This is a genomic window from Bradyrhizobium sp. LLZ17 (assembly GCF_041200145.1).
In the GTDB taxonomy this organism is placed as follows: domain Bacteria; phylum Pseudomonadota; class Alphaproteobacteria; order Rhizobiales; family Xanthobacteraceae; genus Bradyrhizobium.
The window spans coordinates 5855817-6077941 of sequence record NZ_CP165734.1; the positions used below are offsets into that span (position 1 = coordinate 5855817).

216 protein-coding genes, 3 tRNA genes, 15 pseudogenes and 1 riboswitch (1 of these 235 only partly in view) are annotated in these 222125 nt (G+C 63.8%); of the genes and pseudogenes, 113 read left to right on the plus strand and 121 right to left on the minus strand.

Features of this window, described 5'->3' with window-relative positions; translation table 11 throughout:
• Positions 1-99: 99 nt before the first annotated feature.
• A pseudogene (locus tag AB8Z38_RS28055) lies at positions 100-734 on the plus strand (tetratricopeptide repeat protein).
• Positions 735-858: 124 nt separating this feature from the next.
• On the plus strand, positions 859-1119 hold the full coding sequence (locus AB8Z38_RS28060; protein ID WP_369720921.1) for a hypothetical protein: 261 nt from the start codon (positions 859-861) through the stop codon (positions 1117-1119).
• Between the two features lie 2 nt (positions 1120-1121).
• Here the strand turns inward: AB8Z38_RS28060 and AB8Z38_RS28065 are convergent, their stop codons facing one another.
• On the minus strand, positions 1122-1304 hold the full coding sequence (locus AB8Z38_RS28065) for a hypothetical protein (RefSeq protein WP_369720922.1): 183 nt from the start codon (positions 1302-1304) through the stop codon (positions 1122-1124).
• 325 nt (positions 1305-1629) lie between these two features.
• On the opposite strand from AB8Z38_RS28065, the pseudogene AB8Z38_RS28070 reads away from it, so the two are divergent.
• Positions 1630-2587 (plus strand): annotated as a pseudogene (locus AB8Z38_RS28070) (alpha/beta fold hydrolase).
• A gap of 18 nt (positions 2588-2605) precedes the next feature.
• Here AB8Z38_RS28070 and cycA read toward each other — a convergent pair.
• Complete coding sequence (gene cycA / locus AB8Z38_RS28075; RefSeq protein ID WP_369720923.1) at positions 2606-3001, minus strand: cytochrome c-550 CycA; 396 nt, start codon at positions 2999-3001, stop codon at positions 2606-2608.
• A gap of 266 nt (positions 3002-3267) precedes the next feature.
• On the opposite strand from cycA, the gene AB8Z38_RS28080 reads away from it, so the two are divergent.
• Positions 3268-4761 carry an FAD-linked oxidase C-terminal domain-containing protein gene (locus AB8Z38_RS28080; RefSeq protein WP_369720924.1) on the plus strand — a complete coding sequence of 498 codons (1494 nt, stop codon included), beginning with the start codon at positions 3268-3270 and terminating at the stop codon, positions 4759-4761.
• 53 nt (positions 4762-4814) lie between these two features.
• Here AB8Z38_RS28080 and AB8Z38_RS28085 read toward each other — a convergent pair whose 3' ends face one another.
• A complete protein-coding gene (locus AB8Z38_RS28085) occupies positions 4815-5165 on the minus strand; it encodes a putative quinol monooxygenase (protein ID WP_369720925.1) in 351 nt (116 codons plus the stop codon).
• Between the two features lie 207 nt (positions 5166-5372).
• On the opposite strand from AB8Z38_RS28085, the gene AB8Z38_RS28090 reads away from it, so the two are divergent.
• From AB8Z38_RS28090 to AB8Z38_RS28105, 4 genes are all read left to right on the plus strand, one after another.
• The gene (locus AB8Z38_RS28090; protein WP_369726626.1) at positions 5373-6611 is read left to right on the plus strand and encodes an FAD-binding protein; all 1239 of its coding nucleotides are present in this window, start codon (positions 5373-5375) and stop codon (positions 6609-6611) included.
• Positions 6608-7930 (plus strand): glycolate oxidase subunit GlcF, encoded by a 1323-nt coding sequence (glcF, locus tag AB8Z38_RS28095; protein WP_369720926.1) that lies wholly within the window; start codon positions 6608-6610, stop codon positions 7928-7930. Before AB8Z38_RS28090 ends, glcF begins: the two co-directional genes overlap by 4 nt.
• Positions 7931-7998: 68 nt before the next feature.
• A complete protein-coding gene (locus AB8Z38_RS28100; protein ID WP_369720927.1) occupies positions 7999-8352 on the plus strand; it encodes a histone in 354 nt (117 codons plus the stop codon).
• 399 nt (positions 8353-8751) lie between these two features.
• Positions 8752-9756 carry a TorF family putative porin gene (locus AB8Z38_RS28105; RefSeq protein WP_369720928.1) on the plus strand — a complete coding sequence of 335 codons (1005 nt, stop codon included), beginning with the start codon at positions 8752-8754 and terminating at the stop codon, positions 9754-9756.
• A gap of 297 nt (positions 9757-10053) precedes the next feature.
• On the opposite strand, the gene AB8Z38_RS28110 is transcribed toward AB8Z38_RS28105, so the two are convergent.
• Positions 10054-11811 carry an ABC transporter ATP-binding protein/permease gene (locus tag AB8Z38_RS28110; RefSeq protein WP_369720929.1) on the minus strand — a complete coding sequence of 586 codons (1758 nt, stop codon included), beginning with the start codon at positions 11809-11811 and terminating at the stop codon, positions 10054-10056.
• 314 nt (positions 11812-12125) lie between these two features.
• Here AB8Z38_RS28110 and AB8Z38_RS28115 point away from each other — a divergent pair, with 314 nt between their 5' ends.
• Positions 12126-13790, plus strand: coding sequence for an L-lactate permease (locus AB8Z38_RS28115; RefSeq protein WP_369720930.1), 1665 nt, complete (start codon positions 12126-12128; stop codon positions 13788-13790).
• A gap of 135 nt (positions 13791-13925) precedes the next feature.
• Positions 13926-14324, plus strand: a complete 399-nt coding sequence (locus AB8Z38_RS28120) for an META domain-containing protein (protein WP_369720931.1) — start codon at positions 13926-13928, stop codon at positions 14322-14324.
• A 10-nt stretch (positions 14325-14334) separates the two neighbouring features.
• Here AB8Z38_RS28120 and AB8Z38_RS28125 read toward each other — a convergent pair whose 3' ends face one another.
• The 3 genes from AB8Z38_RS28125 to AB8Z38_RS28135 all read right to left on the minus strand — a co-directional run bounded on the left by AB8Z38_RS28125 (position 14335) and on the right by AB8Z38_RS28135 (position 17399).
• Complete coding sequence (locus AB8Z38_RS28125; RefSeq protein WP_369720932.1) at positions 14335-14667, minus strand: hypothetical protein; 333 nt, start codon at positions 14665-14667, stop codon at positions 14335-14337.
• Between the two features lie 75 nt (positions 14668-14742).
• Positions 14743-16077 carry an acyclic terpene utilization AtuA family protein gene (locus AB8Z38_RS28130; protein ID WP_369720933.1) on the minus strand — a complete coding sequence of 445 codons (1335 nt, stop codon included), beginning with the start codon at positions 16075-16077 and terminating at the stop codon, positions 14743-14745.
• An 11-nt stretch (positions 16078-16088) separates the two neighbouring features.
• Entirely contained in the window at positions 16089-17399 is a 1311-nt protein-coding gene (locus tag AB8Z38_RS28135) for a CitMHS family transporter (RefSeq protein ID WP_369720934.1), read from the minus strand.
• A gap of 112 nt (positions 17400-17511) precedes the next feature.
• Here AB8Z38_RS28135 and AB8Z38_RS28140 point away from each other — a divergent pair, with 112 nt between their 5' ends.
• Positions 17512-18423 carry a LysR substrate-binding domain-containing protein gene (locus AB8Z38_RS28140; RefSeq protein WP_369720935.1) on the plus strand — a complete coding sequence of 304 codons (912 nt, stop codon included), beginning with the start codon at positions 17512-17514 and terminating at the stop codon, positions 18421-18423.
• A gap of 91 nt (positions 18424-18514) precedes the next feature.
• Here the strand turns inward: AB8Z38_RS28140 and AB8Z38_RS28145 are convergent, their stop codons facing one another.
• The 3 genes from AB8Z38_RS28145 to groES form a co-directional block, all read right to left on the minus strand.
• A complete protein-coding gene (locus AB8Z38_RS28145; RefSeq protein WP_369720936.1) occupies positions 18515-19726 on the minus strand; it encodes a hypothetical protein in 1212 nt (403 codons plus the stop codon).
• Positions 19727-19937: 211 nt separating this feature from the next.
• Entirely contained in the window at positions 19938-21569 is a 1632-nt protein-coding gene (groL, locus tag AB8Z38_RS28150) for a chaperonin GroEL (RefSeq protein ID WP_369720937.1), read from the minus strand.
• Between the two features lie 161 nt (positions 21570-21730).
• Positions 21731-22027: a co-chaperone GroES gene (gene groES / locus AB8Z38_RS28155; protein WP_369720938.1), complete on the minus strand. Its 297-nt coding sequence runs from the start codon at positions 22025-22027 to the stop codon at positions 21731-21733.
• 319 nt (positions 22028-22346) lie between these two features.
• On the opposite strand from groES, the gene AB8Z38_RS28160 reads away from it, so the two are divergent.
• Complete coding sequence (locus AB8Z38_RS28160) at positions 22347-22868, plus strand: hypothetical protein (protein ID WP_369720939.1); 522 nt, start codon at positions 22347-22349, stop codon at positions 22866-22868.
• 252 nt (positions 22869-23120) lie between these two features.
• Here AB8Z38_RS28160 and AB8Z38_RS28165 read toward each other — a convergent pair whose 3' ends face one another.
• Complete coding sequence (locus AB8Z38_RS28165; RefSeq protein ID WP_369720940.1) at positions 23121-23900, minus strand: protein phosphatase CheZ; 780 nt, start codon at positions 23898-23900, stop codon at positions 23121-23123.
• A gap of 314 nt (positions 23901-24214) precedes the next feature.
• On the opposite strand from AB8Z38_RS28165, the gene AB8Z38_RS28170 reads away from it, so the two are divergent.
• The gene (locus AB8Z38_RS28170; protein ID WP_369720941.1) at positions 24215-25015 is read left to right on the plus strand and encodes a L,D-transpeptidase; all 801 of its coding nucleotides are present in this window, start codon (positions 24215-24217) and stop codon (positions 25013-25015) included.
• 231 nt (positions 25016-25246) lie between these two features.
• On the opposite strand, the gene AB8Z38_RS28175 is transcribed toward AB8Z38_RS28170, so the two are convergent.
• The 9 genes from AB8Z38_RS28175 to AB8Z38_RS28215 all read right to left on the minus strand — a co-directional run bounded on the left by AB8Z38_RS28175 (position 25247) and on the right by AB8Z38_RS28215 (position 35158).
• Positions 25247-26068 (minus strand): DUF2076 domain-containing protein, encoded by an 822-nt coding sequence (locus AB8Z38_RS28175; RefSeq protein WP_369720942.1) that lies wholly within the window; start codon positions 26066-26068, stop codon positions 25247-25249.
• A gap of 125 nt (positions 26069-26193) precedes the next feature.
• On the minus strand, positions 26194-27039 hold the full coding sequence (locus tag AB8Z38_RS28180; protein ID WP_369720943.1) for a ChbG/HpnK family deacetylase: 846 nt from the start codon (positions 27037-27039) through the stop codon (positions 26194-26196).
• A complete protein-coding gene (locus tag AB8Z38_RS28185) occupies positions 27036-28082 on the minus strand; it encodes a glycosyltransferase family 2 protein (protein WP_369720944.1) in 1047 nt (348 codons plus the stop codon). Before AB8Z38_RS28185 ends, AB8Z38_RS28180 begins: the two co-directional genes overlap by 4 nt.
• Before the next feature lie 99 nt (positions 28083-28181).
• Positions 28182-29159: an ATP phosphoribosyltransferase gene (gene hisG, locus AB8Z38_RS28190; protein ID WP_369720945.1), complete on the minus strand. Its 978-nt coding sequence runs from the start codon at positions 29157-29159 to the stop codon at positions 28182-28184.
• 2 nt (positions 29160-29161) lie between these two features.
• Positions 29162-30313, minus strand: a complete 1152-nt coding sequence (locus tag AB8Z38_RS28195; protein ID WP_369720946.1) for an ATP phosphoribosyltransferase regulatory subunit — start codon at positions 30311-30313, stop codon at positions 29162-29164.
• Positions 30314-30556: 243 nt separating this feature from the next.
• Positions 30557-31150, minus strand: a complete 594-nt coding sequence (locus AB8Z38_RS28200) for a DUF1349 domain-containing protein (protein WP_369720947.1) — start codon at positions 31148-31150, stop codon at positions 30557-30559.
• A gap of 138 nt (positions 31151-31288) precedes the next feature.
• Positions 31289-32212: a substrate-binding domain-containing protein gene (locus AB8Z38_RS28205; protein WP_369726627.1), complete on the minus strand. Its 924-nt coding sequence runs from the start codon at positions 32210-32212 to the stop codon at positions 31289-31291.
• Positions 32213-32249: 37 nt separating this feature from the next.
• The gene (locus tag AB8Z38_RS28210; RefSeq protein WP_369720948.1) at positions 32250-33587 is read right to left on the minus strand and encodes an ABC transporter permease; all 1338 of its coding nucleotides are present in this window, start codon (positions 33585-33587) and stop codon (positions 32250-32252) included.
• Positions 33584-35158, minus strand: coding sequence for a sugar ABC transporter ATP-binding protein (locus AB8Z38_RS28215; protein WP_369720949.1), 1575 nt, complete (start codon positions 35156-35158; stop codon positions 33584-33586). Before AB8Z38_RS28215 ends, AB8Z38_RS28210 begins: the two co-directional genes overlap by 4 nt.
• Positions 35159-35392: 234 nt before the next feature.
• Between AB8Z38_RS28215 and AB8Z38_RS28220 the strand changes: the two genes are divergently transcribed.
• Positions 35393-36100 (plus strand): GntR family transcriptional regulator, encoded by a 708-nt coding sequence (locus AB8Z38_RS28220; protein WP_369720950.1) that lies wholly within the window; start codon positions 35393-35395, stop codon positions 36098-36100.
• Positions 36101-36174: 74 nt separating this feature from the next.
• Here AB8Z38_RS28220 and AB8Z38_RS28225 read toward each other — a convergent pair whose 3' ends face one another.
• Positions 36175-36939 carry a 16S rRNA (uracil(1498)-N(3))-methyltransferase gene (locus AB8Z38_RS28225; RefSeq protein WP_369720951.1) on the minus strand — a complete coding sequence of 255 codons (765 nt, stop codon included), beginning with the start codon at positions 36937-36939 and terminating at the stop codon, positions 36175-36177.
• Between the two features lie 211 nt (positions 36940-37150).
• Here AB8Z38_RS28225 and AB8Z38_RS28230 point away from each other — a divergent pair, with 211 nt between their 5' ends.
• The gene (locus AB8Z38_RS28230; protein ID WP_369720952.1) at positions 37151-37798 is read left to right on the plus strand and encodes a hypothetical protein; all 648 of its coding nucleotides are present in this window, start codon (positions 37151-37153) and stop codon (positions 37796-37798) included.
• Positions 37795-38726, plus strand: a pseudogene (gene ubiA / locus AB8Z38_RS28235) (4-hydroxybenzoate octaprenyltransferase). The gene AB8Z38_RS28230 and the pseudogene ubiA overlap by 4 nt, the downstream one beginning before the upstream one ends.
• A 110-nt stretch (positions 38727-38836) precedes the next feature.
• On the opposite strand, the gene AB8Z38_RS28240 reads toward ubiA, so the two are convergent.
• Positions 38837-39355, minus strand: coding sequence for a DUF6101 family protein (locus AB8Z38_RS28240; RefSeq protein ID WP_369720953.1), 519 nt, complete (start codon positions 39353-39355; stop codon positions 38837-38839).
• A gap of 275 nt (positions 39356-39630) precedes the next feature.
• Here AB8Z38_RS28240 and AB8Z38_RS28245 point away from each other — a divergent pair, with 275 nt between their 5' ends.
• The 6 genes from AB8Z38_RS28245 to lpxK all read left to right on the plus strand — a co-directional run bounded on the left by AB8Z38_RS28245 (position 39631) and on the right by lpxK (position 45162).
• The gene (locus AB8Z38_RS28245; RefSeq protein WP_369720954.1) at positions 39631-41040 is read left to right on the plus strand and encodes a TldD/PmbA family protein; all 1410 of its coding nucleotides are present in this window, start codon (positions 39631-39633) and stop codon (positions 41038-41040) included.
• A complete protein-coding gene (locus AB8Z38_RS28250; protein WP_369720955.1) occupies positions 41027-41839 on the plus strand; it encodes an inositol monophosphatase in 813 nt (270 codons plus the stop codon). Before AB8Z38_RS28245 ends, AB8Z38_RS28250 begins: the two co-directional genes overlap by 14 nt.
• Positions 41840-41900: 61 nt before the next feature.
• Positions 41901-42146 (plus strand): DUF4170 domain-containing protein, encoded by a 246-nt coding sequence (locus AB8Z38_RS28255; protein ID WP_369720956.1) that lies wholly within the window; start codon positions 41901-41903, stop codon positions 42144-42146.
• A complete protein-coding gene (locus tag AB8Z38_RS28260; protein WP_369720957.1) occupies positions 42143-42856 on the plus strand; it encodes a lysophospholipid acyltransferase family protein in 714 nt (237 codons plus the stop codon). Before AB8Z38_RS28255 ends, AB8Z38_RS28260 begins: the two co-directional genes overlap by 4 nt.
• Positions 42819-44153, plus strand: a complete 1335-nt coding sequence (locus AB8Z38_RS28265) for a 3-deoxy-D-manno-octulosonic acid transferase (RefSeq protein WP_369720958.1) — start codon at positions 42819-42821, stop codon at positions 44151-44153. The genes AB8Z38_RS28260 and AB8Z38_RS28265 overlap by 38 nt, the downstream gene beginning before the upstream one ends.
• Positions 44146-45162 (plus strand): tetraacyldisaccharide 4'-kinase, encoded by a 1017-nt coding sequence (gene lpxK, locus AB8Z38_RS28270; protein ID WP_369720959.1) that lies wholly within the window; start codon positions 44146-44148, stop codon positions 45160-45162. The genes AB8Z38_RS28265 and lpxK overlap by 8 nt, the downstream gene beginning before the upstream one ends.
• A 163-nt stretch (positions 45163-45325) precedes the next feature.
• On the opposite strand, the gene AB8Z38_RS28275 is transcribed toward lpxK, so the two are convergent.
• Entirely contained in the window at positions 45326-45547 is a 222-nt protein-coding gene (locus AB8Z38_RS28275; RefSeq protein ID WP_354141481.1) for a DUF2093 domain-containing protein, read from the minus strand.
• Between the two features lie 164 nt (positions 45548-45711).
• On the opposite strand from AB8Z38_RS28275, the gene AB8Z38_RS28280 reads away from it, so the two are divergent.
• Both AB8Z38_RS28280 and AB8Z38_RS28285 read left to right on the plus strand, forming a co-directional pair.
• On the plus strand, positions 45712-46542 hold the full coding sequence (locus tag AB8Z38_RS28280) for a dienelactone hydrolase family protein (RefSeq protein ID WP_369720960.1): 831 nt from the start codon (positions 45712-45714) through the stop codon (positions 46540-46542).
• A gap of 148 nt (positions 46543-46690) precedes the next feature.
• Positions 46691-46864, plus strand: coding sequence for a hypothetical protein (locus AB8Z38_RS28285; protein WP_369720961.1), 174 nt, complete (start codon positions 46691-46693; stop codon positions 46862-46864).
• 773 nt (positions 46865-47637) lie between these two features.
• Here AB8Z38_RS28285 and AB8Z38_RS28290 read toward each other — a convergent pair.
• Entirely contained in the window at positions 47638-48060 is a 423-nt protein-coding gene (locus tag AB8Z38_RS28290) for an exodeoxyribonuclease VII large subunit (RefSeq protein WP_369720962.1), read from the minus strand.
• Between the two features lie 7 nt (positions 48061-48067).
• Complete coding sequence (gene xseA, locus AB8Z38_RS28295) at positions 48068-49273, minus strand: exodeoxyribonuclease VII large subunit (protein ID WP_369720963.1); 1206 nt, start codon at positions 49271-49273, stop codon at positions 48068-48070.
• A 121-nt stretch (positions 49274-49394) separates the two neighbouring features.
• Between xseA and AB8Z38_RS28300 the strand changes: the two genes are divergently transcribed.
• From AB8Z38_RS28300 to AB8Z38_RS28320, 5 genes are all read left to right on the plus strand, one after another.
• Complete coding sequence (locus AB8Z38_RS28300; RefSeq protein WP_369720964.1) at positions 49395-50405, plus strand: alpha/beta hydrolase; 1011 nt, start codon at positions 49395-49397, stop codon at positions 50403-50405.
• 431 nt (positions 50406-50836) lie between these two features.
• The gene (locus AB8Z38_RS28305; RefSeq protein WP_369720966.1) at positions 50837-51388 is read left to right on the plus strand and encodes a hypothetical protein; all 552 of its coding nucleotides are present in this window, start codon (positions 50837-50839) and stop codon (positions 51386-51388) included.
• Between the two features lie 3 nt (positions 51389-51391).
• A complete protein-coding gene (locus tag AB8Z38_RS28310) occupies positions 51392-51691 on the plus strand; it encodes a winged helix-turn-helix domain-containing protein (protein WP_369720967.1) in 300 nt (99 codons plus the stop codon).
• Between the two features lie 508 nt (positions 51692-52199).
• The gene (locus tag AB8Z38_RS28315) at positions 52200-52682 is read left to right on the plus strand and encodes a helix-turn-helix domain-containing protein (RefSeq protein ID WP_369720968.1); all 483 of its coding nucleotides are present in this window, start codon (positions 52200-52202) and stop codon (positions 52680-52682) included.
• 4 nt (positions 52683-52686) lie between these two features.
• Positions 52687-52797 (plus strand) — tRNA-OTHER (locus AB8Z38_RS28320).
• A gap of 119 nt (positions 52798-52916) precedes the next feature.
• Here AB8Z38_RS28320 and AB8Z38_RS28325 read toward each other — a convergent pair.
• Positions 52917-53207, minus strand: coding sequence for a hypothetical protein (locus tag AB8Z38_RS28325; RefSeq protein WP_369720969.1), 291 nt, complete (start codon positions 53205-53207; stop codon positions 52917-52919).
• A 537-nt stretch (positions 53208-53744) separates the two neighbouring features.
• Here AB8Z38_RS28325 and AB8Z38_RS28330 point away from each other — a divergent pair.
• Positions 53745-54269 (plus strand): hypothetical protein, encoded by a 525-nt coding sequence (locus AB8Z38_RS28330; RefSeq protein WP_369720970.1) that lies wholly within the window; start codon positions 53745-53747, stop codon positions 54267-54269.
• Positions 54270-54446: 177 nt separating this feature from the next.
• Positions 54447-54929, plus strand: a complete 483-nt coding sequence (locus AB8Z38_RS28335) for a hypothetical protein (RefSeq protein ID WP_369720971.1) — start codon at positions 54447-54449, stop codon at positions 54927-54929.
• Positions 54930-55289: 360 nt separating this feature from the next.
• Here the strand turns inward: AB8Z38_RS28335 and AB8Z38_RS28340 are convergent, their stop codons facing one another.
• The 3 genes from AB8Z38_RS28340 to AB8Z38_RS28350 all read right to left on the minus strand — a co-directional run bounded on the left by AB8Z38_RS28340 (position 55290) and on the right by AB8Z38_RS28350 (position 59036).
• Positions 55290-56171 carry a DUF4365 domain-containing protein gene (locus AB8Z38_RS28340; RefSeq protein WP_369720972.1) on the minus strand — a complete coding sequence of 294 codons (882 nt, stop codon included), beginning with the start codon at positions 56169-56171 and terminating at the stop codon, positions 55290-55292.
• Positions 56172-56469: 298 nt separating this feature from the next.
• A complete protein-coding gene (locus tag AB8Z38_RS28345) occupies positions 56470-58107 on the minus strand; it encodes a class I SAM-dependent DNA methyltransferase (protein WP_369726628.1) in 1638 nt (545 codons plus the stop codon).
• Positions 57990-59036 carry a hypothetical protein gene (locus AB8Z38_RS28350; protein ID WP_369720973.1) on the minus strand — a complete coding sequence of 349 codons (1047 nt, stop codon included), beginning with the start codon at positions 59034-59036 and terminating at the stop codon, positions 57990-57992. Before AB8Z38_RS28350 ends, AB8Z38_RS28345 begins: the two co-directional genes overlap by 118 nt.
• Before the next feature lie 458 nt (positions 59037-59494).
• On the opposite strand from AB8Z38_RS28350, the gene purD reads away from it, so the two are divergent.
• Entirely contained in the window at positions 59495-60778 is a 1284-nt protein-coding gene (purD, locus tag AB8Z38_RS28355) for a phosphoribosylamine--glycine ligase (protein WP_369720974.1), read from the plus strand.
• Between the two features lie 107 nt (positions 60779-60885).
• A complete protein-coding gene (locus tag AB8Z38_RS28360) occupies positions 60886-61791 on the plus strand; it encodes an alpha/beta fold hydrolase (protein ID WP_369720975.1) in 906 nt (301 codons plus the stop codon).
• On the opposite strand, the gene AB8Z38_RS28365 is transcribed toward AB8Z38_RS28360, so the two are convergent.
• The gene (locus AB8Z38_RS28365; protein WP_369720976.1) at positions 61788-62246 is read right to left on the minus strand and encodes a nucleoside deaminase; all 459 of its coding nucleotides are present in this window, start codon (positions 62244-62246) and stop codon (positions 61788-61790) included. The two genes, AB8Z38_RS28360 and AB8Z38_RS28365, sit on opposite strands and share 4 nt — an antisense overlap.
• A gap of 121 nt (positions 62247-62367) precedes the next feature.
• Here AB8Z38_RS28365 and AB8Z38_RS28370 point away from each other — a divergent pair, with 121 nt between their 5' ends.
• Together AB8Z38_RS28370 and rsmD are read left to right on the plus strand one after the other, a co-directional pair.
• Positions 62368-64473, plus strand: a complete 2106-nt coding sequence (locus tag AB8Z38_RS28370) for a pseudouridine synthase (protein ID WP_369720977.1) — start codon at positions 62368-62370, stop codon at positions 64471-64473.
• A gap of 2 nt (positions 64474-64475) precedes the next feature.
• Positions 64476-65030: a 16S rRNA (guanine(966)-N(2))-methyltransferase RsmD gene (rsmD, locus tag AB8Z38_RS28375; RefSeq protein WP_369720978.1), complete on the plus strand. Its 555-nt coding sequence runs from the start codon at positions 64476-64478 to the stop codon at positions 65028-65030.
• A 113-nt stretch (positions 65031-65143) separates the two neighbouring features.
• On the opposite strand, the gene mutL is transcribed toward rsmD, so the two are convergent.
• From mutL to ileS, 6 genes and pseudogenes are all read right to left on the minus strand, one after another.
• A complete protein-coding gene (mutL, locus tag AB8Z38_RS28380) occupies positions 65144-66955 on the minus strand; it encodes a DNA mismatch repair endonuclease MutL (protein WP_369720979.1) in 1812 nt (603 codons plus the stop codon).
• Positions 66956-67066: 111 nt separating this feature from the next.
• Positions 67067-67489: an alternative ribosome rescue aminoacyl-tRNA hydrolase ArfB gene (arfB, locus tag AB8Z38_RS28385; protein ID WP_369720980.1), complete on the minus strand. Its 423-nt coding sequence runs from the start codon at positions 67487-67489 to the stop codon at positions 67067-67069.
• 125 nt (positions 67490-67614) lie between these two features.
• Positions 67615-68949: a M16 family metallopeptidase gene (locus AB8Z38_RS28390; protein WP_369726630.1), complete on the minus strand. Its 1335-nt coding sequence runs from the start codon at positions 68947-68949 to the stop codon at positions 67615-67617.
• Between the two features lie 50 nt (positions 68950-68999).
• Positions 69000-70394: a M16 family metallopeptidase gene (locus tag AB8Z38_RS28395; RefSeq protein WP_369720981.1), complete on the minus strand. Its 1395-nt coding sequence runs from the start codon at positions 70392-70394 to the stop codon at positions 69000-69002.
• Between the two features lie 463 nt (positions 70395-70857).
• Positions 70858-71331, minus strand: a complete 474-nt coding sequence (gene lspA / locus AB8Z38_RS28400) for a signal peptidase II (RefSeq protein ID WP_369726631.1) — start codon at positions 71329-71331, stop codon at positions 70858-70860.
• Positions 71332-71359: 28 nt separating this feature from the next.
• Positions 71360-74405, minus strand: a pseudogene (gene ileS / locus AB8Z38_RS28405) (isoleucine--tRNA ligase).
• 251 nt (positions 74406-74656) lie between these two features.
• Here ileS and AB8Z38_RS28410 point away from each other — a divergent pair.
• Both AB8Z38_RS28410 and AB8Z38_RS28415 read left to right on the plus strand, forming a co-directional pair.
• On the plus strand, positions 74657-75004 hold the full coding sequence (locus AB8Z38_RS28410) for an antitoxin Xre/MbcA/ParS toxin-binding domain-containing protein (protein WP_369720982.1): 348 nt from the start codon (positions 74657-74659) through the stop codon (positions 75002-75004).
• 9 nt (positions 75005-75013) lie between these two features.
• On the plus strand, positions 75014-75373 hold the full coding sequence (locus tag AB8Z38_RS28415) for an RES family NAD+ phosphorylase (protein ID WP_369720983.1): 360 nt from the start codon (positions 75014-75016) through the stop codon (positions 75371-75373).
• 89 nt (positions 75374-75462) lie between these two features.
• On the opposite strand, the gene AB8Z38_RS28420 is transcribed toward AB8Z38_RS28415, so the two are convergent.
• On the minus strand, positions 75463-76434 hold the full coding sequence (locus AB8Z38_RS28420) for a bifunctional riboflavin kinase/FAD synthetase (RefSeq protein ID WP_369720984.1): 972 nt from the start codon (positions 76432-76434) through the stop codon (positions 75463-75465).
• A 227-nt stretch (positions 76435-76661) separates the two neighbouring features.
• Here AB8Z38_RS28420 and AB8Z38_RS28425 point away from each other — a divergent pair, with 227 nt between their 5' ends.
• The gene (locus AB8Z38_RS28425) at positions 76662-77057 is read left to right on the plus strand and encodes a response regulator (protein ID WP_007596883.1); all 396 of its coding nucleotides are present in this window, start codon (positions 76662-76664) and stop codon (positions 77055-77057) included.
• 92 nt (positions 77058-77149) lie between these two features.
• Here AB8Z38_RS28425 and AB8Z38_RS28430 read toward each other — a convergent pair whose 3' ends face one another.
• The 3 genes from AB8Z38_RS28430 to AB8Z38_RS28440 form a co-directional block, all read right to left on the minus strand.
• Positions 77150-78004 (minus strand): TIGR01459 family HAD-type hydrolase, encoded by an 855-nt coding sequence (locus AB8Z38_RS28430; protein ID WP_369720986.1) that lies wholly within the window; start codon positions 78002-78004, stop codon positions 77150-77152.
• A 15-nt stretch (positions 78005-78019) separates the two neighbouring features.
• Entirely contained in the window at positions 78020-79483 is a 1464-nt protein-coding gene (locus tag AB8Z38_RS28435) for an EAL domain-containing protein (protein ID WP_369720987.1), read from the minus strand.
• A 140-nt stretch (positions 79484-79623) separates the two neighbouring features.
• Positions 79624-81168 (minus strand): winged helix-turn-helix domain-containing tetratricopeptide repeat protein, encoded by a 1545-nt coding sequence (locus AB8Z38_RS28440; protein WP_369720988.1) that lies wholly within the window; start codon positions 81166-81168, stop codon positions 79624-79626.
• Positions 81169-81289: 121 nt separating this feature from the next.
• Here AB8Z38_RS28440 and AB8Z38_RS28445 point away from each other — a divergent pair, with 121 nt between their 5' ends.
• Positions 81290-82132, plus strand: a complete 843-nt coding sequence (locus tag AB8Z38_RS28445) for a class I SAM-dependent methyltransferase (protein ID WP_369720989.1) — start codon at positions 81290-81292, stop codon at positions 82130-82132.
• A 49-nt stretch (positions 82133-82181) separates the two neighbouring features.
• Here AB8Z38_RS28445 and AB8Z38_RS28450 read toward each other — a convergent pair whose 3' ends face one another.
• The 7 genes from AB8Z38_RS28450 to uvrC all read right to left on the minus strand — a co-directional run bounded on the left by AB8Z38_RS28450 (position 82182) and on the right by uvrC (position 88457).
• Positions 82182-83312 (minus strand): YihY/virulence factor BrkB family protein, encoded by a 1131-nt coding sequence (locus AB8Z38_RS28450; RefSeq protein ID WP_369720990.1) that lies wholly within the window; start codon positions 83310-83312, stop codon positions 82182-82184.
• Positions 83312-83899, minus strand: coding sequence for a phage holin family protein (locus AB8Z38_RS28455; RefSeq protein ID WP_369720991.1), 588 nt, complete (start codon positions 83897-83899; stop codon positions 83312-83314). The genes AB8Z38_RS28450 and AB8Z38_RS28455 overlap by 1 nt, the downstream gene beginning before the upstream one ends.
• Before the next feature lie 89 nt (positions 83900-83988).
• Positions 83989-84948, minus strand: coding sequence for a 50S ribosomal protein L3 N(5)-glutamine methyltransferase (gene prmB, locus AB8Z38_RS28460; RefSeq protein WP_369720992.1), 960 nt, complete (start codon positions 84946-84948; stop codon positions 83989-83991).
• A complete protein-coding gene (locus tag AB8Z38_RS28465) occupies positions 84948-85415 on the minus strand; it encodes a molybdenum cofactor biosynthesis protein MoaE (protein WP_369720993.1) in 468 nt (155 codons plus the stop codon). The genes prmB and AB8Z38_RS28465 overlap by 1 nt, the downstream gene beginning before the upstream one ends.
• A 4-nt stretch (positions 85416-85419) precedes the next feature.
• Entirely contained in the window at positions 85420-85671 is a 252-nt protein-coding gene (gene moaD, locus AB8Z38_RS28470; RefSeq protein ID WP_369720994.1) for a molybdopterin converting factor subunit 1, read from the minus strand.
• A complete protein-coding gene (gene pgsA, locus AB8Z38_RS28475) occupies positions 85668-86285 on the minus strand; it encodes a CDP-diacylglycerol--glycerol-3-phosphate 3-phosphatidyltransferase (protein WP_369720995.1) in 618 nt (205 codons plus the stop codon). The genes moaD and pgsA overlap by 4 nt, the downstream gene beginning before the upstream one ends.
• Before the next feature lie 96 nt (positions 86286-86381).
• Positions 86382-88457, minus strand: coding sequence for an excinuclease ABC subunit UvrC (uvrC, locus tag AB8Z38_RS28480; RefSeq protein WP_369720996.1), 2076 nt, complete (start codon positions 88455-88457; stop codon positions 86382-86384).
• A 250-nt stretch (positions 88458-88707) separates the two neighbouring features.
• Here uvrC and AB8Z38_RS28485 point away from each other — a divergent pair, with 250 nt between their 5' ends.
• A complete protein-coding gene (locus AB8Z38_RS28485; RefSeq protein ID WP_369720997.1) occupies positions 88708-89331 on the plus strand; it encodes an outer membrane protein in 624 nt (207 codons plus the stop codon).
• A gap of 85 nt (positions 89332-89416) precedes the next feature.
• Here the strand turns inward: AB8Z38_RS28485 and AB8Z38_RS28490 are convergent, their stop codons facing one another.
• The 4 genes from AB8Z38_RS28490 to AB8Z38_RS28505 all read right to left on the minus strand — a co-directional run bounded on the left by AB8Z38_RS28490 (position 89417) and on the right by AB8Z38_RS28505 (position 92227).
• The gene (locus tag AB8Z38_RS28490; protein WP_008544396.1) at positions 89417-89632 is read right to left on the minus strand and encodes a cold-shock protein; all 216 of its coding nucleotides are present in this window, start codon (positions 89630-89632) and stop codon (positions 89417-89419) included.
• A gap of 250 nt (positions 89633-89882) precedes the next feature.
• Positions 89883-90743 (minus strand): 23S rRNA (adenine(2030)-N(6))-methyltransferase RlmJ, encoded by an 861-nt coding sequence (locus AB8Z38_RS28495; protein WP_369720998.1) that lies wholly within the window; start codon positions 90741-90743, stop codon positions 89883-89885.
• A 182-nt stretch (positions 90744-90925) separates the two neighbouring features.
• The gene (locus AB8Z38_RS28500) at positions 90926-91642 is read right to left on the minus strand and encodes a ribonuclease T (RefSeq protein WP_369720999.1); all 717 of its coding nucleotides are present in this window, start codon (positions 91640-91642) and stop codon (positions 90926-90928) included.
• 120 nt (positions 91643-91762) lie between these two features.
• Positions 91763-92227, minus strand: coding sequence for a hypothetical protein (locus AB8Z38_RS28505; RefSeq protein WP_369721000.1), 465 nt, complete (start codon positions 92225-92227; stop codon positions 91763-91765).
• Between the two features lie 181 nt (positions 92228-92408).
• On the opposite strand from AB8Z38_RS28505, the gene AB8Z38_RS28510 reads away from it, so the two are divergent.
• The gene (locus AB8Z38_RS28510) at positions 92409-92702 is read left to right on the plus strand and encodes a hypothetical protein (protein WP_369721001.1); all 294 of its coding nucleotides are present in this window, start codon (positions 92409-92411) and stop codon (positions 92700-92702) included.
• Between the two features lie 87 nt (positions 92703-92789).
• A complete protein-coding gene (locus AB8Z38_RS28515; protein ID WP_369721002.1) occupies positions 92790-93314 on the plus strand; it encodes a DUF3617 domain-containing protein in 525 nt (174 codons plus the stop codon).
• A gap of 13 nt (positions 93315-93327) precedes the next feature.
• Here the strand turns inward: AB8Z38_RS28515 and AB8Z38_RS28520 are convergent, their stop codons facing one another.
• Genes AB8Z38_RS28520 through AB8Z38_RS28530 form a run of 3 tightly spaced genes read right to left on the minus strand, consistent with a single transcriptional unit; the run spans position 93328 to position 95928 of the window.
• Entirely contained in the window at positions 93328-94716 is a 1389-nt protein-coding gene (locus AB8Z38_RS28520; RefSeq protein ID WP_369721003.1) for an ATP-binding protein, read from the minus strand.
• Positions 94717-94732: 16 nt separating this feature from the next.
• Positions 94733-95464, minus strand: a complete 732-nt coding sequence (locus AB8Z38_RS28525) for a response regulator (protein ID WP_369721004.1) — start codon at positions 95462-95464, stop codon at positions 94733-94735.
• Complete coding sequence (locus AB8Z38_RS28530) at positions 95461-95928, minus strand: MarR family winged helix-turn-helix transcriptional regulator (protein WP_369721005.1); 468 nt, start codon at positions 95926-95928, stop codon at positions 95461-95463. Before AB8Z38_RS28530 ends, AB8Z38_RS28525 begins: the two co-directional genes overlap by 4 nt.
• Positions 95929-96332: 404 nt before the next feature.
• Between AB8Z38_RS28530 and AB8Z38_RS28535 the strand changes: the two genes are divergently transcribed.
• Together AB8Z38_RS28535 and AB8Z38_RS28540 are read left to right on the plus strand one after the other, a co-directional pair.
• Positions 96333-97415, plus strand: coding sequence for a branched-chain amino acid aminotransferase (locus AB8Z38_RS28535; protein WP_369721006.1), 1083 nt, complete (start codon positions 96333-96335; stop codon positions 97413-97415).
• 244 nt (positions 97416-97659) lie between these two features.
• A complete protein-coding gene (locus AB8Z38_RS28540) occupies positions 97660-97806 on the plus strand; it encodes a hypothetical protein (RefSeq protein ID WP_369721007.1) in 147 nt (48 codons plus the stop codon).
• A gap of 32 nt (positions 97807-97838) precedes the next feature.
• On the opposite strand, the gene AB8Z38_RS28545 is transcribed toward AB8Z38_RS28540, so the two are convergent.
• From AB8Z38_RS28545 to AB8Z38_RS28565, 5 genes are all read right to left on the minus strand, one after another.
• Positions 97839-97976 carry a hypothetical protein gene (locus AB8Z38_RS28545; RefSeq protein ID WP_369721009.1) on the minus strand — a complete coding sequence of 46 codons (138 nt, stop codon included), beginning with the start codon at positions 97974-97976 and terminating at the stop codon, positions 97839-97841.
• Between the two features lie 303 nt (positions 97977-98279).
• Entirely contained in the window at positions 98280-98696 is a 417-nt protein-coding gene (locus AB8Z38_RS28550) for a hypothetical protein (RefSeq protein WP_369721010.1), read from the minus strand.
• A 319-nt stretch (positions 98697-99015) separates the two neighbouring features.
• Entirely contained in the window at positions 99016-99921 is a 906-nt protein-coding gene (locus AB8Z38_RS28555; RefSeq protein ID WP_369721011.1) for a hypothetical protein, read from the minus strand.
• Positions 99922-100142: 221 nt separating this feature from the next.
• Entirely contained in the window at positions 100143-100583 is a 441-nt protein-coding gene (locus AB8Z38_RS28560; RefSeq protein WP_369721012.1) for a nuclear transport factor 2 family protein, read from the minus strand.
• Between the two features lie 223 nt (positions 100584-100806).
• The gene (locus AB8Z38_RS28565; protein WP_369721013.1) at positions 100807-101259 is read right to left on the minus strand and encodes a nuclear transport factor 2 family protein; all 453 of its coding nucleotides are present in this window, start codon (positions 101257-101259) and stop codon (positions 100807-100809) included.
• A gap of 284 nt (positions 101260-101543) precedes the next feature.
• On the opposite strand from AB8Z38_RS28565, the gene AB8Z38_RS28570 reads away from it, so the two are divergent.
• Together AB8Z38_RS28570 and AB8Z38_RS28575 are read left to right on the plus strand one after the other, a co-directional pair.
• A complete protein-coding gene (locus AB8Z38_RS28570; protein ID WP_369721014.1) occupies positions 101544-101777 on the plus strand; it encodes a hypothetical protein in 234 nt (77 codons plus the stop codon).
• Between the two features lie 311 nt (positions 101778-102088).
• Positions 102089-102475, plus strand: a complete 387-nt coding sequence (locus tag AB8Z38_RS28575) for a hypothetical protein (protein ID WP_369721015.1) — start codon at positions 102089-102091, stop codon at positions 102473-102475.
• 117 nt (positions 102476-102592) lie between these two features.
• Here the strand turns inward: AB8Z38_RS28575 and AB8Z38_RS28580 are convergent, their stop codons facing one another.
• The 5 genes from AB8Z38_RS28580 to AB8Z38_RS28600 all read right to left on the minus strand — a co-directional run bounded on the left by AB8Z38_RS28580 (position 102593) and on the right by AB8Z38_RS28600 (position 108268).
• A complete protein-coding gene (locus tag AB8Z38_RS28580) occupies positions 102593-103636 on the minus strand; it encodes a hypothetical protein (protein ID WP_369721016.1) in 1044 nt (347 codons plus the stop codon).
• An 82-nt stretch (positions 103637-103718) separates the two neighbouring features.
• Complete coding sequence (uvrB, locus tag AB8Z38_RS28585; RefSeq protein WP_369721017.1) at positions 103719-106625, minus strand: excinuclease ABC subunit UvrB; 2907 nt, start codon at positions 106623-106625, stop codon at positions 103719-103721.
• Positions 106626-106729: 104 nt separating this feature from the next.
• Entirely contained in the window at positions 106730-106960 is a 231-nt protein-coding gene (locus AB8Z38_RS28590) for a hypothetical protein (RefSeq protein WP_369721018.1), read from the minus strand.
• A gap of 55 nt (positions 106961-107015) precedes the next feature.
• Positions 107016-107243, minus strand: a complete 228-nt coding sequence (locus AB8Z38_RS28595; protein ID WP_369721019.1) for a hypothetical protein — start codon at positions 107241-107243, stop codon at positions 107016-107018.
• Between the two features lie 110 nt (positions 107244-107353).
• A complete protein-coding gene (locus AB8Z38_RS28600; protein ID WP_369721020.1) occupies positions 107354-108268 on the minus strand; it encodes a LysR substrate-binding domain-containing protein in 915 nt (304 codons plus the stop codon).
• Positions 108269-108579: 311 nt separating this feature from the next.
• On the opposite strand from AB8Z38_RS28600, the gene AB8Z38_RS28605 reads away from it, so the two are divergent.
• From AB8Z38_RS28605 to AB8Z38_RS28615, 3 genes are all read left to right on the plus strand, one after another.
• Positions 108580-109359 (plus strand): TSUP family transporter, encoded by a 780-nt coding sequence (locus AB8Z38_RS28605; protein ID WP_369721021.1) that lies wholly within the window; start codon positions 108580-108582, stop codon positions 109357-109359.
• A gap of 13 nt (positions 109360-109372) precedes the next feature.
• Positions 109373-109603, plus strand: a complete 231-nt coding sequence (locus AB8Z38_RS28610) for a hypothetical protein (RefSeq protein ID WP_369721022.1) — start codon at positions 109373-109375, stop codon at positions 109601-109603.
• Between the two features lie 98 nt (positions 109604-109701).
• Positions 109702-110400 (plus strand): glutathione S-transferase family protein, encoded by a 699-nt coding sequence (locus AB8Z38_RS28615; protein WP_369721023.1) that lies wholly within the window; start codon positions 109702-109704, stop codon positions 110398-110400.
• 71 nt (positions 110401-110471) lie between these two features.
• On the opposite strand, the gene AB8Z38_RS28620 is transcribed toward AB8Z38_RS28615, so the two are convergent.
• Positions 110472-110693 carry a hypothetical protein gene (locus AB8Z38_RS28620; RefSeq protein ID WP_369721024.1) on the minus strand — a complete coding sequence of 74 codons (222 nt, stop codon included), beginning with the start codon at positions 110691-110693 and terminating at the stop codon, positions 110472-110474.
• A gap of 114 nt (positions 110694-110807) precedes the next feature.
• Here AB8Z38_RS28620 and AB8Z38_RS28625 point away from each other — a divergent pair.
• From AB8Z38_RS28625 to AB8Z38_RS28635, 3 genes and pseudogenes are all read left to right on the plus strand, one after another.
• A pseudogene (locus tag AB8Z38_RS28625) lies at positions 110808-112357 on the plus strand (DUF1800 domain-containing protein).
• Positions 112358-112361: 4 nt separating this feature from the next.
• The gene (locus AB8Z38_RS28630) at positions 112362-113576 is read left to right on the plus strand and encodes a DUF1501 domain-containing protein (RefSeq protein ID WP_369726632.1); all 1215 of its coding nucleotides are present in this window, start codon (positions 112362-112364) and stop codon (positions 113574-113576) included.
• 139 nt (positions 113577-113715) lie between these two features.
• The gene (locus AB8Z38_RS28635) at positions 113716-114039 is read left to right on the plus strand and encodes an antibiotic biosynthesis monooxygenase (protein WP_369721025.1); all 324 of its coding nucleotides are present in this window, start codon (positions 113716-113718) and stop codon (positions 114037-114039) included.
• Between the two features lie 14 nt (positions 114040-114053).
• Here the strand turns inward: AB8Z38_RS28635 and AB8Z38_RS28640 are convergent, their stop codons facing one another.
• From AB8Z38_RS28640 to AB8Z38_RS28655, 4 genes are all read right to left on the minus strand, one after another.
• Positions 114054-114995 carry an aldo/keto reductase gene (locus tag AB8Z38_RS28640; RefSeq protein ID WP_369721026.1) on the minus strand — a complete coding sequence of 314 codons (942 nt, stop codon included), beginning with the start codon at positions 114993-114995 and terminating at the stop codon, positions 114054-114056.
• A gap of 258 nt (positions 114996-115253) precedes the next feature.
• The gene (locus tag AB8Z38_RS28645; RefSeq protein WP_369721027.1) at positions 115254-115709 is read right to left on the minus strand and encodes an N-acetyltransferase family protein; all 456 of its coding nucleotides are present in this window, start codon (positions 115707-115709) and stop codon (positions 115254-115256) included.
• A 91-nt stretch (positions 115710-115800) separates the two neighbouring features.
• Positions 115801-116298 carry a MaoC family dehydratase gene (locus AB8Z38_RS28650; protein ID WP_369721028.1) on the minus strand — a complete coding sequence of 166 codons (498 nt, stop codon included), beginning with the start codon at positions 116296-116298 and terminating at the stop codon, positions 115801-115803.
• Positions 116298-116750, minus strand: coding sequence for a MaoC family dehydratase (locus AB8Z38_RS28655; RefSeq protein ID WP_369721029.1), 453 nt, complete (start codon positions 116748-116750; stop codon positions 116298-116300). Before AB8Z38_RS28655 ends, AB8Z38_RS28650 begins: the two co-directional genes overlap by 1 nt.
• 158 nt (positions 116751-116908) lie before the next feature.
• Here AB8Z38_RS28655 and AB8Z38_RS28660 point away from each other — a divergent pair, with 158 nt between their 5' ends.
• Positions 116909-117205 (plus strand): DUF4282 domain-containing protein, encoded by a 297-nt coding sequence (locus AB8Z38_RS28660; protein WP_369721030.1) that lies wholly within the window; start codon positions 116909-116911, stop codon positions 117203-117205.
• A 118-nt stretch (positions 117206-117323) separates the two neighbouring features.
• Here the strand turns inward: AB8Z38_RS28660 and ychF are convergent, their stop codons facing one another.
• From ychF to AB8Z38_RS28680, 4 genes are all read right to left on the minus strand, one after another.
• Positions 117324-118421 (minus strand): redox-regulated ATPase YchF, encoded by a 1098-nt coding sequence (gene ychF / locus AB8Z38_RS28665; protein ID WP_369721031.1) that lies wholly within the window; start codon positions 118419-118421, stop codon positions 117324-117326.
• A gap of 5 nt (positions 118422-118426) precedes the next feature.
• Positions 118427-119032 carry an aminoacyl-tRNA hydrolase gene (pth, locus tag AB8Z38_RS28670; RefSeq protein WP_369721032.1) on the minus strand — a complete coding sequence of 202 codons (606 nt, stop codon included), beginning with the start codon at positions 119030-119032 and terminating at the stop codon, positions 118427-118429.
• 58 nt (positions 119033-119090) lie between these two features.
• Positions 119091-119828: a 50S ribosomal protein L25/general stress protein Ctc gene (locus AB8Z38_RS28675; RefSeq protein ID WP_369721033.1), complete on the minus strand. Its 738-nt coding sequence runs from the start codon at positions 119826-119828 to the stop codon at positions 119091-119093.
• A 251-nt stretch (positions 119829-120079) separates the two neighbouring features.
• Positions 120080-120331 (minus strand): accessory factor UbiK family protein, encoded by a 252-nt coding sequence (locus AB8Z38_RS28680; protein WP_369721034.1) that lies wholly within the window; start codon positions 120329-120331, stop codon positions 120080-120082.
• A 172-nt stretch (positions 120332-120503) separates the two neighbouring features.
• On the opposite strand from AB8Z38_RS28680, the gene AB8Z38_RS28685 reads away from it, so the two are divergent.
• The 6 genes from AB8Z38_RS28685 (at position 120504) to AB8Z38_RS28710 (ending at position 125927) form a co-directional block, all read left to right on the plus strand.
• Positions 120504-121235, plus strand: coding sequence for a dienelactone hydrolase family protein (locus AB8Z38_RS28685; protein WP_369721035.1), 732 nt, complete (start codon positions 120504-120506; stop codon positions 121233-121235).
• Between the two features lie 15 nt (positions 121236-121250).
• Positions 121251-122096, plus strand: a complete 846-nt coding sequence (lgt, locus tag AB8Z38_RS28690; protein WP_369721036.1) for a prolipoprotein diacylglyceryl transferase — start codon at positions 121251-121253, stop codon at positions 122094-122096.
• Positions 122097-122117: 21 nt separating this feature from the next.
• Positions 122118-123236 (plus strand): class I SAM-dependent methyltransferase, encoded by a 1119-nt coding sequence (locus AB8Z38_RS28695; RefSeq protein WP_369721037.1) that lies wholly within the window; start codon positions 122118-122120, stop codon positions 123234-123236.
• Entirely contained in the window at positions 123233-124000 is a 768-nt protein-coding gene (gene pgeF, locus AB8Z38_RS28700) for a peptidoglycan editing factor PgeF (protein ID WP_369721038.1), read from the plus strand. The genes AB8Z38_RS28695 and pgeF overlap by 4 nt, the downstream gene beginning before the upstream one ends.
• Positions 124001-124177: 177 nt before the next feature.
• A complete protein-coding gene (locus AB8Z38_RS28705; RefSeq protein WP_369721039.1) occupies positions 124178-124780 on the plus strand; it encodes a hypothetical protein in 603 nt (200 codons plus the stop codon).
• Between the two features lie 193 nt (positions 124781-124973).
• The gene (locus tag AB8Z38_RS28710; protein WP_369721040.1) at positions 124974-125927 is read left to right on the plus strand and encodes a ribose-phosphate pyrophosphokinase; all 954 of its coding nucleotides are present in this window, start codon (positions 124974-124976) and stop codon (positions 125925-125927) included.
• 126 nt (positions 125928-126053) lie between these two features.
• On the opposite strand, the gene AB8Z38_RS28715 is transcribed toward AB8Z38_RS28710, so the two are convergent.
• Positions 126054-126626 carry a 6,7-dimethyl-8-ribityllumazine synthase gene (locus tag AB8Z38_RS28715; RefSeq protein ID WP_369721041.1) on the minus strand — a complete coding sequence of 191 codons (573 nt, stop codon included), beginning with the start codon at positions 126624-126626 and terminating at the stop codon, positions 126054-126056.
• Between the two features lie 76 nt (positions 126627-126702).
• A riboswitch (FMN riboswitch) is annotated at positions 126703-126861 on the minus strand.
• A 416-nt stretch (positions 126862-127277) separates the two neighbouring features.
• On the opposite strand from AB8Z38_RS28715, the pseudogene AB8Z38_RS28720 reads away from it, so the two are divergent.
• Together AB8Z38_RS28720 and proC are read left to right on the plus strand one after the other, a co-directional pair.
• Positions 127278-127777, plus strand: a pseudogene (locus AB8Z38_RS28720) (YbjN domain-containing protein).
• 227 nt (positions 127778-128004) lie between these two features.
• Positions 128005-128832, plus strand: coding sequence for a pyrroline-5-carboxylate reductase (proC, locus tag AB8Z38_RS28725; protein ID WP_369721042.1), 828 nt, complete (start codon positions 128005-128007; stop codon positions 128830-128832).
• A gap of 93 nt (positions 128833-128925) precedes the next feature.
• Here proC and AB8Z38_RS28730 read toward each other — a convergent pair whose 3' ends face one another.
• From AB8Z38_RS28730 to AB8Z38_RS28760, 7 genes are all read right to left on the minus strand, one after another.
• Positions 128926-129330, minus strand: a complete 405-nt coding sequence (locus AB8Z38_RS28730; RefSeq protein ID WP_369721043.1) for a thioesterase family protein — start codon at positions 129328-129330, stop codon at positions 128926-128928.
• Positions 129331-129522: 192 nt separating this feature from the next.
• Entirely contained in the window at positions 129523-129726 is a 204-nt protein-coding gene (locus AB8Z38_RS28735) for a tautomerase family protein (RefSeq protein ID WP_007596840.1), read from the minus strand.
• 118 nt (positions 129727-129844) lie between these two features.
• The gene (gene hisS, locus AB8Z38_RS28740; protein WP_369721044.1) at positions 129845-131365 is read right to left on the minus strand and encodes a histidine--tRNA ligase; all 1521 of its coding nucleotides are present in this window, start codon (positions 131363-131365) and stop codon (positions 129845-129847) included.
• Positions 131366-131487: 122 nt separating this feature from the next.
• A complete protein-coding gene (locus tag AB8Z38_RS28745; protein WP_369721045.1) occupies positions 131488-132300 on the minus strand; it encodes a PAS-domain containing protein in 813 nt (270 codons plus the stop codon).
• Positions 132301-132674: 374 nt separating this feature from the next.
• Positions 132675-132851, minus strand: a complete 177-nt coding sequence (locus AB8Z38_RS28750) for a hypothetical protein (RefSeq protein ID WP_369721046.1) — start codon at positions 132849-132851, stop codon at positions 132675-132677.
• A 155-nt stretch (positions 132852-133006) separates the two neighbouring features.
• A complete protein-coding gene (locus tag AB8Z38_RS28755; RefSeq protein ID WP_369721047.1) occupies positions 133007-133657 on the minus strand; it encodes a glutathione S-transferase family protein in 651 nt (216 codons plus the stop codon).
• 264 nt (positions 133658-133921) lie between these two features.
• Entirely contained in the window at positions 133922-134215 is a 294-nt protein-coding gene (locus AB8Z38_RS28760; RefSeq protein ID WP_369721048.1) for a hypothetical protein, read from the minus strand.
• Between the two features lie 21 nt (positions 134216-134236).
• Between AB8Z38_RS28760 and AB8Z38_RS28765 the strand changes: the two genes are divergently transcribed.
• The 5 genes from AB8Z38_RS28765 to AB8Z38_RS28785 all read left to right on the plus strand — a co-directional run bounded on the left by AB8Z38_RS28765 (position 134237) and on the right by AB8Z38_RS28785 (position 140364).
• Positions 134237-135439: a pyridoxal phosphate-dependent aminotransferase gene (locus AB8Z38_RS28765; RefSeq protein WP_369721049.1), complete on the plus strand. Its 1203-nt coding sequence runs from the start codon at positions 134237-134239 to the stop codon at positions 135437-135439.
• A 393-nt stretch (positions 135440-135832) separates the two neighbouring features.
• Complete coding sequence (locus tag AB8Z38_RS28770; RefSeq protein WP_369721050.1) at positions 135833-136312, plus strand: DUF992 domain-containing protein; 480 nt, start codon at positions 135833-135835, stop codon at positions 136310-136312.
• Positions 136313-136502: 190 nt separating this feature from the next.
• Complete coding sequence (locus AB8Z38_RS28775) at positions 136503-138566, plus strand: elongation factor G (RefSeq protein WP_369721051.1); 2064 nt, start codon at positions 136503-136505, stop codon at positions 138564-138566.
• A gap of 274 nt (positions 138567-138840) precedes the next feature.
• A complete protein-coding gene (locus AB8Z38_RS28780) occupies positions 138841-139680 on the plus strand; it encodes a shikimate dehydrogenase (protein ID WP_369721052.1) in 840 nt (279 codons plus the stop codon).
• A gap of 57 nt (positions 139681-139737) precedes the next feature.
• Positions 139738-140364, plus strand: coding sequence for a hypothetical protein (locus AB8Z38_RS28785; protein ID WP_369721053.1), 627 nt, complete (start codon positions 139738-139740; stop codon positions 140362-140364).
• A gap of 122 nt (positions 140365-140486) precedes the next feature.
• On the opposite strand, the gene AB8Z38_RS28790 is transcribed toward AB8Z38_RS28785, so the two are convergent.
• On the minus strand, positions 140487-141623 hold the full coding sequence (locus AB8Z38_RS28790; RefSeq protein ID WP_369721054.1) for an L-lactate dehydrogenase: 1137 nt from the start codon (positions 141621-141623) through the stop codon (positions 140487-140489).
• Positions 141624-141714: 91 nt separating this feature from the next.
• Between AB8Z38_RS28790 and AB8Z38_RS28795 the strand changes: the two genes are divergently transcribed.
• Both AB8Z38_RS28795 and glmM read left to right on the plus strand, forming a co-directional pair.
• Positions 141715-141882: a hypothetical protein gene (locus AB8Z38_RS28795; RefSeq protein ID WP_369721055.1), complete on the plus strand. Its 168-nt coding sequence runs from the start codon at positions 141715-141717 to the stop codon at positions 141880-141882.
• A gap of 216 nt (positions 141883-142098) precedes the next feature.
• Positions 142099-143442, plus strand: a complete 1344-nt coding sequence (gene glmM / locus AB8Z38_RS28800; protein ID WP_369721056.1) for a phosphoglucosamine mutase — start codon at positions 142099-142101, stop codon at positions 143440-143442.
• Between the two features lie 144 nt (positions 143443-143586).
• On the opposite strand, the gene AB8Z38_RS28805 is transcribed toward glmM, so the two are convergent.
• The gene (locus AB8Z38_RS28805) at positions 143587-144576 is read right to left on the minus strand and encodes an IS5 family transposase (RefSeq protein ID WP_369720878.1); all 990 of its coding nucleotides are present in this window, start codon (positions 144574-144576) and stop codon (positions 143587-143589) included.
• 328 nt (positions 144577-144904) lie between these two features.
• On the opposite strand from AB8Z38_RS28805, the gene AB8Z38_RS28810 reads away from it, so the two are divergent.
• The 9 genes from AB8Z38_RS28810 (at position 144905) to AB8Z38_RS28850 (ending at position 154075) form a co-directional block, all read left to right on the plus strand.
• Positions 144905-146149 carry an MFS transporter gene (locus AB8Z38_RS28810; protein ID WP_369721057.1) on the plus strand — a complete coding sequence of 415 codons (1245 nt, stop codon included), beginning with the start codon at positions 144905-144907 and terminating at the stop codon, positions 146147-146149.
• A 235-nt stretch (positions 146150-146384) separates the two neighbouring features.
• Complete coding sequence (locus AB8Z38_RS28815; protein WP_369721058.1) at positions 146385-147233, plus strand: outer membrane protein; 849 nt, start codon at positions 146385-146387, stop codon at positions 147231-147233.
• A gap of 168 nt (positions 147234-147401) precedes the next feature.
• Complete coding sequence (locus AB8Z38_RS28820; RefSeq protein ID WP_369721059.1) at positions 147402-148226, plus strand: outer membrane protein; 825 nt, start codon at positions 147402-147404, stop codon at positions 148224-148226.
• Between the two features lie 74 nt (positions 148227-148300).
• Positions 148301-148891 (plus strand): glutathione S-transferase family protein, encoded by a 591-nt coding sequence (locus AB8Z38_RS28825; RefSeq protein ID WP_369721060.1) that lies wholly within the window; start codon positions 148301-148303, stop codon positions 148889-148891.
• Between the two features lie 16 nt (positions 148892-148907).
• Positions 148908-149372, plus strand: a complete 465-nt coding sequence (locus AB8Z38_RS28830; RefSeq protein WP_369721061.1) for an N-acetyltransferase family protein — start codon at positions 148908-148910, stop codon at positions 149370-149372.
• A 171-nt stretch (positions 149373-149543) separates the two neighbouring features.
• Positions 149544-149735 (plus strand): hypothetical protein, encoded by a 192-nt coding sequence (locus tag AB8Z38_RS28835; RefSeq protein WP_369721062.1) that lies wholly within the window; start codon positions 149544-149546, stop codon positions 149733-149735.
• 79 nt (positions 149736-149814) lie between these two features.
• Entirely contained in the window at positions 149815-150987 is a 1173-nt protein-coding gene (locus tag AB8Z38_RS28840) for a phosphoserine transaminase (RefSeq protein ID WP_369721063.1), read from the plus strand.
• 170 nt (positions 150988-151157) lie between these two features.
• Positions 151158-152747, plus strand: coding sequence for a phosphoglycerate dehydrogenase (gene serA, locus AB8Z38_RS28845; RefSeq protein WP_369721064.1), 1590 nt, complete (start codon positions 151158-151160; stop codon positions 152745-152747).
• Between the two features lie 155 nt (positions 152748-152902).
• Positions 152903-154075: an acetyl-CoA C-acyltransferase gene (locus AB8Z38_RS28850; RefSeq protein WP_369721065.1), complete on the plus strand. Its 1173-nt coding sequence runs from the start codon at positions 152903-152905 to the stop codon at positions 154073-154075.
• Between the two features lie 292 nt (positions 154076-154367).
• Here AB8Z38_RS28850 and AB8Z38_RS28855 read toward each other — a convergent pair.
• Positions 154368-157722 (minus strand): annotated as a pseudogene (locus tag AB8Z38_RS28855) (PAS domain-containing protein).
• Positions 157723-158391: 669 nt separating this feature from the next.
• On the opposite strand from AB8Z38_RS28855, the gene AB8Z38_RS28860 reads away from it, so the two are divergent.
• From AB8Z38_RS28860 to AB8Z38_RS28875, 4 genes are all read left to right on the plus strand, one after another.
• Entirely contained in the window at positions 158392-158826 is a 435-nt protein-coding gene (locus AB8Z38_RS28860) for a phasin (protein WP_369721066.1), read from the plus strand.
• Positions 158827-159139: 313 nt separating this feature from the next.
• Positions 159140-159216: transfer RNA gene (locus AB8Z38_RS28865), tRNA-His, on the plus strand.
• 219 nt (positions 159217-159435) lie between these two features.
• On the plus strand, positions 159436-160470 hold the full coding sequence (locus AB8Z38_RS28870) for a hypothetical protein (protein ID WP_369721067.1): 1035 nt from the start codon (positions 159436-159438) through the stop codon (positions 160468-160470).
• Positions 160467-160967, plus strand: coding sequence for a hypothetical protein (locus AB8Z38_RS28875; protein WP_369721068.1), 501 nt, complete (start codon positions 160467-160469; stop codon positions 160965-160967). Before AB8Z38_RS28870 ends, AB8Z38_RS28875 begins: the two co-directional genes overlap by 4 nt.
• A 49-nt stretch (positions 160968-161016) precedes the next feature.
• On the opposite strand, the gene AB8Z38_RS28880 is transcribed toward AB8Z38_RS28875, so the two are convergent.
• The 3 genes from AB8Z38_RS28880 to AB8Z38_RS28890 form a co-directional block, all read right to left on the minus strand.
• Positions 161017-161541, minus strand: a complete 525-nt coding sequence (locus AB8Z38_RS28880) for a hypothetical protein (RefSeq protein WP_369721069.1) — start codon at positions 161539-161541, stop codon at positions 161017-161019.
• Positions 161542-161551: 10 nt separating this feature from the next.
• A complete protein-coding gene (locus AB8Z38_RS28885) occupies positions 161552-162259 on the minus strand; it encodes a hypothetical protein (RefSeq protein ID WP_369721070.1) in 708 nt (235 codons plus the stop codon).
• Between the two features lie 72 nt (positions 162260-162331).
• A complete protein-coding gene (locus AB8Z38_RS28890) occupies positions 162332-162703 on the minus strand; it encodes a hypothetical protein (RefSeq protein ID WP_369721071.1) in 372 nt (123 codons plus the stop codon).
• Positions 162704-162847: 144 nt separating this feature from the next.
• Here AB8Z38_RS28890 and AB8Z38_RS28895 point away from each other — a divergent pair, with 144 nt between their 5' ends.
• Entirely contained in the window at positions 162848-163363 is a 516-nt protein-coding gene (locus AB8Z38_RS28895; protein ID WP_369721072.1) for a hypothetical protein, read from the plus strand.
• 67 nt (positions 163364-163430) lie between these two features.
• Here the strand turns inward: AB8Z38_RS28895 and AB8Z38_RS28900 are convergent, their stop codons facing one another.
• The gene (locus tag AB8Z38_RS28900) at positions 163431-163952 is read right to left on the minus strand and encodes a hypothetical protein (protein ID WP_369721073.1); all 522 of its coding nucleotides are present in this window, start codon (positions 163950-163952) and stop codon (positions 163431-163433) included.
• A gap of 266 nt (positions 163953-164218) precedes the next feature.
• Here AB8Z38_RS28900 and AB8Z38_RS28905 point away from each other — a divergent pair, with 266 nt between their 5' ends.
• On the plus strand, positions 164219-164530 hold the full coding sequence (locus AB8Z38_RS28905; RefSeq protein ID WP_369721074.1) for a hypothetical protein: 312 nt from the start codon (positions 164219-164221) through the stop codon (positions 164528-164530).
• Here AB8Z38_RS28905 and AB8Z38_RS28910 read toward each other — a convergent pair.
• The 9 genes from AB8Z38_RS28910 to AB8Z38_RS28950 form a co-directional block, all read right to left on the minus strand.
• Complete coding sequence (locus AB8Z38_RS28910; protein WP_369721075.1) at positions 164495-165103, minus strand: hypothetical protein; 609 nt, start codon at positions 165101-165103, stop codon at positions 164495-164497. The two genes, AB8Z38_RS28905 and AB8Z38_RS28910, sit on opposite strands and share 36 nt — an antisense overlap.
• A 354-nt stretch (positions 165104-165457) precedes the next feature.
• Positions 165458-167008 carry a hypothetical protein gene (locus AB8Z38_RS28915; RefSeq protein ID WP_369721076.1) on the minus strand — a complete coding sequence of 517 codons (1551 nt, stop codon included), beginning with the start codon at positions 167006-167008 and terminating at the stop codon, positions 165458-165460.
• Positions 167005-167460 (minus strand): hypothetical protein, encoded by a 456-nt coding sequence (locus tag AB8Z38_RS28920; RefSeq protein WP_369721077.1) that lies wholly within the window; start codon positions 167458-167460, stop codon positions 167005-167007. The genes AB8Z38_RS28915 and AB8Z38_RS28920 overlap by 4 nt, the downstream gene beginning before the upstream one ends.
• A gap of 247 nt (positions 167461-167707) precedes the next feature.
• Positions 167708-168073, minus strand: coding sequence for a hypothetical protein (locus tag AB8Z38_RS28925; protein WP_369721078.1), 366 nt, complete (start codon positions 168071-168073; stop codon positions 167708-167710).
• A 35-nt stretch (positions 168074-168108) separates the two neighbouring features.
• Entirely contained in the window at positions 168109-168246 is a 138-nt protein-coding gene (locus AB8Z38_RS28930; protein ID WP_369721079.1) for a hypothetical protein, read from the minus strand.
• 92 nt (positions 168247-168338) lie between these two features.
• Positions 168339-168632: a hypothetical protein gene (locus AB8Z38_RS28935; RefSeq protein ID WP_369721080.1), complete on the minus strand. Its 294-nt coding sequence runs from the start codon at positions 168630-168632 to the stop codon at positions 168339-168341.
• A complete protein-coding gene (locus tag AB8Z38_RS28940; protein ID WP_369721081.1) occupies positions 168619-169206 on the minus strand; it encodes a hypothetical protein in 588 nt (195 codons plus the stop codon). Before AB8Z38_RS28940 ends, AB8Z38_RS28935 begins: the two co-directional genes overlap by 14 nt.
• A gap of 308 nt (positions 169207-169514) precedes the next feature.
• Positions 169515-169703 (minus strand): helix-turn-helix transcriptional regulator, encoded by a 189-nt coding sequence (locus tag AB8Z38_RS28945; protein ID WP_369721082.1) that lies wholly within the window; start codon positions 169701-169703, stop codon positions 169515-169517.
• Positions 169704-170072: 369 nt separating this feature from the next.
• Positions 170073-171428, minus strand: a complete 1356-nt coding sequence (locus tag AB8Z38_RS28950; RefSeq protein WP_369721083.1) for a tyrosine-type recombinase/integrase — start codon at positions 171426-171428, stop codon at positions 170073-170075.
• A gap of 665 nt (positions 171429-172093) precedes the next feature.
• Between AB8Z38_RS28950 and AB8Z38_RS28955 the strand changes: the two are divergent.
• From AB8Z38_RS28955 to AB8Z38_RS28975, 5 genes and pseudogenes are all read left to right on the plus strand, one after another.
• Positions 172094-172595: pseudogene (locus AB8Z38_RS28955) on the plus strand (GSU2403 family nucleotidyltransferase fold protein); the annotation flags it as partial.
• A gap of 156 nt (positions 172596-172751) precedes the next feature.
• Complete coding sequence (locus AB8Z38_RS28960; RefSeq protein ID WP_369726633.1) at positions 172752-173072, plus strand: DUF1488 domain-containing protein; 321 nt, start codon at positions 172752-172754, stop codon at positions 173070-173072.
• 96 nt (positions 173073-173168) lie between these two features.
• On the plus strand, positions 173169-173384 hold the full coding sequence (locus AB8Z38_RS28965) for an antitoxin Xre/MbcA/ParS toxin-binding domain-containing protein (protein ID WP_369721084.1): 216 nt from the start codon (positions 173169-173171) through the stop codon (positions 173382-173384).
• A gap of 56 nt (positions 173385-173440) precedes the next feature.
• Positions 173441-173941 (plus strand): GNAT family N-acetyltransferase, encoded by a 501-nt coding sequence (locus AB8Z38_RS28970; protein ID WP_369721085.1) that lies wholly within the window; start codon positions 173441-173443, stop codon positions 173939-173941.
• Between the two features lie 81 nt (positions 173942-174022).
• Positions 174023-174229, plus strand: a complete 207-nt coding sequence (locus AB8Z38_RS28975; protein ID WP_369721086.1) for a hypothetical protein — start codon at positions 174023-174025, stop codon at positions 174227-174229.
• 110 nt (positions 174230-174339) lie between these two features.
• On the opposite strand, the gene AB8Z38_RS28980 is transcribed toward AB8Z38_RS28975, so the two are convergent.
• The gene (locus AB8Z38_RS28980) at positions 174340-175278 is read right to left on the minus strand and encodes an AEC family transporter (RefSeq protein ID WP_369721087.1); all 939 of its coding nucleotides are present in this window, start codon (positions 175276-175278) and stop codon (positions 174340-174342) included.
• A 488-nt stretch (positions 175279-175766) separates the two neighbouring features.
• Between AB8Z38_RS28980 and AB8Z38_RS28985 the strand changes: the two genes are divergently transcribed.
• Entirely contained in the window at positions 175767-176120 is a 354-nt protein-coding gene (locus AB8Z38_RS28985; RefSeq protein WP_369721088.1) for a hypothetical protein, read from the plus strand.
• A gap of 368 nt (positions 176121-176488) precedes the next feature.
• Positions 176489-177166 carry a ParA family protein gene (locus tag AB8Z38_RS28990; protein WP_211381568.1) on the plus strand — a complete coding sequence of 226 codons (678 nt, stop codon included), beginning with the start codon at positions 176489-176491 and terminating at the stop codon, positions 177164-177166.
• 77 nt (positions 177167-177243) lie between these two features.
• Here AB8Z38_RS28990 and AB8Z38_RS28995 read toward each other — a convergent pair whose 3' ends face one another.
• The 5 genes and pseudogenes from AB8Z38_RS28995 to trxB all read right to left on the minus strand — a co-directional run bounded on the left by AB8Z38_RS28995 (position 177244) and on the right by trxB (position 181226).
• The gene (locus AB8Z38_RS28995; protein ID WP_369721089.1) at positions 177244-177390 is read right to left on the minus strand and encodes a hypothetical protein; all 147 of its coding nucleotides are present in this window, start codon (positions 177388-177390) and stop codon (positions 177244-177246) included.
• A 129-nt stretch (positions 177391-177519) separates the two neighbouring features.
• Complete coding sequence (locus AB8Z38_RS29000) at positions 177520-177669, minus strand: hypothetical protein (RefSeq protein WP_369721090.1); 150 nt, start codon at positions 177667-177669, stop codon at positions 177520-177522.
• Between the two features lie 303 nt (positions 177670-177972).
• Positions 177973-178881, minus strand: a complete 909-nt coding sequence (locus AB8Z38_RS29005; protein ID WP_369721091.1) for a 4-hydroxy-tetrahydrodipicolinate synthase — start codon at positions 178879-178881, stop codon at positions 177973-177975.
• Positions 178882-179330: 449 nt separating this feature from the next.
• Positions 179331-180254, minus strand: a complete 924-nt coding sequence (locus AB8Z38_RS29010; RefSeq protein ID WP_369721092.1) for a LysR family transcriptional regulator — start codon at positions 180252-180254, stop codon at positions 179331-179333.
• Positions 180255-180259: 5 nt separating this feature from the next.
• A pseudogene (trxB, locus tag AB8Z38_RS29015) lies at positions 180260-181226 on the minus strand (thioredoxin-disulfide reductase).
• 267 nt (positions 181227-181493) lie between these two features.
• Between trxB and AB8Z38_RS29020 the strand changes: the two are divergent.
• Positions 181494-181973, plus strand: coding sequence for an Lrp/AsnC family transcriptional regulator (locus tag AB8Z38_RS29020; RefSeq protein ID WP_369721093.1), 480 nt, complete (start codon positions 181494-181496; stop codon positions 181971-181973).
• Between the two features lie 122 nt (positions 181974-182095).
• Here the strand turns inward: AB8Z38_RS29020 and greA are convergent.
• The 3 genes and pseudogenes from greA to AB8Z38_RS29035 form a co-directional block, all read right to left on the minus strand.
• A pseudogene (gene greA / locus AB8Z38_RS29025) lies at positions 182096-182570 on the minus strand (transcription elongation factor GreA).
• 209 nt (positions 182571-182779) lie between these two features.
• Positions 182780-186244, minus strand: coding sequence for a carbamoyl-phosphate synthase large subunit (gene carB, locus AB8Z38_RS29030; protein ID WP_369721094.1), 3465 nt, complete (start codon positions 186242-186244; stop codon positions 182780-182782).
• Between the two features lie 143 nt (positions 186245-186387).
• On the minus strand, positions 186388-187557 hold the full coding sequence (locus AB8Z38_RS29035) for an MFS transporter (RefSeq protein WP_369721095.1): 1170 nt from the start codon (positions 187555-187557) through the stop codon (positions 186388-186390).
• A 110-nt stretch (positions 187558-187667) separates the two neighbouring features.
• On the opposite strand from AB8Z38_RS29035, the pseudogene AB8Z38_RS29040 reads away from it, so the two are divergent.
• Positions 187668-188040, plus strand: a pseudogene (locus tag AB8Z38_RS29040) (ArsR/SmtB family transcription factor).
• A 232-nt stretch (positions 188041-188272) separates the two neighbouring features.
• Here the strand turns inward: AB8Z38_RS29040 and AB8Z38_RS29045 are convergent.
• Positions 188273-188974 carry a class I SAM-dependent methyltransferase gene (locus AB8Z38_RS29045; RefSeq protein WP_369721096.1) on the minus strand — a complete coding sequence of 234 codons (702 nt, stop codon included), beginning with the start codon at positions 188972-188974 and terminating at the stop codon, positions 188273-188275.
• 113 nt (positions 188975-189087) lie between these two features.
• Between AB8Z38_RS29045 and AB8Z38_RS29050 the strand changes: the two genes are divergently transcribed.
• Complete coding sequence (locus AB8Z38_RS29050; protein WP_369721097.1) at positions 189088-189612, plus strand: Dps family protein; 525 nt, start codon at positions 189088-189090, stop codon at positions 189610-189612.
• Positions 189613-189725: 113 nt separating this feature from the next.
• Here AB8Z38_RS29050 and AB8Z38_RS29055 read toward each other — a convergent pair whose 3' ends face one another.
• Positions 189726-190253, minus strand: a complete 528-nt coding sequence (locus AB8Z38_RS29055) for a cupin domain-containing protein (RefSeq protein WP_369721098.1) — start codon at positions 190251-190253, stop codon at positions 189726-189728.
• Between the two features lie 152 nt (positions 190254-190405).
• Positions 190406-191596 (minus strand): glutamine-hydrolyzing carbamoyl-phosphate synthase small subunit, encoded by a 1191-nt coding sequence (gene carA / locus AB8Z38_RS29060; protein WP_369721099.1) that lies wholly within the window; start codon positions 191594-191596, stop codon positions 190406-190408.
• 232 nt (positions 191597-191828) lie between these two features.
• On the opposite strand from carA, the pseudogene AB8Z38_RS29065 reads away from it, so the two are divergent.
• A pseudogene (locus tag AB8Z38_RS29065) lies at positions 191829-192285 on the plus strand (GatB/YqeY domain-containing protein).
• Positions 192286-192497: 212 nt separating this feature from the next.
• A complete protein-coding gene (locus tag AB8Z38_RS29070) occupies positions 192498-193640 on the plus strand; it encodes an epoxide hydrolase family protein (protein WP_369721100.1) in 1143 nt (380 codons plus the stop codon).
• A 162-nt stretch (positions 193641-193802) separates the two neighbouring features.
• Here the strand turns inward: AB8Z38_RS29070 and AB8Z38_RS29075 are convergent, their stop codons facing one another.
• Genes AB8Z38_RS29075 through AB8Z38_RS29085 form a run of 3 tightly spaced genes read right to left on the minus strand, consistent with a single transcriptional unit; the run spans position 193803 to position 195089 of the window.
• Positions 193803-194315: an SRPBCC family protein gene (locus AB8Z38_RS29075; protein WP_369721101.1), complete on the minus strand. Its 513-nt coding sequence runs from the start codon at positions 194313-194315 to the stop codon at positions 193803-193805.
• Complete coding sequence (locus AB8Z38_RS29080; protein WP_369726634.1) at positions 194312-194749, minus strand: SRPBCC family protein; 438 nt, start codon at positions 194747-194749, stop codon at positions 194312-194314. The genes AB8Z38_RS29075 and AB8Z38_RS29080 overlap by 4 nt, the downstream gene beginning before the upstream one ends.
• A gap of 25 nt (positions 194750-194774) precedes the next feature.
• A complete protein-coding gene (locus tag AB8Z38_RS29085; RefSeq protein WP_369721102.1) occupies positions 194775-195089 on the minus strand; it encodes an ArsR/SmtB family transcription factor in 315 nt (104 codons plus the stop codon).
• Positions 195090-195224: 135 nt separating this feature from the next.
• On the opposite strand from AB8Z38_RS29085, the gene AB8Z38_RS29090 reads away from it, so the two are divergent.
• The 3 genes from AB8Z38_RS29090 (at position 195225) to AB8Z38_RS29100 (ending at position 197903) form a co-directional block, all read left to right on the plus strand.
• Positions 195225-196670: an LVIVD repeat-containing protein gene (locus AB8Z38_RS29090; protein WP_369721103.1), complete on the plus strand. Its 1446-nt coding sequence runs from the start codon at positions 195225-195227 to the stop codon at positions 196668-196670.
• Positions 196671-196935: 265 nt separating this feature from the next.
• Complete coding sequence (locus tag AB8Z38_RS29095) at positions 196936-197217, plus strand: hypothetical protein (protein ID WP_369721104.1); 282 nt, start codon at positions 196936-196938, stop codon at positions 197215-197217.
• A gap of 65 nt (positions 197218-197282) precedes the next feature.
• A complete protein-coding gene (locus AB8Z38_RS29100) occupies positions 197283-197903 on the plus strand; it encodes a LysE family translocator (protein WP_369721105.1) in 621 nt (206 codons plus the stop codon).
• A gap of 38 nt (positions 197904-197941) precedes the next feature.
• Here AB8Z38_RS29100 and AB8Z38_RS29105 read toward each other — a convergent pair.
• Positions 197942-198746: pseudogene (locus AB8Z38_RS29105) on the minus strand (N-formylglutamate amidohydrolase).
• Positions 198747-198836: 90 nt separating this feature from the next.
• Between AB8Z38_RS29105 and AB8Z38_RS29110 the strand changes: the two are divergent.
• From AB8Z38_RS29110 to AB8Z38_RS29120, 3 genes are all read left to right on the plus strand, one after another.
• Positions 198837-199748, plus strand: a complete 912-nt coding sequence (locus AB8Z38_RS29110; RefSeq protein WP_369721106.1) for a transglutaminase N-terminal domain-containing protein — start codon at positions 198837-198839, stop codon at positions 199746-199748.
• Entirely contained in the window at positions 199749-200564 is an 816-nt protein-coding gene (locus tag AB8Z38_RS29115; protein ID WP_369721107.1) for a transglutaminase family protein, read from the plus strand.
• Between the two features lie 120 nt (positions 200565-200684).
• Positions 200685-201083, plus strand: coding sequence for a gamma-glutamylcyclotransferase (locus AB8Z38_RS29120; protein ID WP_369721108.1), 399 nt, complete (start codon positions 200685-200687; stop codon positions 201081-201083).
• Here the strand turns inward: AB8Z38_RS29120 and AB8Z38_RS29125 are convergent.
• The 3 genes from AB8Z38_RS29125 to AB8Z38_RS29135 form a co-directional block, all read right to left on the minus strand.
• Complete coding sequence (locus AB8Z38_RS29125) at positions 201080-201643, minus strand: chlorite dismutase family protein (protein ID WP_369721109.1); 564 nt, start codon at positions 201641-201643, stop codon at positions 201080-201082. The two genes, AB8Z38_RS29120 and AB8Z38_RS29125, sit on opposite strands and share 4 nt — an antisense overlap.
• A gap of 208 nt (positions 201644-201851) precedes the next feature.
• Positions 201852-202088, minus strand: a complete 237-nt coding sequence (locus tag AB8Z38_RS29130; protein WP_369721110.1) for a BrnA antitoxin family protein — start codon at positions 202086-202088, stop codon at positions 201852-201854.
• 19 nt (positions 202089-202107) lie between these two features.
• Positions 202108-202434, minus strand: a complete 327-nt coding sequence (locus AB8Z38_RS29135) for a BrnT family toxin (protein WP_369721111.1) — start codon at positions 202432-202434, stop codon at positions 202108-202110.
• Between the two features lie 332 nt (positions 202435-202766).
• Between AB8Z38_RS29135 and dnaG the strand changes: the two are divergent.
• Positions 202767-204766, plus strand: a pseudogene (gene dnaG / locus AB8Z38_RS29140) (DNA primase).
• A gap of 378 nt (positions 204767-205144) precedes the next feature.
• Positions 205145-207301: an RNA polymerase sigma factor RpoD gene (gene rpoD, locus AB8Z38_RS29145; protein WP_369721112.1), complete on the plus strand. Its 2157-nt coding sequence runs from the start codon at positions 205145-205147 to the stop codon at positions 207299-207301.
• 116 nt (positions 207302-207417) lie between these two features.
• Here rpoD and AB8Z38_RS29150 read toward each other — a convergent pair whose 3' ends face one another.
• A complete protein-coding gene (locus AB8Z38_RS29150; protein ID WP_369721113.1) occupies positions 207418-207654 on the minus strand; it encodes a hypothetical protein in 237 nt (78 codons plus the stop codon).
• A gap of 515 nt (positions 207655-208169) precedes the next feature.
• On the opposite strand from AB8Z38_RS29150, the gene AB8Z38_RS29155 reads away from it, so the two are divergent.
• From AB8Z38_RS29155 to AB8Z38_RS29175, 5 genes and pseudogenes are all read left to right on the plus strand, one after another.
• Positions 208170-208994: a lytic murein transglycosylase gene (locus tag AB8Z38_RS29155; protein ID WP_369721114.1), complete on the plus strand. Its 825-nt coding sequence runs from the start codon at positions 208170-208172 to the stop codon at positions 208992-208994.
• 162 nt (positions 208995-209156) lie between these two features.
• On the plus strand, positions 209157-209558 hold the full coding sequence (locus AB8Z38_RS29160) for a response regulator (RefSeq protein WP_369726635.1): 402 nt from the start codon (positions 209157-209159) through the stop codon (positions 209556-209558).
• 47 nt (positions 209559-209605) lie between these two features.
• A pseudogene (locus AB8Z38_RS29165) lies at positions 209606-210218 on the plus strand (LysE family translocator).
• 662 nt (positions 210219-210880) lie between these two features.
• The gene (locus AB8Z38_RS29170; protein ID WP_369726636.1) at positions 210881-212092 is read left to right on the plus strand and encodes a GGDEF domain-containing protein; all 1212 of its coding nucleotides are present in this window, start codon (positions 210881-210883) and stop codon (positions 212090-212092) included.
• Between the two features lie 33 nt (positions 212093-212125).
• Positions 212126-212749, plus strand: coding sequence for an N-acetylmuramoyl-L-alanine amidase (locus AB8Z38_RS29175; RefSeq protein ID WP_369721115.1), 624 nt, complete (start codon positions 212126-212128; stop codon positions 212747-212749).
• A 58-nt stretch (positions 212750-212807) separates the two neighbouring features.
• On the opposite strand, the gene AB8Z38_RS29180 is transcribed toward AB8Z38_RS29175, so the two are convergent.
• The 3 genes from AB8Z38_RS29180 to AB8Z38_RS29190 all read right to left on the minus strand — a co-directional run bounded on the left by AB8Z38_RS29180 (position 212808) and on the right by AB8Z38_RS29190 (position 215569).
• The gene (locus AB8Z38_RS29180; RefSeq protein WP_369721116.1) at positions 212808-213149 is read right to left on the minus strand and encodes a hypothetical protein; all 342 of its coding nucleotides are present in this window, start codon (positions 213147-213149) and stop codon (positions 212808-212810) included.
• A gap of 293 nt (positions 213150-213442) precedes the next feature.
• Positions 213443-214342 (minus strand): RNA polymerase sigma factor RpoH, encoded by a 900-nt coding sequence (rpoH, locus tag AB8Z38_RS29185; protein WP_369721117.1) that lies wholly within the window; start codon positions 214340-214342, stop codon positions 213443-213445.
• 219 nt (positions 214343-214561) lie between these two features.
• The gene (locus AB8Z38_RS29190) at positions 214562-215569 is read right to left on the minus strand and encodes an RluA family pseudouridine synthase (RefSeq protein ID WP_369721118.1); all 1008 of its coding nucleotides are present in this window, start codon (positions 215567-215569) and stop codon (positions 214562-214564) included.
• Here AB8Z38_RS29190 and AB8Z38_RS29195 point away from each other — a divergent pair.
• Positions 215568-215912, plus strand: a complete 345-nt coding sequence (locus AB8Z38_RS29195; RefSeq protein ID WP_369721119.1) for a hypothetical protein — start codon at positions 215568-215570, stop codon at positions 215910-215912. The genes AB8Z38_RS29190 and AB8Z38_RS29195 overlap by 2 nt on opposite strands.
• Before the next feature lie 225 nt (positions 215913-216137).
• Positions 216138-216212: transfer RNA gene (locus tag AB8Z38_RS29200), tRNA-Glu, on the plus strand.
• Between the two features lie 415 nt (positions 216213-216627).
• Here AB8Z38_RS29200 and AB8Z38_RS29205 read toward each other — a convergent pair.
• The gene (locus tag AB8Z38_RS29205; protein WP_369721120.1) at positions 216628-217509 is read right to left on the minus strand and encodes an ArdC family protein; all 882 of its coding nucleotides are present in this window, start codon (positions 217507-217509) and stop codon (positions 216628-216630) included.
• 575 nt (positions 217510-218084) lie between these two features.
• Between AB8Z38_RS29205 and AB8Z38_RS29210 the strand changes: the two genes are divergently transcribed.
• The 3 genes in view from AB8Z38_RS29210 to AB8Z38_RS29220 are tightly spaced (at most 51 nt apart) and all read left to right on the plus strand, a layout consistent with a single transcriptional unit that may run on beyond the window.
• Positions 218085-220526 carry an N-6 DNA methylase gene (locus AB8Z38_RS29210; RefSeq protein WP_369721121.1) on the plus strand — a complete coding sequence of 814 codons (2442 nt, stop codon included), beginning with the start codon at positions 218085-218087 and terminating at the stop codon, positions 220524-220526.
• On the plus strand, positions 220523-221614 hold the full coding sequence (locus AB8Z38_RS29215) for a restriction endonuclease subunit S (protein WP_369721122.1): 1092 nt from the start codon (positions 220523-220525) through the stop codon (positions 221612-221614). Before AB8Z38_RS29210 ends, AB8Z38_RS29215 begins: the two co-directional genes overlap by 4 nt.
• Positions 221615-221665: 51 nt before the next feature.
• A protein-coding gene (locus tag AB8Z38_RS29220; protein WP_369721123.1) for a type I restriction endonuclease subunit R crosses the window boundary here: on the plus strand, positions 221666-222125 show its 5' portion. The gene runs 2756 nt beyond the window's last position; the window shows 460 of its 3216 coding nt (coding positions 1-460); the start codon lies at positions 221666-221668; its stop codon lies beyond the right edge, outside the window.

The window sequence follows — 222125 nt, forward strand, 5'->3', positions numbered from 1 at the left end:
GTCGGCGGCCGAAGCGCGCCCCCGCAAGACCACGGTCTCACACGAGTTTGACGCCGCCCCTGCTTTGCAAGGGCGGCTTTGCGCGTTTACACTTTCACCATGGCAGTGAGATTCCTTTTCGCGCGCACCCTGTGTCTGGCCCTCGTTTTGGGAACCGGCGGCCTCGCTCCGGCTCTGGCGCAGAATGATCCGGTACCGCCCTCGAAGCAGAAGAAATTGCCGGAGGCGCCGGCAAAGCTGCCGAAAGTCGACCGCGGCAAGATCTCGACTTCCTGTTCGGCGCGCTGAAGGCCGCCCCTGACGAGGCCAGCGCCAAGCATGTCGAGGCGCGGATCTGGGCGATCTGGCTCCAGACCCCCAGCGACACCGCGGCGCTATTGATGGCGCGGGCCAAGACCGCGGTCGATGCCCAGAAGATCGACATCGCGATCAAGCTCCTGGATTCCGTCATCAAGCTCAGGCCCGATTACATCGAAGCCTGGAACCGGCGCGCCACGCTGTATTACATGCAGAACGACTATGGCCGTTCGCTTGCCGACATCCAGCAAGTGCTGGCCCGGGAGCCGCGCCATTTCGGTGCGCTCGCGGGCCTCGGCATGATCATGCAGGAAGTCGGCGACGAGAAACGGGCGCTCGAGGCCTACCGCAAGGCGCTTGCCATCAATCCGCACCTCGAGAAGATACCCGATCAGGTCAAGGCGCTGACCGAAAAGGTCGAAGGCCGCGACATCTAACCTCCAACTCGATCATTTCTTGAGCGAGTGCGGCCTGCGCGGGTTAACCACGATCGCATGCGTCGCATTGCGAGGGTATTGTCGGCGCGCCGGCAAGCCTACCTGCATGGCAGGAGCGAAAGCCATGAAGCGTTTGATCGTTGCGGTTAGCTTGCTGCTGGCGTCGGGGACGGCAAGTCTGGCCGACGGCATGTTCTGGGTGATCGGCAATCGCGCCACCGGCACGTGCACCATCGTGACCAGCAATCCCGTCATCATTGGCGACATCTGGTTCGGCGACGGCCCCTACAAGTCCAAGGCCGATGCCAAGCTCGCCCGCTCGACCATCCGTGCTTGTCCCGCGGTCACCCCCGACGAGGACAAGGCCGAGGACAGCGCGAACTAGGGTCAGTGCAGGACGTTGCCAGCGCGCTCAGTGAGGCCGTGATCGGCCGCTGCGGCATAGGCCTTGGCAAGCTCCGCCTCGAGATGCTCATTGATCAGGAGCAGCGCACGCACCGCACCGCGCAGGTCGCCGCTACAACTCGCCACGATCTCCTCGATCGCGGTGTCGTTCGATCTGAAGCTCATCAAAAATCCTCCGGTTCAAACCAGGACAATCTGCCGGCCATTCCCGCGTTCCTGTGGATTGCGGGGAGGATCGGCGCCCACCCGCGTCTAGATGGCGGAACCGACCGTGGCGATTATATGGAAGCCGCGATGACGACTGCATGAAGCTGTCCCAGGCTTGTGGGTCACTTGAGAAGGACGTTGATTCTACTGTGCTTTTGCGGATCGAGATTATGCAGATATCCACAGCCCCCTCCTTTTCATTGGAAGCGCTGCTTGGGGACCGAAACTGCGGCGCGGCGAGACCCGTAGCTGCGATGTGCCCTGGATTGCCCGGACTCTCTCCATGCTCGTGATCTCAGTCGCGACGGCGCTGATTTTGCTGGCGCTGGTCACGCAGGCGGGAATCATCGCCGTGCAACGCGCGTTTCCGCCGCAGGGACGGATGGTCGAAGTCGAGGGCGCGACGCTTCACGTCGTCGACATCGGTCCGCGCAATGCTGGCCTGCCCATCGTGATGCTGCACGGCGCGAGTTCAGAATCTCGTGGTAATGCGGCGGCCGCTCGGCGATCTCCTCGCAAAAGACCATCGCGTCATCCTGATCGACCGTCCCGGCCATGGCTGGAGCACGCGGGCGCGGCGGCAGGATTCGACGCCGGAGATCCAGGCGCGGATGATCGACGAGGCGCTTGGCAGGCTCGGCATCGATCGCGCGCTCTTCGTCGTGCATTCCTGGAGCGGCGCGCTCGGCGCGCGGCTGGCGCTCGATCATCCGCACCGCGTCGCCGGCCTCGTGATGCTGGCGCCGGTCACCCATCCCTGGCGCGGCGGGGTCGGGCGCTACAACGAGATCATCGCGACCCCCGTCATCGGCCCGCTGCTCGCTTACACCGTCACGCTGCCGCTGGGGTATTTCGTCGCCGAGGCAGGCGCGCGCGACGTCTTCCTGCCGCAGACGATGCCGGACGGTTTCGTGAAGGATTCCGCGACGCCGCTGTTGTTGCGCCCGCGCGAGTTCATCGCCAATGCCTATGACCTGGTGACGCTGAAGGCGTCGGTCGCCGCGCAAGTCTCACGCTATGGCGAGATCAAGGCGCCTGTCACGATCATCGCCGGCGAACCCGACAAGACCGTCTCGACCAACATCCACGCCCGCCCGTTCGCAGCGACGGTGCCGAATGCAAAACTGATCGTGCTGCCCGACCTCGGTCACATGGTGCAGAACGCGGTCCCGGATCTCGTGAAGACTGAAATCAAGACCATGATAGGCAAGATCGCTTCGGTGAACGCGGCCGCTGACTAGCGGCCGCATTGCGCCCGCTTACTGCTTGATCTTACCGTCCTTGTCGAACTGCGAGACGTAAGCCCAGAGATTGTTGATCTCGTTCTCGCTCTTGATGCCGGCGAACGCCATCTTGGTGCCGGGGATCTTGGCCTTCGGGTCCTTGATGTATTCCTTGAACTGCGCCTCGTTCCACGTGATGCCGGAATTCTTGTTTGCATCCGAATAATTGTAGTCCGGTGCGGTGCCGGACTTGCGGCCGTCCAGCCCGTTGAGTTCGGGGCCGACCTTGTTCTTGGCGCCTTCGCCGATCGCATGGCAGGCCAGGCATTTGTTGAACGACGATTTGCCGGCCGCGACATCCTGCGCCATCGCGGTGGAGGCCGTGGCAGTCATGGTGAGAATCATCAGCGCGCCAAAAGTCAGTTTTTTCATCGGGTGCTCTTCGTCTCTTCCCTGGTGGGTGTGTTGCCTGGTCGCGACCATCGAACCTGCCGCTTTTGGCATGGCCCGCTCGGCTTCGACAAGCCACGAAACCATGACAGGTTTCAAGATTTCGGACTTGTCCCAGAGCGAACTCGCCCGAGATCGTCGCTCCGACTTTCGATGGCCTACCCAAATCACCTCGGACGTGGTTGATTTGGCGCGACAAATTGATCGTGGGCTCTCGAGCCGGAAGGATATGTCATGAAGGATGCGTCATGGCCATCATGATGCCCGCGAGCGACGAGGCCGTGCTCGCGCGCCGCGCCGAGATCGTCACAGCGCTACGTGCGATCGTCCCCGGCGAAGGCGTGATCGACAGCGCCGCCGAGATGCGCGCCTATGAATCCGACGGGCTGACGGCCTATCGGCAGCCGCCGATGGTCGTGGTGCTGCCCGATACCACCGAGCAGGTCTCGCTCGTGCTGAAATATTGTGCCGGGCAGGGCATCAAGGTGGTGCCGCGCGGCTCCGGCACGTCGCTCTCCGGCGGCGCGCTGCCGCTGGAAGACGGCGTGCTGCTGGGCCTCGGCAAGTTCAAGCGCATCCGTGAGATCGATTTCGACAACCGCGCGGTCGTCACCGAGCCCGGCGTCACCAATCTCGCGATCAGCCAGGCGGTGGCACATGCCGGCTTCTACTACGCACCCGATCCGTCGTCGCAGATCGCCTGCTCGATCGGCGGCAATGTCGCGGAAAATTCCGGCGGCGTGCACTGCCTGAAATACGGCATGACCACCAACAACGTGCTCGGTTGCGAGATCGTGCTGATGAGCGGCGAAATCCTGCGCATCGGCGGCAAGACGGCGGAGAATTCCGGCTACGATCTGATGGGTGTCATCACCGGCTCCGAAGGCCTGCTCGGCGTCATTACCGAGATCACGGTGCGCATCCTGCAAAAGCCGGAGACGGCGCGCGCGCTGATGGTCGGCTTCGCGCAAGTCGAGGCGGCCGGCGAATGCGTGGCACGGATCATCGGCGCCGGCATCATTCCCGGCGGCATGGAGATGATGGACAAGCCGGCGATTCACGCCGCGGAAGCCTTCGTTCATGCCGGGTATCCGCTCGATGTCGAGGCGCTCCTCATCATCGAACTCGACGGCCCTTCCATCGAGGTCGACGAGCTGATCAGCCGCGTCGAGGCAATCGCGAACGGCTGCGGCTCGACCACCTGCCAGATCTCGACCTCGGAGGCCGAGCGCAATCTGTTCTGGGCCGGCCGGAAAGCTGCGTTTCCCGCGGTGGGCCGCATTTCGCCGGACTATCTCTGCATGGACGGCACGATTCCCCGCGGCGCGCTGCCGAAGGCGCTGGCGCGCATCCGGGAGCTCTCGGAGAAATACCGGCTCGGCTGCGCCAACGTGTTCCACGCCGGCGACGGCAATCTGCACCCGCTGATCCTCTACGACGCCAACAAGCCGGGCGAGATCGAGCGTGCCGAGGCCTTCGGCGCCGACATCCTGCGCGCCTGCGTCGAGTTCGGCGGCGTGCTCACCGGCGAGCACGGCGTCGGCATCGAGAAGCGCGACCTGATGCCGGAGATGTTCAGCGAGATCGACCTCAACCAGCAGCAGCGCCTGAAATGCGCCTTCGACGCGCAGGGCCTGCTCAACCCCGGCAAGGTGTTTCCGACGCTGCACCGCTGCGCCGAGCTTGGCCGCATGCATGTGCACGCGGGCAAGCTGGCTTTCCCGGACATCCCGCGCTTCTAGGCAATCGCGCGGAGGGAAGGGGCTTGCGAGGCAAGCTCTTCCTCCGGGAGCACTTACAGAAGCGCGTATTGAGTCCGCTCTCGCTTGGCGAGCAACGGCAGCGCTTCGCCCGCGATGCAGGTCTTGAAATGTGCGCTGTCCTGGTGCGCCTTGAACGCCGCCTCGTCGCGGAACAGTTCGTAGAACAGGAACTGGGCCGGATTGTCCTTGGCACGGGAGATCAGGAACAATTTGACGCCGCCCTCGCGCTGCGCCTCGGGCAGGAAGCGATCGAGGATTGCGGCGACCTTGTCGGCCTCGCCCGGCTTGGCCTCCCATTGCGCGACGACCAGCAGGCCGCCGCCATCGACGGCCTCGCTGAGAGATTTCTGCGTGGCATAGCGGTTCATGATGTCTGTCTCCATCGGTGGTCTCGATCGTGATCGGTGCAGACTTGTAGCGAGGGCCCCGCCGGTTTTGGTTCGCCGGTGATCGAACTGTCGATGTCGTGAACGCTTCCGTCTCGATCGAAGTGTGGTTGTGGGCCATGGTTGCTTCGGATCGCGCCGGCAATGCTCCCCGGCGTTACGCCGCATTTGATTTTGGGGCCGAATTTCGCTACCCGCTCATCCGTGGATACGCTCAAGGTCAGAGACGCCAGAGACGTCGAAGAGGTGGTGCGCGCGGCGATTGCCAATGAGCAGCCGCTCGAGATCATCGGCCATGGCAGCAAGCGCAGCATCGGGCACATGATGGCGACCAATGCCGTGCTCGACCTCTCCGCGCTGAGCGCGGTGACCGCCTACGAGCCCAACGAACTGATCGTCACGCTTCAGGCCGGTGCGCCGGTCGCGGACGTGCTCTCGCTGATCGATTCCAAGAATCAGCAATTCGCCTTCGAGCCGATCAACACGGCGCCGCTGCTCGGCACGCCCGCGCTCGGAACGATCGGCGGCATGATCGCGGCGGGGCTGGCCGGGCCGCGGCGGATCAAGGCGGGCGGCGCGCGCGACCATCTGCTGGGCGCGCATGCCGTCTCCGGCTTCGGCGACAGCTTCAAAACCGGCGGCAAGGTGGTGAAGAACGTCACCGGCTACGACCTCTGCAAGCTGCTCGCGGGCTCGTGGGGCACCCTGTCCGTAATGACCGAGGTCACGCTGAAGGTGATGCCGAAGCCCGAAGCCGAGCGGACGCTGCTGCTGCGCGGGCTCGATGATGCCGCCGCCAACAAAGCGATGACCGCGGCGCTCGGCTCGCCCTTTGATGTCTCCGGCGCGGCGCACCTGCCGAAATCGGCCTCCCGGGCCGGGACCGACGGGCTTGGCGACATCGCGGGCGAGGGTGATGCGCTCACCGTGCTGCGGCTCGAAGGCATTACCGCCTCGGCCGCCCATCGCGCCGCCTCGCTGCGCGAATTGCTGGCACCGTTCGGAACCGCGACCCTCATCGAGGACGCTGCATCGTCAGCGCTGTGGGCGACGATCCGCGACGTCCTGCCGTTCGCGGCAAGCGGCACGCTGGGGCCGTGGCCGGTGTGGCGGATCGTCTGTCCGCCAGCTTCCGGGGCGGTCCTCGGCGCCCAATTGGCGCGCGAGACCGGCGGCGAGCTCATCTACGATTGGGGCGGTGGACTGATCTGGGCCGCGCTGCCGCCGAAGGACGATGCGCACGCGCCGGCGGTGCGCCGTCACGCCAATGCCGTCGGCGGTCACGCCACGCTGGTCAGGGCGGCCGAGGACGTCAGGCGCAGTATCGATGTGTTCCATCCGCAACCGGCCGGCGTCGCCGCCCTGAGCGAACGGGTCCGCGCCAGTTTCGATCCAAAGACCATTTTGAACCGGGGACGACTGACGCGGGGCGCTGCGGCATGAAGACCGAATTCTCACTAGCCCAGCTCGCTGACCCCGACATCGCGGAAGCCGACAAGATCCTGCGCGCCTGCGTCCATTGCGGCTTCTGCACCGCAACCTGCCCGACCTATGTGCTGCTCGGCGACGAGCTCGATAGCCCGCGCGGCCGGATCTATCTGATCAAGGACATGCTGGAGAAGGACCAGGCGCCGACGCCCGAGGTGGTCAAGCATGTCGACCGTTGCCTCTCGTGCCTTGCCTGCATGACGACGTGCCCCTCGGGGGTGAACTATATGCACCTCGTCGACCAGGCCCGGGTCAGGATCGAACAGCGCTATCGGCGGCCGCTGGCCGAGCGGCTGTTGCGTCAGGTGCTGGCGTTCGTCCTGCCCGACCCGCAGCGGTTTCGCCTGAGTATGCAACTGGCGCGGCTGGCCCGGCCCCTCGCTGTCTTCCTGCCGACCCCGCGACCGTCGGCTACCCCCGGCCTGATCCAGCGGATCAAGGCGATGCTGGCGCTGGCGCCGGGCCGGCTGCCGCCGCCGGGCCCCGCTCCCGGCAGCGTGTTTGCTGCCCTCGGCAAGAAGCGCGGGCGGGTCGCGCTGCTCCAGGGCTGCGCCCAGCAGGTGCTGGCGCCGCGCATCAACCAGGCCGCCATCAGCCTTCTGACCCGGCACGGGATCGAGGTCGTCCTGGTCAAGGACGAACAATGCTGCGGGGCGCTCACCCATCACCTCGGCCATGACGATGACGCGCTGGCGCGCGCGCGCGCCAATGTTCTGGCGTGGCAGAAGGAGGCGGCAGGCGAGGGGCTCGACGCCATCCTGGTGACGGCGTCCGGCTGCGGCACGGTGATCAAGGACTACGGCTATCTGCTGCGCGAGGACCGTGCGTTTGCCGCCGATGCCGCGCGGGTATCCGCGCTCGCAAAGGACATCACCGAATACGTGGCCGGTCTCGGACTCGCGCCGACGGCGCGACAGGACAACATCGTCGTCGCCTATCACTCCGCGTGTTCGTTGCAGCACGGGCAGAAAATCACAGGCCTTCCGAAAGAATTGCTTTCCAAGAATGGATTCGTGGTGAAAGATGTGCCGGAGAGCCATTTGTGTTGCGGTTCGGCGGGGACTTACAACATTCTCCAGCCCGACCTTGCGGGCAGGTTGCGCGATCGCAAGGTCGCCAACATCGCGAGCGTCAAGCCGGACATGATTGCCGCGGGCAATATCGGCTGCATGGTGCAGATTGCCAGTGGCACGTCAGTCCCGGTCGTACACACGATTGAGCTTCTCGATTGGGCTACGGGCGGGTCGCGGCCGGCATTGAATTCGTCGAGCTGAGCTTTCGTCCCGAGGTGACGGCTGAAGACCCCGATCGACCATTGTTCGGCGACAACAGGAGGACCACGATGGCGAAAGCGAAGAAGAAGAAAAGCAAGAAGGCCAAAAAGGCCAAAAAGGTTGTAGCGGCGAAGAAGAAGACCGCGACCAAGGCCGGCAAGAAGAAGTCGGGCAAGGTATCAGCGAAGAAGGCCGCCAAGAAGTCTGCAAAGAAATCGGCCAAGAAGGCTGCGCCAAAGAAGGCTGCCGAGAAAGTCGCGAAGAAAGCCGCGCCGAAGAAGAGCGCCGCCAAGAAGAAGACGACCAAGGCCAAGCCGGCTCCGACGGCTGCACCGGCTCCCGCTGCCGAGCCGGCAGCAGAGACAAGCTGGGCGATGCCTTCATCCGCGGGGGACGGGGCGTCGGCCGAAGGGCAGGGCTGAGACCCTCTCCTACCTCCTTCAGAAGCGACTCCAGACAGAAAGGCCGTAGCGGCGACGCTGCGGCCTTTTTGCATCCTTGTAGGCGCTTCTGGCGGCCGCTGCTTCTCGCCTCACCTTGATTCGTAGCGTGGAAGCCACGTCCCCTGAGCTTTCCGTACTTCCACGGCCTCTCCTGTGCCCGATCGCATGCAAATCATGTGGTCTAGAAGCAACACCGACTGACAACCTTTCGTGGAATCGTCAGAACGCCCAAAAAGTCGGCAGATGCTCGTGTTTTTTGCTTCACGGTTGGGGTTCCTCGATCCAAGTTGCCGCAGTTAGGAAATTTGCAATCAGGTCGGGTGTCCCGGGGGGCCTCCGGAGCTCGACCGGGGTCTAGAACTGGTATTGGGGATCGAGATGAAGAAAGTGACTTTGTTGGCAACGGCGCTGGCAATGGTGACGGGTTCGGCTTTCGCGGCGGATATGCCCTTGAAGGCCGTGAAGGCGCCTCCGGTGGCCGCGTTCGACCCCTGGGACGTCGCCTTCGGCGGCGCGATCATGAGCGACTACATCTTCCGCGGTGTCACTCAGTCGAACCACCAGCCCTCGGTCGCTGCCTATTTCGAGCCGCGCTACAACGTCACCAAGGACCTCCAGCTCTACGTCGGCGTGTCCGCGGAGAGCATCTCCTTCGCCAACCGCGCTGCCGCTGAAGTCGACATCTACGGCGGTATCCGCCCGACCTTCGGCGCCTTCGCCTTCGACATCGGTGTCTGGGGCTACCTGTACCCGGGTGGAAGCTGCGCCGACAACGTGCTCACCGGTGGCATTCCGGGTGGCGGCGTTTGCCCGGTCAGCACCACGACCATCTTTCTCGGCGATGGCAACGTCATGAAGAAGGACGTCAGCTTCTTCGAAGTCTATGGCAAGGTGAACTACACCATCAACGACAACTGGACGGTCGGCGCGACCGAGTTCTACTCGCCGAATTTCCTGAACTCGGGCGCCTGGGGCAACTACGCGTCATTGACCGCGAAGTGGACCGCGCCGAGCACGACGTTTGGCGCCTCGGGCGTCGGCATGTACGTTTCGGGTGAGTTCGGCCGGCAGTGGTTCGGCACGTCGGACGCCTTCTACGGCACCGGTGCCGGCACCGTTTTCGCCAACGGTATCCCCTACAAGGACTACAATACCTGGAACCTCGGCGTCGGCTTCACCTACAAGGTGTTCACGCTGGATCTGCGTTACTCCGGCACCGATCTGAACAAGGGTGATTGCAACGCCTTCACCAGCGCCTTCAACGCCACCGGCACGACCAACGTGACCCCGATCAACCCGGGCGGCGCCGGCTCGAACTGGTGCGGCTCGGCGGGCATCGCCAAGCTGTCCTTCGACCTGACGGCGATGAGCAACCTGAAGTAAGTTTCTTCCCGAACGACTTGACGAGGGCGGCAGAGCAATCTGCCGCCCTTTTGCTTTGGTCTGAAGCCGCTCCGCGGGTCGTCATGCCCGGGCTTGTCCCGCATGCGCGGCCGAAGCCGCTTCGGCGAGGCGAAGGCCCGGCATCCGCGTTCTCTGGCGCCGTGAAATAACTCGTGGATGGCCGGGACAAGCCCGGCCATGACAATGCGGAGATGTCGGTGAACAGGATTGCCGACTTCGCAATGGGGACGGCCTGGTTTCAGTTCGCAGTCGGAGCGGCCGGGCTCATCTTGCGCCTCAGCCCGCCGTGCTCGGCTCCGCCTTGGCCCGCTCATCGCTGAGGACGTGGACGTCGCCGTCCTCGACCATCGCCACCTTGCGGGTGTGGAAGGCGTCGAGGGTCGAGCGATGGCCGATCGAGACGATGGTGGCCTGCGGCAGCTTGTCCGCCAATAACCGATACAGCCGGGCCTCGGAGGGCTCGTCGAGTGACGCGGTGGCCTCATCCAGGAACAGGTAGTCGGGCGCGTGCAGCAGCGCGCGTGCGAGCCCCAGGCGCTGCTGCTCGCCGAGCGACAGCATTCTATTCCAATGGCCGTCCTCGTTGAGCCGTTCGGCCAGATCGGGCAGCCCGACCGCGAGCAGCGCATTCTCGATCTGCTCGGGTGGAAACATTCCGCGCGCGGCAGGATAGACCACGGCATCCGCGAGCGGGCCGACCGGGAAATAGGGGCGTTGCGGCAGCATCATGAGCTTGGCGTTGCCGGGCACGGCGATGTTGCCAGTGCCGAACGGCCAGATGCCCGCGACGGCGCGAAACAGCGTCGACTTGCCGGAGCCGGACGGCCCGGTGACCAGCACCCGCTCCGACGGGCGGATGGCGAAAGCGTCGGCCGAGACCAGCGGCTTGCCGTTGGGCAGTTTCACCAGCAGCTGCTCGAGCGCGATTGCCGTGCCGCTGGCGGACGGCGCGAGGCCGATGGTCGGCTCGTGCTCTGCGAGGTGAGCTGCGGAGTTGACCGACATCTCGAAGCCGTCGAGACGGGCGACCACCGAGCGCCATTCTGCGATCGTGCGGTAGGATGTCACGAAGAACGACAGCGCATCCTGTACGGTGCCGAATGCCGAGCCGGTCTGCATCATGTCGCCGAGCTGAATGCTCTTGGCGAAATAGGCCGGAGCCACCACCACATAGGGAAAGATCACCGCGGCCTGCCCGTAGCTGGCAGTGAAGGTGGTAAGGCGCTTGGTTCGGCTCATGATCGCGTACCAGTTCTCGATCACGGATCCGAAGCGGCGCAACAGTCCCTCGCGTTCGGCGCCCTCTCCCTTGAGCAGCGCGATCTGTTCGGAGTTTTCGCGTACCCGCATCAGGTTGAAACGGAAGTCTGCTTCATAGCGCTGCTGCTCGAAATAAAGATTGATGAGCGGTGCGCCGACCCAGTGCGTCAGCGCAGTACCCAGGATGGCATAAGCCAGCGCAGACCAGAGCAGGAAGCCGGGAATGACGATATCGGTGCCGAAAAGATGCAGGGGCGCCTTGTTGGACAGTCCCCACAGGATCACCATGAAGGACGCCAGCGTCACGATGGACGAAAGCAGACCCAAGCCAATGCTGAGCGTCTGCTCGACGAAATTCCTGACGTCGTCGGTGATGCGCTGGTCGGGGTTGTCGGCCGCATCGCCTTTGAGCTGCATGCGATAGTGCGTGGCGCCCTGGAGCCATTCGCCAAGATAGCGCCCCGTCAGCCAATTCCGCCAGCGGATCTGGAGCCACTGGTTGAGGTAGAGCTTGTAGACCTGCAGCGCGATATAGATCGTGGCGAGGACGAGGAAGATCCAAATCTCCTTGACGAAATTATCGAGCTCATACGCCTGAAGTGCGTTGAAGAACCGGTTCTGCCACTGGCTGAGCAGGACATTGACCGCGACCAGCGCCAACTCCATCGCGATCACCGCGGCCAGCAGGCCGCGGCCGGCCCATTTGTCCTCCGATCGGAAATAGGGGCCGGCGATTCGCCAGACGGTCGCGAGCGTGGCGCTGATGTTCTTCACAGAGCTCAGTCTCCTGCGGGGGTGTGCGCAAATGCCCGAAGCCAAACGGCTGAGGCAATGGCGAGGATAAGCGCGCTTAGACTAAAGTCGCAAATTGTGCAATTTGCGTTGGCTTGTCCGGGCTTGCGACCCTAGCATGGGCGCAACGGCGCGGGGTGGGGGCCTCCGGGACTTCGCGGGCTTGTGAGCGGGCGGGAACAGCCGCATTCGCAACAGATTCGCAAAAAGTGCACAGGCGCCCTCAGCATCACGCCAGGCAGGCTCCGCATCCACGCTGGCGGCCTTGCCACATAAACGCGTGGGGGAGGAAGATTATGTGGAATCAAATCTACGATCCGCTGCACAGCCCGGTGCTGTCGACGATCGCGGCGGCGGTACCGGTCGTCACGCTGCTGGTCCTGATCGCAAGCGGGCGCGTTCAGGCTCACATCGCAGCCATCGTCGCCGTGATCGTGACCAACCTGATCACGATCTTCGTTTTCACCATGCCGGTGAACATGTCGATCCGCGCCTCGATCCTGGGCATCGTGACCGGCTTCTTTCCGATCGGCTGGATCGTCCTCAACGTCATCTTCCTCTACCAGGTGACGGTGACGACCGGGCGCTTCGAGCTTTTGAAGCGTGCTGTTGGCGGCGTCACCGAGGACCGGCGGCTGCAACTCCTGCTGATCGCCTTCTCCTTCGGCGCCTTCTTCGAGGGCGCTTCGGGCTTCGGCACGCCGGTGGCGATCACCGGTGCCGTGCTGATCGGCCTCGGCTTCTCGCCGCTCGCGGCTAGCGGCCTGTCGCTGATCGCCAACACCGCGCCGGTCGCCTTCGGTGCGCTGGGCACGCCGATCCAGGGTCTCGCCTCGGTCACCGGGCTCGATCCCTACATCCTCGGCGCGATGGTCGGGCGGCAATTGCCGCTGTTCTCGCTGATCGTACCGTTCTGGGTGGTGTGGGCGTTCGCGGGCTGGAAGGGCATGAAGGACATCTGGCCGGCGATCCTCGTCACCGGCGTGTCGTTCGCGGTCCCGCAATTCGTGATCTCGAACTACGTCAATCCCTGGATCGTCGATATCGGCGCGTCGCTCATCTCGATGGGCGCTCTGATCCTGTTCCTGAAGGTGTGGCAGCCGCGGCAGCTCTGGTTGTCGCCGGCACTGCGCGGTCACGATGAATCAGCTTCGACCATGGCCACGGCAAAGCCGCTCGACAAGACGCCGCTCACGCAGGGTGAACTGTTCAGCGCGCTGCTGCCGTGGATCATCGTCTGCATCGTGATGCTGATCTGGGGCAACGGCGCATTCAAGACCTGGGCGAACGGCATCTTCACCTGGAACTATGCCGTTCCCGAACTGCACCAGATGATCAACAAGATGCCGCCGGTGGCCCCAGCACCGACCAAGGAAGGCGCGGTGTTCGGCTTCACCTACCTGTCGTTCACGGGTACGGGCATGCTGATCGCGGCGATCATCTCAGGCTTCCTGATGGGCGTCGGTCCCGGCAGGCTGCTGACCGAGTATGGCCGCACCATCCGGCTCTGCGCGATCTCGCTGATCACGATCTCGGCGATGCTCGCGATCGGCACGCTGACGCGGCTGTCCGGGGTCGACGCGACGCTGGGTCTCGCCTTTGCCGCAACCGGCGTGCTCTATCCCTTCTTCGGCACGCTGCTCGGTTGGCTCGGCGTGGCGCTGACCGGGTCGGACACGTCCTCGAACATCCTGTTCGGCAACCTCCAGAAGATCACCTCGCAGCAGCTCGGCCTGTCGCCGATCCTGATGGCGGCGGCGAACTCGTCCGGCGGTGTGATGGGCAAGATGATCGATGCGCAATCGATCGTGGTCGCGTCGACCGCCACCAACTGGTACGGCCATGAGGGCAAGATCCTGCGTTTCGTGTTCTGGCACTCGATCGTGCTGGCCTCGCTGGTCGGCGTGTTCGTGACGTTGCAGGCCTATGTCTGGCCGTTCACGGCGCTGGTCCTGAAATAGCGGGCGACGTCCGGCTTCGACGCAAATCCCCGCGGGCTCGTCCTGCGGGGATTTTTGTGGCTTGAATCGGCGAACCTTCTCAAAGGCCTCGCCGTCTTATAGAAGATCGGCAAATCGGGTCGGTCGAGAGGTCTCATGGTTTCGTTGAAGCGGATGGTATGTGCGGCGGCTGCGGTGCTTGCGATGTCCACTATCGCACGTGCGGAAGAGGGCTTCCCCTTCGGCACCGAGATGACGCTCGAGGCGTTGCCTCAGCCCGGCTCGAAACGGATCCCGAACATCGAAATCGGCGACAATGGCGAGGTCGTGCTCGAGCTGTGGTGCAAGGCCGGCAGGGGCCAGTTTTCCGTTGCCGGCAACACCGTGATCTTCGTGCCCGGTCCAATTCAGGATCGTTCCTGTCCGCCGGCAAAGGCGCAGGCCGACGACGATCTCGTCGCGGCGCTCGCGGCCGTCGAGACCTGGAAGCGTCAGGGCGACATGCTGACCCTGATCGGCCCGAAGCCGCTGCGCTTCCGCACCAACGGAAACTAGCTCTTTCCAATCATCCGTTCCTTGACGCGGAATGCAGGGTGTCGGGCACATCCATGTCCAGCAAGAGCGAACTCAGCGACTTGCCATGCGCGTCCAGTGCAAGCGATCGCGTGACGCCGCCGCCGAGAGCGCCGGTCATCACGAAGTTCAGGGCACCGATCGACGGCAGTTCATAGCGGGTGACAGTCCCGGTGACGATGCCACTGAAGGCCTGCTTCACGCGCTCGGCTGTGATGTAAGACCGAAGCGCCTCGTAGTCGTTCGGATCGTAGGCGATCAGCGAGATGTTCGATGTGTTGCCCTTGTCTCCGGTGCGGGAGTGGGCAATGTCGCGCAACTTCATGATGAGGAGGCTCGCTGTTCAAGATCCGGGGTTAGCGTACGTTTCCTGTTCGTCTGCACCCTTGAGCCGGGCGGCTTATGCTTCGAAGATTCGGACTGACGTCGTGACTTGTGTTTCGGGAACGAGGGTCGATGCGACCGCGATCACCTCGCGCGCCGATTTCCAGGCCCCGCCACCGCCGGCCGGGCCATTGGTGTAGAGCGTTTCGACTTCCTCGCCGACGCGTGCCGCTTCTGCGAGCGTCTCGGCACGCCCGGCAATGCGAATCCTGACTTCGTAGGGGTCGTGGCTCTCGGACCGGCCCTCACCGTGCAAGGCGCTGACGCCGATCAGATCGCTCCGCAACTCGGTCAACTTGACACCCGTCAGCGCCAGACGCTCGCGCACGATCTCGCAGGCGAGCTTGCCGCGCGCGACAGCGCCCGGGCCGGCGTAAGACATCTGACCTTCGCCGATGTAGCTGTCGACATAACCGACGGAGACCTTCAACTGACCGGTCTTCGACACGCCGCCTGCTCCGGTGACGTGGACGCGGTCTTGGCCGACCTCATCGATCCGCACCTGGGAGAAGTCTGCGATCACATCCGGCTGGACATAACGCGCGGGATCGTGGATCTCGTAGAGCAACTGCTCTTTGACCGTGGCGGCCGTGACCTGGCCGCCAGAGTCGGCGACCTTGGTGATGACGAGATCGCCATCTTCCCGCACCTCTCCGATCGGGAAGCCGAGGCGGGCGAGCCCTTCGACATCCTTACGGCCCGGGTCGGCGAAATATCCGCCGGTGATCTGGCCGGCGCATTCGAGCAGATGCCCGGCTAGTATTCCCTTTCCTAGCAGCGGCCAATCGTCCAACGCCCAACCGAACTCGTGGAGCAGCGGCCCGAGGAACAGCGAGGGATCGGCGGCGCGACCGGTGATGACGACATCGGCGCCGAGCGCCAGGGCCTGCGCGATGGATGCACCGCCCAGATAGGCGTTGGCGGAAACGATACGGTTGCCCAGCTCGTTCACCGTACCGCCGATGTCAAGCTGGTATTGCGGCGTCCTCACCGCAGCGAGAACGTCGTCGCCCGTCACCGCGGCGACTTTGAGCCCAGCCAGCCCCAGTTCACGGGCGATCGCTCTCGTCGCCTCGGCGGCCGATACCGGATTGGCGGCTCCCATATTCGTGACGATACGAACCTTGTTCGCACGGCAAGCGGGCAGCACCGCCCGCATCCGGGTCGTCAGCAGCGGATCATAGCCCGCGCCCGGATCCTTCAGCCTGGCTGCCTGCGCCAGCGCGATCGTGCGCTCGGCCAGGCATTCGAACACGAGGTAATCCAGCTTGCCGTGCACCGCGAGCTCGACAGCTGGTTCGATCCGGTCGCCGGAATAGCCCGCACCTGATCCAATCCGGAGTGTTCGCATCGGAGATCTCGCTAAAACGTGAAAATGCCGAACAGGACGCCAGCCATCGTCATCACAAGAGATGCCGCGAATAAAAACGGGATCGAGAATTTCTGATGATCGGCCAGATCAATCCCGGTCAATCCTACCACCAGGAAGGTGGCCGGCGTGAGCGGACTGACGGGGAAACCGGTCGTCATCTGTCCGAGCAGTGCGGCCTGCGCCAGCTGTACCTTGGGGACGCCGAGTTGGCCACCGACCTCCGCCACCACGGGCAAGACGCCGAAGTAGAAGGAGTCGGGGTCGAACAGGAGACTAAGTGGCATGGAGATCGCCCCGAGTGCAACCGGCATGAATTTGGCCGCGCTTGCAGGCACAAATCCGACCGCCGCCTGCGCCATCGCCTTCAGCATGCCCGAGCCTTGCATGATGCCGGTAAAGACGCCGGCTGCGAGCAGCACCGACGCCACCAACAGCGCCGCCTTGGCATGCGCATCGATGCGTTGGCGCTGCGCATCGACATTCGGGTAGTTGATCAGCAGCGCAAGACAGGTCCCGACCATGAAGACGATCGCCGGGGTCAGCTTGTCGCCGAGCGCGACCATGATGCCGAGGACCAGGATGGTGAGAAGGATGTTGATCCAGAATTTGTCGGGACGCCGCAGCTTGAGCTCGGATTCGGAGAGCGTCCGCCGAGCGGTCATGTCGATCGCCGCGCCTTTCTCGAGGCCAAGCCGCTTCTCCTTCCTGCGACCGAGCCAATAGGCGACGCCAAAGATGAAGACGATGCCGACCAGCTGAACCGGGATCAGCGGATTGAAGATCTCGGGTATCGGCAATTTGAGTGAAGCCGATGCGCGGATCATCGGGCCGGTCCAAGGCAGGAAGTTCACGCCGGCGGCGAGCGACGCTGCGCAGGCCAGAATACGCCGATCGAGACCGAGACGATCGTACAGTGGCAGCATGGCGGGGATGGTGATGAGGAAGGTCACCGCTCCAGAGCCGTCGAGGTGGATCAGCAGTGCGAGCAGCGTCGTACCCATGACGATCCGCGTCGGCCTCGTGCCGACGGTCCGCAGGATCCGGTCGATGACGGGGTCGAGCATGCCGGCGTCGGTCACGATCCCGAAGAACAGGATCGCGAACACGAACATGCCGACAACCGGGGCCAGGCTTTGCAGGCCGCTGACGATGAACTTGCTGGTGTCCCAGCCGAAGCCGCCCAGCAGGCAGGCAACCAGCGGTACGAGGATGAGAGCGATCAGCGGCGACATGCGTTTCGTCATAATCCCCACAAGCAGGACCGCGATCGTCGCGAGTCCCAGCCACGCCAAATTGAGCATATCTCCCACCTGATGTCTGTTCCGGACTCGTGCCCGACGGTTGGGCGGAATTGAGCGCGCGGCTTCCGATTATTCAATTGAATTTATTCAATGCCAGCAATAGACAAAGCCTATGGATATCAACGTCAGGCAGCTCCGCTCTTTCGTGGCGGTCGCGAAATTGCGCAGCTTCACACAGGCGGCATCCGCGCTGCACGTTTCGCAGCCGACGCTCACGGTCCAGATCAAGCGGCTCGAAGCCTCGCTCGGCCTCAAGTTGTTCGACCGCAATCCGCGTTCGGTGGCTTTGACCAGGATGGGGCGCGAGCTGCTGCCCGCACTCGAACGGACTCTGCAGGATCTCGACTCCGTTCTCAGCGACGCGCGGGGTGACGCCTCCGAGCAGCGCGGTGTGGTCCGTATCGCGGCATTGCCGTCCTTCGCAGCTGGTGTCCTGCCCGACGTGATCGGGAGATTTCGCGCGCAGCATCCGGGCGTGACCTTCGCATTGAAGGACGTCATCGCGAGCCGTGTGCTGGCGCTTAACCGGTCCGAGGATGTCGATCTCGGCCTGACCGGCGGCGATGTGTCATTCCCGGATATCGAGACCATCTTCACCGCGCACGACGAGATGAGCGTCGTCTATCCCGACAAGCATCCGATCGGCGAGCAGCGACGGATCACGGCACGCGTGCTGGCGAACTACCCGCTCGTCATGATGGACCAAGGCACCAGTGTGCGCGCCGTCACCGATCTGGCGTTCAACCGGGCGGGGCTTCTGCCCACGCCAGCCTCCGAGGCCACCTACATGATGACGGCGATCGGCATGGTGCGCGCCGGGATCGGCCTGACCATCCTCCCCGCCTCAGCCCGGGAAATTGTTGCCGAACCCTCGCTGCGAAGCCGGAAGATCAGTGACACCAATTTTTCGCGCCCGGTCGGCCTGATCAAGCGAGCGCAACGGACACTTCCGCCGGTGAGCCGGCTGTTCGCGGATTTCCTCATGGCCAGCAAACGCAGCATCTTCAAGAGAAGCAGGCCTTAGTCACCGCGAGCTATCAGCTCACTCGAAGACAGCAGCCGCGTTTGCACTCACCGAGATTCGGATCGGCGGCGATTGCGCGCCAACACCCGACCTACTTCCACACCGACTTGTCGGCGTCCCAGCGTTGGCCCTTCAGTTCCCTGGTGAGCGCCTCGATCGAGCCGTTGTCGTCAGGCTGGTCGCTCTCCTCGTCGGCTGCCGCCTCATCCGATAGATTGAGCTTCGCGCCGCTGCTCTCGTCGGCGGTGGTGGTCGCGGGGCTACCGATCCAGAGCATCAACTTGTCGGTCGTCCCCGGCTTGTCGGCGGAGACAAGGCCTGCGACCTCGATCGTGTCCGTGAGTTCGAGCGCCGGGAAATCTTGGTTCGGCCGCTTGAACACCAGCTTGAGCTTGCCCGTGGCGGGGTTGAAGCCCTGCGAGACCGGCTTGGCGGCAAGCGTCCGGCTCAGCACGCCCGCAACCGCAGCGGCGAGCTTGTCGCGGTTGATCCTGTCGCCGTCGCGCCAGTCGGCCGCGGCGATGCGGATGGTGCGGTCCATCTCGGCCATCCCGGAGGTCCAGCCTGCGGCGGTGACGCCCGGCGTCGCCTTGAATTTCGCGAGCAGTGCGGCGGCGCGCTCCGGATCGACCGACATGTTGATGGTCTGCTCGCCGGCGCGCAGCGCGTCGCAGCCGACGGTGAGGCTCGCCAGCGTCACCTCGACATCCTGGCCTTTGAGGCTCTTCAGAAAGTCGGTCGCCGCGTCCAGCTTGACCTTGACCGCGATTGCTTCCGGCGAGACTTCGGTAAAATCCTTGGGCTGCGGCGTGATGCCGTCGTCGGTGGTCTGGTTGTCGAGGAATTCCTTCTCGCTGAGATCGGAATTGTCCGGCGAGGTCACCTCGGTCACGCTCTGGCCGATGCCGATCTGGCCACGGAATTCGAAGGTGTCGCCGGTCGGTTTGCGCGAGAGCTTGACGGTGACCGGCGCCTTCTCGCCGAGGCTCTGCGTCGTGCCGGTCAGCGTCTGGCCGGCAACCTGGAGGTTGATGACGAAGCGGTCCTTGCGGTCGGAATTCTTTGCGACGGGGTAGCAGACGTCCAGCACGGCCGCCGTCACCGTTTTGCCCGAGCGCGTTTCCTTCAGGATCACGTCGGCATTGCCGTCCATCAATCCGTCGATCGAGGTGAAATAGCGCGTCTCCGTGCCGCCGGGCGCCGCCGCCTTCGGTGAAAGCTTCATCTGGGCGGAGGCGGAATGCGGCGAACCCGCAAGCAGAGCGGCCAAAAGAATTGTCGGGCAAACCAGCAGCGCGCGCATCGACGTCGTCCTCGAGCAATGGAGCATGATCTGGACCCGGAGGGCCGCGTTAGCGAAAAGTGTGAAGCGGTTTTCCGAAAACATCATGCTCGAACATAGAATCGGCGCCACCGTAATGGGTTTTGGCCGCCGGTTGAAGCTTGGGCCATGGTCGGCAAAAAAGAAGGCCGCCCGGAGGCGGCCTTCGCAACATTGCAATGGAACGGACGGCCTAGAAGCCGCCCATGCCGCCGCCGGCCGGCATCGCCGGGGCCGCTTCCTTCTTGGGCATCTCGGCGACCATGGCCTCGGTGGTCACCAGCAAGCCGGCGATCGAGGCGGCGTCCTGGAGCGCGGTGCGCACCACCTTGGCGGGGTCGATGATGCCCTTCTCGACCATGTCGACATAGGCTTCGTTCTGGGCGTCGAAGCCGAAGGTCTCGGACTTGTTCTCCAGGATCTTGCCGACGACGATGGAGCCTTCGAGCCCCGCGTTCTCGGAGATCTGGCGGACCGGGGCTTCCAGTGCCTTCAGCACGATGTTGATGCCGGCCTGGACGTCGGCATTGGGGTTGGTGAGACGGCCGACCGCCTTCTTGGCGCGCAGCAGCGCGACACCGCCGCCGGGGACGATGCCTTCCTGCACCGCGGCGCGGGTGGCGTTGAGCGCGTCCTCGACGCGGTCCTTCTTTTCCTTGACCTCGATCTCGGTCGCGCCGCCGACGCGGATCACCGCGACGCCGCCGGCGAGCTTGGCCAGCCGCTCCTGGAGCTTCTCGCGGTCGTAATCCGAGGTGGTCTCCTCGATCTGCGCCTTGATCTGGCCGACCCGCGCCTCGATCTCCGGCTTCTTGCCGGCGCCCTTGACGATGGTGGTGTTCTCCTTGTCGATCACCACCTTGCCGGCACGTCCCAGCATCTTCACCGTGACGTTCTCGAGCTTCATGCCGAGGTCTTCGGAGATGAGCTGGCCGCCGGTGAGGATCGCGAGGTCCTCCAGCATGGCCTTGCGGCGATCGCCGAAGCCCGGCGCCTTGACGGCGGCGACCTTGAGGCCGCCACGCAGGCGGTTGACGACCAGGGTGGCCAGCGCCTCGCCCTCGACGTCCTCGGCGATGATGACGAGCGGCTTGCCCGACTGCACCACGGCTTCCAGCACCGGCAGCATGGCCTGCAGGCCGGAGAGCTTCTTCTCGTGCAGGAGGATGTAGGCGTCCTCGAGCTCGGCGGTCATCTTCTCGGCGTTGGTGACGAAGTAGGGGCTGAGATAGCCGCGGTCGAACTTCATGCCCTCGACGATGTCGACTTCGGTATCGAGCGACTTGTTCTCCTCGACGGTGATGACGCCCTCGTTCCCGACCTTCTGCATCGCCTGGGCGATCATCTTGCCGATGGCGCTGTCGCCGTTGGCCGAGATGGTGCCGACCTGGGCGACTTCGGAGGAGGCGGCGACCGGCTTGGCACGCTTCTCGATGTCCTTGATCACGGCTGCGACCGCGATGTCGATGCCGCGCTTGAGGTCCATCGGGTTCATGCCGGCGGCGACCGACTTGGCGCCTTCGCGCACGATGGCCTGGGCCAGCACGGTCGCGGTGGTGGTGCCGTCGCCGGCGAGGTCGTTGGTCTTGGAAGCGACCTCACGGACCATCTGGGCGCCCATGTTCTCGAACTTGTCCTCGAGCTCGATCTCCTTGGCGACGGTGACGCCGTCCTTGGTGATGCGGGGCGCGCCGAACGACTTCTCGATGAGGACGTTGCGGCCCTTCGGGCCGAGCGTCACCTTGACGGCGTTGGCGAGAATATCGACGCCGCGCAGCATGCGATCGCGCGCGTCTCCGGAAAACTTGACGTCCTTGGCAGCCATGATCTGCAATCCCTGTTATTCGTGATGTGTCTTGTTTGGTGATGTGTCTTGTGTGCTCGTCGCATCAATTCCGGGATCCGTGGGTCGAACCCGGCGGAACGATGCATGCCCGGATCTGACGATCCGGGCATGGTATTCAGCGGCCGTTCAGGGCTCTGGCCTTAGGCCATCACGCCCATGATGTCCGACTCTTTCATGATCAGGAGATCTTCGTTGTCGATCTTGACCTCGGTGCCCGACCATTTGCCGAACAGCACGCGGTCGCCGACCTTGAGGTCGATCGGGATCAGCTTGCCGGCCTCGTCGCGCCCGCCGGGACCGACGGCGATGACTTCGCCCTGGGACGGCTTCTCCTTGGCGGTGTCGGGAATGATGATGCCGCCCTTGGTCTTTGCCTCGGCATCGATACGTTTGACCACGACACGGTCATGCAGTGGACGAAATTTGGACTTAGCCATGACGTTTCCCTTTGGAGGCTCGGTTTTCCGAAAGCAGCGGAAGTGGGTGAGGGCAGCGCTGCCATCCACCCTCTTCCCGAGGATCGAACGGCGCGCTTAGCAATCGGTGTTTCCGAGTGCTAATAGTACGCCCGGGAATATGGCTTGGCTGCGATCCTGTCAAGCAAAGGTGGTTAAGCGATTGGTGAGGCGGATATAGGATGGTGAGTTCGGAAGCTCGATTCCGGTGCGGGCGTATATCAGGACGTCATTGCTCCGGCAGCATTTTTGCGCTTGGCTGCGGGAGGGGTGCGGCCGTGGTCTTGTTTGGGGGGAAGCGATGATCAGTTCAGCACATGCGCGCACGGTTGCCCATCTGGCGGCGGCCTCTTGCCTGGCGCTGCTGCTTGGCGCCTGCGGCGGCGGCATGAGCCTGCCGTCCTTCTCGTCGTCGCAGCCGGCGCCCGAGTCCGAGCCCGGCCAGGCGCCGGAAATGCCGGCGTCCATCCGTGCCGACGAGATCGTCGGCCGCTGGGGTCTGGCCTCGTTCCAGAACCCGGCCGATCGCGCCCGCACCGAGGCGGCTGCGCGGGCCCAGTGCAAGAATCCCTACGTGATCGGCGCCGGCACCTCCGGCGGCGTGGTCATGCATCTGGCCGACCAGGCGACCCCGCAGGAACTGCGGCTGAAGGGCTCGCCAGGCGGCAAGAACTATATCGGCCCGCCCGGCCCGACACCCGGCGAGCAGGACCGCGAGATCGTCTCCTTCGACGGCCGCGTCATGATCACCCGCTTCGTCGACAAGGACGCCGCCACCCGCTACGGCAACATGGTCTACGTCCGCTGCGCACCAAGGGCGTAAGGCGGACCGCGCTGCTTCTTTCCCTCTCCCCTTCTTGTGGGAGAGGGTGGATCGCCGCGTAGCGCGGCGAGACGGGTGAGGGGTTTCTCTCCCCGCGTTAAACTCTCACTTTCGAGTTTGCTGAAACAACCCCTCATCCGGCGCTTCGCGCCACCTTCTCCCACAGGGCGAGAAGGGAAGCAGCTGTGCAAGACAATAAACAAAAAACGCCGGCTTGCGCCGGCGTTTTGTTTTTCTCTATGCAACACGTGCTCAGTCGAACAGCGCGTCGATGTCGTCCTGCGAGGCGTGGCCGACGTCGCCGGCGAGCTTCGGGCCGTTGAGGAGCTTTTCGTCGTCGCTGCGGCTGTCGGCCTGCGGCACCACGTGGGACTTGATGGCGTCGACGCCGCCCCAGATCTCCATCATCGCGTTGATGTGCTGCTCGATGAATTTCATCGTGCCCATGACCTTGCTGATGCGCTGGCCAGTCAAGTCCTGGAAGTTGCAGGCCTCGAAGATCGAGATGACGCGTTCCTGGATGTCGTCAGCGAGCCGCTTCTGCTGGTCGGCCGATTGCACCTTGGTCATCGCGCTGGCCGCCTGGTCGATCGACTCCGCGGCTTCGAGGATCTGCTGGGTGGCCTGCTCGGTACCACCGACCACGGCGCCGAGCTCGCCATTGACCTTGGCCATTTCGCCGCCGTCGAAGCTCTTGCCGTGCAGGGTCGCGATTTCGCGCTTGGTGCGGTCGATGGCGTCATGGATCAGGTCGAGCTCGACCTTCAGCTTCTCGCACTGTTCGATCTGGGCCCGGTACGTCTCGAGCTTGACGCGGGCGTCTGAGAGCTCCTGCTCCGTCGTGGCGTCGATCACCGCCATGGCTGCGCTGCCGGACAAGGGCACGCTGCCCTTGGCCATCTGTGCGCGGATCGCACGCAGCTCGGCCATGATCTCGCTATGCATCGGGCCTGCCTCTTCGGTTTCGTCAAGAATTGGCATTTCGCCACCGACGATATCTTCGACACGAAAACGTTTGCGGTGAATTGCCATCAGGATACTCCCCCCACCTCACTCACGCGTCTTTTTAGGCAGAACCGATTTAACACGAAGTTCACAGCCGGAACTGTTGTGCGGCGGTGCGCGACGGCGTGAAAACCGGCGATTAACCATGCACTTGCGGTGTTCACCGAAAATAAACGCTGATCGCCAAATTGCCCTTCGCCTGACGAGATGGTGAATCGAAACGCGGCTTCCGTTTACCAAACAAAACGGCTTTTGCTCTTTATTGACCACGTCGAGGACGCGGATCAGCCAGACGCGTTCGACGGCGAATGCAACTAGACGAAACAGTACAGAGTACGTCGATGTTCAAGAAAATGTCTGTCGCGCTGCTTGGCAGCGCTTGCACCTTCGTTGCCGGCGCGACCAATGCCAGCGCCTTCGACAATAGCGTGCCGAACGATCCGCCGGTGGTGCTCTACCAGCCGCAGGTGCAGCCGGCGCCGGTGCGCGTCGCCTCCAATGCGAACATGGGCGGAGGCTTCATCGAGTTCCTCTTCGGCGATGGGCCCGGCCGCGGTCCCGCCTATGCACCGCAGCAGCCGATGTATCAGCAGCAGCCCGGTTACAACGACCCGCGCCGTCTGCCGCCGATGGGCGAGCCGCAGATGCAGGGCGCAGCCGTGCAGCAGGAGAGCGTCGATGCCCGGCAGCGCCAGTTTGATCCGAGGTTCGAAAAACAACTTGTTGACTATAGCGGCAAGGAAAGCGCCGGCACCCTGGTGGTCGATACGCCGAACAAATTCCTCTATCTCGTCGAGAGCAACGGCAAGGCCATGCGCTACGGCATCGGCGTCGGTCGCCCCGGCTTCACCTGGTCCGGCGTGAAGTCGATCACGGCCAAGCGCGAATGGCCGGATTGGACGCCGCCCGCTGAAATGATCGCACGCCGTCCCGATTTGCCGCGGCACATGGAGGGCGGCCCGGAAAATCCGCTCGGCGCGCGCGCGATGTATCTTGGCTCGACGCTCTACCGCATCCACGGCTCCAACGAGCCCTGGACCATCGGTACCAACGTCTCCTCCGGCTGCATCCGCATGCGCAACGAGGACGTCATCGACCTCTACGGCCGCGTCAACGTCGGCACCAAGGTCGTGGTGATGTGAGGTTTGTTCCCTCTCCCCTTGTGTTGTGGGAGAGGGTGGATCGCCGCGTAAGCGGCGAGACGGGTGAGGGTTCTCTCCGCAATCACTTCTCTCGCAAGTCAATTCGCGGAGAGAACCCCTCATCCGGCGCTTCGCGCCACCTTCTCCCACAAGGGGAGAAGGAAGTTCTGAGCAAGACCTGCAAAATCGAAACGGCCGCCTATTCGGCGGCCGCTTTGGCGGGCAGGCAACTCACGCGTAATCGCTGCCGCCGTCGTCGCCGCCGCCGAAATCGCCGTCGTCGGCCAGGTCGAAATTGCCGTCGTCATTGTCGTTCTGATTGTTGTCGTTCTGGTCGTCGTTGTTCGTCTGATCCGCGAAGCTCTGGCGCTGCTCGCCGCGATCACGGCTCGAGCCGATATCGTTGAGCCCGGCATCGCGGGCGAGCGAGCCGCCGGACTGGTCGCTGCCGCCCCATGGGCTGCCACCGCGGTCTCCAAACGCGCTGCTGTCGCCAAAAGCCTGGTGCGATCCGCCGCCCATCATGCCGCGGAAGCTCGAGAGCAGCAGCGAGCCGCCGACAACGCCTGCGGCGGCCGCTGCGGCCGTCCCCAGGAACGAGCCGCCGCCTCCGCCGACCGGTGGGGCGCCATAGCCTTGGCCGTAGCCCTGACCGGGAGCCTGTCCGTAAGACGGCTGGCCATAACCAGGCTGTGCCTGCTGCATCGCCCCGCCGCTATTCCACACCGGCCGCTGGTCGCGCGGCGGCACGTTCGGAACCGAGCTGCGCGAGGTGCCTGCGCCGAACAACGTCTCGCGCATCGTATCCAGGAAGCCGCCGGACTGCGCCTGCTCGGGCGCATGTCCCGCCTCCAGCTCCTGGATGCGGGCATGGGCGCGCTTCAGCGCCTCATCCTGCAACAGCACGGTTTGCACCAGCGCATAGACCGCGCCGGGTGCCTTGCGTAAGCCGTCGGAGATCGCGGCGATCGCGTCGGGATCGCGCGGTGCATTTTCCAGTTTCGAAAGCCGGTCGAAAAGCTCGTCGACGAGTTGGCGTTCCTGCGGCGTCATGGTGTATCTCCCTCGCGCGAAACAAGCGTGACCGAGATGTAGGGTTCCATTGTGGCCCCAACAGTGGCGGCCGGATTAAATTTCGGTATGCGACAAGCTGCCCCGCAGGCCAGCTTTCGCCGGTTTCATCCCAGTGTCACATTGCTGGCCGCGAGCAGGTCCGCGAATGCGTCGCTCTTGAGATAGGCATGCTCACGTTCCCGGACGTCGGTCATCGGGTCGCGGCCGGTGAGGATGTCGTCGACGAAACCGGGATGGCACATCACGAGGCCACCCTCGGGGAGGCCTTCCAGGAACTGCCGCATCAGTGCGCCGAAATCGGCCGCGCGGGTGAAGTCATAGGCGCCGGCAAATCCCAGATTGAAGCTGAGGCCTGCCTCGCCGGCGCGGCGGCGGAATTGCGCGCTGAGGATATCGAGCACCAGCGCTTTCGGCGAGCTGAGCCGCTGCGCCAGCGGCAGGTCGCGCCCGCCCTGGCGCACCCAAGCGCCCGGCGCGGCTTCGCTGACGGCATCAATGAAGCCGTCGCGCACCTGCGGAAACAGCTGCACATGCTGGTGGCCGTCGACGAAATCCGGCGCGCGGCCGAACGCTTCCGCGAAGGCCGCCGATTGCGCCTTCACCTCGTTGCGGAAGAACTCGCGGTCGAGACGCCGCATCACGCCCGCGCGCAGGAGCTTGGGGAAAGCCAGGAACATGTCGCCGTCGAGCGGGCGGAAATGCATGGTCAGCGGCCGGAATGGCGCCGACAGCGTCACATGCAATCCGATCGCGCAACGCGGGCTCGCCTTCGCCGCGGCCTGGAGCGCATCGATCTCGCGGCGCTCGATCGCGGCACCGACCATCATCACCGACGTCGCATTGAGGCGGCCGCGCTCGATCAGGTCGCGGATGGCGCGGTTGACGCCCGGGCTGATGCCGTAGTCGTCGGCGCAGAGCCAGATCCGCCGCGGCGTCGCGGCCGGGCTCATTCGGCCGCCGTCCTGCTCGACGCGTCGTCGGCTTTGCCGGCCTCAAAATGCTTTTCGCTGTGTTCGGCCACGAAGTAGATCGGGCGCGCCTTCAATTCGGAGAGGATCTTTCCGATGTATTCGCCGACGATGCCGATCATGATCAGTTGCACGCCGCCGATCGTCATCAGGCCGATCACGAGCGAGGGATAGCCGGGCACCTGCTTGCCGGTGGTCAGGACCTCCCACAGGATCGACAGGCCGAACAGGAAGGCGCCCCCGGCCAGGATGACGCCGAGCAGGCTGGCGAAGCGCAGCGGCGCCACCGAGAACGACGTCACGCCCTCGATCGACAGACCAAGCAGGCGCGCGGCGCTGAAGGTTGTCACACCATGGATGCGGGGCGCCGGCTCGTAATCGACCCGGATCTGGCGGAAGCCGATCCAGCTTGCGAGACCCTTGAAGAAGCGGTTGCGCTCCGGCAGCTGCCGGAGTGCCGCCACCGCGCGCGGCGACAGCAGGCGGAAGTCGCCGGCGTCTTCGGGGATCTTCTGCCGGGCGCCCCAATTGATCAGCGCGTAGAAGCCGTGCACGGCGAGCCGGCGCAGGAACGGCTCATTGTCGCGATGCGCCTTGGCGGTGTAGACGACATCATAGCCGTCCTCGATCCAGTGCCGCACCAGCTGCTCGACCATGGCGGGCGGATGCTGGCCGTCGCCGTCCATGAACATGACGGCGCCGAGGCGGGCGTGGTCGAGCCCGGCCATCAGCGCGGCCTCCTTGCCGAAATTGCGTGACAGCGAGACCACCTGGACGTCGACCGTATCGGCCGGCAGGCTGCGTGCGATCGACAGCGACGCGTCCACGCTGCCGTCGTCGACATAAACGACCTCACAGGCGAGGCGATAGCGCTGCCGCAAGGTTTTGGCGAGATCGCAGATGCGCTGGTGCAGGGACACCAGGCCCGCCGCCTCGTTGTAGACGGGGACGACGATCGACAATCCCTTCGCGGCGGCACTGGCCGCGCTGGTCGTCAGGCCGGAAACGTCAGAGCCCAGCGTCATCGATCAAGGTTCCAGAGGCGTTCGAGTCGTCTTGCAAGTCGTCTCAACAGCATATGGTAGCTGCCGTTTCCTGTCGCCATGCTGAACGGACCTGGAGGTTCACTGCCGCAGGAAGGCGTCGAGCCTGGCGAAGAGCGGGTTCTCACGGTCGAACACATAGTCGAGCGAGACCACCGAGACGGTCTCGGCGCCATGCTCGCGCAGGAAGCTTGCCAGCGCGTAGAGCTGTCCCGGTGGGCAGTGCAGCGTCAGCATGCCCGACGAGGTCGGTCCGCCAAACGGGGTCTCGACGCCGAAGCGGCTGTGGGCCTCGGTGAGCAGGGCATCGTCGCACTGCCGGAAGCGGGTGCGGACCTCGCGGTATTTGTTGGCCCGCGCCCGTGCCGCGATGTGATCGAGAATGACGCGCGCCGTCTCGCGGGCCTGAGGCGACCAGTCGGCATGTTTCGAGGCGACCAGATTGGCCTGGCTGCGCAGGATCATGCCGTCGTCGAGCACCCGCAGGCCATTGGCGGCGAGCGTCGCGCCGGTGGTGGTGATGTCGACGATCAGCTCGGCGGCCCCGGCCGCCGGCGCGCCTTCGGTCGCGCCGGTGCTTTCGACAATGCGATAGTCGACGATGCCGTGGTTCGAGAAGAACGCGCGGGTGAGGTTGATGAACTTGGTCGCGACCCGCATCCGCATGTGATGCTGCTCGCGGAAGCCGGTGGTGACATCGTCGAGGTCGGCCATGGAGCGGACGTCGATCCAGGCCTGCGGCACGGCGACGACCACGTCGGCATAGCCGAAGCCCAATCCCTCGATCAGGGACACGCGCTCGTCGGCATCCGCGATGGTCTCGCGTACCAAATCTTCGCCGGTAACGCCGAGATGTGCCACCCCGCGCGACAGTTGCGAGGCAATTTCGCTCGCCGAGAGGTAGGCGACCTCGACATTATCGAGCCCCACGATCGTGCCGCGATAGTCGCGGGCGCCGCCGGCCTTCGACAACTTAAGCCCCGCGCGGGCGAAGAAGGCTTCGGTGTTCTCCTGAAGGCGGCCCTTGGAGGGAACGGCCAGAACGAACGGCGCGCTCATGCTCAAGCTCCCACCTTGCGGCCGATTCCGGTCAGCGCGTCCACCCAGACCGAGAAACCGACGGCCGGAATCGGATCCGGCGAACCGAGCTGGGTCATCAGTCCGTCATAGCGGCCGCCGGCGACCAGCGGCTCGGTGCCGTTGCCCCTGTGATGCAGTTCGAATTCGAAGCCGGTGTAGTAGTCGAGCCCGCGCCCGAACGCCGTCGAGAACCGCGTGCCCTTCACGTCGATGCCGCGCGCGGCCATGAAGCCGACCCGGCTTTCGAACTGGTCGATTGCAGCGGCAAGGTCGAGCTTTGCATCGGTGGTGAGCGCGCGTAGCTCGGCGATCGCCTCGTCCGGATTGCCCGATATCGAGAGGAAGCGCTTGAGCACGGCGATGGCCTGGCGCGGCAGCGCGCCGCCTTTGAGCGTCGATTGCTCGAGGAAGCGGTCGGCGATCTCGGCCGTGGTGCGGCCGCCGACATTGATGGTGCCGGCGATCGACATCAAATCGGAGACGAACGCGAGCGCCGCCTTGCGGTCGGAGCCGGCGAGCGCGGCCAGCACGCCCTCATATTCACTGCGGGTGGTGGCGGTCGTGCGCGCCAGCCGCTCCAGATCCTGCTCCAGGCTGATCTTGCGGTTGAAGTCCTTGACCAGGCGGCGGCGCCACACCGGATAGAGGTCGAGCGCATCGAGCAGCGCGTTGAACAGCGCGACGTCGCCGGTGCGGATCTCGACGTCGCGGACGCCGAACGCGGCGGTTGCTTCCAGCGCCAGCGCCAGCATCTCGGCATCCGCCGCGGCGCGGTCCTGGCGGCCGAACGATTCGATGCCGGCCTGCAGGAATTCACTGGCCTGCCCGCTGCGGTAGCGGAACACCGGACCGAGATAGCTGAACCCGGCCGGCTGGCCGGCCCGGCTAGAGGCCAGATAATCGCGGGCCACCGGAATCGTCAGGTCCGGGCGCAGGCAGAGCTCCTCGCCGGACAGGTCCGTCGTCAAATACAGGCTTTTGCGGATGTCCTCGCCGGAGAGATCGAGGAACGGCTCGGCCGGTTGCAGGATCGCGGGCTCGGCCCTGACATAGCCGGCCTGCGCGAACGACAACAGCAGCGTATCCGCCCAGGCGGCGGAGCCGGCAGCATTTGAGGTGGCAGTCGCGGTCATCTCGGGGTCCATTGTCCCGGTGGAACCGGGCAGGGCAAGGGAAGGGACGGGAGTTGGCGCAGCCCTTAGCATGGCCCGAAAGCGGTTTCGACCTCCAAAGGATCAATCGCTTAACAGTCGGTCGCCGTGCCCTGGGCTCGATACGAACGAATCGATTGCGGCGTGGCCGCGCCGATCGGCTCTGGAGATCGGCAATGGCCCAACCCCGCGGCTGTCCGGGGGCATATGCAACAGAGGCTGACCTCAGCTCAGATCATGTAGATCCTTGCCAAGCGGCGCCGTGAGGCGAAATGCCGAGAAAACGACCCTCAGTCCGGCCCGCTCGGGTGTGCAGGCCATCGGCCCCACAAGGAACGAGTTCGCCTTGGGGAATGGTGCCAATCGCATAAGCGGCCAGAGCTTGCCATCGGCCGAAACCTGCAAGCGAAGGACGCCATTCGTCACGGTTGCGCGCATCCGGAAGTCGCCGGCGTCGTGCTCATAGGGGGCTGTCGCCCAGTCCGATCGTCCGTCGGTCAGAACGCTGCCAAGCATGGCGCGGCCGTCGGAGAATTCGAGTCCGGCCTTGACCCAACGTTCCGCGTCGATACGGATCATAATGCCCGCTTGGTCGTACAGCGCCCGAAAATCGCCTTGGACGCGCAGCTCGGCGGTGAATGCCGCGGCGGTGCGGAAGCCCAGGAAATGCCCGCTGTCCCGGGTGAAACCGTAATGGGTTTCGCGCCAGAAATCGGTGGCTCGATCAGTGACCATCTCAAGACCATCCTCGCGCGCGGTCCATTGTTCCGGTTCGTTCAGCCACACACCGTCGCTTCGACCGAAGATCGGATCGCTCATGTCATACCTCGATGAGTCTTGGCAGCCGGTCCAATGCCATCCCGCAACCAGCAGGACAATCCAAACCAAGACAGAGTCTGGTTCGACCAGGCCGAACCAGACTCTGTCAGCTGTTGCGTCGGCCTGAAGATAAGGAGCTCAGAGCAGCCCGTTCTTCTTCAGGATCTCCGATGCGTTGTCCCGCGTAATCAGCATCGTGGGCAAGGTGATGACCGGCTCGAGCTTTTCGCCCTTCAAGAGTTTGACAGCTTGCCGCAGCCCTTCGGCTCCGGGCGTTGCATAGAGGAATGTCGCCGTGAGCTGCCCCTTGCTGACCCAGGTCACGCCTTCATCCGGCAGGCCGTCGATGCCAAGAATGAACTTGATATCCTTGTCGCGGCCGGCGTCCTTGGCCGCGAGATAGGCGCCATAGGCCATCGGATCGTTATGGCCATAGACCAGGTCGATCTTCTCGTTGTTGCGCAGCGCAGTCGTCATGATGTTGTAGGCTTTGTCCTGCTTCCAGTCGCCCGACTGATTGTTGAGCAGGTTCTTGATGCCCGGTTCCTTGTCGGTGAAAGCATGGAAGCCGTCGTGCCGGTCGTGTGCGGGCTGCGTGCCCATTCCGCCCCAGATTTCGACGACGTTGCCGGTCGCCTTGCCGGGACCGCCGAGCAGCTTCACGGCATATTCGCCGGCGGCCTTGCCGATCGCGACATTGTCGCCGCCGATGAACTGTGTGATCCGCTTGGTGTCGACGTTGCGATCCAGCACGATGACCGGAATCTTGGCGTCGATCGCCTTCTCGACGACCCCGGTCAGCCCCGCCGATTCCTTGGGTGAGATCAAGAGGACGTTGACCTGCTGGACAATGAGGTTTTCGCAATCGGCGACCTGCTTCTCGGTCTTGTCCTGGCCGTCGGTGATGACGAGCTCGACGTCGGGCTGCTTCTTGGCCTCGGCCTGGATATCCTTGTTGAATTGCACGCGCCACGGCTCGAGCGTGGTGCATTGGCTGAAGCCGACTTTCCACTTCGCGGCGGCCTTGGCGGGACTCCAGCCGGCCGGCACGTAGATCGTCATCGCGGCGCCGGCCATGGTGGTCGACAGTTTTAGGAATTCACGACGCTTCATCGAGATCCTCCCTTGCAAATTGCGCCTTGGCGGCGCTTGGCAGCCGACAGGATTCGGCTGTTTTCGGATCGGCACTGGCTTCCGGCGATCGGCTGAACCGCCATCGCGCGATGAGCTGGCCGAGATTCTGCTCCTGCACCAGCACGGTGCAGACGATGATCAACCCCTTCATCAGCAGCTGGACGTTGGAGTCGATATTCTGAAGCTGGAGGATGTCCGACAGTAAACCGAAGATCAGGACGCCGACGAAGGTGCCGGCGAGACCACCTCGTCCGCCCATCAGGCTGGTGCCGCCGATCACGACGGCGGCGATGGCGTCGAGTTCGAGTCCGGCGCCGGCGTCCGGCTTGCCTTGCCGGTACTGCGCGACGAACAGGACCCCCGCAATTCCCGCCAACAGGCCCGACAGCAGATAGGCCGTGAGCTGGACCTGGGCCACCTTGATGCCCGAAAGCTTGGCGGCCTCGATGTTGCCGCCGATCGCATAGGCGTAGCGTCCAAAGGTCGTGAAGCGCAGGAGCGCGCCGAACAGGATGATCGCCGCGAGGAAGAAAACACTCGGCATAGGCAGCACGCCCCACAGCATCGAGCGCAGCAGCTCGAACGCTTCGGTGGCGTTGGTGCCGGTATAGACCGGCACGACGGCATTGTCCTGACCGGCCGTGAGACGGGCGATGCCGAGTGCGCTGACCATCATGGCCAGCGTGGCGATGAAAGGTTGCAAACGTCCCGCGACGGTCAAGAGCCCGTTGATCGCCCCAAGCAGCAGCGCCAGGCACGGCGCGACGAGGAGAACGCCGAGTACGCCGAACTTGGCCGTCGCCTGGCTCGCCGTCCACCACGCAATTGCGGCGGCGCCGAGAAGGCCAAGCAGCGCGGGAATCCACAGGCCGCGCCAGCGCGACACGGTGAGCTCGCGGCGCCGCCCCGCGCCGACGTCACGGCCTCGCGCCAGCCCCCGGAGAATGAAGCGCACAACGAGCGCAATGGCTGCGCCACTCACGAGCGTCGCCGCCGGAACGCCCATTACCGCGGCCGCGGTCCAGCCGGGCTTGGTGAGCAGCATCGCGCAGATCACCGTCGAAAAGCCCATGACCGAGCCGACGGACAAATCGATGCCGCCGAGCAGAATGACCATCGTCATGCCGGTGGCCACCAGGCCCGTGATCGAGACCTGCCGCAGCACGTCGGTCAGGTTGCCGTAGGACAGGAAGATGTTGTTACCGGATGACGTATGCGGCGAGGTGAGCGCACCGACCAGGCAGATGAGCAGCAACCCCCAGTAAAGCTTGGTCCGAGACAAGAGCCGAAGAAACGCCTTCATGACAATGCTTCCTGCGACCACGCTGCCATGCCTGGCGCTGCAAGACGCATCACCGTCTCTTGCGTCGCGCAGTCGCGCGGCAGGATTCCGGTCTGCCGTCCCTCACACATCACCAGGATGCGGTCGGACAACAGAAGTAGCTCCGGCATCTCGGAGGTGACCACGACGATGCCGAGGCCCTGCGCGGCGAGATCGAAGATCAGCCGGTAGATGTCCTGCTTCGCGCCGATATCGATGCCGCGGGTCGGCTCGTCGAGCAGAAGAATCCGCGGTTCGGTGGCGAGCCATTTGCCGATCACGACCTTCTGCTGATTGCCGCCGGAGAGCGCTGCTGCCGTCTGATCGATGCCGGTGCAGCGGACCGAGAGCTGGCCGACCATGTCGGCCGCCAGGGCGCGCTCACGCGCGACGGCGCGCAGGCCGAAGCGCGACAGCGCGCCGATCGAGGGCAGGGCGATATTGTCGCATATCGAGGCCGCAAGGTGCAGGCCGCGCTCTTTGCGATCCTCGCTCACAAGCGCGACACCGAGGCGGTAGGCCTCCGTTGGCGAGCTGATATCGGCGGTTGTGCCGTCGATCGCGATGGTGCCACCCCGCCAACCGTTTGCGACACCAAAGATAGATTCGAGGATCTCCGTCCTGCCGGAACCGAGCAGGCCGCCGATGCCGAGGATCTCGCCGCGCCTGAGCTGAAAGCTGACGCCGTGCAACGTTCGGCGCCAGCCGTGCGGACCGAGCGTGTCCAGCGTCAGGTCATCCACAGAAAGGACGTTCGCACCGCCTTGCGCGGCCGCACCGCGATCGCTTGTGACCATGTCGCGGCCGACCATCGCCGAGATGATCGCGCCGCGCGACAAGTCACCGATCGGAGCCGTGACAACGTGCCTGCCGTCGCGCAGCACCGTCACCCGGCCGGCGAGATCGAGCACCTCCTCGATCCGATGCGAGGTGTAGATGATCGCGACGCCCTCGCTTGCGAGTTGTCGGACGATCTTGAACAGGGTCTCGCATTCCGACGACGACAATGCGGAGGTCGGCTCGTCCATGATGAGGATGCGGGCGTCGAGCGATAGCGCCTTGGCGATTTCAACCAATTGCTGCTCGCCGACACGCAAGTCGGCGATCCGACTTTCGGGAGCGATCCAGACGCCGAGACGGTGCAGCAGACGCTCCGCCGCCTTGACCATGCGGCGGCGGTCGATCAGCATGCCGCCGATCAGCGGCTCGCGGCCGAGAAAGATGTTATCGGCAATGCTCAGCTCGGGAACGAGATTGAGCTCCTGGTGGATGATCGCGACGCCGGCCTCTTCAGCATCGCGCACGCCGGCAAATGCGGCGGCCCGGCCACCGACCTGAATCGTCCCCTGATAGCTCGTGTGCACGCCCGCAAGGATTTTCATCAAGGTGCTCTTGCCGGCGCCGTTCTCGCCCATCAGCGCGTGCACCTCACCGCAGCGCAGATCGAAGTCGACGTTATTGAGCGCCTTTACGCCGGCAAAGGACTTCGAGACGCGTTCCGCAGAAAGCACGACCTGCCCGGTCGGCGCGCGGGCCCGGCTCATCTCGACCATACGGGGGAGCGGTCCGCGGCCCGATCATCCTCTCCTCCGAGGGCGCCGAAGCGTGTCTCCATCGGGCTAATCTCCTCCCGGCGCGCCAAAGTCTTTGGAGATGTCGCGTGCCAAGTGTTCGTTTGTTGCTTTTCTGATATGCTAGTTATATCAGTTGCTGCTCGTCAAGCCTCTTGGTGTCCACAATTGCTCCCGCGCCACTGGACATGTGAACGTCAGCCATAGGACCACAGCATGCATTCACTCGGCGGATTCAGCGGAGGAACGGCCGCCGCACGTCGGGCGGGCGGATCGAAAGTCGACCAGGCCTATTTGGCACTCAAGCGAGCCATCGTGTCGGGCGCGCTCGCGCCGGACGCCCCAATCGACAAGAACGAGTGGTGTGCAATTTTCGAAGTGTCTCGACTTTCCATCACGACCGCGATCAATCGGCTCGCTTTTGAGGGGCTTGTCGTCGTTGAGCCGCAACGCGGCTCTTACGTGGCCAAGATCCACCTTGAGGATGTGCGGCAATGGATGTTGATGCGGCGCGCGCTGGAGGTAGAGGTTGTGGGGGTTTGTGCAGCCGACATGCGGGACGATGCGATCGCGGCGCTTGGTCAGAACCTCGCCTACCAAATGGCCGCCATCACCAGCGGCGATCTCCAGGGCTTCCACGAACTCGACACCCGATTTCATCGCCAGATGACTGAGGGCTTGCATCTGGGGCGGGTTGGCGAAGTCCTCGATCCAATCCGAACTCATCTTGAGCGAGTTCGCCGCACGCTGCTGCCGGAGCCGGGCCGGCCCGAGGGAACCCTCCGTGAGCACGAGGCGATATTCCGCGCGATTGCTGCGCATGAGCCGGACCAGGCAAAGAACGAAATGGCGAATCATCTCGATCGCGTGTCGCGCGAGTTGCAGTCTTTTGTCGCGAAACATCCCGGCTTCTTCGAAGACTAGCACTCGGAATCAGGGCTTGGTGACACCGCGGCCTCCGCGGCTCTTGATTCACGACGCTCCAAGGAAAGGCGGGGCTAGCTGCCACGCCAATCGCCCAGCACCGCCTGCACCAGCGCCAGCGCCGCTACGGCGGCCGTGTCAGCGCGCAGGATCCGCGGGCCGAGCGCGAGCCGCAGGATACTGGGCTGCCGCAGCAGCAGCGCGCGCTCTTCCTCGGCAAAGCCGCCTTCCGGGCCGATCAGCACGTCGATGCCAATTCTGCCTTGGTCGTGCCCGGCCTCGCGCGCGGCTTGCAGGCCATGAATGGGGTTTTCGACCTCCGCCGCCTCATCGCAGAAGACGAGGAGCCGGTCGGGGTCGCGCTGGCCCAGGAAGCGCTCGAGCGGCACCGGCTCGGCCACCGCAGCAAGGCTCAAGATCCCGCATTGCTCGGCCGCCTCGATCACATTGGCCCGCATGCGCTCGGTGTTGACGCGGGACGCCTGCGTGAAGCGGGTCTGGACCGGTTGCAGGACGGCCGCACCCATCTCGACGGCCTTCTGCACGGTGTAGTCCAGCCGCGCATGCTTGAGCGGGGCAAAGACGTAGGCGAGGTCGGGCAGGGTGTCCTGGGCACGAGCCTGCTGGAGGATCACGAGGTTGTCGGGCCGCTTGCGACCTTCGATCGCGGCCTGCCATTCGCCGTCGCGGCCGTTGAAGGCCAGGATCGGGGCGCCAGCCGAGAGCCGGAGCACGTTGCCGAGATAATTGCTCTGGTCGCGGTCGAGCGGAACCCTGGCGTCCTGGGTGAGGGGGGTATCGACGAACAGGCGGGGAGCGCGAAAATCGTGGGAGGGCATCGTTCAAAGGTCCGTTTTGCCGCCGTTCTTAGCCGAAAGCAGCCATTTCGGGGGTAAATATTGCCGAACCGGTGCGTCCCCGCGCCGCGCTCCTGCCCTATTCAACGGGTTGTTAAGCGCCGGCGGGAATCGTAAAAGCGCGAAGACGCTGGTTGCGCTTCAATTGGGAAGACGCCGAACCCCCGTAGCTCCTGCCGGAGAGACTATCTTGATGATCCGTCGTTTGATGGTTCCGATCACTGCCGCCATGGTCACCTTGGGGGCCGCTGCAGCTTACGCGCAGGGCTTCCCGGCGCCGCTGCCGGGCCAGACCGCGCCCGATCCGGCGTTTCCGCCCGTCAACGGCTCGGCGCCGGTCGCCTCCGTCGGTGGCGCGCCGCAAGCATCCTTCCCCACGGGAGGTGCCGCGCCCATCGGCGGCGCCGGCGCTTTCAGCGCGGCTCCCCCGACGCAAAGCGGTCCCGGCGAGGACTGCATGAAGGCGTTCATCCCGCTCCGCGAGGACGCCGAAAAACGCGGCAAGCTGATCAAGGCCGCGAGTGACCGCCATGCCCCACCGGACGAGGCTTGCAAGCTGATCAAGAATTTCAGCCAGGCCGAATTCAAGATGATCAAGTACATCGAAACGCATGCCGCCAAATGCGGAATCCCGCCGCAGATCGGCGAGCAGATGAAGAGCGGCCACAAGAATACCGAGGCCATGCAGACGAAGGTCTGCATGGTCGCGCAACAGCCGCGCGGACCGGCCGGCCCGTCGCTAAGTGAGGTGGTTGGTTCGGGCTCGGCGCCGGAAGCCAATGCCGGCAAGAAGGGCGGCAGCACCTTCGACACGCTCAACGGCAACGTTCTGACCCGATGAGCGATACATCCGCCCGCGTTGCCGATTCCACCGGCAACTGGGTCGATACGCTCGCGCCGCAATGGGCGCGGCCTTATTTGCGATTGTCGCGCTTCGACCGTCCGATCGGCTCCTGGCTGCTGTTGATGCCGTGCTGGTGGTCGGCGGCACTCGCCGCCGCCATGGCGCACGACGTCCGCCGGCTGCCGCTCACCATTGTCCTGTTCTTCGTCGGCGCCTTCGTGATGCGGGGGCGGGCTGCACCTGGAACGACATCACCGACCGTGACCTCGACGCCAAGGTCGAGCGCACCCGCTCGCGGCCGCTGCCGTCCGGGCAGGTGAGCGCGAAGCAGGCGCTGGTCTTCCTGGTGGTGCAGGCCCTGATCGGTCTGGTGGTGCTTCTGCAGTTCAACCGGTTTGCGATTGCGACCGGCATCGCCTCGCTTCTGATCGTCGCAATCTATCCCTTCATGAAGCGCATCACCTGGTGGCCGCAGATCGTCCTCGGGCTCGCCTTCTCCTGGGGCGCCCTGATGGGATTTGCCGTCACCTTCGGCCGCATCGATGTGACGGCGCTGGTGCTCTATGCCGGCGCGATCTCCTGGGTGATCGGCTATGACACGATCTACGCGCATCAGGACACCGAGGACGACGCGCTGATCGGCGTCAAATCCACCGCGCGCCTGTTCGGCGCGCATACGCATCAGGCGCTGATCCTGTTCTATGGGCTTGCGGTGATGCTGATCGGCGTCGCGCTCGCGTCAGGCGATGCGCGCTGGCCGGCCTGGGTCGGGCTTGCGGCCTTCGCCGCGCATCTGGCGTGGCAGATCAGGCGGCTCAGGATCGAGGATCCCGATCTCTGCAAGCGCGTGTTCTACTCGAACAAGCATGCGGGTCTGTTGTTGTTCGCAGGATTGCTCGCCGACGCGGTGACGCGGGCTGGGTAGTTTCTTAGGGTGGGTTAGCGAAGCGTAACCCACCACTTTCTTTGCGCGCGGATAAATCTTGGTGGGTTACGCCTTCGGCTAACCCACCCTACGGCACCGTGGGTGCCGCTTTAGCTCCTCGCGATGATCTCGCGTTCTTCGCGATGAACCGGCAGCTCACGCGTCATGGCCGTACGACGGCGCGTCAGGAACTTTGGCCGGCGGGCGCGGATCGCGTTGGCGCGGCGACGGCGCGGCGCCGGCTTGCGTGCACCTTCGTCGAGCTGCGGCAGCGCGAAGATCTCGCTCCAGATCGCCCAGGCTTCGTTGAGCTCATCGCCATCGGCGCTGATCAGCAGCGGAACGGAGAGCGAAGGATCACGATGCACGAGGACGAGGCTCTGGGCTTCGTCATTGCCGCGCAGCGCGACACCGGTGAAGTCGCTGACGCGGACATTGATCGCCATCCGCATGCCCTGGACGGCACGGCGCAACACGACACGCTCGCGATGAAGTTCGATTTGCCGTGTGTATCCGTCGGCGCGCGGATCATGCGCATCGAAGCGGACCGGAAGGGAAAGAGGGTCGAGCCGCAGGCTGCGGCTCGACCCGGTGGGGTTGGCCCCACATGTTGCTGTTTGACGCCTCACGGCTCTAGTCTCCCCGCCAGGATTATGTTCCCGGTCGATGCGAGGACCTTAGCGCGGGCCGCTTCCGAAACCGCTTAAAAAGGCTGGTTAATCCAACCTCACCGCCGCGCATGATTGACAAGACCTTGGCGCGCATGATTGACGAGACGTTGCGCGCAAGCGGCGAATCTGAGCTTTTGACGGGCTGAAAAAGCTTGAAGTCCGTGCCAATTGGGCACATCTGGTGTTGAGGCCGGTATCGCCCCGAAACTTCCCGCCGCAACAGGATTTCGTTTGTGAACCCTTCACCATCCGCGAACTCGACGCTGTCGCCCAAAAATTCGGACAAGGCCAATCGCGACCTGTTCGATCAGTCCGCGCTCTCCGATCTCGCACAGCGGCTGGTCGAGGCGGCGAAGCGCGCCGGCGCGGATGCGGCCGATGCGGTCGCGGTGCGCGGCATCTCGCAAGGAGTCGAGGTGCGCGACGGGCGCGTTGAGGAATCCGAGCGTTCCGAGGGCGACGATGTCGGCTTGCGCGTTTTCGTCGGCCAGCGCCAGGCGGTGGTCTCGACCAATGACGCGAGCGGCGATGCCGTGACCAAGCTTGCCGAGCGCGCCGTCGCGATGGCACGGGTCGCGCCCGACGACAAATATGTTGGCCTTGCCGATCCCGCGCTGCTGGCGCGCGACTTCCCCGATCTTGATCTGCTCGATCCCGACGTGCCCGCGACTTCCGAGCTCGAGCGCCGCGCGCTCGAAGCCGAAGCTGCAGCACTCGGGGTGAAGGGCGTGACCAAATCCGGCGGCGCCTCGGCCTCTGCCGGCATCGGCGGCATGGTGCTGGTCACCAGCACCGGCTTCCACGGCTCGTATCTGCGCTCCAGCCAGGGCATCTCGGCCACGGCGATTGTCGGCGAAGGCACCGGCATGGAGCGCGACTACGATTTCACCTCGGCACCGCATGCCGCCGATCTGCTCGCCCCGGACATCGTCGGCCGTTCCGCCGGCGAGCGCACGGTGGCGCGCTTCAATCCGCGCAAGGTCTCGACCTGCAAGGTGCCGGTGGTGTTCGATCCGCGCGTCGCGGGCTCGCTGGTCGGCCATGTCGTCGGCGCCATCAACGGCGCTTCGATCGCGCGCAAGACCAGCTTCCTGAAGGACAAGCTCGGTCAGCAGCTGTTCGCCAAAAATATCCGCATCATCGACGATCCCCTGCGCAAGCGCGGCCTGCGCTCGCAGACCTTTGATGCCGAAGGCGTCGCGGTGAAGAGAACGGCGCTGATCGACGAGGGCGTGCTGACGACCTGGCTGCTCGACTGCGCCACCGCGCGCGAGCTCGGGCTCACCACCACCGGCCACGCGCATCGCGGCGTGTCGTCCTCGCCGTCGCCGGGACCCTATAATCTGCATCTCGAACCGGGCACGCCGACGCCTGCCGAGCTGATCGCCGACATCAAGCAGGGCTTCTACATCACCGATTTGATCGGCTCCGGCGTCAACGGCGTCACCGGCGATTACAGCCGCGGCGCCTCCGGGTTCTGGATCGAGAATGGCGAGCTCACCTATCCCGTCAGCGAAGTCACGATCGCAGGGCACCTGTTCGAGATCTTCAAGTCGATGCAGCCTGCGAACAATCTCGAGTTCCGCTACGGCATCAATGCGCCGACGGTGCGCATCGAGGGCTTGACGCTTGGCGGACGCTGACTCCCTGGACCAATCCATCCTGCCGCGTGACGCGGCGCTGCTGCAAGAGACGGTGCGGGACGCCGGCGCGCTGGCGCATTCGATGTTTCGGACCGAGCTGAAAAAGTGGACCAAGGGCGCGTCCTCGCCGGTCTCGGAAGCCGACATCGCCGTCAACGACCTGCTGGAAGCGCGGCTGCGCGGCGCCACGCCGGACTACGGCTGGCTGTCGGAGGAGAGCGCCGATGATTCGGCGCGGCTGTCGCGGCGGCTGACATGGATCGTCGATCCCATCGACGGCACGCGCAATTATCTGGGCGGCCATGACGATTGGTGCGTCAGCGTGGCGCTGGTCGAGGATGCCTCGCCGGTGCTGGCCGCGGTGTTCGCGCCGACCAGCGGCGAATTCTTTTTCGCGGCCCGCGGCCAGGGCACGATGCTCAACGGCGCGCCGGTGCGGGCGACATCCGGATCCCGGCTGGACTTTTCGCGGGTCGCCGGCCCGAAGCCCCTGGTCGAGCGACTGAAGCCGTCCCTCGGCGAGATCAAGCTGCATCCGCGAATCGGCTCGCTCGCGCTGCGGCTGTGTCGCGTGGCCCATGGTGCGCTGGATGCGGCTTTTGCGGGCGGCAACAGCCATGATTGGGACCTTGCGGCGGCCGATTTGATCGTGCAGGAAGCGGATGGTAGGATGAGCGACCTCTCCGGAGACCCCATCCTCTATAACCGCCGGGAAGTCACGCACGGGGTGCTGGTGGCAGCGGGCCGCGATCGTCATGCGAGCATCGTCTCGCATTTTCGAGATCGTCCCTTGCCCTGACGCGCTTTCGTCGTGCTTGTCGAACACTGCTTTGCCGGGCAGCCCGCTAGGAAGAGAACCCATGCCAGATAGTGCCCCGCAACAACTGCTCCATCTCGTGATCGGTGGCGAACTGCTCGATCTCGAGCACAACATTTTCAAGAACCTGGACGACGTCGAGGTCGTCGGCCTCTATCCGAACTATGCGACCGCGCACGCCGCCTGGCGGGCCAAGGCGCAGAGCACGGTCGACAACGCCCAGATGCGCTATTTCATCGTCCATCTCCACCGGCTGCTCGATCCGAATCAAGAATCGAAGGCGCGTTGAAAAAACTGCTTCGCAACACGCTGCGGAGCAGCTGGTTTCAGCGTGCCGTCGGGTTTCTGGCGGCCGAGTATCTGCGTCTGGTCTGGCGGACCAATCGCTTCGCGTTCGATCCGCCGGATGTCTATGACATCGTCGAGCCGCAGATTCCGGCGATCTTCGCCTTCTGGCACGGCCAGCATTTCCTCACGCCCTTCATCAGGAACAAGGACTCCTACCGGGCCAAGGTCCTGATCTCGCGGCATCGCGACGGCGAGTTCAACGCCATCGCGGTGGAGCGGCTCGGCATCGGTCTGATCCGCGGTTCCGGCGACCATGGCAGCGCCTTCCACCGCAAAGGTGGCGTCGGCGCCTTCAAGGAGATGGTGCGGACGCTGCAGGACGGCTGTAATGTCGCGCTGACCGCCGATGTCCCGAAGCGCGCGCGCGTGGCCGGGCTCGGCATCATCATGCTGGCACGGGAATCGGGGCGGCCGATCATGCCTTTCGCGATGGCGACCAGCCGCTTCATCCGGCTCAAGAACTGGGACCGTACCACCATCAATTTGCCATTCGGGCGGGGCGCATTGGTCGGCATCAAGGAGATCCACGTGCCGCCGGATGCCGATGCCTCCACCATGGAAGCGCTGCGGCAGGAGCTGGAAGACACGCTGAACGAAGCGACCCGCCGCGCCTATGCGCGGCTTGGCCGCCCGGGACCCCAAGATGGCTAATGCGCTGCCAATGACGCTGCGGATGTATCGGCGGCTCGCCAGCGGCCTGGTGCCGCTTGCGCCTGCGCTGATCAAGCGGCGGCTGAAGCAGGGCAAAGAGGATCCCGCGCGCGTCGGCGAGCGGCGGGGCCTGAGCCGGGACGTGCGGCCGCACGGCCCGCTGGTCTGGATCCATGGCGCCAGCGTCGGCGAGGTCTTGGCCGCGGCTGCGCTGATCGAGCGATTGCGCGATCTCAATTTGCGGATCCTGCTCACCTCCGGCACCGTCACCTCGGCTGCCGTCGTGGCGAAGCGCTTTCCGCCCGACGTCATCCATCAATACGTTCCCTACGATTCCCCGCGCTATGTCGCGCGGTTCCTCGACCATTGGAAGCCGTCGCTGGCGCTGTTCATCGAATCCGATCTGTGGCCGAACCTGATCCTGGCGGGTGCTGCGCGCCGGGTGCCGATGGTGCTGATCAACGGGCGGATGTCGCCGCGTTCGTTCCCGCGCTGGCGGCGGATGTACGGCACCATCTCGGCGCTGCTGTCGCGGTTCGACATCTGCCTGGCGCAATCGAACACCGATGCCGAGCGCTTTGCCGCGCTCGGCGGCCGCGATGTCGTCACCACCGGCAATCTCAAGCTCGACGTGACGGCGCCGCCGGCCGATCCCGCAAAGCTGGAGCGGCTGATGGCGATGACGCGGGGGCGGCCGATCGTCGTCGCGGCCTCGACCCATCCGGGCGAGGACGAGATGCTGGTCGCGGCGCATCGCAGCCTCGTCGGTATCTTCCCGCAATTGCTGACCGTGATCGTACCGCGGCATCCGGAGCGTGGCTCCTCGATCTCGGGCATGATCACCGCGTCGGGCCTGAAGCCGGCGCTGCGCTCGCGCGAGCAGCTGCCGACAGCAGCGACCGACGTCTATGTCGCCGACACTATGGGCGAGCTCGGCCTGTTCTATCGTCTCTCGCCCATCGTGTTCATGGGCGGATCTCTGATCCGCCATGGCGGACAGAATCCGATCGAGGCGATCAAGCTCGGTGCGGCGATCGTGCATGGTCCGAACGTCTTCAACTTCGCCGAGGTTTATGCGGCGCTCGATCACAGCGGCGGCGCGCGTCTGGCCGAGACCCAGGAGGCCCTGGTCAAGCAGCTCGGCCAGCTGCTCGCCGATCCGGCGGTGCGCGACAAGATGCAGCAGGCAGGCCACGGCGTCGTCGCGCAGCTCGGCGGCGCGCTGGATCGCACCATGACTGCGCTCGAGCCGTATCTGATGCAGTTGCGGATCGAGATGGGAGCCGCCAATGCGTGAGCCGGCCTTCTGGTACCGGCCACGTTCTCCGAGATCGCATGTCCTCCGTCCCTTGGGCGCGCTCTATGGCGCGATCGCGGCCCGCCGCATGATGCGCAAGGGCGCTGACGCCGGCATTCCCGTGCTCTGCGTCGGCAACTATCATGTCGGCGGTGCCGGCAAGACGCCGACGGTGCTCGCGCTGACCAGGCTGTTGCGCGAGCTCGGCGAGACGCCGGTCGTGCTCAGCCGCGGCTATGGCGGGCGTTTGCAGGGCCCGGTGATGGTCGATCGCGCGCGCCACACCGCAGCCGATGTCGGCGACGAGCCGCTGATGATGGTGCGCGACGTGCCTGTCGCGGTGGCGCGCGACCGGCTCGAAGGCGTGGCGCTGGCCAAGTCACAAGCGGCGACCGTGATCCTGATGGACGACGGCTTTCAGAACCCGCGCATCATGAAGGATGCCTCGCTGATCGTGATCGACAGCGCGCGCGGCCTGGGCAACGGCAAGGTGTTTCCCGCAGGCCCCTTGCGCGCGCCGCTGCAGGCGCAGCTCGCGCGCACCGACGCGCTGGTGCTGATCGGCGATGGCCGGGCCGCGGATGATGTCGCGGCGGCAATTTCCGTGCGCGGCAAGCCGGTGCTGCGGGCGCGGTTGAAGCCGGACGCCGCCTCCGTCGCGCGGCTGGTTGGCAAACCGGTGCTTGCGTTCGCCGGCATCGGCGATCCCGAGCGCTTCTTCCGCACGCTGCGCGCCAGCGGCATCCAGGTTGCGCGCACCAGCCCCTTTGCCGATCACCACATGTTCTCGCAAGCCGAGATTGCGGCGCTGGCAGCGGATGCGACGCGCGAGCAGCTCACGCTGGTCACCACGGAAAAGGATCTTGCGCGCCTGCACGGCAGCAAGGGCGTGCCGGATGGCATCGTGCCGTTCGCCGTTCAGCTCGCGTTCGACGATCTCGCGACGCTCCGCCGCCTGATCAGCGATCACCTGTACAAGGCGCGCGAGCGCAGGTTTTCCACACGATGATTGCGTAGGGTGGGTTAGCCCCCCGCCATTCACGCGACGTTCATCGCAGAACCCCTATCGATTCAGATCTCGTAGGGTGGCAAAGCGGAAGCGTGCCCACGTTCTTCGTCTCGATTGTGCAGAGGTGGTCGTGGCACGTCGCGCCTGTGCCCTCGCTACGGAATCACGGCTTCGGTGCGTTGGGGAAATGCCGCTGCAGCACGGCGCCGGGTGTGGCGTAGGCCTCTTGCAGGTCCACGCTCCAGTACTTCAATTCGTCGAGCGGGATCCGCGTGTCCGTGATGGCGCAGCGCACGAAGGTCCCCGGCGAGATCACGCGGAAATCGCCGTCGAGATATTGCACCTGCGCTTCGCCATGGCCCGAGGGGCCGAACTTGTTGAGCACGGTTGGACGTCTCCGTGGAAAGCCTGTCCGCAAAAACCGGAGGCCATGATGTGATGAGTCTGATCTACCATAAATAGGATGCCTTGTCCGCCCGTCAAACCCACCGATTTGTGATGTTTTTCTGCTGTTTTCGCATGATAGTGCTGCGGCGAAGGATCGTTCCGATGCGCCTTCGACTGACCACCCTGTTCCTGTGTCTCCTGATGTCGGCCGCGTACGCGGCCTCAGGGCCAGCGCCACAGCAGGTCGACATTCCGCTGCCGGCCGGAATCCTGCACGCGCAGCTGTATAAGCCCGACGGTGCGGGGCCGTTTCCGACGGTGATCGCGCTGCATGGCTGCGGCGGGCTCGGCGGCCATTCCGATCCGGTGCTGCCGCGCTATCGCGACTGGGCCGAAGATCTGCTGAAGGCGGGCAATGCGGTGCTGCTGCCCGACAGCTATGGTTCGCGCGAGCTTGGGCCGCAATGCCGGGTCAAGGAGACGCACGTCAAGGCGCGGCGCGAACGCGTCACCGATGTGGTGGCGGCGCGCGCCTGGTTGATGAAGCAGCCTTGGGTGGCGCGCGGCCGCGTCAGCCTGATCGGTTGGGCCAATGGCGCCAGCGCGCTGCTCTGGGCGGTGCGCCCGCAGAACGCGGCGCGCGATGCCGCCCCGGATTTCCGCGCCGCCATCGCCTTCTATCCGGACTGCCGCATTTCCGCAGGCCTCGGCTGGAGCACGCGGGTGCCGACGCTGGTGCTGATCGGCGGCAAGGACGATGTCTCGTCGCCGCCGGCCTGCCGCCAGATGGTGGACGGCGCGCTTGGCCGCAGCGCGCTCACACGCATCGTGGTCTATCCTGGCGCCTACCACGATTTCGACCGCGCCAACACGCCGCTGCACGCCGCGGCCGGCAGCAGCGACGCCGCCACGCCCGAGCACGGCCATCTCGGCACCGACGCCGAGGCCCGCACCGATTCGCAGAAGCAGGTCGCGGAATGGCTGGCGCGGTAATGGCGCTGCCGATTCCCGGATTGCGCTCCGCTCCATCCGGGCTACACGCGTTCCGAAGCGGGGCCTGCGCGGAACATCATGGCCGACCGGGAAACTACGGATCGCGCCTCAGCGCGGTTTCAGCCAATGTCCGCGCCATAGTTCTACCATGATGTCGACTAAACGCATCTCCATGCGCAACCGTTTCTGGATCTTCTCCTCGGCACTGCTCGTCTTCAGCGTGACGATCCTGCTGTTCGAAGCCCGCGCCGGCGCGCCCCAGATCGCGCCGGAACATTGCGGCTTCTGGACCACGATCGACGCGGGATTGTCCTGCCGGTAGGCGGGGCTGCCTCCACACCGTCATTGCGAGTGCAGCGAAGCAATCCAGAGTCTTTCCATTGAGGGATTCTGGATTGCTTCGTCGCAAGAGCTCCTCGCAATGACGAGGATGGGGCTGCGCGCGTGCCACACCCTCGCTGTCATCGCCCGACTTGACCGGGCGATCCAGTATTCCGAGACGATCGAGGTTCATCGAGAAGCCGCGGCGTACTGGATTCCCCGCTTGCGCGGGGAATGACAGCGAGAATGTTGCGCCGCTCTCGCCCCTGAAACAAACTGCCCTGGTCCACCGGCTTGCCCACGCGCTTCGGCGCGGGCTTGGCCTCTTGCGTCGCCGGCTTCGGTTGCTGCGCGCTCTCTCCCAGTGTCGTCCCGGCGAAGGCCAGGACCCATTACCCCAGGGAGTGGTTTGGCGAAGACTGGTCGTTCGGGACTGAGATCACGCGCACTCGAAAGACCTCGCGGTATGGGTCCCGGCCTTCGCCGGGACGACGGCGAGGATGTTGCGCCGCTGTTGCCTTCTAGAACAAACTGCCCGGGTCCACCGGCTTGCCCACGCGCTTCGGCGCGGGCTTGGCCTCTTGCGTTGCCGGCTTCGGTTGTTGCGCGCTCTCTCCCAGTGTCGTCCCGGCGAAGGCCGGGACCCATAACCCAGGGAGTGGTTTGGCGAAGACCGGTCGTTCGGGACTGAGATCACGCGCACTCGAAAGACCTCGCGGTATGGGTCCCGGCCTTCGCCGGGACGACGGCGAGGATGTTGCGCCGCTGTCGCCCCTAGAACAAACTGCCCTGGTCCACCGGCTTGCCCACACGTTTCGGTGCGGACTTGGCCTCTTGCGCGGCCTGCTTCGGTGACGGCGCGCGCTTGGCGGCGGGCGGAGGCCGATCCGCATCGGCGGTGGCGCCCACGCGGCCATCCGCGAACTCGATCTCGACGCGCGCGCCGGGGCCGACGCTGTCGGCCGCATGCAGGGGATGGCCGGCCTCGTCGCGCACCAGCGCGAAGCCGCGGGCGAGCACGCCGCGATAGGACAGGGCCGAAAGCAATTTGCCGCTGTTCTCGACGCGGGCGTCAAAGCGCTGCAACAGCGTGACCAGCGCGCGTTGCGCGCGCTCAGTCAGCCGATGGGTGCGCTCGCGCTGACGCGCAATCGCGTTGCGCTGCGCCTGCGCGTTGGAGAGCTTCGAGGCGCGCAACCGCACTTCAAGTCCGGCAAAGCGGTCGCGCCGCCGCCGCAGCAATGAGCGCGCGGACAGGCCGAGCCGTTCGCCGCACACGGTGAGGCGATGATCGGCCTGCGAGATCTGCCCGTGCAGCACCCGCAGCGTCAGCTTGGCGCCTGCGGCGGTAAACCTGCGGAAATGCGCGTGCGTGTTGGCCTTGAGTCCGCGCGGCAGCGATGCTCCGGCCAGAATCCAGCCGCTGCCGCGGGATCGCCAGGAGATCGCCGGCCGCTGGCAGCGCGCGCGCGGCGGCGCGCAGCTCGTTGCGCCGGCTTTCGTGACCGCGTTGCCAGCACGCGCGGGTGCGGCGGGCGAGATCGGCGACCTCGACGAAGAGATCGCTGCGCACCGGCACCGCCATCTCGGCCGCCGCCGTCGGCGTCGGCGCGCGCTTGTCGGCGACGAAATCGATCAGCGTGATGTCGGTCTCGTGTCCCACCGCCGAGATCAGCGGGATCATGCTCTCGGCGGCCGCGCGCACGACGATCTCTTCGTTGAACGACCAGAGATCCTCCAGCGAGCCGCCGCCGCGCGCGACGATCAGCACGTCGGGCCGCGGAATTTTGCCGCCCGGGGCAATCGCGTTGAAGCCGCGGATCGCCGCGGCGACCTGCTCGGCCGAACCTTCGCCCTGCACCTTGACCGGCCACACCAGCACATGGCGCGGAAAGCGATCGTCGAGTCGGTGCAGGATGTCGCGGATGACGGCGCCGGTCGGCGAGGTCACCACGCCGATCACCTCCGGCAACCAGGGCAGCAGCTGCTTGCGCGCCTGGTCGAACAGGCCCTCGGCGGCGAGCTTCTTCTTGCGCTCCTCCATCAGCGCCATCAGCGCGCCGATGCCGGCCGGCTCCAGCGCCTCGATCACGATCTGGTACTTGGACGAGCCCGGATAGGTCGTGAGCTTGCCGGTGGCGATGACCTCGAGCCCTTCCTGCGGCTTGAAGCGCATCCGCCCGTGCACGCCCTTCCAGATCACCGCCTCGATCTTGGCGCTCTCGTCCTTGAGCGCGAAATAGCAGTGGCCGGAGGAGTGGGCGCCGCGGAAGCCGGAGATCTCGCCGCGGACCCGGACATGGCCATAGGTGTCCTCCACCGTCCGCTTCAGGGACTGGGAGAGCTCGGACACGGTGAATTCGGGCGTATTGGGCAGCGGTTCCGCAGGCATCGGCAAACGATTCGGCATGATGGGGTCGAGTCCGCTGTTTAAGGATTTTCGCCGCCCGGCGCCAATTCGGGGATTGATCTTAAGAGTACTCTGTATTATAGAGTTCTCTATCGTTGATGAGTTTGAGGGAGTTCGAGCCATGGCTGGTCGGCTGATGCGCGGCGTTTTGAGCGGGTTGAAATGGGCCCTATGTGCCGTCGGCGGTGTGACGCTGATCCTGACGGCGATGATCGCAACGCCGCTGCAGCGACCGCCCGAGCTGCGGTCGGTCTCCGACTCCGCCAAGGGCATCGACTGGTCGACGCTGCCGCCGCTCGAGCGTTTTCAGGCCCGCGACGGCACCTGGATCGGCTTCCGCCATTATGCGCCGACCGGTTCCGCGACGGGCCGCGGCGCGATCTTCATCCACGGCTCCTCCGGCTCCAGCGGCACCGTCAACCACGCGCTGACCGCTGCGATCGCCGCACACGGCGTCGAGACCTGGGCGCTCGACGTCCGCGGCCATGGCGGCTCCGGTACGCATGGTGACATCGGATATGTCGGCCAGCTCGAGGACGATCTGGTCGATTTCATCGCCGAACTGCGCAAGACCGCGCCGGATCTGCCGCTGACCTTGGTCGGCCACTCCGCCGGCGGCGGCTTCGCGCTGCGCGTCGCCGCGACACCGATCATGCGGGACATGTTCGTGCGTACCGTGCTGCTCGCGCCCTATCTCGGCTATGACGCGCCGACCAACTGGCCGCATTCCGGCGGATGGGCCAATGCCGATCTGCCGCGCTTGCTGGGGCTTGCCGCGCTGCGCAAGCTCGGCATTGATTGCTGCGAGCAGCTTCCGGTGCTTGCCTTCGCGGTCCGGCCGAACCTCGACAAGATTCTCGTCTCCACCTATTCCGATCGCCTGATGCGCAATTTCGCCACGCGCGGCTATCGCATCGATCTTGCGGCGACGACACGTCCGATCACGATCTTCGGCGGCGCCGAAGACGAGATGATGATCTCGGATAAATATGCGGATACCGTGCAGGCCATCAAGCCATCGGTCGACGTCAAGATCATCGACGGCGTCAACCACATGGGCATCGTCACCAGCCCAAAGGCGATCTCGGTCATCGCGGCGGACGTGGCGACGCGCGGGGCAGGGCAGTCATGATGCGATCCTTTGGCGGGCTGAAGGCAGGGTTATCGCATATCAGCAGAAGGAGGCAGGAAACCCGCTCGCGGCCATCCTTCGAGACGCTCGCCTTCGGCGGGCCCTCAGGATGAGGGCGGAGTTCGCGGCGGTCGCTTCAACGGGGACTGATCCAGCTGAGCCTCATCCTGAGGAGACCGCTGGAAGCGGTCGTCTCGAAGGACGAGGCGTGCGCTCAGGTGTCACCGAACCCGCGGCCATCCTTCGAGACACCCGCCTGCGGCGGGCCCTCAGGATGAGGGCGAAGTTCGCGGCAGCCGCTTCAACGGATCCTGGCGCGGCTGAGCCTCATCCTGAGGAGACCGCTGGAAGCGGTCGTCTCGAAGGACGAGGCGTGCGCTCAGATGTCACCTCGAGTCATATGCGACAGTCTTGGGACTGAAAGGGATGACATGATCGACAGCAAGCAGGCTTCCGAGGCGCTGGCCGAGATCGACGACATCGTCCAGCGCCTGCGGCAGTCGCAACTCTACGAACTGGCGAGCCTCGCCGCGTTGTGGTGGGGCGTTCTGGTCTTTGCCGGCAACCTCGTCACCTGGCTCTGGCCGGCCTACGCGATCTATGCCTGGCCCGCCGTCGATATCCTCGGCGTCGGCGGATTGGTTGCGATCCGCCTGCTCAATCCGCCGCAGGCCTATGCGGCGGCCTTCGACATCAGGCTGCTGCTGGTGTTCGCGCTGTTCTTTGCCTTTGGCTATCTCTGCACCAACGTCATCGGTCATTTCGGCCCGCGCCAGTTGGGCGCGTTCTGGCCGATCTATTTCATGCTGTTCTACATGCTGGCGGGTCTCTGGTTCGGCACCGCGTTCGTCGGGATCGGCCTCGGCATCACGGCGTTGACGCTGATCGGCTACTTCTTCATCGGAGAAGCGTTTCCGCTCTGGATGGCCTTCGTCAACGGCGGTGGCCTGATCCTCGGCGGTCTCTGGATGCGGCGGATCTAGCCGATGGCCGAGCTCGACGACATCATTCATCAGCCGTTGCGGCTGAAGATCATGGCGGCGCTCAACGCGCTGCCGGTCTCCGCTGGCCTCGAATTCGCGCGGCTGAAGAAGCTCACCGGCGCCACCGACGGCAATCTCGGCGCGCACATCGAGACGCTCGCCAAGGCGGGCTACGTCTCCGTCGACAAGGCCTTCGTCGGCAAGAAGCCGCAGACCACGGTGACGGCGACGGCGGCGGGCCGCGGGGCGTTCGCGCGGCATGTGGCGACGTTGCAGGAGATCATTGCGGGGAAGCAGGGCTGATCGGTCGAAGCTGACGCGAACTTTTACCCTCCCCTGGAGGGGAGGGTCGATCGCGCGCAGCGCGAGCGGGGTGGGGTGATCTCTCCACAGGGGCACTGTCGACGCTTAGCGAGTTTTGTGCACTGTCACCGTAATTCCAAATCCTCGATGTCGAAGGTCGGCTTATCGGACGCCTGACATGCTTCCAAAAGCCTTTTCAGATAGTCTTGGTCTATCCTCATTGACTGATCTCCTCTGCCTCGCTGCGCGAGGTGTGCTGGCGTATCCGTTAGATGGGCTCCGCTGCCGCAGAGTTCAAATTTTGGGCCTGCCAGAACTGGCAGTAGAGCCGGTGCCAAAATTGGCAGTAGGCCGGGTGTCAGGACCTGCGCACGAAATAATATCACCACATAATTATTCATTGCCGAAGCAGTACGCATCATTACACTGGGAGTGGTGCCAGTTTTGGCACCCCACTTTTGGCACCTAGTACTTGTTGGCCGCGTGCAGCGCGCCCATAATCCTTCACATGACGAACACCAATAAAACCCCTGGCGAGGTTGTCGCCTTCCCGCCGTCTGCTCTTTCGGCGAAGGACAAGCGGCGCGCCGAAGCTAAGTACGGCAAGCCTGTTATGGCGCACGGCTACACCCTCGTGCCTAACTTGCTGCTGCAAGGTCAGGCGCACCTTAAAATCAGCCCGACTGCGTTCAACGTGGTGCTGCAACTGATGTCGCATTGGTGGGATGCGAGCGAAGCCCCACGTCCGACCATTAAGCGCATCGCACAGCGAATGGGAAAAAGCCCACGCTCGTTGTTCCGCTACTTTGACGAGCTAGAAGAGGCGGGATTGGTACAACGCGAGGCTCGGTTCAAAGGCTTGAAACAGCAGACCGCTAGCGCCTACGTGATGACTGGCCTTGTCAACAAGCTCAAGGAGATTGAGCCGGAAATGACGAAGGCCAAGAAGTTCAAGAACAAGCGCGTGGAGAAAGCCGAGTCGGCGGCCTAGACACCGCGACGTAGCTCAATGGATAGAGCGCCCGCTTTTCGACTGTCTGACTGTAGGTGACACTCAGGATGATAGGCGCGGGGAGATGCAGGTTCAAGTCCTGCCGTCGTGCCCAAAACGCGTTACGCCTCGGCAGTACGCATTGCCGACCCTCGCATGGCCCTAACAAGGCGTGTGCGTACCTGCGGCCCCCGGCCGTCCAGTCACTATAACCCGAACCGATAGGACAATAGGCTATGCCGCCGATGACAGGGGTGCCTCTCCAACAGCTTCAGGCTCTTCCACCGGCTCATAGTCCGGCAACGGATCATATTCGATGTCGTCAGATCGGCGACACAAGCTCGCAAGGAAACAGATCTGACGTCGCTTAAGGTGCGTGGCAGCCCAGCGATGGACTTTTTCGGCGAATTCCTGCTCGTGCTCTTGAAAGTCAAACCGACTGACATACGCAATCGCGATCAATTCTGGGACCGAGTAGCCGGCATATTCCGCGAACGAGAGGGAATAATGCTGAAGCCGCTTCAATACGGCCTGCTCTTTTCTCAGTGTAAATGTAGTCCGGCGGTCGCCGGACCTCGTCAGTCAGCCACTCAAATTCCCAGTCGTTCCAGTCGTTATATCGGTCACGCAGAAGAGCTTTCGCGCCCGCGCGAAACTCAAGCGCCTCCGCCAACTCACGTTGAGCCTTGGTTATCCTCGCCATCGCATGCTCCAAGTTCCGAAGCAAACGCAACGCCAGTGCACAAGTACTGTATGAGAGGTGCAAAACTATCCGATTCGACCAATCCTTGCCTAGTCCGGTCGGTGCAATCCACTGATTCGGGCAGGTTTTTCGGTGTCAATTCTAAATTACAGTGACGGTGCACTAAATGGTATCAACTGCGCTGGCTTCGAAAATTAGTGCACCGTCACCGTAATTAAGCGAATCGGTATCGGCGCGGGCACCTACTCGGTGACGCAGCTATTTCCACCGACGCGGTCATTCACTGGCTGGAATTCGCGGCGAAGTCGACCTTATAAGTCTGGGGGCGGACGATGTTCAGATGGCTTCTCGGAATCACAATGAGCGTGATCGTCGCCGCGGTCGTGGCGGGCGGCGTTGTCTGGTACCTGGACCGGCCCGGCTCCTATGACGAGTGCGTCGTCAGCGAGATGCGCGGGCAATCGCAGATAGCCATGTTCACCGTGCAGAAGGTTTGCGCGGTCCGCTTTCGGAAGGAGGACGAGCTTCCGCTTTCCTACCTCAGGGAAAAGGTCGATATATCAATGATGCCGGACTTCGACAAAGATCCCGGCGTCGTGATGATGGGCAGCAAGAACTTCGATAACCCGCCTATGATCTTCACCGTCACGAAGAACGACACCGAGTACGAGATCACCCGCGTTCACGTGAAAGTCTCGCACAAAATGGAAATGAATTGCAGTTCGATCGAAGACAGCGATTGGAAGGATGGTCCGGAGCTCATCTTTAAAGACAAGATCGCCAACGTGAACATGCCCGGCGTTCTCGACGAACGATCGAAGCTTCACCGCGGCCCTTTCTGCTTCCGATACACTGGAATTTGGGGAACGCCTCGTAAGCAATAGAGAATTGTGGTGACAGTGCTGAACTGCAATCGCGGTGACAGTGCACTAAATCCTATCAACTGCGCTGGTTTGAAAATTAGTGCACTGTCACCGCAATACCGTTTCTCTCTTCAGGAGACTTCTTCTTTGCTACACCCTATTGTGCGCACAGTTTGAATCCGTCAGGCAAGTTCGAGGATGACCGAGACATTCAAATCAAGTCTCCAAGGCAATCCTTGGGACCTGTGGGGACTGTCGAAGATATTCGATGGCTCGAACAGCGATGCCACCTGCGTCCATGCAAAGGACCCTGTAACAATTCGGCTCGACATGCGGAAGCCCGAAGACCAGCACCACTTTGACCTGTTCGGCCATGACACTCATGCCGACCTAACCAGCAATAGCTTCGTGCTGGAATTCCCTTTCAATGGGTGTGACATGTGCAGCCTCGCCATGCCGGCAATTAACCGGATCAACGCGATAGGCCTTCTGCTCGACCCCGACTTTACGCCCGTCACGCTGTTCAGCTGCGATCACCCTAGGGACAAGCCGAATTCGCTCAATCTGTATCGTCCGGGCAAACCGTATAAAAGCAGGACTGCCCTCGGCGAACAGGGCCAATCCCCTTTCGCACGCGATGCTTTTGAGCTGGGGCGGGAAATTCAGCCATTGATTTCGTGATGGAGGCGTGGACGTTCCCCACGACGTGGGCTTCCTTGTACCTGATCTACGAGGCGATCCGAGATAACGTCGGCGGGCAACCCGAACTTGAGCGGTACAACTTCGTTACGAGTCAGGAACTAAGAGATTTCAGGCTTGCGGCGAACACGTGCCGGGTGATCTCCGAAGGTATCAGGCACGCAACCCTGCTGGACGCCCCAACCCCGCCCCACATTCCGGTATCGGATGCTCGCCATATAATTAATAGACTGACAGTCGGCTGGCTCGATGCATGGCATAAACGCATGCATCAGCGCGTTGAGCTAAGATTTTGAGTACAACCATATGCATAGCGCATAAGGAAAGTCGGCAAGCTCGTGCTCAGTCCTTCTCCATGCTGCGCCGGAAGCTCTCTTCCTCGTCATCCTCGTCGTAATCCCCTTCTAACCCCGGATCGTCCACGAGGAGTTCGGAGGCACCGCTTTCATAATATTTTTCGACTTCGAGGTACGCCTTCCCGAGATCATTGACCCAGACATGCAGCCGAGAACGCAACACCCCTTGCGTGCCGGGCAAGATTTCATGTCCTTCCAAGAATCTGTAATCGAGCCACGGCCACTTGTCCTGGAAGAACTCGCTGATATCGGTCGCGACGGTGGGGAGCAGGAATACCACGTTAGCATCAGCCTTGATGTCATCGAAAAACACGCTGACGGTCCAGGGAATATCTTCGTTCTGTGTATCCCTGTCGATCAGGAAATAAGCCTCCTTGCTTTGCAATGCTCGGATCAAAGGGTAATCTAGCGCAAGCAGTACTTTCCTCTCGACTGAAGCATCAGACACGCCCCTCACTAGATCAGCTTTCGCGGCCCTGTTTAGGACGTTCCCCTTAGGCACCTTAATCGACCATCTGCCAGTCTTGTGACGCTTCACATTCGACGGGCCGATCCGAGCCCACAACGTTACATCGGTCTCAGGATTGTACAGGACCAGAGCAACCGGAAGCGAGTTATTCTGCCAGTACCAAAGGTGCTTTCCCTCACCGTAATAGACGTAGTGGTCTTTTTTCTTGTGCTTGAAGTAAGATTTACCTGACTTGATCTGCAACGCCAGCAGCCGCCCCGTAGGCTTCTCCTCATCGGCAACTTCAGCATGGGCGTCGATTCCCCAGTCGCTAATGCTCTGCTCACGGAAGAGCCATCCCAGTTGCTTAGTAAATATTTGCCCGACGGCAAGTACGCCCTCACGATCGGTCTGCTTCATATCGCACTTCCTTAGGCCGTGTACCCATAAACTCGGCAGCGTGATGCGACGAACGCAATGTCCGCTTTGCCCCTATGGCGGCCGAGTTCGTGCGGCAGCGGAACCCACAGCCCTCATTCGATCATCTCGTCAGCGCGCGATAGCAGGGTCAGCGGGAGGGCGAGGCCGACAACTTTTGCCGTCAGAAGCTCAAACTTGGTGGGTTGATAGATCGGGACGTCTCCCGGCCTAGCTCCATTCAGGACTTCCCGCACGTCGCGACCAAGCTTAGGGTGTTTGTAGCGCCTTATGTAGCGAGTTAGAACAGCCGCGATAGCGAGGTCAATGTTCTTCGTCGTTTCTCAACCTCTGTGGCAGCAGCTCCAATTGGGAGCCGCACCTTAATGCCTTCTAACGCGGGCTTCGTGAGGGTGGCCGAGGCCGAGACATTGGACGCCAAACGCCGCAGAGCCGGCTCCGCGACCTGGGCAAAACACCACAGGTTTACATCGGAGGAGGGCAAGAGAACTGCCCCATGGTGGTTGCAGAAGAAGCTCCCCTTCTCAATGACCTGCACCGACCCGGAGGAACCATCCATCGACACCACGAGTGCCGGCCCGTTGAATTTAGTCGCGGACACTCCGTTATCGCGTCTTAGGGTATCATCGGCCTTAAACCTGGGAACACCACGCCCTCCACCGTAGACCGGCGAACCAGTTGCCGACGCGGACTGGTAGATCATGGCTTCGGTCAGCCCAGTATCGCCCTTCGCGACCGGCTTGAACAGAGCGTCCAAGGCGGTAGGCGGGCCGACTTCAGTCGGATCAAATTCAATTCCGTGATCGAGGAGAAATTCCACTTCTTCCGCGAACGGTAGCGGCAGGGACACGAGATCCCCCTTGGCAAACGCTTCCACCTGGTCGGCTCTGTGTTTCCATTCGGCGAACGGAATGGACTTTAGCTCGGCGCGCAGCGGAATGTCGGGTAGAAGCACTATACCGCGTTCAGCGTGCAACAATGCGGATGGATGAAAGACTCCATGCTTGGGGCCAAGCGGCTCACCAAACTCATTCACCGCCGCCGCTGGCGATGATCCGTTTACCAGCGCCTGGAACACTTTGCTCGGATGCTTGAAGCCTCCGCTGTCTATCCATTCTGAAAGATCATCGTGCATCCATTCACCTGAGGAACCGCGCTTGTCAGTGGGGTAGCGCTTGTCGCTGTTTGCAAGGCCATCGTTGTCCACGACGAACATATTGATGTTCTCGTGCTGTGTGGCGGCAGCGAGCGTCTGCCACGTGCCTGCTTCGCCAACCAGCGGCTTCTTGCGCCTCTGAGCGATTACGATGGCCGTTCGTTGCTGGGTGTATGGAGCGAAGGCGTGCTTCGGCAGGGAAATTACGTCGGTAATCATCGCCTGATCCAATAAGGCGAAGCGGGTCTTTGCTGATCGCGGGTTCTCGAGAACACCGGTGGGCAGAACAATAAGCAACCAGCCTGTGCCCTTCTTCAGCGTCGCGAGCGCTTTTAGTAAGAACGCTTCTTCGATCCGCCCGTAATTTGAGGTGCCATAGGGAGGATTGGTGGCGATGATATCGAAACCATCCTTCGGGAAGGTTGTTGCGCTCGAAGCGGCTAGCGAGTCGAAGCCCCCGCGGATCGAGCTGAAGCCGTCCCCGGCGAAGTACATGTTCACCCTCGCTCGGGACGCGTTTGCGTGGCCGATATCGTACCCAAAGAAGGCATTCTGCGCGAATGTCTTCAGATTTGAAGTGGATGGGTGATGGTCGTTGCGCACCCTCCTCAGCATCTCAGTCAGAAATCCACCAGTGCCACACGCTAAGTCGGCAATCTTCTTCGACCTGATTGAAGAAAAAGACTTGTCGAAGCCCGCGCGTGAAAAAAGTATCGGAAGAACACCAGCGATGATGTGACGACCAGTGAAGAACTCACCCAGTTTCTTCTTTGTCGCTTCGTCGCCGATGGCTTGGTACACCTCTCCGAAGATGTCGAAGTCGGCGCCGGCCAGCGGAGGCAACTAAGTACCTCGACAAAGGAGAATGCGACTTCGAGCGTGTCGCTTTTCTCGTGAAAGTCGAAAATGTCGCCGTACTTGCCCTTCAGCTCTTTGGTTGACAGGACCCGCTTTGCCAGCGTTTCAAAGCGCTCACCAATCACGTGGTCGACAGATTGGGCCCCTGGCGAGAACCGCGGCATCTCGCTCCAGCTACCCCAATCCGGCTGCTGCTCCACAATGAGCTTGAGCGTCAATATCGCGACCGTGAAGTCGATAGGCGTTCGGCCGGAAGAAAGAGTGGCGATGTTCCGATAAAGCGTCTTCAACTTCGGTAGGAGCGCGCGAAGGTCCTTAACGTTGGCTGCACCGTTCCCAGCGGTGAAGACGCCGTTTGCGGCGATACCAGCTTGGACAAACTCTGCTTTTGGAAACGAGTCGCGGAGTTCTTGTCCGTCGACCTTGATGGGAACCCATTTGCCATCGTTAGTGTAAATGGCAATTCGCAGCTCTTTGCCGTTAAATCCGGCGGCGATGGATGGCAGTGCCGGCTCGTTTGGGAGATTCTTCCGCAGGCCCTCGATATAGAATTGAGCTTCGGCGAGAGCATCTGCTGCTGTTTCACCCGGTCCCTTATTCTCCCACACACAAATCGGCTTCTCGGCATCAGCAACGTGCAGGAGGATGTCGGGGTAACCCGCGGCCTTGGCCACTTTAGTTTTGCTAGGCCAGTGCTTGCGCAACAGTGGGCTCTTGCACTGCCGCATCGTCAGCTCGTAGCCAGCTTTCTTGAGCTGCGCCATCGCCAACACTTCCACTTCCGGCTCATTTTTTAGACTTTTGCCGGTAAGCAGTGAAACTAGGCCCATCATGATTGCGAGTACCCCTTATGCCTTCGCACGAACATCTATTCCGATTTGGCCTCGCACTTCAACCTTGGGTTATCACGGGCAGTCCTCCATCAGGACTGACGATGCATTTCACCTGAATTGGTGCGCTCGGCCTACAAGGCGGGTTTGTGCGAGCCTAGCGGGTCAGTCGGGCTGACGGTCAATTGACGAGCTTGCGGCCAGCGGTTCTCCCTCGTACAAATTCTGCACGTGCAATAAGTCTGTGTAGCTGCGTCGGCAATGTTCATTGTCTTGCCGAAAGCGGAGTTGAACGCCGGAGCGTCGGCAACGGGTCTGTGCATGGCACCGCCCGATCAAGTCTGGGCTCGCGCCCTACCGACGTCCCCCGAATGACGGGGAGTTTGGGGGCCATCCCCCTTGAGCCCCACCCCGATTCGTGCGACCTCCGCCCCAGCCAAACCCCTCATTCTGAGCCTCTTATGCACATTCTCCTGCTCGGTTCCGGCGGCCGCGAACATGCGCTGGCTTGGAAGATCGCGGCTTCCCCGCTGGTGACGAAATTGTGGTGCGCGCCCGGCAATGCCGGCATCGCGCGCGAGGCGGAGTGCGTGGCGCTCGATATCGGCGACCATGCCGCCGTGATCGACTTCTGCAAGACGAATGCGATCGAGCTGGTCGTGGTCGGCCCGGAGACGCCGCTGGCGGCCGGCATCGTCGATGATCTCACCGCCGCCGGGATCAAGGCGTTCGGGCCGAGCAGGACGGCCGCGCAGCTCGAAAGCTCGAAGGGCTTTACCAAAGCGCTGTGCACCGAGTTCGGCATTCCGACCGGCGCCTACAAGCGCTTTGGCAATGCCGCCGAGGCGCGCGCCTATGTGCAGAGCCAGGGCGCGCCGATCGTGGTCAAGGCGGACGGCCTGGCCGCCGGCAAGGGCGTCGTCGTCGCCCACACCGTGCGCGAGGCCGAGGACGCCATCGCCATGATGTTCGAGGGCGCCTTTGGCGAAGCCGGCGCTGAAGTCGTGATCGAGGAATTTCTCGCGGGCCGCGAGATCAGCTTCTTCGCGCTGTGCGACGGCGAGACCGCCATTCCGCTCGCCTCCGCGCAGGACCACAAGCGCGTGTTCGACCACGACGTCGGCCCGAACACCGGCGGCATGGGCGCCTATTCGCCGACGCAGTTGGTGACGCCGGCGATCCACGACGCGATCATGGCCAGGATCATTTTGCCGACAGTTGCCGGCATGAAGCAGCGCGGCACGCCGTTCCGCGGCATTCTCTACGCCGGCATCATGCTGACGACGCAGGGCCCAAAGCTGTTCGAGTTCAACGCCCGCTTCGGCGATCCCGAGTGCCAGGTGCTGATGCTGCGCATGATGTCCGACATCGTGCCGGCGTTCCTCGCTGCCTGCGACGGGCAATTGAAGCATTTCGATCTGCGCTGGTATCCGGACTCCGCGCTCACCGTGGTGATGGCGGCCAAGGGCTATCCCGGCGACTATCAGAAGGGCACGCGCATCGAGGGGCTCGATGACGCGGCGAAGGTGGATTCTGTCGAGATCTTCCACGCCGGCACGGTTGAGAAGGACGGCGCGATCCTCGCCAATGGCGGCCGTGTGCTCAATGTCTGCGCGCTGGGGGCGACCGTGACCGAAGCGCAGGCCCGGGCCTATCAGGCCGTCGACCGCATCAACTGGCCGGAGGGCTTCTGCCGCCGCGACATCGGCTGGCAGGCGGTGGAGGCGGAGAAGGCCACCAGCTGACAAAAAAATTGCACAAGCAGGCCATAGGCTTAGCTACTGTGCATGGGGTTGTTTTCAACGTTTTGTTGGGGGCGGCTCCGCGACCGACCCGACAAGGATGCAAAAAGATGTCCGATCTCGCCGACCTCTATCCCGGCTTCGCCTCCGAATGGATCAACACCTCGTTCGGCCGCATCTTTGCCCGCGTCGGCGGCAACGGCCCGCCGCTATTGCTGCTGCACGGCTTCTCGCAGACGCATGTGATGTGGCACCGGGTCGCCCCGCAGCTGGCCGACAAGTTCACGCTGATCATCGCCGACCTGCCGGGCTATGGCTGGTCCGACATGCCCGAGAGCGACGCGCTGTATATCCCCTACAGCAAGCGCGCGATGGCCAAGGCCATGGTGGAGGCGATGGAGCAACTCGGCCACGTGCACTTCGCGCTCGCCGGCCACGACCGCGGCGGCCGCGTCTCGTACCGGCTCGCGCTCGACCATCCCGGCCGGCTGTCGCGGCTCGCCGTGCTCGATATCCTGCCGACCTATAATTACTGGGAGCGGATCAACCGGCAGTACGCGCTGAAGATCTATCACTGGACCTTCCTGGCGCAGCCAGCGCCGCTGCCGGAGACGCTGATCTCGGGCCAAGGCGAGTTCTTCCTGCGCTTCAAGATGGCGAGCCAGACCAAGTCGAAGACGCTGGACGCCATCGACAAGCGCGCGATCGAGCACTACATCGCCCCGTTCCGCGACCCCGCCCGCGTGCATGCGATGTGCGAGGATTATCGCGCCGGCGCCTATTTCGACTACGACCTCGACAAGGCGGATTTCGAGGCCGGCAAGAAGATCACCATTCCGATGCTGGCGCTGTGGGGTGGCGTGGGCATCGCCCAGGCCGCCGCCACCCCGCTCGAGACCTGGAAGCAATGGGCGACGAAGGTCGAGGGAATGCCGGTGGACTCCGGCCACTTCCTCACCGAGGAGAACCCCGACGTCACCGCGAAAGCGCTGCGCGAGTTCTTCCTCGCGCCCTAGCGCCGCTCCCGAAAGAAGTCCTTGAGCAGCCGCGCCGACTCGCTTTCGCCGACCCCGGAATAAACGTCCGGGACGTGATGGCAGGTCGGCTGCGTGAAGAAGCGCACGCCGGACTCCACCGCACCGCCCTTGGGATCGGCCGCGCCGTAATACAGCCGCCTGACCCTTGCAAAGGAGATCGCGCCCGCACACATGGTGCAGGGCTCCAGCGTCACGTAGAGGTCGCAGTCGACCAGGCGCTCGCTGCCGATTTTCCTGGCCGCCTCGCGCAGCGCAATGATTTCGGCATGGGCCGTGGGGTCGTAATCGGTCAGCGTCCGGTTCGCCGCAGTGGCGATGACCTCGTAATTGCGGACCACGACGCACCCGATCGGAACTTCGCCCGCCTTTCCGGCATTTTCGGCCGTTTTGAGCGCCAAATCCATGAAAGAGGGGGCTTTCAAGCCTCGTATCATCGCCAGAAACCTGCTAGTAGCTGCGCCTTCAGCAGAAGTGCTTGACCGAATTTGCCTGAGCATGCGGCTCGAAACGAGCGCGCACAATGCTCATCGCGCCACCCCCTGAGTGAGATTATTCATGCCTCGCGACAGCGACAAAGACAACGATTCCCGCGGCCGGCGAGGCCCGGCCAAGGGGCCATCGAAGGGCGCCCGCAGTGGCAAGCCGCGCGGCCCCGAGAAGAAGTTCGCCAAGCGCGGCTTCGAAGGCAAGGGCGACAGCCGTCCCCCCCGTGGCGACCGCGACAGCCGTCCGTCCCGCCCCCGCGCGGACGGTGATGCCCCGCGCCGCGACTTTTCCGACCGTCCGAAATTCAAGCGCGACGACCGCGGTGGCGATGGGCGCGGCGAGCGCAGCTTCAAGCCGCGCGGCGAACGCTCGTTTTCGGATCGTCCCTCGCGCGATGGCGAGAAGCGTTCGTTCAAGCCGCGCGGCGACCGTCCGGCTTTCGGGCGCGACGACCGTCCGCCGCGCAGCCGCGATCGCGACGAGTCCCGCCCCGCCGGCCGGTTTGGCGACAAGAAGTTCGGCGACAAGAAGTTTGGTGACAAGCGGCCCTACGCGCCGCGTGGTGAGCGCCCGGAGCGCAAGTTCGACGGCGAGCGGAAGTTCTCGCGCGGTGCACCGGACCGCAGCGACCGCCCGCGCACCGAGCGCAGCGATTCAAAACCCTGGCAGAAGCGCGATGCGGCTCCGCGCGGCGACCGGCCGCCGCGCAAGGATTTCAGCAAGGGCCCGCGCAGGGACTTCGGCGGCAGCGACCGCGGTCAGGACAAGCCCTGGCAGAAGCGCGACGATCGCGGCGAAGGCGGCCGCGGCGATGACCGTCCGCGCTTCTCGCGTTCGCGCGACGATCGTGCGTCGGGTGATCGTCCGTTCCGCGAGCGCCCCAAATTCGATCGGCCCAAGTTTGATCGCCCGCGCGAGGATCGTCCAAAATTCGACCGGCCCCGCCGTGACGATGACGGCGAACGCGGTGCGCGCGGTGGCGACCGTCCGAAGTTCGACCGTCCGCGCGAGCGCGCCGAAGGCCGCTCCGACTGGCACGAGCATCCGCGCAACGAGGGTCGTTTCGGCGATCGGCCGCGCCGTGAAAACGAGGATGAGAGCAGGATCTTCGAGAAGCGTCCGGCCTTCGGTGGCCGCGGCGCTTATCGCGAGCGGGATCGTGATTTTGACCGGCGCCCGCGGCGCGAAGAGGAGCCGAAACCGAAGAAGGCCGGCGAGCGCATCGCCAAGGTGCTGTCGCGCGCGGGCCTCGCCTCGCGCCGCGATGCCGAGGAGATGGTCACGCAGGGCCGCGTCGCCGTCAACGGCCGGGTCATCAACTCGCCGGCGCTCGATATCACCGCGAACGACGTCGTCACCGTCGACGGCAAGCCGTTGCCGGAGCGCGAGCGCACGCGGCTGTTCCTCTATCACAAGCCGCGCGGGCTGATGACGACGCATGACGACCCCGAGGGCCGTCCGACCGTGTTCGACAATCTGCCGGAAGGCCTGCCGCGGCTGATCTCGATTGGCCGGCTCGACTTCAACACCGAAGGCCTGCTGCTGCTCACCAATGACGGCGGCCTCGCGCGCACGCTGGAGCTGCCCGACACCGGCTGGCTGCGCCGTTACCGCGTCCGCGCCCATGGCGAGATCACGCAGGCGCAGCTTGATCAGCTCAAGAACGGCATCGAGGTCGAGGGCGTCAAATACGGACCGATCGACGCGACACTGGAGCGCGACCAGGGCGCCAATGTCTGGCTGGTGTTCGCGATCCGCGAAGGCAAGAACCGCGAGGTGCGCAACGTCTGCGCTCATCTCGGGCTCGAGGTGAACCGGCTGATCCGCGTGTCCTACGGTCCGTTCCAGCTCGGCGAGGTCCCCGAAGGCGAGGTCGAGGAGATCCGCGCCCGCGTGCTGCGCGACCAGCTCGGGGAGAAGATCATCGAGAAGTCGGGTGCGCAGTTCGACGTGCCGCAGAAATCGCCGACGGGCGGTGACGCTGCACCGGCCGAGAACAAGCCGCTCAAGCGCGGCGTGATCAACGACCGCAAGGGTCGCCGCGTGCTGGTGCAGCGCACCGGCAGCGACGAAGCGCGCGAGCGCAACGAAGCCGAGGTCAACGGCTACGGCCCGCCGCGCCGTCCCAAGCGCGGCTATCACGGCAAGCGCGACCTGACGCCGAAGGAGGACTGACGTTGCGCGTCGTCGGCGGTCGATTGAAGGGGCGCAATCTGGCCTCGCCGTCCTCGCGCGACATCCGTCCCACGGCGGACCGCCTGCGCGAGTCCGTGTTCAACATCCTCGTGCACGCCTATGACGATCCGATCCAGGACGCGCGCGTGCTCGATCTCTTTGCAGGCACTGGTGCGCTCGGCATCGAGGCGTCCTCGCGCGGCGCGAAATTCACGTTGTTCGTCGACAACGGCGCGGAGGCGCGCGCATTGTTGCGCAACAATGTCGAGGCGCTGGGCTTAGGCGGCACGACCAAGGTCTACCGCCGCGATGCAACGGACCTCGGCCCCGCGCATCCGGTCGAGCCGTTCTCGCTGGTGTTCCTCGATCCACCCTACGGTAAGGGCCTTGCGGTGAAGGCGCTTGCGAGCTTGCGCGACGGCGGCTGGTTGACGGGGGGCGCGCTGCTCGTTGTCGAGGAGGCGAAGGCCGCGCAGTTTGCCGCGCCGGAAGGTTACGAAGAATTGGAGCGCCGCGCATATGATGACACGGAGTTCGTGTTTTTGACGAAGCCCTAGCCTCGCTGCCGTAGGGTGGGCGAAGCGAAGCGTGCCCACCACTTTTCTCGGATTGCGGAGAGACGGTGGGCACGGCGCGTTGCGCTTTTGCCCACCCTACGGCAATACGAAGATCACCTGCGCCCGAACAGCTTCTCCACATCCGCGAGCTTCAGCTCGACATAAGTCGGCCGGCCGTGATTGCACTGGCCGGAGTTCGGCGTCTCCTCCATCTCGCGGAGCAGCGCGTTCATCTCCTCCGGCCTGAGCCTGCGGCCGGCGCGCACGGAGCCGTGGCAGGCCATGGTGGCGGCGACATGCATCAGGCGGCGCTCCAGCGGCAGAGCCTCGTCCCATTCGGCCATGTGCTCGGAAAGATCGCGGAGCAGGCCGCCGGCATTGGTCTTGCCGAGCAGCGACGGCGTCTCGCGCACCGCCACTGCGCCGGGACCGAAAGATTCGATCGCAAGACCGAACGATCCGAGCTCCTCGCTCCGTTCAAGCAACCGCTCCACTGTGGCCTCGTCCATCTCGACGATCTCGGGGATCAGCAAGATCTGCCGCTGCACACCGTTTGCGGCCAGCGAGGCCTTCAGCCGCTCATAGACGATCCGCTCATGCGCGGCATGCTGATCGACGATGATGAGGCCGTCGCGGGTCTGCGAGACAATGTAGGTCTCATGGAGCTGCGTGCGCGCCGCACCGAGTGGACGATCGACCAGGTCGCTGACAGGCTGTGCCTCGATCCGCACGTCCGCGCTCGGCGCGCCGACGTCGAACGCGGCTTGCGCCCGCTCCGCGAAGGCGGGTGCTGTAGACCCTTCGAACGATGGCAATGGCCCGGCCGGAGCGGATGGCGACTGCCGCCAGTCCCAGCTCGCGGGACGCGGGGTGAAGGCAGGGCGGAAGGAGGACAATGCACTTTCGCCGCTATTGGCCGCGGTGCGCCGTCCCTCGCGCGCGAGCCCTTCCTTCAATCCGTGCACGATCAGCGCGCGCACGAGGCCTGCATTGCGGAAGCGCACCTCGGTCTTGGCAGGATGCACGTTGGCGTCGACCTCGCGCGGGTCAAGCGTGACGAACAGCGCCACCACCGGATGGCGGTCGCGCGGCAGATAATCAGAATAGGCCGCGCGCACCGCGCCGAGGATCAGCTTGTCGCGCACCGGGCGGCCGTTTACGAAGAGATACTGCCCGAGCGCATTGGCTTTCGTGAGCGCCGGCGCGGCGGCATAGCCGGCGATGACGACGGCATCGCGCTCGGCATGGATCTCGATGGCATGGCTGCGGAAGTCCGCGCCGAGGATATCGCCAAGCCGCGTCAGGCGTCCGGCGGCGCCGGGCAGCGCTGCGGCCCAGGTCACCGGCGCGCGCTCCTCGCCAGCCAGTGTGAAGGCGATGTCGGGCCGCGCCATGGCGAGGCGCCGCACCACCTCGCGGATCGCCTCGGCCTCGGTCCGGTCGGTCTTGAGAAATTTCAGCCGCGCCGGTGTGGCGTAGAAGAGGTCGTTGACCTCGACGCGCGTGCCATGCGCCAGCGCCGCCGGCATGATCTCGGACTTGTCGCCGCCTTCGACCGACAACGCCCAGGCGTGCGGCTCGCTCGCGTGCCGCGTGGTGATCGACAGCCGCGCGACCGAGCCGATCGAGGGCAGCGCCTCGCCGCGGAACCCGAGGGTACAGATCTGGAGCAGATCCTCATCGTCGAGCTTGGAGGTGGCGTGGCGCTCGACCGCGAGCGACAGATCCATCGCGGTCATGCCGCCACCGTCATCGGTGATGCCGATCCGGCGACGCCCGCCACCGTCCGTGAAGACGTCGATCCGGCTCGCGCCGGCATCGATCGCGTTCTCGACCAGTTCCTTGACCACGCTCGCGGGACGTTCGACCACCTCGCCGGCGGCGATGCGGTTGACGACCTGCTCTGGAAGCTGGCGGACGGGCATGGAGAGACTCAAGGCTGCGTTCAGGCGGCCAATTTAGTCGCTTGAGACGGCATTTGCATGAGGCAAGTCGGAACTACCCACATGGCAGACCACGCCGTGGAAGAGACACTCTCAGTCATCGAAACCACGGCCGCCGCCGCGTCCGGCCTTGATGTCGCTACGGCGCTTCTTGCCCTCGAGCCGGCGCTGCTTGGAGCCAAAGGTCGGCTTTGTCGCCCGCCGCGGTTTCGGCCGCACCATGGCCTCACGCAGGATCTCGAGGAGGCGGTCGATGGCGTCCTGCCGGTTGCGCTCCTGGGTGCGGAATCGCTGCGCCTGGATCACGATGACGCCGTCCTTGGTCATGCGCTGGCCGGCGAGGCGGGCAAGGCGCAAGCTGGCATCCTCCGGCAAGGTCAGCTTGCTCGTGTCGAAGCGCAACTGCGCCGCGGTCGCGACCTTGTTGACGTTCTGGCCCCCGGGGCCAGAAGCGCGAACAAAGCCGATCTCGATATCGTCCTCGTCAATGACGAGATCGCGGGATATCCGCAGCATGATGGCACCATTCGTGATGCCCGGACATATCCCGGACGCCCCCGTTCGGCAATGGCGCGTCTCATCGAACGCAAATGGCCGGGCGAACCCGGCCATTCAGGTGCTTAAAGAAATCAGTTCAACGTCTAGTTCGATTTGGGCGTCGCTGCCGCCGGTTGTGCGGCGGCTTGCGGCGCGCGGCCGACGATCACGGTCAGGAGTCCCTGGCCCCAGAGCCGCTTGGCGGCGGCCTTGGCGTCGTCCAGCGTCACCGCGTCGACGATGGCGTTGCGCTTCTCGATATAGTCGATCGGCAGCTTGTCCTGCTGATATTGCAGCAGCGCCTGCGCGAGCTTGGAAGAGGTGTCGAGCGCCAGCATCTGCGAACCCTTGAGGTAGGACTTGGCCTCGTCGAGCTCGTTTTGTGTCGGGCCCTCGTCGGCGATCCGGCGCACTTCCTTTTCGATCGCATCCATGGTGTCGCCGGCGCGATCGGCACGTGTGCCGGTGTTACCAATGAAGACCGCCGAGTGCTCCATCCAGAGCAGCGATTCGAACACCGAATAGGCGAGGCCGCGCTTCTCGCGGACTTCACGATAGAGCCGCGAGGACAATCCGCCGCCACCGAGGATATGGTTGACGACATAGGCCGCCATGAAGTTCGGATCGCTGCGCTTCACGCCGGGGCCGCCGAAGGTGATCACGGTTTGCGGCACGTCGAGCGGTACGAAGGCGCGTTCCGGCGGCTTTGCAGCCTCGATGTCGGGGACCGCCGTGAGAGTGGCTTTGGCAGGCAAGCTGCCAAACGTGTGGTCGAGCAGCTTGCCGAGCGTGTCCGCATCGACGTCACCAACCACCGCGATCTTCAAGGTATCCTTGGCAAGCACGCGGCCGACATAATCCTTCATGTCAGCGATGGTGATGGTCGGTACGCTCTCCAGCGTGCCTGTGGTCTGCCGCCCGTAAGGATGATCGCCGAACGCCACCTCCAGGAATTTGCGGCTTGCGAGCGAGGTCGGATTGGTGGTCTCGCGGCGCAGGCCCGAGATGACCTGCGAACGGATGCGCTCGACATCGGCCGTCTCGAAATGCGGCGAGGTCAATGCCGAGCGCAACAGGTCGAAAGCCTCGTCCTTGTTGTCGCGCAGCATGCGCAGGCTGCCGCGGAAGGTGTCGCGGGTGGCGCTGAAGGAGAGCTCGATGGCGCGGCGGTCGAGCCGCTCATGGAACGTCTTGGAATCGAGATCGCCGGAGCCTTCGTCGAGGAGGTCGCCGACGAGATTGGCGACGCCGGACTTGTCCTTGGGGTCCTGGGTGGAGCCGCCGGCAAAGGAATATTCCATCGCGATCAATGGCACGGTAGCGTCCTGCACGAACCAGGCCTCGATGCCGCCGGGCGAGACCAGGTGCTGGATCTTTGCGGCGGCCTGCGACGGCGAGACCGCTGCCAATGCGAGCGCTGTACCGATGACGAACGACAGCGCGAAGCGATTTTTGGGTAGGAAATGTCCTGCGGGACGGAAGGAATGGTTCACGAACGCTTCTCCTCGCGCTTGGCAGGTGTGGTGTCCTTGATCAGATAGCCGGTCACCGAGCGCTTCTTCTCAAGCCATTTTTGCGCGGCGGCGCGGACCTGTTCGCCGGTGACGGCGCGGATGCGATCCGGCCAGCTTCGGATGTCCTCGATCGAGAGGCCCGTGGACAGCGCGCCGCCATACCAGCGCGCCAGCACTGCCTGATTGTCCTGGGCGTAGATCGCCTCCGCGATGAGCTGGGTCTTGACCCGCTCGAGATCTTCGGCGCGGATCGGGTTCTGCACGATGTCGGCGATGACGCCGTCGATGACCTGCTCGACTTCCGCGAAGCTGACGCCGGCTCTCGGCGAGGCCGAGACCGCAAACTGGGTTGGATCGAGCGAGGTGCTCGAATAACTGGCGTTGGCGGAGACCGCGAGCGGCTTGTCGACGACGAGGGCGCGGTAAAGGTAGGAATTGTTGCCGCTGCCCATCAATTGCGCGAGCACGTCGAGGGCTGCGCTTTCACCGGCTGCCGCAGTCGTCGCCGAGGGCACCAGGTAATAGCGCCGCAGGCCGGGCTGCTCGACGCGCGGGTCGGACAGGGTGACGGTGCGCGGCGCGGCCGGCTCCGGCTCCTGCGGGCGGATGCGCTGTGCGGGGATCGCGGGCTGGGACGGGATCGGACCGAAATTGCGGTCGACCAGCGGGCGCACGTCGGCGGCCTCGACGTCGCCGGCGATCACCAGGATGGCGTTGTTCGGCGCGTAGAAGCGGCGGTAGAAGGCGAGCGCGTCCTCGCGATTGAGCTTCTCGATCTCCTGGTGCCAGCCGATCACCGGCCGGCCATAGGGATGATTGAGATAGAGCGCGGCCATGATCTGTTCGTTGAGGCGCGCGTCTGGGCTGTTGGCGACGCGCATGTTGTACTCTTCGAGCACGACGTCGCGTTCGGGCAGCACGTTCTCGTCCTTGAGAATGAGGCCGGTCATGCGGTCGGCCTCGAACTCCATCATTCTCGGCAATTGCTCGCGCGGCACGCGCTGATAGTAATTGGTGTAGTCGACCGAGGTCGAGGCGTTCTCGTTGCCGCCGACGCGGAGCACGGTCTGGGAGAATTCGCCGACCGGATGCTTCTCGGTGCCCTTGAACATCAGATGTTCAAGGAAGTGTGCGAGGCCGGACTTGCCCGGCGTCTCGTCGGCCGAGCCGACCTTGTACCAGATCATCTCAGTAACTACGGGCGTGCGATGGTCCGGGATCACCACGACCTGAAGGCCGTTGCTGAGCGTAAAGCTGGCGGGCGGAGCCGAAGTCACCGTGGTCTGGGCGAGGGCGGCGCCGGCGGCGAGGATACTCGTCGAAAGCAGCGCGGCAAGAAGGCAGGCAGCCGATCGGTAAGAGGACATCATGATCCTTGTGAAATCCGGACCCAGATGTCCGGCGTGAAAGCGCGGCATGCTACTCTGGGCCGCCGTAAGCTTCGGGTCACGAAGCAGAGAACGCGATCAAGTTGAACTTAAAAATAGTTCATCTGCCGCCTCCGACCTACACCGGACAATTGCGGCAGGTCAGCCATCGGATCGCCTGAGCGTGAGAAGCTTATTGCTCCTCCTCCTTGCCGGATATGATGCCGCAAACGTCCTTCGCGACTGTCCAGGCCAGTTCCATAAGATAGTTCGGTGATGGCGTCTGATATCCCGCCGGCGGCTGGACCCGCGACTGGCGCGGCGACTCCGTCTGAAGTGCTTGCACTCAGAACCGTTGCCGCCCTTCATTATGTTTCACAGGCCACCCGTGAAACCGAGTTGGGCAGCGCTGAGCGACGGACGTCTCGCAAAGCATAATTCCACCTCCGGCCCGTATCGGACGGGATCAGGGCGCTTTTGCGGCGGGTACCCCCAGGAAGGAGTCATACAACAGCGCCGCCACCCCGGCAACGATGGCCGCGTCCGCCAGGTTGAAGACGTACCAATTGAAGGTATTTCCGCCGATCTCGACATGAAACAGGGCGAAGTCGACCACCGCGCCATAGGCCAGGCGGTCGATGCCATTGCCGATGGCGCCGCCGATGATTAACCCCAGTGCGATCGTTGCGAGCCGGGTCTGCGAGCGGGCCATCCAGATCGCCAGCGCGACCACTGCCAAGGCCTTCACCGCCATCAACGCGAGCTGTGCCGCCTGGCTGTCGTTCTGGAGCCAGCCGAAGCTGATCCCGATGTTCCAGGCCAGCACGAGGTCGAAGAACGGCGTCACCCGCACCGCGCCATGACGGGCGATATCGAGCACGTTCAGCAACCAGAGCTTTGAGGCCTGGTCGAGGGCGACCGTGACGACGGCCGAGATAATGCCGGCGCGGAGGGGGGCATGCTGCGACTCAGGTCCCCAGCCCCAGCGCCTTCCATTCGCGCAGCGCCCTGGCGTCGCGCGGGGTGACGTCCGGGTATTCGGGGTCCTCGCCGACCGTCGGCGAAATCTTCCAGGAGCGCGCGCACTTGGTGCCGACCGCCTTCTCGACCACGACCGCGACACCCGGCACGGCATCAAGACGGAATGCATTCGCGGGCGCCTCGCCCTCGCGCACCTCGTAGTTCGAGGTGATGCAGACCTCGGCCAGATCGATGTCGAACAGCGTCGCCAGCACATCGCGATCGGCGATATAGATCACCGGCGAGGCTTCGAGCGACGAACCAATGTTCTTGGCGGCGCGCTCGAGCTCGAGAGCTCCGGTGACGACGCGGCGAACGTCGCGAATGGTCTCCCATTTTGCCGCGAGCTTGTCGTCGCGGAGCTTTTCGAGATCCTGCGGAAACTGCGTCCAGATGCACCGAGGGCTCGGCATCAGGCCGATACATCCGCCAGGCCTCCTCCGCGGTGAAGCTCAGGAACGGGGCCAGCCATTTCAGGATCGCGTTGCAGAGCAGGTCGATCGTGGTCAGCGCCGCTTTGCGCGTGAGCGACGATGGCGGATCGCAATACAGCGTGTCCTTGCGGATGTCGAAATAGAACGCCGACAGCTCGCTGTTCAGGAATGCCGACAGGGTCGCCACGACGCTCTTGAAGTCGAACGTCTCGTACGCCTTGCGGATGATTTCGGCGCGGACCGCGAGCTCGTGCAGCATCAGCCGCTCGAGCTCGGGCATCTCGGCGGGCGCGACCGCCTCGGTCGGCTTGTAGTGATGCAACGTGCCGAGCATCCAGCGCACGGTGTTTCGCAGCTTGCGATAGGTCTCGACCGTGTTCTTCAGGATCTCGGGGCCGATGCGCTGGTCGTCGGTGTAGTCGCAGGACGCGACCCAGAGCCTCAGAATATCGGCGCCGGATTCCTTGATGACGGACTGCGGCTCGATAGTGTTGCCGAGCGACTTCGACATCTTGCGGCCGTCTTCGGCCTGGGTGAAGCCGTGGGTCAGCACGACGTCGTAGGGCGCACGTCCGCGTGTGCCGCAGCTCTCCAGCAGCGAAGAGTGGAACCAGCCACGATGCTGGTCCGAGCCTTCGAGATACATCACCGTGTCGGTGCCGCCATCGACCTTGCGCTTGATGCCGGCGAGGCCCGGGAATTGAATGGGATCTTCGAGCACGAAGGCATGGGTCGAGCCGGAATCGAACCAGACGTCGAGGATGTCGTCGACCTTCTGCCAGTCCTCGTTGGCACGCGAACCGAGGAAGCGCTCGCGTGCGCCCAGCGCGTACCAGGCGTCGGCGCCTTCTTTCGCGAAGGCATCGCCGATGCGGGTGTTGACGGCTTCGTCCTGGAGGATTTCGGCCGAGCCGTCGCCCTTCTCGCGTACGAAGACCGCGATCGGCACGCCCCAGGCGCGCTGGCGCGAGATCACCCAGTCGGGGCGCGATTCGATCATGCCGTTGATGCGGTTCTCGCCGGATGGCGGCACCCATTGCGTCACCGAGATGGCGTGCAGCGCGCGGGCGCGCAGCGTGTCGCCGCTCTTCGCCTTATCGTTGGCTGCGATGTCCATAGCCCTGGGCATGCCCGGGGCGTCCACAATGGGTTTATCCATCGCGATGAACCATTGCGGCGTGTTGCGGAAAATCACCGGCTTCTTGGAGCGCCAGGAGTGTGGGTATTGATGCTTGAGCCGGCCGCGCGCGAGCAGCATGCCTCTTTCGACAAGCGCCTTGATCACGGCCTCGTTGGCTTCGCCCTTCTCGCCCTTGTCGGTGATGACGCGCTTGCCAGTGAAGCCAGGCGCATGATCCGTATAGGCGCCATTTTCGTCGACCGTGTAGGGGATGGCCGTGTTGATGCCGCGCGCATCGAGATCGCGCGCATGCGCCGTCCAGACGTCGAAGTCCTCGCGGCCATGGCTGGGCGCAGTGTGCACGAAGCCGGTGCCGGTGTCGTCGGTGACGTGGTCGCCTGGCAGGAGCGGCACGACGAACTCGTAGCCTCCATCCAGGCCCTCGAGGGGATGGGCGCATTCGATCGCGTCCATGGTGTCGCCGGGGATGTCGCGAACTTTCTCGAACGCCGTTACGCGCGCCTGCTTGAAGATCTCTTCGGCGAGCGCATCGGCAAGGATCAGGAGATCGCCGCTCTTGGTCCAATTGTCGGCCGGCGCATCTGTCACCTTATAGAGGCCGTAGCCGATCTTGGGCGAGAACGAGATGGCGCGGTTGCCGGGCAGCGTCCAGGGCGTGGTGGTCCAGATCACGACGCTTGCGGAGGCGAGCGCGCCATGGGCAGGCGACGTGACCGGAAACTTCACCCATACCATATCGGAGGTGTAGTCCTCGTATTCGACCTCGGCTTCGGCCAGCGCGGTCTTCTCGACCACGCTCCACATCACCGGCTTGGAGCCACGATAGAGCGTGCCGTTGGCGGCGAACTTCATCAGCTCGCGCGCGATCTGCGCCTCGGCCGGATAGTTCATGGTGGCGTAGGGATGGTCCCAGTCGCCGATCACGCCGAGGCGCTTGAACTCCTCGCGCTGCACGTTGAGCCAGTGCGTGGCATAGGCGCGGCATTCCTTGCGGAAATCGATCATCGCGGCGCTGTCGCGGAAGTCGGGCTTCTGCTTGCCTTTCTTGCGATAGTGCTCCTCCTCGACCTTCCACTCGATCGGAAGGCCATGGCAATCCCAGCCCGGAACGTAGTTGGAATCGAAGCCGAGCATCTGCTGGCTCTTGGTGACGAGATCCTTGAGGATCTTGTTCAGCGCCGTGCCGATGTGGATGTTGCCGTTGGCGTAGGGCGGCCCGTCATGCAGCACGAACTTGCCGCGGCCCTTCGCGCTCTCGCGCAGCTTCTCGTACAGGCCGATCTCGTACCAGCGCTTGAGGATCTCGGGCTCGCGCTGCGGCAGGCCGGCGCGCATCGGGAATTCGGTCTGCGGCAGGAACAGGGTTTTGGAATAGTCTTTGGCGTCAGACTTTGGGGACTTTTGCGGCTTTTCGGACATGGGGCTGACTGGCTCGGAAGGGCGCGGGAACAGATGGCGATGCGGAATCGCGGGTGAAACGACCAAATCCCGGTCTTGCGCCGAGCCGAAAGCTCAGGCGGAAGCCGGGCCGCTAATCCCTATGATGCGCCGCGCAAACATGGGCTCTCCATAGCAGCCGGGCGGCGGAAGCGCAAAGGGTGAGATACCGGCCGGGTGCAGTTGCGGTTTTCTTCAAAGAGGCTAATTTATTGAAGCAAGGAGAGAATTTCATGAATGCCGCGCCGCTTGCCGAGGTTCTGGAAGAGCTGAAGGAGCTACGGAGACATGGAGGAGCCGATAACGAGGTGCTCTCCAAGGCCGAGCAGCGTCTGCGAGCGTTTTCGCTCGAGATGGTCTCTGCGGTGGGCGGTTCGGAACGTGAGGCACTGGTCCGGATGCTCGATATCAGCACGCTCGCGGCCCGCGTGTTCGGTGACGCGGAAAGAGCCGAAGCCTGGCTCACCCGGCCAAATACCTCTCTCTCGCGGCAAAGGCCACTCGATCTGGTGAGGGACGAGCTTGGCACCGCGGTCGTCCGCGAAATGCTTGAGCAGATCGATCACGGAATCTTTGCCTGAGCCCGCCAGATGGAGCTCTGGCGAATTTCGAACTACGTCGATCTTTCCGGAGTCGGCGGTCTGAGGGCTGGGGGCAGATGGCATTCGCAGGGGAGGCGGATCGTCTATCTCGCCGATCATCCGTCAAGCGCATTGCTGGAAATGCTGGTCCACATGGACCGCGATCTCATCCCGCCGACCTACCAATTGCTGCGTATCGCGATTCCCGACGATATTGTCGTTGAGATCGCCGGGCCGGAATGGCCACCGGATTGGCGGACCCAGATGATGGTCAGCCGTGAGGTCGGGGATCGATGGCTTGATCGCTCAACGAGTGCGCTCCTGCAGGTGCCCTCTGCCATAAGCGAGCGGGGGCCAACTTTCTCCTGAACCCTGCACATCCGGAGGTCGCGCGCATCACGGTCGCGGAGGTGATCCAGGCGCCGTTCGATCCGCGGCTCATTGCCCGGTCCGATTGATCAATCGACCGTCCCGAGCCTCGGAAACGCATCCGGCGCGGCGGTCAGGATGGCGCGGGCGCGGGCGGAATCGTCGTCCATCTGGCGGATCAGGGCCTCCAGGCTGTCGAATTTCAGCTCCTCGCGGATGAAGCCGATGAAGGCGCAGTCGAGCGCCTGGCCGTAGAGGTCGCCTTTGAAGTCGAACAGGAAGATTTCCAGCAGCGGTGCGCCATTGTCAAAGGTCGGGCGGCGGCCGAAGCTTGCCACGCCATCCAGCCGCTCGGCGCCGTGGCCGACCCGCACCGCATAGATGCCGTGCTTTAGGCCGCAATTGGCATCGAGGCGGATGTTGGCGGTGGGATAGCCGAGATCGCGGCCGCGCTTCTCGCCGTGGATCACCTCGCCGGTGATGAACCAGGGGCCGCCGAGCATGGTGGTGGCTTCCTCGAGCTGGCCTTCCGCAAGCGCGATCCGGATGGCGCTGGAGGAAACCGGCCGCTCGTCGAAGTCGATATGCGGCTGCACGTCGACCTCGATGCCGAGCCGGGGGGCCTCGTTGACCAGGAGGCTCGGCGAGCCGACCCGGCCTTTGCCGAAATGGAAGTCGTAGCCGACCGCGATGCCGCTCACGCCGAGGCGCCCGATCAGGTCATGGTGAATGAAATCTTGCGCGGTGGTCCCGGCACGGGCCTTGTCGAAGGTCATGACGACGGCGCCGGCAAGTCCGGTGCCGGCCAGCAGGCGCAGCTTGGCCCGCTCGTCCGTCAGGCGGAATTGCGGGGTGTTCGGGCTGAAAAACCGGCGCGGATGCGGCTCGAAGGTCAACGCCAGCGCCGGGCGGCCTTGGGCCCGTCCCATCTCCAGGGCCGCCGCAATCACCGCCCGGTGGCCGAGATGGACGCCGTCGAAATTGCCCATGGCGACGACAGCGCCCCTGGGAATCGCGGAAACCGGCGTGATGTCGCGGATAACGGTAAAATGCTGGACCATCAGGGGAATTCTCGAACCGGCGGGACCGGCCGGGACGGTGGCTTGACCCGCCCGATGAAGTCAAGCGGGCGGATGCGACCGCTTGAACCCGATTTCAATTCTTCTGGAACGCCCCAGTTAACGCGCTGTTTAACGCCTTGGTGCTAGTTCTTGAGGCGTGGAACCGCGGGCTACGGCCCGGCAGGTCCATTCGTAATAAATCCTGGGTTTGCGTTGGGGGAGTCGAGATGGCGGTTGATTTGTCGATGTCGGTTCTGGTGGTTGACGATTACAGCACCATGATCCGTATCATCAGGAATCTCCTGAAGCAGCTTGGCTTCGAGAACATCGATGATGCCAGCGACGGTTCGGCAGCGCTGAACAAGATGCGCGGCAAGAAGTACGGGCTCGTGATCTCCGACTGGAACATGGAGCCGATGACGGGGTACGACCTGCTGCGCGAAGTACGTGCGGATCCCAACCTCGCCACCACGCCCTTCATCATGATCACGGCGGAATCCAAGACCGAGAACGTGATCGCGGCCAAAAAGGCCGGCGTGAACAATTACATCGTCAAGCCGTTCAATGCAGCGACGCTGAAGACCAAGATCGAGGCGGTCTTCCCGGACATGGCGAGCGCGTAAGCGCGATTAAATCATCAGGTCAATCTGCAAGGCCCGGGGCGTGAGTCCCGGGCCTTCTGCATTGCTGCCCCGTTGCTCTGGAACGACAGAGGTCACCACTTCAGTTCGCGCATCAGCGCCTTCGGCGGATGGCCGAACAATTCCATGACCGATGCCGGGTCAAGCTGGTCGAGGCCCTCGAACTCCTCGGAATGGATACCGCGGGTGACGAACAGGCAGTCGATGCCGAATTCGCGCGCGCCGGTCAAGTCGGTGCGGACGGAATCGCCGATCGCCAGCACGCGTCGGCGGTCGATCTCGTGACCCTGGCGTTCGCCGGCGAGCGCCATCGCACGCTCGTAGATCGGCCGGTGCGGCTTGCCGTAGAAGATCACGTCGCCGCCGAGCTCGCGATAGAGCTCAGCGATCGCGCCGGCGCAATAGATCAGCCGGTCCCCGCGCTCCACCACGATGTCGGGGTTGGCGCAGACCAGCGTCAGTCTGCGCTCGCGCGCCTGCAGCAACATGCCGCGATAGTCTTCCGCCGTCTCCGTCTCGTCGTCATAGAGACCGGTGCAGACGATGTAGTCGGCCTCTTCCAGCGGTGCGAGCACCGGGTCGAGACCACGATAGATCGAGTTGTCGCGCTCCGGGCCGAGCCAGAACATTTTCCGGCCAGGATGGTCGGCGACGTAGAGCCGCGTCAGGTCACCGGAGGAGACGATCGCGTCATAGGTCTCGTCGGCGACGCCGAGCTTGCGCAGCTGCCGCTGCACCGAGTCGGCCGGGCGCGGCGCGTTGGTGATCAGGATCACCGTACCGCCGCGGCTGCGATAGGTGTGCAGCGCCTCGCAGGCCTCTGGAAAGGATTCCAGGCCGTTATGCACCACGCCCCAGATGTCGCTGAGCACGACGTCGACGCTACCCACGAGCTCGCGCAGGCTTTCGGCGAAATGCAGCGCGGTCATGATGCGCGCGGCCGATCAGACGCGGCGCGCGAGCGCCGCGTTGCCCGTGATGCGCGGTGGGGAAGACGCGGTAGAGCTCGCGCCCGAGGGTGTGCCGGAGCCATTGGGTCCCTGAGTGTCCTGCGCCTGGGTCGGCGAGGTCCCGCCGGTAGCAGATGCCCCCTCCGGCCGCAATGGCCGGGGAGGCGCGAACAGAAAGCCCTGGCCGAACCGGACGTCAAAGTCGAGCAGATCGACCACGGCGCGCTCGCCCTCGATCCGTTCCGCGATCAGGTCGATGCCGAAGCGACCGAGCAGGTCGGACAGATCTGACGGGTGAATGTCGGAGGTCGATGCCTGCCTCGGATCGAGCAGGAGGGAGGCCGGCACCTTGATGAAGCGCACGCCGCGATCGGCGAGCTCGCGCGGCTCGATGCGCAGGTCCGTGACGTGGTCCATCGAGAAGCGGAAGCCGCGCTGCGCGAGCGCGGCAAGATTCTCGGTCTCGGCCGGGCCAAGATTGCGGAAGGTGGACTGCTTGAACTCCAGCACCAGCGACGGCGCCAACGCCCGGTTGGCTTCGAGGAAGTCCAGGCATTGCGCGAACGTGGTTGAGTTGCCGAGCGTGGAGGCCGCGACGTTGCAGAACACGCCGACATCCTTGTTGCGCACCATCAGGCGGCGCAGCACCTGCACACAGCGCAGCATCACCATGTTGTCGACGCGCCCGATCAGGCCGGAGGCTTCGGCGACGCTGATGAACTCCTCGGCGGCGATCAGCTGGTCGCGCTCGTCGCGCACCCGCGTCACCGCCTCGTAGAACCGCACCTTGCGCTGCGGCAGCGTCACCATCGGCTGGAGGAAGATGTCGATGCGGTTTTCGTCAATGGCATTGCGCAGCGTGGCCAGCATCTGGGTCGGGTTGCGTGCGCCGGCGGCCTGGATCATCGGTGTGGGCGCGGGCCGCGGCGCCGCCGGGAGCGGGGGCGGTGCAACCGGGCGTTCCTCGGGCATTGCGATCAGATCAACCGGCCCCTTCGGTTCCTGCTTTGCGGCCGCAGCCGGGGCAGGAGAAGTGGCAGGAGAGGGTGTCCCATCCGCCAGCAGATCCTCATGGACCGACACGGTGGCGGCGAGCTGCCGGACCAACCCGCTGAGCTCGTTGATCTCACCGACCACCGACTGGATGCGGTCGGAGTTGGTCGAATTGGACGAAGCGACGCGGCCTTCGACCGCCGCGAGCCGGCGGCCGAACTCGGCCACCTGGCGGGCGAGGTCGGCGGTGCCGCGCGACAGATCGGCGATCTGGCCGCCCACGTCGCTGCGGTCGCGCAGCCGCATCGATACCGCGTTGTAGAGGATCAGGAAAGTCAGCGCGGTCAGCGCCACGATCGCGGATTCGGTTCCGCTGATCCCGGCGACCGAGTAGAGCACGAGCCCGAGCGAGGCCGCGACCAGGACCATGCAGATGGCGATGAAGATCGTCGAGATGCAGATCATGCCGCGCGTTACGCCTCAAGAGCTGGCTGCCTCACCGGGAAAACACGGGTCGTTGTCCGAACTCGTCGCGCCCATGCTCGCCCAAGCCGCATCACCGTAACATCATTGTTGATTCGAGGGGATAGGGGCTGGTTCGGATCTCAACTCAGGCCAGCGCGGCGAAAGCCCTCGAGGTAATGCTCGCGATCGGCAGCGAGCCTGATCGGCATGAACTCGGCGATCCAGGCCAGCGAGACGTTCGGCTGGGCGCGGCGCAGTTCCTTCAAGGCGACGCTGGCGACCTCGCCGTGACCCGCCATGGCGGCCGCCGCGGTCAGCACCCGGTGCGCTCCGACGAAGTCACTGCGCTGGCGCAAGGCCTCCTGCGCGAGCCGGATCGCCTCCTCGTAATCGCTGCCGAGGAAGCGGGCATAGGCGGCGATGCCGAAATAGACGGGGGCATAGGGGTCGCGTGGGCTGAGCCGGATCGCCCGGCGCGCGGCCTCGTCGGCGTCCCGCCAGCGGCCGCAATAGCCCAGCGCCAGTCCATGATAGCCCTGCGCCAGAGCAAAGTTCGGATTGAGCCGGAGCGCGGTCTCGAACTCGGCGAGCGAGTCGTCGAAACGGCGCGCGAACAGATTGACGTGGCCGAGCGCGTTGTGCGCCCAGGCATCCTCGTCGTCGGCGCGGATCGCGGCGCGCGCCGCCCGTTCGGCGACGGATATGGCGCTGGCCATCTCCATCCAGCCCATATGCGCCGCGAACATGTAGCTGGTGCCGAGCAGCCCGAGCGCCTTGCCGTAGTTCGGATCGAGCGCGATGGCCTTTTCGAGCAGGGCTTGCGCCACGACATGGTCCTGCCGCGTCACGCGCCAGTAATGCGAGAGCGCGCGCATCAAGAGATCCCAGGCGTCCATGCTGTCGGGCGGCTTGCGCTGGGCGCGAAAATTCTCGGCCGCATAGAGCTGCGGCTCGATCGCGGCGACGATCGCCTCCGTGATCTCGTCCTGCACCGCGAAGACGTCGGCGAGCTTGCGGTCGTAACGTTCGGCCCAGAGATGGCTGCCGGTAGCGACGTCATTGAGCTGCGCGGTGATGCGGACGCGGTCGCCGTCCTTGCGGACGCTGCCCTCGACGACATAGCGCACGCCGAGCTGTTCCGCGACCTCACGCAAATGAACCGTGCGACCCTTGTAGATGAAGGACGAGTTGCGCGCGATGACGAAGAACCAGCGCAGTTTCGACAGCGCCGTGATGATGTCCTCGCTGATCCCGTCGGAGAAATAGTCCTGTTCGGCCTCGCCGCTCATATTGGTGAAGGGCAGCACGGCGATCGCGGGGCGATCGGGCAGCGGCAATCCCGCCGTCGCCGCCGCAGTCGGCCCCGCGGCGCCGGACAGCTCCGTGATCGCGCCGACGAAGCGCACGCCCTTCCGCGCGACGGTGCGGATCAGCCGCTGCTCCTCGCCGGAGTCGCCGACGGCGCGCCGCGCCGCGTTGATCCGGCTGGTCAGCGTCGATTCCGAGACGACGCGGCCGTTCCAGATCGCATCCAGCATATTGTCCCGCGTCACCACGCGCTCGCGGTTGCGGACCAGATACAGCAGGAGATCGAACACCTGGGGCTCGAGCGCGACGAGCGTGTCCGCCCGCCGCAATTCGCGGCGCTCGGGATCGAGCACGAAATCCTCGAATTGAAACGGCACGCTGCGCCTCGGCTTACGCCCGAAAATCAAGGTGATCTGAACGTAAAATAGCGCCGCTCTCAAGGCCAGCGAGCCGCATGCGCCTTATCGTCCCGGCGTTCTTCAACCACAGGAGATTGCCATGTCGACATCCGCAGCGCTCAGCACGCCAGCCGCCGCCCACCCCGATCTTGCCGCCGTCAAGCACCGTCAGCAGGGCGCTTGGTCGTCCGGCGACTATGCGGTGGTCGGCACCACCTTGCAGATCGTCGGCGAGCAGCTCTGCGAGGCGCTCGATCTGCGCGCCGGCAGCAAGGTGCTGGATGTTGCGGCCGGCAACGGCAATGCGACGCTGGCTGCGGCCCGGCGCTGGTGCGATGTCACCTCCACGGACTACGTGCCGGCGCTGCTCAAACGCGGGCGCGAGCGGGCCGCCGCGGAGCATTTGACGGTCGAATTCCGCGAAGCGGATGCCGAGGCACTGCCGTTCGCGGATGCAAGCTACGACGTCGTGCTCTCGACCTTCGGCGTGATGTTCACGCCGGACCAGGACAAGGCCGCGTCCGAGCTTGCGCGGGTCTGCAGGTCCGGCGGCAAGATCGGCCTCGCCAACTGGACGCCGCAGGGTTTCATCGGCCAGCTGTTCAAGACCATCGGCAAGCACCTGCCGCCGCCCGCGGGTGTGAAGTCGCCGGCGCTGTGGGGCACCCCGGCCCGGCTTCAGGAGATGTTCGGCGCTCAGGCGTCGGAGATCGCCGCCGAGCCGCGCATGTTCGTGTTCCGCTATCGCTCGCCGGAACACTGGCTGGAGGTCTTCAAGTCATACTACGGACCGATGCTGAAAGCCTTCGCCGCACTGGACGAGACGGCGCAGGCCGCACTGCGCCGCGATCTCATGGCGTTGCTCGGCGAGTTCAACCATGCTGACGACGGCACGGTGGTCGTGCATGGCGAATATCTGGAAGTGGTGATCAGCAAGCGCTGAATTACGGCCCAGACGCGGTCGAGCCGGCGCTCGGCCTGACCGCGAGCCGTCAGAATGGCGCGTTGGCCCCCACCGTGTCGGCCGAGACGGCGTCGCGACTGCCGAGCGGTTTCGGCCGCCCGGTGGTGGTGTCCCGCAGGGTTTGCCGTTCGATCTCCGAGTTCAGCTCGGCCCCGAACATGATCACGATCGCCGACACCCACATCCACATCATCAGGCCGATCGCCGCGCCGAGCGAGCCATAGGTCGCGCTGTAATTGGCGAACTTCGACAGATACAAGGACAGTAGCGCCGAGCCGGCGATCCAGAGGATGGCGGCCGTTACCGCGCCGAGGCTCAGCCATTGCCAGCGCGGCGCATCCCGGCTGGGCGCGAAGCGGTAGAGGATCGCAAGCGCCACAAGGAGAATGACGAACAGCACCGGCCATCGTGCGAGAGCGACGATCAGCTTGCTTTCGGGAGCCATGCCGAGATGATCGAGCGCGAGCGGGAAGGCGACCACGGTCCCGACCATCAGCAGCAGCGCCAGGATCCCGCCGACCGTGAAGGCCAGCGACACCAGGTTCAGGCGGATGAAGCTGCGCTTTTCACGCTCCTCGTAAGCCACGTTGAGCGCGTCGAAGATGGATTTGACGCCGGCATTGGCGCTCCAGATCGCAAACACAAGGCCGAACAGGAAGGTGGCTCCGAGTGCCGTATGGCCTTTGGACACCACGCGGGCGACCTGGTCCTGGATGATCTGGAACGTTCCCTGGGGCAGCATCATCGCTAGGGTCTGCAGGTTGCCGGCAATCGTCGAGGGATTGGCGAACAGGCCATAGAACGAGACGAGCGCGGTGATCGCCGGAAAGATCGCCAGCAACCCGAAGAAGACGACGCCGCCCGCGGTTGCGAGCAGGCGATCTTCATCGACGCGCTGATAAGTGCGCCAGAAAATATCCTTCCAGCCGGCCCAGGGAATTGCGAACGGATTATTGGAACGACGGCCACGTCCGGGCTGCGCGGCCGCACGCCCCGCGCTGGTCTCCGGCGAATTCGCCTCATTGTTGCGGTGGTCTTGCGGAGGCGCCGACTGGATCGAGCCGGAGTCCTTGAGATACCGTTCCGCGCTCAGCACGAACACGGCAGTGGCCGCCATCAGCAGCCAGCTGTCGAGTTGCTCGGAGCGCCGCGCGGGCATCACGAGTCCAATCCGTGCCGGTGCCGCCTTCGGCGCGCCGCGGTGAGCCCCAGGACGCCTATTGCTGCGAGCATCAGGCCAAGCTGCACCGGCCGGTTGGTGCGGATGGAGCGGGACTTGCTGCCATTGCCGCGTTCGCCCGGCGCGAGCGGCACGAGGGGAATGGTTGTCGCGACCTCCTTGACCGCGTCCTTGACGGTTCCGCGCGGGATGCGCGGGGTCGCGATAGCCACGCGCAGCCGGCTGGTGAGCGGCACGATTGGCTTCGTCTTACGCTTCATCTGAGCCATGGCAATGCCGGCGCAGACGGCGGCCAGCACCAACAGCACCGCCCCGACGGCTCCCAAGCCCCAAAATTGTCCGTAAGCGATCGCGACCCACCGGTACAGCGCGATCAGGCCGACAAAGAAGGCGGCGACCACGAAAAGTCCCGCGACTGCAAATAGCCCGGCGGCAACCGCATACGACGTCACGCGCCCGGTGGCCTCGTTGGTGCGATCTCGCACATAGGACCGCGTGGCGCGTTTGAGATGGTTGAGCTTGAGCGCCATGCCGGCGCGCAGCAATTCGCCCGATGGCGCGAGCATGCGGACATCCTCCGAGAACGAGACATTCGTCGGAGGATGAACGTGGCCGAATTTGACTTGTTCCGAGGAGTCGTGCCCGTCGTCACCGATCAGCGGAGATCGGCGGCGGCGATCCAGAACACCTCGCCCTCGGACTCCTCGGTGTCGAGCCAGAGCAGCGGCAGTTCCGGAAAGGCCTCCTCGACGAGTCCGCGGCCGCGGCCGATCTCGCAGAGCAGGCCGCCGTCCGGCGTGAGATGGTCGGGCGCATCGCGCAGGATGCGGCGCACCACGTCGAGGCCGTCGGGGCCGCCGTCGAAGGCGAGCTTCGGCTCGGCCCGGCATTCCGGCGGCAGCGCCGCCATGCCTTCGGCATCGACGTAAGGCGGATTGGTGATGATCAGATCGTATTTATTGTCGCCGAGCGGGGTAAAGAGATCGCCGCGATGGAGGGTGATGTGCTCGCCGAGCCCGTGCTCGCTGACATTGCGTGCGGCCACGTCGAGCGCACCCTTGGAGACATCGACGGCATCGACCGCGGCGTTCGGGAAATGATGCGCGGCGAGGATCGCGAGGCATCCCGATCCCGTGCAGAGATCGAGCACACGCTCGACGGCGGAGGGATCGTCGATCAGCGAGCCCGCCTCGCCGTCACCGCCGAAATGCGACTCCAGGAGCTCGCCAATGAAGGAGCGCGGCACGATGACGCGCTCGTCGACATAGAAGGGGAGGCCGCGCATGTAGATCTTGTTGACGAGATAGGCGGCCGGTTTGCGCGTGGCGACGCGCTTATGGACGAGATCGACGATGAGCTTGCCTTCCGCTGCTGTGACGCGGGCGTGCGCGAAGGCCTCGAACTGGTCGGGATGCAGATGCAGGGCCTCGCAAACCAGGAAGGCCGCTTCAGCGACCGGATCCGTGGTGCCGTGCGCGAACGCAAGCTTGGCCTCGATGAAGCGGCTGACCGCATAGCGGACGAAATCGAGCAGCGTGAGAAGCTCGGCACGGCCTACTTTGGCGCGTTTTGGCGCGGCGCGGCTGCGCGCTGTCTTTTTCAAAGCTTTTGCCATCAAGATCGGGTCCAGCGTGCGGCGGCCTCGTCGTCGCGGGCCTCGGCCTCGACCCAGCCGGTGCCGGTGGCGCTCTCTTCCTTCTTCCAGAATGGCGCGCTGGTCTTGAGGTAATCCATCAGGAACTCGGCCGCCTCGAACGCTGCCCGGCGGTGCTGCGAGGCAGTCAGCACCAGCACGATGTTCTGGCCGGGCATGAATCGCCCGACGCGGTGAATGATCGTGACGCCGTTGAGCGGCCAGCGCGAAATGGCCTCGTCGACATGCCGTTTGATCTCGTCTTCGGCCATGCCCGGATAATGCTCGAGCGTCAGCGCTGATATGTTCGCGCTGTCCTCGTCGGCGCGGCAGATCCCGGAGAAGCTCACGACGGCGCCGATGTCGGTGCGGCTTTCGGTCAGGCTCGCGATCTCGCGCGCGATGTCGAAATCGTCTTCCTGGATGCGGATGGTGGCAGGGCCGCTCATGCACCTAGCCACCGGTCATGGGCGGGAAGAACGCGATCTCGCGGGCGCCGGCGATCGCGGCGTCCGACTTGACGTGGGTATGGTCGATCGCGGCACGGATCACCTTCGGCTTTTCGAACGCATAGGCGTAGGCTTCGCTACGTCCGGACAGCCAGACGATCAGCTCCTCCACGGTGCGGACGCTTCCCGGCGGCTCGATGGTCTCCTCGGCCTTGCCGACGCGCTCGCGCACCCAGGCGAAATATTTCAGCTTCATCCTTCATCCTCCCTGATGAGGTGATGGATGCCGGCGCGGAAGTAATCGTAGCCGGTGTAGATGGTGAGGATGGCCGAGGCCCACAGCAGCGCCAGCCCGATCATCGAGACGATCGGCACCACCTCGTCGCCGGCCGGGCCGGCGAGCAGGAAGCCGATCGCAACGAGCTGGACCGTCGTCTTCCACTTGGCGAGCTTGGTCACGGGCACGCTGACGCGCAGCGCGGCGAGGTATTCCCGCAGGCCCGAGACCAGGATCTCGCGGCAGAGGATCACGATGGCGGCCCACAGCGACCAGCCGTGGATGATTCCGTCGGCGGCGAGCATCAGCAGGCAGGAGGCGACCAGGAGCTTGTCCGCGATCGGATCGAGCATGCGGCCGAATGCCGATTGCTGATTCCAGATCCGCGCATAATAACCGTCGAGGTAATCCGTCACCCCGGCCGCGATGAAAATGGCGACCGCGACCCAGCGCAGCCACAACGGCTGATCCAAAATCGACTGCGCATAGATGCACCCAACCACGACCGGAATCGCGGCGATCCGGCCGTAGGTCAGGAGGTTCGGGAGGGACATCGCGCGGCTGGTGGTCCCTCGTGTCGTGGCGATGTTCATCCGTCCTAACAATACCGCTGCTGCCCGAAGGTCAACCGTCCCGCTCACAAATGGAGCACGGGATGCGACGCCCCCTATGACGTGGTCCCCTTCACTTCACCCCGGCTGGGGATGGAAATACTCGAAAATCCTGCGGGCGCTCTCGGCGCTTACCCCCGGAACCTTGCCGAGATCGGCGATGGAGGCGCGTTCGATCTCCTTCAGGGTTCCGAAATGATGCAGCAGGGCACGTTTACGTGACGGGCCGATGCCCGGAATCTCCTGCAAGCCGGCCTCGCGGATGTCTTTTTTGCGCAGCTTGCGGTGCGAGCCAATGACGAAGCGGTGGGCCTCGTCCCGTAGCCGCTGAATGAAATACAGCACGGGGTCGCGTGGCTCCAGCTTGATCGCCTCGCGCTCGGGCATGAACAGGGTCTCCCGGCCGGCATCCCGGTCCGGCCCCTTGGCGACCGACATCAGCGATACCTGGGTCAGCCCGAGATTGGTGAAAATCTCCCGAACGGCATTGAGCTGGCCGCGGCCGCCGTCGATCACCACGAGATCCGGCCATTGCGGGAAATCGTCGTCCTTGGCCTTGTCGTTTGGCTTGGCCGCGTTGTCCTCGGGCGGATTGACGAGCCGCTTGAAGCGGCGCTCCAGCACTTCGCGCATCATGCCGTAGTCGTCGCCGGGCGTGAGCCCTTCCGACTTGATGTTGAACTTGCGGTACTGGTTTTTCACAAAGCCATCCGGACCGGCGACGATCATGGCGCCGACCGCATTGGTGCCCTGGATGTGACTGTTGTCGTAGACCTCGATGCGCTTCGGCGGATGCGGCAGGCTGAGCGTGGTCGCCATCGCGTCGAGCAGGCGGCTCTGGGTCGCAGTATCGGCGAGCTTGCGGCCGAGCGCCTCGCGCGCATTGGTCAGGGCGTGGGTGACAAGCTCCTTTTTCTCCCCGCGCTTCGGCGTGGAGACCTCGATCTTGTGACCGGCCTTGATCGACAGCGCGTTGGCGAGCAACTCGCTTTCCTCGATCTCGTGCGAGAGCAGGATACTCTTCGGCGGCGGCTTGTCGTCGTAGAATTGGGCGAGGAAGGAGCCGAGCACCTCTTCCGGTGTAAAGGTCTTCTCCGCGCGCGGGAAATAGGCGCGGTTGCCCCAGTTCTGGCCGGTGCGGAAGAAGAACACCTCGACGCAGGAGAAGCCGCCGTCCTGGTGGATGGCGAACACGTCCGCTTCCTCCACCGTGCGCGGATTGATGCCCTGCTGCGATTGGATCGCCGACAGCGCGGCGAGACGGTCGCGGTACAACGCCGCACTTTCGAATTCGAGCTCGCCCGAGGCCTTCTCCATCTCGCCTGCGAGCTCCTGCTTCACCGCCTGGCTCTTGCCGGACAGGAAGTCGGTCGCCTCGCGCACCAGCGTCGTGTAGCCGGGGAAATCGATCTCGCGGGTGCAGGGGCCGGCGCAGCGGCGGATCTGGTAGAGCAGGCACGGCCGGCTGCGGCTCTCGAAGAAGGAATCGGTGCAGGAGCGGATCAGGAACGCGCGCTGCAACGCCGTGATGGTGCGGTTGACCGCGCCGGCGGATGCGAACGGCCCGAAATAGCGCCCGGGTCGGGTCTGCGCGCCGCGGTGCTTGAGGATCTGCGGCGCCCAATGGTCGCCGGTGATCAGGATATAGGGAAACGATTTGTCGTCGCGGAGCTGCACGTTGAAGCGCGGCCGCAGCTGCTTGATGAGGTTGGCTTCGAGCAGCAGCGCTTCGGTCTCGGTCGTCGTCGAGACGATCTCTACCGAGACCGTGGCCGCGATCATGCGCAGGATGCGTGCCGGCTGCGGCGCACCGATGCGCGCGTAGTTGGACAGGCGTTTCTTGACGTTCTTGGCCTTGCCGACATAGAGCACGTCGCTGTTCGCAGCGAGCATGCGATAGACCCCGGGCGAGGTCGGGGCGAGCCGGACCGCACGCTCGATCGCCTCATGGCCCGTCGCCAACGGCACTTCGCCGACCGCACCGCTCTCTTCCAGGATGTCCGGCAGCCGCGCATCGTCCTCGTCGTCGCCGCCGGCGGTGGCGGGATCGACGTCCGGCGGCGTCAGCCGCTCGGGCGGGGCGTCCGGCGTGGGGCCGCGCGGCGATTTGCGCGCGCGCGCGTCGTCCGGGTTGTCGGTGGAATCGGGAATCATGGGACGAATTTAGGTGCTGAGGGCGCCAATTTGAAGTTCCGGCTCAGCGGCACGAACAGGACGGCCGGCTCAGTTCCCGGTAAGGCTTTCTTAAGTCTGTTAACAGCGCGGTAACGGGTCTTAACAGGCCTTTAACTTAAAACTCTCGATAAATCCTACGCGAAAAGTTCTTGGTTCCGTAACCATGCGGTTTTGCCTTGCGCGGCGGCGCGGGCATCGCACGGTTTCGGCAGTTGCGTTGGAGTGTGTGATGAAGAGGCTCGTTGTGGGCGTGGCCGCGTTGGCTGCTGCGGGCTGGACGGCTTCGGCGGATGGCGCCGATCTCAGCTACGGGCAGCGCGCCCCCTATACCGTCAATCAACCGCTGAACGCCTATAGCTGGGCGGGCCCCTATCTCGGCGCCAATCTCGGCTACGAATGGGGCTCGGTGGACAACAATCCCGCAAAGCCCTCCGGCTTCGTCGGCGGCGCGCAGGCCGGCTACAATTTCCAGAACGGCCCGTGGGTGTTCGGCGTCGAGGGCGACATCCAGGCAGCCGGTGCCGACGATACTTTTGCGCCGTGGAAGTTCTCCAATCCCTGGTTCGGTACGCTGCGCGGCCGCGCTGGCTATGCTCTCAGCAACGTCTTGTTCTACGGCACCGCGGGTCTCGCCTTCGGCGAGCTGCGCGCGCAGACGTTTGGCTGGACAGAGTCGCACACCAGCGCCGGCTGGACCGCCGGCGTCGGCGCCGAAGTGGGCCTCGCGCCGAACTGGAGCGCAAAGCTCGAATATCTCTACGTCGATCTGTCGACCAGCCAGTTCGCTATTACAGGCGTGTCAAACGGCTACAGCGCCAGCGTTGTGCGCGCAGGCGTGAACTATCACTTCTGATACCTAAACAAGAAAATACCGGACTACAGCTTCCCGGCCGCGCGCGGCCGGGACTTTTTTGCGCCAGGTTGTTGTGCGAGGTCCGCTAGGAGAGGATCACCAAATTGACCGCCTTGGGTCCCTTCCCCTTCTTGTCCGGTTCGACCTCGAATGTGATACGCTGTCCTTCGGCAAGGTCCTTCAGTCCTGCCCGCTCCACCGCGGTGATATGAACGAAGACATCGCGGCCGCCGTCGTCCGGCTTGATAAAGCCGTAACCGCGCTCGCCGTTGAAGAACTTGACCGTTCCCGTCATGGCCATCGGGAAACTCCCCCTCATTGCTCCTCCGCCGCGACGCAGACGCGCGTCACGGCATGACCGGGCTTACGGAGCCCGGGAGCTGGCCATCCTTGGGCAGACCATTCGGTCCGACCGGATCTTTGTTAGGCCTTCACTCCGCCGCAACCATTCGCGGAAGCGGAACGTAAAGCCAGTCACAGAAACAGCATAATACGGTTCGTTGCGGATTGACTACCGCTACTGCATCTTTTTCCCAAAAGATGACCGTGCTTCAGGGCTTTGGCACCTCCAATCGGAATCTGGCCGCTCCGCCCTGGCCGAGCGGCATTTCCAATTCGGGCAGGATCGCCTTGAGCTCGCCCTGCAGCGTGTAGGGCGGATTGACGATCAGCAGCCCGGTGGACGTCAGGGATGCGCCGTCGATTTGCGGTGCGGCGCTGAATTCGAGCCGCAGGCATTTTCCCGCCGGCTTTGCTGCGGCTGCGCTGCGTGCCACGAGTTGCGCCAGCGCGTCCGTGGCGCGGCGGCTCTTGGCCGGATACCAGATTACATAGATACCGGTCGGCCATTTCGCGAAGGCTGTGGAGAAGGCGGCGCCCAGCTTTTCGAACTCGTCCTTCGCTTCAAAGGACGGATCGATCAGCACGAGGCCGCGCCGCTCCTTCGGCGGCACGAAGGCCGGCAGCGCCACCCAGCCGTCGAGATCGACCACACGGGCCTGTTCATCGCGGCGCAGCACATCGATCAGCGCCTTGCGCGCGTTCGGCTCGAGTTCGCAGGCGACGAGGCGGTCCTGCGGCCGCATCAGGCCGCGCGCGATCAGCGGCGAACCCGGATAGGCCTTGAGCTCACCCTTCGGATTGAAGGCGCGGACGATGTCGAGATAGGGCTTCGTCAGCGCAACGGTTTCGTTCGAGAGGCGCGCTTGCATGAGCCGCGCAATCCCGGTCAGCCATTCGCCGCCGCGCCGCGCCTCGTCGCTGTCGAGATCGTACAGGCCGGCGCCGGCATGGGTGTCGATGACGCGGAAGGCGGCCGGCTTGTCCTGCAAATAGGTCAGGATGCGCGCCAGCACGATGTGCTTGATGACATCGGCGAAGCCGCCGGCGTGAAAGGCGTGACGGTAGTTCATGGTGGAGAGTTACGACATCGGGCGATGAAAGTAACTGCTGTCATTCCGGTGCGGTGCGTCGGCACCGAGCCCGGACTCCATTTCGCACCGACCATGCAGCATCGCGCATGGTAGATCACGCTTCCGCCTTCGCCCGTCGGCGGACTAGTCGCGCGCCCCGGAACGACGATCTGAGGGTGACCCTACCCACCCCTGATCGGCGGCATGGTCAGCTGGTCGCGGCGGCAGGCGCGGCGGTCGATCTCCTCGCAGGCACGGAACTGCAAATCCTTGCTGAGGCAGATGCGGACCTCTGACAGGCGCGTCCGGTTGCAGGTGACCGAGACGGCGGCATTGCTCAGGCCCGGATTGGCCTTGATGAAGGCCTCTTCGACCTCGGCGGGCGCCACCGTCTTTTCCTGCGAAAGGTCGAGAAATTCGGCCGGAATCTTGATCGCCGCGCGTGCCTTGCGGATGGTCTCGAAATAATTGCGGTCGGTAAGCCCGGAGCAGGTGCCGTGCTTGTCCCATTCATTGAAGATCAGGCCGGGGGCGGGCATCAGATCGAGCATCGAGGAGACAATGCTGCGGTTCAGCCGCGGTGATGGCCGCTGGCAATATTCCGGAAAACCGTTCTCATATTGCGGCCACAGGCCGTGAACCACGAAGGCGTAGGGTCGTCCGCCGCACTGGATTTGCGAGCGTCCGCCGCGCTCGGAAGCCTCCTCGCAGAACGAAGGCGACCAGGATAGCGACAGCACGTAGAAATCGAACTCGCCGGGCGCGTTCTGTCGTCTGTCCTGGGCTTGGGCGCTGCCCGCAAGGCCGAGCAGCCCTGCGGCAAGGGACAGGGCAAGAGGTAGGGCAAGCGTAAGCGAGATCATCAGGCGGGAGAACGAATGCAATCTGGAATGAAACATGGCGACGCCCCTCAACTAGACTGTGCAAACGAGCCTAGCAGGCGATAGGAACACTTCAAGAACAAATTTCAGGCCGCCATGCTCCCGGCCGCTGGATCGTCCGAATCGGGGCTCTTCCGATCAGGGCTTGGCGGCGCGGCAGGACGGATTGTAGGCCCAGTTGCGGTCGAGCCCGACCACGCACCATTCGACGCCTTGGCCGTAGCCGGCGAAGCCGCCGTCCTCGACGATCGAGAAGTGCACGTGACGCATCTTGCCGTCGTTGAGCATGGCCTCGCCGCTGCAGTAGCGGCGCGGAATGTTGTCTGACGCCCACGGCCGGAACGCGGTCTCGTGAACAGCCGAGAAGCCCGTGATCTTCAAGGACGAATTCCAGAACGAGCTTTCCTTCTCCCAGAACTGGGTGGCGATCGTCGGCAGCGCCTTGTCGCAATCGGCCACGCGGCCGTCATAGCGCGGCCCGCTCAGCCAGAAATTCAGCTCCAGCGGATTGGCGGCTCTGGCCTCACTGAGCGACAGCGCCCCGAACATGAGGCCGAACACGGCGGCATAGCGGAGCGATTTGAGGGAGGTCGAGGCGCGCATGGGCAATCCAGACAGCATGATCTGCGAAGGTCGAACGGTGCCGTGAAGGCCCCGGCGGGTCAAGTGCAGCGCGGCAACACTTGCCGACGAGTTGAAGGCAACCGCGCCCTGGCCGGACTTCCGTTCTTTTCACCGTTGCGGCGGCACCGTAGACTGGCGCCAACCAATTGGAGTGACGGGAATGCAGATCATTGCGGCTGCGGGCCTTCTTGCCTTGGGTATGGTGGCGAGCCAGTCGGCGCGCGCCGACCTCCTGCCGGTCCCGCCGTTCAAGGGCAACGATACCGGCGGCATCATCGCCTATTCGCTGGCGACGCAGGCCGATGCGCGGCAGCTCGCGGTCGATCACTGCGCGCGGTACGACAAGGTGGTGAAGTTCCTGGCGGTACAGGCCTATGAGGGCGGCTACATCTCGTTTGCCTGCCGCTGGGTGCCCTATGGCGCGGCCGACCGGCCGATCCGCACGCTCTACTGAGGCGTTCCCGCAGCGGCAAGAGAACGCCACGACGACGCCAAGACAACACCAAGACAAGGCACGACATCTCAGCCGGGAGCCTCTCGCATGATGCGCCAGCTTGCTTTGCTCGGATCAGTCGTCGTGTTGTCGGCAGGCGCGGCGTGCGCCGACGACCTGCCGGTGCGCAAGGCCGGGCTGTGGGAATTGAAGATGGTCCGGACCGGCTCGGCGATGCCGGAGATGACCATGCAGCATTGCACCGACGAGACCGTCGACAAGGAGATGAACAACAACGTCTCTCCGATGGCCAAGCAGATCTGCGCCAAGCAGGACATCAAGAAGACCGCGACCGGTTATGTCAGCGATTCCGAGTGCAGCGTCGCCGGCATATCCACGACCTCGCATGCCGACATCGTCGGCGATTTCAACTCGGCCTATACCGTGAAGACCTCCTCGCACGCGCAGGGCGGCCCGGCCGGCGCCGCGGGGCGCGACACTACCATGACGCTCGAAGCCAAATGGTTGGGCGCCTGCAAGCCCGACCAGAAGCCCGGCGACATCGTGATGCCCGGCGGCTTCAAGATGAACGTGCGTGACGTCGACAAGCTGAAGGCGCTGCTGCCGAAGTAGGCTACATCGCCGGTTACACCGGAATCCGCACACTCGCCCTTAATCCGCCCATCGGGCTATCGCCGAGGGTGATGTCGCCGCCGTGGGAGCGGGCGATGTCGCGGGCGATCGCCAGCCCCAGACCGGTGCCGCCCTCGTCCTGATTGCGGGCATTGTCCAGCCGCAGGAACGGCTTGAACACTTCTTCGCGCAAATGGGCGGGAATGCCTGGTCCGTCGTCCTCGACCGTGACCGTCAGATAGCGGTGATCGCGCTGGCCGGTGATGGCGATGCTCTTGCCGTAGCGTGCGGCATTGGTGACGAGGTTGGCGAGGCAACGCTTGAACGAGGCCGGCTTCACGGTGACCACGGGCAGGCCCTGGAATGTCACGGTCGCGGTGTGGCCGTGGCGCTCGGCGTCGCTGCGCAGCTCCTCGAGCGCCTGCGCCATGTCGGTCGGCTGCGACTGCTCGCCGGAATCGCCGCGGGCAAACGCCAGGTAGTCTTCCAGCATCATCGACATCTCGTCGACGTCCTTGCGCATACCCTCCATCTCGGGGCTGTCGCCGATCAGCGCCAGCTCGAGCTTGAACCGCGTGAGGATGGTGCGCAGATCGTGGCTGACGCCGGCGAGCATCGCCGTGCGCTGCTCCATCGTGCGCTCGATGCGCGATTTCATCTCCAGGAAGGCCACGGCCGCGCGTCGTACTTCACGCGCGCCACGCGGCCGGAAGTTCGGCGCCTCGCGGCCCTTGCCGAAACTTTCAGCGGCATCCGCAAGCCGCAGGATCGGCTTGATCTGGTTGCGCAGGAACAGCACCGCGACGATCAGAAGGATCGAGGATGTCCCGACCATCCAGAACAGAAAAATCTCCGAGTTCGAGGCGTAGGCGGCGCTGCGCTGCGCGAACACCCGCATCACGGCGTCGTCGAGCTGGATCCGGATCTCGACCAGGTTGGAGCGGCCGACCGTGTCGATCCAGAAGGAGCGTCCGATCTGGCGGCCGAGCTGCACCGAGAGCGTCTGGTCGAGCAGCGAGAAGAACGGCTTTGGTCCCGGCGGCGGCATGTCGCCGGCAGGCAGGAAATCCACCACCAGCCCGAGGCGCTGCTGCGCGATGCGGCGGATCTGGTCGCGGTCCTTGTCCTGCGGATAGCCCTTGTAGACGTCGATCAGCGCGGCGATGTCCTGCACCACCGCGGCCGACAATCGGCGCGTCACCGTGTTCCAGTGCCGCTCCATGAACACGAAGGCGACCACCGATTGCAGGATCACCATCGGCACGATCATGATCAGCAGCGCGCGGGCATAGAGGCCGGTCGGCATCCAGCCCTTGAACGCGTTGCCCATCCAGCCATTGGCGGCGGAGACGCGCCCGGCGGCGCTTCGCAGCAGCGTCAGGCCGGTATCAATCGTGCTCATGGGGCGCGCTTCACTATTATGGCGAGGCCACCAGCCGATAGCCGATGCCGCGCACCGCCTGAAGGAACAGCGGATTGGCGGGGTCGTTCTCGATCTTGCGCCGCAGACGATTGATCTGCACGTCGACGGCGCGTTCATTGACGCTGCCATTGCCTGTCAGCGCGCTGCGCGGCACGGTGTCGCCCGGCGTCTCCGAGAGGATCCGCAGCATCTCGCGCTCTCGGTCGGTGAGGTGGATGACGTCCTCGCCCTGGCGCAACTCGCCGCGATCGAGGTGATAGACGTAGGGACCGAACGCGATCTTCTCCACGGTCGCGGCCTGGGGCGGTGGGGCGGCGCGCTTGAGAATGTTGTTGATGCGCAGCGCCAGCTCGCGCGGCTCGAACGGTTTTGCCACGTAATCGTCGGCGCCGATTTGCAGGCCTTCGATGCGGCTTTCCGCTTCATGGCGCGCCGTCAGCATCACGATCGGCACCGAGGAGGATGTCCGGATGAAGCGCGCGAGATCGAAGCCGGTTTCGCCCGGCATCATGACGTCGAGGATCAAAAGATCGAAATGCAGGCCCAGGAGCTTCGAGCGCGCATCGCCGGCGCTCGCGGCGGTGGTGACGCGATAGCCTTCGCCGGCGAGGAAGCGCGACAGCAGATCGCGGATGCGGCGGTCGTCGTCGACCAGCAGCAGATGCGGGGCATCGTCGGCGGGTTGCGCCGGCGGGCGGGCGAGCGTGGCAGCAAGCGGCACGGTCACTCCTTTGCGTCTTGATTGACGTTGGCGAAGATCGTCTGCAGCACCTTGTCTGGATCCTCGCGGTCGATCATCGCGCGCAGGAAGCGCTTGACGGTGTCGGCATCCTGCGGCGCCAGCTCGGCGAGCGCCTTGGTGATCCGCGTGGTCTGGAGCCCGGCGAGCTTCTGCACCAGCGCCTCGCCCTTCGGCGTCGCATAGAGCAGGCGCTGGCGGCGATCGTTGTCGCCGGTCTTCTGCACGATGTAACCCTCGTCCAGCAGCTGCTTGAGCACGCGGCCGAGCGACTGCTTGGTGATACGCAGGACGTCGAGGAGGTCGGCGACCTTGAGACCGGGATAACGGTAGACGAAGTGGATGACCCGGTGATGGGCCCGGCCGAAGCCGAACGCCTCCAGCTCCTGGTCGGGATCGCCGACGAAGTCGCGATAGGCAAAGAACAGCAGCTCGATGATATCCCAGCGCAAATTGCTTCCTTCGGACGCGGCTGGCCTGGGCCCGGCGGCGTCATGAGAGGAGTCGCGAAATTTATGTCAGGCATATTGACGTATCTTGGGTCCAATGTTACAAAACGATTAGCCCGCACGAAATTTTAGATCGTTTCGCGTCGGGTGGCATCGAAGCAGGGCGGCCGGAGCGAGAGCCGGACACGTGGCGAAGGCCGACTCAGATCTACCGTGCGATTGTCGAGCGGCATTTCGGCAAAACATACTGGACTTCCGCCTTCGGCAAAAGCATGTCCTCGGCGACATGCTGGCGACGGAAACCGGCCGTAACAAGGCTGGCGGTGGTTCGGCCAGAAACCTAACTAAGCCAGCCGGCCCCGAAACAGGGCAGGCCGGCGCAGCCACCGGCAGCGGGAGCCAAGGACATGAGCATGACATTCGACATCCAGCCCGCGCCCAATCCGACCTCCGAAAAGGACCGTGTCGCCAAGCTGGTGGACCCCGGATTTGGGCGGGTCTTCACCGATCACATGGCGATCGTCCGCTACAACCAGGCCAAGGGCGGCTGGTACGAGGCGCGCGTCGAGGCCCGCGCCAATTTCCAGCTCGATCCGGCCGGCGCCGTCCTGCACTACGCGCAGGAAATCTTTGAAGGCCTCAAGGCCTACAAGCGCGACGACGGCGGCGTGAACCTGTTCCGGCCCGACGCCAATGCGCGGCGCTTCAAGGACTCGGCCGACCGCATGGCGATGGCGCAGATGCCCGAAGACGTCTTCATCGAAGCGGTCGAGCAGGTCGTGCGCATCGACCGCGCCTGGATCCCCGGCGGCGAGGGCAGCCTTTATCTGCGCCCCTTCATGATCGCGAGCGAGACCTTCCTCGGCGTGAAGCCGTCGTCCGAATATATCTTCGCGGTCATCGCCTCGCCGGTCGGCTCCTATTTCAAGGGCGGTCCTGCCCCGGTGTCGATCTGGGTCTCGGAGAACTATACCCGCGCCGCGGTCGGCGGCACCGGTGCCGTCAAGTGCGGCGGCAATTACGCCGCGAGCCTGCGGGCGCAGGCCGAGGCGATCCAGCATGGCTGCGACCAGGTCGTCTTCCTCGACGCGATCGAGCGCCGCTACATCGAAGAGCTCGGCGGCATGAACGTGTTCTTCGTGTTCGACGACGGCTCGCTGTCGACGCCGCCGCTCGGCACGATCCTGCCCGGCATCACCCGCGACTCCATCATCGCGCTCGCCCGCGATGCCGGCAAGACCGTGCGCGAGGAGCCCTATTCGCTCGAGCAGTGGCGCAAGGATGCGGCCAGCGGCAAGCTGAAGGAAGCCTTCGCCTGCGGCACCGCGGCGGTGATCTCGCCGATCGGCAAGGTGCGCTCGGTGAGCGGCGATTTCGAGATCAGCGGCGGCGCCGCCGGTCCGGTCGCCATGGGCCTGCGCAAGCAACTCGTCGACATCCAGTACGGCCGCACCAACGATCCGCACAACTGGATCAAGAAGGTGATCTGATCTGACCTCGTGTGAGGTGCGCATCCTCTCTCGCTCCCTCGCCCCGCTCTTGCGGGGAGAGGGAGCGGAGAAACCCATCGAGTGTTGCCCGCGCGCTATGGACGCGATTCCGGCCGGCTGCCATAAGCCTGCGCAACATGGTTACTCCCGAAGCAGTTGGGGGAACCATCGAGTTGCTAACCAATTATGAACCTGTCGCTGTCTAATTGAACGAACTGGGCAGAGTACAGGGGACACGAGAACCATGGCAGATCGCGGCGCACTCAAGCTGGTCGGATTCATCTTCGCAACCGCGACGTTGGCCGTGATGCTGGTCGCCGGCATGGTCGTGAAGGGCTATGCCGATGGCGGCTACACCCTGGAAGCCTCGAGCATCGACGCGAGCCGTTAACAGATCGTCAACTCTTCGGGGCCGGCCTCCGCTCAGCGGCTATAGATCAACGCCAAAACCGCAATCGCAACAGCCAGCAATCCGACAAAGCGCAGCATGATCGTGCCGAACTGGTTCGGCGCCGGCCGCAGCGGTATCGGGTCGGTGTTGTCGGGCCGAATGCTTTGCATCTGACATGTCCCCGGGCCCCGCCGCAAAGGCTGCGGGCGCTAGGGCTTTGGTCGTTGGGAGTGGATGAACGGTTCAATGCGGCGACCTGTTAAGCCCCGCGAGGCGGACCACATCCTCCGCTGTCGTGCCCCGGCTTGAGCGGGGCATCCAGTACGCCGCGGCCTCTCGGCTCAATCACAACTGTCTCGGGATACTGGATCGCCCGATCAAGTCGGGCGATGACAGCGGGATTGTGGCGGCGGAATCAAAACCGCCGCGTCCCTTCCGGGAGCGCGGCGGTTGGTGATGCGTAGGACTTGCGATCAGCTGTTGCGCAGGCCGTCGGCGGCGCGCTTCCACTGCGAGACATTGTCGGCGATCATGCGGGTCGACTTCATCGCGGCCTGGCTGAGCTGGGCGTAGCCGGAGATCTCGCGCTGGACGCGCTGGCCCTCGGCATGGAGCAGGTCGCGCAGGCTCTCGAGCTCCGAGATCAGATTCTCGATCTCGGCGAGCGAGGTGCCGGCAACGCGCTGAATCAGCGAATTGACGTTGGTGACGGTGGCTTCCGCGGATGCATCGAGCGCCGGCTCGGCGCTGCTCGCCGGGCGACGTAGATAGGCGATGTCATTACGGACGAAGTCGCGGATTCCGGCCTCGACTTCCGTCACGGCGGCGAGATTGCTGTCGACGGTTTCGGTCTCGGTTGCTTCAACCTTTTCCGGACGGATGGCGTTCATCGATGTTCCCCTGTTCGCGTTGAGCGCGAGTGTCCCCCGCACGACGATGTGTGTCAGGCCGCTGCATCAGGGCGTTGGATTTTGACGGCAACTAGGCAGAGATGCGGCAAGGGCGGACCATTCGGGGGCTTTGCCGTGGCGCGAAGTTACCAATGTCTGAATGCCGCCGCACGACGCATCTATTCCCTCATGGTGAGGAGCGCGCCCTTCGCGCGCGTCTCGAACCATGCAGGCGCGTATGTATGGCGCGGGCCTCGATCCTTCGAGACGCGCTCCTTTAGAGCGCTCCTCAGGATGAGGGGAGAGAGATGAGCGATCCTCACCAGCTCTTCTTGAAGCCGGCGGTCAGGCTCTTGTTGATCGTGCCTTGCGAGGTCTCGCCGACCGAGCCGGAGACGGTGACGTTGTCGAACAGCTTCTGCTCGGCACCGACGTTGCGCAGCCATTTGTCGTCGGTGGTCGACAGCGTCTGGCCGGCAATGATGCTGGTGCCGGTATCGGTGATCTCGACCTTGGCGGACTGGTCAGTCTCGTAATTGCGGATGGTGCGGCCGGCGATTCCGGGGAGTGCGGTGGTGCCCTGCTGGTTGACGCTGTAGCCGTTCTGGAGCGTCAGCGACATGTCGCCGGACAGCGGCACCGACTTGGTCAGCGCCGCGCCGATCTTGCTCTGCTCGGAGCCCGGATCGATGCGGCCTTCCACCGCTGTCTTGTCCCACACCGAGCCCGCGCCCGGGGCGGTCGCGGCGGCCCAGGCACTGCCCGAGGATTGCGGCAGGTTGCCGCCATTGGCGGCCTTTTCCGCCAAAAGCTCCGACATCGTGGTCGGCTCCTTCGCGACCGTCATGTCGGCGCCGATCCGTGCGTCCCAGAACGAGGAGACCGACTGCTTCACCTTCACCGCCGAGGAGCCGTTGGCATTGGCGTTGGTCGACCAGTCGATGCCGTCCTTGGCTGCGGCCTGCGCGCGCTTCTTGGCCGCGATGATGTCGTTGAGCGTGCCGGCGTCGATCGCGAGCTGGGCCCAGTCGAGCTTGTCAACGTCGATGTCCTTGAGCACGTCGGGGTCGTTGACGTCGGCGGCATCCGCGGCCTCGGCCGCGTCGTCCGCCGCCGCGGCCGTGGGCGGAATGATCTGCGCGGAGACGGTGAGCACCGAGCCCAGGATGAATGCGGCCGCCAGCACTGGCAGCCGGGTCCAGCCAAAACCTGTCGAGAATTCCATCGTCCTGCCCGCGAGCCCAGTTCGCGCAGAGGATGCGGAACTATCATTGCGAAATTGTGGCCTTCGCCTCATCCAGAATAACGAACCAACGGGTCGCGCGAAAGCCGCGCGCCCGATTGACGAGCTTTCTCCGCGATTGCATCCGGCGGGGCTGGAGGCCAGGACGCGTCGCGGCAGCATCAGTCGATCAGTCCCGCATTGCGGGGCCCGTTGGTGTCCCCTCAGCCGACGCCGGTCATCTTCGGCAGATGAATGGCGCGGCCGAGTGCCTGCTCGACCAGATCGAAGGTGTCGATCAGCACGCGCATGTTGATCAGCCGGTGCGCCCTGAACTGGGCGAACTGCGCGACCCGCAAGCTGATCGGCTTGTCGGAATCCAGCGCCGTCAGCGAATAGCGCAGCATCGAGGAGGCGGAATCGACGCCCAGCATGATGCTCTCGCGCTCGAAGCGGCGGACCTGGAAGTTGTCGGCCAGCTGGCGAATGACCTGCAGCACGGCCGCCTTGCCCTGGCGCGCGCCGAGGAACGGAAACATGTCGATCGGGCCGTAGACCGCCCAGTCGACGTCCTCGTCGATCAGGGCCTCGATATCCTCGAAATGCCGGTCGTTGATCGCGCGGTGCAACGCGCGCGAGAAACGCCAGAGGCTGTGCTCTGTCATTTTGGGACGTCCTGGATTGGCTTTAAAAAACGAAAAACAACCCCACGCGCGGTCGGCGCTTGGGGGCTCAATTCATTAGTGTACGAACAAATAGGCGATTTCGGCCAAAACGCAAATCACGTTTTTGCAATGCACAATTGATCGCACTTTGTGAGATTTACAATAGGACCCCGTAATCTCCCGGGTCCGGTCGCCCTGGCCAGGACCTTTTCGGTGAGCGCCGTTATACCTCGTCCGCCGGCGCAGCCACGATCAATGGGCCGATCTCGCGCTCCAGCACCTGCTGCACCAGATCGTAGGAATCGATGATCTCGCGGATCTGCGCGATCAGTCCGTCGCGAAATGTGTAGAACACGGCCATGTCGACCTGGATGATGCGGTCGTTGCTGCGCTTCCTGAAGAACACGTGCAGATAGGCCGCGACCGTGTCGCCCTCGGCGACGATTTGCGGCACCTCGTAGCGGGTCTCGACGTAGCGGGCCTGCACCGTGCCCCAGTATTCGCGCAGCTCGGCCTTGCCGTGGCGCGGGCCCATGTGCGTCAGCACGTCGATCGGCGCGTGGGTGAGGAAGTCGACATCATCGGTGCAGCACGCCAGCGCGGCCTCGAGATCGGCGCGGGTGATGGTGTCGAGCAGATGCAGCACGCGCCGGCGATTGAGCTTCTCGACCGTCATTCCGCCCGTCCTCTTTGGCCGCGTGAGGTGCGCAACATTTGCGCGTCGCACCGGCAATCCGCAAGATCACAGGGATATTGCAGACGTATGACGCGCGAGTGCAATACCAGGTTCATGGCTGCAATTTTCGGTTGAGAGGGCGTGCGCTTGCACGAATTCATGCAAGGTCCTGCGTCTGATGCGCGGAGCGCAGGGACTATCGCGCAATGGCGAAAGCAGCGATCGTTCGTGGAACCGCAACGCGCCTAAGCCCGTTGAGCCCTGCTATTCCTCTGGAGACCTCCATGACACGTTCTTCCATCGCCCTCGCCGCCGCGCTGCTCATGCTGGGCGCGACCTCCGCCGCCAACGCCAAGGGCTGCATCAAGGGTGCCATCGTCGGCGGCGTTGCCGGCCACTATGCCGGCCATCACGGCGTCCTCGGCGCAGCCGCCGGCTGCCTCTACGGCAGGCATCATGCCAAGGAACAGGACAAGCAGCAGCAACAGAGCCAGGTGAACGGGCAGGGCAAGCTGTAGGGAAACTCTCACCCGCCGGCGGTGCGCTCCCTCGCCCCGCTCTTCGCGGGGCCGCGACGAGCTTCGCTCGCGCTGAGAGGGTTGGGGTGAGGTGCTGCGTCCGCGAATTCGGTGAAAGACGGACTCGCGGAGACTCCCCCTCACCCGATCGCTTCGCGATCGACCTCTCCCGCATTCGCCTTCGCTGAAGCTTCGGCGGACAAGCGCGGGGCGAGGTAAAGGGCATCCCGCCGCACCCACGTGACCCATCTCACACCACCCGGACTCCCACCGCGGCTAACGTCATCCCCACACCATCAGGGAGATGTGCCATGGCCGTCACCGCCGCCACCAGAAAGCCCCGCCTGCACAACGCGCTCGAAGGCTCTGCGCTGACCGCCATCCTCCAGAGCTTCCCGACCTTCGCCACTGCGGCGCTGCTGCTCAAGCTGTTCGGCAATCACGACCTCGTCGGCGACCCTGGCGTCGCCGTCTTCGTCGCCGTCGCGTCGCTCGTTCACGCGGTGATTGCGGTGACGCTCGGGCCGGAGATCCCCGCGTTGTCCAGGGTGCTCTACGAGCCGAGCTTCTTCGATTCCACCCTGTCACTCGCCGACAAGATCACCGAATGGCGCACCCACCCGGCCGCCTCGATGCAGCTCGTCGCGATCGTGCTGATGCTGTCGGTGATGGCGGTGGTGACGGCGAGCGTGGGGTGAGACGTTAGGAGTACGGCAGGACTAGCTCAATTGCCCACGAGAGAGGTGGGGACGATTCCCTATCAAGTTCGCCCGTAATTCAACTGATGTGAAAACGCTTGGAGCCACTCGGAATCTCTAGCCCGCCTCGGTTACGGCCAATTCAAACTCTCCATCAGGTTCCTCGCGATCAATTCTCCGGTGATTGACGAGTAACGTGCGTATCGTCATAGGCGATACATCAAAATGCTCAGCCACTTCTTGTTGGTTCTCGATGGAGTAGTCACTTTTTAGCATCTCATCCACGGCATCAAATGGACTCAAAAACTCGGCTGCAAAGGAACGTTGCATTTTCTGTCGATAAGTGTGCGCCCGAGTAGCCGGGAATAGCTTGCTGCTCGTTGCATTCACGACGCGATCTCCCAAAAGACGGGCAAGTTCAAATCTTCGACCGGTCTTCCATTTCGATCTCAACACGATGCGTCCGTGACTCGGATTTTCGTCAAGCGCGAACGAGATATTGGCGCCGCCTTTATGGCCGTCCAAGACTGATGCTTGAGTCCCGATCATATTTGTCAGTTGCTCGTCGCTTATTTGCTTTGCACCCAGTCCCTCTTGCTCCCGCAAGGCTTGTGCTGCTGCAGCTCCATAGCGCCACGCAGGAACCTGACCGTGGCGAGGTAAGCCGGCACCTGAGCGTATTCGTGCTGCTTCTCTTGGCGCGGCGTCATGCCCGTTTGTTCTAGCAATCTCACGAAGTTCATGCGCCGTTATTACGCGGCCCCCGATCCCGTGGTCCGCTGCGATCTCTTCAATCGTTGCATCACTCAATTCCTTTGCGTCTGCGATGAGTTGCGTCAGTATTTCTGGATCAACCTCATCAGGCTCTCGTCCCAACAGCGCCTCAAGCTTTCGGGTTCGCCCCAGCGCAGGCGTCCCCCGTTCCTCGATCACGCCTGTCCAGATCTTATCGAGATTGGTATTCGGAATCTTCTCTACATCCAGTCGCGCCAGAACTTGGTCAATGAATGTGGTCACCCCAGTTTCAAACTCAGATGCTTGAATCACAGCGGCGATGTCTGCAATATATCGATAGGGGCTCTTAGCGCGCTCTTCGGTAGGTTTAGCAAGCCGACCTATCGCTGCAATTCGTCGCTTTGGATTATTTCCTGGACGTGCCACGATACTCTCCCAAGTGCGGCGTTATCCCAGCAGACGCCGCCGCCGATCTACTAATACTATAAATTGAAGCATGGCGTCATTGCTACCTCTTCTTCCACCCACCCCTATGTCCCGGCATCCCACCCGTCGATTTCGGCGCCGGGCCGAACTCCGGTCCTGATTGCCGCGAGTCCGTGGGCTGGATGATGCGGCTCTCGCCGCCGAACGGTTTTGACGGCAGCGCGCGGTCCCCGCGATAGGGGAGCGATTCCGGGCCGTGCATTTCGTCCAGATGCGGCTTGTGCACCTTTGAGCCGCCACTGCCGCCGCTCGCTTTCAACGCGGAGCTCACGGTCTTTTTCTTCATCGCGCTCACCGGGAGATTCGCGGCGTCGCCGTACTTCTTCGCACCCGCATAGGCGCCGGCCTTGCCCTGCACGGTGCGCTGCTTGACGGTGGGGTCGTCGACGACGGCGAGCTCGGTGGCGCGCAGGCGCTTGACTTCGTCGCGGAGGCGGGCAGCTTCCTCGAAATTCAGATCGGCGGCGGCCTCGCGCATCCGCGTTTCCAGATCGCCGAGCACGGCTTCGAAATTGTGGCCGATCGAGATGACGTCGTCGGTCATGTCGTGACCGCCGATCTCGACCAGCACATGGTCGCGCTCGTAGACGCTGTTCATGATGTCGCCGATCGACTTCTTGATGCTCTCCGGCGTGATGCCATGCGCTGTGTTGTACTCGACCTGCTTCTCGCGGCGGCGGTCGGTCTCGGCGATGGCGCGCTGCATCGATCCGGTCATCTGGTCGGCATAGAGGATCACCTTGCCGTCGACGTTGCGCGCGGCGCGGCCGATGGTCTGGATCAGCGAGGTCTCGCTGCGCAGAAAGCCTTCCTTGTCGGCATCCAGGATCGCGACCAGCGCGCATTCGGGAATGTCGAGGCCTTCGCGCAGCAGATTGATGCCGACCAGCGCGTCGAACGCACCGAGGCGAAGATCGCGGATGATCTCGATGCGCTCGATGGTGTCGATATCGCTGTGCATGTAGCGGACGCGGATGCCCTGCTCATGCAGATATTCGGTGAGGTCCTCCGCCATCCGCTTGGTCAGCACCGTGATCAGCGAGCGGTAGCCGGCCTGCGCGGTGGCGCGGACCTCGCCGACGAGATCGTCGACCTGGGTGCGGGCCGGGCGAATGTTGACGGGCGGATCGATCAAACCCGTGGGGCGGATCACCTGCTCGACGAACACGCCGCCGCTCTCGTTCAACTCCCAGGCGCTGGGCGTGGCCGAGACCGCGACCGTCTGCGGCCGCATCATATCCCACTCCTCGAACCGCAGCGGGCGGTTGTCCATGCAGGAGGGCAGGCGGAAGCCGTATTCGGCCAGCGTCGCCTTGCGGCGGAAGTCGCCGCGGAACATGCCGCCGATCTGCGGCACGGTGACGTGGCTCTCGTCGGCGAACACCAGCGCGTTGTCGGGCACATATTCGAACAGCGTCGGCGGCGGCTCGCCGGGCAGGCGTCCGGTCAGATAGCGCGAATAGTTCTCGATGCCGGCGCAGCTTCCGGTCGCCTCCATCATCTCGAGGTCGAACGTGGTGCGCTGCTCCAGCCGCTGCGCTTCCAGCAGGCGGCCCTGGTCGTGGAGCTGGTCGAGCCGCATCTTCAATTCGGATTTGATCGACTTGATCGCCTGCACCAGCGTCGGGCGCGGCGTCACATAGTGCGAGTTGGCGTAGATCTTGATGAATTCGAGCTCGTCCTGCTTGTGGCCGGTGAGCGGATCGAACTCCTCGATATTCTCGACGGTGTCGCCGAACAAATTCACGCGCCAGGCGCGGTCCTCATAGTGCGCCGGGAAGATGTCGATGACGTCGCCGCGCACGCGAAACGTGCCGCGGGTGAAATCGGCCTGGGTGCGCTTGTATTGCAGCGCGACGAGGTCGGCGATGAGCTGGCGCTGGTCGATGCGCTCGCCCTTCTTCAGGGCGAAGGTCATCGCGGTGTAGGTCTCGACCGAGCCGATACCGTAGATGCAGGACACCGACGCGACGATGATGACGTCGTCGCGTTCGAGCAGCGCGCGCGTCGCCGAATGGCGCATGCGGTCGATCTGCTCGTTGATCGACGAGTCCTTTTCGATATAGGTGTCGGTGCGCGGGACGTAGGCTTCCGGCTGGTAGTAATCGTAATACGAGACGAAATACTCGACCGCGTTGTCCGGGAAGAAATTCTTGAACTCGCCATAGAGCTGGGCGGCCAGCGTCTTGTTCGGCGCCAGGATGATGGCGGGGCGCTGCGTCGCCTCGATCACCTTGGCCATGGTGTAGGTCTTGCCCGAGCCGGTGACGCCGAGCAGCACCTGCGAGCGCTCGTTGCGCTGGATGCCCTCGACCAGCTCGGCGATCGCGGTCGGCTGGTCGCCGCGCGGCTCGTAGTCCGACTTGATCTCGAAGCGCACGCCGCCTTCGGACTTTTCCGGGCGCGGCGGCCGGTGCGGCGTCCAGACCCGCAAGCTGCCGTCGTCCTTGCGGAACTCGGGGCGCCCCTCGCGGATCAGCGATTCCAGCGCGTCCGCGGTGGCCTTGACGCCGAGCGCCTCCATCTTGCTGCGCGGCGGCCGCGCAAGCGCCTCGGCATCGTCCTCCTCGGTGGGCAGCCCGAGCTGTCGCGCCAGTTCCGGATCGAGCGTCGGGATCGTGGCCGCCGTGCCGTAATTGGCCTGCGGTGCTTCTTCCAATCCTGCGGGCCGATCAGCCGGAAAGTCCTTGGGCGTCGAGGCGCGCGCGCGATGCGCGGCGGCTTCGCCCCCGGAGCGGCGGTCGCGCGAATTGTCCGGCGGCGGCTGGAGACCGGTGCCCGAGCCCATGCCGGCATCGCCGCGATTGATCGCGGGATTGAGCAACTCGGCCAGCGCCGGCCCGATCGGCTGCACGTCGGGCCGATGGGCTTTGGAGTTCGGCGCCTTGGATTTGGGGGATCTTGTGGGGGGAGCAGGTTTCTTCGCCATGCCCCGAATATGGGACGAGTCCGCCGCTCAGGAAAGGGCGAATGCCCGTCCGCGCGCAGGCTGCTGACAGCAGGTTGGCAGCAGGGGCGCGGCCGGTTGTGCGCTCACGCCACCGGCGGCGGCCCGCCGTCGTCCTCGGCCGCCACGCGCGGCTCGAGGATGTCGAGATGGACGCCGCCGCAATCGGTGCAGCGCAGGGTCCAGTACTCGCATCCGGCGCGGCCGCCGATCACACGGAGCACCGTGAGATCGCCATCGCATTCCGGGCATTGCGACAGCACGTTGCGGGCGTAGATCTTCGGCCGCGCTGCGTCTTCGATCTCGATGATTGACATGGCCGGTTCCCCCGTTTGCGCCGTGCTGTCCCTGCTCGGATTGAAATCCGCCGGCTTATTCGTCGTCACTGTCGTCGGCACGGCGGCGAAAGCGATCGATGTGGTGCTTGGCGTCGGCGATCGCCGCGTCGGGATCGGGCCAGGCGAAGCCGACTTCCATGGCGGGAAACAGCACGCCGTCGATGGCAACCGGGCTGAAATCGGCGCGCCGGATCCGGGCGTGCCACAGTCCCTGGCCAGCTTCGAAGGATTCGATGTCAAAGCCGTCGTAGAGGGTCGTCATTGGTGGTCCCCAATTTGTCGTGTCGGAGGGTCAGGGGACCACATTTGCGGATTTTGGAATGTGAAGCCGTTCACACGCGGCCGGATTTATCGGCCGAACACGTGAGAAGGTTAGCCGCGTGTGGCGGCGCGTCCGGGCCGCCGCGGACGGGCCGCGGGTTCCGCCGCCGCGCGCATGATCCAGCGGCGGAACGCGGCAAAATCGCGCTGCTCGGTTTGAAAGCTGCGATAGAGCAAATACCAGCGCATGCCCTTGGGCACCGAGAGATCGAACGGCGCCACCAGCCGGCCGGCGGCGAGATCGTCGTCGATATAGGGCCGGATGCCCATCGCGATGCCGAGCCCGTCGGCGGCGGCTTGCAGCGCCTGGCCGTAGAACTGGAACTCCGGCCCGCGCGCGTTGACCCGGGTGACGCCCGCGGCCTTGAGCCAGATCGGCCAGTCTTCGGTGGAGTGCGTGACGCGGATCAGGCTTGGGCCCTTGAGATCGGCCGGGCGCTTCAGGCCGGAGGCGAGGCGGGGCACGCAGACCGGGGTAAGGTCGCCGGCGAACAATGGTTCGGCGACGAGGCCCGGCCAGTCGCCGCTGCCGAGCTTGATGCCGCAGCTCCAGTCCTCGCCGAAGGCGACCTCGGCGCCGCCGGTGGTGAAGCGCACCTCGATGTCGGGCTCCTCGCTGCGAAACTCCGACAGCCGCGGGATCAGCCAGCGCATCGCAAACGTATGCCCGACGCCGATGGTGAGCACGCGGACGCCCGACGGCGCCGTGACCTGCGCGGTCAGGCTTGCGAGCGCATCGAAGATCGGCGTCAGCCCGCTCTGATAGGCCCGCCCGGCGAGCGTCAGCACCAGTCTGTTGGCCTTGCGCTCGAACAGCGCGACGCCAAGCCGCTCTTCCAGGATGTGCACCATGCGGCTGACGGCGGCCGCCGAAACGTTGAGCTCGAGGCCCGCCGCAGCAAAGCTGCCGGTCCGCGCCGCCGCCTCGAATGCCTTGATGCCGTTGAGAAAGAGCAGCCGCCGCAAATCGGACCCTCAGCAAAGCTGATGCCAGGGCAAGATAACTCAGTTTGCCTGCTTCCCACAAGCGAGGCACAAGAATGAGTGTAATTCCAGCTGATTTGCTCAGGCAGAGGCGGCTCCTTCGCCTCTCCCCGCCCGCGGGGAGAGGCCGGAATTTGCGAAGCAAATTCCGGGTGAGGGGAGCCTCCGCGAATCGAACTGCCACCGTGATTGCGGCAGCAGCCCCTCACCCCACCCTCTCCCCGTAAGAACCGGGCGAGGGAGTGAAATAGCGTTGCGTCCCTGACCTGCCGTATTCACACCGGAGACCCCTCGTGACACCCATCATGATCGCTGCCCTTGGATTGCTGATGGTCGGCACCGCGTTCCTGTCGGGGCTGTTCGGCATGGCGGGCGGGCTGATCCTGATAGGCGTGCTGCTCGCCTTGATGCCGCTGCCGACCGCGATGGTGCTGCATGCGATCACGCAGATGGCGTCCAACGGCTGGCGCGCGTTGCTGTGGCGCGCGCATATCCGCTGGCGCCCGGTCGCAAACTATATGGTCGGCGCTGCCGTCGCGCTCGCGGCCTGGTCGCTCACCCGCTACGTGCCGGACAAGCCGGTGGCGCTGCTGCTGCTCGGCGCTACGCCGTTCATGGCACGGCTGCTGCCCGCCAATATCAAGCCCGATCCTGACCGCCTCTGGCAGGGCACCGTCTACGGCACGATCTGCATGGGCTTGATGCTGATGACCGGCGTGTCGGGCCCGCTGCTCGATACCTTCTTCCTCGGCGGCGATTTCGGCCGGCGCGAGAAGGTCGCGACCAAGGCGATGTGTCAGCTCGTCAGCCATTTCACCAAGCTGATCTATTTCGGCGGCATCATCGACCAGGCCGCCACGCTCGATCCCGTGCTCGCCGGCGTCGCGATCGCCGCCTCCATGCTCGGCACCACGCTGGCACGGCGCCTGCTCGAGGCGATGACCGACCAGCAGTTCATCGCCTGGTCGATGAAGCTGATCACCACCATCGCCTGCTATTACATCGCCTATGGCAGCTGGCTGCTGGTTCGCACACCCGTGCTCGCCGCCATCGCCAAGGCGGGTTCGCAATGAACAGAGGATTGCCATGAGCGAGAGCGCCGATCCGCTGGTGCTGGATTTTGTCGAATGGGTGGCGCGCGAGCCGCGCGCCTATGCCGAGGTGATCGCGACCTGGAAGACCTCGTGCCCGCGCCTCACCATCTGGGAAGACGCCAGCGAGCGCGGCTATGTCGCGCGCGAGACGATTGCAGGTGTCGGCTTGATCATCGCGGTGACACCGGATGGCGAAAGGCTGTTGCGCGCGCACGGGCGCTGAACTCCCCACATCGTCATTGCGAGCGCAATCGAAGCGATCCAGAATGCGTCACTTGCTTCGCTTCGCTCGCAAGGACGGAATACCGGGAGACCCCTTTCATGTCGCTCAAACTCTACGAACTCGTCGGCACCGACGCCGCGCGGCCATTCAGCCCGTTCTGCTGGCGCACTCGGATGGCGCTGGCGCACAAGGGGCTGTCGGCGCAATCGCTGCCGTGGCGCTTCACCGAGAAGAGCACGCTCGCGCCGCATGGCTCGGAGAAGGTCCCCGTGCTGCTGCATCACGACCAGCCCGTGGTCGATTCCTGGACCATCGCGAATTATCTCGAAGACAATTTTCCCGACCGGCCGTCGCTGTTCGGCGGCGAGGGCGGCCGCGCCATGGCGCGCATGATCAATGCGTGGGGCGATATCGCCATCGTCGGCGGCATCTTTCCGCTGATCATCGCCGACATCCCGAACAACCTCGCCGAGGTCGATGCCGCCTATTTCCGCAAGTCGCGCGAGGCGCGCTTTGGCGGCAAGACGCTGGAACAGATCATGGCCAGCCGCGATACCGGCGTGGTCGGCTTCCGCAAGTCGCTGGAGGTGATGCGCCAGACCTTCAAGACGCAGCCCTTCATCGGCGGCGACGCGCCGAACTATGCCGACTACATCGTGTTCGGCGGCTTCCAATGGTCGCGCGTGGTCAGTCCGTTCAAGCTGCTGGAAGCGGATGATCCCGTCTACGCCTGGCGCGAAAAACTGCTCGATGCGTTCGACGGCATGGCGCGGAGATCGCCGGGGCATCCGGTGTAAGTTCGTAGGGTTCGTAGCCCGGATGGAGCGAAGCGCAATCCGGGATCTGCGCCCGCGGAAAGATTCCCGGATTACGCTGGCGCTCCATCCGGGCTACGCGCCTCCGCTGCTGACTTTCTCAAACACTCGCGGCACAGGCAATCCTCGCCCTTGACCGGCATCGGCAAGCGCGCCGGCTCTTCCGCGCACCAGCATGTGCCTGAGCGATCGCAGCTGAATTCGGTGCCGCAGCGGGAACAGGCGAGGCGGCGCGGCTGCGGTTCCTGCATCGGAGTTTCTTTCGAATTTGTCATGATCTGCGCCGAAGCTTCCCCGTCATTTTCATATCGGGTTCATCTCCCGCTGCGGTATATTAGGCCTCACGCGCAGACACGTGAAGCGGTTGGGAAGGCGCAGAGGACAAATTGATGGCCCGCGATTCGCAAGCCGCGCTGGTTGCGCTCAATCGATTCGGCTTCGGTGCCCGCGGCGGGGCATCCGGCGATCTGATCAATGCCGCCTCCGATCCGCGCGGTTTCGTGAAGGCGGAATTGGCCCGCCCCTCAGGCGTGCTGCTGGAGGCGCCGGGCCTGCAATCGACGCCGCAGCTTGGGCAGGCCGTGTTCGCCTATCAGGACGAGGTCAAGCAAGCGCGCGAAGCGGCGGCAAAGGCCGGCGCGCCGACCGAAGCGCCCCCGGCGCAGGCCCCTGCCGAGCAGAAGCCCGGGCCGCGCCGTAATCTGTCGCTGAACACGGTCGCGACCGAGATCGCCGGCAAAACGGACGGCGCCAAGCTGGCCGACAATGCTGCGAAGCCGGACACGATGCAGCCGAGCGTCGCCGCAAAGCCGGCGCCGCAGCCGCTCAATGTCATCCAGAAGACGTTTCGCGCCGAGGCGCTGGCACGCTTGCAGCGCGCGACCTTGGCCGATTGCGGCTTCACCGAGCGGCTCGTCGTGTTCTGGTCGAACCATTTCTGCATCTCCGCGAGCAAGGGCGAGCTGGCGCGGATGTGGGCCGGCGCGTTCGAGCGCGAGGCCATCCGCCCGCACGTGCTCGGGCGCTTCGCCGATATGTTGAAGGCGGTGGAGCAGCATCCGGCGATGCTGTTCTTTCTCGACAACCAGCAATCGCTCGGACCGGAGTCGCGCGCAGGGCAAAATCGCAAACGCGGGCTGAACGAGAATCTCGCACGCGAGATCATGGAGCTGCATACGCTCGGTGTCGGCGGCGGCTACACCCAGGAGGACGTCACTTCGCTCGCGCGCATCATCACGGGCTGGACTTTTGCGGGACGGCAGGGGCAGTTGGGAACGCCGGGCTCCTTCGTGTTCAACGCCAACGCGCACCAGCCCGGGCCGCAAATGCTGCTCGGCAAGACCTACGAGGCGACCGGTCTGGCGCAGGGCGAGGCCGCGCTGGCCGACATCGCGCGCCATCCGTCGACGGCGAATTTCGTCGTCACCAAATTCGTTCGTCACTTCGTCGCCGATGATCCGCCGCAGGCTTTGGTCGCGCGATTGCGCGATGTGTTCGTCAAGACCAACGGCGATCTTAAGGCACTTGCGACCGCGCTGGTGGATTCCGACGAGGCTTGAAGCTGCCGCTGACCAAGATGCGCTCGCCCTATGATTTCGTGATCGCCGGCGGCCGGCTGCTTGCGCGCGTGCCGGAAGATCCCGGCCCCTATCTCAACAACCTCAATTTGCTCGGCCAGCCGCTGTGGTCGCCCGCCGGCCCCAACGGTTTTCCCGACACCGGCGCCGCCTGGGCTGCGCCCGAGGGCATGAAGCTCCGGCTCGACATCGCCTCGCAGATGGGCGCCCGGCTCGGCAACACCATCGATCCTCTCGATCTTTTGGAGTTCGCCGCCGCGGATGCGGCGTCGGTCGAAACGCGGCGGACCATCGAGCGCGCGGAATCGCGCCAGCAGGCGCTGGCGCTGCTGTTGATGTCGCCGGAAATGCAGAGGAGATGACGTGATGGACTGCACCGAGAACCGGCTCATCACCTCCCGCCGCAGCCTGCTGCTCGCCGGCGCATCCTTCGCCGCCTGGGCCTATCTGCCGAAATTCGCGCGTGCGGCGGACGGGCGCGATCCGCGCCTGATCGTGGTGATCCTGCGCGGCGCGCTCGACGGGCTCGCGACGGTCGCCCCCATCGGCGATCCCGATTATGCCGGCCTGCATGGCTCGATCGCGCTGACGGCGGATGGCGCCCATCCCGCGATCATGCTCGATTCCTTCTTCGCGCTGCATCCGGCAATGCCGGAATTCGCCCGCATGTATCGCGATAGGCACGCCGCGGTGATCCATGCGGTGGCGACGCCCTATCGTGACCGCTCGCATTTCGACGGCCAGGATGTGCTCGAGAGCGGTTACGCCGGTCCCGGCCGCGTGCAGTCCGGCTGGCTCAACCGTGCGCTCGAGGCGCTGCCGCGGGGCGAACGCGTCTCGAGCGGACTTGCGGTCGGTCCCACCACGCCGCTGGTGCTGCGGGGCAATGCGCCGACGGTCGGCTGGGTGCCGGTGGCGCTGCCGCAGGCGGATGACGACACGGCGATGCGGCTCGTCGAGCTCTATCGCCACCGCGATCCCACGCTGGCATCGGCGCTGTCGCAAGGTCTCCAGCTCGAGAAGGCGGCATCCGGCGACGACATGAAGCCGAAGCCGGGCAATGCGGTCGCGCAAATGCGGCAGGTGGCGCGCGGCGCCGCGAAACTGATGGCGGCCGATGACGGTCCGCGCATCGCCGCGCTGGCGTTCGACGGCTGGGATACCCATGCCAACGAGGGCGGGCCGGTCGGTCGTCTCGCATTCCTGCTCGGCGGGCTTGACGGCGCGCTTGCCGAATTCGAAAGCGGCCTCGGCGATCGCTGGCGCGACACCGTCGTTGTCGTCGCCACCGAGTTCGGCCGCACCGCCCGCATCAACGGCACCGACGGCACCGACCACGGCACCGGCACGATTGCGCTGCTCGCCGGCGGTGCGGTGAAGGGCGGCCGCGTCATCTCCGACTGGCCCGGCCTCAAGCCCGCCAACCTCTTCGAGGCCCGCGACCTCAAGCCGACGACCGACCTCCGCTCCGTGATCAAGGGCGTGCTGCAGAGTCAGTTCGGCCTCGGCGATCGCGTGCTGGCCGAGACCGTGTTCCCCGACAGCGCCAGCGCCAGGCCGATGAAGGGGCTGGTTGCCTAGCCCGTCATTCCGGGGCGCGCGTAGCGCGAATCCGGAATCCATTCATCCACCAGTTCTGCAGCAAAATGGATTCCGGGCCCGCGCCTTGCAGCGCGTCCCGGAATGACGAGATAATGGGAAGCGTCAGGAGAAACAAGCAATGTACATCGCCATGAATCGCTTCCGCGTCAGCAAAGGCTCGGAAGCCGCGTTCGAGCAGGTCTGGTTGTCGCGCGATACCCACCTCGACAAGGTGCCGGGCTTCGTCGAATTCCATCTGCTGCGCGGGCCAGAGCTCGAGGACCACACGCTCTATGCTTCGCACACCGTGTGGGCAAACCATGCGGCGTTCGAGGGCTGGACCAAGTCGGAGGCGTTTCGTGCCGCGCATCAGCGCGCCGGCGACAACAAGCCGCTCTATCTCGGCCATCCCCAATTCGAAGGCTTCGAGGTGGTGCAGACGGTCGGACGCGGCGCGAAATAGCGCTGCGCCAAGCCTCAGCCCCTGGTCATCTGATCGATCTCGGCGAGATCCTCAGGACTGAGCTTCCAGGCGATCGCCTTGACGTTCTCCTCGACCTGCTCGACCCGGGTGGCGCCGGCGATCACGCTCGATACCTGCGGGCGCGCGGCGAGCCAGGAGAAGGCGAGCTCGAGCATGGAGTGTCCGCGCGCCTTGGCAAAAGCCTGGAGCTTTTCGACGATGTCCTCGTTGCGCGGCGTGACGTAGCGGTCGCGCAGCGCCGGCGCTTTGCCGAAGCGCGTGTCGGCGGGTGCCGCCGCACCGCGCTGGTACTTGCCGGTGAGCAGCCCGCTTGCGAGCGGGAAGAACGGCAGCAGCCCGAGCTTGTATTCCTGCGCGGCCGGCAGCAGATCCTTCTCGATGTCGCGAACCAGGAGGCTGTATTCGTCCTGGGCCGAGACGAAGCGGCTGACATTCATCGCGCGCGCGGTGAATTCGGCTTCCGCGATGCGCCACGCCGGGAAGTTGGAATTACCGATGTAGCGGATCTTGCCCTGGCGAACGAGATCGTCGAGCGCGCGCAGCGTCTCCTCCATCGGCGTCAGCGGATCGTAATCGTGCTGCTGGTAGAGATCGATGTAGTCGGTCTTGAGCCGGGTCAGGCTGGCCTCGACCGCGTTCATGATGTAGCGGCGCGAGGCGCCTTGCTTGGTGCCGTCGGTCGCCATCGGCTTCGAAAACTTGGTGGCGAGCACGATGTCTTTGCGGCGGTCGCCGAGCACGGTGCCGAGCACCGTCTCCGAGCCGCCCATCCCTGCATAGATGTCGGCGGTGTCGAACAGCGTGATACCGAGATCGATCGCGCGGTGGATCACCTTGCGCGAGGTCTCCAGATCGGTGCGCTGGCCGAAATTGTTGCAGCCGAGCCCGACCGCAGAGACGCGCAGGCCAGATCCGCCGAGATTACGAATTTCCATGGGAGATCCTGTCAAAACCAATGCAGGAGCCCATTGTGACGGCGGTGCGCCGCACCAGCAAGGCGGGACCTGCGTTGCTGCCATGCCGAAAGAACCCAAGGGCAAAAAAATGCGGCCCCAGTCAGACGCGGCGACTGACGGGGACCGCTTGGGGCGCTTGATCGGTGACGGGGGGCCAGATCAGACGCGGGTGCAACCTAAGCCTGAAGTGTTACGCGCCGGTGACAGGCGGGGTTATCCACAGGCTCTCGCGGTGGATCAGAAGATCTTGCGATAGACGATGAAGCCGGAGCGCTCCGCGACCTTGTCGTACAGGCTCTGCGCCCTGACATTGGTCTCATGCGTCTGCCAGTACACGCGCGGCGATCCCGCGAGCTTTGCGCGCTCGTAGACGCCGTGGATCAGCGCCGAGGCAACGCCCTTACCGCGTGCGGCCTCGAGCGTGAACAGATCCTGCAAATAGCAGGATGGTTCGATCGCGGTGGTGCTGCGATGGAACAAATAATGGGTGAGGCCGAGCAGGCGCCCATCGCTCTCCGCGACCAGCGCATGCACCGGCTCGTAGGCATCGAAGAAGCGCTGCCATGTGACGCGGGTGATCTCGGGTGCAAGCGCGGTCGGGCCCGAGCGGCCGTAAAAGGCGTTGTAGCCGTCCCACAGCGGCAGCCACTGATCGTAGTCCTGCCTGTTGACGGAGCGAATCGTGAGCGACATCGGAAACTCCGCGAGCAATGAAGAAAGCTTCATACGTGATGGGGGGCGCCCCGATCAATCGCTTGCGAGTCGGATGGACATTCGGCCGTGGCTACAGAGCGCCATGCGGCTCACCCTTCCCACGCATCGGCACGAAAGCGGTGGCGGTGATGGCATAGACCTCTTCGCCGCGTTGGTTGGTGCCGGTGGTGCGCGCCGTCAAGATGCCCCAGCCGGGGCGCGAGCCGGAGGCGCGCTTGTCGACGACCTCGCTGAGGTAGCTGACGGTATCGCCTGCAAGCACCGGCCTGATCCAGCGCAAATCGCGAAAGCCTGGTGACGGCCCCCACACCGCGACCTCCTCGCCGCGCGCGGCGGCTTCTCGCGCCAGGCGCTGCCCGTCCGCGACGAGAAGACTCATGCAGGCCGAGCCGACATGCCAGCCCGAGGCCGCGAGCCCGCCGAACAGCGAGTTCCTGCCTTCCTCCTCGTCGAGATGAAACCGCTGCGGATCGAATTTCGCGGCGAAATTCTTGATCGAGTCCGCAGTGAACGTATAGGCGCCGATCTCGCGGCGCTGTCCGATCTCGATGTCTTCGAAGAACCGCATCAGACCGCTCCCTCGCGCCGCTTGACCAGGATCGGCGAGGTCATCTCGCACAGCGCCTGGCCTGCCGCGTTGCGCGCGGTGCATTTGAATTTGACGATGCCGAGCCCGGGCCGGCTTTTGGAGGTGCGCGCCTCCAGCACATCGACGTCGAGCGTGAGGTCGTCACCGGGGCGCAAGGGCGCGAGCCATCGCACCTCGTCGACGCCGGGAGAGCCCAGCGAAGCGGCGCGGGTGATGAAGCCGTCGGCCATCATCCGCATCATCAGCGAGCAGAGGTGCCAGCCCGAACCGGACAGGCCGGCCAGCATGCTCTTGGCTGCGGCCTGCTCATCCAGGTGCATCGGTTGCGGATCGAACTCGGCGGCAAAGGCCAGGATCTCGTCGCGCGTGACATGGCGCGGGCCGAACGTGCCGAACCGGCCGGGTGGGAAATCTTCGAATGTCAGGGTCATCTTTGGATTGCTGGTGGGAATGACAGATTGTGGCCGCACTTTGCGGCAATCTCAACCCGCCGGCCCGCATGGCTCGTGCTACATTCGGCGAGTCGGGCCGGAAGGGGCTCCTGGTCAGATTGACGCGGCCGGCGGCGCGGTTTGCCCGGGGGAGAGAGATGTTTTCATTCAGCGACCTGTTCCAATGGGACCGCTTCATCACGCCGACGATCATCAAGACCTTCTACTGGCTGGTGATCGGCGTGATCTGCCTGTTCGGACTCTCCGGCATCTTCGCAGGCCTCAGCGCCATGGCGATCAGTCCGTTCGCCGGCTTCCTGGTGGTGCTGGAGTCGATCGCCGGAGTCGTCGTCGGCATCGTGTTCTCGCGCATCGCCGCGGAACTGATCCTGATCGTCTTCCGCATCAACGAGCATCTCGGCGCGATCCGGGACCAGGGCGGCGGGGTGCGGTGACGCAGCTGCCGTAGGGTGGGCAAAGGCGCAAAGCGCCGTGCCCACCATCTTTCTGCGATCCGAGTGAAGCGGTGGGCACGCTTCGCTTTGCCCACCCTACGGCACCGCTGTTGGTGCCTTACGTATTGAACCGGAAATGCATCACGTCGCCGTCGGCGACGACGTATTCCTTGCCTTCGAGACGCAGCTTGCCGGCATCGCGCGCACCGGCTTCGCCGCCCAGCGCGACGTAGTCCTCATAGGCAATGGTCTCGGCGCGAATGAAGCCTTTCTCGAAATCGGTGTGGATCACGCCGGCCGCGCCCGGCGCCTTGGTACCGCGATGGATGGTCCAGGCGCGCGCTTCCTTCGGTCCCACCGTGAAATAGGTGATGAGGTCGAGCAGCGTATAGCCGGCGCGGATCAGGCGATCGAGACCGGCCTCTTCGAGACCCAGCGTCTCCAGGAAGTCGGCGCGCTCGTCACGCGAGATGGTGGCGATCTCGGATTCGATCTTGGCGGAGATGACGACGGCAACGGCGCCTTCCTTGGCAGCCTGTTCCTCCACGGCCTTCGAGAACGAATTGCCCGTGGCCGCCGAGCCCTCCTCGACGTTGCAGACATAGAGCACCGGCTTCGACGACAGCAGGCCGAGCATTCCGAAGGCACGCTCCTCCTCGGCCTTGCGCTCGACCAGCCGCGCGGGCTGGCCCTCGCGCAGCAGCACCAGCGTGCGGTTGACGAGGTCGAGCTGCTCCTTGGCGTCCTTGTCGTTGCCCTTGGCTTTCTTGGCGAGATTGTCGACGCGCTTCTCGAGGCTGTCGAGATCGGCGAGCATCAGCTCGGTCTCGATGGTCTCGATGTCGGCGAGCGGGGCGATCTTGCCCTCGACATGGGTGATGTCGGAATCCTCGAAGCAGCGCACCACATGCGCGATGGCGTCGACCTCGCGGATGTTGGCGAGGAATTGGTTGCCGAGACCTTCACCCTTGGAGGCGCCGCGCACCAGGCCTGCGATGTCGACGAAGGTCAGTCGGGTCGGAATGATCTGGCCCGATTTGGCGGTCGCCGCAAGCTTGTCCAGCCGCGGATCGGGCACGGCGACCTCGCCGACATTCGGCTCGATGGTGCAGAACGGATAGTTTGCCGCTTGTGCGGCCGCCGTCTCGGTCAGCGCGTTGAACAAGGTCGACTTGCCGACATTGGGCAACCCGACAATCCCGCATTTGAATCCCACGACCGCTATTCCTTGCCGTTGTCGTCCTTGGTCAAAAATCCCTTCGCCTGCATCGCGAGATGCACCCTGTTGGCGAAGGTCGCGTCCGTGCCCTTGGCGAGCAGTGCGGCGTGCTCGGCCACCGCATCGCAGAGCGTCGTCACCCAGTCGTTGTCGGCCTTGGCAAAGTCCGACAGCACATGGCCGTGCACCAGTTCCTTGATGCCGGGATGACCGATGCCGAGCCGCACCCGGCGGTAGTCGTTACCGATATGGGCGGAGATCGAACGCAGGCCGTTATGCCCGGCGATGCCGCCGCCGATCTTCACCCGCACCTTGCCCGGCGGCAGTTCGAGTTCGTCGTGGAACACGGTGACGTCGCCGGGCGCGATCTTGAAGAAGCTGGCGGCTTCCTGAACGCTGCGGCCGGAGTCGTTCATGTAAGTCGTGGGCTTGAGCAGGATCACGCGCTCGGTGCCGAGCGCGCCTTCCGCGGTCTCGCCCTGAAAGCGGCGGCGCCATGGCGAGAAACCATGATGGCGTGCGATCTCGTCGGCGGCCATGAAGCCGATATTGTGCCGGTTACGTGCGTATTTCGCGCCGGGATTGCCGAGCCCAACAAACAGTCGCATGACGCGGCGCGCCCCTCGCTCGGCGCGCGATCAGGGATCGCGCGCCAGCTTTGAGAGATTACTTCTTCTTGTCGCCGCCCGCGGGAGCCTTGGCTGCCGGAGCCTTGGCAGCCGCCGCAGGTGCAGCAGCACCCGCCGCCGGCGCAGCCGCGCCAGCCGCCGGAGCAGCCGCAGCGCCCGGAGCCGCAGCACCAGCCGCAGCAGTCGCCGCCGCCTTCTGCTCTTCAGCGTAGCCGGACGGCGGCACGATGGTGACGAGGGTGGCGTCCTCGCGGGTCAACGCCTTGACGCCGGCCGGCAATTTGACATCCGACAGATGCAGCGAGTGACCGATTTCGAGCGAGCCGACATCGGCCTCGATGAACTGCGGGATGTTCTCGACGCCGCATTCGAGCTCGATCGCATGGGCGACGATGTTGACGGCGCCGCCGCGCTTCACGCCGGGCGAGCCTTCCGCCTTGACCACGTGCAGAGGCACGCTGATGCGGATGGTGGCGCCTTCGCCGAGCCGCATGAAGTCGACATGGATCGGGAAGTCCTTGACCGGATCGAGGTGGAAGTCGCGCGGAATTACGCGGTGCTTCTTGCCGTCGAGGTCGATGTCGACCAGCGTGGTCAGGAAGCGGCCGGCCAAGATGCGCTGGCGCAGTTCGCGGTCTTCGACCGAGATCGTGAGCGGGGGTTGCTTGTTGCCGTAGATCACTCCGGGCACTTTCCCGGCGCGACGCTCAGCCCGGGCGGCCCCCTTGCCGCTCTTCGGACGTGCGGTCGCCTTCAATTCCTTGATGGTCGCCATAACGTTAAGTCCCTGTTTTTGCAAAAGTTAATGGGCCGCAAGGCGGCCCATGGTGCAGTCCACAGCAAGCCTCCAGGGGTGCGGGGGCCGTGAACTTGGCCGGCTTTTAGCGGGAAGACGCGGAAATGACAAGGAGAATGGGCTGGCGGACGGGGACGGGTAGCCCGGATGGAGCGCAGCGTAATCCGGGGTGTTCCACGGGGCTCGGCTCCCGGATTGCGCTGCGCTCCATCCGGGCTACGGGACTGCCGTCAGCCCCCCAGCTTGGCCTCCAGCGCCGCGATCCGCGTCTTCAAGGCCTCGTTCTCCTCACGCGCCAAGCGGGCCATGTCCTTGACGGCCTCGAATTCCTCGCGCTTGACCAGGTCCATGTCGCGCAGGAATTTTTCGGCCTGGTTGCGCAGCACGGTGTCGAACTCGCGCTTGGCGCCCTGGGCGGCACCGGCGGCGTCGTTCATCAGGCGGCCGATCTCGTCGAAAAACCGGTTGGTGGTCTGGGTCATTTCGGTCTCCTTGGCGTCGCCGATAAACTTTGCGCGAACTCTGCGAAACACAATGGCAATCCGAACCGGGCGGTTCAAGGGCCGGCCGGAGCCATCCTTGTCATGCCCCGGTTTCCTTGCAATCGTATTCAACGTCCCTGCATAACAAGAATCACAAAGCGGAACGCAAGACATGATCGACCAGCAGATCGCAATTCCCACCAAGGACGGCCACACCGCGACGTTCATCACCCATCCCGAGCGCGGCGGCCCCTTCCCGGTCATTCTGTTCTACATGGACGCGCCCGCGATCCGCGAAGAGCTGCGCGACATGGCGCGCCGGCTCGCAACGTCGGGCTATTACGTGATGCTGCCGAACCTGTATTACCGCTCCGGCGTGATGGAGCTCGGCCCGCTGCCGGCCGATCCGAATGCACCGGAGCGCAAGCGCATGTTCCAGCTGATGGGCTCGCTCAGCATTGCCATGGTCATGGACGACACAAGAGCGCTGCTCACCTATGCCGAGGGCCAGCCGGCCGCGAATACCAGGCTGATCGGCACCGTCGGCTACTGCATGAGCGGCCGCTACGCCATCAGCGCCGCCACGCATTTCCCCGACCGCGTCAAGGCCGCCGCGTCGGTCTACGGCACGCAGCTTGCGACCGACCAGGACGACAGCCCGCATCTCGCGGCAGACAAAACCAAAGCGGAGCTGTATTTCGCCTGCGCCGAGACCGACATCTATGCGCCCGCGGAGATCATCGCGAAGGTGAAGCAGGGCATGAGCGGCGCAAAAGCCGAGGTCGAGATCTATCCCGGCACCCATCACGGCTTCGCCTTCCCCAAGCGTCCGGTCTACGACCGCGACGCCGCCGAGCGGCATTGGGAGCGCCTGCTCGCGCTCTATCGCCGCAATCTCGTCTAGCCCCTCGAAGGTGCGATGCAGCTTCTTCTCATCGACTTTCCGTCCTTCAATCCGATCGCGGTCGCGATCGGGCCATTCGCGATCCGCTGGTACGCGCTCGCCTATATCGGCGGCATCGTGCTCGGCTGGCTCTATGCGCGCTCGCTGCTGAAGAACGAGCGGCTGTGGGGCGGGCCCGCGCCGATGTCGCTGGTGCAGATCGACGATTTCATCCTCTGGGTCACGCTCGGCATCATCCTGGGCGGCCGCACCGGCTATGTGCTGTTCTACAATCTGCCGTTCTTCATCGAGCACCCCGCCGCGATGTTCCGGCTGTGGGAAGGCGGCATGTCGTTTCATGGCGGCTTCCTCGGATGCGTCGTCGCGGTGATGTGGTTTGCCCGCCGCAACCGCATCTCGATCCTGTCGCTCGGCGACATCACCACCGCGGTCGGCCCGATCGGGCTGTTCCTCGGACGGATCGCCAATTTCATCAACGGTGAATTGTGGGGCCGCGCCACCGATGCGAGCCTGCCCTGGGCAATGATCTTCCCCAACGACCCCACCCATCTGCCGCGCCATCCAAGTCAGCTCTACGAGGCCGGCATGGAAGGCATCCTGCTGTTCACGGTGCTCGCGGTGATGATCCGTTTCGGCGCGTTGAAGCGGCCCGGCATGATCCTCGGCAGCTTCATCCTGATTTACGGGTTGACCCGGATCGCCGGCGAGCAATTCCGCGAGCCGGATGTCCAGCTCGGCTTCCTCTGGGGCGGATTAACCATGGGCATGCTGTTGTCGATCCCGATGCTTATTGTTGGCGGTATACTCATAGTAAGGGCCGTGCGGCGTGGTACGCCGAAGCCTATCGAGGCCATTCGTTAGTTCATTTCGAGAAAGCAGGCCGTGACCGACTCGCCGCTGTTGAACGAGATCAAGGCGCTGATCAAATCCTCAGGTCCCATGCCGGTGTGGCGGTACATGGAACTGTGCCTGATGCATCCGCGCTACGGCTACTACGTCTCGCGCGATCCGCTCGGGCGTGAGGGCGACTTCACCACCGCGCCCGAGGTCAGCCAGATGTTCGGCGAGCTGCTGGGCCTGTGGACCGCCTCGGTGTGGAAGCAGATGGGCTCGCCGCAATTCCTGCGGCTGATCGAGCTCGGGCCAGGCCGCGGCACCATGATGGCGGACGCGCTGCGCGCCCTGCGCGTGCTGCCGCCGCTCTACCAAGCCATCCATGTCCACCTGGTCGAGGTCAATCCGGTGCTGCGCGAGCGGCAGAGCGCGACACTGTCGAACGTGCGCAACATCGCCTGGCACGACAGCATCGACGAGGTGCCGGAAGGGCCGAGCATCATCCTCGCCAACGAATATTTCGACGTGCTGCCGATCCACCAGATGGTCAAGCTCGAGAACGGCTGGCACGAGCGCGTGATCGAGATCGATCCCAACGGCAAGCTTCAATTCGGCGCGGCGTCCGAGCCGACGCCGCGCTTCGACGTGCTGCTGCCGCCTTTGGTGCGCGCGGCACCCGTCGGCGCGGTGTTCGAATGGCGGCCCGATTCCGAGATCATGAAGCTCGCCACGCGGGTGCGCGACCAGGACGGCGCCGCGCTGATCATCGACTACGGCCATTTGCGCAGCGATGCCGGCGACACTTTCCAGGCGATCGCGCGCCACAGCTTCACTGACCCGCTGAAGGCGCCGGGCCAGGCCGACGTCACCGCCCATGTCGACTTCCAGGGGCTCGCGCGGGCGGCGGAGGACGTCGGGGCACGCGTGCACGGGCCGGTGACCCAGGGCGATTTCCTCAAGCGCATCGGCATCGACACCCGCGCGGCCGCGTTGATGCAGAAGGCGGCGCCGGACGTCGCCACCGATATTTCGGTGGCGTTGAAGCGCCTGACCGACACCGGGCGCAGCGGCATGGGCTCCATGTTCAAGGTGCTCGGCATCTCCGAGCCGCGGCTGACCGGCATCGCCGGCCTCAGCGATCTCGAACAGGCTGGAGAGGGCTCATGACGCTTGCGTCGTCGCTGCTGTCAGCGGTGCCCGGTCTGCGCCATTGCTTCTTCACCCGTGAAGGCGGCGTCTCCAGCGGCATCTATGCGGCGCTCAACGGCGGGCTCGGCTCCAGCGACGATCCGGCCCATGTCGCGGAAAACCGCCGCCGCATGGCCGAGCATGTCGGCGTCGCACCGGACCGCTTCCTCAGCCTGCACCAGGTCCATTCGCCCGACGTGCTCGTCGCAGATCGCCCGTGGCCGAGCGGGCCGCGGCCGAAGGGCGATGCGCTGGTCACCAAAACGCCCGGCATCGCGCTCGGCGTCTCCACCGCCGATTGCGGGCCGGTGCTGTTCGTCGATCCCAGTGCGCGCGTCATCGGCGGCGCCCATGCCGGCTGGAAGGGCGCGCTGACCGGCGTGCTGGAATCCACGATTCTGGCGATGGAGAAGCTCGGCGCTTCGCGCAGCCGCATCATCGCCGCGATCGGCCCGCTGATCCGGCAGGACAGCTATGAGGTCGGCAACGAGTTCGTGGCGCGCTTCATCGAGGCGGATGCCGACAACACAATGTTCTTCATCCCGTCGGTTCGCGAAGGTCACGCGATGTTCGACCTTGCCGGCTTCATCCGGAAGCGGCTGGATGCCGCCGGCATCCTGATGATCGACGATCTCGGCCTCGACACCTATGCCGACGAACGCTTCTTCAGCTACCGCCGCTCGGTGCATCGCAAGGAGCCGGACTACGGCCGCCACATCCACGCGATCGCGCTGGAGGGGTGAACACACCGGCAACACACCCGTGTCATTCCGGGGCTCGCCAAGCGAGAACCCGGAATCCATCCTGCGCCAGTTCACGCCGTGAAATGGATTCCGGACTCGCACCAAGTGGCGCGCCCCGGTGTGTTTTGCTGCCCCCGCCCTAGACGTTAATGCGTTTTAACGATATCGCTGCCCTCAATGAGGGAAGCGTCATCTTTTCTGCGCCGCGCGGGCTCGCGCATGCTCACGGTCGTGCTGCTTGCGGCTGCGACCGCGCTTGGCGGCTGCGCCGGCGGTAATGGCGCCGCGAACTCCTATGCGATGGCGCCGAGCGCCGGCTCCGGGGCGACGGTCGCCTTCGAATCGATCGACGGGCCGCCGCCGCAGGTGTTCGACCGCATGGTCGGCATGCTCGACAGCGAGTCCAAGCTGCGCAGCCTTTCCGTCGTCTCCCGCGAAGGGACGGCTGCCTACCGCGTGCGCAGCTATCTCTCCGCCCAGGTGGTACGCGGCAAGACCATGATCGCCTGGGTCTGGGACGTCTATGACGCCAACCAGCAGCGCGCGCTGCGGCTCTCCGGCGAGGAACCGACCGCGGGGAAAGGCGGCCGCGATCCCTGGTCCGCCGCCGACGACCTGGTGCTGCGAAGGATCGCCCAGGCCGGATTCAGCGGACTTTCCAACATGATCAACGGCACGTCGGATGCACGGGGCACTGTTCCGGGCCTTCGCGGACCGGCGGTGGCAAGCGTGGCGCCCGAGGCGCCGGCAGCCGTGGCGCTCGGCTACGCCGAGCGATAACCCCCGCGAAACCACGGTCCCAAGTAGGCGCCAAACCGTTGGCCCGACTCGGGATTTCGAAGGGAAAACGTAGCATGCCGGGTTGCCAGTGCGGCCTTCGGCCTGATATTTCCTCGCCCGTCGTAACCGTGCTTCCAGTGGGTATTTTCTGATGTTGAACGTCGTATCCAGCAAAGCGCGGGAGGAAGCGTCCATGTCGGCCAAAAACGGCTCCATCAAGCTTGTCGCCGGCAACTCCAATCCGGCACTCGCGCAAGCCATTGCGCAAGGTCTCGACCTGCCGCTGACCAAGGCGGTGGTGCGGCGCTTCGCCGACATGGAGATCTTCGTCGAGATCCAGGAGAACGTCCGCGGCTCGGATGCCTTCATCATCCAGTCGACCTCGTTCCCCGCCAACGACCATCTGATGGAATTGCTGATCATCACAGATGCGCTGCGCCGCTCCTCGGCGCGCCGCATCACCGCGGTGCTACCTTATTTCGGCTACGCCCGGCAGGACCGCAAATCGGGGTCGCGCACGCCGATCTCGGCCAAGCTCGTCGCCAATCTGATCACGCAGGCCGGCGTCGATCGCGTCATGACGCTCGACCTGCACGCCGGGCAGATCCAGGGCTTCTTCGACATCCCGACCGACAATCTCTACGCGGCGCCGCTGATGGTGCGCGACATCAAGGACAAGTTCGACCTCTCCAAGACCATGGTGATCTCGCCCGACGTCGGCGGCGTGGCGCGCGCACGCGGCCTCGCCAAGCGCATCAACACCCCGCTCGCGATCGTCGACAAGCGCCGCGAGAGGGCGGGCGAATCCGAGGTCATGAACGTGATCGGCGACGTCGCCGGCTACACCTGCATCCTGATCGACGACATCGTCGACTCCGGCGGCACGCTGGTGAACGCAGCCGATGCGCTGATCGCCAAGGGCGCCAAGGACGTCTACGCCTACATCACCCACGGCGTGCTCTCCGGCGGCGCGGCCGCCCGCATCGCCGGCTCCAAGCTGAAGGAGCTCGTGATCACGGATTCGATCCTGCCGACGGATGCGGTGAGCAAGGCGCCCAACATCCGCACACTGCCGATCGCCAGCTTGATCTCGGACGCGATCGCACGCACGGCCGCGGAAGAGTCGGTATCGAGCCTGTTCGACTGAACACAATGGCCGTCATTCCGGGGCGGCGCGTTAGCGCCGAACCCGGAATCCATCTTGCAGCGGTTCATATCGATAAATGGATTCCGGGCTCGCGCTTCGCGCGCCCCGGAATGACTATTTAGCCTATCACACAATTCCCGCCGCGACCTGGCCGCGCAGGCGCTCCAGGCCGTGCAGCGTGGTGGCGCAGGCTTCCGCCACCTCGACGCCCTTGATGGCAAAGTGCCTACGGAAGAAATCATAGTGCACTTCGGTCTCGTGGAATTGCTGCGGCGTCAGCACGGCCGAGAACACCGGCACCTCGGTGCGGAGCTGCACGTCCATCAGCGCCTTGATCACGGTGTCGGCGACGAACTCGTGGCGATAGATGCCGCCGTCGACGACGAGGCCGGCGGCAACGATCGCGGTGTAGCGCCGCGTCTTGGCGAGGATCTGCGCATGCAGCGGGATCTCGAACGAGCCCGGCACCTCGAACACGTCGACATGGGTGAGGTGGCGCGCCTCGGCTTCCCTCACGAACGCGATGCGGGCCTCCGCGACGACGTCGCGGTGCCAGCAGGCCTGCACGAACGCCACCCGCTGCGGTTTCGCGAAGCGCGGGTGATCGGGCGCCGGACCCTGCGGAACCGGCGGTTGGATGACTTCAGAACTTCGGACTGGTGAAGTTTCGGCTTGGGGATCTTGCAGCATCTGATTCATGGCTTTCCTCAGTTAAGGACCAGAATCAGGGCACACGGAACGACAAACAGCCGCATCCTGCGATGCGTCTGCCACCGACCGTTCTCTTTCATCCGGACTTTAACCGTCGGCTTCGGAGTCGCACCGAATCTGCTGACCCTTCCCTTCAGCAAAAAGCTTGGGGAAGGCGCTCGCGGGCTTGGGCCTTTCGGCCCTTACCGCCGGTGGGGACTTTCACCCCGCCCTGAGAACATCGGCCGTCCGGGATGAACGGCCTGACCGAAATATGACGCCGCTCCGCGGCCACAGCAAGCCTGTTCCGCATGGGAAAACCGCATGGACCCATGCCGCCATGGACATCCCTGGCGGGATAACCGTCGCGGGACGGAATTAACGATTGGCGCGCGGGCCGGGAGTCCGATTCCGGTTTGTTCTCAAATTAATAATTGTGTCCGAGATGAGCTGTGGACGAACGAGTCCTGGCTTGTGGACGGACTCGCGACCCAGTTGCGCGGATTCCGCAAATCACATCAGTTGATCCGCGACAAGCCCGCGCTGGTCCCGGGATCGCGACAGCGACTCCGAAGGATCGCCTTAACGACTTAAGGGAGCGCGCGCCGGACCAACCGCGTGCGTATCAAAGACAACAAAAAGGCAAGAGGTCGAGACGGCATGTCCCTGCTCGAAAGCACGATCGATTCCCGAAATCACCCGCTCGCGGTGGTCGAGGATATTGCTGCAAGCAACAATTGGCCATTTGAGCGCTCCGGCGAAGACGAACTCACGATTGTCTCGAAGGGACAATGGACCGACTATCAGATCTCCTTCACCTGGATGGGCGAGATCGAGGCGCTGCATCTGGCCTGCGCCTTCGACATGAAGATCCGGTCGCGCGCCGACCGGAGGTGCAGCGGCTCGTCGCCGCGATCAACGAACAGTTGTGGGTCGGGCATTTCGACCTGTGGACCAACACCGGCATGATCATGCACCGCCAGGCGCTTGTGCTGCCGGGCGGCCTCACCGCCTCGACCGCGCAATGCGAGGCCATGCTCGCCGGCGCCATCCATGCCAGCGAGCGCTATTTTCCGGCGTTCCAGTTCGTGGTGTGGGCCGGCAAGACCACGACGGAAGCCATGGACGCGGCGATGTTCGACACGGCGGGAGAGGCGTAGGGCTTTCCCTCGACACGAGAGGAGCCGCACCCGCCTCCTCAAGGTCGTCCTGGACAAGCGAGCGGCGGCGCAAAGCGCCGCTTTGAGCGAGCGCAGATCCAGGACCCATACCGCGAGGTTTCTCTGGATCGCGCGATGCTTGTTGCTCTGCCTTCCATCCATTAGAACGACTCGGGGTAATGGGTCCTGGCTTTCGCCAGGACGACATCGAGTGTGTGGCAGCGCCTATGACGAACAACAGCACCCTTCAAAACATCACCGGCACCATCCTGCTCGCCGGCGCCGGCAAGATGGGCGGCGCGATGCTGACAGGATGGCTTGCGGGCGGGCTCGATCCGCGCCGCCTCGCGGTGATCGATCCGCATCTCTCGTCCGAGATCAGCGCGCTTGCCGCCAAGGGCGTCGCGCTCAATCCTGATGTGAAGACGGCCGGGACGGTGGAGACGCTGGTCGTCGCGGTGAAGCCGCAATATTTCCGCGAAGCTGGCGCCGGGCTGAAGCCATTCGTGTCGGACAAAACTTCGGTGGTCTCGATCATGGCGGGAACCACGATCGCGTCAATTGCCGAGGTCTGCGGCGGCGCCGTGGTGCGCGCCATGCCGAACACGCCGGCCGCGATCGGCCGCGGCATCACGGTGGCGGTCGCAGCGAACAATGTCAGCACCTCGCAACGCGCGGTGGCCGATGCACTCCTGCGCGCCACCGGCTCGGTCGAATGGGTCGACGATGAAGGCCTGATGGACGCGGTGACCGCGGTCTCCGGCTCGGGGCCGGCCTATGTGTTCCTGCTCGCCGAAGAGCTCGCCCGCGCCGGCATGCAAGCCGGCCTGCCGGAGGCGCTGGCGACCAAGCTCGCGCGCGAAACCGTCGCCGGCTCCGGCGAGCTTCTGCATCAGTCCGAGCTTCCGTCCGCCACGCTGCGCCAGAACGTCACTTCGCCCGGCGGCACCACCGCCGCAGCCCTCGGGGTCCTGATGGGCGAGCCCGGCCTGTGCGATCTGATGACCCGCGCGATCGCAGCCGCGACGCAGCGCTCGAAGGAGTTGGCGAAGTAAGACGGTGTCGTAGGGTGGGTTAGCCGAAGGCGTAACCCACCATGCTTCAGCGATTGCGGAACGAAGTTGGTGGGTTACGCTACGCTAACCCACCTACGATTTCGATCCTGCGGCTAACCGTTTGTTGAACATCTCGACATTGACGAGACCACGCGCATGCCGGCCCTCGCCGAGCTTGCGCGCGCCCTCGAACGCCTCGACCTCGAAGCGGATGACGCGGCGCTCGACTGCGACCACCTTGGCCGTGGTCCGCACCGTCGCGCCGACCAGGGCGGCCGCAAGATGGCGGATGTCGACCTCGGTGCCGACGGTGACCCAGCCGGGCCTTAGCGCAGGGCGGATCGCATCGCCCGACGTCATCTCCATCTCCAGGATCATCATCGGGGTCGCATAGACAAACGGCATGCCCGGCACGAAATGCCCGACCGTGCGCTCCACCGGCACCACCAGCGTGCGCGCGGCGCTCATGCCGATTGTGATGAAGTCGCGTGCGTCCATGGTTGCCTCAACTCCGCTGTCGTCCCGGACAAGCGAACGCAGTGAGCGCTGATCCGGGACCCATAACCACGGGACGTCGTGGTTACGGGGACTCGGAGTTATCGCTTCGCCGATAACCACTCCCTGTGGCTATGGGTCCCGGATCTGCGCTTACGCTTGTCCGGGACGACGGCTGTTGTTGACGCTAACGCGTTACTTCTTCGCCGCCGCCGCGCGCTCCACGAAGGTTTTGCCGCCCTTCATCTTGTGGGCAAGCGGGGCTTCGTTGATCTGGATGACGACGGCATCGGCGTCGACGCCAAGGTTCTTCACCAGCGCCTGGGTGATGTCGCGCATCATGCCGGCCTTCTGTTCATCGGTGCGGCCCACGGCCATGCTGACGGTGATCTCAGGCATTTTTCTCTCCCTGTACTGTCGTCCTGGCCTGGCATGTCCCGGCCATCCACGTTCCCCGCCATCAAACAAGACGTGGATGCCCGGGACAAGCCCGGGCATGACCTCGCTGACGGAATGGCTATCCCCACTTTACGTCATGACGCGCGAGGACCTCGCGCACTTTTGCGACGAGATCGGCTTCGCTGCAGGAGAATTGCGCCGGGCGGCTCTCGCGCCATTCCTGGTTGGAGGCGATCGCGGCGGCGGCCTTCGCGCCCTCGATCAGATCCTTGATCTGCACCTCGCCGCGCGCCTTCTCGTCGGAGCCCTGGATGATGACGCAGGGCGCGTTGCGACGATCGGCATATTTGAGCTGGTTGCCCATGTTCTTGGGATTGCCGAGATAGAGCTCGGCGCGGATGCCTTCGCTGCGGAGGCTTGCCACCATCTTCTGGTAGTCGGCGACGCGGTCGCGGTCGAACACAGTGACGACCACGGGGCCGAACTCGGGCCGCGTGTCGAGCTTGCCGAGCAAGGTCAGCGCCGCCTGGAGCCGCGACACACCGATCGAGAAGCCGGTCGCCGGCACCGGTTCGCCGCGGAAGCGCGAGACCAGGCCGTCATACCGTCCGCCACCGCCAACGGAACCAAAACGCACGGGACGGCTCTTCTCGTCCTTGGTCTCGAGCAGCAGTTCGACCTCGTAGACGGGACCGGTGTAGTATTCGAGACCGCGCACGACGGAGGGGTCGATGCGGATGCGGTCTGCGCCGTAGCCCGAGGCCGTAACCAGCTTGGCAATCTCTTCCAGCTCGCTCACGCCGGCCTGACCGACTTCGCTCTTGGCTAGATAGATATCTGCAGCGGCAATTGCCTCTTTCCAATCGTCGCGTTTTTCGGTGATGGCCAGAACAACGTGAGCTTCCGCCGCGCTCAGATTGGCGCCCTTCGTGAAGTCGCCCTTACCCTCTTCGCCGCCATCCCACCTGCCGGGACCGAGCAGTTTGCGCACCTCGTCGGCGGGAAACTTGTCGAGCTTGTCGATCGCGCGCAGCACAATCAATCTGCGTGCCGCGTTCTCGTCACCGCCGAGCCCAATCGCTTCCAGAACGCCGTCGAGCACCTTGCGGTTGTTCACCTTCACCACATAGGAGCCGCGCGCAATCCCGAGCGCTTCCATCGTGTCCGCCGCCATCATGCAGATCTCGGCATCCGCCGCCGGCGTCGCTGAACCCACGGTGTCGGCGTCGAACTGCATGAACTGGCGGAAGCGGCCGGGGCCGGGCTTTTCGTTGCGGAAGACGTAGCCGACGCGATAGCTGCGGTAGGGCAACACAAGACCATCGGTCCCGTATCGCTCGCCAACGTATCGCGCGAGCGGCGCGGTCAGATCGTAGCGCAGCGAAATCCACTGCTCGTCGTCGTCCTGGAACGAGAACACGCCTTCGTTGGGGCGGTCCTGGTCGGGCAGGAACTTGCCGAGCGCATCGGTGTATTCCATCGCCGGCGTCTCCACCGGCTCGAAACCGTAGAGCTCGTAGACGGCGCGGATCTTCTCGACCATCTCGCGCGTCGCCCGTATCGCGGAGGGATCGCGATCCTCGAGCCCGCGCGGCAGGCGCGCCTTCAGTTTTTGGGGTTTTTTGGGTTTATCGGCCATGCGCGGTTCGTACCAGCGCATGCCCCGGGCGGCAAGCGCCGGGCGGTCCTAGCCTCTCCCTGCCGTTCCTGACGGGGAGGGTGGGTGAGGGGCTGCCCCGCACAACTGCAGTCGCGATCGCGTCACTCCGCGACGCGCAGATAGCGGGTCAGCTTGCGGTTGGCGGGATCGCGCAGCGAGCGGTAGTAGTCGGCTCGTGCCGGCGGATCGGTGTGGCGCACCAGATCGGTGACCGGGGTGTAGCTCAGCATGCGCCCGCCATCGGGCAATGCCGTGCAGACGAAGCGCAGTACCTCGCCGTTTCGAAGATTGATATTGATCGGCGTGGCATCGCCGATCCGCACCATCTCCATGCGTTGCGCGATGAACGCGCCCAACTCGTCTTCCGGCAGTTCGAACGCGCCGGTGTCGCGGCCGTGATACATCAGCGCGATGAAAGGCGGCTTGCCGTTGGCCTTCTCATCGGGCAGCGCGAAATAGTCGCGGAAGGCGCGGTTGATGAATTCGGCCCTGGTCTCGGCGTCGAGCAGCACGATCCCGATGTCGACCTGGTCGAGCGCGGCCGACAGTCGCGCGGCGATGGCGTGGTTGCGCCGTTCGGCCGCAAAGGCGTCGAGCAGGCGCTCGCGCATCAGCCCGGTCACGGCGGCGGTCGCGGCGGTCGTGAGCGCCAGCAGCCCAAGTTGCACCAGATCAGCCGCGGCAAAGCCCGGCATGCTGCGATGGCTCAGAGACAGCAGGGCCGCGCCGATCAGGGCGATCGCGGCGCTGCCAAGCGCGGACGCAAAGCCCGAGAGCGAACCGGCAAGTGCCACAATGCAGACGAACAGCGGCGCAAAGCTGGGAGCAGGAACATGGGGGTCGAGCACAATCGCCAGCAGCGTGGTCGCTGCCGTCAGCGCCGGACCTGAGATCGCTCGCCATCCGAACTGCATGGCCCTGTCTCGCTCCTCCTGAACGAGGTAACGCGGCCAGACTGACCGATGATGGGGCGATTGTGCTGCGATTTCGCGTGCGGTGCTTAAGGCGTGCTTGCGGACCGGCGCAAAGCTTTCGGATGATTTTAGGCCAAGTGCGCGGGCCTGACGCGCTGTTCCAGCGAAGGCGCGTTCAGCGTGGACGTGCCCGGGCCCTTGCGCGTCCCGACAAATATCAACAGCGATGCCGCGACCAGGATGGCCGCTGTCAGGGTTATTGCAACGACGACCACCGGTGACTTCAGGGGTGTCTCGATGAATCTTTTGCCGTGTGCCTGCCAGCGTGCGGGGTCACAGGGCGCCTTGACGGCTGATCGCGGACGAGACGGGGATCAGACCGGCAGGCCCATCGCCATGGTCGCCTTGGTCGTCAGCACCGTGAGGGTGACGATCAGACACAACGACAGCGCTGCGATGGCGAGCGAGGCCGCCACTGCATGGGTCAACCGGGAAGAGGCGGCAATAGCGGATCGGCCCTGGAAGCCAACCGTGCCGGACGCCCGCATCATGGTCTAAATCCTTCAACGTGCGGGCGAATCACCCGCAACGCCGAACAACTTCACAATTTCAACTGGCAATATTGCGGCGGCTGTATCGCCGAAAACGGCGAGATTGCGGCAAAGGTTAACGCCATCCCCGCTGTTTCTTAACGCCGCGTCGGTTTTCAGGCGCCGGCTGCGATGCTGGCGGGGTCTTCGATCTCGGCCGGCCGCCAGTCCATCGCCACGAAGCCGGGCGCCGCCTCGACGCGCTTCAGCCAGTCCCGGATCGCCGGGAAGGTCGAGAGGTCGAAGTCGCAGCGTTCGGCGAGATGGGTATAGCCGTAGAGCGCGATGTCGGCGACGGTGAGCTGGCGGGCGGCAAAATAGGCGTTGGTCTTCAGGTGATTTTCCATCACCTGGAGCGCGCCGTAGCCGCGCTCCATCCAGTCCTCCAGCGCATGGGTCTGAAGGTCGCGTCCGCCCTTGACCAGCGACAGCCAGAAATAAGCCGCGCCGATATTCGGTTCGAGCGCGTGCTGCTCGAAGAACATCCATTGCAGCGCCTCGGCGCGATCGATGCGGTTCTCCGGCGCGAGCGGCGTACCAACGGCGACGTACCAGAGGATCGCGTTGGATTCGGCGAGATGGCGGTTGTCGCCGACCTCGAGCAGCGGCACCTGGCCCGACGGGTTCTTCGCAAGGAAGTCCGGCGTGCGGCTCTCGCCGCGCAGAATGTCCACCTCGACCGCTTCGTAAGGCAGGTTCAACAGGGCCAGCGCAAGGCGGACCTTGTAGCTGTTGCCCGAGCGTTGCATCGAATAGAGCTTGTACATTCTGGGAGTTTGATTCCGGGACACAGGAAGGTGCGCAGCGTGTCGCCCCGCAACGCGGCTAAACAATGATGCCGATGGGAATCCGCCGCAAGGGCTCGGCACTAGAAAAACTCGAAAACCCTACCGCACTGCAACGACGCGGAAGATCATTTCCGCGCGAGGCTGCAAATCAGATCACGCTTGCGTCAATGTCAGCGCGTTCCTCTGCGCGATGGTGCACGAAGCAGGGCGATCGCGTTTTGGGGCATTGAAGCTTCCGCATCGTCATGGCCGGGCAGGTGGGACAAGCCCGGGCACGTTCTCGTTTTCACGGCTTCGAAGGCTGCAAAATTGCTCCGAGGACAAGGCTTGCCGGATATGAGCGATTTCGACCGCAAAGTTGCGAATTGTTGCCAGAAATCGCGCCTCCATACGCGCCAATCCGTAAACTTTTTCGAGATCGGGCCGAAGTTTCTTGCGGTGCAGCGGCACACGTTTTAGGGTGGCTGCATTCCCACAATCAGAGTCGTGACCACCCAGGGGTTTCACGATGTCTGGGTTCACGATGCCTGGATTCACCACGCCTGTCAGGAGATGACGATGCCCTTCCTTGCCGCTGCGCTCGACCGTGTGAAGCCGTCCGCGACCATCGCGGTCACGGATAAAGCACGTGCGCTGAAAGCGGCCGGCCGCAACGTCATTGGTCTCGGCGCCGGCGAGCCTGATTTCGACACGCCCGCCAACATCAAGCTGGCGGCGATCCACGCCATCGAATCCGGCAAGACCAAGTACACCGCTGTCGACGGCATCCCCGAGCTCAAGGAAGCCATCATCGCAAAGTTTCAGCGCGAGAACGGCGTCGTTTACAAGCCGAACCAGGTGATCGTCGGCACCGGCGGCAAGCAGGTGCTCTACAACGCGCTGATGGCGACCATCAATCCCGGCGACGAGGTGATCATCCCGGCGCCCTATTGGGTCAGCTATCCCGAGATGGTGGCGCTCGCCGGCGGCGAACCGGTGCCGGTGGTTTGCACCGCCGCAGCCGGCTTCAAGCTCCAGGCCGAAGCGCTCGAGCGCGCGATCACGCCGAAGACCAAATGGGTGATCCTGTGCTCGCCGTCGAACCCGACCGGTGCGGCCTATACGCGCGGCGAGCTGAAGGCGCTCACCGACGTGCTGGTCAGGCATCCCCACGTCTGGGTGATGACCGACGACATGTACGAGCACCTCGTCTATGACGACTTCCAGTTCACCACCGTCGCGCAGGTCGAGCCGAAACTGTACGACCGCACGCTGACCGTGAACGGCGTCTCGAAGGCGTATTGCATGACCGGTTGGCGCATCGGCTATGCCGGCGGCCCCGCGCATCTCATCAAGGCGATGTCGACGATCCAGTCGCAATCGACCTCGAACCCGTCCTCGATCTCGCAGTGGGCGTCGGTAGAGGCGCTGAACGGCCCGCAGGACTTCATTGCTGCCAACAACAAGGTGTTCAAGGAGCGGCGCGACCTCGTCGTCTCCATGCTCAACCAGGCCAGCGGCATCGAGTGTCCGCGGCCCGAGGGCGCATTCTATGTCTATCCGTCCTGCGCCGGCACGATCGGCAAGAAAGCGCCGTCGGGCAGTGTGATCTCCAATGACGAGCAGTTCGTCACCGAGCTGCTGGAGACCGAAGGCGTCGCGGTCGTGCAGGGTTCGGCGTTCGGCCTCGGCCCGGCGTTCCGCATCTCCTACGCGACCAAGACCTCCGACCTCGAAGACGCCTGCAATCGCATCCAGCGCTTCTGCGGCAATCTGCGCTGAGGCTGTTGCAGTTGAGAATTGAAAGGCCCGCTTCGGCGGGCCTTTTTTATGCGTGGTTCGATTGAGCGGAGTCGGATGGACTCTTGCTCTGGTCGACATCCTGCTCGGCCCTCACCCGGATCGCGCCGGCCGATGCTTCGCATCGCCGGGGCGATCCGACCTCTCCCCGCGGAAGGGCGGGGAGAGGTTGAGCCGCACAGTGAGGGGCGCACTGCTCGCGCGCTCCCTCGCCCCGTTCTTACGGGGAGAGGGAGGGGTGAGGGGTTCTCTCCGCGAGTTCGGTCTTGGATGTGTTCGATCTGGTACCGCCAAAAGTATTATGCCATAGACCATCGCGCGTCACGGGTAGGGCGCCTTCTCTGCTCGCATCACATTCTTAGCCGGAGACATTTCATGCGCCGCTCACTCCTCCTCGCCGGGCTCACCGTCGCGAGCCTCGTTGCCTCCATGGCCGGCGCCAGCGCGCAGTCGCGGCTGGTGCAGGTTGGCGTGCTCGAATGCCGCGGCGGCGCCAGCGTCGGCTTCGTCGTGGGCTCCGTCACCAATCTCGGCTGCGTGCTGCGCGTCGACGGCGTCCCTGATGACCGCTACGTCGCGACCATCCGCAAAGTCGGTCTCGACCTCGGCATCACCCAGGAGACGGCACTCGCCTGGGGCGTGTTCGCGCCGGTGAACCGGCTTGGGCCGGGCGACCTTTCCGGCAATTACGCCGGCGCGCAGGGCAGCGCCTCGGTCGGCGTCGGCCTCGGCGGCAATGCGCTGGTCGGCGGCTCCAACAATTCGATCGCGCTCCAGCCGCTCAGCGTGCAGGGCCAGGTCGGCCTCAACGTCGCCGCCGGCCTCGAAAGCCTGGAACTCCGCCCGGGCCGTTAAGCGCGCGTCAGCGAAGGTCTTGATTCACCTGTCCCCGACGGGGAGAGGTGGAACACCAGCCACTAAGACTTTGATCAAACTGACGACGCATCGCAGCGACGTTTGATGCTTGCCAAACCGCGGGGACGGGCAGAGCATCTGCGCTTGCCGACCCAATCATGGGCCGAGCTCCACACCAAGGAGGCGGCGAATGGGACAAGACGTCAGAAGTCCCCGAGGTCCACGGTGCATTGCGCTGGTGGGCCCTTTCCAAAGCGGTAAAACCACACTTCTCGAAGCGATACTGGCGCGAACGGGCGCAATCCCGCGCGCCGGCAGCGTCGACGCCGGAACGTCGGTCGGCGACGCCACGCCAGAGGCCCGCCATCACAAGATGACCGTTGGCCTCACTGCCGCCACGACGAGTTTCATGGGCGACAGCTACACTTTCCTGGATTGTCCCGGTTCCGTCGAGTTCGCCCACGACATGCGCGCCGCGCTTCCCGCGGTCGACGCCGCGGTCGTGGTCTGCGAGGCCGACGAGAAGAAGCTGCCGCAGCTCCAGATCATCCTGCGCGAGCTGGAAGAGCTGAAGATCCCTCGCTTCCTGTTTCTCAACAAGATCGACCGCGCCAACAAACGCATCCGCGAGACCCTGGCGACGCTTCAGCCGGCCTCCCGCGTGCCGCTGGTTCTGCGCCAGATTCCGATCTGGAACGGCGAGCTGATCGAAGGTTTTGTCGATCTCGCACTGGAGCGCGCCTTCGTCTATCGCGAGCACAAGGCCTCCGAAGTGGTCGCGCTCGAAGGCGGCGATCTCGATCGCGAGAAGGAGGCCCGCTTCTCGATGCTGGAGAAGCTCGCCGATCATGACGATGCCCTGATGGAGCAGTTGCTCGAAGACATCCAGCCGCCGCGCGATGCGGTGTTCGACGATCTCGCCCGCGAATTGCGTGAAGGGCAGATCTGCCCCGTGCTGCTCGGCGCGGCCGCGCGCGAGAACGGCGTGCTGCGCCTGATGAAGGCGCTGCGCCACGAGGCGCCGGGGATCGCGGAGACCGTCAAGCGTCTTGGCGTCAAACGTTCTGGCGCAACCGAGAGCAAGGACGCGCTCGGCTTCGTCTTCAAGACGCTGCACTCGCAGCACGGCGGAAAGCTGTCGCTGACGCGGCTGCTCGCCGGCCATCTCGAGGACGGCGCGACGCTGCAATCCTCCTCCGGCGGGACCAGCCGCGTCTCCGGCATCCTCGCCGTCAGCGGCGCTTACGACAGCAAGCGTGCGTCGGCTGAACCTGGCGACACCGTGGCGCTCGCCAAGCTCGATCCCGTCAACACGGGCGACACGATCTCGAGCGGCAAGACCCAGCCGGCAGCGCTGGCCGCTCTCGAGCCGACGCCGCCGGTGCTGGCAGTGTCGGTTGCGGCCGTCGACCGCAAGGACGACGTCAAGCTCGGCCAGGCTTTGGCGCGGCTGCACGAGGAGGATCCCTCACTCGTCGTCGTGCAGAACGCCCAGACCCACGACACGGTATTGTGGGGACAGGGCGAGATGCATCTGCGTGTGGCCAATGAGCGGCTGCGCGACCGCTTCGGCGTCAAGATCACGTCGCATCCTCCGGCGATCGGCTACCAGGAGACCATCCGCAAGCCGATCGTCCAGCGCGGCCGCCACAAGAAGCAGTCCGGCGGCCACGGTCAGTTCGGCGACGTCGTGCTCGAGATCCGGCCGCTGGCGCGCGGCGAGGGCTTCAAATTCGCCGAGAAGGTGGTCGGCGGCGCGGTGCCGCGCAACTACATCGGCGCGGTGGAAGAGGGCGTCATCGACGGGCTCACGCGCGGCCCGCTCGGCTTCCCCGTCACCGATTTGCAGGTGACGCTGACCGACGGCTCCTATCACAGCGTCGATTCCTCCGATCTCGCGTTCCGAACCGCGGCGCGGATCGGGCTCAACGAAGGCCTGCCGCAATGCCAGTCGGTGTTGCTGGAGCCGATCCACGTGGTCGAGATCGTCTGCCCGACCGATGCCACCGCCAAGATCAACGCGATCCTGTCGGCGCGGCGCGGCCAGATCCTCGGCTTCGACACCCGCGACGGCTGGAGCGGCTGGGACTGTGTCCGCGCCATGATGCCGGAAGCCGAGATCGGCGAATTGATCGTCGAATTGCGCTCGGCCACTGCCGGCGCCGGCAGCTTCACCCGTCAGTTCGACCACATGGCCGAAGTCACGGGCCGCGCCGCCGACCAGATCATCGCCGCGCATCAGCACGCGGCCTGAGCCGTCCCTCGCAGTCAGGGACGCACCGGCCTCTCACTCCCTCTCCCCGTCCGCGCGGGGAGAGGGTGGGATGAGGGGCCGCGTCCGCGAGCACGGCAAGAGTTGAAGTTGAAGTCACGCACCCCTCCCACCGTCATTGCGTGGAACGAAGCGACGAGGCCATCCAGACTGTCTCTGTAGACAGACTCTGGAGTGGCGATGCGGCGCCCGCGCGGCTTGACAGAGCCGGCTGGACGCGAAATGGATCGCCTTCCACACTCTCCCGAAGGGAAGGATGACCGTGACCAAGGCTCCCGCGGCCTGTCTGATCGGATGGCCGGCGGCGCATTCGCGCTCGCCGCTGATCCATCATTACTGGCTGCGCACGCTCGGGATTGCGGGCGGCTATGTCATCGAGGCGGTGCCCCCTGAGGACCTCCGCGATTTCGTGCTGCGGCTGTCGCTGCGCGGCTTTGTCGGCGGCAACGTCACCCTCCCGCACAAGGAGGACGTGCTGGCGTTCTCCACGCCCGATGTGCGGGCAACGGCCGTCGGCGCCGCCAACACGCTGTGGTTCGCGGACGGCGAACTGCGCTCGACCAATACCGACGTCGAGGGCTTCATCAACAACCTCGATGCCGGCGCGCCCGGTTGGGATCGGGCCGAAGAGGCGCTGGTGCTGGGGGCGGGCGGCGCCTCGCGCGCGGTCGTGTTCGGTCTGCTCGAACGTGGCCTCAGCCGCGTCCACGTCGCCAACCGCAGCATCGCGCGGGCCGAGGCGCTCGCGACGCAGTTCGGGCCTAACGTGCATCCGATCTCCTGGGACGGAATCAACGACGTGCTGCCGCGTGCAAAACTTCTCGTCAACACGACCTCGCTTGGCATGCATGGCCAGCCTCCACTCGAGGTCGATGTTGCGCGCCTGCCGCAAGCCGCCGTCGTCACCGACCTCGTCTATGTTCCCCTGGTGACGCCGCTGCTCGCCGCGGCCAGGGCGCGGGGCCTCAAGACCGCCGATGGGCTCGGCATGCTGTTGCATCAGGCGGTGCGCGGCTTCGAGCTGTGGTTCGGCCAAAGGCCGGAGGTCACGGCGGAGCTGCGCGCGCTGCTCGAGGCCGACCTCACAAAGACTTGAGCAAATAGCGCGCGGTCTCCGGAGTTCTATGTCCGTGGGGACAATCCGGAGATAGTCATGTCTGTTCAACGTGCAACTTTCACACGTCCAATCCTTGCCGTCGCGATGGTGGCCATCTCGGCCCTCGCAGCCTTCGCGCAAAGGGCGCCAGTGCCGACGCGGGTGCGCGGCACCATCGAGAACGTCGCGGGCGACACGATGCAGGTCAGGTCGCGCAGCGGCGAGCAGGTCAAGCTGCACATCGCCACCGACGTGCGCGTTGCGGGGATCACCCGGATTGCTCTCGCCGACATCAAGGTCGGCTCTTTCGTCGGCGCCACCACCGTGCCGGGACCGGATGGTGGCGAGAATGCCGTCGAAGTGCATGTGTTTCCCGAAAACATGCGCGGCACCGGCGAGGGCTCAAGGCCCTGGGATCTGAAGCCGAACTCCACCATGACCAACGCGACGGTTGCCGAGAGCGTCGTCGGCAATGACGGCCACACGCTGCTGGTCAAATACAAGGAAGGCGAGAAGAAGGTGTTCGTCGGCGCGGATACGCCTGTCGTCACCTATGTGCCCGGCGAAAAGTCGGACCTGAAGGCGGGCGCCAGGATCATCGCCTTCGTCAAGCCACTGGCGGACGGTTCGTTCGAGACCAATCGCGTCAGCGTCGGCCGCGATGGCCTGACACCGCCGATGTGAGGGGCGGGAAATATAGTGCGCAGCTGCCGCAACAAACTCCGCTGTCGTCCCGGACAAGCGTAAGCGGAGCTGCGCTTGTCCGGGACGACGGCTGTTATCGCAGCTGCACCCCGGGCATGTCCTCACACCGCGATCACGTGTTCGTCGATCTCGTCCACCCTGTTGACGCCGCACAGGCCCATGGTCGTCAACAGCTCCTTGTGGATGATGTCGATCGCCTTGGCGACGCCGGCCTGGCCGCCGGCACCGAGGCCATAGGCGTAGGCGCGGCCGATCATGCAGGACTTTGCGCCGAGCGCGAGCGCGCGCATCACGTCCTGGCCGGAGCGGATGCCGCCGTCGAACATGATCTCCATCCTCTCACCGACCGCGTCGGCGATCTCCGGCAGCACCTCGATCGAGGACGGCGCGCCGTCGAGCTGACGGCCGCCATGGTTCGACACCACCAGCGCCTGTGCGCCGGTCTTGGCGGCTTCCTCGGCGTCCTCGACGTCCAGAATGCCCTTGATGATGAGCTTGCCGGGCCAGATGCTGCGGACCCACTCGATGTCCTTCCAGTTCAGCGAGGTATCGAACTGCGAGGCGGTCCACTCCGCGAGGCGGTTGAGATCCTCGGTGTTCTTCACGTGACCGGCGATGTTGCCGAAGGTGCGGCGCTTGCCGCGCAGCACGCCGGAGACCCAGGCCGGCTTGGTTGCGAAATCCAGAAATTTCGACAGCGTCCACTCCGGCGGAATCGTCATGCCGTTCTTGATGTCGGCATGGCGTTGCCCGATCACCTGGAGGTCGACGGTCAGCACGAGCGCGCTGCACTTCGCCGCGATCGCGCGCTCGATCAGCTCCTTGATGAAGCCGCGGTCCTTCATGACGTAGAGCTGGAACCAGAACGGCTTGTCGACATTGGCGGCGATGTCCTCGATCGAGCAGATCGACATGGTCGATTGCGTGAACGGGATGCCGGCGGCCTGCGCGGCGCGGCAGGCATAGATTTCGCCGTCGCCATGCTGCATGCCGAGAAGGCCCACAGGCGCCAGGATCAGCGGCATGGTCGAGGGCTCGCCGAGGATCATGGTCGAGGTGTCGCGCCGGGAAACGTCGACCAGGATGCGCTGGCGGAATTTGATGTCATGGAGATCGTCGCGGTTGGCGCGCAGCGTCTCCTCGGCATAGGAACCGCGGTCACAATAATCGAAGAACGCCTTCGGCACGCGCCGCTGATGCAGCGTGCGAAGATCGTCGATACAGGTGATGTGCTTCATGAACGTTTCCCCGGCCCGTCTTGCATCGGAAGATTTAGGCGTCATCTAGCATGGTTGGATGCACAGCCAAATCCTTTGCGAGGAGGGCGCCATGACCAAGCCCCACAGGCAGCCGACGCCGGACGAGGTAAAAGAGAAGCATCGGCTCGATCAGGCGCTGGAGGAGGGGTTGGAGGAGACCTTTCCGGGCTCCGATCCCGTCAATGTGACCCAACCGGCGCCGAGCCGCGGCGACGGTCATGTGAAGCGGACCGACTAGCAGGCGGTTCCGGCGATTTCGACGTTCCAGCCGGAAACACCGTGTTTCACAATGGCTTACCGGGGCGGGGGCGACCCCGGTTCCGTAATGATTCATCATATTTTTTGAAGCCAAGTTAGCCGCGATGGCTTTATAAGACCTCAGCAAATCAGGGATGCGGGGGCCCCTCCGGGCGCCCCGCGGGTTGTAGTCCCTGGTTGTTGCGTGGGGGACGATATGAGCCGCAAATATTTCGGGACGGACGGGATCCGGGGCCGCGCCAACGGACTGATCACGCCGGAGCTCGCGCTCAAGGTCGGCCAGGCCGCCGGCTTGGCGTTTCAGCGCGGTGACCACCGCCACCGGGTCGTGATCGGCAAGGACACCCGCCTGTCCGGCTACATGATCGAATATGCCATGGTCGCGGGCTTCACCTCCGTCGGCATGGACGTGCTGCTGGTCGGCCCGATGCCGACGCCGGCGGTCGCGATGCTGACCAAGTCGATGCGCGCCGATCTCGGCGTGATGATTTCGGCCTCGCACAATCTGTTCGAGGACAATGGCATCAAGCTGTTCGGCCCGCAGGGCTTCAAGCTCTCCGACGACGTCGAGAAGCAGATCGAGCAGCTGCTCGACGAGCCCATCGACAAGCGGCTGGCGCAAAGCGCAAGCCTGGGCCGCGCCCGCCGTATCGACGGCGTGCATGACCGCTACATCGAATTCGCCAAGCGCACGCTGCCGCGCGATCTCTCGCTGGACGGCCTGCGGGTCGTGGTCGATTGCGCCAACGGCGCCGCCTACAAGGTGGTGCCGGAAGCGCTGTGGGAACTCGGCGCCGACGTGGTGCCGATCGGCGTCGAGCCCGACGGCTTCAACATCAACAAGGATTGCGGCTCGACCTCGCCGGAAGCGCTGTCGAAGAAGGTGCGCGAGATGCGCGCCGATATCGGCATCGCGCTGGACGGCGACGCCGACCGCGTCATCCTGGTCGACGAGCGCGGCCATGTCGTCGACGGCGACCAGCTGCTCGCGGTGATCGCACAGAGCTGGAAGGAGGACGGGCGGCTGTCGCGGCCCGGCATCGTCGCCACCGTGATGTCCAATCTCGGGCTTGAGCGTTTCCTGAAAGGGCAGGGGCTCGATCTCGTGCGCACGCCGGTCGGCGACCGCTACGTGCTCGAGCAGATGCTGGGCGGCGGCTACAATCTCGGCGGCGAGCAGTCCGGCCACATCATTCTGTCCGACTACGCCACCACCGGCGACGGCTTTGTCGCTGCGTTGCAGGTGCTGGCGGTGGTGCAGAGGCTGCGCCGGCCCGTGTCCGAGGTCTGCCATCGCTTCGATCCGCTGCCGCAGATCCTCAAGAACGTCCGCCACAAGGGTGGCAAGCCGCTTGATAATTCCGACGTCAAGTCGGCGATCTCCGACGGCGAGCAGCGGCTCAACGGCCATGGCCGCCTCTTGATCCGCTCCTCCGGAACCGAGCCCGTGATCCGCGTCATGGCCGAGGGCGAGGACCGCATCCTGGTCGAGGACGTCGTCGACACCATCGTCTCCGCGCTCGGCCAGGCCGCGGCTTGAGGTAAAACTTCTTCCTTCTCCCCTTGTGAGGGCTTTGCACAGAGGGGCGAGCGGGCGCTTGAGGTGCGTCGCGGGCTTTTTTGCTGTCAGCCCGCTGCAGTGAGCGGCATTTTGCTCATTTCACCCCTGTTGTCCTCCGTTTTTTCAAACGGAGACGGACTCTGGGCGTTGCGCGGCCAAGGCGCCGGCCGCGCGACGCAGATTGTAGGCGCAACAGGCCAGCACGATGTGCGTCTGGTTGCGCGCGAAGTTGAAGAAGCGCATCCGCCGCAGACCATAATGCTCCTTGAACACGGCGTACGGTCGCTCCACGGCTGAGCGTATCTTCGCGATCAGCTTGTTGCGCAGCTTCTGTCGTGGCGGCAGTTCGGGATGATGCTTGTTCGAACGACGCATCAGGCGATCCTTGATACCGGCTTCGGTCAGGCGCGCGTGCCGGGCATGCGTGTAATAGGCCTGATCGCCATAGACCGCTTCCTCATCACCACAGAACAGACGATCCGCCGGTTCTGTATCAGTGATCGAGGCATCCGTCATGTGGACACGACGAATGATGGTGTGACCGGCATCCACACCCGTGTGGATCTTGTAGCCGAACACGCTCTTTTTGCCTTTCCGGCCCCAGCGTGCATCGCGATCCGCAGATGGCGTATCCTCGCCATCCTTGCGTGCCTTGCGGGGCGGAGTGGCTCGGGCCGGGATCAACGAGGCGTCGACCAGCGTCCCCTGCTTGAGGATCAGCTTCTTGGCCTCCAACTGCCGATTGATCTCCGCGAACACCTTCTCGATCAGACCGTCCTTGGCGAGTTCCTGCCGAAACCGCCACAATGTCGTGTGATCCGGGGTCTGATCGTGCAGGCTCAGACCAACAAAGCGACGAAACGACAGCCGGTCCGCAATGGCGGCTTCCAGCGCCGGATCGGACAGATTGTGCCAGATCCCGGCGAGCAAGCAGCGAAGCATGACTTCCGCTGGATAGCTGCTGTTACCGGCACCATCGCCACCCCGCTTGCCAAGAAGCGAGCGCAGCGGCGCCCAATCCACAACAGCCTCCACCTCATCCAGGATGCTGCCTCGGCGTGCCCGAACCAGGACATCCGCCAAGCTCATTTGACCGACATTGCGCTCGACCATGCTTGGCTCACCTCGCTAGAATCAGCCATGATTCAAAGAATCACGTGCAGCCGATTGTGCAAAGCCCTCCTTGTGGGAGAAGGTGGCGCGAAGCGCCGGATGAGGGGTTCTCTCCGCGTACACAACTACGAAGGCGACGCGCGGAGAGAACCCCTCACCCGTCTCGCCGCTACGCGGCGATCCACCCTCTCCCACAAGGGGAGAGGGGAAGACGGGAAGACGGAGACACCCGCGCATCCCTGCTATCGACGATTGGCGGTGGTTTGGCCGCCGCTTGCATCGTAACTAGCCGGATGCGGCGGATCGCCGCGCGTGCCGGGATTAGCCTTTGAACAAGCCTGTCGTCGTCTCCGAGGAAACGCTGAGCGAGCCGGTCGTCGTCGGCGACGTCGCGCCGGCCGCTGCCGCAGGGCCGGCCTATATTGTGCTCGCCGGCATCAGCTTCTCGCACTTCCTCAACGACACCATGCAGTCGCTGATCGCCTCGGTGTATCCGATCCTGAAGGACACCTACGCGCTCGACTTCGCGCAGATCGGCATGATCACGCTGGCGTTCCAGTTCACGGCCTCGCTGCTCCAGCCGGTGGTCGGCCATTACACCGACAAGAAGGCGCAGCCTTATTCACTCTCGGTGGGCATGGCCTCGACCTTCTTCGGCCTGCTGCTGCTCAGCGCCGCGCACCAATATCTCGTCATCCTGATGGCCGCTGCGCTGGTCGGTCTCGGCTCGGCGGTGTTCCACCCTGAATCCGCGCGCATCGCCCGGCTCGCCTCCGGCGGCCGTTACGGCTTCGCGCAATCGGTGTTCCAGCTCGGCGGCAGCTTCGGCACCTCGATGGGGCCGGTGTTGGCTGCGCTGATCGTGGTGCCGTTCGGGCAGGGCAGCATCGCCTGGTTCTCCTCGATCGCGTTCCTCGCGATTGTCATCCTCTGGCGCATCGGCCGCTGGTACGAACCGCAGATCAAGGCAAAGAAGGTTGCGGTGGCTCAGGCCCATCCGGATGCGCCGAGCTCGCGCCGCGTGGCGATCGCGCTTGTTGTGCTGGTGGCGTTGCTGTTCTCGAAGCAGCTCTACGTCTCAAGCCTGTCGAGCTACTACATCTTCTACCTCATCGACCGCTTCGGCGTGTCGACGCAGGCCGCCCAGATGTATCTCTTCATCTTCCTCGCGGCGAACGCGGTCGGCGCGTTTCTCGGCGGTCCGCTCGGCGATCGCTTCGGCCGCAAGATCGTGATCTGGATCTCGATCGTCGGTGCGCTGCCGTTCACGCTGGCGCTGCCCTATGCCGGCCTCTACGCCAGCGCGGTGCTCAGCGTCATCATCGGCCTGATCATCTCCTCGACGACGTCGTCGATCATCGTGTTCGCGCAGGAACTGGTGCCGCATCGTTTCGGCATGATCTCCGGCGTGTTCTTCGGCGTCGCCTTCGGCATCGGCGGCCTGGGTGCCGCCGTGCTCGGCAAGCTCGCCGATCACACCTCGATCGCGTTCGTCTACCAGGTCTGCGCCTGGCTTCCCGCGATCGGGCTGCTTGCGGTGTTCCTGCCCAGGCTGCCGCAGCACGCGCGTTAACACATCCTTTTTCGCTGCGATGCGGCTTCATACATCGTTAGCAATTGCGGCGGAACGGAAGCTCCGCCTGCCGCATTTTTGCAACGCTCCCGCCGCATCCGCGTGTGCACTCAGAAAAAATCAACCTTAAAAATTAGGGTTAAGTGGCGCTTAAACATTTGGTGCAATCGTCCGGCCTGTGAGTTTCCAGAAAAGTGAGGCGCGTATTGCCTCACCGGCCAAAAGGACGAAGCCAATGCGTAGCGTGAAGTCTCTCCTTGCCGCGGGTGCGGCATCACTGATCTCCTCGGTGGCGTTCGCCGCCGATATGCCGATCGCGGCACCGCCCCCCATGTATGCCCCGGTCGCGCAGCCCGCCGACTTCGGCGGCTGGTATCTGCGCGGCGATATCGGCATGACCAACCAGAGCGCCAAGCGCATCGACAGTGCCGCTGCCCAAAACCCGAATCTCAGCGTCGGCACCTTTGGTCTGGGCTTTGATAGTTCGCCGTTGTTCGATCTTGGCGTTGGCTACCGGTTCAACAACTGGTTTCGTGCCGACGTAATTGGTCAATATCGTGGGCGCGCCAATTTCCATGGCGCCAACAGCGTTATTGCGCCCGGCTTTGCCGGAAACGACAGCTATAGCGGCAGCAAATCAGAGTTTGTTGTCATGGCGAATGCCTATGTGGATCTAGGCACCTGGTGGTGCATCACGCCATTCATCGGTGCCGGTGTCGGCGGCTCGTACAACAGGATCAGCGGCTTCCGCGACGATGGGTTCCAATACGTTGCGATCAACAATCCACAGTTGACCAGCAGCTCGACGTATTTTGCCGACAATGGCAAGTGGAACCTGGCCTGGGCCGCGCACGCCGGTCTCGCCTACAAGGTCAATCCCGGCTTCACTGTCGAACTGGCCTACAGCTACATGGATCTTGGTGATGCCGCGCCCGGCAACTTCCGCGCGTTCGACAACAGCAGCTCCGGCGCGAGCACGATCAAGATCAAGGACATCACGTCGCACGACGTCAAGCTCGGCGTGCGCTGGGAGCTCAACAGCCCGCCGGTCTACGCGCCGCCCCCGCTCGTCACCAAGGGCTGATCGATCGCCCATCTCTTAAACTCTCTTAACGGCGCGGAATGCTCCCGCGCCGTTTTGCTTTGCGTATTTTTCATGGTGCGACCGCGGTGAAAGCGTCCGACGCAACCATTGGTTAAGGTTAACGAGCCATGATCACGAGCGAAAGTTCGAGTTCGATGGAGCGTTGCAATGCGTAGGCTTTTGTTGGCGGCAGCGATATTGGGGACGGTGTCCGCCGCACATGCGGCCGACATGCCGGACTTGCCGGTCCTGCGCGGCGGCTTCACCGACGGGCTGAGCAAATCCAGTGTCAACTGGGACGGCTTCTATGTCGGCGGCCAAGGCGGCTACGGCGCGTCGGACGAACATTTCAGCGGAAGCAACCGGACGATGCTGAGCACGCTGCTGGATCACAATGTGATTCAGCAGATGGACGTGGCGAACTGGAATCTCGGCCTCGGCGGACAGTCGACCCGCTCGAGCGGCTACGGCGCCTTCTTCGGATATAACGGCCAGTGGGAGGACGTCGTCCTCGGCCTCGAGGTGAGCTATCTGCACGGCACCTTCGGTGGCACGTCGCAGTCCTCGAAGGAACTCGTCAGCGGCAGTGCACTGACCGACGGCTTTTTCCACGACGTCAAGGTGACGTCGTCGGCCGGAATCTCGATCTCTGACATGGCGACCTTCCGTGGCCGTGCGGCGTATGCCTGGGGCTGCTTCCTGCCTTACATTTTTGGCGGCTTCGCGCTCGGCAAGGCCGACATCTCGCGGAATGTTCTTGTCGAGGATTCGGTCAGCAGGACGATCAACGGATCTTTTGCAGGCCTCCAGCCGCTGAGCGCCGACGATACGGTGCACAATCACATGATCTACGGCTATACCGCCGGTCTCGGCGTTGACGTCAACCTCGCCGGCGGGCTGTTTGCGCGCGCCGAATGGGAATACATCCGCTTCACCACCAACATTGACACGAATATCAACACAGTTCGGGCGGGTCTCGGCTACAAGTTCTGACCCGCGCACATCGCCGCGGTTGACAGCTTCCATCCGTCCTGCTGCTCTGTCGCCCGAAAATCGGGGCGGCAGCAATGCAGATCTACGGCGACAGCAATTCCGGAAATTGTCTGAAAGTGAAGTGGGTCTGCGACAAGCTCGCGCTGCCCTACAGCTGGATCGAGATCGACACGCGCAAGGGCGAGTCGCGCACGCCCCAATTCCTGACGATGAACGGCGCCGGCCAGGTGCCGACCATCCAGTTCGACGACGGCCGCACCCTCGCGCAGTCCAACGCCATCATCCGCTATCTCGCGCGCGACAGCGCGCTCATTCCGGCCGACGCATACGCCGCTGCCAAGATGGACGAATGGCTGTTCTGGGAACAGTACAGCCACGAACCCTATATCGCGGTGTGCCGCTTCCAGCTCGTCTATCTCGGCAGGAATGCATCCGAGCTCGATCCGGAGAAGGTCAAGCGCGGCTATGCGGCGCTCGATCGCATGGAGGCCCATCTCACCACCAGTGGTTTCCTGGCTGGAGACCTGGTTTCGCTCGCCGACATCTCGCTGCTGGCCTATACCCGCGTCGCGCATGAAGGCGGCTTCGACCTCGCCCGCTTGGCCGCCATCGGCCGCTGGATCGGTGACACCGAGGCTTATCTCGGCCTTCCGTCGGCGCGCTAAGTCCGGAGCTTCGCCTATGAATACGAAATCCGTTTCGATCCGCCCCGCACGTCGCGAGGACGTCCCTGCGATGATCGCGATGCTCGCCGACGATCATCTCGGCCGCGCGCGCGAGCGGGTGGAGGATCCATTGCCTGCCGTCTATTACCAGGCGTTCGAACGCGTCGAGCGCGATCCAAACCTCGCGCTCGTGGTTGCCGAGAGCGAGGGCAGGGTGGTCGGCTGCCTGCAACTCGCGATCCTCCCGGGCATCAGTTCGCAAGGCGGCATCCGCGGTCTGCTCGAGGATGTCCGCGTTGCCACGGATTGCCGCAGCCGCGGCATCGGCGAGCAATTGGTGCAGTGGGCGATCACAGAAGCAAAGGCGCGCGGCTGCAATCTGGTCGAGCTGATGACGCATGCGAGTCGCGTCGATGCGCAGCGCTTCTACAAGCGGCTCGGGTTCGCTGCGAGTCACGTCGGCATGACTGTCCGCTTTTGAGGCAGCGCGTTGCGAGCGTTGCGCGATCAGCAAAATCCGATCGCGCATTCGTTCATGTTAACAGCTGATAAACTACCCCTGCGTCGTTCACCTTCGCGCGGGAACGAACGGTGCTACCGAACGTCCAAACCGGGCTCGGTCGGTTCGGGGATTTCGATGACAAGCTATTCGATGATCAAGGTCGGCAACGACTACGTTGTGCAGGCCAATGACAAATGCATTATGAAGGTCGGCAGCCGCCGCCGAGCCGCGCAATTGATCAGCGAGGCCACGGACTTGCTGAACGCGCTTGCCGTGGTCGAATCGCCCAAAGTCGCACCGGAGGCGCCATCACTCGCGCGTGAGGGGCCGGAACTTCCTTGACGACTCTTCCTGTTTCCCGTATCAGCCGCGGCGGGACACCTCCCCCCAACGGGAGGCTTACTATCTGGAAGGGTAGACGATGACTGTAGCGAAGCCCGCTTCGCGGCCGAACGTGCCGCATTTCTCCTCCGGTCCCTGCGCCAAGCGCCCCGGCTGGAACGCCCAAAATCTCAAGGACGCAGCGCTCGGCCGTTCGCATCGCGCGAAGGTGGGCAAGACCAAGCTCAAGCTCGCGATCGACCTGACACGCGAAGTGCTCGAAGTGCCCGCCGATTATCGCATCGGCATCGTGCCGGCGTCCGATACCGGCGCGGTCGAGATGGCGCTGTGGTCGCTGCTCGGTGCGCGACCCGTCACCACGCTGGCCTGGGAATCCTTCGGCGAGGGCTGGGTCAGCGACATCGTCAAGGAATTGAAGCTCAAGGACGTCACCAAGCTCAACGCGGCGTACGGTGAACTCCCCGATCTCGCCAAGGTCGATCCGAACAGCGACGTCGTCTTCACCTGGAACGGCACCACCTCCGGCGTGCGCGTGCCGAACGCCGACTGGATCAGCGCGTCCCGCGCAGGCCTGACCATTTGCGACGCCACCTCGGCCGCGTTCGCGCAAGCGCTCGACTGGGCCAAGCTCGACGTCGTCACCTTCTCCTGGCAGAAGGCGCTCGGCGGCGAAGCCGCGCACGGCATGCTGATCCTGTCGCCTCGCGCGGTGGAACGGCTCGAGACCTACAAGCCGGCCTGGCCGCTGCCAAAGATCTTCCGCATGACCAAGGGCGGCAAGATCAACGAAGGCATCTTCGTCGGCGAGACCATCAACACGCCGTCGATGCTCTGCGTCGAGGATTATCTCGACGCGCTGAACTGGGCCAAGTCGATCGGCGGCCTCAAGGCGCTGATCGCGCGCGCCGATGCCAATACCAAGGTGCTGGCCGACTGGAAGGCGAAGACGCCCTGGATCGACTTCCTGGCCAAGGACGCGGCGATCCGCTCCAACACCTCGGTGTGCCTGAAGTTCACCGATCCCGCGATCACCTCGCTCTCCGAGGATGCGCAAGCCGAGTTCAGCAAGAAGCTGGTCGCGCTGGTCGAGAAGGAAGGCGCAGGCTACGACTTCGCCTATTACCGCGATGCCCCGGCCGGCCTGCGCATCTGGTGCGGTGCCACCGTCGAGGCCAAGGACGTCGAACTGCTGACACAGTGGATCGACTGGGCCTTTGCCGAGACCAGGGCGGCTCTGCCCAAGGCGGCCTGAGTTCTTACCCTCCCCTGGAGGGGGAGGGTCGACGCACCGCCAGGTGCGGCGGGGTGGGGTGATCTCTCCACACGGCGCACCGGCGATTTTTTTTTTCGCAGCTTCACCCCACCCCGGCGCTCCGCGCCGACCCCCCCCCCTCCAGGGGAGGGTGTGAAGGACACATCCCCATGACCAAGCCCAAAGTTCTCATTTCCGACGCGCTCTCGCCCGCCGCCGTGCAGATCTTCAAGGATCGCGGCGTCGAGGTCGACTTCCAGCCCAACCTCGGCAAGGACAAGGACAAGCTCGCCGAGATCATCGGCAATTACGACGGCCTTGCGATCCGCTCCGCGACCAAGGCGACCGCCAAGATCCTGGAGAAGGCGACCAACCTCAAGGTGATCGGCCGCGCCGGCATCGGTGTCGACAATGTCGAGATCCCCGCCGCCACGGCAAAGGGCATCATCGTGATGAATACGCCGTTCGGCAATTCGATCACGACCGCCGAGCACGCCATCACGCTGATGCTGGCGCTGGCCCGCGAGATCCCGCAGGCCGACGCCTCGACTCAGGCCGGCAAGTGGGAGAAGAACCGCTTCATGGGCGTCGAGATCACCGGCAAGGTGCTCGGCGTCGTCGGTTGCGGCAATATCGGCTCGATCGTCGCCGACCGCGCGCTCGGCCTGCGCATGAAGGTGATCGCGTTCGACCCGTTCCTGTCGCCGGAGCGCGCCAGGGACATCGGCGTGGAGAAGGTCGATCTCGACGATCTCTTGAAACGCGCCGACTTCATCACGCTGCACACCCCGCTGACGGACAAGACCAAGAACATCATCGACGCGGCTGCGATCGCCAAAATGAAGAAGGGCGTGCGCCTGATCAACTGCGCCCGCGGCGGCCTGGTCGACGAGCAGGCGGTGGTCGATGCGCTCAATTCCAAGCACATTGCCGGTGCCGCCTTCGACGTCTTCGTCGAGGAGCCCGCCACCGCCAACGTGCTGTTCGGCCATCCCAACGTGATCTGCACGCCGCATCTCGGCGCCTCCACCACCGAGGCCCAGGAGAACGTCGCGCTGCAGGTCGCCGAGCAGATGTCGGACTATCTGCTCACCGGCGCGATCTCGAACGCCGTCAACTTCCCCTCGATCACGGCGGAAGAAGCACCGAAGCTGAAGCCGTTCATCGCGCTCGCCGAGAAGCTCGGCTCGTTTGCCGGCCAGCTCACCGAAAGCGGGATCCTCAAGGTCGAGATCACCTATGAAGGCCACGTCGCCGAGATGAAGATCAAGGCGATCACCTCGGCGGTATTGTCCGGCCTGCTGCGGCCGATGCTCGGCGAGGTCAACGTGGTGTCCGCACCCGTCGTCGCCAAGGAGCGCGGCATGGTGGTCGACGAGATCGTGCGCGCCGCGCAGAGCGACTATGAAAGCCTGATCACGGTCACCGTCACCACCGAGCGCCAGGCGCGCTCGGTCTCCGGCACCGTCTATGCCGACGGCAAGCCGCGCCTCGTCGACATCAAGGGCATCCGCGTCGACGCCGAGTTCGGCAAGTCGATGATCTACGTCACCAACGAGGACAAGCCGGGTTTCATCGGCAGGTTCGCGAGCCTGTTGGGCGACGCCAAGATCAACATCGCGACCTTCCACCTCGGCCGCGTCGCGCAGGGCAGCGATGCCATCGCGCTGGTCGAGGTCGACGGCGCGGTGCCGGCCGACCTGCTCGCCAAGGTGCAGGCCCTGCCGCAGGTCAAGCAGGTCAAGGCACTGACGTTCTAGGGCACATTGATATTCCGACCCGCGGAACAACGCCGCCTCCATCACCGGAGGCGGCGTTTTTATTTCTCCCGCAGCCTTCCAACTTTGTGTACCAATGGCGCCGAGAACACCTTGTCGTAAGGCTCCGTACCAATCGTTCGAAAAGGGAGAAAACAATGCGTGAAGCCGTCATCGTTTCCTATGCGCGCACCGGGCTGGCGAAGTCCGGCCGCGGCGGGTTCAACATCACGCCGCCGATGTCGCTGGCTGCGCACGCCATCCACCACGCGGTCGATCGCGCCGGTGTCGAGAAGGACTATGTCGAGGACTGCTATCTCGGCAATTGCGCCCATGGCGCGCCCAACATCGGCCGCCAGGCGGCGCTGCTCGCCGGCCTACCCAAGAGCACCGGCGGCGTTTCGGTCAATCGTTTCTGCTCGTCGGGCCTGCAGACCATCGCGATGGCCGCGAACTCGATCCGCTCGGACGGCTCCGACTGCATCGTCGCGGGCGGTGTCGAGAGCATCTCGATCCCCGGCGGCGGATCGCCGAAGGAATGGGTCGATCCGGAGCTGCTGAAGACCGCGCCGGCGATCTTCATGGCGATGATCGACACCGCCGACATCGTCGCCGAGCGCTACAATGTCAGCCGCGAATACCAGGACGAATATTCGCTGGAGTCGCAGCGCCGCATGGCCGCGGCCCAGCAGGCGAACAAGTTCAAGGACGAGATCGTCCCGATGAAGACCAAGATGAAGGTGGTCGACAAGGCAACCAAGGCCGAGTCGATCGTCGACTACGTCGTCGACCGCGACGAGTGCAATCGTCCCGAGACCACGCTGGAAGGCCTCGCCAAGCTCGAGCCGGTGAAGGGCCCGGGCAAGTCCGTCACCGCCGGCAATGCCAGCCAGCTCTCCGACGGCGCAGCCGCGGTGGTGCTGATGGAAGCCAAGGATGCCGAGAAGCGCGGCCTCAATCCGCTGGGCCGCTTCGTCGCCTGGGCCGCGGCGGGCTGTGAGCCGGACGAGATGGGCATCGGCCCGATCTTCGCCGTGCCGAAGCTGTTGAAGCGTCACGGCCTCAAGATCGACGACATCGATCTCTGGGAGCTCAACGAGGCCTTCGCCAGCCAGTGCCTCTATTCGCGCGACAAGCTCGGCATCGACCCCGAGAAGTACAACGTCAACGGCGGCTCGATCGCGATCGGCCACCCCTTCGGCATGACCGGCGCGCGTCTCACCGGCCACATCCTCCAGGAAGGCAAGCGCCGCAAGGCCAAGTGGGGCGTAGTGACGATGTGCATCGGCGGCGGCCAGGGCGGCGCCGGCCTGTTCGAGATCTATAGCTGATCCAGGCTATGCGAATGCGAAAGGGCACGGCGTGAGCCGTGCCCTTTTTGTTTGGACCGAAGCGAATCATGAATGAGTCCAGAAAACTCGCCGCGGGCTCGCTGCACCTCTCCCGCTTGCGGGAGAGGTCGGCGCTCCGGGCGATCCGGAGCATCGTCCGGCGCGGCGGGTGAGGGTTCTTTCCTCTGGGGGATTGTCCCGTTGCGGAGATACCCTCTCCCCAACCCTCTCCCGCAGGCGGGAGAGGGAGCGCACCGTCCTCGCGGCGATCAGCCGGCTGCTCTGATCGCGCTTACGCCCGCGCCAGCGCGGGCGCGAACACCACTTCGATCAGCGTGCCGGTATTCGCCGTGCTCTTGATGTTGAACCGGGCGCGGTTGGCCTCGACCAGTGCCTTGGTCAGCGACAGGCTGAGCGCCGAACTGTCCGACGCATCGCCGGGCGGCGGCGTGCGGAACGGCTCCATCGCGGCGGCGACCTCGTTGTCGCTGAGGCCATGACCGGTGTCGCGGATGCGCAAGCACACCTCGCCGCGGTCGTTCAGCGCAGTCGAGACGATCACCTGGCCGCCGGCGCTGGCAAGCCGGATCGAATTTGACACCAGGTTCATGGTGACCTGCCGCAGCGCGCGCGTCGGCCGTCACCTGCGGCAGCGCGTGGCCGAGCGAGGTGCGGATGATGATGCGCTCGCGGTTGGCCTGCGGCTGCATCACCACGACGCAGGCTTCGACGAGATCGTTGAGGTTGAGATCGGCGAAGTTGAGATCGAGCTTGCCGGTTTCGATCCGCGACAGCTCCAGCAAATCGTCGATGATGGTGATGACGCGCTCGCCGGAGGCGCGGATGTCCTTCATGTACTCGCCATAGCGCTCGTTGCCGAGCGTGCCGAAGCGCTCCGAGATCATCACCTCGGCAAAGCCGATGATGGCGTTGAGCGGCGTGCGGATCTCGTGGCTGATCCGCGCCAGCATGTCGGCCTTGGCATTGGCGGCGCCGTCGGCGAGACGGCGCGCCCGCGTCAGCTCGGTCTCGCCCTGCTTGCTCTGCGACAGGTCGCGGAACACGGCGAAGAAGTTCGGGCCGTCGGGGCGGGTTCGGCCCATGATCATCGCGAGCGGAATCACGCCGCCCTTCTTCTCGCGGCCCAGCACCTCGCGGCCATGGTCGAGCAGGCTCGCGATGTCCTGGCTCTTGAGGCTTTCGAGATAATCGATCACGACATGCTGGCTCTCGGGCGCGAACAGCGTCACCAGATTTTGCTGCATCAGCGCTTCGCCGTCATAGCCGAACAGCGCCTCTGCGCTGCGGTTGCAGGCGTGGATGTTGCCTTCGGCATCGAACATGACGATGCCCTCGGCCGTGGTGTCGAGGATCGCGGCGAGATCTTCGGCATCCGCCTCGCCGGCTTCGGGCTCAGGCTCGGGCTCGGGAGCGAAGACGAGGGTCTCGGCGTCGACAGGCGGCGCGGCAACGGGCGCAGCGGTGGCAGGTTCGGCGATGACAGCCGCGGCCTGCGGCAGCGCGCAGATCAGCGCATGCGCGGAGGCGCCGTCCCAGTCGATGGTATGCAGATGCGCTTCGGTCGTCGCAAGCGGCTGCTCGCCGTTGGCAACGGTCGCGCTGATCGTCACCGGCGTGCCGGCCTGCGACGTGCTGCTGGCGGTGGACACGCCGGGCTCGACATAGAGCGCATCGAGCCCGCCGGCATCTTCCAGCGCACCGAGGCTACTGTAGCCCATGCGCGCGAGGAAGGCGGCGTTGGCGTAGAGCAGGCGGTCGAGGCGATAGATCAGGATGCCGGTCGGCAGCAGGTCGAGCAGCGTGCGGTCGCGTAAGCTGTCGCCGCGCGCCGGCGGCGCGGGTTCGCTCAGCCATTCGGGCGCGGCATGCGGCGGCTCGGGTTCAGGCGGGTCGGGCGTGATCTCCGCTGTCGGCGGTTCATCCGCTGCAGCCGCGATCGTTTCCTTCTCGCGTTCGAGCCGCTCGGACAATTGCCGGGCGAGCTCGTTGAACGCGCTGTTCTCGACCGGCGTCAGCGTCGGTGCTCGCGCGTCGCCGGGCTGTCGGAACGGCAGGACATTGGGAGGCGTTTCCACGGGCGTTTCCAGATCGGTTGGGTGTGAATTCGCGTCAGTAACGGGTTCGGGCAATTCAGATTCGGGCTCAGTTGCAGGCGGAGGCGGCGCTTCCGCTTCAGGCGCGGGCTCGTGCACGTCGATCGAGACACCGTGCTGCGCTGGCGGTTCTGCGAACTGCTCGTAGCGCCGCAATGCATCGAGCCGGTTGAGCCCGTCGAGATCGCGGCAGACGCCAAAGCCCTTGAAGCCCGCGAAATTGCGCTCGCGGTCGTAGACGGGCAGGCCCGCAAGCTCGACCGGCACATGCTCGCCGCCATCGGCCGGCCAGTTCACGGTGATGCCGGCCCAGGTGTCGTGGCTGGCCAGCGCCTGCGCGACGCGGCCGTCCGGATCGAGCGAAAACGCGTCGGCGATCTCGCGCCAGGGCCGGCCGAAGCCGGCCGCGGTGCGCGGGCCGATCAGGCGGATGAACTCGTCCGAGCCGAGCACGAAGCGGCCCTCCGCATCCATCTGCCACAGGAAGCGCAGCGGATGCTGGTGCGGTACGGGCGGCTCTGTTGGGGCCGGAGACGGCTCGACCATGGCGGCCGTGGTCGGCTCGGCTTGCGGCGGCACAATGGCCTCAGGCGGGTTTTCAACCGGAGTTTGGGGTGCGGCTTCGATCGCCTCGTGAACCGGTGCTTCGTCCGGCGCGGTCTCGTCTGCGGTCGGCTCAGGCGTGTGGGTGATCGTCTCGGCGGGGGCCGGCGTCTCGACCGGTTCGGCGAACGCGTCGAACAGCGTAATCCCGCCGGGAGCTTCGTTCGACGGCGGCATCTCGCCCGCGGTCGCCACCGCCTGCTGCGCGGGTTGAGCCGGCGCCTCAGTCGCGGCCTCCGGCGCGCTCTCGCTCACGCTCGCAGCAGGCTCCGCCTGCACAATGTTGGGCTCGATCAGCGCAACGAGGCCGACATCGCTGCCGCTGCCGACCCGTTGCAGCACCATGTTGCCGATGCCGATCGGCATTTCGACGCGGCCCTGGGCCAGCGCATCGCTGCGCGCCTGCTCGAGGCCGGCCTCGTCGAGATCACGAAACCCGAGCAGGGCACGGGCCGCTTGGCTTGCGCCGATGAACAGCCCGTCGGGCGCGAACGCAGCCATCGGCACCGCGGCGCCTTCGACCAGGCGAAGCAGCCGCTCGACCAGCGGCATCGTGCGCAGCGCCGGGTCCATCGCGCTGACCAGCACGGCATGGTGGCCGTCGGCAAATTCGAGCCGGGCACAGGCGCAGGTCATCAGGCTGCCGGGCCGCGCGCCGAAGCCGCGGAGCCGTTCGAGCCGGGTGGCGCCATTGGCGGGCAACTGCCGCGCCAGCCGGACGATCTGGCGGCGATGGTTGTCGGCCGGGCCGAAGCTCCGCTCCGCAAGTGCTACGGCATTTGCCGCGCCGAACAGCTTGGCGCCGACCGGATTGGCCCAGAGCACGCGCGTGCCGTCGGTCGACCAGAGCCAGGCGGGCAGCGGGGAGGTCGCGTGCACGGCCAGTCGGGAATCGCCGACGCCTCGCAACTGGAAATCCGAACTACTCATCCAACCGGCTTCAGGTCTCGCTCTCAGGCATCACGGGGCAGGCATCACTGGCTGGCTGCCGGGAATGACAGCCTTAAGAAAGGGTTAGTATCGCGCGCGGGCGCCGGCAGGTCCACGGCGGAAGCCTACGGGGAGAAGCCTAAAGCCGCGATAACCTTAATCCCGCCGCCCCCGCAAGCGGGAGCGAGGCTGCATCCGCAGGATCTGCGCAATGGTCCTGCTGACGCGGCATCACAGGTGCCCATCCTCCCCTGGAGGGGAGGATCGGTTCGCGCGGAGCGAAGCGACGTGCGAACCGAGGTGGGGTGACAGTCTTTCCCCCGAAGCGGTGCCCGAGTGGAGAGATCACCCCACCCCGCTCGCGCTTCGCGCGATCGACCCTCCCCTCAAGGGGAGGGTAAGAGCAACGCCCGCACCCAAATCCCTCAACCACCGGTTCCCCACCCGGGGAACCTCATCCTAACCTAGATTAAATTATCGCAACGCGGCCATAATCGCGCTGCGTTGCACAATGTTGACATATTAGGCAGTGATGGTGGCGAGCGCTGGGCGAGCCATCTCATTTGTTGCGTTTCCAGTCTTTGCACCTGCTGAATTGAGGGCCCATGATCGGGGCCGGCGGGCGCGCCAGAGGGCTCACTCTCGTTTTCCAAATCGTGAGGGACAATCATGACAGGTGCGACTGATCCATTCTCTGCCTCCGTCATTCCGTTCGAGGTTCCGGAGCAGGTGCGTGCGTTCGCCGAAAAGGGCGTTTCGCAGGCGCGCGAAAGCTATGCCAAGTTCAAGGACGCCGCCGAAACCCACAACGGCGCCGTCGAGGCCGTGTTCACCACCGCCAGCAAGGGCGCGAGCGAATACACCGCCAAGCTGATGGAGTTCATGAAGGCCAACACCACGGCCCATCTCGACTTCACCCAGGAGCTGTTCAGCGTGAAGTCGCCGTCGGATGCGTTCGCGCTCTGGACCGGCCATTCCAAGAAGCAGCTCGAGACCTTCCAGGCCCAGGCCAAGGAGCTCGCCGAGATCGCCCAGCGCGCCGCCACCGCCGCCGCCGAGCCGATCAAGGCCTCCGCCGCCAAGTTCTACCCGCCCGCCGCCTGAGCGGATCGGGCCTGAATTGACCAAGAAACCCGGGCCCAGCGCCCGGGTTTTTTCTTCACCTCTCCCGCCTGCGGGAGAGGCCGGGAGAGGGCTCTTTCCTCAACGGGAGTATCGCCGCCAAGCGGGCGAGGGGAGCGCAACACCAGCATGGTCACCATCAAGCCCGATTTCATCGCGCTGAGGGTGATTTACCCCGGGTTTTCGTCCGTTTGCGGCCTTGCCAAAAACACCCGTTGCACCTAGTTTCCGCCCCGTCCAGCCCCCCTCGGCATCGGCCCTCTTAAGGGCGCCCAGAGGTGCGGCTCGCAAGGATGCAGTTGTAGCTCAGTTGGTTAGAGCGCCTGTCTGTGGAACAGGAGGTCGGTGGTTCGAGCCCACCCAACTGTACCAACAATTTCAATATCTTAACTAGAAATCGTTGAACCTGCTGAACCTGCTTAGCGGAGGCTATAGCGGAGGCAAATCAGGTTACCGGTCGCGCGAGTACGGGGAGTGTCGCCTCTGGCCTCGATGCTCGTAGAAATATCTATTCGGTCCACCTTGTATCAAAGCGGGAAGCTACCATATGCAGTAGATGGGGGGTGCTAGCTTGGACGTTAGGGGCATCATATGGGGTCTCCGCTTTATCCGCCTTTCGGTTCAGGGCTTCAGCCGGCCGTCGGCTCAGGGTTCGGCAGCCTGCTAGGCTCCGGCAACTTTTCGAACAACCTCCTAAGCTCGCTGGTCTCGCCGCCTTCTCAGGCGCCTGCGCTGAGCTTGAAATGGATTTACGTCCGTGCCCGCTTCATCGCTTTCATGGACAATCTGGCGATCACAAAAGCTCAGTTGGAGGACGGCAATACCAAGCAGGGCGGAGTTCGAGCGTGCCTCAATCGCCACTACTATGGGGTCTCTTCCGAGACTGCGAATAGCTTCTTGATGGGCTCGTGGGGCAAGCTGACAAGAGTGCGGCCGTCTCGCGATGTCGATATCCTCTTCATTCTGCCCGATAGTGTCTATTGGCAATACCAAGCGCGCACGGGCAACCGGCAATCCGCGCTTTTGCAGGAAATCAAAAATGTCCTGCTCGGCACCTACTCACAGACCAGCATGAGGGGCGACGGTCAGGTCGTCGTCATTCCCTTCAATCAGACGCCGATTGAAGTCGCGCCTGGCTTCCGCTGCACGAATGGCAATATTTTGGTCTGTGACACGAACGATGGCGGTCGCTACATCACCTCGACAGCGGAAGCCGAGGAGCAGTCGCTCAGCGTCTCCGACACTTACTGCGTCGGCAACACTCGCGCTTTGGCGCGCATGATGAAGCAATGGCAACGTGAGCAGAACGTCTCGCTGAAGTCGTTCCTGCTTGAGCGGCTGGCAGTGGAGTTCTTAACGACATGGCCCAATAATCAGCGCGATCATTTCTGGTACGACTGGATGATCCGCGATTTTTTCGCCTATCTCATCGGGCGCGCAAATAATTACATTTTCATGCCGGGCACGAGTGAAGCCATTGCTCTGGGCAATGATTGGCTGTTTCAGGCTCAGCGCGCATACAAGCATGCCGTCACAGCATGCGAGCACGAAGAGGCGAACTATGGGATCCTGGCCGGTCAAGAATGGCAGGCCATCTTCGGCAGCGCGATCCCGCTGTCATCGTGACCGAGAAGCTCATCGAAGCGCTGATGGATGAATGCGAGCGGCAGTTTGAAAATTGCCGCGACACTGCTGTCAGCAATATTGTCTGGTTGAAGGTCCTGCGCTGGACCAACATCGCTTTCACAGTCGCGCCGATAATTTTCGGCGCATTGGCGACATGGAAGCTGCTCGCGGATAGCACGGTCTGGGCTGCGATCTTCACCTTGCTAGCGACGGTCCTCCCGCCGGTCTTCAAGGCGATCAATCTCGACGGGACAATCAAAGATTACGAGAAGCACGCTGGGGAGTTCATGAACCTGCGCGACCGCTTCCGGCAGGCAAAGCTGATCGGATCGCAGAAGTCTGTCGCCGAGTTCGAGACAGAGGTGCAGGCTTTGATGACGCGAATGGAGAAGGCTCGCGCTCGCGTGCTGGCTCCGCCGAATTGGTCATTCAAGAAAGCTCGGAAGGAAATCGAAAGCGGGACTTACACGCACGACCACGACTTGCGGCAGCCATGAATGTCGTACGTAAGGGGCGTTGGGCCCGAGTTGGGGTCATGCCGTCGCGTCATGTTCGATTTTGATACTTGATGAAAAATTTCGATAGCTTCTGCCTGCGCTGTAGCCGCTCTTCATCCAGAGGCAGATCGAGAAAATCGTGGAATTCACCCAGGCTCTGAAATTGGTCGGCATTCCTGAGCAGGAAGAAGATAGTCTGTCCCGCAAGCATCTCAGCTTGCACGAGGATGGCGTCGGCCTCCTTACTGATACTATGGTCGGAATGAACCGTCTGATTTCTGCGCAAGCGAATATGTGCAGCGATCAGTCGAGCGTCATCATGATCTCGAAATATCCGAACGAGACGATCAATTAGTAGATCGTATCTGTCGGTGCCCATCAACTTCTCTAATACCTGCCATACCCCGAGCAATGCAGCATCCGCTTCATGCAAGTCGAGCGCGCGGCAATAGCGGAGAAGGGCGTCGGAAATGAAGTCTCTCATTGAGTTTCTTTGCAAGGTGCTCCACCAGCGCTGAATGCTCTTGCGATAGTCAGGCGGATCCTTGAACTCGACCGATCGAGCTGTGTGCACCCATCTGGGCTCATACCAGAACGTTTCGGTAGCGAGCGAGCCATCTGGATGATGAACCGAATGGAAAGGACCTCGCCGAAATTTGTTCACCGCATGAGGGGGCGGTCATTCTGGCGAAAGGATTGACTGACTGCCCCGAATTCACAAGAAGATTGAGCATGCCGCGAAATCGATCGACGTGATCATTCCCTCTCTCGAAGGCCTCGAAAGGGTCGTGAGCAAATAGATGCACGAGAATTGGACATTGCGTATCGTCTTCGGTCGAGACATTGATTGCTGAGCGATGAAATTTTTGGGCCTCTTGAGCTTTTCTCGCCGCGCGTAAGAATTTGCCGCGCTGGCTAGGTTGCCAATATATGCGCGCGCCATCCTCAGTAACCCAATCAATCAGCTTGGGACCGGCATAGGTGATTGTTGTATACAGGACAAATTTTGATTTGGGCCGCTGCGCTAGTTTCTCAAGTTCCTGATCGCAGCGAGCAAGAAATGCGTCGGGGTCAGTCAAGCTTAGAGATGGGTCGGATACAGCGGCAGCGATGCATCTCGCCTTAATTGACTCAGCAATTCCGGTTACTCGTATGGCTGAGCTAAGGACCGGGAGCCAGAACGAATATCCTCCCGAGTCGAAAGAGCGGCCGTCCTTGTGTCGAATGCTCTTAACTCGACTAAGCACTCGATTGCGATCAAAGCCCCGCTCCCAATCGAATTCTTTTGGCATCTGCGTCCCAACTCCAGCCCGCATCACTCTATTCTGAGTTGCGAGGCAGGTCAGCCGGATATTGGCTAGGCGCTACGCTATCCAATTCGGCCAGCATCCATCCTCTTCATGGCGGCCGGTGCGAATGGTGCAGGTCTGGTCTAGCAGGCGCTGGCCGACGTTCTTCCAGATCGCATCAGGTCCGAAGTAGCGCATGGCCTCGGCCTTCTGCATCTCGACAATGCGAGAGCAGCGCGAGCATTCGACGCGAAGCATAATGCTCTGAATGTCGCCAAGCCGGCATTGATGGTTCGGCTGCTTGGGCTTGCCGGCCGCGCGCGGGTCGTCCAGCAGCGATTGCCACATGGCATCGGGGATGGGGTCGGAGGGGGCCGGATTGGGCGCCGACGCCTGCGGCTGCTGAGCGATGCCAGCCAGCTTGTCGATCTGCTTCCTTGAGTACATTCGCCAGCTCGCCATCCGCTCTTTGCCCATAGGCAAACTAGAACATAACAAGAACACGGAGTCGAGGCGCTTGACTTACTTCATCTTGTACGTTTTATTCATTTAGTACGGGAATAAGATGTACAAATTTGTCAGGAGGCTTCCATGCTCGTGATCGTGTCCAGCCCTGCCCAAGCGCTCGCAAATATCCGGAAGTTCGAAGTTGAAGTCGCAAAGAGCCCCGATCTTCAAAGCAGGCTTCCATATGCGCGCGCTTGGTACGCCGACAAAGACGCGGAGGGGCAATGGCATTTCGGACCATCGAAGTTCATCGGCTATCAGGACGTCGATGCGGAGAAATATCTAAAAGAGGCGGATGCGGCTGATGGTCGTCGCACCGAGGCGCAGTTGCAGCAATGGTTCTCCGTCGCGGGACCGGCCAATGCATTGCATTCAGACCTTCACGCGCGCCTGGTCGCCTTTCTTGCCAAATATCAAAAGGCCCCGAGCACGTTGGCTCGCATCAATCTGAGCCTCGGCATCAGGCGTCGCGCCGCTCCGCAGGTTTTAGACGATGCAGATGATGATGATTTGGTCCGCCTTCTTGCCGCAGTCGCAGGTAAATTGCCTGAAAGCCAATTGCTCGATTTGCGCGAGAGGCTAGAGAAGCTTTCACGTTAGTGCTCCGGCAAGGTTGCTGCTTCGCGCGCCGTCGATGCGAAGCAGCAGCGCTCACCTATCATGATAATTAGCCTCTAATCGTGATCTCAATGGCTTCGGGTCTGACGCCGAAGGTCAGCGCCAATCCTGCCTTCGCTTCCGCCATCGTCAGGCCCCGGCTGGTACCGCCCGAGGGAGCCGGACCTTCCGGCGCAGCAGGCAGGCGGGCTGACCCGCTGGGCCCCTGCGGCATCGGCTGCCAATCGAGTTGAGTAGGGTCGATGCCAAGGTCGGCAAGCGAGCTATAGCTGACCGGATTGCGTCCGCCCTTCCAAGCGTCGGGGATGCTGATCTTTGCGTATTCGCTGAACTGCACGAGGAAGCGGCCGTTGTCGCCTGAAGGGGCGACGCCGCTGACCTTTCCAATCATGAATGCAGTGTGGTGCGGTTCGGCGCCCTCGACCCAATCGGCATGAGCATTCCGAGTGCAGACCGCATAATCGCATTGGCGCGCGTGATTTCGGTCCAATCGCCATGACGACGTTCCGCCTTCGGCAAGGATCTGTTCAATGCTCTTAGCCGTAAAGACCACAACCACTTCCTCAGTCATGAAACTCTCCAATGAAATGCTTTTCGACGGAATGATAACAACACATCTGGAGTACTTCTGCAATAGTTATGGAGTGTTTTTGTAGTACAGGACCGATCTGGACCTAACGAGCCGCCGCCGACGCCGGACTGACAAGCGGCGGCTCGCTTTGCCTGCCGCGCCACCAGAAGGGACTCGGCCGCAGGCTGTGCGCTGTTCTTACCGTCACCTGCGCGCTGGACGGCCGGCCGTGAAAGTGAAGAAAGCGGCCGGGATAGATCCCTTCCGTGGATCGTGGCTTCGCTTTCGGAAGGGAATTCGATTTAAGCGACCTTGACGCGCTCGACTTTGCTGGCCTTCGGTCGGGCCAACTCTATGGCCAGCAGAGCCCTCGGATCACAGTCAAGGCGGCGATGGATAATTGTCCCTTGCTCCTCGCCATGTTCGATCAGCGCCTCCTCTTCGCGCTCCAAGGCCAGCAGTTCGGCCTCAATCTCGCCAGCTTGGCAGCGCGCGCCTTGGACGACATCGCAAGCGTCGGCTTCGGCAGCATGTCGATTTCCTCATGCAACTTTTTTCTCGAGTGCGATCGGGTCTAACCAAGCGAGCGCAGCGCCGATGTCTTGCACCGTCGTCCAGCCGCCATCGACCACTGCATTGAACTGCACCTGGAGAGTCTGATCATGATCGAAGACGAGCTTTGGCCTGCCGCGCTTGCGTTGACTCTGGACGTATGCGGATGCCATCTCCTTGAGGTCGGCAGTCGGGACACCTGATCTCAAGACCCGCACGCGCTCCGCCGCCAAAGCTTTGATTTGATCTCGCACCATTGAAACCGATTGAGCGGTCGTTCGGGTTGATTTTACTCCGGCCGGCATGGCCCGCCTCAGCTTGGCCATCTCGTAGGTGCCGGATGCAGTTGATACCCAATGCTTGAGGCTGGCCGTAAGATTGGCGAGATGCCGATGCCGTTCTTGCAGATCGTGCAACCGGTCGTGAAGCCGGTTCAGCTCTTGGCCCAAGGGTGCTAATTCTGTGGCGGGCGCGGTGCTGCGTGCTCTGGAGAGTTCGGAAGCGCGGCGATTGAGCGAAGCGGCGGCGTCTCTCGCCTCTTCTTCTTGCGCCACGAACCTTTCCAGCTTGGCGCGCGCTAAGGTTGGCAATTGCAGCATCTCAGCTCCTCCAGGCCAGTTCCAGCGCCGCGCATCTAGCGGTGTAGCGATCTCCAGCGTCAGACGGGGTCGCCACGGCCGCTGCCGGCGTCGTCTGGGGCGGTCTGGCGCCCGCCAGGGGCTCAGCAGGCGCCAGAGCGCGCCACCGATCTGACAAACTCCGCTTCCGATCTTGATACGCGGCCTCCCGCACATGGCGCTCTGAGTCGGCGAGCGGCACCGATCCCGGCTGGTGAAACTGCAATGTAGGGGCCGAGTCCATGATCATGTGCGGCACCCGGAGCGTCATTCCGTCCTTGAGTGTGCCGCCCTCTAACGAAACCCGGTTGCCGTGCTTATCGAATACTTCGCTCTTCATCTGAGTCCTCCTGAGAAGAGATACCGGGTGATCCGCCCGGCTCGGAAAGTTGCATTTTCGCTAAGCTCGTCCCCGCCCACCCAAGCGAGCGAGCTATCGTAAGAATATTTGCGCACACCGACGCTCGTCAGCGCGCCGGCCACGGCATTCGCGATGTCATCATGGGCTCCGGGGCTGTGATCGATGCTGTCTTTTCCGGAGCGCGCCACACGGCGCTCTAAGCCGACGAGTTGCTGCAAGAGCTTCGGATGGTCGAGGAGGTCCGCCTTCCGGGAATTCACAAGCGGCAAGAAATCACGGTAGAGATCGGACTTCGGCTTGGCGGCGCTCTCATACGTGATGCCGTGCGCGCGGAAGGGCTCCTTGACCCATTCGCCCGCGTAGCGATCCCCGAGTACCTTCGTGATGCCGTAAGACTTCAGCAGGGTGGCAAATTCGCTGACGACTTGCTCCGGAGAGAAGGGCGGCTTGCGTTCCCGCAGAGCGTCGAGCGTCGCGATGCCATTCTGCTTGGAGGCAATCGCAAGTGTCATCGAGTCGGCGGAGCCGCCGGAAGGATCACAGAAGGCAGAATAGCCGACGCCGCCGATCCGGCCGCGCTCATAGGCTCCCTTGGAGATGCACGCCTCGACGGCTTCCCGAGTGATGAACGCTTCGATATCGGCGCGGAACTGAGCGAGGTATTCGGCGCACGCGGATGACGCGTCACGCTCCATCTCGGCGTCAATGAAGCTTTGCGGGACGCTCGGGTTCATCCGCCGGGTCGCGGCCTGCCAGACAAGCACCGGGTCGTGCTCGCGGCCGAAATGCGCGCGATGCGCTTCATAGAGCACGCCGCGCCGCGCGTAAGGCGAGCTGGCACAAAGCAGCATGCTATTGGGAATCGTACTCATCCCCGGTCGCAGCGCGTTCAGCACCTCATAATCCGGTTCGGTGCTATCCTCAGCGCGCCAGAATGCGACCTCGTCCAACAGCGCGGCGACAAGGGTATACCCGCGCACCGAGCGGAAAGAGCAGGTGGCGACCTCGATTGAGACTGAGTTGGCGAGATCGAAGCCCTCCGCGGTCTCCCGTGTGATGAGCTGCGCCAGCATGGGCACGCCCTTGAGCAGAGCGGCAATGTAGCGGAGGATAACGCGGCTCTGCTTCCGGTCGGCAGCGATGACGAGGATCGTGCCGCGCTCGCCGGGGGCCAGGTAAGGGCGATAGTCAAAGAAGGCGGCGAGGAAGACCGCGACGAGAGCCAGCACGAAGCTTTTGCCGGCGCGCCGGCCGCAGACAAGCCACGCCTCCCTCGCGATCTCACTCGGCGCGTCCTTGCGGGACGTGCATTCGTGATAGATGCCGAGCTGGTCTGCATCCATGGGCAGGGCGAATAGGGCGCTGAGGAACGCAAGCCATGGCTGCCAGCTCTGCCAGTCATCCTCGAACCATGACGCAAAGAGCTGCCGGTCATGGATGCAGTCGATAATCGAGCCTTCACTCTTTGATCGGAGACGAGGTAGGGGCTTCCGGTGTTGCTCGGAAGCCCGATACCTCTGGATCATGCAGCCCTCACCCGATGGCTGCCATTGATGCGAGGCGGATCGTCATCGATGATGCGACTGCGCAGATAGTCGCGAGGACTTGCCGGCGTCACGTCGCGAGGTCTGCGCTTGATGCCGAGTTCTTTGAGCAGCCGCCGCAGTGAATTCGACAGCGTCTGGTACAGCATCAGGTCCTCATTGGCGGCCTTGCCCTCCGCGAGAGCGAACTTCATCTCCAATTGCTCAAGGGCGGTCATGTGCGTGGACGCGGTGCGCACCATCGCCATCTCGCTCGTGCTGAGACGATCGGCGCCGCCAAGATCAGCCGAAAGCAAGTCGATCAGGTCGCGAAATCTCCGATAGTATAGAGTGCGCTGGTCCACTTCTTTCGGAAATAGACTTTTGCCGTTCGTGACCCGTGATCGTGCTTTAGTCTTCCGCTGAGTGATGTGCTTGCTTGCAGCCATCTGCATTCCGGGTGCTTCTGAATTTTGCGGAAGCTGGGTCTATATCTCCGCTAAATGCAACCCCGTCACCAAAGGCCGCCTTTCTAAGGAGGTCTGCTGGGCTCGACCTTCTGGTCGCAAATCAGAAGATGCGCCGCACTCGCTCATCCAAGCAAAAATATTCGGCCGGGATGTTTGTCTCTGCTCGGTCAGAAACCGAACTCAAATACCTTAAATGGGCGCCGCCTAAATCTCGCAAAGCTTGGTGCAGCCTTCATTCCTCTGGAGCAGCAGATGATCTTTTGGCGCTCTTCAGCTTCTCCTTATGCTTTTTCACGATCTCAGGCCATTCATGCTCGGCCTGCTTCGCCCTCTCAGATTTGGCCTCGGCTGCGATCTGTTCATTACTTTCCGGCGTCACCGGAACGATGATCTCGAGGCTGGCGTCGAACCACAAGCCATGTTCATCTTCTCCAAATTCAATTTTGTGATACTCAGCCAGTTTCTTCGCGAACTCCTTTGCAATTTTTTCGATCGTCTCGTCCCAGAGCGCGTCGTAGTTTGCTTCTTTGTACAGTCGTTCAGTCAGGCGTCCCTTGGCCCTTAATTTTTGGATGCGATTATCCGGAATTTCTACCATATGGTCCTCCCATAATAGCGGTCGAATGCCGCTAATCACGCCAGCTCGGTACGATAATGCTGCCGTGTCTCTTGCACAAGCGAAGCAAAGCTATCATTGGCTGCGAAGCGCTTCCGATTGCGTCCCGCTTCTGGGTAAATCTGACTAAAGTCGAGTTTGTCATCGTCGCTCATAGTTATGTCCTTGGGGTTGGCCGTCTGCATGAAATCGCTGCGTCCAGCTCCTCGCTTACTTCAGTGATGCAGGGCGATGCATTTCGAGAGAATTATTTAGCGATATCAATGTGAGCAGCCTTTTGATCCGGCCAGGTGAGTGAAGAAGGGATCAATAATGCTTTGCGGAGCCGCTTCAGCCTCTTCGCCGCCATAGGACATTGATCCTTGAAGCTCTGCGCCTTGCCGTCGAGTAAGCGATGCATCAGCGCTTTGATGCGTCTGGCACGGGTGGCGCGATGGCGGTCTATGAGATCGCTGCTGCTGTGCTGATGCCGTGTCCGAAGATGCTCTAGGGTGCGGCGAACAATCTTGGAGATATAGTGCTCAAGATCATAGCCATCCATGTCGACAAATTTGATGTGCTTGCTGAATATCTGATGCGGGTTCAGCGCGAGCAGACTGCTCGGCATCACCTTTTTCTTTCTCGGCCTGTCGCTCGCGCTTCACAGCTTGCGATCTCTGGAAGCGCAGCTCGAAGCGACATCTCTCTTGGCCCGATCCTGGGCAGATTTTGGAGAGCGAGGGATAGATCACATAATCGCGGCTCGATTTGCGGCCATCGTGCCGCGCCATTTGAAGGACGCTGTAGAAGCCGAGCCCGATGTCGAACGAGTGACCAGGAGGGCGCCACTTGAGAATGGAGTTGCGGCTGAGCCAGCCGACAAGATCGACGATAAGGAGCGTGGCGTCAGCTGGAATGAGTTCGAGGGCGATATCAAATCGCGAGATGCATCCCTTGAATTCAAGTATCCATCTATCGAGGGCGTGCAGGGTCGCAATTCGAGGCTGATGCACATAAAGGAGATAGCCGTGTTCCTTCCCGGCGACATCAATGCATCGCTTCCAGAAGGCCGGCTGCTGATTGATCTCCGAGATCGCCGAGCGCATCCCCGGCGGCTGGAGCCAGAAGTGCAGCACCAGCGTATCGAGATGAGCATCGCCAGACGCTATGGGGAGTGCGTCGAGGGCGATATGAGCATTTAAGGGGGATTGGCCGCCGCGATTGCTTTGAGGGGCTTAGACGGCCTTCTCTGAAGGCCAGCGCCGGAAGTCGGCTGACGATCTGCGGCAGGGGTGGCGTTTCGGGAGGGCTTAGATTTAATTTCTGTCAATGGCATCGCTTCCATAGAGCGGTGTTCGGGCGCCAGCGCTTTGCACAGCGGCCGGCGCGGATGAGCAGGGCGCATCCTTTGGTGGTCAGGGTGCGCCCTTTGCTTGTGGGGGACTCAGGGCTCGATTAGCGCCATGACATCGGCGCGCCGATAGAAGGCTTTGCAGGTCTTGCCCGGTTTCAATTTCACGGGCGGCAGCTTGCCCGCCTTCTCGAGGCGGATCACAGTTGGATATGAAATGCCGCCAAGCATGCGCATGACCTGCTTGCGCGAAAAAAGCAGTCGATCCTCGGGGGATAGCATCCGCGCGCTGGCGGACAGTTTTCGTGGACGTGGTCACGGACTCGATCCTTCATCCGACGCAGCTCCGCTGCGGAGGGGGTTTAGAGAAGGATCAGCCGGGCAGTGTTTCCGCGCGAGCGCACATCCGGATGCTGATCGACGCTCGCCGCACCCACTGCCGCCTTATGCCTTTCGGCCGCGTATGAGTGGACCCGGAGACCGGGCAGTGCTGAGAGCGCCACCGTTCGATGGTGCGATCAATCTAGCGAGCTTTTGCAAAAAGATCAAAAATAAGCCATGGCTCGATTTGCGCTTTAGAAGCTCCGTCATTCGCAAAAATTTCAGCGCTGCATACCTAGCGCAATTCCGGAGATGCGCTAACGGAGCCGCTTATTGAGCGGAAGCGGCATCTGGACCGCGCGTCTTGCGCGGCGCGAGCGAGATGACATTCGCGGGCGCCGGCTCGACAAGCCGCTGGATATATCCCGCAACACGCGCAAGAGCCTCTGCCTTCTGCTCGAAATAGAGCGAGAGATTGTAAACGCCCTCGACGCCTTCAATCGCATGACCAAGAACTTGCTCGGCAACGCGATCGTCGATCCTAAGATCAGTCATCAAGGTGCGGGCTGTACGTCGAAGGTCATGCAGAGTCCACCGAGGCATCGTCCCCGGCAAGAGCCCCCGAATTTCTTCCGCACCCTGGCTGAAGGAATTGAGCGGCTTGTCGCCATAGCGGCCAGCGAAGACATAAGAGCACTCCGCGATCTTGGGGATGCCCTCGAGGACGGCCATGGCGAGAGGCGGCAGACGAAGCTTGCCGGCGTTTCCCTTCTCTCGGTCCTCACTTGAGATCGTCCATACATCCTCCGCAAGATCGGGCCAGCGCATCGTGACGACCTTGTCGCGGCGCTGAGCGGTGAGCAGGAGGAGCTTGACGAGGTTTCCATAGGGGCCGAGCTGGCCGGCTGCGTTCCAGACGAGCTTGATCTCTTCTGGGCTGAGGATGCGCTTGCGGCGGCTCTTCGGGGCGGCCTTCTGCTTCCGGGCCTTGATGGGGCAGACATAGTCGTCGTCATCGCCCTCTGCCTCGAACCAGCGCATGACTCCCCGGACGATCCCAAAGACGGTATCGGCCATTCGGGCACCGTGGTTCTCGGCAATGTCGGAGCGGAGGCTGATTACCTCCGATCGCTTGATGCCTCGGAAGGGCTTCTCTCCGACTTCGGGGTACACGTACTTCTTGAGGCAACGCTCCAGCTCCGACTTGGAGCGGAAGCCGGCCGCGTGACGCTCAAGATAGCCTTCGGCCACAACCTTAAATGTAGCAGCCGCCAGACTGTGACATTTTGGACTCAGGAAGGCGGAGGGCTTGGCGAAGAATTTGCGTGCTGCATCACGAGCGCCGGCGAGCGTCAGGTCTCGTGGCCATTCCTCTCCGCTCTCAGGCTCCGGGAACACGTCGGCGCCGTCCGGATGGTAGCGGCCGAGCTTGAAGGTCTTGGTCCGGTGATTGACGTAATAAACCGCGACGAAGGTTTTTGCACCGCCATAGCTCACGCGGAGCATCAGTCCCGGCAACACGGCATCGAGGTATTCGACCTGCTTGCCGGCTGTCGGCTTCAGGCGATTGCAGGCCTCTTCCGTGAGGCGCTTTCTCGGCATCTCCATCCCTCGCTTTAGCGGAGGCTCAGCGGAGGCAAACCGGGTGATTAGCCGCGATGAGCCATGAGCAAAGATGGATAGCATGCCGAGGCTAAGTCATTGAACCGTAAACTATAATTAATGTCATGATGAGTAAGGATGAGTAGCCCTGATCAAAGATCGGATGTGGCTGTGGAACAGGAGGTCGGTGGTTCGAGCCCACCCAACTGTACCAGCGCCGGCAATTATTCAGCGCCACATTCCCACCTTTCAAGGTACGGACTAGTGACCCGCCGGCCCGCGGCGGCCGCGTTATCATCGTTTCGCGGACTGCGTATAGCCACTTGAGAGCGACGGGAAACTAGTTATACTCAACTTGCAAAATGAGTATAACATCGGTTGGAAGCCATGGCGCCGCCGAAGCTGGTCCTGCAAACCACCTACGCCGAACTGTTGGAGCGCTGCACCAATGCAGCGTTTGACGATGCGTTTGCGGAAGATGGTGCGTTCATAGCCAAGACGGTGAAGGCGCGAAAGTACTGGTACTTTCAAACGGGCGCGGGTGAAGATCGGAGCCAGAGATATGTCGGCCCGGAAACCCCGAATTGCTGGACCGAATATCCCGTCACAAGCAGCATCGTGACGACATCAAGGAAAGGCGTGCGCTCGTATCGACGCTCGTGCGATCGTTCGGTTTACCGCGACCCATTCCGGACATCGGCGACGTTCTCGCTGCCTTGGCTAACGCGGGGGTCTTTCGACTCCGCGGCGTGCTGGTCGGCACCATTGCATTTCAGGCTTACCCCGCGATGCTCGGCGTGCGGCTTCCCGGTGCTCTGCTACAAACGGGCGACATTGACATTGCTCAATTCAGGAATGCCTCCGTCGCGCTTGGAGACAGCACGCCTCCGGTTCTCGAGGTCTTGAAGGGCGTCGACACGACGTTCCGAGCGGTGCCGCACGTCGTGGATGGAAGGCGTGTGACGAGCTACGCGGCAAAGGGCGGAGTGCGAGTCGATTTCCTCACCCCCAACACCGGTCCGGAGACAGGCGAGCCTCAGGCTCTGCCCGCGTTGCAAACTGGATGCGCAGCCGCTTCGCTTCCTGGATTATCTGATCCACGATCTGGAGCCGGCCGTGATACTGCACGGCGCCGGCATCGCCGTTTACGTTCCCGCGCCGGCACGCTTTGCGATCCATAAGCTCATCCTTTCACGGCGCCGGAGAGAGGGGGCGGCCAAGCGCGACAAGGACATCCAGCAGGCCGAGGCTTTATTGCGGGCACTCTCCGAGCTGAGACCGCACGATTTGAAGGAAGCCTGGGACGAAGCACGCGAGCGTGGCCCAACATGGCGCCAGCTGCTTGAAGAAGGACTGAAAGAGGTCGAGAGCGTCACCCGTGACCTGACGCTGAAGACGGTTGGTGCCGTGCGATCTCTAATTCCGAGAATAGATCTTGAATTTGACAGCGCCCCTCCACGTTACGACTTGAGCCGGGACGTCATTGCATTCGCAGCGCAAGCACTTGGTCGGCAGGTCGCCTGCGCGATTAGTCGGGAGGCGCTCGACGACCATTTTGGGACCGACGGGCTCGACAAGGAGGGCAGGGTACAGGCTTTCCTCAGAAACCGGTCGAAGATCGAGCAGATGGCGCGGGCGAAATATCTGAATGGCCCGATCGAGGAGCCCGACGCCGTGCTGGTCAAGACGTCAGACGTGCGGGGCTCGGCAGGGCCGTCTCGCCACTAAATTTGGTTTCCGAATCAGCATTCGCCTTTACGTGTGGCTCGGAATTATGGTGACAGTGCATGAAACTTCACTTGGCTAGTTGTCGGAGGCGAGCCGTTGTCTCTTGAAGACCCCGATAAAGCCGTGCGGCTGGCGCGGGTCAGCCGTCTCGCCGCAAACGTGTTCGGAGACACGGAGAAAGCGCGCCGTTGGCTGCACAAGCCCAAGAGGGCGCTGGGCGGTGAAACGCCACTGGCTTATCTCGCGACGGAAGCGGGCGCGCGGGTCGTCGAGGAGATGTTGCACCGGATCGATCACGGCATCTTTGCGTGAAGGTCTGGCCATTTCCGATAGTGTCTTTCCATAGCGATGGCCCCTGGTAGCATGACATGACCGAAGCCGTTATTCGATCTGCGGGAGAGCACGACCTGTCGGAGGTGTTGAACCTTTACCGGCACCTTCATCCGCACGACCTTCAACTCGAGGCGGCCACCGCTGAACGGGTCCGGTCGACGTTGCTTTCATCCAGTTTCATGACCGTGATCGTGGCACAAGCGGAGGAACTGATTGTATCTTCGTGCACGCTCGCGATCGTGCCTAACCTGCCGCGAGGCTGGAGATCATATGGGGCGATTGAGAATGTCGTCACCCACGCCGACTATCGTCGGCTAGGCCTCGGTCAACGGGTTCTTGCTCGTGCGCTCGATGTTGCTTGGCAGGCGGACTGCTACAAAGTCCTGTTGGTGACGGGTTCGAAGCAAGAGACTACCCTGCGGCAAACCGAGCAGATCTGCCAGCACGAACGCTGCCGCTGGCATTGCCAGCAATTTGAGCGCGCTCATCACCACGAGACTCACCAACCGTACTCATGTTTGCACAGGGTGATCTAGGTCACTGAGGCAATGAACGCTCTGAGATTAACTCCCGACTATCAGATGCCAGTCCGCAACCGCATCCAGACGGAGAGTGACATGATCTATCTTGCGAGCGAAGCCCTCACCTTAGACGACCTGGAAGCCGTGTCAGGTGGCCACATGAGTGCCGACGGAAAAACCTTCAGCGTCATACTTTGGAAGACCGCTGACACGAAGTACGGCATCAGCGTGGGCAGTGACGGGACGACATGCACGACGGTCAGCGGTCCCAACGGTCATGGCGGTTCCTGCACGCCGGCTTAGACGGGAAGCTGCTCACGCTGTCCCATGTTAGCCTCCCTGCAGTGGGCATCAGAGCAGACGAATGACCTTTGCGTGCAAACGCAAAATCCACCGGAACGATGGTGGAGCGCTCAACGCGCCACCACCATCACCACCACCGGCAACGTCACCGCCGCCAGCAGCGTGCCCAGCGCCACCGCGCCCGACACCGGGTTCACCAGCCGCTGGTACTGAACCGCAAAGATATACGCGTTGGCGCCGGTCGGCATCGCCGCGAACAGCACGATGACGCCGGCTGCGACTGGAGGCAAACCGAGCAGCTTGGCCAGCACGAACGCGGCCGCCGGCATCGCCAGCAGTTTCAGCGCGCTCATCACGACGACGCTCACCATCTCGCCCTTGACCTCGAACCGGAACAGATTGATGCCGAGCGCGATCAGCGCGGCCGGCGATCCCGCTTGCGCCAGCAGCTCGACGGTCCTGTCGACGACGGGATCGAGGCCGAGGCCCGTGAAGCGCCAGACCACGCCGAAGCCGATTCCCAGCATCAGCGGATTGCGCGCGAGGTCGGCGAGCACGGGCCGGATCACCGACAGCGCCGAGCCGCTCTGCTTGCGGCTGACCAGCTCCATTTGCAGGATGCCGCAGAGCCACAGCAGCGGCGTGTTCACCGACAGGATCAGCGCCATCGGCCCCGCCGCCTCGTTGCCCAGCGCCGAGAGCGTCAGGGGAATGCCGAGCATCACGATGTTGCCGTAGACCGAGCCGATCGCGAACACGACGCCGTCCTCGCGGTCCTCGCGCCGCTCGCGCAGCAGCGCCGAGATCGCCAGCGCCGCGATCCAGATGATCGCGAGCGCGCCGTAATAGGCGCCCCACATCCTGTAGGGGCTGACATCGGGGAATTCCGACACCACGATGGTGCGGAACAGCAACGCGGGGATCGCGATGCTGAAGGCGAATTCGGAGATGCCCTTGTGCGCGGTCTCCGAGACGAAGCGAAACAGCACCGCCGCATAGCCGGCCGCGATCAGGGCAAACACCGGCGCGACGATCAACACGGTGGCCATGCAGCCCTCTCCTGGAAGGGGATATGGACTGACCACCCCACGCACTTTCTATGCTGGCATCATGCCCCTGTTTTGCCCGACGTGTCAAAGCGAATTCGTATAATCCGTAAAACCTGTAGGATCCCCATGGACTTGGCTACTGTGCATGGGGTTGTTTTCGCGGTTTTTGCTGGACGGCCCTCGAAGCCTCGGGGCTGCTCCGATCTCACCAGGTCCGGCCAAGGGGGGTTAGTGGTGGACCGCGACGCATCCCACTCACACAGCTGTCATCCTCCGCGAAAGCGGGGGATCCAGTACGCCGCGGCTTCTCGAGAGACGTTTGGCGTCTCTGGAATACTGGGTCGCCCGGTCAAGCCGGGCGATGACAGCGGAGAAGACCGCCGCTGTTGCCGAGACCGCACAGCTCCCGGTTTTCGCATCGCGCCGCCGTTGCCAACGCAGGGCCGTTCACCCACACTCCACCCCCTGTTCGAGCTTTGGGGGGACCGATGCCGGCGTTTCGCTTTGGGAAGTCCATTCTTGCGGCCGTGTCGGGGGTTGCCCTGGCCACGCTGATCGCGCCGGGCGCCGGCTTTGCCTACACGCCGGAGCAGCAGCAGGCCTGCACGCCGGATGCGATGCGGCTGTGCGGCGAGTTCGTTCCGAACGTCGATGCCATCACCGCCTGCATGATCCAGAAGAAGGCGCAGCTCTCGCCGCAGTGCCGGCCGTTCTTCCGGCAGGGGCCGGAGCCAAGCGAGGCGGCCGCGGTCCGGGTCCGCAAGCCGACCAGCATCGCACCCAAAACCGCGAGGAAGAGCACCAAGCCCAAGGCGAAGAAGAAAAAGGTCGAAGACAGCTGAGCGCCGCCGTCGCGTTCGCGCGACGCATCAGCCCCGCGACAGCCAACGGACTCCTTTTGTTCGCCTGCTGGCGTAACTCTCTCGCGACAACGTCGAATGCTTGCGATGGAAAAGAGTCGCGCAAAGCTTTTGCCCGGCACGGTTGTGTTCCACAGTTTCCCTGCATCGCTGCTCAAAAAACGCACGATTGCCCGCGCGAGGCGCGCATCGTGACGGTTTGTGTCTGGCGTCGCGCGAAGCAGTGTGACTCAAAAGCCAACGCGGCCTGTTATTTTATGGCTGTGATGTAACTTATGATAAATTTTTCTTTCCCGAATCACCGCGGTGATTCATTTTCGCTGCCTGGGGTCAATCTGGAGGCCAGAGGTATGAACGTTATTGTTTTTGCATCGCGTAAAGGCGGCTCGGGCAAGAGTACCCTGGCCGCACATCTCGCCGCGCAGATCAAGGCAACAAAACCTATTCTGCTCGTCGATGCGGATCCGCAGGGCTCGCTCACGCTGTGGCACAAGCTGCGTGGCACCAACGAACCGCCGATCAAGGCGGCGGTGAATTCCGTCAGCGGCATCGTCTCCGCTGCCAAGCGCGACGGATATGAATGGGTGTTGATCGACACGCCGCCGAATCTCTCGGCCGTGGTCGACGACGCGATCAGGAACGCCACCATGGTGGTGATCCCGGCGCGGCCCGGCGTGTTCGACGTCAACGCCGTGCAGGAAACCATCCAGATGTGCCGTGCGGCGCGCAAGCCCTACGCGGTCGTCCTCAATGGTGCGCCGGCGCGTCGCGACGAATCCGAAAGCCCGATCGTCACCATCGCTCGCGAGGCACTGGCGAAGTTCCGGGCTCCGGTGTGGGGCGGCCAGATTACCAATCGTTCCGATTTGTTGATGGCACTCAGCCATGGCGAAGGCGCGCGTGAGTATCAGGCCGAGAGCCGGGCTGCTCAGGAAATTGCAAGGCTGTGGGCGGCGATCGAGCGTTCAGTCAAGGCTATTCGCGGCACCGCGTCGGCATCCGGCGCAATGCACAAGCAGGCGGCATAATTTTCATCAATCATTTCCCCGGACGAAAAACGCGCGGATGTCCGCGCGTTTTGCGTTTCTGGTCCGGTGGAGATGAGCTAGGCCACCATCAGCATGTAGAACACGATGACCGGAGACAGCGTCAGGATCACCGACCAGATGCCGACGGCCCAGAGAATGTCCGCGGTGCTGAAGCCCTGCTGTCCGGCGTCGAAATGCGACGCCACATCATTCTGATTATTCACGATCGCCCCCGCGATTTCTTTCGCTTATGGGCCAAGTGATACGCGAGATGTTTTAAATTCCGGATCGCAACTCCGCTCGCATTTGAAAACAGCTGTCACCCGCGGATTAACTATCCTCGCGGGCTTGCGTCAGCCTGCGAGCCAGACGCGAAACAGCAGCACCGGCATCAGGCCGAGCATCACTGCCCAGAAGCCGAACGACGACACCACCAGAATTCCCCTTAAAAGATCGGCAGGCGCGAACATGTCTGCCGCCGTCGGACGGATGCGTTGCCCCATGGTCATTCCCCCTGTGTGAAGACTTTGCAGGGCAACGATAGGCGCGATTGCGTAAACGAGGCGTGGACAGTCCATGCCGCGGCCGCGAACGCCGTTCGCGCGCGGTTAACCATGGCATGTCTTCTTCCCCTCGCCCCTTGTGGGAGAGGGTGGATCGCCGCGTAAGCGGCGAGACGGGTGAGGGGTTGTCTCCGCGAATTCATCTGCTGCAAGTGAGCACGCTGATAGAGATCCCTCATCCGGCGCTTCGCGCCACCTTCTCCCACAAGGGGAGAAGGGGCAGCAGCGTTGCGCGGGGATTGTCTAAGCCGCCACCTGCATCCGCCGTTCGATCTCGCGGTCGAGTTGGGCGGCGAGCTCGCTCGACACTTCCACCATCGGCAGGCGCACCTCGGGGCTGTCGATCAGGCCGGTTCGCCACAGCCAGTACTTCGCCGGCGCCGGGCTCGGCTCGGCAAACAGCAGGCGCGTGAGCTCGGCGACCTCCTGCCAGCGTGCCCGCGCCGCGTCGTGATTGCCGCGCTTGATCTCGGCATAGACCGCCGCGAAAGTCGCGGTCTCGATGTGGGCCGAGAGCAGGATGCCGCCGTCGGCGCCGTCCGAGAGCGCCTCGAGGTATTTGGCGTCCTCGCCGGTGAGCACGCGAAAGCCCTTGGGCCGATCACGCAGCAATGCGATCGACTGCTCGCGGCTCGCGCCGCAATCCTTCAGGCCCATGATGTTCGGATGCTCGACCAGCCGCAGCATGGTCTGGTTGGTGATGTTGACCGCGCAGCGATAGGGAATGTTGTAGAGCGCCAGCGGCCAGGCGGCGTGATCGGCGAGCGCTTCGAAATGCGCCAGCAGCCCGCGCTGAGACGGCCGTACATAATAAGGACTCGCGATGAGATAGCCGTCGATCGGCCAGTCCGCGGTCTCGTCGAGCCGGTCCTTCAGCCGCGAGGTATCGGCGCCGGAGAGGCCGAGGCAGATCGGAAGGTTGCGGCGGCCGGCCGCCATTTCGTCGCGCACGATGGCGACGAGGCGTTCGAGCTCGGCATCCCGCAGCGTCATGCCCTCGCCTGAGGTTGCCCCCAGGACGAAGCCGTCGACGGCCTCTCCGGCGTAGTGACGCGTCAGCCGCCGCAGCGACGTCTCGTCAAGACGATTGTTCCGAAACGGCGTCACCAGCGGCAGCCACAGCCCGTGCAAATGCGTTGGCAGGTCGGTCATGTTCCTTCTCCTTCTCAAAGAGAGACCTGAGACGGAGGGCACATGAAAAAACCCCGTCCAGGCGGCGGGGTTTTCGGGTTTGGCTCGCGATGACGAAGTCGAGTTAGCGCGCGCAAAAATCCGAGGTCCCCGGGTGGGGACCTTTTTTGGAAACGATTGCGCACGACTTCGTGATCATTGGCAAACGATGCGGGGTGTACGTGGAACTGTCAATACACGCGGAAGGCGAATGGCGAATTTGACAGAAAAAAAGCCGGGCTCAAGAGAGCCCGGCTTAAGGTATTGGCCACGTGAGGCCGACACAATCACCTTCCAAGAGGGATTACTGAACTCCCGCGCCACTGGAGGAGGGGGACAAATGCGCAACGCGAAGGCTCAGCGTCCAAACAGTATGAGCTTGCGAAGCGTCATGCAGCAACCGTCCAGCTCGCATGTCAGACATGCGGAAATCAGGACGGCCAGCGCTGCGCCTTGCTCACCACGAAGTCACGGAACACCTGCACGCGCGCGACCGTTTTCAATTCTTCCGGATAGACAAAATAGGTGTCGAGCTGGATCGAATCCGATTCGCCGAACAGTTGCACGAGGCGGCTCTGTTCTTCGATCAGATAATCCGGCAGCGCGGCGATGCCGAGGCCCTGCTGACAGGCGCGCACCAGGCCGAGGATGTTGTTCACCCTGAAATAGGCCTCGCGCGGACCCGAGCCGTTGCGGCCGGCTTCGACCAGCCAGTTGCGGTTCTGAAGATGCGGCGCGAAGTTGCCGTCGGAGAGCGTGATGATGCGGTGGGCGTCGAGCTCTTCCAGAGTTCGCGGCGTGCCGAAGCGCTTGATGTAGTCCGGCGAGCAATAGGCGTGGAAGCCCATCGCGAAAAGCTTGCGCTGAATGAGATCCGGCTGCGTCGGTTTACGGGTGCGGATCGCGACGTCGGCCTCGCGCATCGAGAGGTCGAGTTCCTCGTCCGTGACGATCAGCGAGATCCGGATCTCCGGATACAGCGCGGTGAACTCGCCGAGGCGCGGGATCAGCCAATTGATGCCGACGCCCGGCGTGGTGGTGATCTTGAGATCGCCGCTCGGCCGCTCGCGGCTGTCGGTCAGTTTGGCGCGCGCCGCCTGCAGCTGCATGAACACGTCATGCGCGGTGCGGAACAACAGGTCGCCCTGCTCGGTGAGGATCAGGCCGCGGGCATGGCGATGGAACAGCGAGACCGAGAGCTCCTGCTCCAGCGCCGAGACCTGGCGAGAGACTGCCGATTGCGACAGGCCGAGTTGCTCGCCGGCATGCGTGAAGCTGCCCGCTTCCGCCGCCGCGTGAAACACCTTCAGCTTGTCCCAATCCATATCCGTAAATCCGTCGCGTGTTCGGGGCATGATCTTTATTCCGCTGCCGCGCGCTCGCTGGCGCGCAGGGCCAAGAAACGTTCGGCTTCGAGGGCTGCCATGCAGCCGAGGCCGGCGGCCGTTACGGCCTGGCGGTAGGTCTCGTCGGCGACATCGCCGGCGGCGAACAGGCCGGGCACCGAGGTCGCGGTCGAGTTCGGGGCGACCTCGACATAGCCCGACGGTTTGAGCTTGACTTGGTCCTTCACCAACTCGGTCGCGGGCGCGTGCCCGATGGCGATGAAGACGCCGTCAGTCTTCAGCTCGGTGAGCGAGCCGGTCTTGACGTTCTTCAGGCGGACATGGGTGACCTTGTTTGGGTTCTCGGTGCCGCAGATCTCGTCGATAGCTGACTCCCAGACCACCTTGATCTTCGGGTGCTTGAACAGACGCTCCTGCAGGATGCGCTCGGCGCGGAAGTGATCGCGACGATGCACGATGGTGACCTGCGAGGCATGGTTGGTCAGGAACAGGGCTTCCTCGACCGCGGTATTGCCGCCGCCGACCACGATCACTTCCTTGCCGCGATAGAAGAAGCCGTCGCAGGTGGCGCAGGCCGACCACGCCGCCGCCCTGGAATTTCGCTTCAGACGGCAGCCCGAGCCAGCGCGCCTGAGCGCCGGTGGCAAGGATCACGGTTTCGGCGAGATAGACGTCGCCGCTATCGCAAGTGAGGCGGAACGGCCGCTGCGAGGTGTCGAGCTTGATCACCAGATCGGTCTTGATCTGGGTGCCGACGTGCAGCGCCTGCTTCTCCATCTGTTCCATCAGCCAGGGGCCCTGGATCACGTCGGCGAAGCCCGGATAGTTCTCGACGTCGGTTGTGATGGTGAGCTGGCCGCCCGGCTGGATGCCCTGGATCAGGATCGGCTCGAGCATCGCCCGCGCAGCGTAGATCGCCGCCGTGTAGCCGGCGGGGCCGGAGCCAATGATGACGACCTTTGCATGGACAGGGGCGGACATTTTAGCGGACGCCTTTCACGGGGGATTTGCAGCGCGGGCGCGGAAGGTGCCGGGAGGCCTCGCGGAGGCGCTGAAATATCAGTGAGCTAATCTAAGCCTTCTGGTGAGCCATGCAAGAATTGCATTCCCATTCGGCGGATTTTTCCAACAAGGAACAAAAGTCGATTGCGCTGCACGCGCAATAAAATTGCTCATCCGGCGCAGACTGGGTATGAGGATTGCGACAAACCCACCCGATGCCGCCGGAAGGCCAGGAGTTCCAATCACGTGTCGCGGAACCTAGACGAGATCGACTTCAAAATTCTCGCCGAGATCCAGGCCGACGGCCGAATCACCAATGTCGAGCTGGCCAAGCGCGTCGGGATTTCGCCCCCGCCATGCCTGCGCCGCGTCCGGGCGCTGGAGGAGGAGGGCTACATCAACGGCTATCGCGGTCTCCTGGACGCGCGGAAGCTCGGCTTCGACGTCACGGTGTTCGCCGCCGTGCATCTCTCCAGCCAGGCCGAGGCTGACTTGCGCGCTTTCGAGGAGTTCGTTCGCGCCGAGCCGCTGGTGCGGGAATGCTGGATGTTGTCGGGCGAGGTCGATTTCATCCTGAAATGCGTCGCGCCCGACATGGCGACCTTCCAGGATTTTGTCACGCACCTGACCGCAGCGCCGCATGTACGCAACGTGCGGACGTCGCTCGTGCTGCATAACTCGAAGTATGAAGCGGCCGTGCCGCTCGATGTGAAGGGGCGAAGATAGCTCGCTGTGTTCTCCCTCTCTCCCCGCTGTCATGGGACGAGGTGAAGGCAGCAACGCGCAGCAACAAAAAGGCCGCGCCAAGCGCGGCCTTTTTTCATGTCGGCACGTACGGCGGCAAGTCCTTACCGCCACTCCACCTTGGTGATCTCGTAGGCCTTGGCCCCGCCGGGTGCGTTGACCTCGACGGTTGAACCTTTCTTCTTGCCGATCAGCGCGCGCGCGAGCGGGGAGGTGATGGAGATGCGGCCCTTCTTGGCGTCGGCCTCGACCTCGCCAACGATCTGCCACACGGCCTTCTTTTTCGGTGTCCTCGTCGACCAGCGTCACGGTGGCGCCGAACTTGATAGTGTCGCCGGAGAGCTTCGAAATGTCGATGATGTCGGCGCGCGCGAGCTTGTCCTCGAGCTCGGCGATGCGGCCCTCATTGTGCGACTGTTCTTCCTTGGCGGCGTGATATTCCGCGTTCTCCGACAGGTCGCCGTGCGAGCGCGCCTCGGCGATATGCTCGATGATGCGCGGACGGTCCTCCGACTGGCGCTTCTTCAATTCTTCCCCGAGCGCGGCAAAGCCGCCCGCAGTCATCGGAACCTTTTCCATCTTCTCTCTCGTCCTTCGATCGTGCGCCCCAATTGGAGAGGCGCCCGCAACCTTGATTCGTCGGCCTTCCAGAGCCCAGACAGGGGCCGCCGGAGATTGACAGATAGGGGCTTGGCAACGGAACAGAACCGCCACACGACCGGTCAGTTCCTCCGGCCATTATGGCTTCATCGCCAATCGTTTAGCGGAGGCTATGCCGCCGCTAATGATCAGGTGTCCGAAAAATAGCTCTGCAGGGTACGAACCTCAAGGTCCCCGCCCAGATAGGCCCGGATGCCCTGCGCGGCCGCTACGGCCCCGGAAAGAGTGGTGTAATACGGCACTTTATGCAAGAGGGCCGCGCGCCGCAGCGAGCGGCTGTCGGCGAGCGCCTGCGGGCCCTCGGTGGTGTTGAAGACGAGCTGGACGTCGCCGTTGGTAATAGCATCGACGATATGCGGCCGCCCCTCCAGCACCTTGTTCACCTTCTCGGTCGGGATCCCCTGGTCAGTCAGGTAGCGCGCCGTTCCCGATGTCGCCAGCACCTTGAAGCCGAGCGAGTGCAACTCGCGAACGGCGTCGGCGATGCGGGTTTTGTCGCTCTCGCGCACAGAGACGAACACGGTGCCCTTGCGTGGCACACGGGTGCCGCCGCCGAGCTGGCTCTTGGCGAACGCCACCGCGAAGGAGCGGTCGATGCCCATGACCTCGCCGGTCGAGCGCATCTCGGGCCCGAGCACGGTGTCGACACCGGGGAAGCGGGCGAACGGAAACACCGATTCCTTGACCCCGACATGCTTGAAGTCGGCCTTCTTCAGCTTGAAGTCGGCAAGCTTCTCGCCCGCCATGATGCGGGCGGCAATCTTTGCGACCGGCGTGCCGACAACCTTGGCGACGAACGGCACCGTGCGCGAGGCGCGCGGATTGACTTCCAGCACATAGATGTCGCCGTCCTTGATCGCGTATTGCACGTTCATTAGGCCGACGACGTCGAGGCCGAGCGCCAGCTCGCGTGTCTGCCGCTCCAGCTCCTGGATCATCTTGGCATCGAGCGAGTGCGGCGGCAGCGAGCAGGCGGAGTCACCTGAATGAATGCCGGCTTCCTCGATGTGCTCCATGATCCCGACGATGAAGGTGTCCTTGCCGTCGCAGAGGCAGTCGACGTCGATTTCGGTCGCGTCGGACAGGTAGCGGTCGAACAGCAGCGGGTTCTTGCCGAGCACGGTGTTGATCTGCCCGGTCTTGTCGTTCGGGTAGCGCGCCTTGACGTCGGCGGGCACCAGTTCCGGCAGCGTGCCGAGCAGATAGTCGCTGAGCTGGTTGTCCTCGCGGATGATCTGCATGGCGCGGCCGCCGAGCACATAGGACGGGCGCACCACCAGGGGCAGGCCGAGATCGGTCGCCACCAGGCGGGCCTGCTCGACGGAATAGGCAATGCCGTTCTTCGGCTGCTTCAGGCGGAGCTTGTCGAGCACGCGCTTGAAGCGGTCGCGGTCCTCGGCGAGATCAATCGCGTCGGGCGAGGTGCCGAGGATCGGTACTTCGGCGGCTTCCAACGCCCGCGCCAGCTTCAGCGGGGTCTGGCCGCCGAACTGTACGATGACGCCGTGCAGCGTGCCGTTGGTGCGCTCCTTCGCAATGATCTCGAGCACGTCCTCCGCGGTGAGCGGCTCGAAATAGAGCCGGTCGGCGGTGTCGTAGTCGGTCGACACGGTTTCCGGGTTGCAATTGACCATGATGGATTCGTAGCCGGCGTCATGCAGCGCGAAGCAGGCATGACAGCAGCAATAATCGAACTCGATGCCCTGGCCGATGCGGTTCGGTCCGCCGCCGAGAATGATGACCTTCTTCTTGTCCGACGGCGTGCTCTCGTCCGCCGGTACGCCCGCGAACGGCGCCTCGTAAGTCGAATACATGTAGGCGGTCGGCGAGGCGAATTCGGCCGCGCAGGTGTCGATGCGCTTGTAGACGGGTCGGATGCCGAGCGCGTGGCGCTTCGCCGTTACCTCGGCTTCCGTCGTCGCCACGAGCACGGCCAGCCGCGCGTCCGAGAAACCCATGGCCTTGAGCGTGCGCATGCCGAAGGCGTTGCCGGGCAGGCCATTCTTGCGGACCTTGTCTTCCAAGTCGACGATGCCACGCATCTCACTGAGGAACCACGGATCGATCTTGCAGGAATTGAAGATCTCTTCGTTCGACCAGCCGAGCCGCATCGCCTGGGCGACCTGCAGGATGCGGTTCGGGGTCGGCGTGCCGAGCGCGGCGCGGATCGCGTTCTTGTCGTCGTCGCGGCCGAGGCCTTCGATCTCGATTTCGTCGAGACCGGTGAGGCCGGTCTCGAGCCCGCGCAACGCCTTCTGAAGACTTTCCTGGAACGTACGGCCGATCGCCATCACTTCACCGACCGACTTCATCGATGTCGTCAGCGTGGTGGAAGCGCCGGGGAATTTCTCGAACGCGAAGCGCGGCACCTTGGTGACGACGTAGTCGATGGTCGGCTCGAATGAGGCCGGCGTCGCGCCGCCGGTGATGTCGTTGGCGATTTCGTCGAGCGTGTAGCCGACCGCGAGCTTGGCCGCGACTTTGGCGATCGGGAAGCCGGTGGCCTTGGAGGCCAGCGCGGACGAGCGCGACACCCGCGGGTTCATCTCGATGACGACCATGCGGCCGTCGTCGGGATTGACGCCGAACTGCACGTTGGAGCCGCCGGTCTCCACGCCGATCTCGCGCAGCACCGCCAGCGAGGCGTCGCGCATGATCTGGTATTCCTTGTCGGTCAAGGTCAGTGCCGGCGCCACCGTGATGGAATCGCCGGTGTGCACGCCCATCGGATCGAGGTTTTCGATCGAGCAGACGATGATGCAATTGTCCTTCTTGTCGCGCACCACCTCCATCTCGAACTCTTTCCAGCCGAGCACGGATTCTTCGATCAGCACTTCGTTGGTCGGAGACGCGTCGAGGCCGCGCTCGATGATGTCAAGGAATTCTTCCTTGTTGTACGCAATGCCGCCGCCGGTGCCGCCCATCGTGAAGGAGGGGCGGATGATCGCGGGCAGGCCGATCTCGGAGAGCGCCATCAGCGCCTGACCGAGCGCATATTCCTGGTAGCGCTTGCGGCGGTCGCCTTCACCGAGCGTCCATTGCCGCTCGAGCTCTTCGAGTGCCGCACCAGAGGCCTTCGCGCGTTCGGCCTGGTACTTGTCGCGGAAGGATTTCTTCAGCTCGGAGGCGTTGGCGAGCCGCGACTTCGGCGTCTCGAGCCCGATCTTGGTCATGGCCTCGCGGAACAGCTGGCGGTCCTCGGCCTTGTCGATGGCGTCGGCGGTGGCGCCGATCATCTCGACATCGAACTTCTCCAGCGTGCCTTGCCGGCGCAGCGACAGCGCGCAGTTCAGCGCGGTCTGTCCGCCCATGGTCGGCAGCAGCGCGAAGCCGCCGGGAATGACGTGGCGTTCCTTCTCGATGATCTTGGCGACGATTTCCGGCGTGATCGGCTCGATATAGGTCGCATCGGCCAATTCCGGGTCGGTCATGATGGTGGCCGGATTGGAGTTGACGAGGACGATGCGGTAGCCCTCTTCCTTCAGCGTCTTCACCGCTTGCGTGCCCGAATAGTCGAACTCGCAAGCCTGGCCGATCACGATGGGACCGGCGCCGATGATCAGAATGGTGGTGATGTCTGTACGTTTGGGCATCAACTCTCGCCGAAGTGGAATTTGGGCACAAAAAAAGGGCGCGCTACCGCGCGTCCCCTGTGGTCGAGAGCGCGGTGGTCTCCCTCGCGCGCGGGTGGGTCTTAGACCAGTTTCCGGGGCGGCGAAACCCCGAAAAATGCCCATCAACCGGCAATTTTGATCGCTTTCGGCCGCGCCTGCCAGCCACGGGCGAGGTGCACCAGAAGCGAGGCCGTCACGCTCAGTCCGCCGACCCAGCCGAGATCGGCTGGGCTCCAGCCCGCAAGCACGGCGCCGCCCAAGGCTCCTCCGATCGCAAAGCCGAGATACATGGCGGAGGCGTTGAGAGAGAGCGCGATCATCGAGGCCTGCGGGTCGATCCGGATGATGCTGGCGACCTGAGCCGGATAGAACGCCCAGCCCGAGAGGCCCTGGAGGAAAATCGGGCCGAGGATCGCATAATGCGCCTGGCCCGGCAGGAATTTCAGCACCAGCGAATGCAGGAAGAGCGCGCTGGCCATGCCGGTCAGGCCGAGCGCCGCGGTGACGATCGCGCCGAGCCGGTCGGCCAACACGCCGCCGAGCATATTTCCGATCGCGGCAGCCGCACCGAAAACCAGCAGCGCCAAGCTGATCTGCGCGGCGTCGAAACCCAACGCGTGCAGCGGGACGGCGAAATAGGTGAATATGGTGAAACCGCCGAGTGCCCATAGAATCGTGATGAGGAGCGCGATCAGGACGTTGCCGTGACGCGCCACGGCGAGCCGTTCGGCGAGCGAGGACGTGCTTTTGGGCAGGCCTCGGGGCAGCCCAAACAGCAGCCCCGCCAGCGCGATTGCGCCGAGCAGCGCGACCATGGCGAAGGTCGCGCGCCAGCCGAACAGGCTGCCGATCCAATTGCCGAAGGGAACACCGACGACGGTCGCGACCGTGAGGCCGGACGTGACCAGCGCCACGGCGCGGCCCCGGCGTTCAGGGGAGGTGACGGCCACGGAGACGCCGAGCGCCGTTGGCATGCACAGGCCTGCCCCGAGTGCCATCAACATCCGCGACGCCAGCAGCAGTGCAAATCCGGACGCCATGACCGCCAGCAGATTGCCGGCGATGAAGGTCGACAGAGCGAGTGTCAGCACGGTGCGGCGGTCGATGTTGTTGAGGGTCACCGCGAGGACCGGCGAGCCCACGGCATAGGTGAGCGCGTAGACGCTGACCAGCTGCCCGGCAGTGGGAACCGAAATCTGCAGGTCCGCCGCGATCGTCGGCAACATGCCGGCAATGACAAAGGCTTCCGTTCCGATCGCAAATGCGGCCACCGCCAGCCAGAACACGCTCATGATCCGCCATTCCTATGTTCAATGATTATTGAACTATTGGGTGGCAAGCTTCCGAAGTCAACTGGTTCAAGAACTATTGAACATGCGGGGCACACTCTTATAATCGCGGTATGAGCCGAACGCCTCCCCCACCCCACCCGTGAGCAGATCGAACTGCCGATGGTTCTGGATTGCCTGAGCGATCCGATCCGCCTGGCGATCGTGTACCGGCTCGCCCAGCAGGAACGTGTCAGCATCGAATTGCGCTGCGGCGACTTCAACGCGCTCAGCGGCAAGTCCAACCTCGCCTACCACTTCGCCAAGCTGCGCGAATGCGGGCTGATGCAGACCCGCGTCGTCGGCACCAGCCGCCTGATGCGGCTCCGCCGCGAGGATCTGGACGCGCGCTTTCCTGGTCTGCTCGATGCCGTCATCAACTCAGCGAACAGGGATGCCGACCGGCTTCAGCTTCTATCCGAGTGCGATGTGGTTGAGGCAGAGTAGGGCTCGCCGAATAGCGCCCGACTGCACCCTTGGGGCTTCGTCGAGGCAGCCTTCGCTACGATACGGCTCGCCCAGCCGAAGCTCGCGGAGCCAGCGAAGGCTGGAGACCCGGCCTGGACTTGAACCAGGATAAAGAGCGATGCACTGCTCTCGCGTGGACACTTCCGCCACCGGGCCGCGGAGAGCATTACCGATTGGGGGTGCGACAAGCCACCTCAGCCAGTCGTTAAGCTTAACGGACCAGCGACGGCCTCGCGATGAAGGTCATGCGCCAGGGGTTGTGGCCGATATTGGTGTTGGCGCGTTGCGCCGCGAAGCCCGCCGCCTTCAGCTTGGCGGTGATTTCATCCTCGCTGTAGCGTTGAAGCCCGATGCGCGAGCGCAAATGGCGGTAGTCCGACAGCGCGGTGCTGATCAGCCCGACCAAGGCATCCTTCAAGAAGCCGTGACGCAGGCCGAAGCTGAGCAGCGCCGCCACGTCGCGGCCCATGCCGACGCTGGGCTGGAGGATGTCGCCGAGCACCAACTTGCCGGACGGCGTCAACAAGCGCCGGATGTTCCGGAGCGCGGCATCGAGTTCGTCCGCCGTCATGTATTGCGCGACCGAGTTCATGATGACGAGGTCGATGGACTGGTCGTGCATCGTGCGAACGTCATCGAGCGAGCGGACGCGGATGTTTGTATTGGGGGCAAATCGCGCGATCAGCCGGCCGCGCACGCCGGGCGCGGGCTCGGCCAGGATCAGCTTGCCGCAGGCCGCTGCCACCTGGCCAGCCGACAGCGCCTCGCCGCAGGCATAGTCCAGCACGGTCGCCTCGGGCGAGGTGATGTAGCCGATGATGTCCCGCGCGATGATCTGGAAGTGCAAATCGCGATGCAGCTTGCTCACATAGATCGTATGCGTCGAGTCGTAGTAATCGATCCAATCGTCCATGATGTCCGAGGGCCCCGGCCTAGCGGTTCCGGCGAAGGAACCGGCGCCGCCCGCTTGCGTTAGGGCTGCGACGGCGCGCCGTCAATGTCCGCGTCCTAACAGGAAGGTCCCCCGTGAGCAAAGCCCCCAATAAGGTCTCCTCCGATCTCGATACTCCCACCGATCTGCCGCCCCAGGCGGTCAAAAAGGTTTCCGAGGCGCTTAACGTGCTTCTGGCCGACGCGTTCGCGCTGTACCTGAAGACCAAGAACTTCCACTGGCACATCAGCGGTCGGCATTTCCGCGATTATCATCTGCTGCTCGATCAGCAATCGGATCAGATTTTTGCCACCACCGACCAGCTCGCCGAGCGCGTCCGCAAGATCGGCGGCACCACGCTGAGGTCGATCGGCCAGGTCGCCAAGCTCCAGACCATCAAGGACAACAACGAGGACTACGTCCCGCCGCGCGAGATGCTGCGCGAGCTGATGCAGGACAACAAGCATGTCGCCGCGGCGATGCGCAAAGCGCACGAGGTCTGCGACGATGCCGACGACGTCGCCAGCGCCAGCATTCTTGAAACCTTCATCGACGAGACCGAGCGCCGCACCTGGTTCCTGTTCGAAGCCACCCGCCAGGAAGGCGCCAACGAGTCGTAAGGCACGCTGCATAGGGTGAGCAAAGGCGCGCTCTTCGCGCGCCGTGCCCACCATCTATCCGCACAGGTCGATTGGTGGGCACGCTCGCCTTTGCCCATCCTACGGCACCGCCCTTATGGTTGGCGCCACAACCGCATCATCGGCCCATCCTTGCCCGTCACCGGATCGGCCGGCGGCAGCGTGACCTTGGGAATCGTCTTCAGCGCCTTGGCATGGTTCTCCGGCGTCGGCCGCGTGACCTCCATCTTCGCGCCCGGCGGATAGGCGCCGATCACGCAAAAATCCTCGCTCGCCTTGATGCATTGATGTCCGGTGCCGGCGGGAAGGATGGCGACGTCGCCGGCCTTGATCTCCAGCTCCTGGCCGTTGTCGCCGCCGAAGCGCACGCGGGCGCTGCCACGCGCGACGCCGAGAACTTCGTGCACCGTCGCGTGATAGTGCAGATAATCGAAAATGCCGTTGCGCCACGTGCCGCCCCAGCCATTGGCGCTGAACAGGCTTTCGATGGTCTCTTCCGGATGCTTGGCGTCGAGCTTCACTGCGCCCTGATAAACGAGGAAGGGGAGCATGTTGTTCGGCACGAGCCCGTCATCCTCGAACACGATGGCGAGCGGCTCGGCATTGTCGCGGACGATGGACATGATGGGCTCCTGCGGCAGAGTGGCAGGAATCAACGAGCGTCGTGAGACGACGTTCCCTCCTCAGTCCGAGGCGACGCGCAGCGCGGAAGACAAAAAAGCCCGGGACCAGGCCCGGGCTTGATATCGTGAAGGCGGTTCAGAAAGAGAGCCGCTCACGCGCTCTTCTTCTGCCGCATCAAATCCGCAAATCGCTGGAAGAGATAATGGGAGTCGCGCGGGCCGGGCGATGCCTCAGGATGATACTGCACCGAGAACACCGGCCTGCCGTCGAGCTGGATGCCGCAATTGGAGCCGTCGAACAGCGAGATGTGGGTCTGCGTTGCGCCCTTCGGCAGCGTCTTCTCGTCCACGGCAAAGCCGTGGTTCATCGAGGTGATCTCGACCTTGCCGGTTGTCTCATCCTTCACGGGATGGTTGGCGCCGTGATGGCCCTGATGCATCTTCATGGTCTTGGCGCCGACGGCGAGGCCGAGCATCTGGTGACCGAGGCAAATGCCGAACATCGGCGTGCCCGACTTGATCACGTTCTGGATCACCGGCACCGCATACTTGCCGGTCGCGGCCGGATCGCCCGGACCGTTGGACAGGAACACACCGTCCGGCTTCATCGCCAGAATGTCCTCGGCCGAGGTCGTTGCCGGCACCACTGTCACCCGGCAGCCGACGCCGGCCAGCAGGCGCAGGATGTTGCGCTTGATGCCGTAGTCGATCGCGACCACGTTGAACTCTGGCTTGTCCTGCCGGCTGAAACCCTTGTCCCACAGCCAGGGAGTTTCGTCCCAGGTGAAGCGCTGGCCGGAGGTGACCATCGGCACCAGGTCCATGCCCTCGAGGCCCGGCCACTCGCGCGCTTCTTCCTTGAGGCCATGCAGGTCGAACTCGCCGTCTTTGGCGTGCGCGATCACGGCGTTGGGCATGCCCTTGGAGCGGATCAGCGCGGTCAGCGCACGGGTGTCGATGCCGGAGAGGCCGATGATGCCGCGCGCCTTGAGCCAGGCGTCGAGATGCTTGGTCGCGCGATAGTTCGAAGGATCGGTGATGGCGGTGCGCAGGATCACGCCGCGCGCGCCGGGCGTCGCGGCCATGTTCACCGTCTCGATGTCTTCCTCGTTGGTGCCGACATTGCCGATATGCGGGAAGGTGAAGGTGATCAGCTGCCCTGCATAGGAGGGATCGGTCAAAATCTCCTCGTAGCCGGTCATCGCGGTGTTGAAGCAGACTTCACCGACGGCATGGCCTTCGGCGCCGAGACCGAAGCCTTCGAGCACCGTGCCATCGGCGAGCACGAGGAGCGCGGTCGGTTTGTGGTCCGGCCAGGCGAGATCGTTGTCATGTTGTGTCATGAGCCCGGTTCATAGTCCCGGCGGGCGCCGCCGTCAAAGCGGAGACGGGCGGATTCACATGCGTTTTTGCATATTTGACGGCCTCCTCAGGCAGTTAAAGCTGGAATAGGTAATTTTCGCGCAGTTTCGGCGCCCGGATCGGAAACAATGAACCGCGGCCCGACAGGGCCGGTATGGCCTCTTTGCCGCAAACGGCTTAGATCAGGCGGAATGGATTGAGAGGATCACGGCCATGTTGCGCGACGACATCAACAATGCGGTTAAGGAGGCCATGAAGGCCAAGGAGGAGCGCAAGCTCTCCACGCTGCGCATGGTCAACTCGACCATCAAGAACGCCGACATCGAGGCGCGCGGGAACGGCAAGCCCCCGCTCAGCGATGCCGACCTGCTGGCCGTGCTCCAGAAGATGATCAAGCAGCGCCGAGGAATCGGTCGAGCTCTACGACAAGGGCGGTCGCGCCGAGCTCGCCGCGCAGGAGCGCGAGGAGATCGCGGTGATCTCCGCGTATTTGCCGAAGCAGATGTCGGACGATGACGTGAAGAAGGCGATTTCCGAGATCATTGCCGAAACCGGCGCCGCCGGTATGAAGGACATGGGCAAGGTGATCGCGGCGTTGAAGGCGAAATACGCCGGGCAAATGGATTTTGGCAAAGCCAGTGGGTTGGTGAAGGCTGCGCTGACGGGTTAGCTCTTTCCCTCTCCCCTTGTGGGAGAGGGTGCCTCGCGAAGCGAGGCGGGTGAGGGGGTCTCTCCGCGAGTGCCCCTCTCGCATTTCGACTCGCGGAAGCGACCCCTCATCCGGCGCTTCGCGCCACCTTCTCCCACAAGGGGAAAAGGCGCACCTTTGTTGCTGCTGCAATCCGGTCTAGTTTCTCCCGACAGAAAAATCGGGAGGCAATGATGACCGGCGCCATAAAACCGTTTCGCATCGCCGTCAGCGACGACGTCCTCATAGACCTCAAGTCGCGTCTCGCGCGTACGCGCTGGCCGGAGGCGGAGCTGGTCGACGACTGGAGCCAGGGCGCGCCGCTGAAGTGGATCCAGGAGATCTGCGGCTACTGGGCGAACGAGTACGATTGGCGGGCGCGTGAGGCCAAGCTCAACCGCTTTGAGCAGTTCACGACCGAGATCGACGGGCTCGACATCCACTTCCTGCACGTCCGGTCGAAAGAACCGTCCGCGCTGCCGCTCATCATCACCCATGGCTGGCCCGGCTCGATCGTCGAATTCCAGAAGGTGATCGCCCCGCTGGTCGATCCGGCCGCGCATGGCGGCGATCCCGCGGATGCCTTTCACGTCATCTGCCCCTCATTGCCGGGCTTCGGCTTCTCCTCCAAACCCGAGACCACCGGCTGGGGCGTCGATCGCATCGCCGCGGCCTGGGCGAGGCTGATGGATCGGCTGGGCTATGCGCGCTATGGCGCGCAAGGCGGCGATTGGGGCTCGGCGGTGACGACCTCGCTTGGCATGCAGGACCGTGAGCATTGCGCCGGCATCCACATTACGCTCGCCTTCAATGCAGCGCCGAAGGTCGAGGGCGCGCCCACCGCGGAAGAGAAGCGTGCACTCGCCGGCCTCAAGCACTATGTCGATGTCGACTCCGGCTATTCCAAGCAGCAGTCGACGCGTCCGCAGACGCTCGGCTATGCACTGACGGACTCGCCGAGCGGACAGGCGGCCTGGATCCTGGAAAAGTTCTGGGCCTGGACCGATTGCGACGGCCATCCCGAGAACATCCTTGGCAAGGACGAACTGCTCGACAATGTCATGCTTTACTGGGTGACCGAGACGGCAACTTCGTCGGCGCGGCTCTATTGGGAGAGCTTTGGCAAGCGCCGCACGACCCCGGTGGTGAAGGTGCCGACCGGTGTCGCCGTGTTCCCCAAAGAGATCATCACGCCGGTACGCCGCTGGATGGAGCCGAACTTCCCCAACATCACGCATTGGAGCGAGATCGAAAAGGGCGGGCACTTCGCCGCATTCGAGCAGCCGGAATTGTTCGTGCGGGATGTGAGAAGGTTCTTCGCGACAGTGCGCCGTTAGGGACGAATTTGGTTGGGTGCGCGAGACCTTCGGGATCTCTCGCGAGAATTCGCGCCTCGCGGTATTGTTAGACCGCTCGCTCTGGTGCCGGCTTCGCTTCACGCGTGCAACCTCCCCACGCGCGCGCTAACATCATCGCTAAACTACCACCGCGGCCAAGAACTACGGCACCTTGACCCCCATCGCCTTCAACGCCGCGAGCATCTGCGCCGGCGGCGCCATCGTGATCTGCGGCGCCTTGCCGGTTTCCAGCAAACTCTTCAGCCCAGACAGGATCGCGGGCCAGCCGGTGCGGCCGCCGGAGAGGATGTCGTCGCTGAGCGGACGGTCGTGGCGTTCGCTCATGGTGAGGCGGACGGCCTCGCCCGCGGGGTCGATCTCATAGGTCACGAGCGTGGTCCCGAGCTTGGCGACGAGGTCGGGCCAGTCGACATTCCATGTCACGGTCAGTTTTTTCGGCGGGTCGTACTCCAACACTTCGCCGGAGATGTGCAACGCGCCGTCCGGCGCGCGCACGATGAACGTGCCGCCGAGCTTTGGCTGCATCTCCACCGCAAAGCCGGAAAAATATTTGCGGCTGAACTCGGCCGAGGTCAGCGCCTCCCACACCTTGTCCGGCGTGGAAGCGATGTAGATGGTGTAGACCGTCAGCGGCTTGAACTGATCGAGGTTCATCGCGCATCAAATCCCTTGTTGAGCGCTGCGCGCGGAATGGCGAGCGTTTGGCCTCTCTCCAGCAGGCTCTTCAATCCGGACAGGATCGCGGGCCAGCCATTGGAGACCGCACCGAGATATTTTCCGCCTTCGACGAAGCCGTCATGCAACACCGTCAGCCGCGTCAGCGAACCGAACGGTTCGAGCGTAAACACGACGCGCGAGATCGGCTCACTGCGAAGCTCTTCAAATTTCTGGTGCTTGAAGCTGTAGGACAGCCGCCGTGGCGGATCGGCCTCCAGGATCTCGCCCGAATCGGTGGTTTCGCCATCCATCAGCAGCGCGAAGGGCGAACCGACCTTCCAGTCCGACCTGACCTCTGCGCCGAACCAGTATTGCCTGGTGAATTCGCTCGACGTCAGCGCCTCCCACAGCTTCTCCGGCGTGGTCTCGATCTAGCTCACATAAACGAATTGCGGTTTACTCATCGCGCTTCTCCAACTGACGTTTCAATTCGCTGAGCGCGGCGAGCTTGCCGCGCTCGAATTTCCTGATCCAGCGTTCGCCGATCTGATGGATCGGCACCGGGTTGAGGTAATGCAGCTTCTCGCGGCCATGCCTGAGGGTCGTGACCAGATTGGCCTCTTCGAGAATGACAAGGTGTTTTGTGACCGCCTGTCGCGTCATCTCCAGGCCCTCGCAGAGTTCGTTGAGCGTCTGGCCGTTCCTGGCGTGAAGCCTGTCCAGCAGCGACCGTCGTGATGCATCCGCGAGCGCCTTGAAGACCTCATCCATGCGGGCCATCATAAGCAACCAAATGGTTGCATGTCAAGCGGTGTCATTCCCGGCAAGAGATCGTGTTTTTGGCGCACGCGAGCGGCTGTGCTAGCATCATGGTTCAGCCAACGCAGATTGGTTCCGGGAGGGTCGATGATCAGCCGTGTTCGACTTGCTGCTTGCCTTATCCTTTTCGCCAGCAGCGCCAACGTCCACGCCCAAAAGCAGATGGTCGGAGCGCCGCCTGAGGCTTCCAACATGAAGCTGGTCGGCACCAACGACCTCCAGGCGCGCAGCGCCTATCAGCCGACCATCCATCATCAGGGCGATCGCTGGATCGCCTATATCGGCCATCACGGTGGCACCGAGGACGTGCCCGCGCCGGTCAATCCGATGACGGGGCAGGCCGAGCCGAACGGAACCTCGATCCTCGATGTCACCGACCCCGCACATCCGAAATATCTGCGGCACCTTCCTGGGCAGGAAGGCAAGTATGAATCGGGTGGCGCGCAGATGGTGCGGGTGTGCGACGGCAAGTCGTTGCCGAAGGGCGATCCCAATGCCGTCTACATGCTGCGCACCTTCGGCAGCGAGGCGCATGAGATCTGGAACGTCGCCAATCCCGCCAGCCCCGTGCTCATCACCCGCATCGGCGGCTTGAAGGACACGCACAAGAGTTGGTGGGAGTGCGACACCGGCATCGCCTATCTCGTTTCGGGCGCGCCGGACTGGCGCACGCGGCGGATGACGCAGGTCTATGATCTCAGCGACCCCGCACATCCGCAGAAGATCAGGGATTTCGGCTTGCCCGGTCAGGAGCCCGGTTCGACCGGCCCGGTGCCGACCGAGCTGCACGGGCCGATCTCGACCGGTCCCACCGGCAACCGCGTCTACTTCGGCTACGGCACCAACAAAGGCGGCATCCTGCAGATCGTCGATCGCGAGAAGCTCTTGAGCGGCGGCAAGGAACCGACGCCGGATAATTTGCGCTATCCCGAGATCTCGCGGCTGCCGATGTCCGCGTTCAACGGCGCCCATACCACGTTCCCGATGCTCGACATGCCCATCGCGGAATTCGCCGAGGACAAGGATGGCAAGACCCGCGACATCGTCATGATCGTGGATGAGGCGATTTTGAACGAATGCGGCGAGGCGCGGCAGATGGTGTGGTTCGCCGACGTCACCACCGAGGCGCGGCCGATGATGATCTCGAGCTACACCGTGCCGGAGGCGAGCGGCCAGTTCTGCCAGCGCGGCGGCCGCTTCGGCTCGCATTCGTCGAACGAAAGCATGGCGCCGGTCTACTACAAGAAGATGGCCTTCATCGCCTTCTTCAATGCCGGCGTGCGCGCGCTCGACATCCGCGATCCCTATCACCCCAAGGAAGTCGGCTATTTCATTCCCGCGATCACGAGCGCGACCGACAAGCGCTGCATTCCGATCGAAGGCGGCGAGCGCTGCAAGGTTGCGATCCAGACCAACAATGTCGAGACCGATGATCGCGGCTACATCTACATCGTCGATCGCGCCAACACGGGGCTGCACATCCTCGAGCTCACCGGCGCGGCGCGGGCCGTTGCCGGCCTGCCGAGGAGCTGATCGTCATGCGGGGCGCGGCGGCAATAGCGGCAGGGCTCATCGCGCTCGGCGTGTCGGCCGTGTGGGCGTGTCAACTCGCGCCGTCACCGGCTGAAGAGCTGAGCATTGGCGCGAGATTGCCTGGGCCTTCCCGCGTGACGGCTGGCCCGCCGGCCGAGCGTTCCGCTGTGATGGCGCTTGCGAAGGTGCCGAACTCTACGTCCGCGCAAAGCTCGGGTTCTGCAATTGCGACCGCGGTGTCGCCGATGACGACGAGGTCGATCGCGTGACCGATCTCGATCTGATCAGCCGGCGTTTTGCCGCGATTGCGCCCGGCAAGGAAGTGGACATCGGAGATCTGCGCGGTCGTGCCAGGCGCTATGATCTCGACATGCCCGACGGCGCCCGCCACGCCGCAATCGGCATCGCCGTGTCCCGGCGATGCAATCTGCTGGTCGCGGTGACGCAAGGCAATGTGGAAGCAAACACCGTGCAGCGCGCGGCGCTCGTCTTTCTCGGAACCCAGGAGATGAAGACGTGGATCGGCGCTGCGCTCGACGGACGGTGATGGTGCTTCCGTTCCCGCCTGCGCCATGCATTAATGACCCGAACCGCCCCCAGCGAGTCTCCGCCATGATGTCCCTGCAAGCCTATCTCGCCTTTCTCGCCGCCTGCGTTGCACTTGCGCTGTTGCCCGGGCCGATCGTGACGCTCGTCATCGCCAATGGCCTGCGCCATGGCACGCGTGCCGCGCTGACCAACGTCGCCGGTGCGCAGGCGGGTCTCGCGATCGTGATCGGTGTCGTCGCGATCGGCCTGACATCGCTGATGGCGACCATGGGCTACTGGTTCGACTGGGTGCGGTTTGCCGGCGCAGCCTATTTGATCTGGCTCGGGATCAGGCTGATCTGGGCGCCGATCGAAGGCGTCAAGGTCGACGAGCCGCCGGTGCCGCCGCGCGGCGGCTTCTTCCTGCAAGGTTTTCTGGTGCTGCTGTCGAACCCGAAGGTGCTGGTGTTCTTCGGCGCCTTCATCCCGCAGTTCATGGACATGAACCGCGACCATTTCCCGCAGGTCGCACTGTTGGGCGCCACCTTCATGGTGACGGCCGCGATGACCGATGCGCTCTACGCCACCGCCGCCGGGCGCGCGCGAAAATTTTTCTCGGCTCGCCGTACACGGATGATGTCGCGCGTCTCTGGTGGCTTCATGATCGGCGGCGGCATCTGGCTGGCGCTGACCCGGGCGAAATAGAAACCCCGTCTGCAGGCTATGTCGGTGGGAGCGGCTCGCTACACGAACCGCTCTGCCCGCAGCTCGACCTCAATCTTCGCGAAAATCCGCGCCAGCCGCTCCGCCCATTGCTGCTCGCCGGATTGGTCGGCGATCAAGTCCTGGCGGATTTCGATGCCGGTGTTGACGAGGCCGCGGGCCTCGGCATGCACGGGAATGGTATAGTCGGTCAGATCGCTCGCGCTATAGGGCTCGTTGTCACCGACGACGAGATCGCCCTCGCTGCGCAAGTGCTTCAGCAGCATCTGCGGCAGCACCGTGTCGCGGTTGTAGAGCGCGCCGATGTGCCCAGGGCCGCGCAACGCCGGCATAGACCGGCGTAAAGCTGTGCAGCGACACCAGCACCGTCGGCCGCTCGTCGTGCACGCGGCCATCGATCACTGCGTTGATGCGGTGATGGTAGGGCTCGAAGATCTCCTGCCGCCGCGCCCTGCGCTCGTCCTCGGTGATTGCCTCATTGCCCGGGATTGCAGTTGCTTCGGACATCACGGGAATCGAGCTTGGCGCGCCGGGCGGCCGGTTGCAGTCGATCACGAGCCGCGAATAGCGCTGCGCGATCAGGTGCGCATCGAGCAATTTGGCGAGCCGCTCGGCAACACCGGCAATGCCGATATCCCAGGCGATGTGCCGTGTCAGCTCGCTCTCGGCAACGCCGAGATCGCCGAGCGCATGCGGCAGCACCCGTCCGTAGTGGTCCGCGGTGAGCAGGAAAGGCGATACTCCCCCTGCATTCACCTCATGCACTGGCGGAATGTCGCCCTTGCCAAGGAGTTGATCCATCGCGCCGGCTGTGTCTAAAGCCATCTTGATTGCCTATTGAAAAAGCAGTCGTCCCCCAAATTGGGCAGAATCGCTATAGATTGATCTGCCCAAAATCACCATGATTGACTGACGATGCCGCTACTGACGATTCATCACAAGACCGAATATCGCTACGACCGTCCCGTGGCGTTCGGCGAACACAGGATCATGCTCCGTCCGCGCGACGGGCACGATCTGCGCGTGCTCGACTCCCGGCTCGAGATCTCGCCGGTGCCGATGTCGCTGCACTGGATTCACGACGTGTTCGGTAACTCGGTCGCGATCGCCAATTTCGACGAACGCGCGGACACGTTGACATTCGATTGGCACGTCACCGTCGAGCACAATCCGGTCGAGGAGTTTGCGCTCACGCCGGATGATCCCGCCTATTTCTACCCGTTCGTCTACGACGACGAGGAATTTCCCGACCTTGTGCAATACACCACGCCGCAATATGCCGATGCCGAGGGCCATATCGGGGAATGGGCGCGCGGCTTTCTCGACGAGGACGCGCCGACACCAACATTCAAGATCCTGAGCGGCATGACGCATGGCATCCGCAAGCAGTTCAAATATCGCAAGCGTCATGAGCTCGGCACCCAGCACCCGCTCGACACATTGCAATCGGGCACGGGAACTTGTCGGGACTATGCGCTGTTTATGATCGAGGCGTTGCGCCAGCTCGGCATCGCCGCGCGATTTGTCTCCGGCTACATCTTCGTGCCCGAGGACGTCGAGGGACATCATGTCGGCGGCGGCTCGACCCATGCCTGGGTGCAGGTCTATTTGCCGAGCGCGGGCTGGATCGAGTTCGATCCGACCAACGGCATCGTCGGCACACGCGACCTCATCCGTGTCGCGGTGGCGCGCGATCCGCGGCAGGCGATCCCGCTGCACGGCGTCTATATCGGGCCTGCGGGTGCCTTCGACGGGATGGAAGTGACCATCAAGGTGGTGTCGGACGACCAGGACAACGATCGGGTGATGCAGGCAGAAGTTTTGTAGATGGAGATCAAGATCGGCTTCGACATCACCTACGCGGCGGCGCAGCCGACGCCGATGGTGATCATGCTCAACATCCACCCCTCGCGGCAGGCCGACATCATCGGCAAGGAGACGGTGGTCGCGGAGCCCGACGTTCCCATCCGCTTTTATCAGGACGCCTTCGGCAACATCTGCGGCCGCCTCGTCGCGCCGGCCGGCGGCGTGACGTTGAAGGGCCGCGCGCTGGTGCGCGACAGCGGCCTGCCCGACGAAGTGATGCCGGGCGCGCAGCAGATCCCGATCGAGCAACTGCCGAACGAGCTGATGCTCTATCTGATGCCGAGCCGCTATTGCGAGACCGACAAGCTCACCGACATCGCCTGGTCGCTGTTCGCCAGGACAGAACCCGGTTGGAAACGCGTCTGCGCGATCACCGAGTTCGTGCACAAGCACGTCACGTTCGGATACCAGCACGCCCATCATATGAAGTCGGCGCATGATGTCTACGAGCAGACGACCGGTGTCTGCCGCGACTTCGCGCATCTGGCCCTCACCTTCTGCCGCTGCATGGGCATCCCCGCGCGCTATTGTACCGGCTATATGGGCGACATCGGCATTCCGCCGGATCCGTCTCCGATGGATTTTTCCGGATGGTTTCAGGTCTGGCTCTCAGGCAAATGGTTCACCTTCGACGCCCGCCACAACATTCCCCGCAAGGGCCGCATCCTGATGGCCACCGGCCGCGACGCCGCCGATGTCGCGCTGTCGACGAGCTTTGGCCGGATGGAGTTGAAGAAGTTCGAGGTGGTGAGTGAGGAGGTGCTGACGGCGGGGTGAGTGGCGTTCGTCATTGCGAGCGTAGCGAAGCAATCCAGACTCCCTTCGCGGCGACAGTCTGGATTGCTTTCGTCGCAAGAGCTCCTCGCAATGACGGCGTCGAGAGTTTATAGAGCGCGCATGACCTCCGATCGTCTCTTCGTCTACGGCACCCTGATGCGCGGCTTCGACCATCCGATGGCGCGGCTGCTTGCGGGCCATGCGGACTTCCTCGGAGAGGCGACCTGCCGTGGCAGGCTGGTGCTCATCAAGCACTATCCGGGACTGCTGCTGTCGGACGCGCCCTCCGATCTCGTCCATGGCGAGCTGTTCCATCTGCGCGCGGGGGACGAACTGCTGCGCGAACTCGATATGTACGAGGCCTGCGGCGAAGGCTTTCCGGAGCCGACGGAATATCTGCGCAAGCTGGTCGACGTGACGCGCGCGGACGGCACGATCGAGAAGGCCTGGACCTATATCTACAACTGGCCGGTCACCGATCTGCCGCGCATCGCATCCGGCCGCTTTCTGCAGCACTAGGCGGACAGCACTTCCTTGACCACGCGCACATCGACCTCGCGCTCGACATAGGTCCACTCTTCGGTTTGCCGCAGCATCGCCACCAACTCCTCGAACAGCGAGCCATGCGCGGGCGCGAATTCGAACCAGGCGAGGAAATCGAAGGGCTCGCCGAGGTCGCGACAATGATAGAGCTGGCGCGCGATCGCGGGCAGGAACCGCAGGCTGCTGGCGATGTGGTGCGATCTGTCTTCAAAGATCTTGCGCCGCTCCTCCTGCGTCAGCTCCCACCACGCCTGCGATTTGCGGATCGGGATCAGCGCCGCGCAAGTGGCCTCGATCCGGCCGAGCCCGGCCTGCAACGCGGTGAGTTGCTGCTTCTCTGCGCGCTCGGTGTAACGCAACGTGCTCGGAGCCCCCACCAGCCGCCAAGCGTTGCGCGAGGGCACCAATGGTAATGAGACGGCATTTCCGTCGATCACCGACAGCGCCGGCATGAAGGGCAGGGGCTCGCCCGTCACCGGCGAAACCGAGGTCACGCGCCAGCCCCCGCTCTGGCCGCCTCGAAACGTCCTGAACATGGCCCATGGAAGCGTGGAACCGGGCGCGGTTCAAGCTTTTCCCGTCATTCCGCGGCGCGCCTGTTGGCGCGCGCCCGGAATCCATCGCGCCGCCGGGATGCTAGGAGAAATGGATTCCGGGCTCGATGCTGCGGGCCGCTCTTCGCGCGGCCTGTCGCATCGCCCCGGAATGACGGAAAGGGGCGAGATCAAACTAACGTCGAGCCGATCAAGCCCGCTTCTTCGGCTTCGACTTCTGCTGCATGTAGGAGCGCAGCACCGCATTCATGCGCCGCTGATATCCCTCGCCCTCACGCTTGAAGAAATCGAGCACATCCTCGTCGAGCCGGATGGAGATGGCCTTCTTCTTGGGTGGCATCACGAGCACAGCGTCCGACCAGTCGATGTCGATCGGCACCGCATCAGGATCGTTGGCGACAGCCTCGGCGATGTCTTCATCCGTCAACGCGTCGACGCGAGCCCAGTCAGTCTTCCCTTTCCTCGGGGAGTCCCTTGAAACGATTGTAGTATTTCTGCCGTTCGTCTTCTCGCGCACGCCGGACCGAGATGAGCCGGCAGACCGTCCCCCGGATCGCACAGGCGACCGCGACTTCCCGCCCGTCGATGTAACCGAAGATTTGGTACCTGACTTCGTCATTGCGATCCGATCGACGGATGAAGGTATAGCTTTCGAGAATTCCGCGCGCGTCCTCGAAGTCGATTCCGTGAGTTCGCAAGTTGGTCGCGCGCTTCTTCGGATCCCATCCGAAGTCGCGAACGCCCGCGAACAGCAACTGCAAATCTTCCGTCATGGCAAAGTATCCAAATGACACCGCATTTTGCCGCGCATGAGGTTTGCTATGACGTCTGAAGCCGTAGCCGCGACTTCATCGTATGCCTGTATATACAAACGTAATCGTTGTGTGTCAACGATTCCGGTCCCGGTGGGAAAGCTCGAAACTGATTGTTGCATGGGCGGGTAGTCTAGGAACTCCGGGTGGGGATTTCGTTTCGCGAGAAACTTTCCTCCCTGTGCATAGGTCGAATAACCCGCATAACCCAGACAAACCTAACTTTAGGGCCGGCCGCACCTATATCCCTGATCCTTCGCCCGACTCACTCCGGTTCGCGCTACACACAGCCCATGCGCTTTACGCCCCAATTCCTCGACGAGCTGCGTGCCCGGCTTTCGGTCTCCGAAGTCGTGGGCAAGCGCGTCAAGTTGAAGAAGGCTGGGCGCGAGTGGAAGGGACTGTCGCCGTTCCAGCAGGAGAAGACGCCCTCCTTCTACGTCAACGACCAGAAGGGTTTTTACCACGACTTCTCCTCGGGCAAGCACGGCGACATCATCAGCTTCGTGATGGAGACCGACGGCCTGCCGTTCGCCGAAGCCGTTGAGCGGCTCGCCAACATGGCGGGCCTGCCGCTGCCGGCGGTGGCGCCGGATGCGGCGCGGCACGAGCAACGGCGCAAGTCGCTGCATGACGTCATGGATCTCGCGGCCAAGTTTTTCGCGGAAACCCTGGCGTCGCGCGTGGGCGCGAAAGCGCGTGGCTATCTTGCCGACCGCGCGCTCTCGCCGGCAACGCAATTGCAGTTCCGTATCGGCTACGCGCCGCCCGATCGCTTTGCTCTGAAGGAGCATCTCGGCAAGCTCGGCGTCTCGGTCGATGACATGGTCGAGACCGGTCTGCTCGTTGCCGGCGACGGCATCCCCGTGCCCTATGACCGCTTCCGCGATCGCGTGATGTTTCCGATCACCGATTTGCGCGGCCGCGTCATCGCCTTCGGCGGGCGCGCGCTGGAAAAGGACGTTGCGGCAAAATACCTGAACTCGCCGGAGACGCCGCTCTTCCACAAGGGCGACAATCTCTACAACCACCAGACCGCGCGCAAAGCCACCCACGACGGCAGCGCGCTGATCGTGGTCGAAGGCTATGTCGATGTCATCGCCATGGTCACCGCGGGCTTTCCGGGCAGTGTCGCGCCGCTCGGGACTGCCCTGACCGAAAACCAGCTCGCGCTGCTCTGGAAGATGGCGGACGAGCCGATCCTCTGCTTCGACGGCGACAAGGCAGGTCAAAAAGCGGCTTATCGCGCCGCCGACCTGGCACTGCCGTTCCTCGCACCGGGAAAGAGCCTGCGCTTCGCATTGCTGCCGGAAGGGCAGGACCCCGACGATCTCGTGCGCTCGGGCGGTCGTGGTGCGATCGAGGAAGTTATTGCAGCCGCGCGACCGCTCGCCGACATGATCTGGTCGCGCGAGCTCGAAGGCGGCAATTTCGCTACACCCGAACGCCGCGCCGCGCTGGAGGCGCGGATCAAGGAGCTGTCGAACGGCATCCGCGACGAGGTGGTCCGGCGCTATTATCGCCAGGATCTCGCCGAGCGACTCCAGCGCACCTTTGCGCCGGACGGCGGACGCGGCGGCTTTGCCGGCCGGGGCAATTTCCGCTCCGGCCCCGCCGGCCGCCAATTCCAGCCTCGCGGCGCCGGGCAGGCGAATCGATTCGGCGGCCAGGGACGCCGCGGCGCACCGGGCCCCACGCCGCTCCCCTCCGGCCCCTATCAGGCGGCGAGCGCCCAACTGGCGGCGAGCCCGATCATGCGGGGGCAGCGCAGTGCCATCTCCCGCCGGGAAGCCCTGATCCTGCAAATCCTGATCAACCATCCCTGGCTGCTGCATGAGCACCTCGAGGAGGTGGCCGCCCTGGAGCTGGCCCATCCCGAGGCCCACAAGCTGCGGGCCGGCATCATCGCGGCTTTCGCCAATGACCATCACCACAGCCCGGATCCCGGCGAGCAGGCTGAAAAGATGCGAAGCGACATCGAGAAGAGTGGATTTTCTCAGCTTCTTCAAAGAGTTGAGAATGGAATCACGACCCAGGCGGTGTGGGGGGCCAGGAAGGCGCGGCCCGGGACGACGTTCTCTCCACTTGGCACCAGCTCGTCGCCTTGCATCGGCAGTGGCATTCACTACTTAGAGAGCTGAAAGACGCCGAGCTGGCCTTGGGGGAGGATTCCAGCGAGGCCAATTTGGCGTGGCTGCGTGATGTCAAGGCTCGGATAGGCGAAGTCGACGGCACCGAGGCCCTGATCGAGGGTTTTGGCGAGCTGTCGGGCCGGTTCCAGAAGAGCGTGTGATGAAAGAATCATGCGGACGGTTGGAGCCGGAACCGCTAAAAGACTCGCCAAATCCAAGGTTTGGCGGCAAAAACAGGGTTAATCGAGGCTTAACGCTCTTGTAGCACTTTGGCCCCCAGGCGGCCGCAGGCAGAACAGACGCGTCAGGAATGAATCCGCGCATAGCTGTTGGCACTTCACCTGCATCCGCTGCGACAAAGGTGCTCACGAAGCGTTAGGCAAATCCGGCGAGAGAAAGTTGGGGGTGGCGATCAGAGGTTCGCGCCGCCCTTTCCGTGTCGCGATCTGACGAAGCGAGAGCGTCGAGCAACAGGTTCAAGTGATTTCACGCGGGCAGGCCTTTGAGCCTTCTGCATGAAGCGCGTTTAGGAGCAATGGATGGCCACCAAGGCAAAGACGCTGCAGGCGAAAGACAAGGAAAAAGACGACAAGGCAGCGGACGCGCCGGAGAAGGACTCCCAGGACGCGCCGTCGCCGTTGCTCGATCTGTCCGACGCGGCAGTCAAGAAGATGATCAAGCAGGCCAAGAAGCGCGGCTTCGTGACCTTCGATCAGCTCAACGAAGTTCTGCCGTCCGATCAGACCTCGCCCGAGCAGATCGAGGACATCATGTCCATGCTCTCGGACATGGGCATCAACGTCACCGAAGCCGACGATAGCGAAGGCGAGGAGGACAAGGACGAGGGTGGCGAGGACGAGACCGACAACGAGCTCGTCGAGGTCACGCAGAAGGCCGTCACCGAAGTCAAGAAGAGCGAGCCGGGCGAGCGCACCGACGATCCCGTACGCATGTATCTGCGCGAGATGGGCACGGTCGAGCTGTTGTCCCGCGAAGGCGAAATCGCCATCGCCAAGCGCATCGAGGCCGGCCGCGAGGCGATGATCGCGGGCCTCTGCGAAAGCCCGCTGACGTTCCAGGCCATCATCATCTGGCGTGACGAATTGAACGAAGGAAAGATCTTCCTTCGCGACATCATCGATCTCGAAGCGACCTATGCCGGCCCCGATGCCAAGGCCGGCATGAACACCGCGATGATCGGCGGTCCCGCCGGCGAGAACGGCGAAGCGCCGGCCGAAGGCGGCCAGGCTGCTGCGGTAGCGGGCGCACCTGCGCATGTGGCGCCTCCGGCCGCGCCGCCGGCGCCAACTCCGTTCCGTGCCGCGCCTGCCGGCGCAACGACCGGCGAAGCGCTGAAGGATCCTGCGGAATCCGCCGCCGAAGCCGACATGGACGAAGACGACGAGTTCGAGAACCAGATGTCGCTTGCGGCGATCGAGGCCGAGCTCAAGCCGAAGGTCGTCGAGATCTTCGACAAGATCGCCGACAGCTACAAGAAGCTGCGCAAGCTTCAGGAACAGGACATCCAGAACCAGCTCGAGAGCACCTCGCATGGGCCCTCGCTCTCGCCGCACCAGGAGCGCAAATATCGCAAGCTGAAGGACGAGATCATCGTCGAGGTGAAGTCGCTGCGCCTGAACCAGGCCCGCATCGATTCACTCGTCGAGCAGCTCTACGACATCAACAAGCGCCTCGTGTCGCATGAGGGCCGCCTGATGCGCCTTGCCGACAGCCACGGCGTCGCGCGCGAGGACTTCCTGCGCAACTACACCGGCTCGGAGCTCGATCCGCGCTGGCTCAACCGTGTCTCGAAGCTTTCGGCCAAGGGCTGGAAGAATTTCGTCCATCACGAGAAGGACCGCATCAAGGACCTCCGCCACGAGGTGCACCAGCTCGCAGCGCTCACGGGCTTGGAGATCATCGAGTTCCGCAAGATCGTGCACTCCGTGCAGAAGGGCGAACGCGAAGCCCGCCAGGCCAAGAAGGAGATGGTGGAAGCCAACCTCCGTCTCGTGATCTCGATCGCCAAGAAATACACCAACCGCGGCCTGCAGTTCCTCGACCTGATCCAGGAAGGCAACATCGGCCTGATGAAGGCGGTGGACAAATTCGAGTACCGCCGCGGCTACAAGTTCTCGACCTACGCCACATGGTGGATCCGGCAGGCGATCACCCGCTCGATCGCCGACCAGGCGCGCACCATCCGCATCCCCGTGCACATGATCGAGACGATCAACAAGATCGTGCGCACCTCGCGCCAGATGCTCAACGAGATCGGCCGCGAGCCGACCCCGGAAGAGCTCGCCGAGAAGCTCGGCATGCCCTTGGAGAAGGTCCGCAAGGTCCTCAAGATCGCCAAGGAGCCGCTGTCGCTGGAGACGCCCGTCGGTGACGAAGAGGATTCACACCTCGGCGATTTCATCGAGGACAAGAACGCGATCCTGCCGATCGACGCCGCGATCCAGTCAAACCTGCGCGAGACCACCACGCGCGTGCTCGCCTCGCTCACCCCACGCGAAGAGCGCGTGCTGCGCATGCGCTTCGGCATCGGCATGAATACCGACCACACGCTGGAAGAAGTCGGCCAGCAGTTCAGCGTGACGCGCGAACGCATCCGCCAGATCGAAGCGAAAGCGCTGCGCAAGCTGAAGCATCCGTCAAGGTCAAGGAAGCTGCGGTCGTTCCTCGATAACTGATTCAGGTGTCATGCCCGGACGAGAGTCCGGGCATCACCAATCCAGACAAAAGCGGCGGGCCAGGGCCCGCCGTTCTTGTTTGTGCCAATGTTTCGCGTGTCTCGCGGGCGGAGCCGCTACTTCTTCTTCGCGCCGACCCGCTCGAGGGTTTTGATCTCCAGCGCGGGGCGGCCGGATTTTTCCGCGATCTCACGGTCCTGCTCCATGATGAAGGCACGGGCCGGCTCATCGCCATCAAGGCCTCCGAGCAGCTCCGAAGGCACCCGCCGGTTGGAGCGCTGCGAGCCGTCTTCATAGAAGACGTTGAAAAAGGCGAATTCGCCTTTGGGATTGGTTCCAGGTTTTTTGGCCATGGGGGCTTGTCGTCGATCAGGGCGCCATAGTCAAACGACTTTGGCGGCTGCGAGGGTCGGCCGGAGGGCTTTCTGCGCAACGTAATCCGTTCGCCCGATCGCACCGCCAGGCGCCTCGTATCGTCGATCCGCCCTGACCTCAATAAACGGCGGGCCGAAAAGCCCGCCGTTTATTTTTGGTCTTCAGTGCCGCCCGGGGCTGGCGGGGCGACAACCTAGAATAGAACGCTATAACTTGCGCCATGAGGTGGCAAGTTAAATCGTCGCGGCGTTGCTGTCGCAGCGAGCGCGTCGGAGCTGAGCCGATCTCATCGCGGGTTCCAGCGTGCCCTCGAAGCGCTGCGTCAGTTTCCCTGTCGGTCAGGGTTGGCGGTTCGTGCGATGCGATCTTCAACTCGCCGCGCATCGGTGGCTGGCCATCGTTGAAGGCTAAGGCTCGCGGCTTTGACCGTTCCGTTGTTCCCGGGCATGATCGCAGCGCTGCTTCGCGCACATTTTCCAGAGGATTTTCCCGCATGTTGAGATACGCCGTGATGCTCGGACGAGGCTTGGTCGCTGCCTTCATCTTCTTTCTGGCTGGCAGCCAAGCGGAGGCCGCGCGCTGCGGTGGCGACTTCAACAGCTTTGTCGCCGGCATGACCTCGGAAGCGCAGGCAGCCGGTGTCTCCGCGAGCGTGACGAGCGCCGCGTTCAGCGGAATCACCGAGGATGGTGCGGTGCTCGCCTTCGACCGGCGCCAGCGCTACACCTTCAACAAGAGCTTTGAGCAGTATGTCTCGACCCGCGTCGGCCCCGGCCGCATCAATGGCGGCCGTGCGCTGTTGCAGCGTCACGCCGCGCTGCTGTCGCGCATCGAGCAGCAGTTCGGCGTGCCGCGGCAGATCCTGGTCGCTATCTGGGGCCTGGAAAGCGATTTCGGCAAGGGCGACATGGGCAAGCTGCCGGTGATCCGCACGCTCACCACGCTGGCGCATGATTGCCGCCGCACCGAGCTGTTCCAGGGCGAGTTGCTCGCTGCGCTCAAGATCGTGCAGCGCGGCGACCTGCCGCTGCGTGACCTCATCGGCGCCTATGCCGGCGAGATCGGTCAGACCCAGTTCCTGCCGTCGTCCTACATCAAATACGGCGTCGATTTCGATGGCGATGGCCGCGTCGACCTGCGCCACAGCGTCCCCGACGTGCTCGCCTCGACCGCGAACCTGCTCCACACCAGCGGCTTCAAGATGGGCCAACCCTATGGCGAAGGCACCGCGAATTTCGAGGCGATGCGCGAGTGGAACAGGGCGCTGATCTACCGCAAGACGATCGGATATTTTGCGGATCGGCTGATCGGGCAGTGACGGCGGGTTGGTGAGACTGCGGACTTGCGCCACTCGCGCGCGTCATCACCGGCGAACGCGTGGAACCTCTATGTACACTTTTTCAGTTTGGAACCGAACCATCTGCAGCTCGCGCCCTTAACATACGTTACTGGGGCCAAGAGCGCATTTTGGGAGCGGCCAATGGGACAAGCACAGCCATATCAGGCGACCGCGTTGATTGTTGAAGACGATGTCATGCAGCGCGAGATGCTGTGCCTCCTTCTGGAGGAAAGCGGATTCGAGGTCATCCAGTGCGAAAGCGCCGAGGCGGCCGAACTTGTCCTGGACAAAAACGCCGGCGCGCTCTGCCTGATGCTGACCGACGTGCAGCTCGCCGGACGGATGAACGGCGTCGAGCTGGCGCACGTCGCCAAGGACCGCAATCCGAAGCTCGACGTCGTCGTCACCTCCGGCCGGCCGTTGATGCAGGCCTTGCCTGACGGCGCGAAATTCTGGGCCAAGCCATGGGCGCCGCTCGACGTGCTGCGCGAGGCCGAGATCGCGCAATTGTCCGAGCGCAGCGCCTTGCCGTGGACGCACTGACCGTCTCGTGACTTCTCCGCCCCGGCCAGGGGTGGTAGGGACATGACATGTCCTGGTCGTTCCTGCTGACCTCGCTGATCGTCGTGGCTTCTCCGGGGACGGGCGTGCTCTACACGCTCGCCGCGGCCCTGACGCGCGGCTCGCGCGCCAGCATAGCTGCCGCCTTCGGCTGCACGCTCGGCATCGTGCCGCACATGACCGCGGCGATGCTCGGATTGGCCGCCGTGCTCCACACCAGCGCACTCGCCTTTGCCGCGCTGAAATGGGTGCGGCGTGGCCTATCTGCTCTACATGTCCTGGCAGGCACTGCGCGAGCGAGGTGCGCTTGCGGTCGAGGCCGAGATCAAGGAGCGGTCGAGCGGCCGCGTCATCGTCACCGGCTTCCTGATCAATATCCTCAATCCAAAGCTCTCGATCTTCTTTCTCGCCTTTCTGCCGCAGTTCATTGCGGCGGAGGAGTCCCACGTGTTGGCGCGGATGCTGGAATTGAGCGGCGCCTTCATGGCGATGACGTTCGCGGTGTTCGTGGTCTACGGCCTCTGCGCCGCATCGGTGCGCGAGCGCGTGATTTCGCGGCCGGGTGTGATGGCCTGGCTGCGCCGCAGTTTCGCGGCAGGCTTTGCGCTGCTGGGCGCCAAGCTCGCGTTTGCCGAGCGATAGCCGGTAAACGAGATCTCCTCTTCACCTCTCCTCGCAAGGGGCGGGGCGAGGGAGCGAAGCAGCGGAGCAAGCCAATAAAAAAAGCGGGCCTTGCGCCCGCCACCTGCAACTCTCAAGCCTTGCCCGAAGCCCGGGCGGAGCGAGGCTCCACCCGGGCAAAGAAAAAGAAGCCTCGTTACTTCTTCTTCGCCTTCTTGGCCTTCTTCGCCTTCTTCTTCGCCGCCTTCTTCGCTTTCTTAGCCATAGGATCCTCTTGAGGGTTAATGGTGAAACGCGACTCGAGGGATGCTCGGCGGAGGGCCAGCCTCGCAACATCCTCGACGACAAGCTCAGCAGATTCGCGCGCTCCTGCCCCGCGCTGTCACATCTGTGTCATTGCGTTATCCACAGCTCAGATGCATTTTCGGTCGATTTTTGCCCGCGAAGGCGCATCGCAGCACGCGCGGCAGCCACCACACATGGACGTCGGCGACATGCCTAACGATTCGACAATCGTCGCGCGCCGTTCACAAATCCAAAACCAAAGGCGCGCTTTCGAAGTTCGCAGTGAGACTCCGTTAAGCGCAAGGCGGGCATTGTCCTCCGCAAGAACACGGGGACGGGGTCATGGACGAACGGCTGTCAAAGACAGGGGGCGGGATGCTGCGCGCATGGCGGGCGCCATGCTGAACGTGCCGACGCTTTGGACGGTTTTCGTCTTCAACTTCCTGGCGCTGGGCCTGATCTGGGCCTACGTGATCCGCTCCTATCCGAAATTCGAGGCTGCGCGGTTCTGGATGGCGTCGGCCTTTGTCGGCGCGTCGGGGGCGCTGACGGGCCTGATCCGCCTGTTCGTCACGTCGCCTCTACCACTCCTGATCGCCGGCGCCGGCGTCATCGCAGCGACCTCTCTCGCTGCGATCGGCATCCACCGATTCTACGATCGGCCGGTGTCCTGGCGCCTCATGCTCGCATCGGCTGCCTTGAGCCTCGGCGGCATCATGTTCTTCAAATTCGTCTTCGACCACATGCCGCTGCGCATGCTCTGCTACACCATCGGCCAAGCCCTGCCGCTGTTGTTGTCGCTGCCCCTGTTGCTGTCACCGCCGGAAGGCCGCGTCAGTCCGGGCGCGCGGCTGTCGGGCGTCGTGATCATCACCATGATCGCGATATTCGTCGCTCGTACGTTGGGCAATCTGCTCGGCGGCGACTTCTCGTCATTCGCCGGCAGCCAGTCTCATGCCGTGATGGTGTTGGCGCTCCTGTTCCTGTCGATGACGCTCAATTTCGGTTTCCTGCTGATGGCGATGGACCGGTTGCGCAATGAGGTCGCCGACCTCGCGCTGCTCGACGATCTCACCGGCGTCGCCAATCGCCGCCATCTGCTCCAGCGCCTGGCCGAGGAATGCGCCCGCTCGGAGCGCAGCGGCGAGCCGTTCTCGCTGTTGGTGATCGATATCGACGGCTTCAAGACCATCAACGACACCCATGGACACGCTGCGGGCGACGCCTGCCTGCAGCACTTCACCCTGATGGCCCAGACGCGGCTGCGGCCGGGCGACATGCTCGCCCGCACCGGCGGTGACGAGTTCTGCGTCGTGCTGCCGTCGTCCTCGTTGCGCGAAGGTGCGATGATCGCCGGCCGCGTGCTGGAGGTCTGTCGCAAGGATGCCGCCGGCTGCACCGGCACCGACATCCCGATCGCGATCTCGATCGGTGTGGCGGAATGGGACCGCGGCATCGGCCAATTTGCGGATCGCCTGATCGCGCACGCCGACCACGCGCTTTATGCCGCCAAGAAGAACGGCAAGAACGATCTTGCCGTCTATGATCCGGCCCCGCCGCTCTCGCCGGAGCCGGCCGGACCGGTCGAGGCCACGCGCAAATTCGCCTGAGGCCGTGCTAGGCTTGGGTCGCATGGGACCCGGATGATGATGTCTCGCCTGTTTGCGGCCATTCTGGCCGCGCTGCTGATCGCTCCCGCTGCCGCAACGGATGCCGAGCTCGCCGAAGTCGCGCACAGCTCGGGTACGCCCGACATTCCCGGCCTGAAGATCGTCTGGCTCGCGTCCTGGGGCGATGTCGGCAACGCCCATTCCTGGCGCAACATCATCGTGCACCAGACCGAGGGGCCAACGGGCTCCGCGCGCGGTGGTGCGCTGGAGCAGTTTAAGAATCCGACCCGGCGCGGCGTCACGGTGTGGGTCGAGACCGACGGCACGGTCTATTGGGCGGTCGCGGAGAATCTGGTGCCGACCCATGGCGACGGCGCCAACCGCAACGACAACAAGTACATCGACAACAGGCCGACCTATCGTCAGGTCGTGCGCGACAATTCGATCGGTGTCGAGTTCGCCGGCAACTATCCCGATGTCACGACCGGCCCGACCCCGGCGCAGGTCGGGGCATGGAAGATCCTGGTCCAGCTGCTGCGCGCGCGCTACGGCATCCCGCTCGACCACGTCTATGCGCACAACTGGATCGACTACAAGGACGCCCGCTATTGCGAAGGCTGCTGGCTCGCGACGCTGGCAAGGATTTGGGGGGAGTGAGCGCTCTCACTCGTCATTCCGGGTTCGCGCTACGCGCGCTCCGGAATGACGAAGGGGGTCACACCGTCTGCGCCATCCAGCCGAACAGGCGCCGGATCAGTCCCGGCCGCTCCGGCAGCTCCGGCGGCCCGTCGGCAGCCAGCACGCGTTTGAAGAAGAACTCCAGAAACACCATGTCGTTCGGCTCGGTGACGGTGAACTGGTCGTCGCCGAAGAACACGCTGTAATCGTAGAAGAACGGCCCGACGAACGGCACCGTCGCGGTCGAGGCGTTGTCCTTGGAGATCACGAATTCGGACGGCTCGAGCCCGTGGTCGCGCATCGCCTGCTCGACCAGCGGCAGCTTGCGCATGAACTGGGCCGAGAAGCCGCCGACGGTGGATTGAAGAATGATCGCCACGGCGCGCCCGTCCGTTCTCTTGGGGCTGTCGGCCCAATCCCTTTGGTCGGTTGACCGGCAGCACGGGTTCAAGGCAGAGCCACAACCCGGCTGTCATCGCCGGTTTAGCCGGGCGATCCAGGATCCCAGAGAAGAGCTTTGGCATACTCGCTCTTGCAACAAGCGCTGCGGCGTACTGGATGCCCCGCTTTCGCGTGGCATCACGGCGAGGTTGCGCCCAACAAAAAAAGCCGGCGTTGCCGCCGGCTTCTTGTCTCTTCGATCCGCCAATCTCCGGCGCCGGATCCTCGCGCTTAGTGCGCGGCTTCCAGCGCGGCCTGCTCGGCCCTTGCGATCGTGCCCTTGACCGCGGACTGCACCTTCTCGAAGGCGCGGACCTCGATCTGGCGGACGCGCTCGCGCGACACGCCGAACTCGGCGGCAAGGTCTTCCAGCGTCATCGGCTCATCGGCGAGGCGACGGGCCTCGAAGATGCGGCGTTCGCGCGGGTTGAGCACGCCCATGGCGCCATTGAGCGCGTCCCGGCGGTGATCATATTCCTCGTGCTCGGCCAGCATGGCTTCCTGGTTGGGCGAATTGTCGACCAGCCAGTCCTGCCATTCGCCGGCTTCACCATCGTCGCGGATCGGTGCGTTGAGCGACGCGTCGCCACCGAGGCGGCGGTTCATGTCGATCACGTCCTGCGCCGTGACGCCGAGACGCTTGGCGATGATGGCCACCTGGTCGGGGCGGAGATCGCCTTCGTCCAGCGCGGAGATCTTGCTCTTCGCCTTGCGCAGGTTGAAGAACAGCTTCTTCTGGTTCGCGGTGGTGCCCATCTTCACGAGCGACCACGAACGCAGGATGTACTCTTGAATCGACGCCTTGATCCACCACATGGCGTATGTAGCGAGACGGAACCCCTTCTCGGGTTCGAAACGCTTGACCGCCTGCATCAGGCCGACATTGCCTTCCGAGACGACCTCGGAGATCGGCAGGCCGTAGCCGCGATAGCCCATGGCGATCTTGGCCACGAGCCGGAGATGGCTGGTGACGAGCTGGTGCGCGGCGTCGCGATCATCGTGTTCGCGCCAACGCTTGGCGAGCATGTATTCCTGCTGGGGTTCCAGCATCGGAAACTTGCGGATTTCGCCGAGGTAACGGGAAAGGCCGGATTCTCCATTGAGGACCGGCAGGGTAGCGGTACGGGCCATAGTGCGCCCTCCAAACAGGTTCAGGCCCCCGATAGCGGCGGGCCAGGCAGACGACCGCTTGGTTAAAGCCGATCGGTGCTGCGATGTTCCGCGTTGGTCATTTCAACGCAGGCGCAATATACCCCATGGGGGGTCATTTAGGGAAGGATTACTGACGTCACGTCCCCGTGTGGCTGCCATAACTTTTTGTAATGTAAAGCTTTTCTGAATCGGCCTGCGTCATAGCGCCGCTTTCAGAGTGCCCTGGAGGAGAAGCAAATCCTCCGGCAAGGGCGCCTCCCAGTGCAGAAGTTCTCCGCTTCTCGGGTGCTCCAATACCAGCAGATAGGCGTGCAGCGCCTGGCGCCCAAGAGCGGTCAGGGCCGCCTGCGCCGCAGGCGCGAGCTGGTTCGCCTTGGTCTTGAAATGCGGGCCGTAGACGGCATCGCCCATCAGCGGGTGCCCGATATGGACGAGGTGGACGCGGATCTGGTGGGTGCGGCCGGTCTCGAGCTCGCAGGCGAGCAGCGCCGCGATCGGCTTGCCGTCGCGGCCCGTGAAGCTCTCCAGGATTTCCCAGTGCGTGACGGCCTCGCGGCCACCCTGCCGCACCGCCATTTTGTCCCGCGCATACGGATGCCGGTCGATCGGCGCATCCACCGTACCGCGATGGCGTCCAGGGGTGCCCCAGGCGAAGGCCATGTAGCCGCGCCGCATCGGTCCGGTGCGGCCGTGGTCGGCGAATTGCGCTGATAGCGACTGATGGGCGAGGTCGTTCTTGGCGACCACCATCAGACCGGTGGTGTCCTTGTCCAGCCGGTGCACGATGCCGGGCCGGCGCACCCCGCCGATGCCGGACAGCGAGGAGCCGCAATGGGCGATCAGCGCATTGACCAGCGTGCCGGTCTCATGCCCGGCCGCGGGGTGCACCACCAGCCCCTTCGGCTTGTTGAGGACGATGATGTCGTCGTCCTCGAACACGATATCGAGTGCGATGTCCTCGCCCTTGGGCTCCGGCGGGGCCGCCTCCGGCACGTCGATTGTGATCGTATCGCCGGATGTGACGTGATAAGCGGGGTCGCGGACCGCGGCGTCCCCAAGGTTCACCGCGCCCGCCAGAATCAGGGCTTTCAGCCTTGATCGCGACAGATCTGCGAGGTGCGCCGCCAGCACGCGGTCGAGCCGGGCCGAGCCCTCGTCGCCGCCGACCACGACCTCCAACCGTTGCGCTGAACCCGAGCTTTCCATGACGACGTCTGATACCGCTGTTCCCGAACCGAGCCCCGAGCAGGCCGCGCTGTTTGCGCGGGTGCGGCGGATGATGCTGATCGCGGGGTTGACCACGGCGCTGGCAATCTGCGCCGTGCTGATCGGGGTGGGCTACCGCCTTTTCAAGTCGGAGGGAAGGGCGGCCGAGGCGGCCAGCGACGTCACCGCCACCCTGCCAAAGGGCGCCAAAATCGTCGCGACCGGCGTCGCCGGCGACCGGCTCGTGGTGACGCTCGATGTCGGCGGGGTCGCCGAAATCCGCACCTTCGACGCCCACACCTTGCGGCCCGCCGGAAAGCTGAAATTTGTCAATGAGCCGTAGGGCTGGCCCCGGAAACTGGCCGCAGCCGTCGTCCTGGCGAAAGCCAGGACCCATAGCCACCGAATCCGGTTGCACGAACGAGATCGTCACTCCGATCGGGCTTAACCATCCGCGTATGGGGTAATGGGTCCTGGCTTTCGCCAGGACGACGGCGGAGAGCGCGTCTGAAACCCCTCGATCCCCGCTTGCCGCCGGCAAAATTCGAGGCTATGTCCTCTCCCTCACGCTCCCTTCGTCTAGCGGTTAGGACGCGGCCCTCTCAAGGCTGAAACAGGGGTTCGATTCCCCTAGGGAGCGCCAGCGATATCAATGACTTGCTGACCCTGATCTACGGCTGTCAAATATCCGTCGAATAAGCATCTGCGTACGCAGGCGAACTTCGCACGTCATTCCACGCTCAAACATTCCTCAACAAACGGGCGACACTTGGTTGCGTTACATGAGGCATCAGCTACACCTCATGAAATGCTGCGGTGCAGTGGCGCGGTGCAAAGCCTGCGGTTAGCATTCCGGTAAGCTGAGTAGCTGGTAGGAAACGGCCCGACCGCCGGTCCGGTAGGCGCGAACCCCCGCTGCCGCGGGCACCAATACCAACCCGCACCATGCCAGCCGAACGTTTCCAGCGACCGGTCAGCATAGAAGACCTCGATCGTGGCGCCGGTCACCGGATGGGTATCAAAGAACGCCTCGCGTTGGGCATACGACACGGCGGCGCTCAAGCAGCGACGTCCGCCGGCTCGGCCAGGGCCAAGCCGCGCAGGTAGTCCGCCGCCTTCGAGGCTTGGCTGGAGGCGGTAAAGAATGCTCGTTTGTCGGCCTTGAGCAGGTCGATCCAGGTCGCAAGGTAACCCGCGTGCCGGAGATCACCGTCGAAGCCAAACTCTGCACACAGGAACGCAGCGCCCAGCTCTGCTATGAGTTCTTCCGCCGCGTAGCTCCGCGAGCCGAAACGGTTCTTCAGGTCGCGGTCGAGCCTGGTCTTGTGTCCCGTCCAGTGGGTCAGCTCGTGAAATGCCACGCCGTAGAACTGATCCGCACCATTGAAGGCCTCGAATGCTGGCATGGAGATAAAATCCTGGCTCGGCACGTAGTACGCTTCGCCGTGGCCCTCTCGGATGTCGGAGCCGGTTGAGCGCAAGAAATCGTCGGCAAGTTCGTCGCGGGCATCTGGATTTCGAACGCGCATTGGCTTCCCGGTCGTGACGGTATCGGGAAGGTTTTCGCACTGGTCGACATTGAAAACGGTGTACTCCCGCATCATGGGGACAAGCCGCGTCGCTGCGTCGCCCTCCGCGCCATCGTCGCGGAGTTGCAGTTGCTTCACGAAAAACACTTTCGTGCCGCGCTCGCCCTTGCGCACGTGGCCGCCTAGATCAAGCGCTTGCTTGAAGGTCAAAAAGCGCGCCGTCCTGTATCCTGCCGCCTGTGCCATCCACAAAAGAACGACATTGCAGCCGGAGTAAGGTCGACTGGTCACAGCATTGCACGGGGTATTCGCGCCGGGTGTCGCAGACCATGGTTTGATCCACGGTGCCGCGCCGGCTTCTAACTCCGCAATGATCCGTGCTGATACTTCCGCATAGAGGTCGCGTTTCATTGTCGCTCGCTGCTGTAGGTAATGCGACCAATGGGTCGCCTGCTTACAGCCGCGTCGGGACCTCGCCGCTTTTTTCCCCCCCGGGGGGGCATGGACAGGCCCCCCATCTTGCGCGCGCGGACACGTGGTTGGGAAATATGTAGCCTAGATTTTTCGAGCGTTAACTCTTCGTTAAGCTTTGCTGCGCCTGGAGCTCAGGAAAGCTGAGAAGGTGAGATCGTTCGCGTCTAAAGGTTACTCTCTCGCCCGGGTGGTGCTTTCGACTTCTCCGGAGATGCTCCCCTATGTGAACACGGACAGCGGACGCTCACGTCCGAAGTCAAAGGGTTTGGACCTGTTTACCTGCGCCTCAACCGGCAACACAGGAAGGTATGGGGGGCTTCCGCGCGAGTCAGTTCCCTGGCGTTGCCGGCACCAGAATTCTGATGGTCTCTTTCGTTTCTCCCACATTCTCAGTTATCGTTTGAAGGCGATTCAGCAGTGGTGCCGGCCGGGGCAGCCAGGAAGCCGTGGGCACGCAGTCCAGTCAGTGCTACCGCTGAGCGTTGCGATTCTCGGCGGGGCGAACGTCAATCATGGCAATCAAGAAATCCGACCTTTACTCCTCTCTTTGGGCCTCCTGCGACGAGCTGCGCGGCGGCATGGATGCCAGTCAGTACAAGGACTACGTCCTGTTCATGCTGTTCATCAAATATGTCTCCGACAAATACGGCGACTCCGATGATTTCGCGCCGCCGGTCACGATCCCCAAGGGTGCCAGCTTCAAGGACATGATCGCGCTCAAGGGCAACAGCGGCATCGGCGACAAGATCAACACCCAGGTGATCCAGCCGCTGATCGACGCCAATTCCCGGCTCGCCCGCACCGACTTTCCGGATTTCAACGATCCGAACAAGCTCGGCGAGGGACAGGCGATGGTAGACCGCCTCACCAATCTCATCGGCATCTTCCAGAAGCCGGAGCTCGATTTTTCGCAGAACCGCGCTGACAATGACGACATTCTCGGCGATGCGTATGAATATCTGATGCGGCACTTCGCCACCGAAAGCGGCAAGAGCAAGGGGCAGTTCTACACCCCGTCCGAAGTCAGCCGGGTCATCGCCAAGGTGATCGGCATTTCGCCACAGAACGCCGTGGCCGCCACCACGGCCTATGATCCCACCTGCGGTTCCGGCTCGCTGCTGCTGAAGGTCGCCGCCGAGGCGGGCAAGCACATCACGCTGGAGGGACAGGAAAAGGACGTGACCACCGCCGGTCTCGCCCGCATGAACATGATCCTGCACGACTTCCCGACGGCCAACGTCCTCACGGGCAACACGCTCGCCGCGCCGAAATTCAAGGACGGCCAGCAGCTCCGTAGCTATGACTATGTGGTCGCCAATCCGCCGTTCTCCGATAAGACCTGGACCACCGGCCTGACTCCCGCCACCGATCCCTTCCAGCGGTTTCAGTGGGGCGAGCCGCCGGCCAAGCAAGGCGACTACGCCTATCTGCTGCACATCATCCGCTCGCTCAAGAGCACCGGCAAAGGTGCCTGCATTCTGCCCCATGGCGTGCTCTTTCGCGGCGGCGCCGAGGCCGTGATCCGCACCCAGCTGATTCGCTCCGGCTATCTCAAGGGCATCATCGCCCTGCCGGCCAATCTCTTTTATGGCACCAGCATCCCCGCCAGCATCCTCGTGCTCGACAAGGAGAACGCTTCCGCCCGCAAGGGCGTCTTCATGATCGATGCCAGCAAGGGCTTCATCAAGGATGGCCCCAAGAATCGTTTACGCGAACGCGACCTGCACCAGATCGTCGATGTCTTCACCAACGCCGAGACGCATCCCGGTTATTCGCGCCTGGTGCCGCATGATGAGATCGCGAAGAATGACTTCAATCTCAATCTGCCGCGCTACATCGATACCCAGGAGCCGGAGGACATCCAAGATATCGCCGGTCATTTGCACGGCGGGATTCCGACGCGGGACGTCGATGCGCTCAGTGACTACTGGACGATCTGCCCGGAGCTGCGCGCTGCTTTGTTCAAACCTAACCGCCCAGGCTATCACGATCTGCTCGTCGAGGCTGTGCAGATCAAGGCGACCATCCACAGCCATCCGCAGTTCGCAGCCTTCATCGCCGGACTTGAAGCGCATTTCAAAAAATGGCGCAGTGCCGCCGCCATCAGCCTGCGCCAACTCAAGCTTGACTGCGTGCCGAAGGAAGTCATCCACGCGCAGGCTGAGCAGTTGCTAGCGCACGCCGAAGGCCAGCCGCTGATCGACCCCTATGCGGTCTATCAGCACCTGATGGACTACTGGGCCGAGACCATGCAGGACGATTGCTATCTCATTGCCGCAGATGGCTGGGTGGCGAAGACCGCGCGCATCCTGGAGACTGACAAGAAGGGCAAGTCCAGGGACAAAGGCTGGACCTGCGACCTCGTACCTAAGCCGCTGATCGTGGCCCGCTATTTTGCCGATGGGCAAGCCGCCATCGAGGCGCAGCAGGCGAGGCTGGAGACCGCCATCGCCGGCATCGCCGAGCTGGAGGAGGAACATGGCGGTGAAGAAGGTTTTCTCGGAGCTTTGGACAAGATCGGCAAGGCCGAAGTTAGCGCCCAGGTTAAAAAAATCACGGGCGACAAGGACGCCAAGGACGAGATCGCAGTCCTCCAGCAATGGCTGAAGCTCAACAGCGAAGAAGCCGAACTGAAACGTGCCATTCGCGAAGCCGACGCTGCGCTCGATAAGCTCGCCTACGACAAATATCCGAAGCTTACCGAGGTCGAAATCCAAACCCTGGTGGTGGATGACAAGTGGCTGACGACAATTGCTGCCGCCGTGCAGGGCGAACTAGATCGCGTTTCGCAAACTCTAACCGTTCGTATCCGACTTCTCGCCGACCGTTACGCGGCTCCGCTGCCGCAGATCGTTTACGAGGTCACTGCCTTGGCCGCCCGCGTAGATGGGTATCTCAAGAAGATGGATAAGACATTGTCTTTTGCAACCGTTGCAAAGGCCGCAGCCCGATGAAAGCTGGCTACAAGCAGACCGAGGCGGGCATCATTCCGAATGAGTGGGAAGTGGAGAAACTCGGCAATTTCATCTCACTTCAGCGAGGCCATGACCTGACTTGGCGTGACCGTCGCAGCGGCGAAATTCCTGTAATGGGTTCTGCTGGTCAAAATGGCTGCCATGACACCGCGATTGCAAAAGGCCCTGGCGTTGTACTTGGACGAAGCGGCGCATCATTTGGACAAGCACACTATTGTGAGCACGAATTTTGGCCTCATAACACCGCGCTCTATGTTACGGACTTCCGCGGAAACGACCCGTTGTTCGTGTTCTATTTCCTGAAAGCCATCGATTTTTCCCGCCACAACTCCGGTGGCGCACAACAATCACTCAACAGAAATTTCATTGCTCCTATTCTCATCGGCGTGCCGCGTCCTCCCGAACAACGCGCCATCGCAGAGGCGTTGAGCGATGTGGATGCGCTGGTGGGCGCGCTGGATCGGCTGATCGCCAAGAAGCGCGATCTGAAACAGGTTGCCATGCAGCAGCTCCTCACAGGCGAGATTCGGCTCCCCGGCTTCCATGGCGAATGGCAGGTGAAGCGGTTGGGAAGCCTACTTCGCTTTCAAGTCGGCTTTCCATTCGTCTCTACCTACTTCAACGAAAAGGCGGAGGGCATCAGGCTCATAAAAAACCGCGATCTGAAGAGTGACGACCAAGTCGTTCACTACGACGGAAGCTACGACCATTCATTTGTTGTCCACAATGGAGACGTGTTGATTGGGATGGACGGTGACTTTCTTCCATGCAGATGGTCCAAAGGACCCGCACTGCTGAACCAGCGAGTTGGACGAATTTTCCCGAGCCCGGGATTAAACGGCGTGTTTGCCTACTATGCGTTGATTGAGCCGTTAAAGAAAATTGAGACTATAACGTCTAGCACTACGGTGAAGCACTTGTCGCACGGCGACGTTGAGGGGATCGAATGCCCGATTCCTGACCTTCCGGAACAAACTGCCATCGCCGAGGTGCTGAGAGAGATGGACGAGGAATTGACGAGTCTAGAACAGCGGCGGAAAAAACCTGCGCTCTCAAGCGGGGGATGATGCAGGAACTCCTCACCGGCAAGACGCGGCTCGTTTCAACCGAAGCAGCCCGTGTCTGAGCAATCCCGCTCCGAACGCCGCACCCAGAACCGCGTCGTCGCTTTGTTCACTGACCCAGCGCGGTCGGATTGCCTCGGCTACCGCTATCTCGGCGAGTGGAACAGACGAGCGAACAACCGCCCCATCGAGTCCGCGCTGCTGCGGGACAATCTGAAGGCGCGCGGCTATAGCGAGGCGCATATTGACGCTGCCTTGCAAAGGCTGGAGACGGCCGCCGACGCCACCGGCATCAGCCTGTATCAGGCCAATCTGCGCACCTATCAATTGCTGCGTTATGGCGTGCCGGTGCAGATCGCCGTCGGGCAGGCCCATGAGACGGTGCATCTGGCGGATTGGGACCACCCAGAGGTCAACGACTTTGCGCTTGCCGAAGAGGTGACCCTGCGTGGCGGGCATGAGCGGCGGCCCGATATCGTGCTCTATCTCAACGGTATCGCCATCGCCCTCATCG

Bases quoted from the DNA above. Each gene is read 5' to 3' on its own strand.
- AB8Z38_RS28060 (WP_369720921.1), top strand. From the start codon at position 859: ATGAAGCGTTTGATCGTTGCGGTTAGCTTGCTGCTGGCGTCGGGGACG.
- AB8Z38_RS28065 (WP_369720922.1), bottom strand. From the start codon at position 1,304: ATGAGCTTCAGATCGAACGACACCGCGATCGAGGAGATCGTGGCGAGT.
- cycA (WP_369720923.1), bottom strand. From the start codon at position 3,001: ATGAAAAAACTGACTTTTGGCGCGCTGATGATTCTCACCATGACTGCC.
- AB8Z38_RS28080 (WP_369720924.1), top strand. From the start codon at position 3,268: ATGGCCATCATGATGCCCGCGAGCGACGAGGCCGTGCTCGCGCGCCGC.
- AB8Z38_RS28085 (WP_369720925.1), bottom strand. From the start codon at position 5,165: ATGGAGACAGACATCATGAACCGCTATGCCACGCAGAAATCTCTCAGC.
- glcF (WP_369720926.1), top strand. From the start codon at position 6,608: ATGAAGACCGAATTCTCACTAGCCCAGCTCGCTGACCCCGACATCGCG.
- AB8Z38_RS28100 (WP_369720927.1), top strand. From the start codon at position 7,999: ATGGCGAAAGCGAAGAAGAAGAAAAGCAAGAAGGCCAAAAAGGCCAAA.
- AB8Z38_RS28105 (WP_369720928.1), top strand. From the start codon at position 8,752: ATGAAGAAAGTGACTTTGTTGGCAACGGCGCTGGCAATGGTGACGGGT.
- AB8Z38_RS28115 (WP_369720930.1), top strand. From the start codon at position 12,126: ATGTGGAATCAAATCTACGATCCGCTGCACAGCCCGGTGCTGTCGACG.
- AB8Z38_RS28120 (WP_369720931.1), top strand. From the start codon at position 13,926: ATGGTTTCGTTGAAGCGGATGGTATGTGCGGCGGCTGCGGTGCTTGCG.
- AB8Z38_RS28125 (WP_369720932.1), bottom strand. From the start codon at position 14,667: ATGAAGTTGCGCGACATTGCCCACTCCCGCACCGGAGACAAGGGCAAC.
- AB8Z38_RS28130 (WP_369720933.1), bottom strand. From the start codon at position 16,077: ATGCGAACACTCCGGATTGGATCAGGTGCGGGCTATTCCGGCGACCGG.
- AB8Z38_RS28135 (WP_369720934.1), bottom strand. From the start codon at position 17,399: ATGCTCAATTTGGCGTGGCTGGGACTCGCGACGATCGCGGTCCTGCTT.
- AB8Z38_RS28140 (WP_369720935.1), top strand. From the start codon at position 17,512: ATGGATATCAACGTCAGGCAGCTCCGCTCTTTCGTGGCGGTCGCGAAA.
- AB8Z38_RS28145 (WP_369720936.1), bottom strand. From the start codon at position 19,726: ATGCGCGCGCTGCTGGTTTGCCCGACAATTCTTTTGGCCGCTCTGCTT.
- groL (WP_369720937.1), bottom strand. From the start codon at position 21,569: ATGGCTGCCAAGGACGTCAAGTTTTCCGGAGACGCGCGCGATCGCATG.
- groES (WP_369720938.1), bottom strand. From the start codon at position 22,027: ATGGCTAAGTCCAAATTTCGTCCACTGCATGACCGTGTCGTGGTCAAA.
- AB8Z38_RS28160 (WP_369720939.1), top strand. From the start codon at position 22,347: ATGATCAGTTCAGCACATGCGCGCACGGTTGCCCATCTGGCGGCGGCC.
- AB8Z38_RS28165 (WP_369720940.1), bottom strand. From the start codon at position 23,900: ATGGCAATTCACCGCAAACGTTTTCGTGTCGAAGATATCGTCGGTGGC.
- AB8Z38_RS28170 (WP_369720941.1), top strand. From the start codon at position 24,215: ATGTTCAAGAAAATGTCTGTCGCGCTGCTTGGCAGCGCTTGCACCTTC.
- AB8Z38_RS28175 (WP_369720942.1), bottom strand. From the start codon at position 26,068: ATGACGCCGCAGGAACGCCAACTCGTCGACGAGCTTTTCGACCGGCTT.
- AB8Z38_RS28180 (WP_369720943.1), bottom strand. From the start codon at position 27,039: ATGAGCCCGGCCGCGACGCCGCGGCGGATCTGGCTCTGCGCCGACGAC.
- AB8Z38_RS28185 (WP_369720944.1), bottom strand. From the start codon at position 28,082: ATGACGCTGGGCTCTGACGTTTCCGGCCTGACGACCAGCGCGGCCAGT.
- hisG (WP_369720945.1), bottom strand. From the start codon at position 29,159: ATGAGCGCGCCGTTCGTTCTGGCCGTTCCCTCCAAGGGCCGCCTTCAG.
- AB8Z38_RS28195 (WP_369720946.1), bottom strand. From the start codon at position 30,313: ATGACCGCGACTGCCACCTCAAATGCTGCCGGCTCCGCCGCCTGGGCG.
- AB8Z38_RS28200 (WP_369720947.1), bottom strand. From the start codon at position 31,150: ATGAGCGATCCGATCTTCGGTCGAAGCGACGGTGTGTGGCTGAACGAA.
- AB8Z38_RS28205 (WP_369726627.1), bottom strand. From the start codon at position 32,212: ATGACGATCTACGTGCCGGCCGGCTGGAGTCCCGCCAAGGCCGCCGCG.
- AB8Z38_RS28210 (WP_369720948.1), bottom strand. From the start codon at position 33,587: ATGAAGGCGTTTCTTCGGCTCTTGTCTCGGACCAAGCTTTACTGGGGG.
- AB8Z38_RS28215 (WP_369720949.1), bottom strand. From the start codon at position 35,158: ATGGTCGAGATGAGCCGGGCCCGCGCGCCGACCGGGCAGGTCGTGCTT.
- AB8Z38_RS28220 (WP_369720950.1), top strand. From the start codon at position 35,393: ATGCATTCACTCGGCGGATTCAGCGGAGGAACGGCCGCCGCACGTCGG.
- AB8Z38_RS28225 (WP_369720951.1), bottom strand. From the start codon at position 36,939: ATGCCCTCCCACGATTTTCGCGCTCCCCGCCTGTTCGTCGATACCCCC.
- AB8Z38_RS28230 (WP_369720952.1), top strand. From the start codon at position 37,151: ATGATCCGTCGTTTGATGGTTCCGATCACTGCCGCCATGGTCACCTTG.
- AB8Z38_RS28255 (WP_369720956.1), top strand. From the start codon at position 41,901: ATGCCAGATAGTGCCCCGCAACAACTGCTCCATCTCGTGATCGGTGGC.
- AB8Z38_RS28265 (WP_369720958.1), top strand. From the start codon at position 42,819: ATGCGCGGCTTGGCCGCCCGGGACCCCAAGATGGCTAATGCGCTGCCA.
- lpxK (WP_369720959.1), top strand. From the start codon at position 44,146: ATGCGTGAGCCGGCCTTCTGGTACCGGCCACGTTCTCCGAGATCGCAT.
- AB8Z38_RS28280 (WP_369720960.1), top strand. From the start codon at position 45,712: ATGCGCCTTCGACTGACCACCCTGTTCCTGTGTCTCCTGATGTCGGCC.
- AB8Z38_RS28285 (WP_369720961.1), top strand. From the start codon at position 46,691: ATGATGTCGACTAAACGCATCTCCATGCGCAACCGTTTCTGGATCTTC.
- xseA (WP_369720963.1), bottom strand. From the start codon at position 49,273: ATGCCGAATCGTTTGCCGATGCCTGCGGAACCGCTGCCCAATACGCCC.
- AB8Z38_RS28300 (WP_369720964.1), top strand. From the start codon at position 49,395: ATGGCTGGTCGGCTGATGCGCGGCGTTTTGAGCGGGTTGAAATGGGCC.
- AB8Z38_RS28305 (WP_369720966.1), top strand. From the start codon at position 50,837: ATGATCGACAGCAAGCAGGCTTCCGAGGCGCTGGCCGAGATCGACGAC.
- AB8Z38_RS28310 (WP_369720967.1), top strand. From the start codon at position 51,392: ATGGCCGAGCTCGACGACATCATTCATCAGCCGTTGCGGCTGAAGATC.
- AB8Z38_RS28315 (WP_369720968.1), top strand. From the start codon at position 52,200: ATGACGAACACCAATAAAACCCCTGGCGAGGTTGTCGCCTTCCCGCCG.
- AB8Z38_RS28330 (WP_369720970.1), top strand. From the start codon at position 53,745: ATGAGCGTGATCGTCGCCGCGGTCGTGGCGGGCGGCGTTGTCTGGTAC.
- AB8Z38_RS28335 (WP_369720971.1), top strand. From the start codon at position 54,447: ATGACCGAGACATTCAAATCAAGTCTCCAAGGCAATCCTTGGGACCTG.
- AB8Z38_RS28340 (WP_369720972.1), bottom strand. From the start codon at position 56,171: ATGAAGCAGACCGATCGTGAGGGCGTACTTGCCGTCGGGCAAATATTT.
- AB8Z38_RS28350 (WP_369720973.1), bottom strand. From the start codon at position 59,036: ATGATGGGCCTAGTTTCACTGCTTACCGGCAAAAGTCTAAAAAATGAG.
- purD (WP_369720974.1), top strand. From the start codon at position 59,495: ATGCACATTCTCCTGCTCGGTTCCGGCGGCCGCGAACATGCGCTGGCT.
- AB8Z38_RS28360 (WP_369720975.1), top strand. From the start codon at position 60,886: ATGTCCGATCTCGCCGACCTCTATCCCGGCTTCGCCTCCGAATGGATC.
- AB8Z38_RS28365 (WP_369720976.1), bottom strand. From the start codon at position 62,246: ATGATACGAGGCTTGAAAGCCCCCTCTTTCATGGATTTGGCGCTCAAA.
- AB8Z38_RS28370 (WP_369720977.1), top strand. From the start codon at position 62,368: ATGCCTCGCGACAGCGACAAAGACAACGATTCCCGCGGCCGGCGAGGC.
- mutL (WP_369720979.1), bottom strand. From the start codon at position 66,955: ATGCCCGTCCGCCAGCTTCCAGAGCAGGTCGTCAACCGCATCGCCGCC.
- arfB (WP_369720980.1), bottom strand. From the start codon at position 67,489: ATGCTGCGGATATCCCGCGATCTCGTCATTGACGAGGACGATATCGAG.
- AB8Z38_RS28395 (WP_369720981.1), bottom strand. From the start codon at position 70,394: ATGATGTCCTCTTACCGATCGGCTGCCTGCCTTCTTGCCGCGCTGCTT.
- AB8Z38_RS28410 (WP_369720982.1), top strand. From the start codon at position 74,657: ATGAATGCCGCGCCGCTTGCCGAGGTTCTGGAAGAGCTGAAGGAGCTA.
- AB8Z38_RS28415 (WP_369720983.1), top strand. From the start codon at position 75,014: ATGGAGCTCTGGCGAATTTCGAACTACGTCGATCTTTCCGGAGTCGGC.
- AB8Z38_RS28420 (WP_369720984.1), bottom strand. From the start codon at position 76,434: ATGGTCCAGCATTTTACCGTTATCCGCGACATCACGCCGGTTTCCGCG.
- AB8Z38_RS28425 (WP_007596883.1), top strand. From the start codon at position 76,662: ATGGCGGTTGATTTGTCGATGTCGGTTCTGGTGGTTGACGATTACAGC.
- AB8Z38_RS28430 (WP_369720986.1), bottom strand. From the start codon at position 78,004: ATGACCGCGCTGCATTTCGCCGAAAGCCTGCGCGAGCTCGTGGGTAGC.
- AB8Z38_RS28435 (WP_369720987.1), bottom strand. From the start codon at position 79,483: ATGATCTGCATCTCGACGATCTTCATCGCCATCTGCATGGTCCTGGTC.
- AB8Z38_RS28445 (WP_369720989.1), top strand. From the start codon at position 81,290: ATGTCGACATCCGCAGCGCTCAGCACGCCAGCCGCCGCCCACCCCGAT.
- AB8Z38_RS28450 (WP_369720990.1), bottom strand. From the start codon at position 83,312: ATGCCCGCGCGGCGCTCCGAGCAACTCGACAGCTGGCTGCTGATGGCG.
- AB8Z38_RS28455 (WP_369720991.1), bottom strand. From the start codon at position 83,899: ATGCTCGCGCCATCGGGCGAATTGCTGCGCGCCGGCATGGCGCTCAAG.
- prmB (WP_369720992.1), bottom strand. From the start codon at position 84,948: ATGGCAAAAGCTTTGAAAAAGACAGCGCGCAGCCGCGCCGCGCCAAAA.
- AB8Z38_RS28465 (WP_369720993.1), bottom strand. From the start codon at position 85,415: ATGAGCGGCCCTGCCACCATCCGCATCCAGGAAGACGATTTCGACATC.
- moaD (WP_369720994.1), bottom strand. From the start codon at position 85,671: ATGAAGCTGAAATATTTCGCCTGGGTGCGCGAGCGCGTCGGCAAGGCC.
- pgsA (WP_369720995.1), bottom strand. From the start codon at position 86,285: ATGAACATCGCCACGACACGAGGGACCACCAGCCGCGCGATGTCCCTC.
- uvrC (WP_369720996.1), bottom strand. From the start codon at position 88,457: ATGATTCCCGATTCCACCGACAACCCGGACGACGCGCGCGCGCGCAAA.
- AB8Z38_RS28485 (WP_369720997.1), top strand. From the start codon at position 88,708: ATGAAGAGGCTCGTTGTGGGCGTGGCCGCGTTGGCTGCTGCGGGCTGG.
- AB8Z38_RS28490 (WP_008544396.1), bottom strand. From the start codon at position 89,632: ATGGCCATGACGGGAACGGTCAAGTTCTTCAACGGCGAGCGCGGTTAC.
- AB8Z38_RS28495 (WP_369720998.1), bottom strand. From the start codon at position 90,743: ATGAACTACCGTCACGCCTTTCACGCCGGCGGCTTCGCCGATGTCATC.
- AB8Z38_RS28500 (WP_369720999.1), bottom strand. From the start codon at position 91,642: ATGTTTCATTCCAGATTGCATTCGTTCTCCCGCCTGATGATCTCGCTT.
- AB8Z38_RS28505 (WP_369721000.1), bottom strand. From the start codon at position 92,227: ATGCGCGCCTCGACCTCCCTCAAATCGCTCCGCTATGCCGCCGTGTTC.
- AB8Z38_RS28510 (WP_369721001.1), top strand. From the start codon at position 92,409: ATGCAGATCATTGCGGCTGCGGGCCTTCTTGCCTTGGGTATGGTGGCG.
- AB8Z38_RS28515 (WP_369721002.1), top strand. From the start codon at position 92,790: ATGATGCGCCAGCTTGCTTTGCTCGGATCAGTCGTCGTGTTGTCGGCA.
- AB8Z38_RS28520 (WP_369721003.1), bottom strand. From the start codon at position 94,716: ATGAGCACGATTGATACCGGCCTGACGCTGCTGCGAAGCGCCGCCGGG.
- AB8Z38_RS28535 (WP_369721006.1), top strand. From the start codon at position 96,333: ATGAGCATGACATTCGACATCCAGCCCGCGCCCAATCCGACCTCCGAA.
- AB8Z38_RS28540 (WP_369721007.1), top strand. From the start codon at position 97,660: ATGGCAGATCGCGGCGCACTCAAGCTGGTCGGATTCATCTTCGCAACC.
- AB8Z38_RS28545 (WP_369721009.1), bottom strand. From the start codon at position 97,976: ATGCAAAGCATTCGGCCCGACAACACCGACCCGATACCGCTGCGGCCG.
- AB8Z38_RS28550 (WP_369721010.1), bottom strand. From the start codon at position 98,696: ATGAACGCCATCCGTCCGGAAAAGGTTGAAGCAACCGAGACCGAAACC.
- AB8Z38_RS28555 (WP_369721011.1), bottom strand. From the start codon at position 99,921: ATGGAATTCTCGACAGGTTTTGGCTGGACCCGGCTGCCAGTGCTGGCG.
- AB8Z38_RS28560 (WP_369721012.1), bottom strand. From the start codon at position 100,583: ATGACAGAGCACAGCCTCTGGCGTTTCTCGCGCGCGTTGCACCGCGCG.
- AB8Z38_RS28565 (WP_369721013.1), bottom strand. From the start codon at position 101,259: ATGACGGTCGAGAAGCTCAATCGCCGGCGCGTGCTGCATCTGCTCGAC.
- AB8Z38_RS28570 (WP_369721014.1), top strand. From the start codon at position 101,544: ATGACACGTTCTTCCATCGCCCTCGCCGCCGCGCTGCTCATGCTGGGC.
- AB8Z38_RS28575 (WP_369721015.1), top strand. From the start codon at position 102,089: ATGGCCGTCACCGCCGCCACCAGAAAGCCCCGCCTGCACAACGCGCTC.
- uvrB (WP_369721017.1), bottom strand. From the start codon at position 106,625: ATGGCGAAGAAACCTGCTCCCCCCACAAGATCCCCCAAATCCAAGGCG.
- AB8Z38_RS28590 (WP_369721018.1), bottom strand. From the start codon at position 106,960: ATGTCAATCATCGAGATCGAAGACGCAGCGCGGCCGAAGATCTACGCC.
- AB8Z38_RS28595 (WP_369721019.1), bottom strand. From the start codon at position 107,243: ATGACGACCCTCTACGACGGCTTTGACATCGAATCCTTCGAAGCTGGC.
- AB8Z38_RS28610 (WP_369721022.1), top strand. From the start codon at position 109,373: ATGAGCGAGAGCGCCGATCCGCTGGTGCTGGATTTTGTCGAATGGGTG.
- AB8Z38_RS28615 (WP_369721023.1), top strand. From the start codon at position 109,702: ATGTCGCTCAAACTCTACGAACTCGTCGGCACCGACGCCGCGCGGCCA.
- AB8Z38_RS28620 (WP_369721024.1), bottom strand. From the start codon at position 110,693: ATGACAAATTCGAAAGAAACTCCGATGCAGGAACCGCAGCCGCGCCGC.
- AB8Z38_RS28630 (WP_369726632.1), top strand. From the start codon at position 112,362: ATGGACTGCACCGAGAACCGGCTCATCACCTCCCGCCGCAGCCTGCTG.
- AB8Z38_RS28635 (WP_369721025.1), top strand. From the start codon at position 113,716: ATGTACATCGCCATGAATCGCTTCCGCGTCAGCAAAGGCTCGGAAGCC.
- AB8Z38_RS28640 (WP_369721026.1), bottom strand. From the start codon at position 114,995: ATGGAAATTCGTAATCTCGGCGGATCTGGCCTGCGCGTCTCTGCGGTC.
- AB8Z38_RS28645 (WP_369721027.1), bottom strand. From the start codon at position 115,709: ATGTCGCTCACGATTCGCTCCGTCAACAGGCAGGACTACGATCAGTGG.
- AB8Z38_RS28650 (WP_369721028.1), bottom strand. From the start codon at position 116,298: ATGCGGTTCTTCGAAGACATCGAGATCGGACAGCGCCGCGAGATCGGC.
- AB8Z38_RS28655 (WP_369721029.1), bottom strand. From the start codon at position 116,750: ATGACCCTGACATTCGAAGATTTCCCACCCGGCCGGTTCGGCACGTTC.
- AB8Z38_RS28660 (WP_369721030.1), top strand. From the start codon at position 116,909: ATGTTTTCATTCAGCGACCTGTTCCAATGGGACCGCTTCATCACGCCG.
- pth (WP_369721032.1), bottom strand. From the start codon at position 119,032: ATGCGACTGTTTGTTGGGCTCGGCAATCCCGGCGCGAAATACGCACGT.
- AB8Z38_RS28675 (WP_369721033.1), bottom strand. From the start codon at position 119,828: ATGGCGACCATCAAGGAATTGAAGGCGACCGCACGTCCGAAGAGCGGC.
- AB8Z38_RS28680 (WP_369721034.1), bottom strand. From the start codon at position 120,331: ATGACCCAGACCACCAACCGGTTTTTCGACGAGATCGGCCGCCTGATG.
- AB8Z38_RS28685 (WP_369721035.1), top strand. From the start codon at position 120,504: ATGATCGACCAGCAGATCGCAATTCCCACCAAGGACGGCCACACCGCG.
- lgt (WP_369721036.1), top strand. From the start codon at position 121,251: ATGCAGCTTCTTCTCATCGACTTTCCGTCCTTCAATCCGATCGCGGTC.
- pgeF (WP_369721038.1), top strand. From the start codon at position 123,233: ATGACGCTTGCGTCGTCGCTGCTGTCAGCGGTGCCCGGTCTGCGCCAT.
- AB8Z38_RS28705 (WP_369721039.1), top strand. From the start codon at position 124,178: ATGAGGGAAGCGTCATCTTTTCTGCGCCGCGCGGGCTCGCGCATGCTC.
- AB8Z38_RS28710 (WP_369721040.1), top strand. From the start codon at position 124,974: ATGTCGGCCAAAAACGGCTCCATCAAGCTTGTCGCCGGCAACTCCAAT.
- AB8Z38_RS28715 (WP_369721041.1), bottom strand. From the start codon at position 126,626: ATGAATCAGATGCTGCAAGATCCCCAAGCCGAAACTTCACCAGTCCGA.
- proC (WP_369721042.1), top strand. From the start codon at position 128,005: ATGACGAACAACAGCACCCTTCAAAACATCACCGGCACCATCCTGCTC.
- AB8Z38_RS28730 (WP_369721043.1), bottom strand. From the start codon at position 129,330: ATGGACGCACGCGACTTCATCACAATCGGCATGAGCGCCGCGCGCACG.
- AB8Z38_RS28735 (WP_007596840.1), bottom strand. From the start codon at position 129,726: ATGCCTGAGATCACCGTCAGCATGGCCGTGGGCCGCACCGATGAACAG.
- hisS (WP_369721044.1), bottom strand. From the start codon at position 131,365: ATGGCCGATAAACCCAAAAAACCCCAAAAACTGAAGGCGCGCCTGCCG.
- AB8Z38_RS28745 (WP_369721045.1), bottom strand. From the start codon at position 132,300: ATGCAGTTCGGATGGCGAGCGATCTCAGGTCCGGCGCTGACGGCAGCG.
- AB8Z38_RS28750 (WP_369721046.1), bottom strand. From the start codon at position 132,851: ATGATGCGGGCGTCCGGCACGGTTGGCTTCCAGGGCCGATCCGCTATT.
- AB8Z38_RS28755 (WP_369721047.1), bottom strand. From the start codon at position 133,657: ATGTACAAGCTCTATTCGATGCAACGCTCGGGCAACAGCTACAAGGTC.
- AB8Z38_RS28765 (WP_369721049.1), top strand. From the start codon at position 134,237: ATGCCCTTCCTTGCCGCTGCGCTCGACCGTGTGAAGCCGTCCGCGACC.
- AB8Z38_RS28770 (WP_369721050.1), top strand. From the start codon at position 135,833: ATGCGCCGCTCACTCCTCCTCGCCGGGCTCACCGTCGCGAGCCTCGTT.
- AB8Z38_RS28775 (WP_369721051.1), top strand. From the start codon at position 136,503: ATGGGACAAGACGTCAGAAGTCCCCGAGGTCCACGGTGCATTGCGCTG.
- AB8Z38_RS28780 (WP_369721052.1), top strand. From the start codon at position 138,841: ATGACCGTGACCAAGGCTCCCGCGGCCTGTCTGATCGGATGGCCGGCG.
- AB8Z38_RS28785 (WP_369721053.1), top strand. From the start codon at position 139,738: ATGTCTGTTCAACGTGCAACTTTCACACGTCCAATCCTTGCCGTCGCG.
- AB8Z38_RS28790 (WP_369721054.1), bottom strand. From the start codon at position 141,623: ATGAAGCACATCACCTGTATCGACGATCTTCGCACGCTGCATCAGCGG.
- AB8Z38_RS28795 (WP_369721055.1), top strand. From the start codon at position 141,715: ATGACCAAGCCCCACAGGCAGCCGACGCCGGACGAGGTAAAAGAGAAG.
- glmM (WP_369721056.1), top strand. From the start codon at position 142,099: ATGAGCCGCAAATATTTCGGGACGGACGGGATCCGGGGCCGCGCCAAC.
- AB8Z38_RS28805 (WP_369720878.1), bottom strand. From the start codon at position 144,576: ATGGTCGAGCGCAATGTCGGTCAAATGAGCTTGGCGGATGTCCTGGTT.
- AB8Z38_RS28815 (WP_369721058.1), top strand. From the start codon at position 146,385: ATGCGTAGCGTGAAGTCTCTCCTTGCCGCGGGTGCGGCATCACTGATC.
- AB8Z38_RS28820 (WP_369721059.1), top strand. From the start codon at position 147,402: ATGCGTAGGCTTTTGTTGGCGGCAGCGATATTGGGGACGGTGTCCGCC.
- AB8Z38_RS28825 (WP_369721060.1), top strand. From the start codon at position 148,301: ATGCAGATCTACGGCGACAGCAATTCCGGAAATTGTCTGAAAGTGAAG.
- AB8Z38_RS28830 (WP_369721061.1), top strand. From the start codon at position 148,908: ATGAATACGAAATCCGTTTCGATCCGCCCCGCACGTCGCGAGGACGTC.
- AB8Z38_RS28835 (WP_369721062.1), top strand. From the start codon at position 149,544: ATGATCAAGGTCGGCAACGACTACGTTGTGCAGGCCAATGACAAATGC.
- AB8Z38_RS28840 (WP_369721063.1), top strand. From the start codon at position 149,815: ATGACTGTAGCGAAGCCCGCTTCGCGGCCGAACGTGCCGCATTTCTCC.
- serA (WP_369721064.1), top strand. From the start codon at position 151,158: ATGACCAAGCCCAAAGTTCTCATTTCCGACGCGCTCTCGCCCGCCGCC.
- AB8Z38_RS28850 (WP_369721065.1), top strand. From the start codon at position 152,903: ATGCGTGAAGCCGTCATCGTTTCCTATGCGCGCACCGGGCTGGCGAAG.
- AB8Z38_RS28860 (WP_369721066.1), top strand. From the start codon at position 158,392: ATGACAGGTGCGACTGATCCATTCTCTGCCTCCGTCATTCCGTTCGAG.
- AB8Z38_RS28870 (WP_369721067.1), top strand. From the start codon at position 159,436: ATGGGGTCTCCGCTTTATCCGCCTTTCGGTTCAGGGCTTCAGCCGGCC.
- AB8Z38_RS28885 (WP_369721070.1), bottom strand. From the start codon at position 162,259: ATGCCAAAAGAATTCGATTGGGAGCGGGGCTTTGATCGCAATCGAGTG.
- AB8Z38_RS28890 (WP_369721071.1), bottom strand. From the start codon at position 162,703: ATGTACTCAAGGAAGCAGATCGACAAGCTGGCTGGCATCGCTCAGCAG.
- AB8Z38_RS28895 (WP_369721072.1), top strand. From the start codon at position 162,848: ATGCTCGTGATCGTGTCCAGCCCTGCCCAAGCGCTCGCAAATATCCGG.
- AB8Z38_RS28900 (WP_369721073.1), bottom strand. From the start codon at position 163,952: ATGACTGAGGAAGTGGTTGTGGTCTTTACGGCTAAGAGCATTGAACAG.
- AB8Z38_RS28910 (WP_369721075.1), bottom strand. From the start codon at position 165,103: ATGCTGCAATTGCCAACCTTAGCGCGCGCCAAGCTGGAAAGGTTCGTG.
- AB8Z38_RS28915 (WP_369721076.1), bottom strand. From the start codon at position 167,008: ATGATCCAGAGGTATCGGGCTTCCGAGCAACACCGGAAGCCCCTACCT.
- AB8Z38_RS28920 (WP_369721077.1), bottom strand. From the start codon at position 167,460: ATGCAGATGGCTGCAAGCAAGCACATCACTCAGCGGAAGACTAAAGCA.
- AB8Z38_RS28925 (WP_369721078.1), bottom strand. From the start codon at position 168,073: ATGGTAGAAATTCCGGATAATCGCATCCAAAAATTAAGGGCCAAGGGA.
- AB8Z38_RS28930 (WP_369721079.1), bottom strand. From the start codon at position 168,246: ATGAGCGACGATGACAAACTCGACTTTAGTCAGATTTACCCAGAAGCG.
- AB8Z38_RS28935 (WP_369721080.1), bottom strand. From the start codon at position 168,632: ATGGATGGCTATGATCTTGAGCACTATATCTCCAAGATTGTTCGCCGC.
- AB8Z38_RS28945 (WP_369721082.1), bottom strand. From the start codon at position 169,703: ATGCTATCCCCCGAGGATCGACTGCTTTTTTCGCGCAAGCAGGTCATG.
- AB8Z38_RS28950 (WP_369721083.1), bottom strand. From the start codon at position 171,428: ATGCTATCCATCTTTGCTCATGGCTCATCGCGGCTAATCACCCGGTTT.
- AB8Z38_RS28970 (WP_369721085.1), top strand. From the start codon at position 173,441: ATGACCGAAGCCGTTATTCGATCTGCGGGAGAGCACGACCTGTCGGAG.
- AB8Z38_RS28975 (WP_369721086.1), top strand. From the start codon at position 174,023: ATGATCTATCTTGCGAGCGAAGCCCTCACCTTAGACGACCTGGAAGCC.
- AB8Z38_RS28980 (WP_369721087.1), bottom strand. From the start codon at position 175,278: ATGGCCACCGTGTTGATCGTCGCGCCGGTGTTTGCCCTGATCGCGGCC.
- AB8Z38_RS28985 (WP_369721088.1), top strand. From the start codon at position 175,767: ATGCCGGCGTTTCGCTTTGGGAAGTCCATTCTTGCGGCCGTGTCGGGG.
- AB8Z38_RS28990 (WP_211381568.1), top strand. From the start codon at position 176,489: ATGAACGTTATTGTTTTTGCATCGCGTAAAGGCGGCTCGGGCAAGAGT.
- AB8Z38_RS29000 (WP_369721090.1), bottom strand. From the start codon at position 177,669: ATGGGGCAACGCATCCGTCCGACGGCGGCAGACATGTTCGCGCCTGCC.
- AB8Z38_RS29005 (WP_369721091.1), bottom strand. From the start codon at position 178,881: ATGACCGACCTGCCAACGCATTTGCACGGGCTGTGGCTGCCGCTGGTG.
- AB8Z38_RS29010 (WP_369721092.1), bottom strand. From the start codon at position 180,254: ATGCCCCGAACACGCGACGGATTTACGGATATGGATTGGGACAAGCTG.
- carB (WP_369721094.1), bottom strand. From the start codon at position 186,244: ATGCCCAAACGTACAGACATCACCACCATTCTGATCATCGGCGCCGGT.
- AB8Z38_RS29035 (WP_369721095.1), bottom strand. From the start codon at position 187,557: ATGAGCGTGTTCTGGCTGGCGGTGGCCGCATTTGCGATCGGAACGGAA.
- AB8Z38_RS29045 (WP_369721096.1), bottom strand. From the start codon at position 188,974: ATGGACGATTGGATCGATTACTACGACTCGACGCATACGATCTATGTG.
- AB8Z38_RS29055 (WP_369721098.1), bottom strand. From the start codon at position 190,253: ATGTCCATCGTCCGCGACAATGCCGAGCCGCTCGCCATCGTGTTCGAG.
- carA (WP_369721099.1), bottom strand. From the start codon at position 191,596: ATGACACAACATGACAACGATCTCGCCTGGCCGGACCACAAACCGACC.
- AB8Z38_RS29070 (WP_369721100.1), top strand. From the start codon at position 192,498: ATGACCGGCGCCATAAAACCGTTTCGCATCGCCGTCAGCGACGACGTC.
- AB8Z38_RS29075 (WP_369721101.1), bottom strand. From the start codon at position 194,315: ATGAACCTCGATCAGTTCAAGCCGCTGACGGTCTACACCATCTACATC.
- AB8Z38_RS29085 (WP_369721102.1), bottom strand. From the start codon at position 195,089: ATGGATGAGGTCTTCAAGGCGCTCGCGGATGCATCACGACGGTCGCTG.
- AB8Z38_RS29090 (WP_369721103.1), top strand. From the start codon at position 195,225: ATGATCAGCCGTGTTCGACTTGCTGCTTGCCTTATCCTTTTCGCCAGC.
- AB8Z38_RS29100 (WP_369721105.1), top strand. From the start codon at position 197,283: ATGATGTCCCTGCAAGCCTATCTCGCCTTTCTCGCCGCCTGCGTTGCA.
- AB8Z38_RS29110 (WP_369721106.1), top strand. From the start codon at position 198,837: ATGCCGCTACTGACGATTCATCACAAGACCGAATATCGCTACGACCGT.
- AB8Z38_RS29115 (WP_369721107.1), top strand. From the start codon at position 199,749: ATGGAGATCAAGATCGGCTTCGACATCACCTACGCGGCGGCGCAGCCG.
- AB8Z38_RS29120 (WP_369721108.1), top strand. From the start codon at position 200,685: ATGACCTCCGATCGTCTCTTCGTCTACGGCACCCTGATGCGCGGCTTC.
- AB8Z38_RS29125 (WP_369721109.1), bottom strand. From the start codon at position 201,643: ATGTTCAGGACGTTTCGAGGCGGCCAGAGCGGGGGCTGGCGCGTGACC.
- AB8Z38_RS29135 (WP_369721111.1), bottom strand. From the start codon at position 202,434: ATGACGGAAGATTTGCAGTTGCTGTTCGCGGGCGTTCGCGACTTCGGA.
- rpoD (WP_369721112.1), top strand. From the start codon at position 205,145: ATGGCCACCAAGGCAAAGACGCTGCAGGCGAAAGACAAGGAAAAAGAC.
- AB8Z38_RS29150 (WP_369721113.1), bottom strand. From the start codon at position 207,654: ATGGCCAAAAAACCTGGAACCAATCCCAAAGGCGAATTCGCCTTTTTC.
- AB8Z38_RS29155 (WP_369721114.1), top strand. From the start codon at position 208,170: ATGTTGAGATACGCCGTGATGCTCGGACGAGGCTTGGTCGCTGCCTTC.
- AB8Z38_RS29160 (WP_369726635.1), top strand. From the start codon at position 209,157: ATGGGACAAGCACAGCCATATCAGGCGACCGCGTTGATTGTTGAAGAC.
- AB8Z38_RS29170 (WP_369726636.1), top strand. From the start codon at position 210,881: ATGCTGAACGTGCCGACGCTTTGGACGGTTTTCGTCTTCAACTTCCTG.
- AB8Z38_RS29175 (WP_369721115.1), top strand. From the start codon at position 212,126: ATGATGATGTCTCGCCTGTTTGCGGCCATTCTGGCCGCGCTGCTGATC.
- rpoH (WP_369721117.1), bottom strand. From the start codon at position 214,342: ATGGCCCGTACCGCTACCCTGCCGGTCCTCAATGGAGAATCCGGCCTT.
- AB8Z38_RS29195 (WP_369721119.1), top strand. From the start codon at position 215,568: ATGACGACGTCTGATACCGCTGTTCCCGAACCGAGCCCCGAGCAGGCC.
- AB8Z38_RS29190 (WP_369721118.1), bottom strand. From the start codon at position 215,569: ATGGAAAGCTCGGGTTCAGCGCAACGGTTGGAGGTCGTGGTCGGCGGC.
- AB8Z38_RS29205 (WP_369721120.1), bottom strand. From the start codon at position 217,509: ATGAAACGCGACCTCTATGCGGAAGTATCAGCACGGATCATTGCGGAG.
- AB8Z38_RS29210 (WP_369721121.1), top strand. From the start codon at position 218,085: ATGGCAATCAAGAAATCCGACCTTTACTCCTCTCTTTGGGCCTCCTGC.
- AB8Z38_RS29215 (WP_369721122.1), top strand. From the start codon at position 220,523: ATGAAAGCTGGCTACAAGCAGACCGAGGCGGGCATCATTCCGAATGAG.